This window comes from Bradyrhizobium sp. USDA 3311, assembly GCF_054062495.1.
Genome location: NZ_JBSSFI010000001.1, coordinates 3,849,719 through 4,076,932, shown reverse-complemented (window position 1 = coordinate 4,076,932; position 227,214 = coordinate 3,849,719). Strand labels below are relative to the sequence as shown.

The window sequence follows — 227,214 nt, the reverse complement described above, 5'->3', positions numbered from 1 at the left end:
CGTCCAGGCGGTCGGCTGGGCCATGGCGTCGGCGATCAAGCGCGACAACCGCATTGCCGCCGCCTGGATCGGCGACGGCTCGACGGCGGAATCGGATTTCCATGCGGCGCTTGTCTTCGCCTCGACCTACAAGGCGCCGGTCGTCCTCAACGTGGTCAACAACCAGTGGGCCATCTCGACCTTCCAGGGCATCGCGCGTGGCGGCTCGGGCACCTTCGCGGCGCGCGGCCTCGGCTTCGGCATCCCCGCGCTCAGGGTTGACGGCAACGACTATCTCGCGACCTATGCCGTCGCAAAGTGGGCGATCGAGCGGGCGCGGCTCAACCTCGGGCCAACACTGATCGAATACGTCACTTACCGCGCCGGCGCCCATTCGACGTCGGATGATCCTTCCGCTTACCGGCCGAAGCACGAATCCGAGGAGTGGCCGCTGGGCGATCCCGTGATCCGGCTCAAGCAGCATCTCATCGCAGCCGGCGCCTGGTCGGAGGAGCGCCACAAGCAGACCGAGGCCGAGATTCTTGCCACCGTCATCGCCGCGCAGAAGGAAGCCGAGGCCTTCGGCACCCTGCATTCCGGCGGTAAGCCCTCGGCGCGCGATATCTTCGAGGATGTCTATGCCGAACTACCGCCGCATCTGCGTCGGCAGCGCCAGCAGATCGGAGTCTGAGCCATGCCGCGCATGACGATGATCGAGGCAATCCGCTCGGGGCTCGACGTCTCGATGGCTCGCAACGACGACGTCGTGGTCTATGGCGAGGACGTCGGTTTTTTCGGCGGCGTGTTCCGCTGCACGCAGGGCCTGCAGCAGAAGTACGGCGTCTCGCGCTGTTTCGATGCGCCGATCAGCGAATGCGGCATCGTCGGCACCGCGATCGGCATGGCCGCTTATGGACTGCGCCCCTGCGTCGAGCTTCAGTTCGCCGATTACATGTATCCGGCCTACGACCAGATCGTCTCGGAGGCAGCTCGCCTGCGCTATCGTTCGGCTGGCGACTTCACCTGCCCCCTCGTCATCCGCATGCCGACCGGCGGAGGCATTTTCGGTGGACAGACCCACAGCCAGAGCCCCGAGGCACTCTTCACCCATGTCGCGGGACTGAAGACCGTAGTGCCGTCCAATCCCCATGATGCGAAGGGCCTTCTGATCGCGGCCATCGAGGATCCGGATCCCGTCATCTTTCTGGAGCCAAAGCGGCTCTACAACGGCCCGTTCGACGGTCATCACGATCGCCCGGTCACCGCATGGGCCAAACATGAGCTCTCCGAAGTGCCGGAGGGACACTACACCACGCCGCTCGGCAAGGCGGTGACGCGGCGCGCCGGAGAGGCCGTCACCGTCCTGACGTACGGCACCATGGTTCACGTCGCGCTGGCGGCGGTCGAGGAGACGGGCGTCGATGCCGAGGTGATCGACCTGCGCACTCTGCTTCCGCTCGATCTCGAGACGATCATCGCTTCCGTCGCCAGGACCGGCCGCTGCATCGTGCTGCACGAAGCAACCCTGACCTCCGGCTTCGGCGCGGAGCTCACGGCGCTGGTGCAGGAGCACTGCTTCTATCATCTCGAATCGCCGGTGATGCGCGTCACCGGCTGGGACACGCCCTACCCGCATGCCCAGGAATGGGACTATTTCCCCGGTCCTATCAGGCTCGGGCAAGCGCTGCGCGACCTCATGGAGACACGCTGATGGGTGAGCGCAGCGTCAAGCTTCCGGATATCGGGGAAGGCATCGCCGAAGCAGAACTCGTCGAGTGGCACGTCAAGGAGGGCGATCTTGTTCGCGAGGACGACCTGCTCGCCACCGTGATGACCGACAAGGCCTCGGTCGAGATTCCCTCGCCGCTCGCGGGCGAGGTCAGCTGGATCGGCGCCCGGATTGGCGATGCGGTGGCGATCGGCTCGACGCTCGTGAAGCTCAAGGTCGCAGGCGATGATGCCTCGGAGCCGGCAGACGAGGCACCGACGGAAGACGTCGCCACACCATCGGCCGCGACGAACGCCGAAACCCCGGATGCTGTGCCAACGCCCCCTGCCCGCATCCGCCCCGCGGCCATCGAGGCCCGGCCGGCGACCACATCTGCGGTCCGCCGCACGCCGGGCGAGAAGCCGCTGGCCTCGCCCGCCATACGCCTCAAGGCGCGGGAAGCCGGCATCGACCTGCGCCAGGTCCACGGTACAGGCCCCGCCGGACGCATCACCCACGAGGACATCGACGCCTTCCTGTCGCGCGGGCCGGCGCCGGCCCATGGTCGCGGCATGGCTCCGAAGACCGCCGTCACCGACGTCAAGGTGGTGGGCTTGCGCCGCCGCATTGCGGAGAAGATGGCGCTCTCGAAGTCTCGCATCCCGCACATCACCATCATCGAGGAGGTCAACGTCTCGCCGCTGGAGGATCTGCGCGCGACGCTGAACAGGAAACCCGCGCCGGAGCACCCGAAGCTCACGCTGCTGCCGTTCCTGATGCGGGCGATGGTCAAGGCGCTTACCGAGCAGCCCGCGCTCAACGCACTCTATGACGACGAGGCCGGCATCGTCCACGAGCATGCCGGCATCCATATCGGCATCGCAACCCAGACTCCGTCAGGCCTCGTCGTGCCCGTGGTGAAGCATGCGGAGGCGCGCGACCTCCGGGACTGCAGCATCGAGCTGAACCGTCTCGCGCAGCGCGCCCGCGAGGGCACCGCGACGCGCGAGGAGCTGACCGGCTCGACAATCACCATCACCTCGCTCGGCGCGCTCGGCGGCCTTGCGACCACGCCGGTGATCAATCATCCCGAGGTCGCCATCGTCGGCGTCAACAAGATCGCGATACGTCCAGTCTGGGACGGCACGCAGTTCGTGCCATGCAAGATGATGAACCTCTCCTGCAGCTTCGATCACCGCGTCATCGACGGATGGGACGCCGCCGTCTTCGTGCAGAGGCTCAAGGAGCTGCTGGAGAACCCGGCGACGATCTTCGTCGACCCCTAAGGCAGAGCAAGCAATGACCGAAATCACCTGTCAGCTCCTCGTAGTCGGTGCCGGGCCCGGCGGCTATGTGTGCGCGATCCGCGCCGGCCAGCTCGGCCTCGACACCGTTCTCGTCGAACGCGGCAAGCTCGGCGGAAGCTGCCTGAACGTCGGCTGCATTCCTTCGAAGGCGATGATTCATGTTGCCGAGGAATTCGAGAAGCTGGCGGAGGCAGCTGATGGCAAGACCCCCTTTGGCCTGACGGCGGCGCAACCTGCTCTCGACTTCAAGCAGGCGATCGCCTGGAAGGACGGTATCGTTCATCGGCTGAACAACGGCGTCGCTGCGCTGCTCCGCAAGGCCAAGGTCAAGATCGTCCAGGGCCATGGACGCTTCCGCGACGGCAAGACGATCGTCGTCGAGACCGAGACCGGCCCGAAGACGATCAAGGCCGAGACGGTGGTGATCGCGACCGGCTCGGCTCCTGTCGAGCTGCCGACCCTGCCGTTCGGCGGCAGGGTCATCTCCTCGACCGGTGCACTCTCGCTCGCGGAGGTGCCAAAATCCCTCGTTGTCGTCGGCGGCGGCTATATCGGGCTCGAGCTCGGGACCGCCTTCGCCAAGCTGGGGAGCAAGGTTGCCGTGGTGGAAGCCCAGAACAACATCCTGCCGCTCTACGACGTCGAGTTGACGGCTCCGATCGCCAGACGCTTGACCGCGCTCGGCGTCGAGGTGCTGACCGGTGCCCGGGCGCTCGGCCTGACCGCTCAGGGCGACGGATTGCGCGTCGAGACGCCCGATGGCCAGGAGCGCAGCCTGACGGCTGACAAGATTCTCGTCACGGTCGGGCGCACGCCGGTCACCGAGGTATTGGGGCTGGAGCAACTCGTCCTCGACATGGATGGTTGCTTCATCCGTATCGGCCAGCATTGCGAGACCTCGATGCGCGGCATCTACGCGATCGGCGATGTCACGGGAGAGCCGATGCTGGCCCATCGCGCCATGGCGCAGGGCGAGATGGTGGCGGAAATCGCAGCCGGCATGCCACGCGCGTGGGACAAGCGCTGCATCCCGGCGATCTGCTTCACCGATCCTGAGATCGTCTCCGCGGGCTTGTCACCGGACGAGGCTCGCCGGGCCGGCATCAACATCAAGGTTGGACAATTTCCCTTTGCAGCCAATGGCCGCGCGATGACGCGCCATAGCGAGCCCGGCTTTGTGCGCGTCGTCGCCAGGGCCGACAATCAACGCGTTCTCGGTATCCAGGCGGTTGGACAGGGCGTCTCGGAGCTTTCTGCCGCATTCGGCCTGGCGATCGAGATGGGCGCGGTCCTGCAGGACATCGCCGGCACGATCCACGCGCATCCCACGCTGGGCGAAGCAATTCAGGAAGCGGCCTTCAAGGCACTCGGCCACGCGATCCACGTCTAGGCCGTCGCGAGACGAACAGCACGTAGGCGCCTCTAGCGAAGAACGTCCGCGGGATCGCCGTCAAAGTGATGTTGACCGAGCTTGCTCAGAGCGCTTCGGTCTTGCCGCATAAGGATTCTTTCCCGTCGAGCCAATGAGGGGAGACAGAGTCGGTGGAAAACGGCTGGCCGACCTTCCGGCCGACCACAACGCCGCGCCCACGGCGCAACGTCATATGCGCGAGGCCCGGTCCAGCATCTCACCGCGGCACTAAGGAGATATCAACCGACGGGCGCAGTTCGGCGCAGACCGCAAGCACCTCGTGGATATCGCTGGCGAGAAACTTGTCGAACGGAGTGTTGTCGCCTACCGAGGCCCCCCCGATTATGGGGAAGGCCTGTTGCTTCAGAATATAATCAAAACGCGACGCCCACTTGCGGGCGCCGAGCCGCGCCGTGGTCGAGCAATTGTCGACCATGTATGACACGCCGTTATGGCTCATATAGGGATTGAGCGAGTCGACCGCCTCGATGAATGATTCATTTGCGATCTCCGAATACGGATGGCCGTGATCCTTTAGCACATCGACCTGCGCCATCATGCAGGCTAGATAGACACCGGCGGTTTCCGGATTGACTGCTGCTGGTCGATCTTGAGCAGAACGACGGCTTCGCCGCCCTCCAATTCGGCGAGCGCAGGCAATGGGACCTTGTGAAGCGCCTCAGTGGCCGCAGGCTTCACCTTGGCGACGATCTTCAGCCGCCTGGCGATCCGGGCGAGGTCCTCAAGCTGGTATCGCTCGCCCGGCGAGCCATGGTCGTGAGCGATCTGACCAGCGTCGGCCGGGACGCCAAGGAATTTGGCTACCAGAATGAAGGAAAGCAGCGACGCCGGAAGATCAGGATCATTGCCGCTCGTTATGTCTGCAGTCTCGTCAGGCGCTTTCGCAATCGCAATGGTCATGACCCAGACTTCACACCCAGCCAGAACAGCCTGAATCCCAACCGGGAACCATGCAGGATTTGCCTGGTCCCGCGACTCGCGCAACAGATTGAGACAACAACTTAACCACGGATAACACGATCGCTTACATCTAACGTTGTTCAATGGGCAAGCCAAGCCCTCGTTCGTCGCCCCCGACGAAGGTCGAGGTGGCCATACGATCGGTCCGGCGGCGTGGTGGAGGCGCGGCAACGCGAATGTCGAGGTCAGGAACAATCGCGACGATACGCGGCGACCTGCATCGATCGTCCGGGCCATTGCGGGCCCGAGCCGTTCGACGACAGTATCGCTGCGGGTCGCAAACACCTTGTGATGCAGGCGGTCGTCAGGCCCGCCCCCGACGGCGCCCTGGGTGGCGCGCAAACCGGCACCGCCCGCGACGACAACCTCAAACGTATGGTCGATGAGCTCGCACGCGGGTGCCGAACTCATATTGGCTCCCGACGCATCAGGATTGGATGCCGACAGCCCGCGATGACATTTCGTTTAGATTAGATGTTTTAACTATCATATATTGACATTATAACATGACTAGTTACGATAGAATGATGACGTTTGGTGTTCGCTCGAATCGGGTGGTGGGGCGATCGATGATCACAGCGGCTCAATTGCGGGCGGCCAGGGTGCTCCTCGGCATCGATCAGCGACGGCTCGCAGAACTGTCCGGGCTTTCAGTGCCAACGATCCAGCGCATGGAGGCGAGTGAGGCCATGGTTCGGGGCAATGTCGATTCGCTGGTGAAGCTGATTACAGCTCTCGACACCGCCGGCATTGAGTTGATCGACGAAGGGGCTGTCAGTAGCGCCGAGGGGCGCGGGGTGCGGCTGAAAGTCAATTCCGGATCGGCAAAAATCTATTTGAACAATCAGATCGAGAACAAAGCATCAAGCGGAATGAAGGCGCGCAGGTAATGTCGGCTGTCGTTTTGCAAATGCTGTGTGTTGCCGGAATGCTTGGATCGGCAGTTCTGGCGATTGTTCTGAGCCGCTCAACGATCGCCACGACCATCATCTACGGCGCGACATTAGCCGCGTCTGCGATTGCGTTGATAGGATCCATTCACTGGTTGCTGGGCGATACCGCGAGCGCCGCCGATCTGATTCTGCCAATCGGATTGCCGTGGCTTGGCGCCCATTTCCGCCTCGACGGACTGGCTTCGTTCTTTCTCGTCGTCGTCAATCTCGGAGGGGCATCGGCAAGCCTCTATGGTCTCGGCTACGGTCATCATGAGGAGGCGCCGCAGCGCGTGTTGCCCTTCTTCCCCGCCTTCCTGGCAGGAATGAATCTTGTGGTGCTGGCGGGTGATGCGTTTTCTTATCTGCTTTGTTGGGAATTCATGTCGCTCGCGTCCTGGGCGCTCGTCATGGCGCACCATCGTGAACCGGGCAACGCGAAAGCCGGTTACGTCTACCTCGTCATGGCGAGCTTCGGCACGCTCGCCCTGCTGCTAGCCTTCGGCCTCTTGGCGGGGCCGGCGGGCGACTACGAATTTGCCGCCATTCGCACGGCTCAACATACGCCCTACGTGGCCACGTTGGTGTTGATCCTGATGTTGCTCGGCGCCGGTTCAAAGGCCGGCCTGGTGCCGCTGCACGTCTGGCTGCCGCTCGCGCATCCCGCGGCGCCGAGCCACGTCTCGGCGCTGATGAGCGGCGTCATGACCAAGGTCGCGATCTACGGCTTCATTCGCGTGGTATTCGATCTCCTGGGACAGCCGAGCTGGTGGGCGAGTGTGATCGTGCTTTCTCTTGGCGGCCTCACTGCCGTAATGGGGATCTTGTATGCGATGATGGAAAAGGACCTCAAGCGCCTGCTCGCCTACAGTACGATCGAAAATGTCGGCGTCATCTTCGCAAGCCTCGGCCTTGCATTGGCCTTCCAGGCCAACGGCCTGAAACTACAGGCCGCGCTCGCGTTTGCGGCGGCTCTGTTTCACGTTCTCAATCACTCCTTCTTCAAGAGTCTGCTTTTCTTCGGCGCCGGCGCCGTGCTGACCGCGACCGGCGAACGGGACATGGACAAGCTGGGTGGCCTCATTCATCGCATGCCGTACACAAGCTTCGCCGTTCTCGTCGGCTGTGTCTCGATCTCGGCGCTTCCGCCCTTCAACGGTTTCGTCTCGGAATGGCTCATGTTCCAGGCTGTATTGCAGAGCCCGGAGTTGCCGCAATGGGCGCTGAAGATCACCGTGCCTGCGGTCGGAGCTCTATTGGCCTTGGCGGCTGCGTTGGCAGCGGCGTGTTTCGTGAAGGCCTACGGCGTGACCTTTCTCGGGCGTCCGCGCGGCGTGGCGGCGGAAACCGCAGAGGAAGTCGACCGCTACTCGCTTTCGGCAATGTTCATCCTCGCCGCACTTTGCTTGCTGGCCGGAATTCTGCCGGGGCTGGTGATCGACGCGCTTTCGCCGATCACGCTGCAGATCCTCGGCGGCCGCATGCCGATCCAGGCCAACGAACCCTGGCTTTCGATCGCGCCGATTGCGGAGAGTCGCAGTTCATACAACGGGCTGCTTGTTATGGTGTTCATCGCGATATCCGCTTCAGCGGCCGTCGTCTTTATTCATCGCTTTGCCTCTCGTGCCTTAAGGCGGGGGCCGGCCTGGGGCTGTGGCTTTTCCGATCCGACACCCGCGGCCCAATATTCGAGCGGAAGCTTCGCTCAGCCTATCCGCCGCGTTTTCGGTACGCTCGTGTTCCACGCCCGCGATCATGTCGAGATGCCGCCCCCCGGGGATATCAGGCCAGCGCGCCTGCGAATCGAATTGCACGATCTGATCTGGGAGCGAATGTATGAGCCGATAGCAGGCGCCGTTGGCTTCTCTGCCGATAAACTCAATCGCCTACAGTTCCTGACCATCCGGCGCTATCTCAGCCTGGTCTTTGCGACCCTCGTCACACTCCTTCTGGTTCTCGCGATATGGTCGTGATGTCGGACATTCTTGTGCAAGGCATGCAGATGCTTCTGGTGCTGCTGCTGGCGCCGCTGCTGACCGGCTTTGTGCGCAAGATGAAGGCCCGCCTGGTGCGTCGCCAGGGAGCGTCGGTCTTTCAACCGTATCTTGATCTCCTGCGATTGCTCCGCAAGGAAGTGGTGCTGGCGGACAACGCCTCCTGGCTGTTCCGCGTGACACCCTATGTAACCTTCGCCGCGATCTGGGTTGCCGCCGCCCTGGTGCCGACGTTCGCTACCGGCCTCCTCTTCAACTGGACGGCGGACTTGATTGCCATCGTGGCGCTGCTGGGAAGTGCACGCTTCTTCCTTGCGCTCGCCGGGATGGACGTCGGCACCAGTTTTGGCGGCATCGGCTCCAGCCGCGAAGTCATGATAGCGGCGCTTGCGGAGCCGGCGATGCTGCTATTTGTATTTTGCACGGCGCTGATTGCCGGCTCGACCCAACTTTCGACGGTCGCAAATTTCATGGCCTCGTCCTATGTCGGCTTACGGGTATCGCTGGGAATGGCGATGATCGCGCTCATCATGGTGGCGCTCGCGGAGAACGCGCGAATACCGGTGGACAATCCCGCAACGCACCTGGAGCTCACCATGGTGCACGAAGCGATGGTTCTCGAATATTCCGGTCGCCATCTCGCAATGATCGAATTCGGCGCCTTCCTCAAACTGTTGCTCTATGTCTCGCTGATCGCGTGCGTGTTCCTTCCCTGGAAGATAGCAGTCTTCGGTACCGGGCCGTTTTCCTATGCCATCGGCGCCGTCGCCTACCTCGTCAAGCTCGCGGTTGCCGGCTTTTTCCTCGCGCTGTTCGAGACCGCCACGGCGAAAATGCGGGTCTTTCGTGTTCCGCAATTTCTCGGTGCGGCCCTCATGCTGGGTCTGCTCGGCACCCTCCTCCTGTTCGTGTCAAAGAGCTTCTGATGCAGATGCACAGCCTCTCCTTCGACGTCTCGCACACGCTGGCCGGCGGGCTCGTCCTGATCAGCTTCATGATGCTGTACCAGGACAGGCTCTATTCGCTGCTCAACGTTTTTGCGCTTCATGCCCTGGTGCTCGCGCTGTCCGTCGCTTGGCAGGCCTTTGTCCAGGACGCGCCTCATCTTTACATCACGGCTGCAATCGCTCTCGTCTTCAAGGCGATCGTCATTCCGGTGGCGCTGCATCGCATCGTCAAGCAGCTTGGGATACATCGTGACATCGAGTCCGCCGTGGGGATCGGCCCCACCATGCTGGCCGGGATGGCACTGGTTGCCCTCTCAATGGTGCTGATGCTGCGGGTGACCGCGGAGGCCGATCCATTGGCGCGCGAGGATCTCGCTTTTGCCTTGTCGGTCGTGCTGCTCGGACTTCTGGTCATGGTAACCCGTCGCAACGCCGTCAGCCAGGTCGTCGGATTCATGTCGCTCGAGAATGGGCTGGTGCTGGCGGCAACCGGCGCCAAGGGCATGCCGCTGGTGGTTGAGATCAGCGTCGCCTTCTCGATCCTGATCGCATTCATCGTCATCGGCATCTTCCTGTTCCGGATCCGCGAACGTTTCGATTCCGTCGACGTCTCCGCGCTCGATGACTACCGGGGCGAACGGCGATGAACATAGCTTCCTTCGATTCGGTCGCAGCCATCCTGGTAATTCCGATCGGCTCGGCAGCGCTGCTCGCCGTTCTGCCGGGTTACCGGCTGACGGCCCGGTTGAACGTCGTGGCGAGCCTGGCGACATTTCTTTCGGCCCTCTCGTTGTTCGTCATCGAACGTCCGCCGCCGGGGCCGTACGTGCTCGTCGACGATCTCAACATCGTCTTCATCGTGCTCAACACCTTCGTGGGATTCACGACCAGCATCTTCAGCGCCAGCTACATCGCGCATGAACTGGAGACTGGGCGGTTGACACCGGTTTATCTGCGTTTCTACCACGCCATGTATCAGACCATGATGTTCGGCATGAACCTAGCTTTCGTGTCGAACAATATCGGGCTGATGTGGGTCGCGGTGGAAATTGCGACGCTCACCACGGTACTGATGGTCGGCATATATCGTACCCACGCCGCTCTGGAAGCGGCATGGAAATATTTCATTCTGGGGAGTGTCGGCATCGCATTCGCCCTGTTTGGTACCATCCTGGTCTATATGGCGGCGCGTCCAGTCATGGGCGAGGGGCAGGACGGCATGGTCTGGACACTTCTGATCCAACATGCCGCGAATTTCGATCCTGCGCTTCTCAACGTCGCTTTCATATTCCTGCTGCTCGGCTACGGCACCAAGGTCGGTCTGGCGCCGCTGCACGCATGGCTGCCCGACGCCCACGCCGAAGGTCCGACGCCCATATCGGCGGTACTGTCGGGGCTGCTGCTGAATGTCGCGCTCTACGCGCTATTGCGCTTCAAGATATTGCTCGCCGCCAATCCGGCGGCAATCGCTCCCGGCCCCCTGATGGTGACGATGGGCCTGATTTCGCTCCTCTTCGCCGCTTTCATGCTCTACCGCCGACGCGACATCAAACGGCTGTTCGCCTATTCCTCGATCGAGCACATGGGCATCATCGTGTTCGCGTTCGGCATGGGCGGCCCGCTCGCCAATTTCGCAGGGCTGTTGCACATGGTGATGCACAGCCTGACCAAGTCCGCGATCTTCTACGCCGTCGGGCATATATCGCAGATCAAGGGCACCCAACGAATCTCCCGGATCCGGGGCTTGACCGCGACCCATCCGGCGCTCGGCTGGGGTCTGGTAATGGGCGTCGTCGCGATCGCCGGCTTGCCGCCGCTCGGCATCTTCATGAGCGAATTCCTGGTCGTAAGCTCGACCTTCGCACGCCAGCCGCTGCTCGCGATCGTGCTGGTGTTCGGGCTGTTGTTGGCGTTTGGCGCTTTGACGTTGCGCCTGACGAGCGTCGCATTTGGCGAACCTCGAGGCAGCACCAAGTCAGCCGAGGCTTCCTACGTGCCGATGTTTGCCCATCTCTCGCTGGTTCTGATTGCGGGACTCTATCTTCCGGCGCCGCTCGTCACATGGTTCCAACACGTGGCACGCCTTCTTGGATAGTTTGGAGATCAACAGGATATGCCATCGCTGATCGATCTCATGCTGGAGGGCCGCCCGGTCCAACAACACAGCCCGTGGCCGCGAGCTACAGTCGATGCTTCCGTTTGGACATTTGCGGCAAGCGAGCTGGCACATGGACGCTGGAGCCTGCTTGGCCTTTGGGGAGAACCCTCAACGGTGCACATGGCGATTATGGATGGACATACGGCAGAAGTCGCCACCGTCAGCCTGGATTGCCCCGACCGCACTTATCCTTCGGTCGGAAAACACCACCCGCCGGCGCTTCGACTGGAGCGCGCCATCAACGATCTGTTTGGTTTGTCAGCGGAAGGGTTGCCCGACACTCGCCCGTGGCTCGATCACGACTGTTGGGCCGTTCGCTTCCCCTTGGGAAGCCGCATCAACGCGTTGTCGAAGGCATCCCCCTATCATTTCCTGCCGGTGGAGGCCGACGGTCTGCATCAGGTCGCGGTCGGTCCGGTGCACGCGGGAATTATCGAACCAGGGCATTTTCGGTTTACGGCCAGCGGTGAGACTGTGGCCCGGCTGGAGCAACGGCTGGGATATACCCACAAGGGTATCGAGGGGCTCATGACTGGAGCCAATCTTGAACGGGCTGTCCAGCTCGCCGGACGCGTGTCAGGCGACAGCACAGTCGCCTACGCGTTTGCGTTTTCGCGAGCGGCCGAAGCGGCCTTACAGCTTGTCGTGCCCGATCGCGCGGCTTGGCTGCGTGCCTTGCTCGCAGAGCTCGAACGGCTCGCCAACCATCTCGGCGACATCGGCGCAATCTGCAACGACGCCTCCTTTACGCTGATGCACGCCCTTTGCGGCGTGTTGCGAGAGAGCATCCTGCGCGCGTCCGATACCGCCTTCGGCCATCGATTGATGCGTGATATCATCGTACCCGGTGGCGTGACCCGCGACCTCACTGAGGAAGGGAGAGAAATCATCCGGACGACGCTGCATACCATCCGGTTGCGCTTTCCTGCTTTGGTCGAGCTCTACGACAATACGGCATCGCTACAGGATCGTACTGTCGATACGGGCGTACTCAAGGCCGCTCTGGCTAGGCAGTATGCCGTTGGAGGCTACGTAGGCCGCGCGTCCGGCCGCTCATTCGACGCACGCAGGACACTTGGGTATGCGCCGTATGACGCACTGCGCTTCGATGTACCGGTCCTGAACGAGGGTGATGTCAATGCTCGCGTCTGGATCCGCGTGCGCGAAGTTGAACAGAGTCTTTTGCTGATCGACCAGATAGTGGACCGGCTTCCCGATGGCCCGCTGGGAACGCATGCGGGGCATCGGCGGGAGGCGCGGGAAGGCATGGCGATCGTCGAGGGATTTCGCGGCGACGTTCTGGTTTGGCTCCGCTTGCGGGATGGCAAGGTCGAACGATGCCATCTGCGCGACCCGTCGTGGTTTCAGTGGCCGCTTCTAGAGGCCGCGATCGAGGGCAACATCATCGCCGACTTCCCGCTCTGCAACAAATCCTTCAATTGCTCCTATTCGGGCCACGATCTCTGAGGAACGGCACCAGATGCGCAAGCTGCTTTTTGAGAGCCTGTTTCGCCGGCCGTTCACCGAGCAAGCACCGTCACCGGACGATGCCGCGGTGACCGAGCTCGCAACTGCCGTCGGTCGCGCGGCACGACGGCGCCTCGGCCGAAGCCTCTCGATACGCGAGGTCGATGCAGGATCTTGCAACGGATGCGAACTTGAAATCCACGCGTTGAACAATGCCTATTACGACGTCGAGCGCTTCGGTCTCCGGTTCGTTGCGTCGCCGCGTCACGCCGATGTGTTGATGGTGACCGGACCGGTGACGAAGAACATGCGCGACGCGTTGGAGCGCACCTATCATGCGACCCCCGATCCGAAATGGGTCGTCGCCGTCGGAGATTGCGCCCGGGATGGCGGCTGCTTTGCCGGCAGCTATGCGGTGGTAGGAGGGGTCTCGCAGGTGGTTCCCGTCGATCTACATATTCCCGGCTGTCCTCCGCCGCCCATCACGATCTTGCAAGGACTTCTCGCCCTACTCGATCAGGCGGCCAAAAACACCAATTCCATTTGAGGCTGTGGCGGCGCCTTCGGCTATTCCAAGCCGGCGTGATCGCAGGGTGCGTTCAGACCGGGATAGTCCTTGCGATGACGCCGATCCTTTTCGCACGATGATGTTTCCACCGCGTCTAGTCGCGATCCAACGCCGTCAGCCTCATCGCTGGCTCCGCCATCGGCGGCCAGCAAAATCCGTGCGTGCTTGAGCTTGCGCGACGCATGCTTGCCGCCGCTGAGCAGCACCCTGAGTTCGGTACGCTCGATTCGCCTGAGTTCGACCCGATAGCGTACATTCGTGGCGTGCCTCCTCGTTCGAGGCACACACGAACAACTGAATCGCATGGCCGGCGTGAGTCCTGCGGCAAAAACCTTCCCGCCCAAGCAGGGGCAGGATCTGGCCTTTATCCCTCTATACCCGGCTGCATCGCAGGCCCCCGGCCGAAACCGACATGCAGGAATATTTCCGCGTCAGCGCGCTTGCCTCATCAGAAGGCCGCCAAGGACCTCTCGCAGCATCGAGATCCTCGTTGATCCAAAGTTGCTGCCAGAGCTACTCTGCCCCCAAGACCAACCGGTCATAATCAATGTGCAGTGCCACTAGGCGCCTCAAGGCGTGAGAAACCGCTTGCAAGTACGCTTGTCTTCAGCGTTTTCATCATCCTCGATCGAGAAACCCGTCATTCGAATGGCTCGAGGGGTCATCGCACCCGTTCCAAACTCCGCGGCGTAGAGGGCTTGGACTGCTTCATGTTCTTCATTTTCGGCTTCGCGACGTGCTCCCTGAGACGGACGCCTCGACCACCGGCCGAACTCGTAACCCCCGGATTGATCAATTCGATCCCGGCATTCTCCAGGGCAGAAACCAATTTCATCAGAGAATCGACATTCCCACGGATAACTCCGTCACTTGCTTCCATGCGCTGAATGGTGGGGACTGAGAGACCGGCGAGTTCGGCCGTCTGCCGCTGGTCTATATTCAGGAGCGCGCGAGCGGCCCTGAGTTGATTGGCCGTGATCATGAAATGGCGGCCTTCGGCAAATTTCTCATCGAATATATTTACACCATCCAAATTACCGCTTCAAGCATCAATCTAGATACAAAATATATCACCGCCAGTTCTCGCTGGCTTGAACCGGATTGCGGCCAGAAACCTGTGTCGAATTTTTCTATCGAAGAATACGGGAAATACTATCAACGGCACCCGAAGTGGTTGGTTCTTAGCAAATTACATGATAAGAGATGTTTAATGCATGCGTTCTAATGCCCGTATCTTAAGGTCTTTGCCTGCCGTGAAACTGCTGGGGCGTTATCAAGGAACGAACGGACAGATCGACATCGTCGAGTGTTCATGGGATGGAACACGCGTGTACTTCGAGGAGGGCGTAAGGCAAAGTCAGGCCACGCCCGACGGAGAAAGTGTCTTCACCTATGTGAAGCTCATGGACGAACTTCTGTCTCGGTCCGAACAGATCCTCGTCCTGGGTTGTGGCGGCGGAAATCTCGCGACACGGCTGTGGCGTCTCGGCAAGAGATTGACCATCGTCGACATCAACCCGATCAGTTTCGTGCTCGCGCACAGGTATTTCGATCTACCGGACGATCTGCCCTGCATCGTTTCCGACTTTCGAAAATTCGTATTCGATGACCGCGCATATTACGACGGCATTGCGATCGACGTCGGTGGACCGGGATTCCGATACGCGGAGGAGTTTGACGCGGAGACCTGCGACGCCATCCGCGCCCGTCTGGCACCGGGCGGCCGGATCGTGATGAACGTAACGGTCGCGCACGACATTGATCCTACACCCGACCGGATCGCAGCCAGACTCGCCGGTGAAGAATTGCGGACATGGATCGTCGATGAGCAATTCGTCGAGGATCGCAATGCCGTCATCGCCTGCGTCCCCGAGAAGACCTTGGGTTCACCGGCAGCGCTCGATCGCGTGATGCGCCATAGCCATGAACGCTGGGCGATCCGCCGCGGGAGATTGCGAAATCGCGATCTCACCAGTGGATCGCGCTAATGTCGCAGCTTCCGGCAGATCGACGTGGATAACCGGCACTGGGCTCGTCTCCTCCTTGGGGAACGGTTGGACGCGAACTGGGACTCTCTCCACAGCGGCCGCGTAAGCATCGATCTGGAAAACTAAGCGCGGTGGATGGTCCACCCTTTCGCGCCACTGCTTGCCGGCAACAGATCGATCGTCCACGGCGTGTCCGGATCGTCACGGACCTTTGGTTTCGCGCGGAAGCCACGATACCCCTACGATCCTTCCTGCCATCGACGGTTCTCGCGCGCCAGATTCCGGGCCGAGAACATTCAGAGCATCGGCAACTGGCGCATGGCGTGCGACGTGCGACCAAAAAAACGTCGCACGAGACCCATTTGCTCGGCATTGCCGCTTGTAACGTATTGATGAGGAAGGATTTTTAAATGGTGGGCGCACCAGGGCTCGAACCTGGGACCCGCTGATTAAGAGTCAGCTGCTCTACCAACTGAGCTATGCGCCCGAAAGGCGGTGAATGCCTTGCGAGGCCGGTCGTTTAGCAAAGCGATCCGGGTCTGGCAAGCGATGTGGCGCATGTTTTCCAAGGTTCTTCCACAGGCCCAAAAAAGCGAAAAGCCGCTGGATTCCAGCGGCTTCGCCAAGGTTAATCCCTGGAAAGTCCAGGTTGGCTCAGAGCCGGCCCTCGCGATCCCGGTCCGGGCCGCCGTCACGGTCGAAACGGTCGCCATGGAAGTGGTCCATGCCGCGCTCCATCATGCGGTCCATGCCGCGTTCCATGAAGTGGCGGGGCGGGCCGTCCTCGCCGCCGCCGAACGGGCCGCGGTGACGGGTCAGCACGGCGAGGCGCCGCTTCTGGCCCTCGTCCAGGGTCTTGTAGAGGGGATCGGCGGCATCGGCGATCTTCTTCAGGGCCGCGGAGGAAGCCGCCATGTCCTCGGCGCGCTGGCGCAGGCCGGCGACCGGATCCTCCGGCTTGTCGGCGGCGCCGGGGGCGGCACTCATGCGCGCATTGGCGCGGTCGATGCGCAGCTTGGCGAATTCGCGCACGGCGGCCTCGACCGGCGGCCACAGCTTCTCCTGGTCGGCGTTGAGCTTCAGCCCGGCATGGACGGCGGCGATCCGCGCGTCGACGAAGGCGGCGCGGTCTTCCGGGTTCATCCGGACGTGGCGGAAATGCTCCATCCACGGGCGATGAAATTGGGCATAGACCGCGCCCGAGCCGGCGATACTGAGCACGGCGATGGCTGCGATGGTGAATTTCCTCATGCGAACCTCCTCTGGAAGGATGCGCTGAGGATGGGCCCGGGGCATCTGACACGCAAATTACAACTTGGACAGGGAGGGCGTCCTTACGAAGATGTAACGCCTGATTTTTACCTCCAGCCGCAACCGGAAATCATTCGCAACAAAAAATGGGCTTCCGCGCCTGGCACGGAAGCCCCTTCATTCATGCATCGTCCGGATCAGTTCGTCGTGCTCTTCGATTCCTTCAGGAATTCGTCGATCAGCGGCTGGCCGACGCGGCTCGCGGCATCCTTGTAGACCGGCTCCATCGCCTTGCGCATCGCCTCGTCCTGCTCCGGCGTGAGCTTGATGATCTCGCTCTTGCCGCCCTTCTTGATCTCGGCGAGCGCATCGTCGTTCTCCTTCTGCGACTGCGCGTTGTTGAAGTCGGTGGCTTCCTTCATCGCCTTCGACAGCTGGTCGCGAATGTCGGCCGGCAGGTCGTCCCAGAACTTCTTGTTCACGATCACGACGTAGCCGATGTAGCCGTGATTGGTCTCGGTGATGTACTTCTGCACCTCGTGCATCTTCTGGGTATAGATGTTCGACCAGGTGTTCTCCTGGCCATCGACCACGCCGGTCTGGAGCGCCTGGTAGACTTCCGAGAACGCCATCACCTGCGGCAGCGAACCGAGCGCCTTGAACTGGGCCTGCAGCACGCGCGAGGACTGGATGCGGAATTTGACGCCCTGGTAATCGGCCGGCGCGATCAGCTTCTTGTTGGCGCTCATCTGCTTGAAGCCGTTGTCCCAATAGGCAAGGCCAGTGATGCCCTTGGCGTCCAGGAGCTTGAGCAGCCGCGCGCCGAGCGGGCCTTCCGTCACCTTCCGCAGCGTCTTCAGGTCGGGAAGGATGTAGGGCAGATCGAACACCTCGAACTCGCGGATGCCGAGCGGGCCGAACTTGGAGTTGGACGGCGCCAGCATCTGCACGCTGCCGAGCTGAAGCGCCTCGAGCTCTTCCTTGTCCTTGTAGAGCGTCGAGTTCGGGTAGACCTCGACCTTGACCTTGCCGCCGGTGTACTTCTCGGCGAGCTCCTTGAACTTCTCCGACGCCTTGCCCTTCGGCGTATCGGTGGCGACGACGTGGCTGAACTTGATGATGATCGGCGATTGGGCCGATGCCGGCATGGCCAAGCCAAGTGCCAGTGCCGCGACGGACGCCGCGATCGCGAAGGTGCGCATGATCTCTCCCTGTTGTTATTCTCTTGGGCTGCCCAACGCGGGGCGCCTTATCCAATAGCCGCGAGCATCAATAGCGGCTGGGAGACCGAGCCGCTATTGGCCCTTAGCAGGGCAGCTATTCGCCACCACAACCGGCGTCATTCCGGGATGGTCCGAAGGACCAGACCCGGAATCTCGAGATTCCGGGTTCGCCTCTTCGAGGCGCCCCGGAATGACAAGCTTCGCTTGTCAGCTCGCCGCCGCCGTCGTCACCGTATCGCGCTGGCGCTTCATGACGATCTTGTTGAGCGCGCCGAGATAGGCCTTGGCCGAGGCCACCAGCGTATCGGGATCGGCCGCGCGCGCCGTCATCGAGCGGCCGTCATGCGACAAACGCACCGAGACTTCCGCCTGGGCGTCGGTGCCTTCGGTCACCGCGTGGACCTGGTACAGCTCGAGCTTGGCTTCGTGCGGAACGAGGCGCTTGATGCAGTTGAACACCGCGTCCACCGGACCATTGCCCTCGGCCTCCTCGATCTTGATCTGGCCGTCGACGTCGAGCTTCATGGTCGCGCGCTGCGGGCCATGGGTGCCGGCGATCACGGTCAGCGAGGTCAGCTTGATGCGGTCGTGGGAGGCCGCCATCTCCTCGTCGACCAGCGCCTCGATGTCCTCGTCGTAGATGTCCTTCTTGCGGTCGGCGAGCGCCTTCATCCGCGTGAACGCATCTTCCAGCTGGTTCGGACCGAGCTTGTAGCCCATCTCCTCCAGTTTGTGCACGAAGGCATGGCGGCCGGAGTGCTTGCCGAGCACCAGCGAGGACTGCTTCAGGCCGACCATTTCCGGCCGCATGATCTCGTAGGTGGAGGCGTCCTTCAGCACGCCGTCCTGGTGGATGCCGCTCTCATGCGCGAAGGCGTTCCGGCCGACGATGGCCTTGTTGTACTGCACCGGAAACGAGGTCGCCGCCGACACCACCTTCGAGGCGCGGGTGAGCTGCGTGGTGTCGATCTTGTTCCAGTAGGGGAATTTGTCGTTGCGCACGTTGATCGCCATCACGATCTCTTCGAGCGCGGCGTTGCCGGCGCGCTCGCCGATGCCGTTAATAGTGCACTCGACCTGGCGCGCACCGCCGACGACCCCGGCCAGCGAATTGGCAACGGCCATGCCGAGATCGTTATGGCAATGGACCGAGAACACCGCCTTGTCCGAGTTCGGCACGCGCTCGATCAGCGTCTTCATGAAGTGGGTGTATTCCTCCGGCACCGTGTAGCCGACGGTGTCGGGGATGTTCACCGTGGTCGCGCCGGCCTTGATGACGGCCTCGACGATGCGGCACAGATAGTCCATCTCGCTGCGGGTGCCGTCCTCGGCCGACCATTCGACATCGTCGATCTGGTTGCGGGCACGCGCGACCATCGCGACCGAGGTCTCGATCACCTGCTCCGGAGTCTTGTTCAGCTTCACCCGCATGTGCAGCGGCGAGGTCGCGATCACGGTGTGGACGCGGCCGCGCTTTGCGAATTTCACAGCCTCGGCGCAGCGGTCGATGTCGGCGGGATGGGCGCGGGACAGGCCGGCGATGACGGCGTTCTTGGAGCGGCGGGCGATCTCGCTGACCGCCTGGAAGTCGCCCTCGGAGGTGATCGGGAAGCCGGCCTCGATGACGTCGACGCCCATATCATCCAAGAGCTCGGCGACCTCGAGCTTCTCCTCGAAGGTCATGGTGGCGCCGGGGCACTGCTCGCCGTCGCGCAGCGTGGTGTCGAAAATGATGACGCGGTCCTTGTCGGACTTGTTCACGGGGGCCATTACTAGATTTCCTTTTGAGCTTTTGCGCCGTTCAATGCTGGGCGCTTGAGGTGTCCGGTGATCTCGACCAACCCCTGAGCGCCCAGGCGCGTGGCGCCCAGCCGGCCCTCAGGGGCAAGTAAGAAGAAGGCCGCCAAGAAGGAGGGTGGGCAGCAGCGCGGCCGGGATCGTGGCGGCGGCCAGAGCCACCTCCCCCGAAATCCCATCGATTTGGCCGCGAATCAGCATTGCCAGACCCTTTTGAGCCCTCAAATCCTCGGTCAAAACCGTTGACGGTTGGTTGCCGGGAGGCCCGATGCGCCTGTTTCTAGACGAGAAATGGCCGCAACTGCAACGCCAAAAGATGGCCAGGAAGACTGACCTGATCGGCATCGCGTCGCGTGACGCGCACTTCTGGCTGACGGCGAGTAGATTGCGCTTCGCTCCATCCGAACGACGGAGCAACGTCAAGCTATCCCGCGCGGCGGGCACGGGCCCTGCTCTCCCAGCGATCCAGCATCTGGCCGAGTTCGCCGGTGGCCACCTTCGCAACCGCGTTGGAATTCGCAACTTCGTTGGTGTTGGCGGGCGTCGTGGCGCGCAGCCAGCCCGGCTCGCTGTATTCCCGCCAGCGCCGCGCCTCCGCCCGACGCTTGCGGGAGGCGAGATCGCGGGTGAAATAGCCGGCGGCGAATGCGACGGCGAGCGCAATGACCAGTGCAACAACGGCTAACACAGAGAACTCCGGTATTTGCCCCGCACACCGTTCTGCCAGCATCGCGCACGAGGTCAAGGCTTGACAGGTCTCAAAACCGGTCCCGGTTAACAGCTCGCGGGCGAGGCGAATTGTCGACTTTCACCTCGCACAGCCCCGCAATGCGGCGATGTTGCGGCGATCTCGCGGCATCGCGCGGAGGCTGCGAACCTGCCTCTCGCAACCTGACGCGGACCAGACTAACCTTCGCCGCGCTCGGTCGGATCAACCGGCCAGCCGAACATGACCGGGAGGACGCGATGACACGCCAGGAGGCTCGTGACCACGAGCCGCGTGACCAGGATGCTGCGCTTTCACGACGAACACTTGTCCGGGGACTGGCGCTCGGCGCCGCGGCCACAATGGCCGGCCCCGCGCTGGCCCAGACCGGGCCTGCCGCACCACCGACGACGATCACGACCCCGCCCCGCGATTTCGGCCCCAACGGCGCGCCGACAACCTATTTCTGGGACCCCGACATCATCGCGGTCGATCCGTCCTTCGACGATCTCGCGCAGCCCAACACAGCGATCAAGCGCCTCTACACCGGCGTGCTATGGGCCGAAGGTCCGGCCTGGAGCGCGCAGGGCCGCTATCTGTTGTGGAGCGACATTCCCAACAACCGGCAGATGCGCTGGAGCGAGGACGACGGCCGCATCAGCGTGTTCCGCTCCCCTTCCAACAACTCCAACGGCAATTCATTCGACTTCCAGGGCCGCCAGCTCTCCTGCGAGCACCTGACACGACGCGTGACGCGCTACGAGCACGACGGCACCGCCACCGTGCTCTGCGACAACTACAACGGCAAGAAGCTGAACTCGCCGAACGATGTCGTTGCGCATCCCGACGGCAGCTACTGGTTCACCGATCCGCCCTATGGCGGCCAGTTGTACGAAGGCGAGCCCGACGCCGCGGGCGGCCCGAGCAATTCGGGTGGCAAGCTCAATCCGCGGATCGGACAGCCGGCCGGCTTCACACCGGGCAAGCGCGAGCTGCCGACCAACTGCTACCGCATCGATCCCTCAGGCCGCGTCGACCTCGTCGTCACCGAGGAGCAGGTGCCGGATCCGAACGGCCTGTGCTTCTCGCCCGATTTCAAGAAGCTCTACGTCGTCTCCACCGGCAAGGGACCGGGCGACAGCGGCCCCGGCGGCAAGGGCGAGATTTTCGTGTTCGACGTCGGGACGGACAACAAGCTCTCCAACCAGAAGCGCTTCTCCGACTGCACGATCGACGGCGTGAAGTGCGGCCCGGACGGCGTACGCTGCGACGTCAACGGCAATGTCTGGGCCTCCAGCAATGCCGGGCGCGCCGTCGGCTATAGCGGCGTGACGGTGTGGTCGCCGGAGGGCAAGCTGCTCGGCCGCATCCGCCTGCCGGAGGTGTGCGGCAACATCTGCTTCGGCGGCCCCAAGCGCAACCGCCTGTTCATGGCCGCGAGCCAGTCGCTCTACGCCGTGTTTACGGCGACGCAAGGCGCGGGACCAGGCTGAACGGCACAAGCCTTTAATTGCGACACGGCGCCGGCGTGCCTCGCCGGCGCCGAATTGTTTCCATCGCTCCGTCGATGCTTGAATCGGGCAACAAAGGGTGACTTCCGAATCGAGCGCGTGATAATTGAGCCATGGCAGACAAAATTCGCGTCGTTGTTCTCTATGGCGGCAGGTCCGGTGAGCATGAGGTCTCGCTGAAATCGGCCGCTTCGGTATTCAGGCATCTCGACCGCACCCGCTTCGAGGTGATCCCGGTCTCCATCGACAAGACGGGCCGGTGGCAATGGAACGATCTTCGTTCACTCGATCAGGCGCACGCTGCGGCGTTGCCGATCCTGCCCGATGCGCCGGAGATGCGGCTCGCGAGGGGACCCGACGGACGCGGCGTCCTCATGCCGATCATGCAAGGCGCGGCCGCCCCGATCGAGATCGACGTTGTCTTTCCTGTCATCCACGGGCCGCTTTGCGAGGACGGCACCGTGCAAGGCCTGCTGGAATTGGCCGACGTCGCCTATGTGGGATCGGGCGTTCTCGCCTCCGCCGTCAGCATGGACAAGGATGTCGCCAAGCGGCTTGCTGAATTCGCCGGCATTCCGGTCGCGCCCTATCGCGTGCTCACCCGCAAGGCCTTCGTCCAGGACCGCATCTCATCGCTTGCGAAGGCGGTCGAGGGCCTGAACCTCCCGGTCTTCGTCAAGCCGTGCAACATGGGCTCCAGCGTCGGCATCCACAAGGTCAAGACGCAGGATGCGCTCGAAGCGGCGCTCGATGATGCGTTTCGCTATGACGTCAAGGTGCTGGTCGAACAGGGCATCGACGCGCGCGAGATCGAGGTCGCGGTGCTCGAGGACGAGACGCTGTTCGCCAGTCTCGCCAGCGAGCTGAACCCCAACGCCCATCACGAGTTCTATTCGTACGAGGCAAAATATCTCGATCCCGATGGCGCTCGGGTCGACCTTCCGGCCAGGCTCGACCCGGCACAGATGGAGCGCGTCAGGTCACTCGCAACCCTGGTGTTCGCGGCGCTCGAATGCAGCGGCTTCGCCCGCGTCGACTTCTTCCTCGACCGGAAAACCGGCGAGTTCTGCTTCAACGAGATCAACACCCTGCCCGGCTTCACGTCGATCAGCATGTATCCGAAGATGATGGAAGCGTCGGGCGTGCCGTATGGCGAGCTGCTGAGCCGCCTCGTCGATCTGGCGCTGGACCGGCACCGGCAGCGTCAATCGCTGGAACGGGGTTACGCGAGCTAGGCGCCGGCGCGATCCGCCGGCGCCCGATCCGACCGACCCCAGGCTGACCTCAGCTGAGGTCAGGCACCGGAGGCGGCACGGCCCGCTAATCATCGCCACGCTTCGGCGGCGCCGGCACAGCGGTCCGATTGGCGGGTACGATCTGCGGCTGGAACGCGAACACCTCGCGGCTGCGGTCGTCCACGAACACCTTCAGCCAATGCACGTCGTTGTTGCCGTTCGCCTGATTGTCGCCGAAGGTCTCAACGCGGACGAAGTTTTCGAGCCGCCGGCCCTTGCTATCGAGGAATGGCCGGTCGATACGGAAGTAATGGGAGTCGCCATGAACGTAGGCGACGGGCTTGCCGAAGGCGACCACCTCATCGCGCAGCGCAACCAGGAAAGCCTGGAAACCATCCGGATTGGCGTCCGTTTGCGCAAGCGTCTTCGGGTCACGCAACGGCGCGCGGGTTCCGTCCGACTGATCCCAGCCCGGGTCCGCCTGCGAGATGAACATGATGGCCGCGGCGCGATATGTTCTCGCCATCTCGAAGGTCTGCTGCATCCAGAGGATGTTGGCGTTGTTGCGCGCGGCCCATTCGGCGTCGTCCGGCAACGTATCGCAACGATTGTTGCACGATCCCTGAATGTTGAGCGTGGCGTAGACGACGCCCTTCATGATCCAGCGGCGGTTTTCGACGCACCCGGTCAGCTGGTTGTTGTGATCGAGGCACAGCTTGTCATGCTGCACCTGCTGCTTGATCGGCCGCTGGCCAAGGGAATAGTCAGTGCTGAAGAAAACCTTCCGCTCGTGGTCGAGCCTGTCGCGCGAGTTGAACGAGCCGTTCGCCGGCCGGTCGCAGTCGGTCCAGTCATTGTCGCCGGGGGTCACCATCGCGGCGGATTTCAAGGCATCGAAATATCCGAGCCCCTGCTGATACAGAGCGTCACTGCACGTCGTGGGAGTCACGGATCCCGGCGTGCCGCTGCCGGCTTTCAGGTCGCCATCATGCACCGTGAAGGCCAGCTTCTGGTCGTTCATGTCGGCGATCAGATTCGGCACGCCGACCTGCGCCTCGAGGTCGGAATATGGCAAATCGCCCCACAGCCCGATGGCATAGGCCCGGCTCTCGCCTCCCCTGCCCCGGTCGTCATCGTCAGCATGCGCGCTGACGATCGAACAAATCGCAAAGCAGGCTGCAAGCACGAGAAAACTCATCTTGCGCAGCCTGCCGTAGACGTCTTCCAACTTCCCTTCGCGAAGTCTCGTCATCGTCGCTCCCCAGAACAGCTTTGGACAGAACAAGGCTCGCCGCAGGCAGCAACGTTGAATTGTCCTGCGCCAGACCCGATCTACGAAAATGAGAAGAAGCCCCACCTGCGGCTTCAAATTGCCGCAGTGAACGTATCCACCGGGTATGACGCCCGCGTGAAACATTTTGAAACACGGCACAGCTGATGAAGTCGCGCGCCGCGGGATCGACAAGGGAGAGAACATGCGCGTTGTGGTCTGCGGCGGCGGCGTGATCGGGGCCTGCACGGCTTATTTCCTGCGCCGCCGCGGCATCGACGTGACCGTCGTGGAACGGACCGAGGTCGCGGCCGCCGCGTCGGGCAAGGCCGGCGGCTTCCTGGCACGAGACTGGTGCACCGGCACGCCGCTCGATGCGCTGGCCCGGCGCAGCTTTGCGCTTCACGCGCAACTGCCGGAGGAGATCTCGGGCGATTGGGGCTACCGGACGATGACCGCCTATAGCGGTTTCGTTGCGTCCGACGGCGACGCGCGCCGGGATGCACCGTCCGCGCTTGGCTGGCTCAGCGACGGCGTCGTCATTGCACAGCGCATCGGCACGGCGGAGACGACTGCGATCGTTCATCCCCGCAAGTTCACGTCGGCCGTGATGAACGCAGCGCTGGCGCAAGGCGCGAAGCTTCATCCTGGCCGCGTCACCGGCATCACGCGCGGCACCGACGGAATGACAGCCGGGGGCGTCGAGATCGATGGTGACCTCATCGAGGCGGATGCCGTCGTGATCGCGATGGGACCGTGGTCACTGCTCGCGGCGCAATGGATGAGCCTGCCCCCCGTCTACGGCCAGCGCAGCCCGAGCATCGTCTACGACACCGCCGCCGACGCGCCGGCCGAGGCGTTATTCCTGGAGAGCGAGGAAGACGGCAGCGCGGTGTCGATCGAGGTCTTCCCACGCGCGGACGGCAGCACGCACATCACGGCTCTCTCCGACATCGCACCGCTGCCGCTCGATCCCGCCGCCGTGACGCCCGATCGCGATGCGATCGCGCGGCTGCAGACCGTGTCCGAGCGGCTATCGCCGCTGTTCCGTCCCGAAAGGATCATCGCGCAGCAGGCCTGTTTCCGTCCGGTGACGCAGGACGGCTTGCCCTTGATCGGCAAGGTGCCGCGGAGCAAAGGCCTCTATGTTGCGACCGGGCACAATGTCTGGGGCATCCTCAATGCGCCGGCGACGGGGGAAGCGCTGGCAGAACTGATCGCTGAAGGCGCAACGCGCGAGATTGACTTGTCGCCATTCGACCCCGCCCGGCTGACACCGCTCGATCCATCCCTGCTGCAAGCACGCTGAAGCGCTCGCCGACATCGCGGCTCCTCAACCGCCGATTGCTCTCAGCCTTTGATACTCACGCATGCCCGCCGACGGAATCTGCATGCCTGCGGCAGGATCAGTGTCTCACGCCTCTTTTGCCTGCAATTTACGCAGCGCTAGACTTTAGTCCTCTCTCATAATCCTGAACGCAGTTTCACTTGCCGGGGAAGTCTCGGCCGGTATAGTCGCGACACAATGGCTCACAAGAGGCCTGTTCAAAGGGAGAGAACAACATGAAGAAACGACTCTCTGTTGCATTGCAATTGGCGCGCGACACGGCCACGGCCGGCGCGCCGAAGGACGTTGCAAAGGCCGACGTCTGGCTTCCCAGCCTCATCAAACCCATCACAGGCTGATCGGGACTGCTCTCCGGGCGTGAGCTCGGAAGCGTTCACATGCGCTCCATACAGCACCTTCCCTAAAGGAGGCAGCTCGTCTGCCCGGCCAATCATCAATGCGAGCTTTCCAGATCCTGATCGATGGCTTTGCCATCAGCGCTCTCTACGCTCTCGGTGCCACCGGCTTCACGCTGATCTTCGGCGTCTCCGGCGTGCTCAACCTCTCCCACGGTGCCATCATGGTGGCGGCAGCCGTCGCCGCCTGGGCCGCCGCCAGCATCCTGAACGTCGGCACCTATGCCGGCGCGCTGATCGGGGTCGCGGTCGCCCTCCTTACGGCCTTCGCCACCTATTTCGCCGTGGTGAAGCCGATCCAGGATTCCCGGCGCATTCCGAATGAGGAGAAGGAAATCTTCGTCCTTACCGGCACGCTGCTATGGGGCATCATGATCCAGGAGCTGATCGCCTATTTCTTCACCAACAACGCCAAGACCGTGCTGCCGATCGTCGAAGGCGTCGTCGAGATCCTCGGCGTGCGCACGCCGAAGAACGAGATCTTCACCGCGATCGTCTGCTGCCTCGTCATCGCGCTGCTGTGGCTGCTCGTGAACCGCACCCGCACCGGCAAGGCGGTGCTGGCGGCCTCGATGAACCCGCGCGGCGTCACGCTGCTCGGGCTGGAGCTCACCAACATCTACATCGTCGTGTGGGCGATCTACGGCATCCTCGCCGGCATCGCCGGCGTGCTGCTCGGCATGTTCCTCGGCGTCAGCTCCTACAGCGTCGGCCCTCTGACGGCGAGCGCGTTCTCGATCGTCGTGCTCGGCGGGCTCGGCAGTGTCTCGGGCTCTCTGATCGCGGCCTTCGTGGTCGGCTATCTCGAAACGCTGACGGCCTATCTGGTCTCGCCGGCCTATCGCACCATTCCGGCGCTCTTGCTGCTCGTGTTCGTGATGTACATCCGGCCCCAGGGCCTTCTGGGGAGGCGCTGAGATGTCCACCTTCTTCACTTCGCGCCTGTTCTTCGTCTCGCTGGCGCTGGTCGTGATCGCGGCGACGCTGCCGCTTTATGTCTCCGGCTACGTGCTGGGCCTGCTGACCGTCGCCTTCTATTTCGGCGTGTTCGCGATGGCCTGGGACCTGCTGTTCGGCTTCGCCGGCGAGGTCAATTTCGGTCCGACCTTCCTGATCGGCGTCGGCGCCTACACCGCCGGCATCCTCAACGCCCAGTTCGGCTGGTCGGTCTATCTCTGCATCGTGCTCGGCGCGCTTGCCTCGGTCATCGCCGGCCTGGTGCTGGCGCTGCCGGCACTGCGGGTGCGCGGGCCCTATTTCGGCCTGACCACGCTGGTCGCAGTCTTGATGCTGCAAAATTTCATCGTGGTGTTCGCCGACCTCACCGGCGGCGAGATCGGGCTCACCATCCCCGACGTCATCAGCATCAATGCCGGCACGAATTACTGGATCGCGCTCGGCTTCATGACCATCTCGGCCGCGATCCTCTACGGCCTGTCGCAATCGCCGATCGGCCTCGTGCTGCAGGCGAGCGGCCAGGATCCGGTGCAGGCCGGCGCGCTCGGCTTCAACATCGTCAAGCACAAGCTCGCCGCCTTCATCGTCAGCGCCTTCTTCTCCGGGCTGTCGGGTGCGCTCCTGGTGTTCTATTTCGGCACCGCCTCGGTCGGCACCGTCGTCGACGTCGCGGTCGGCGTGAACGTGATCGTCTCGGCCGTGCTCGGCGGCCGGCGCACCGTGCTCGGCGCGGCGCTGGGCGCGATCTTCCTGATCGTCGCCGGGGAATTCCTGAGGCCCACCGGCGAGCTTGCAACCTTCATCGTCTCGGCGGTCGCGCTGCTCGTCGTGCTGTTCTTCCCCGGCGGCTTCCTCGGAGCGGCCCTCTCGCGCGAGGCTCGTTCGTGATGGATATGAGGCTTTCAAACCGGGCCGTGCTGGAAGTCCGCGGCCTGACCAAGCGTTTCGGCGGATTGACCGCGGTGAAGAACCTCGGCTTCGAGGTCAACAGCGGCGAGATCTTTGGCCTGATCGGGCCGAACGGCTCCGGCAAGTCGACCGCGATGAAGAGCGTGATGGGCATCGAGCGCCCGACCTCGGGCGAAGTGGTCTTCGAGGGCGAGGACGTCGCGGGCCTCCCCGCGCACAAGATCGCGCGCAAGGGCTTTGGCATGGTGTTCCAGCACTCGCGGCCGCTGAACCGGCAGACCGTGCTGGAGAATATCATGGTGGCGCTGCTGCCGGACAGCCTGTTCATGCTGTTTCCGGACAAGGCGCTGGTCGAGCGCGCCAAGTGGATCGCCGACCGCGTGGGCTTAGGCAACGTCATGAACCGCCGCCCGCCGACGCTGCCGTTCGCTGATCTGCGCCGGCTCGAGCTCGCCAAGGCTATCGCCCGCGATCCAAAAGTCGTACTGGTGGACGAGCCCTTTGCCGGGCTGACGCGGGCCGAGGTCGATATCTTCTCCGACCTGATCCGCAGCTTCCGCGACGACGGCCGCGCGGTGATGCTGGTGGACCACAACGTCAAGAGCGTCGCAGCGCTGGTCGACCGCGTGCTCGCGATGTATCTCGGCGAGGAGATCGTCACCGGCAAGGCCGAGGACGTCATGAAGAACGAGACGGTGCGACGGGTCTATCTCGGCGGCGCCATCGAGACCCATGCGCGGCCCGAGACCAGCTTCAAGGACAAGGTGCCGCTGCTCCAGGTCGAGAATGTCAGCGTGTTCTACGGCAAGGCGCAGGCGCTGGACAACGTCTCGATCCACGTCCACGAAGGCGAGTTCGTCTCGGTCGTCGGCCTCAACGGCGCCGGCAAGACCACGCTGTTCAACACCATCTCCGGCTTCCTGCCCTATAGCGGCGAGATCGTGCGCGGCGGCGACAGGCTGCGCGGCACGAGCCCGGCCAGGATCGCGCGCAGCGGTCTCGTGCAGTGCCCGGAATCGCGCGAGCTGTTCGGCGAGATGAGCGTACGCGAAAATCTCGATCTCGGCGGCCAGCATCTGTCCGACGACAAGCGCGCGGCGCAGCTCGCCTGGCTGTTCGAGCTGTTCCCGATCCTGAAGGAGCGCCAGGGCCAGATGGCGCAGACGCTGTCCGGCGGCGAGCAGCAGATGCTCGCGATCGGCCGCGCCCTGATGATGCAGCCGCAGATCCTGATCCTGGACGAGCCGACGCTGGGCCTTGCCCCCGTCATCCTCGAGCAATTGTCCAAGGCGCTGACGAAGCTGCGGCAGACCACGTCGATCACGGTGCTGCTCGGCGAGCAGAACGTCACTTTCGCGCTACCGCACGCCGATCGCGTCTATGTGCTCGAACACGCCAGGATCGTCTGGGAGGGCGATCCCGGCCGCTTCGCCAGCGAAGCCGGCGCCGATTTTCTTTAAGTCCGTCAACATCAACAAAAAAGCATAGAAGGGAAACGACCATGCGACCATCGACCATCCTGAGCGGCAGCTTCCTCGCCTCCGCGCTGGCGCTCTGCCTCGCCGCGCCCGCCTACGCGCAGTCGAACGATCCGATCAAGATCGGCGTGATCGCCGAGGTGCAGTCGATCGCGGGCGCCGCGACGCCGGGCGGCGCGCAGATCGCCGCCGACGAGATCAACGCCAAGGGCGGCATCCTCGGCCGCAAGATCGAGATCGTCACCTACGACAACAAGAGCTCCTCGGCCGACTCGGTGCGAGCGTTCCAGCGCGCGGTGAGCGAGGACAAGGTCTCCGCCGTGATCGCGAGCTATATCAGCGAGGTCGTGCTGGCGCTCGAGCCCTGGGCGGCGCGGCTGAAGATGCCGCTGATCACCCCCGGCGCCGCCTCGAACGAGATCACCAAGGCAATCCACAACGACTATGAGAAGAACAAGTACACCTTCCACGGCTATCTGACGTCGGCGGCGCAGGCCCAGCTCGTCTGCGACGCCGCCAAGGACCTGCTCGTCGACAAGCTCAAGTTCAAGACGGTCGCGATCATGAGCGAGGACGCGGCCTGGACCAAGCCGCTCGACGTCGGCTACGAGGCGTGCCTGCCCAAGGCCGGGCTGAAGGTCGTCGAGCACGTGCGCTTCTCGCCGGATACCACCGACTTCACGCCGATCTTCAACAACATCGAAGGCAAGAAGCCCGATGTGATCGTGACCGGCATCTCGCATGTCGGCGTGCAGCCGACGGTGCAGTGGAAGAACCAGCAGGTGCCGATCCCGATGTTCGGCATCAGCGCGCAGGCGCTGAGCCCGACCTTCTGGAAGGACACCAATGGCGCCGCCGACGGCATCCCGTCGCTGGCGGTGGCCACTCCGGATGTCGCCGTGACCTCTAAGACGAAGCCGTTCGCGGCCGCCTTCAAGGCCAAGTTCGGCTCGCCGCCGGCCTATACTGGCTACACGGCCTATGACGAGGTCTACTTCATCACCGAGGCGATCAAGCGCGCGGGCTCGACCGATCCCGACAAGATGGTCGCCGAGATCGAGAAGACCGATTACGAGGGCACGATCGGCCGCATCCAGTTCTACGGCAAGGACGACGAGTTCACCCACGGCATCAAGTCCGGCCCCGGCGCCGTGACCGGTCTCGTCTTCCAGTGGCAGGACTCCAAGCAGGTCGTGGTCTGGCCCGAGAAGATCGCGGAAGGTAAGCTGAAGTTTCCGAACTTCGTGAAGCTGTCGCAGTAACCGGCTCGCACCGGCATCAGGCCCATCGCTCCGCGGGGAGCGGTGGGCTTTTTGCTGTCTTTCGCAGATGCGTTGTGCGGCGGCGCACCGCGTATCGACCTTGGGCGATGTTGACTTTCCGCCGTCCCCCTCCCCATACTTCGCAAAAAGATAACAACCAATCATAAGACGGTCTTGAGGGAGGATAGGATGCCGACTTCACGCAGGCAGTTGCTGAAGAGCTCGGCGGCTGCCGCCGCCGCACTCAGCCTCGATTGGACAAGGGCCCAGGCGCAAGCCGAGACATTGCGCATCGGCCTGATCTACGACCTCACCGGCCCGTTCGCCGCCGGCGGCTCGGTCGCCTCGTCAATCGGCGCGCAGATCGCGATCGATCTCGTCAACGAGAAAGGCGGCATCGGCGGCAAGACCAAGATTGCTCCAGTCGCTGCGGATTCCCAGAGCAAACCCGACGTTGCGATCAACGAGGCCGAACGCCTGATCAGCCAGGAGAAGATCGACATCATCAACGGCGTCTATGCGAGCTCGCATGCGGTGCCACTCGCGGCGAAGGTCGAGCAGCAGAAGAAGATCCTCTGGATCACGACCGCGGTCTCGACCGCCGTGTTCAAGGACAAGAACCTGCAATACGTGTTTCGCGCGCAGATCCATTCCGACCAGTATGGCCAGGCTTTTGCCGGGTTCCTCGCCGAGCATGCGAAAGCAAAACTCGGAATGGATCCCAAGGAGGTCAAGGTCGCACTGATCCATGAGGACGGCCCCTACGGTGTTGGCGTCGCCGCCGCCGACGAGGCCTACGCCAAGGAGGCCGGCATCCAGGTGGTGCTGCGTGAGGGCTATTCGGCCTCCGCGCCCGACCTCTCGGTGCTGGTGACCAAGATCAAGCGCGCCAAGGCCGACGTGATCTCTCATGCGGGCTACAACCCCGACATCACCCTGTTCCTGCGCCAGGCGCGCGAGAGCGGACTGCGCTTCAAGATGCTGTTCGGCGCCGGCGCCGGCTACAGCCAGCTCGACAAGCTGCGCGCCACTTTTGGTCCCGACATCGACAATTTCTGCAACATCGATCCCGTGCCGGCGCAATTGCTCGATCCGGCAAAGCTCGCACCGGGTATCGGCGATCTGACCAACGCCATGGTCACGCGCTACAAGGCCAAGACCGGCGCCACCGACGTGCCGCCGCACTGCTCGATGGGCTTCAACCAGACCTGGGTGCTGCTCAACAACGTGCTGCCGGTCGCCAAGGAAAAGTACGGCAGCTTCGAGCCCGAGGCGATCCGCAAGGCCGCGCTCGACGTCGACATCCCCGCCGGCGGCACCATCCAGGGCTATGGGGTAAAGTTCTTCCCGCCGGGCACGCCGCTCTCCGGCCAGAACGAACGCTCGACGCCGGTCGTGATGCAGAACGCCGGCGAGCACATCTCGGTGGTGTGGCCGACGAACATCCGCACCCAGGACCCGGTGTTTCCCCTGCCGAAGGGCTCGACCTACGGGGCGTGAGGGGGTTCTTCGCCTCTCCCCGCTTGCGGGGAGAGGCCGGAATACGCGCGATGCGCGCGGATTCCGGGTGAGGGGGAGTCTCCGCGAACTCCGCTGTCACAGTCCCCGCGGAGACTCCCCCTCACCCCAACCCTCTCAGCGCGAGCGAAGCTCGTCGCGGCCCCGCAAGCGGGGCGAGGGAGCTCCGTCCCGCCGCGGTAACGATCTCCCCTACAACACCACCCGCCGTCCCTCTTCCGCGGCCCAATACCCCGCGTAGTTCACCTTGATCGTCTCGTAGGCCAGTGCGAGGTCCGACAGCGGCTGCCGGCTGGTCGCGGCGCATTCCATGAAGTCCTGGATTTCCTGCAAATAGCCGCGCGTCCACTCCTCCTCGAGGCAGACATATTGCCAGCCGGTTTTGCGGTCGACCTTTTCGGTGACGTAGACGTTTGCGAGCTTCTCCTCGGAGGTCTGGTAGCTCACCAGATGCGTGTTCGGGGTGATGTTGGCGAACAGCGAGCCGCCGCTCGTATAGGTCTCGATCAGGTTGCGCACGCCGCCCATGATCATGTCGCCGGAGAACACGGTGGCCTTGGTGCCGTCGGAGAACGTCGCCGTCAGCGTGCCCCAATCCTCGACATCGACGGGGTTGGCCTTGATGTAGGTGCGCTCCTCCGGCTTCAGGCCAGCGGTGACGTTGCCGACATCGCCGGTGACGCTGGCGACGCGGATGATTTCACCGCGCGCCCTGGCCTCGACCTGCTTGAGATAGAGCACGGCGGAGAGCGGATGGCAGCCCATGCGGATCAGCGAGCCGCCGCCGGTCATCGCCCATTGCGCGGCGTGGGCCGCGTGCGAGCCGGAATGGCTCTCCTCGCCCTTCATGAACAGGATCTTGTCCTTGGTCGCCTTGATGATCTCGGCGGTCTTGGTCACGGCCGGCGCGTAGATCCAGTCCTCGGCGTACATGAAGAGTTTCCCGGTGCGCTCGATCGCGGCGCGCGTCCTGTCCATCTCTTCGATCACGCGCTCATACATCAGCGCCTTCGGCACGTGCTTGCCGATCGGCTGCGTGTCGCCCTCGCGGCCGAAATAGCCGGCGAACGGCTTTTCGCAGATCACGTGCTTGCCGGCCTGCATGCTGGCGACGATCATCTCCGCATGAAGGTTCGGCGGCGTGCAGATGTCGATGACATCGAGCTCGCCGTCCGCGATCAGCTCGGCGAAGCTCCGATAAACACGCGGGATATTGTGATGCTGGGCGAACGCGACGACCTTCTCGCCGCGCGCAGCCACCGCCGCGACCTCGACGTCCACGCCATAGACGCGCCGGAACGCATACATGTGCAGCTCCGACACGAAGCCGCAGCCGACGAGTCCCACCCTGATCCTGGCCATAGCGCCCCCCTGCTTTGGGCGGCACTATAGCGCGCCTGGAGCCCTATTCCACCGAGACGCGCACCACGCCCGCGCTCATCATGCCGAGCGCGCGGGCGGCGGGCACCGAGAGATCGACGATACGGCCGCGGATGAACGGGCCGCGATCATTGACGCGACACTGGATCGAGCGGCCGCCGTAGGACACCCTGAGCACGCTGCCAAACGGGCGCGTGCGGTGGGCGCAGGTCAGGTCGGCGCCTTTGCCTTTTCCGTACCCGTAATATGAGGCAAGTCCGCTTTCGGCATGCGCCAGAGAAAATGTGGCAAGACAAAACAATAAAGTGGTCAGCGCTCGCACGGCACCGCTCCCCGGTTGACCCTGCCCCGCGCTGCAAACGTCGCCTTGTTCCCCTAAGTTCCGGGAACACTGCCGGGTCACCCCGGCAGTGCCATCACACATTGTTACTGTTTGTGGAACACCAGCGTGCGCAGCTCGATGCTCTCACGTGGCGGCGCATCGGCGGGCGTGGTCGGATCGACAAAGGCGGTATGCGGCCCGAAGCGGGTGCGGCCGTCCGTTGCGGAATCGTAGCACTTGAGCAGAAGCGCCTCGTCCGGCGTCATCTCCGGGAAATAGAACCAACGGTGGTTCGGATTGTATTTCACCGAATAGGTCTCGCCGCGGCGATTGGGATAGATCAGGTCGGAGGCGATGAGATCCTCAGGCGCCACCGTGGTGCCGTCGGCCATCGCCAGCGGTGAATCGCGCAAGGGGCCGCGGATCGGCCGCCAGAGATTGATCACCTGCACACGCCCCTTCAGAAGCTCGTCGGCCTCGTCAGGCAGATGCTCGCGCACGCGGTTGGCGCCGGAGACGGCGGTCTGGTCGACATGGACACGCGTCGCCGGCTGACGCGGGCCACCATCGCGAATATCCGGGGCGCCCTCGACGCGCCTGCGCACGGTATGGTCGAAGATGACGACGCGATCGGCCTTCAAGGTCGCCCGCAAAAAGGCCACGACGGCGGGATAGTAGACCGCCCTCACCTCCTCGTCGTTGTAGAAGTCCTTCACTTGGGTCGGATGGCGCACCAGCGCAAAGCCTTCGCGGTCGAGCGAGATATTGTTCGCGATCAGCCGCGCGTCGAAGATCGGCACCTGATGCGGCTCCGGCAGCGACGTGCTCTTCGGCTCGCCCGGCGGCGGATCGAACGCGTAGGTGCGCGGCTTGCCTGAAATCGGCGCGAGATAGTTGAGTTCGGCGGTGACGAAGGGAAGCGATTCGATTCTTGTTTCTTGCAGGCCCATGGCCGGTCTCCCGATGTGGTCGTGGGATTGATTTTTGACGGGGTAGAGCGCGCCGCAAGGGAGGTGACGCAAATAGCAATGCAGCTGTTGTTAAGCGGAGGGAACGCAGAACGAATCTGTCGAGAACGGCGGTCGCTCTGGCTACGTTCTTCTCGCTTCACGGATGCTTGAGGGCCTCGTCAACCCTCGTACCCCGCCGCCGTCATTCCGGGGCGCCCGCAGGGCGAGCCCGGAATCCATCGGGCCGCAATCTTTGTAGATCAATGGATTCCGGGCTCGCGACTTCGTCGCGCCCCGGAATGACGCCGGTGCAGCACCTCACGCCAGAGCGCGTCCGGGACACGCGAGTGTGCCTAGCAGCTACAGCCCCGCCTTCGCAATCGCATCCGCAAAGGAGCGGTCGACGATCTCCGCCGCATCGAGCTTCTGCTTGATCAGGCCCCAGCGGAGGTACAAATCGATCGTGCCCTGCTCGTCCGCGACCACGCCGTCGTCGATTGGCGCGATGCGGATTTTTGCACGCGACAGCCAGTTTAGCGGCACGGCGGTCGGGATGTTCATCAGCCTGCCCCAGGTCGCGGCATAGCCATCAACGTTGTTCAGCGACCACGCCCGCGCGGCGGTGAGGCGGCGGATGAAGTCGGTCAGTTCGGCACGCTTGTCCCTGATAGCGTCGGGCCGCGCCACCTGAAAACTCAGGCCCGGCGTCAGGCCCTCCGAGGTGATGATGCGGCGCGATTTGAACAGTACCTCTTCCTGGCTCACATAAGGCTCCCAGGTCGACCACGCATCCACGGAGCCCTGCGTGTAGGCGATCTTGGCATCCGAGGGCGCGAGGAACGCGATTTGCACGTCGCTCGCACTCCAGCCGCTTTTCTCCAGCGCGGCCAGGATCAGCTGATGGCCGATCGAGCCGCGGCCGGTTGCGATCTTCTTGCCGCGGAGGTCGGCAAAACTCCTGATCGGCGAATTCTCGGGCACCAGGATGGCGAGCCCCTCGCGCGTCTGCCGGATCGCGGCGATCGCCTTCACCGGCGCGCCGGAGGCGGCAGCGAAGGTGAAGGGCGCGTCACCAACGAGGCCGGTCTCGATCGCGCCGGCGCTGAGCGCCTCCAGCAGCGGTGCGGCGGCCGGAAACTCCTTCCACTCGATCTTGTAGGGGACATCCTTGAGCTGGCCTGCCGCTTCCATCACAGCCTGCGCATTGCCCTTCTGGTCGCCGACGCGGAGCGTGGTTTGCGCTGCCGCCAGTTCCAACGAACCGAGCAGCAGCGCGCCGGCCAACATGAGGCGGATCATTCAGCCGCCTCGCCGCGGGCGACCTGACGCTTGGCAACCAGCTCGCGCGTCAGCGGGATCAACTCGCGGCCATATTCGATGGCGTCGATCAGCGGATCGAAGCCGCGGATCAGGAAATGGCTGATGCCGAGGTCGTAATAGTCGCCGAAGACTTCGGCGACCTGCTCGGGCGTGCCGACCAGCGCCGTGGTGTTGCTGTTGGCGCCGGTGAGCTTTGCGATCTCGGTCCAGAGCCGCTTGTCGATGCGGCTGCCCTGGTCGGCGAGCGCGAGCAGGCGCCGCGCACCGGCGGTGGCGTGGCCGTCGGCGGGCTTGCGATAGCCGGTCTTGTCCTGAAGCGCAGTGGCGCGCGCCAGGATTTCTTCGGCCTTCTCCCAGGCCTGCTTTTCCGTGGGCGCAATGATCGGGCGCACCGAGAGGCTGAAGCGCGGCGTCGGCCGGCCCTGCCGGACCGCGGCATTGTGAACGCGGGACGTGACGTCGCGCACCTGCGCATAGGATTCGCCCCACAGCGCGAAGGTGTCGGCATGCTTGCCGGCGACATCGATCGCCGCGTCCGAGGCGCCGCCGAAATAGATGCGGATGCCCTCAGAACGATACGGCTTCACCTGCGAGAAGGCATTCTCGACCTGGTAGTACCTGCCCTTGTAGGTGAACGGCTTGTCGCTGGTCCATTCCAGCTTGAGGACATCGAGGAACTCGGAGGTCCGGTCGTAGCGCTCGTCCTTGTCGTCGAGCGTGTTGCCGTCCTGCCGGAGCTCGGTGGCGTTGCCGCCGGTGATGACGTGAAGCGCGACGCGGCCGCGGGAAAACTGGTCGAGCGCTGCGAACTGCCGCGCCAGCAGTGTCGGCGCGGTGAAGCCGGGCCGCTGCGCGATCAGCACGTTGAGGCGGCTGGTCGTGTTGAGCACGTGCTGGGCGACCTGGAGCGCGTCCGGCGTCGTCGAATGAAACGCCAGCAGCGCACGATCGAAGCCGGCATTCTCATGCGCCTTGGCCACCGTCTCGATGTGGGTGGGGTTGAGGACCGGCCCCTCTCGGACGACAGTTTCGGACGAATTGTTGTTGCTGATGAAGCCGATGAACTCGATCGACATGATCGTCTCCCTGATTGTTTTGCGGAAAAGCTAGAGGTCCAATGCGGCGCGGCCGAGGCCGGTGCGCGTGGAATCGTCCTGCGGCGTGTGCACGCGACCGCACAGCACGTCGCGATAGTGCCGCTCCAGTGGATTGGTGCGAGAGAGGCCGTGATTGCCGGTAAGCGACAGCGCGTCCTCGACGGCGGCCACGGCATTGTTGGTGACGGTGAGCTTGATCACATTGGACTCGGCCGCCGAGAGCTCGACACCGTCGTCGAAATCGTCGGCAAAAGAGACGATCAGCCGCGCATTGACCGCGAGCCGGGCCTCGACGGCGCCGAGGATCTCCTGCGCACGCGGCAGAGTCGCGAGCGGCGCGCCAAGGCTGGCGGGGACGCGTTGCTTCAGGAACGAGATCAGCCAGTCGCGCGCGGCCCGGGCGACACCGTCATAGATCGCGGCAACGAAGATGGCGTGCACGGTCGCCTGCGTGACGTCAGGTCCGCGCCAATCGGCGGGCTTGCGGACATCGACCCCGGAATCGAGCGGGATCACGACGTCGTCGAAGATGACGTCATGGCTGCCGCTGGCGCGCAGGCCGTGATGGTCCCATGTCTCGACGATGCGCGTGCCCGGCAGGCCCGCCGGCACCAGGAACTGTCCGACCCGCGGCTCCGCCTCGTCGGTCCGGGCCCAGACCAGATACCATTTCAGGATCGGCGATCCCGTCGAATAGATCTTGTGGCCGGTCAGGCGCCAGCCGGTCTCAGTGCGCCGCGCGATCGTCGCCGGCAGGCCGCCGCGCGCAGGCGAGCCGAGCTCGGGCTCGACGCGCAGCGCGTTGACGAGTGCAAGGCCTTCGACAGTCTCACGCGCAAGCTTGCGCGACAACCGGGCGGGCCAGGTCGGACTGCGCGCCATGACGAGATGATTGATGTAGTGCATCGACAGCACCAGCGCGGTCGACGGATCGGCCTTGCCGATGATGCCGATGACGCGCGCGGCGTAGCGCGCACCGGCGCCGGCCCCACCATGGACTGCGGGAACCGTCAGCGACAGCAGGCCCGCTTCCGACAGCTCGCGAAAATTCTCGAACGGGAAGCTGCCGTTACGGTCATGCTCGGCCGCGCGCGCGGCAAAGCCTTCGGCCAACGCCTCGGCGCGGGCGATGTAGTCGGGTTCGCTGTGCGCCGTGCGGCCCTTGGGTGCGGAAACTACCATGTGGCGTCCAACCCCAACAGACCAAGGATCTGGCGGCGCAGATCCGCAAGATATGGATCGCCGCGATGGCGTGGATAGGGCCGGTCGACGCGGATGTCGGCTTTCACCCGCGCGGGACGGTCGCTGAAGACGATGACGCGGTTGGCGAGCACCAGGGCCTCCTCGGCATCATGCGTCACCAGCAGCGTGGTGAACCCCTTGCGCTGCCAGAGCGCGACGATCTCGGCCTGCATGGTGATGCGGGTGAGCGAGTCGAGCTTGCCGAGTGGCTCGTCGAGGATCAGGATTTTGGGATCGTTGACCAGTGCACGCGCCAGCGCGACGCGCTGCGCCATGCCGCCGGAGAGCTGGTGCGGATAGGCGTTGCGGAATGACGCAAGGCCGACCAGATCGAGCGCGTCATCCACGCGCTGCCGCTGGCTCTTGAGGATGCCCTGGGCCTCGAGGCCCAGGGCAACGTTGTCCCAGACCGACCGCCAGGGAAACAGGGTCGGATCCTGGAACACGACGACGCGCGAAGGATGCGGCCGGGTGATGCGGCTCTCGTCTTCCCGCAAGCTTCCCGCCTTGGGCTTGTCGAGGCCGGCAACGAGCCGCAGCAAGGTCGACTTGCCACAGCCGGACGGACCGAGCAGCGCGACGAATTCGCCCGGCTCGACCGAGATGCTGACGTCGCTCAGCACCGGCAGCTCGGCGCCGTCGATGTCGAAGGCGTGGCTGACCTGCTCGATGTCGAGCGCGGCGCCGGCGGCGGGATGCGTGGCGACTTCGGCCAGTGCGGCTGCGGCTACCATTTCACGGTCCCCTTCTGCCAGACCAGCAGGCGATCGCGGATCGAAAACAGCAGCGTGATCGCGCCGGAGCAGAGCAGCGACATCACGATCAGCGCCGCGTACATGTTGGCGTAAGCCGCCCAGCCCTGCGCCCATTGCAGATACCAGCCGAGGCCGGCCTTGACGCCAATCATCTCGGCGACGACGAGCACGGCAAAGGACGAGCCGAGCCCCATGAACAGGCCGACGAACACATGCGGCAGTGCCGCGGGGATCGCGACCTTCAGCACCAGGAAGGACGGCTTTGCGCCCAGCGTGCGCGCGACGTCGTAATAGGCGTTGCTGACGCTCGCGACGCCCGACCAGGTCAGCACGGTGACGGGAAAGCCGGTCGCCAGCGCGATCAGGAAGGTCGAGGCGCTCCAGCTCGACGGGAAGGTGAAGAAGGCAATCGGCAGCCAGGCGGTCGCCGGCAGCGGGCCGATGAAGCGCAGCACTGGATGCACCCAATAGCCAACCGCACGCGACCAGCCGATCGAGACGCCGGTCAGGAATCCTATCGTGGCGCCGATCAGATAGCCGCCGAGCTGGAGCTTGACCGAGGCGAAGACGCTGTCGAGCAGCTTGGGCAGGTCGTCGGTGTAGACTTCGATGATCGACTGCGGCGGCGGAAAGAACGGCAGCGGCAACCAAGCGAATTTTGCGGTGGCGACTTCCCACAAGGTCAGGAAGGCACCGAGCGCGACGAGCCAGGGCGCGCGCTTATGCAACGCCTTGCCCGCCGAGCCGAGATAGTCGGCACCGACGGTCCCGAACAACGCGACGGCCGCGATGACGAAGGCGGCGATGCCGAGCGAATGGGTGCGCGACCAGTCGCCGACATCTTCCCACCACAGGCAGGACAGGCCGAAGGCGATCCAGGCGACGCTGGCAAGAATACCGACGCCGGATTCACGGACCCAGCTCGCAAGCAGCGGCGCGCGGGCGAGGCGCGGTGCGCCGGAGGCAAGGCCGTCAGACAGCGAATACGTCGACATAGATGCGCTCCGCGAATTTGGCAGTATCGGTGCTCTGCTTGAAGACCTGCACGCTCTTCAGGTCGTCGGCATAGGCCTTGAGCTCGCGCTTCAGCACTTCGCCGACGGGATGATGGTGGTGGGTGTGGTAGCGCACCATGCCCTCGATATCGGCAAGCGTCGCCGCTTTCGGTGCGTAGGGCTGGAACGATTTTGCGGCCACCGTCGGGTTCTGCGAGGTGAACATCGCGGCATCGAGCAGCGCCTGCGTGATGGCACGGGCGACCTGCGGCTCCTCGCGCACCAGGCTGCCGCGCAGGCCGACGATGCAGCAGCTCTTGTCGCGGTATTCGCTGTCGAGATTGGAGGCGACTTCCTTGTACTGGCTGTCCTTCAGCCAGAGATAGGCGAGCGGATCGGACGACAGGAAGGCCTGCACCTCGCCCTTCTCGACGGCGACGTTGAGGAGATTGCCGGGATAGGCGCGCCAGTCGACGTCCTTGACCGGATCGATGCCGAGCTTGGCGAGCTGGATCGAGAAGAAGTTCTTGTCGGGACCGGCGAGATCGCCGACCGCGACGATCTTGCCCTTGAGGTCGGCCAGCCTGCTCACGCTGGAATCGGTGCGCGTCAGCACGCGCATGCAGCCGCCGTGGGTGCCGGCGGCGATCTTGACGTCAAAGCCCTGCTCCAGCGGCTTCAGCCAGCGCAGCGCCATGCCGAGACCGGCATCGCTCTTGCCGGTCGCGATCGCTTCAAGGAGCTGGTCGGTCGAGCCGGAATAATTGACGAGCTCGACGTCGAGATTCTGCTTCTGGAAGAAGCCGTGCTCGATGGCGACGGGCAGCGGCGCGAGGCAGACCGCGCCGGCATTCCACGACAGCTTTAGCTTACGCGGGGCACCCGTCAGCGCGGGCGCGTCAGATGCCGTCCGGCACAGCGGAAACTCGGAGAAATCGATGCCGGACCCGATCGGCTGCGGCGCGAAGGCCTGTGCGCCGAGCGCACCGAGCGGTGCGGCGAAAGCCGCAGCCAATCCCGCCTGGAGCAGATGGCGACGGTCGAGACTCGATCCGCCGCGCTTGTTCTCGTTGTTCATCGGGCCCTGGCTCCTGCGCTGGCACGTCTCCGCCGTTTGCGCAACGAATGTCGTTGCGCATGTTCCGTACGGAGCTGCGTTGAGAGAATGTCTTTCCGTCGGCGCTCCCGGCGCCGCGTTGATGCGATGCGCAAATCATGCGGCGTGCTCGCCGTATCGTCAATGAAATGGAATTTCGAATGTTGCGCGAAGCGAAGTCATTCTCTCCATCGTCGCGTCCAGGAACGGTGAAAGGATTTTCGCGGCCGGGTCCGTTTGTAATCTCCACCACGACCGCGGCATCCGCATCGTTGCAGCGCTGCTTTGCAGCCGGCGCACGTCGCTTTCTCGAAAGCGATCGTTCGCTGAAACGTCCTTGCCGATCGCGCGCGCAATACGGTTGGCCATTCCATTGACTGCGCATCGCGCGCTCATAGACTTGATCGTCCCGCTGCTTCGTTCGCTCACGCGCTGTGAGCAAACCAACAAGACAGATCACATGAGCATCAACTCTTCCTCTCTCGATCATTCCCTGACGCGCCGGCTTGCGGCGTCGCTGCTGGCGGCCGCCATCACCTTGTCGACGGCGGCCGCATCGCTCGCGGCCGACACCGTCGTGCTGCGCGTCGGCGACCAGAAGGGCGGCAATCGCTCGCTGCTGGAGATCTCCGGCTACGCGAAGGACCTGCCCTACAAGATCGAATGGTCGGAATTCCCGGCGGCAGCTCCGATCCTCGAAGCGCTCAATGCGGGCGCGCTCGACGTCGGCTACACCGGCGATCTGTCCTTCCTGTCGGTCTATGCGGCGGGTGCGCCGATCAAGGCGATCGGCGGCACGCGCTCGGATGCGAAGACGCAGGCGATCCTCGTGCGGCAGGATTCGCCGATCAAGTCGGCCGCCGACCTCAGGGGCAAGCGCCTCGCCGGCACGCGCGGCGGCTGGGGTCAGTTCTTGATCGACGCGACGCTGGAGAAGGCGCAGATCAAGCTGGAGGACGCGACGTTCGCGCCGCTCGGCCCCGTGGATGCCAAGATCGCGCTGGTGGCGGGCTCGATCGACGCCTGGGCGGTGTGGGAGCCCTACGTCTCCTACGCGACGCTGAAGGACAAGGCCCGCGTGATCGCCGACGGCGACGGCCTGACGCCGACGATCACCTTCATCGTCGCCTCCGACAATGCCATCGCCACCAAGCGCGCGGCGGTGCAAGACCTGGTGCAGCGGTTGAACAAGGCACGGCTGTGGTCACTGGATCATGTTGCCGAATACGCCAGGAGCACGGCCGAGCTGACCAGGCTGCCGGAGGACGTGCTGCAGTCGGCCTACACCGCGCAACGCACCAGCCCGATCGTGATCGACGAGAACGTGTTGAAGGAGATCCAGGCAGCTTCGGACCGCTCGACGCGCTACGGCATCCTGCCGAAGAAGCTCGACGTCAACCAAGCCGTCGACCGCAGCTTCACCGCGGCGGCCGCCGGGTCGAACTAGGCGGAGGCGGCGGGATGCGCAGGCTTCGCCTCAAGGCCGGCCCGCTGCATCTCGCCGCGATCGTGCTCGCGCATCTCGCCTGCATGAGCCTGATCGTGTGGCTCTCGCTTTAACCGCGATCACCAATATCCGCGGTAGTACGGGCGCGCATACGGCCGGTAATAGCCGTAATAGGGCCGATAGACCCGGCGGTAGCCATAGTATCGCGGATAGGCATAGGCCGGCCCGTAGCCGTAATAGGCCGGCGCATAACCATAGCCATATCCAGGATAACCATAGCCACCGTAATACGGGCCGCCGCCGTAATAGCCGTAGCCGTAAGGCGCGCTGCTGGCGATGGCGCCGCCGATGATCGCGCCGACCGCGAGGCCGCCGAGGCCCCATCCCCAGCCGCCGCCGCGCCAATGCACCTGCGTGACGTCGTCGCCGGCCGCAGCCTTCATGGCCGCGACATTGGTCGGCATCGGGGCTGCTGCGGCCTGCCCGATTTGGCCGGCCATGACCGCACCTGCCAGCGAACAGGCAATTGCCGTTGTCCAGATCCTCATCGTCTTGCTCCCTCTCGGACGTTTCGCCTGGAAAAAGGATCGCAGGCGTATGATCGGGCATCCTTGCGCCAAGTCAAACGCTCGATTCTGCGTGCGGCGCACAAGAGAGCCCATGCATGCCTCAATTGTGGTCAGGCTCGCCGCGCCGGGATGACACCGATGCGACGGCACCTGCGCCGCGCACGACGGCAAAGCATTAAGCTTCCCGCGCGTTCGCAACCAACGACCACCTTCCCGATTTACTATTCGTACCGTTACTATTGGTTCCAATGGTGCGCGGCCGAGAGGCATCTCGCGAGGGCTCCGACTTGCGCCAGAAGAGTGGGAGGATGACATGAGTGCCGTCGGAAATGAGCCGCTCGCCCGTCAGGCGCTGGCGTTCGTCCTGGCTGGCGGACGCGGTAGCCGGCTTCTGGAGCTGACCGACCGGCGCGCCAAGCCGGCGGTCTATTTCGGCGGCAAGTCCCGCATCATCGATTTCGCGCTGTCGAACGCGGTGAACTCCGGCATCCGCCGCATCGCGGTCGCCACCCAGTACAAGGCGCACAGCCTGATCCGGCATCTTCAGATGGGCTGGAACTTCTTCCGCCCGGAGCGCAACGAGAGCTTTGACATCCTGCCCGCGAGCCAGCGTGTCTCCGAGAACATGTGGTATGTCGGCACGGCGGACGCGATCTACCAGAACATCGACATCATCGAGTCGCACAACGCCCGCTTCATTGTCGTGCTCGCCGGCGACCATATCTACAAGATGGATTACGAGGTGATGCTGCGCCAGCACGTCGATAGCGGCGCCGACGTCACGGTCGGCTGCCTCGAAATGCCGCGCGCGGAATCCTCCGGCTTCGGCATCATGCATATCGACGAGAACGGCTGGATCCAGGAGTTCCTGGAAAAGCCGGCCGATCCGCCGCCGATGCCGGGCAAGCCGGACGTCTCGCTCGCCAGCATGGGCATCTACGTGTTCGATGCGAAATTCCTGTTCGACCAGCTCAAGCGCGACGCCGAGGACCCGAGCTCGAACCACGATTTCGGCAAGGACATCATTCCCTACATCGTCAAGAACGGCCGCGCGATCGCGCACCAGTTCTCGACCTCCTGCGTCCGCTCCGGCGACGATCCCCGCGCCTACTGGCGCGACGTCGGCACGGTCGACGCCTATTGGGCGGCCAACATCGACCTCACCGACGTGGTGCCGGAGCTCGACCTGTTCGACCGCGCATGGCCGATCTGGTCCTACTCGGAGATCACGCCGCCCGCCAAGTTCGTCCATGACGAGGAGAGCCGGCGCGGCCAGGCGGTGAGCTCGCTGGTCTCGGGCGGCTGCATCATCTCCGGCGCCTCGCTGCGCCGTTCGCTGCTGTTCACCGGCGTGCGCATCAACTCCTATGCCAATGTCGAGAACGCCGTGATCATGCCCTATGTGAATGTCGGGCGCGGGGCGCGGCTGAAGAACGTCGTGATCGACCGCGGCGTCGAGATTCCCGAGGGGCTCGTCATCGGCGAGGATCCCGAGCTCGATGCAAAACGCTTCCGCACCACCGAGCAGGGCATCTCCCTCATCACCCAACCGATGATCGACAGGCTGAATACATGACGCCTGCTCGCGTCCTCGCGGTCGCCTCCGAAGTCTATCCCATCGTCAAGACCGGCGGCCTCGCGGATGTCGCCGGCGCGCTGCCGATTGCGCTGAAGGCGCACGGCGTCGAGATGCGCACCCTGATGCCGGGCTATCCCGACGTGATGCGGCTGCTCTCGGGTGCGGAGGAGATCCGGCGCTGGCCGGATTATTTCGGCGGGCCGGGCCGGCTGCTCGCCGGCGCGCATGACGGGCTCGACCTGTTCGTGCTCGATGTGCCGCATCTCTACGCGCGGCCGGGCAACCCATACGTCACGGCAGAGGGGGTCGACTGGCCGGACAACGGCGTGCGCTTTGCGGCGCTGTCGCGCGTGGCGGCCGACATCGGCCACGGCCTCGTTCCGGCCTTCGTGCCCGACATCGTGCACGCCCATGACTGGCAGGCCGGGCTCGCGCCCGCTTATCTGCACTACGACAATCGTCCGCGGCCCGGCACCGTGATGACGATCCACAACATGGTCTATCAGGGCAAGTTCGCTCCTGAGCTGATCGGTGCGATCGGCCTGCCGTGGAGCTCCTTCGACGTCAACGGCCTCGAATATTTCGGCGGCATCAGCTTCCTGAAGGCCGGCCTGCAATTCGCCGATCGCATCACGACGGTGTCCCCGACCTACGCGCGTGAGATCCAGAGCGACGAAGGCGGCATGGGGCTCGGCGGCCTGCTGCGCGCGCGCGCGGGCGCATTGAGCGGGATCCTCAACGGCATCGACATCGCGGTGTGGAATCCGCAGACCGATTCGCACATCGCCTATCGGTTCGGCGCGGAGGACCTTACATTCCGCGCTGCGAACAAGGCGGTGCTTCAGCAGCAATTCAATCTCGATTCCTCGGACGAAGCCCCCCTGCTCGGCGTCATCAGCCGGCTGTCATGGCAGAAGGGGCTCGATCTCCTGCTCGAGGCCATTCCGACCATTTTGGGCGAAGGCATGCAGCTCGCGCTGCTCGGCAGCGGCGACCGCGATCTCCAGGATCGCTATCAGGCCGCCGCCCGCGCGCATCCCGGCCGGATCGGGGTCGTGATCGGCTACGACGAGATCCTGGCGCATCTGATCCAGGCCGGCTCGGACGCGCTCATCGTGCCGTCGCGGTTCGAGCCGTGCGGCCTGACCCAGCTCTGCGCGCTGCGCTATGGCGCCGTGCCGATCGTCTCGCGCGTCGGCGGCCTCGAGGATACCATCGTCGATATCGGCGAGGCGGACGCGTCCGGCCGCGAGGCCACCGGCTTCAAGTTCGGCCCGGTGACGGCGGATGCCCTCGCCGGCACGCTGCGCAAGGCCAACACGGCTTTCCACGACAAGCTGACCTGGCGGCAGCTGCAACGAAACGGCCTTGCGACCGACGTCTCCTGGCGCAGCCGCGCCGGCGACTATGCAGCGCTGTATCGGAGCCTGATCGAATCGCGCCGCGCCTAGCACGTACCGGCTGAGCCCACGCCGAATCCATGTTATAGGATCGGCATGGACCCGTTCTTGATCAAGCTGATCGGCTTTGCTGCCGCCACCTGCACCACCGTCGCCTACGCGCCGCAGTTCATCAAGGTCTTGAAGACCCGCTCGGCGCGCGACATCTCGCTCGGCATGTTCCTGGTCATGGTGCTGGGCCTGGCGCTCTGGCTGATCTACGGCCTGCTCAGCGGCGACGCGCCGCTGATCGCCTCGAACGCCGTCACCATGCTGCTCGCCGGCGGCATTCTGGTGATGAAGCTGAGATACGGCTGAGCTTCCTGATGCCTCGGATTCTTGTTCAGTCGGAAAAACGAAGCCGCTGGTATTGCAACTTCACCGCACGGTAGCATTCGCAGGTGGCCTTGTTGAGCTCGGCGACGTTGACGATCTCGATGTGGCCGCGGCTGAATCGAATGACGTTCGCCTCCTGAAGGGCATGGGCGACGAACGAGACGCTGTTCCGGCGAACCCCGATCATCTCGGCCATCAATTCCTGCGTAAGCTTGAAGCGATCGCGGCCGGATAGATCCCGAACGCGCAAGAGGCATCGCGCCAATCTCGCCTCGACGGAGTGGGATGCATTGCAGCCCACGGATTGCTGGGCCTGAACGAACAGGGCCTGGCTGTGACGCGTCAGGCTATCCCGGAACTCGACACTCCGCTGTGCGAGAGCGCGAAGGCGAGCAGCTTCGATCTGCAAAGCCAGACCCGGCACCAATACGACAGCGTGCACCAGTGCGACGGGTTCTCCCAATACGCCAAAAGTACCCAAAATGGTGTCGGAGCGCCGGCACCATCAATTTCTTCGGAAAAATCTTAGAGCAATAGACACAACCATAGCGCGAATGTGAATCGAGCGATACGGTCAGAAGCACCCGCATATGCACTGTGGCGGGCGGATGGCTACGGGAGGGCGCGTGCGAATGTCACCCCGCCGTGAGGGCTCGTTACGAACAGCTCTGGGAACGGATCATGCCAGCAGGATCGACGCGACGTCGGCGTGAACCTTGATGCTTGCAGCCGCGCGGTTCAAGGCTGACCACCGAACATGTACGACGCCATCGCGACGCTTGCGACCTCGTCCACGAAGACACGATGGCCGACGTCGTTGCCGGCAGCGCCGGCCGCGACCATCAGCGGCAGCAGATGGTCCTCGCGCGGATGCGCCAGGCGCGCGCTCGGCGCGTTCTCCCAGTCGACCAGCATCGCGTTGCGGCGCGCCGCATCCGGCGCGCTGATCGCCTCGTTCAGATAGGCCTCGAAATCGTAGGAGACCGGCTTGGATTCCGGCCGGTTGAAGCCGCGCATGTTGTGATAGGTGAGCCCGCTGCCGACGATCAGAATACCTTCGTCCCGCAGCGCGGCGATCGCCTGCCCGGCCTTGATGTGCTCGGCCGCATCGTAGCTCGATTTCAGCGACAGCAGCACGATCGGCATGTCGGCGTTCGGGTACATCAAGCCGAGCGGCACGAAGGTGCCGTGATCAAAACCCTGATTGGCATCTTCGCGGCAATCGAGGCCGGCGCGCGCGAGCAGCGCCTTCACCTCCGCGGCGAGCTCGGGCTTACCAGGTGCCGGATATTTGAGGCGGTAAGTATGCTCCGGGAAACCGTAATAGTCGTACACCATCGGCGGATGCGCCGAGGTCGACACGGTGAAGGCGTCCGCCTCCCAATGTCCGGTGATGACGAGCACGGCTTTTGGTCTCTCGGGGAGAAGCTGTGGCAGCCGCCCGAACTCCTCGGCGGTCCTGGCATATTGCACCCGCCGGTCCTCCATGAACGGCCAGGGGCCGCCGCCGTGGGACAGGAACAGGGTCGGAAATCGCGTCATGGGCGAAAGCTCGTCTCGTTGGCAACATGCGCGTGCGAGCTGCCCGCGCAACCGGCGGCGAGCATAGGCAAACCCCTATGGTTAGCAAGTCGTTAACGATTTGCCTTCCAAAATCCCCGCCATGGTCGAAGGAGTCGGCCAGAAGACGAGGACGTGAGATGAGGAAGTTTGCGCTGGGGGACGTCGTCAACAGTGACAAGGGCCGCCGCGGCGTCGTCCGCGCCGCCTACAAGTCGCGGGAAGGCCAGCAGTTCTATGCCGTCGAGAAGGACGGCGCGATGGACTATCTGGAGGAAGACCGGCTGAGCCCGGCGCCGCGCGTCGAGCTCGCGGCCTAAGTCCAACTCATTTTCTGCTCTCACTTGCGAGCCGGTCGAGACGCTCCGCGAAGGGATCGTCTCCGCTCGCGGTGCGATCATTCGTGACCAGCAGCAGGCGATCGCCGCCTGCCGCCGCGTCCCAGCGTGGCAGGTCGGGACCGTTGGGATCGCCGCTCCTGGCGAAGTTGATCCAGTAGCTGCGCATGCGGCTTGCGAGCTCGCGATCGCGCCGTGAGAAGATGCCGGCACCGGGCACGCCTTCCACGCCGAAGATGAACTGCAATTCCCGCCCGTGACCGCCGTCCGGGTTGGTGCGCCGGGCCTCCGGCACGTAGGCGAAGCGATAGCGGAAGGTCGGCGCGCCGCTTGCGGCGTGCAGACGAGCCAGCAGCCTCACCGGCTCGGAGAAGACCTTGTCGGTATAAAACCTTGCCGCGAGGTCCGAAGCTTTGGCGAGGTCGGGATAGAGCTTGCGCAGGTCATCGACGGCGGTGCCAGACGATGCAAGCGCCTCGGCGATGTCAGGCTCGCTGTCGAAATCCGTCTCGTCATCGTTGGAGCCGATGATCAGGGGAATCCGCCCTTCATGCCCGGCCGCAAAACCTGCGGCGATATCTTCCCTCACGAGGCTTCCATCGATCGTCGGCGCAAAGCCGAGCGGGACTTTCGCGAGCAGCTTCTTTTCGGCGGCAAGCAGCCGTGCAGGCCCGATCGCACGCGCGTTGGTTTCCTTGGCATCCGGTCCGAGCGTCGCGACGAATTGCAGGCCCCAGGCCTCCGCCTCCTGCCGCGAGCGCAGGCGCACGCGGCCGGGCACCGATTGCAGGATAGCTTTCTGAAACAGACCACGCACCTCGTCGCACAGCATCAACAGCGCGATCGACGTCGCGCCCGCACCATTGCCGAACAGGGTGACGTTCCCGGGATCGCCGCCGAACGCCGCGATGTTGTCGTGGACCCAATGCATCGCCGCGATCTGGTCCATCAGTCCGTAGTTTCCGGAGCCGTCTTCCGAGAGCGCCGGATGAGTGAGCCAGCCGAGCGCGCCGAGGCGGAAATTCACGGTCACCACGATGAGGCCGGCCTGCGCGAGTTTCGCGCCGTCGAACATAGGATCGTTCGCGGTGCCGCCGACGAAGGCGCCGCCATGAATGAACATCATCACCGGCAGCGGGCCGTCGACGCCGAAGGGGCGGAACACATTGAGCGTGAGGCAATCTTCGCTCGCCTTTGGCAGCGACGGCTGGAGGCAGGGCGCGGCGTACTCGTAGGCGGTGCGCATCTCAGAGCTCTCGGCCGTTACCTCCGGCGAGCGCCAGCGCAGCGGGCCGACCGGCGGCGCTGCATAGGCGAGTCCCTTGAAAAACGCCACCTCGCCTTCGACGCCGCCGAGCATCTGGCCTTCGCGCGTCAACGCGAATGGAAACTGTCCGACCGGTTGGGCCATGGCCGAACCGGCGAGGCAAAGGAATGCGGAAACCACGATGAGCGCAAGCAGGGACCGCATCTTGGGGATCTCAATGCGCGGAGAAGTTCCCCGGAAGGTTACGTCTACGGCTGACGGAGAAGCAAGCTCCGGTCTTACCTCTCCCCGCGAAGAGCGGGGCGAGGGAGCGCACCTGCGCTGCGGCCAGAGCTCAACTCATTTACGGCCTCCGGCTAGCTGCCCTTGGCAATGATCTCCGCCAGCGCGCGCCGCGCGACGATGCCAAGCTCACCAAGCGTGGAGTGACCGGCCTGCGCCGCCTCGATCAGGCGCTCGGCGATGAATTTGCGGCTGTCGTGATCGCCACCATGCGGCAGTTGGCGGCACGTCTCCTCCAGGACGACGTCCATGTTCGCTTTCGTCCGCTCACTCAACTCTGTCATGACGCCCGGTCGGTACGCGTGGCTTGTAATCGCAAGCATACACAGAAGGATGTGGTCTGATTAGACCGGACAATCCCGGCGATTGTGCATCGCAGTGCGTGTATCGCCGCAACCTTCGCGCGGCCAAAATCACGCCGCGATCGACTACCGAAGATTGCACTTGTCCTGATGACAAGCCGAGCCTGCAGCGTTAGCCTGCCGGCAAAACAAAATACACGGGAGGAATGCCATGCCTGACGCAATGGTCGCCGCACGCGAGTCCAAAGCGGCCGGTGGAACAGCCCAGCAGGTCGACGTCGCGGTGGTCGGCGCCGGATTTGCCGGCCTTTATCTGCTTCATCGCCTGCGCCAGGCCGGCTTCACGACGGTCGCCCTTGAAGAGGCCGGCGATGTCGGCGGCACCTGGTACTGGAACCGCTACCCCGGCGCGCGCTGCGACATCCAGACCATCGACTACAGCTACACCTTCGATCCGGAACTCGAGGCGGCCTGGGCCTGGTCGGAGAAATACGCGACCCAGCCCGAGATCCTGCGCTATCTCGGCTTCGTCGCCGACCGCTACGAGCTGCGCCGCGACATCCGCTTCGGGACCAAGGTCACCGAAGCCAAATGGAACGAGGCCGCTGAGCGCTGGCAGCTCACCACCGACAATGGCGCGCCGGTCTCCTGTCGCCATTACATCATGGCCACGGGCTGCCTCTCCGCACCAAAGCCGCCGGAGATCGACGGGGTCAAGGCCTTCAAAGGCGAAGTCTATTTCACCGGCCGCTGGCCGCATGACGGCGTCAATCTTGCGGGCAAGCGCGTCGCCGTGATCGGCACAGGCTCGTCAGGCATCCAGTCGATCCCGCTGATCGCCGAACAGGCCGCGCATCTCACCGTGTTCCAGCGCACGCCGAATTTCGCGCTGCCGGCGCACAACGGCCCCGCGCCCTCCGACCGCATGAGCCTGCTGCAAGGCGACCGCGCGGCCTATCGTGAGCAGGCGCGCCAGTCGATGGCCGGCGTGCCCTATCCGCAGCAGACGGCCGTCAGTTGGCAGCTCAGCGATGCCGAGCGCCGCGCACGGTTCGAGGAGGCGTGGGGCAAGGGCGATCTCGTCTATATCCTCACCCAGCTCTGGGCCGACCAGGCGGTCGACGTCGACGGCAACAAGCTGATCTGCGACCTCATCCGCGAAAAGATCTCGGCGACCGTGAAGGATCCCGAGACGGCGGCGGCACTGATGCCGCACGACCATCCCTTCGGTGCAAAACGTCCCTGCCTCGACACCAACTATTACGCGACCTACAACCGGCCGAACGTCACGCTGGTCAATCTGCGCCAGGAGCCGATCAAGGCGATCACCGCAACCGGCATCACGACGGCCAGGCGCAGCGTCGACGTCGACGTCATCGTGTTCGCGACCGGCTTCGACGCCATGACCGGCGCGATCCGCGCGGTGCATCCGATCACCGGGCGCGGCGGCAAGTCGCTATCGGATGTCTGGGCGCAGGGGCCACAGACCTATCTCGGGCTCACGGTCGAGGGCTTCCCGAACTTCTTCATGATCACCGGTCCGGGCAGCCCGTCGGTCCTGTCGAACATGGCGGTGTCGATCGAGCAGCATGTCGACTGGGTCGTGGACCGGCTCAGGGCTTTGCGCGATGCCGGCTTCACCACCATCGAGCCGACCGAGACGGCGCAGGCCGGCTGGGGCCAGCACATGGCCGACTGCTCGATGCTGACGCTGCACCGGCTCGCCAACACCTGGTACACGGGCGCGAACGTTCCTGGCAAGGTGCAGGGCCTGATGCCCTATACCGGCGGTGTCGGTCCCTACCGCAGCATCTGCGATGAGGTCGTCAGCCGCGGCATGCTCGGGTTCAAGCTCACCGGCCCCAAAGTCGCCGCGCAGTGCAATGACGGCGAGGTGGTGCGGCTGCAGCCGGATGTGCGGCTGGTGCTGAACCTGCTGGCAACGCTGAACCTGCCACCGATCGAGTCGATGGGCGCGCTCGGCGCCCGCGCCTTCGTCAACGAGTTCAACAAGGGCCGTCCGGCGGGGCGACCGATCGGCGATGTCGTCGACGGAACGCTGCCGGGCACCGACGGCCCGCTCCCCTATCGTGTCTACAAGCCTGCAACCCCGGGGCCGCATCCGGTCGTAGTCTATTTCCACGGCGGCGGCTGGGTGCTCGGTGACGAGCAGTCGGACGATCCGTTCTGCCGCGACATGGTGCGACGGACCGGGATGATGTTCGTCAGCGTCGGCTATCGCCACGCGCCGGAGCATCGCTTCCCCACCGCGGCCGAGGACGGCTATGCGGCGACGCGCTGGATCGCCGAGCACGCCGTCGAGCTCGGCGGCAAGCCGGGCCCGGTGCTGGTCGCGGGCTGGAGCGCCGGCGGCAACATCGCCGCCGTCACCTGCCAGCTCGCGCGCGATCGCGGCGGGCCCGATATCGCCGGCCAGCTCCTGGTGTGCCCGGTCACCGACTGCGACTTCGATCGTTCCTCCTACAACGACAATGCGACCGGCTACTTCCTGACGCGCTCGCTGATGTACTGGTTCTGGGACCTCTACTGCTCGCCGGCCGACCGTACTGATCCGCGTGTCTCGCCGCTCCGCGGCAAGGTCGCGGGCCTGCCGCCGGCCTTCGTCGTCACCTGCGAGTTCGATCCGCTGCGCGACGAAGGCATCGCCTATGCCGAAGCGATGGCCGCTGCCGGCGTCCCGGTCGAGCAGCTCAAGGCGCGCGGCCAATTCCACTCGTCCTTTGCGATGGTCGACGTGGTGATCACCGGAGTGCCAGGCCGGGTGCAGATGGCCGAGGCCCTGCGGCGTTTTGCCGGGCTTCCGCCGGAGGTCAGCCTCGGCGACGAGCACAGCCACGGTCACACCAGCCCGGGACACAAAATCGCAGCGGCCGCGAGCTAGTCGCGACAAGGCAGCCGGGAACCTTTTCCCGGCCGCCGCGTTGGGAGATGTGGCATCGAGATGCAGCGATAGGTATGGGCCCCGGAGCGCAAGTCTGCGCGCTGGGGTTCTTTTTGCGTGAGGCGAGGCGATGGGGGACGTGGTTGCGGATTCAAAGGTCGATTTCGGCGCACGTGCAGCGCTGTATAAATGGCCGTCACTTGCCAACCAGCGCCGGCCGGACCGCGAGTCCTACCAGGTAAGCGAGGGCACGCTCGACGAATGCATCTCGGCGTTCATGGACAAGCCGGCGGCGACCCGGCATCTCTATGAGATCCGCACGGCGGCGCAGCCGCCGCTGGTCACGGATATCCTCTCGCCCGAGCACGTCATCGAGCTATCGCGCCTGAGAGAATTTCTCTGATTGCGTGCAGACGCCAGGGCTGCGCGTGCCAAGGCTGCACGTGCACGACAAGCTTTTCCCACACATAGGAACCTTCTTCCGGTTTTTCCCGTTAACGGAGATCGGAAGCCAAGGCGTGAGTGTCCAAGATGCCGAGACCTGGCGTGCCATCCACGGTCGTGCCTTATGGCGCAGACCAGACCCTGTTCGTGGTGATCGATCGCCGCGACGAGGCGACCGAAATCCGCGTCGAGCGAAGCGATCTCGAGACCACGATCGGCGAGCTCGTCGCCGGCTGCTTCAACGACCCGATCAAGGTGATCTCGTTCAACACGCTCGAACACTGGATGAAGGACATCTCGACCGACGTCGCCGGCGAGATTCGCGCGCGATGCGACATCGATGGCGTGACACTGCCCGACTATCTCAGCGATTTCGTCGAGAGCCACACCTGATCGCGCGTTATCGTTGTTGATACGCCGCAATTCGCAGGCAACAAAAAAAGCGCCGCTTCCGCGGCGCTTTTCGTGTGGCAACCTCAGTGATGCCAGAACAATGCCAGCAGCAGAATGATCGGCAGCGGCACGCCAAGCAACCAAAGCAAAGCACCTCGTCCAAAACCCATGGCTCTCTCCTCCTCTTGCATCACGGACATGACGCGGGAAATGAGAGGAAGTTCCGAGCGCTGCAGTGAGGGCGAATGCGCTCAGAGCATGGTTTATGAGGGTTGGGCGCGCCGATACTTGCCGGCGATGACCTCGATCTCGCGGCGGCGTTCGTCGGCGAAGGCCAGGAGCTTTTCGATCGTCAGCGTATCCGTGATCCGTTTGGCGAGCCGCTCGGCACGCGCGGCCTGATCTTCGAGATACTGGATCGTGTTCAAGCGCCCGCCTCCCCAAAAGCCCCGAATTGTTTGGGCAACCATGGTGCTTGAGAAGCGGCTAACAGACGGTTAAGTGGCGGCTCGCATCGATGAATCGCCCCTCACCGCACGACGTCGAGCCTGACATTGGCGATGCCCTTGTCCACCATGCCGAGCGCCTCGGCCGCAGAAGGCGAGATGTCGACCACGCGTCCGCGAACATAGGGCCCGCGATCGTTGACCCTGACGGTCACGAAGCGGCCGGAGGAAACATCGGTGACGCGCAGCTTCGTGCCGAACGGCAGGCTGGGATGCGCCGCGGTCAATTCGTTCTTGTCGAACCTCTCGCCGCTCGCGGTCTCCGTATCCGAATAGAAGCTGGCAACGCCATGTGAGGCGGTTCGCTTGTCATCACCGTTGGGGACACGCGCCCGGCTGATCGGCCGTGGATGCAACGCCGCCACGCGATGCGGCCGCTCGATTGCGGCCTGCCGGCCGGTGCCGGCGAGATCGGCCTTCTGGCGGCCGACCGGAGATTGCGCGCAGGCAGCGAGCGAGGCCGCGCCAATGATGGCGAGCAGCAACCGGCACGAGGTCGCGGGGGAAATCCGGGCACTTTCGGCACGTGCAAAGCGAGACATGATACGCCCCCCCGAACGGCCTCAAGTTCGGTGGGCAATGAGGGCAGAACCTTGTCGGAACAAAAGCGGGCCTGAGGCCAGGGCTTTTTCCCAACCGGCTGTGACGATTCCACCACACTGGCATGTCCTGAATCGGGACAAATCAGCGAGAAATCAGCTTGATACGGCGCGCTTGGCGATCGGGCGCGCCCCCGGTTGAGTACCGTCCGGATCGGCCTCACACTTGTCCGTCACCCGGATCGCGCCGGACGATGCTGCGCGTTGCCTGATCCGCCCCTCCATCCTCTCTTTCGTTCTTACAGGGAGCGAGGGGCCGCCTCCGCGCGTTCGCCTCAGTATTTCGGCTCGTACATCTGCGACTGGACCAGAGCCTTCACGTCGTTGGGCGCGGGGCCGTCGGCGAGCCCGCGCTGATAGGCAACGTCTGCCACTGCGGCGGCAATGCGGGCCGAGACTTCGCGGATGCGGGGGAGTGCCGGATAGAGGCTGCCCTGCGCGAGGTCTTCCTTACCGACGCAATCGGCGAGCGAATGGGCGGCGGCCATGAACATCTCGTCGGTGACGAGACGCGAGCGGGTGGCGATGACGCCGAGGCCGACGCCGGGGAAGATGTAGGAGTTATTGCCCTGGCGCGGCACGAAGGTGCGGCCATTGAGCTTCACGGGGTCGTAGGGGCTGCCGCAAGCGAACAGCGCGCGGCCCTCGGTGTAGCGATAGGCATCCTCCGCCGAGCATTCGGCCTTCGAGGTCGGGTTGGACAGCGCGAACACGATCGGATGCTCGTTGAGCCCGGCCATCGCCTTGAGCACGTCGGGCGTGAAGGCGCCGCCGACCGCGGCGACGCCGATGATCGCCGTCGGCTTCAGCGTCTTGATCGCGGTGAGGAAGTCGGAGATCGGCGCCTGGCCGGCATGCGCGTAGCGGAGCTTGTGGCCGGACAGACCATCCCGGCCGCTGACGACGAGGCCGCGGGAATCCACCAGCCAGTTGCGGCGGAGCGCCTCGGCCTCAGTGGCGCCCTCGGCCATCATGGCGGAGACCACGAGATCGGCGATGCCGGTCGCCGCCTCGCCCGCACCGAGGAACAGGATCTTCTGATCTTTCAGCTTGCCGCCGGAGATGCGCAAGCCTGAGAACAGGCCGGCAAGCGCCACCGCCGCGGTGCCCTGGATGTCGTCGTTGAAGACGCAGGCTTCATCGCGATATTTGTGCAGCAGCTTGAACGCCGAGTGATTGGCAAAATCCTCGAACTGGATCAGCACACCCGGGAACGTCTTTCGCGCGGCGACCATGAACTCGTCGACGAAGCTGTCATAGGCCTCGCCGGTGAGCCGCCGCTCGCGCAGGCCGAGATAATAGGGATCGTTCAACAGCTCTTCATTGTTGGTGCCGACGTCGAGCACGATCGGCAGGCAATGCTCGGGATGCACGCCGGCGCAGGCCGAATAGAGCGAGAGCTTTCCGACCGGAATACCCATGCCGTTGGCGCCGAGATCGCCGAGGCCCAGGATGCGCTCGCCATCGGTGACCACGATCAGCCTGGCCGGATAGGGCCAGTTCTTCAGGATCTCCGCGATCTGGCCGCGATCGCGCGAGGAGATGAACATGCCGCGCGGCCGCTGGAAGATCAGGCCGTACTTCTGGCAGGCGAGCCCGACGGTCGGCGTGTAGATGATCGGCTGGATCTCGTCGATATTGTCGACGACGACGCGGAAGAACAGCGCCTCGTTGCGGTCATGCAGCGCATTCAGCGCGACATATTTTTCGAGATCAGTGGGCAGCATACGCAGATTGGTGAGCACACGATCGACCTGCGTCTCCATCGTCAGCACGCAGGGCGGCAAGAGGCCGCGCAGGCCGAGCGCGGCGCGCTCCGCCTCAGTGAAGGCGGTGCCCTTGTTGAGCAAGGGATCGCGCAGCAGCGTCATGCCGTGCGATTGATCGGACGATGGCGACTGGGCAGCGACCCGGGCAGGTCTATTCACGAATTCCCCCAAGGAGTTTCTTATTGAACAGCAAGCATTGTCGGCCAGCGCTCCCCGGAGATCAAGGACATAGGAAGTTCATGTGTCGAATATGATCTCGCACCGCAGCGAGAATTTTAGTGCAGATCGCAGATCAAGCGCGAGGCAAAGGTTAACGCCGCAAAGCCCTTGTCCCTCTTGGTGAGGAGCGCGGCACGCGTGTCTCCGGACGATGCCTTGCATCGCCGGGCGAACCATGAAGGCCCCGATCTCGCCTGCGGCCATCCTTCGAGACGCCCGCTTTCGCAGGCTCCTCAGGATGAGGGCGTGTTACGAGGCGACACGCTACTCCGGCTTGATGTCGGCGGCCTTCACAATCGGCCACCATTTCTCGGTCTCGGCCTTCTGGAAGGCGGCGAGTGCCGCAGGCGATTGCTGGTCCCGCGGTGGAATTTCCTGCCCCAATTCGCCAAAGCGCTGCTTGACGGAAGCGTCAGCGAGCACGGCGACGATGGCCGCGTTGAGCTTTGTGATGATGTCCTTCGGCGTGTTCTTTGGTGCCCAGATGCCGTGCCAGTAGGAGATGTAGAGGCCCGGCAGGCCCGCCTCGTCGACCGTCGGAACATCAGGTGCGGATGCTAGCCTTGTCGGCGAGGTCACGGCGAACGCCTTGATCGCACCGTTCTTGTATTGCGGCAGCGAGTTCGAGGCCTGATCGAACATGATGTCGATCTGGCCTGCCACGAGATCGATCATTGCGGGCCCCGCGCCGCGATAGGGCACGAACTGGAAGTCGGTGCCGGTCCTTTCCTTGAAGAAGACGCCGGCCACATGGGCGCCGGTGCCGGCGCCGGCCGTCCCGGCAGTGGCCTTGCCGGGGTTGGCCTTCAGCCACGCGATCATGTCCTTCAGATTGTTGGCCTCGAGCGACTTCCGGCCGACGATGAGCTGCGTCCCCATCGCAATCGCCGCGACCGGCTCGAAATCGGCGATGACGTCGTAGGGCAGCTTGAAGATGGCACCATTGAGCACATGGGTGCCCCAATGGCCGATGGTGATCGTCGTGCCGTCAGGGGTTGCACGCGCGACGCGGGCGCCCGCGATGCTGCCGGAGGCGCCGGCGACGTTCTCGACCACCACCGTCGTGTGCAGCTCGGCAGCGATCCGCTCGGACAGGATGCGCGCCAGCGTGTCGGTCGGCCCGCCCGCTGCAAACGGCACCACGAGCGTAATGGGGCGCGATGGAAAGGGCTGGGCGCCTGCCGGCGCGGCCGCTGCCGCGCATCCGATCAACACGCCAATGACGATCAGATGACCGCGCAATCCGGCCCACAGCCCCCGCATCGTTCTCTCCCACCCTTTTTGCCGCCCGCATGTTGTCAGCGCGCTGGAGCCGGAGTGAACGCTGCCGGAGGAGTGGAGGCAAGGGGGAAGTTTGTCGAGCCGTTATCCTGCAGCTCGCCGCGGCGTGAGGTTTGCGGCACTGTCAGCCGGCGGCGCGACGTGCATCAGAATGGTCTGGGTCGCCGATGCGACCTCGATGCCGCTCTGCTGGAAGCGCTGCTTCATGCGGCGGTTGAACTCGCGCTGGACCGGCCAGCGGCCGGCCTCGGTGCAGCGGATCTGGCCGACGATCGACACCATCGCGCCATCGACCTTGTCGACGCCCCAGAGCTCGAGGTCGCCGCGGATCAGCGCGCGGAATTCGCCCTCGCGGCGCATCTCGTCGACGATATCCTTGAGGATCTGGCCGGCGCGGTCGGTGTCCTCCTTGTAGGCCACGTTGACGCTGACGGACGCATTGCCCGCGCCGCGGCTGGCATTGGTGATGGTCGTGACAGCGCTGAACGGCACGATGTGCACGGCACCGTCGCCTGCGCGCAGGCGGATGGTGCGGATCGAGACGTTCTCGACGACGCCTGAGAGCCCCGACACGCTGACGTTGTCGCCGACCTGCACCGTATTCTCCAACAGCAGGAACAGGCCGGTGATGAGATCCTGCACCAGTTTTTGCGAACCGAAACCGATGGCGATGCCGACGATGCCGGCGCCTGCGAGTAGCGGGGCGACATTGACGCCGATCTCACTGAGCGCCGTGAGGCCGACGACGGCGGCGATCACACAGAGCAGCGCGGTGCGCAGCATCGGCTGGAAGGTCCGCAGGCGCGCGGCGCGGGCGTAGTGCCCGTCGCGGGACAGCGCATTGATCTGGCGATCCAGCAGCGCGTTGCTGATCTCCCAGATAGCCGCAGCGACGAATACGGCAACGCCGATCGTCACCACGGCCGAGATCAGCCGTCCGCCGATCTGGCCGCCATAGAACCAGACGATGGCGTCCACGCCCCAGACTTCGAGCACGGCCACGAAGCCGATGAAGGCGATCACGCTGGACACGATCTTGCGCAGCAGCGGCAGATAGCGGTTGGCCCGGATTTCCAGCCCCGGAAAGCGCTGCAGGATCTCCGGCTTGATGCGGAAGCCGCGGTCGATCAGGCCCAGCGTCAGCATGATGGCGACGCGCGTGATCAGCGCCACCGCGATGGTGCCGACGAAATATTGCAGCAGCAGCGCATAGCCGTTGCGGATGTTCAGCGCCCACACCGCCCACAGCGCAAGATCGAGCGCGATCGCAAGATAATGCCAGCCACCGGCGATGCGGTTGCGCAGGCGCGCCGCAATCCCCGGCCGCTCGGCGGGCGCGCGAATGGCTTCGGCGACTTGGCGGCGGCATTGCAGGATGATGACGACGACGAAGAGATGCACGACCAGCATCACCATGCGCAGCAGCGCGGCGTAGCCGGCGCGATGCAGACCGAGCAGCAGCGCCACATTGGCAAAGGCGATGCCGGAGACGCCGACGCCGACGATGCGGCGCGCCCAGATCTCGATATAGGCCGCGGTCTCGGCCCGAACCGGAAACAGGCCGGACGGCCCCGCCAGCGCACGGACCACGCAGATGAGCCCGCGCGAGAACGCATAGGCGTTGACGACCGCGAGGATCACGAGGCGGACGGTCGTGGGCTCGCCGATCTCCGTTCCGAGCAGCGCGGTGGCGATGCCCACGAAGACGAACACGGGAAGCAGTTCGAACACCAGGCGCGCCAGCACAAAGGGCAGCCGCAGCACGACCTGCCAGATCCGCACGAGACTGTGGCGGCGCTTGTGCAGTTCGGGCTCCGGGGTGACATCGGTCACCGTTGACGGCGGATCTGCAATGGGCAGCGCCTGCGCCGGCAGATGCGCGGCCTGCGGCACGCGACCTTCCAGGAACACGACCGGACGGCGGATCAGACGAAAGATCACCCACTCGGCGGAGAGGGCGCAGCCGAGCACCAGCGCGAGCTTCCAGGCGATCTCGATCAGGAGGTTGTAGGCCGCGGGATCGTTCGCGGTTCGCATGATCCAGTAATAGAAGGCCGGGAAGTGCGTGAGCGTCCGCGCCACGCCGGCGATCTCGCCCGAGATCTCGCCGATCTGCTCCGATACCGTGAGCAGGAGCTGCGCACCGAGGCCATCGGCCGAAAGCGGGATCGGCGATTTCTGCTCGGGCGCGGACGGCGCAGGCTGCTGCTGACCTGATACATTCGCGATCGCGCGCAGCGTGTCGATCATCTGCGCGCGTTTCTGGTCGTCCTGCAGCGTCTCCAGCGCGCGCCTAGCCTCGTCCGGCGACAGCGTGGCCGCACCCTTGGTCGCCGGCGCACGCGCCTCGGCCTGGGCGCCGGAGAGAGATGAGATGGCGAGGAAGAGCGCTGCGAGGAGCGCCGAGGCAAGCTTATGCGACACGAGGATTCCTTGAAAAAATGAATGCGCAGGCGGCGACGGGGCCGTCACCGCCGAAGCACGTGCGTCATGTCGGATGGTCGTTATTCGCCCCGGCGCTGTGTCGGAAGTTGGCCAAGGAGGCGACATTCTCTTGGCATTTGCCGCGATGCAGGAAGCAGGAACCCCGTTTCCGACACGGCGAAATACCGGCTCGCGGGCGCGCGTCGATACAGCACGATGCTCACGCCAAAACCTCTCCCGTCATTCCGGGATGGCTCCGGAACGACGGTGAGGAGGAGGAGGAGAAATGAAGCGTGATGCCAATCGCTCTGCGAAGCACAGCGCCGGGCAGGTAGGGGCCTTGCCTCACTGATGGAGCCCTCTAAACCTTGACCCGGCGTGCCGTTCGCGGTTTCTGCCGCTATGCGATAGTCCGAACGAGCTCCATCGCACTTAACGCGGCTGGATCTGCGGAGGTGGTGTCATAGACCTCCCCTTGCTCATGAGGTGGACGTTGCGCGTCGCGTATTCGCGACCAACGTCATGCTCCTCCCGTGACATAGAACTGTCAAGCAGGATCAATGGCCTTGAAATCACATTTGAGGGCGTGTTCCAGGCCGTTCCCGCGACAGATTGGTCGCATGAGGGGCGACGGAATAAATCCCTTCCAGCAGCGTTTGTATCGAAGAGATTGTCCGTCCTCATTATTTCCAGAAAGCCAGAGATGAAAGCATTCACTTGCATGGCCGTTCTCGCTGCCCTCGTGAGCGGATCAGCATTCGCGCAAACCCCGCCGCAGACCTCCACCAGAAAGGTCGACGGCACCGACAATGTCTACATCTTCCGCTATGGCGGCCATCAGTCGATGTTCGTGGTGACGCCGAAGGGCGTGATCGCGACCGATCCGATCTCCTACTTGCGACCCGCGAAGCCCTATATCGACGCGATCAAGGCGGTCACCGACCAGCCGATCAAATACGTCGTCTACAGCCATCATCACTACGACCACATCGCCGGCGGCCAGCCATTCAAGGATCTCGGCGCCACCTTCGTCGCGCATCGGCGGACCAAGGAGCGCCTGCTCGAGCTGAAGAAGCAGAATGCGCTGCTCGCCGACGTCGTGATGCCGGATCAGGTGGTGGACGACAAGAAGAGCATCACGCTCGGCGGCACCACGCTGGAGCTGAACTATGTCGGCCGCAACCATTCCGACAATTCGCTGGTGATGCGGCTGCCGAAGGAGAAGATCGTCTTCGTGGTCGATTTCGCGCCGATCGAGTCCGTCCAGTTCCGCAACATCCCCGACAATGCCTCGCCGCTGGAATATATCGCTTCGCTGAAGAAGCTGGCGTCGCTCGACTGGGAGCGGATGATCCCCGGCCACCCCAATGCCGGCGGGCGGCTCGGCACCAAGAAGGACGTCGAGGACGATATCGCCTACATGGAGGATCTCTCCGCCGAGGTGAAGAAGGCGGCGGACGCCGGCAAATGCATCGATACCGCGATGAAGGAAGTGAAGCTGCCGAAATACGAGAAGTGGGCGAATTACGAGACCGCGCTGCCCGCCAATGTCGAGCGCTTCTGCTACTGGTGGGGCCGCGGGTACTAGCAAGCCGCTTGCAGAGAAACTCGTAGGGTGGGCAAAGCAACGAGACGCGCAAGGCGCGGCTCGTCGCGTGCCCACCATGCCAGCCGCGATCGTGGAGAGACGGTGGGCACGGCGCAAGGGCGCCTTTGCCCACCCTACGAGATCAGAGATCGCAGCTACGACCTGCGGCAGACAGGTCGCTTTGCCCGCCCGGCCCGGTCTGCGGCGATGATGACATCATGCCCCTGTCTTGCCCGACGGGTCAAACGGACATCTTTAAATCCGAACAACAGCGACCGTTCGCCAAGCCATTGATTCCACTGGCGCCGGCTACTGTGCATGGGGTTGTTTTCGTACTTTTTCGATGACCGGCTTGGCTGGCCTAGAGAAACATGTCTGCCAGGTCGACCGTCGAGGACTTTCCGATCTGGTCGAAGTTTCGCGCCAGCCAGCTTCGCGCCGCCTCGCGGCCCTCGTCGCGCAGGCGACACAACAGGCTCCATTCGGGGTGGAACTGCGTGGCCGTGCCGAGCTGCGACATCAACTGGTCGTTGCCAATCCAATGTATGTACATGCGGCTATGCCTGTTGCTGTCGAGCTCGCCGTCGTCGATCAGCCGCGTGGCGAAGGCGATCGCGCGCATCTCGCGCATCAAGGACGAATTGAAGCTGATCTCGTTGATGCGGTGGAGGACATCGGCTGCACTGGTCGGCAGCTCGTTGCGCCGGATCGCCGTGACCTGCACGATGATGACGTCGTGACTGCCCTTGCGGTAGATCAACGGATAGATCGCGGGATTGCCGAGATAGCCGCCATCCCAATAATGCTCGCCGTCGATCTCGACGGCCTGGAAATACGGCGGCAGGCAGGCCGAGGCGAGCACGGTTTCCGCCGTGAGCAGCGGGCTCTGGAATACCTTGATCTTGCCGGTGCGAACGTTGGTGGCGTTGAGAAACAGCTGCGGCGCCTCGGGCGAGGAATTCAGCCGGTCGAAATCGACCACGCGCTGCAGCAGCGAGCGGAGCGGATTGAAATGAAAGGGATTGAGCAGGCCCGGCGGCAGCGTGTGCGTCAGCGTGTGGATGATTGCGTGGACCGGATGATATTCCGGCGGCAGCCTCAGGGCCTGTATCCACTGGTTCAGCGGCGACATCAAATCGTACGCCATGTCCATACGCGACACTTCGTACCAGAATGCGTGCAGGCTCTCCCGCGCGGCCTCCGCGCCGCCGTGCGCCATGCCGGAGGCCATCGCCACCGCATTCATGGCGCCGGCACTGGTCGCGCTGACCGCCTCGATCGCCAACCTGCCGTCTTCGAGCACCTGGTCGAGCACGCCCCAGACGAAGGCGCCGTGCGCGCCGCCGCCCTGGAGCGCGAAGTTGACGGTCTTGCGGTCCGCGGTCCTGTTGGCTGTCACTTTGCTTGCTTCTTGCTTCCCGTCGCTTCTTTCTCCAGCGCCTTGCGCACCTCTTCGAACTCCTCCAGCGAGGCCTTGTCGGCGCGGGGAAAGCGCAGGTCCAGCTTTTCGAGCGCAGCGTTGATCACCGAGCCAATCACGACGCGCGCGAACCATTTGTGATCGGCGGGCACGACATACCACGGCGCATGCGGCGTTGCCGTGTGGCGAACGATGTCTTGATAGACCGCCTGATAGCGCGGCCACAGCGCGCGCTCCTTGATGTCGTCCATGGAGAATTTCCACTGCTTGGCGGGCTCCTCCAGCCGGTCGAGGAAGCGCTGACGCTGCTCGTCCTTGGACAGGTTGAGAAAAAACTTCAACACCACGGTGCCGTTGCGCGTGAGGTAACGCTCGAAGGCGGAAATGTCCTCGAACCGCTCCTTCCAGATGTTCTTGGTCACGAGCTTCTGCGGCAGCTTCTCCTTGGCGAGGATCTCCGGATGCACGCGCGTCACCAGGCACTCCTCGTAATGCGAGCGGTTGAAGATGCCGATATGGCCGCGCTCCGGCAGCGCGGTGACGTGGCGCCAGAGGAAGTCGTGGTCGAGCTCCTTGCTGCTTGGCGCCTTGAAGGCGTGGACATCGCAGCCCTGCGGGTTGATGCCCTCGAAAATCGCCTTGATCGCGGAATCCTTGCCGGCCGCGTCCATGGCCTGGAACACGATCAGCACCGACCAGCGGTCCTGGGCGTAGAGTTTCTCCTGGAACTCGATCAGCCGCTTCTTGTTGGCGTCGAGAATCTCCTGCGCCCTCTCCTTGTCGAGATCGCCCTTCTCGTTGGTCTTGTGCGCCTTGAGGTGAAACTTGCCCGAGCCGTCGTAGCGGAACGGCGTGATGTAACGGTCAAGTTCCTGGGCGAGCGATCTGGACGGCTTCTTGTTCATGGGCGCGGGGCACCTTGCGTTGCGGCTTCAGTCGGTCGAGCACGCTACCAAGGATACCCTTGGGAAGGAATATGATGAAAAGCACCAGCAGCACGCCGTAGACGAGATTGTCCCAGCCGACCGCCTTGGTGCCGAAGCCGATGCGCAAGCTCTCCGCCAGCAGGATCGTGATGACGGCACCGAAGGTCGGACCGAGCGAGACGAACAGGCCGCCGACGATGGCGGCAAACACCATCTGGAGCGACACCGCGATGCCGCTGACCGTGTCGGGCGTAATGAACATCTGGTACTGGCAGTAGATGGCGCCGGCGAGCGCCGTCATCAGCGCGCTGAGCAGCGTGATCTTCAGCTTCTCCGCGGTGACGTCGACGCCGGCGGCGGCCGCGGCGTCCTCGTCCTCCGAGATCGCCTCCAGCGCGTAGCGGCTCATGCTGCGGTCGACCCAGTGCCAGACCACGATGCCGAACAGCCAGACCCCGAGCGCGATCAGGTACCAGGTCGTCTTGTTGTCGAATTGCAGCGCCAGCAGCTTGTTGCCCGAGGCGCGGTTCGGCGTGTAGCCGAGCGAGCCGCCGGTATAGTCACGTGTGGCGGTGATGACCTGGAGCACGATGCCCGACAGCGCCAGCGTCACCAGCACGAAATAGTGACCGGTGATGCGGAAGCGGAAGCAGGGATAGCCGACGATCAGCGCCAGCGTACCCGCCGCAACCATGCTGATGGGAATGCCGATCCAGGGCGACCAGCCCAGATGATTCCATAGCAGCGCGGTGACATAGGCGCCGATGCCCATGAAGCCGCCATGGCCGAGCGAGACCAGGCCGAACCGCCCCATCATCGACCAGGACGTGTAGGCGAACGACCAGATCAGGATCAGCACCAGGATGTGCAGATGATATGGATCGCGATAGACGAAGGGCAGCGCGACCAGCGCCGCCAGTCCCACCGCCCATGCCGCAAGCCGCCCCTGCCCCATCATCGGCGCCTCGCAAGCAGGCCCGCGGGCCGGATGAACATCATGACGATGAAGAAGGCGAAGGCGAGCACATAGCCCCATTCGAGGTCGGAGAACAGGCCGCCGAGCGAGATGATCTCGGCGAACACGAAGGCGGCGATGAAGCCGCCGATGAAATTGCCGAGGCCCCCGAGCACGCAGATCAGGAAGGTGATCGGCCCGAAGGACAGGCCGACGAAGGGGTGCACGTCGTATTGCAGCACCAGCAGGCAGGCGGCGAGGCCTGCGAGCGCGCCGCCGAGCGCCGAGGTGATGAGGTAGAGCTTCTTCGTATCGACGCCCATCAGCGCCATGATCTGCCGGTCCTGCGAGATCGCGCGGATCGCGGTTCCCGTGAAGGTGCGCGTCATGAACAGGTAGACGGCGACCATGCCGACCAGCGCAGCCAGAAACGACAGGAGTCGCGCGTAGCTGAAATTCATGTCGCCGAAGGCGAGCACCGGCAGGCGGATGCCGAGATTGCGGAAGTCGATGCCGAAGGCGACCGTGGCAAAGCTCTGCAGCACGAACAGCACGCCACCGGTTGCGAGCAACTGGTTGATCGGCGGCGCGGTGAGCAGCGGCGCGATCACGAGGTAATGCAGCGCGGCGCCGAGCAGCGCGACCAGAAGAATGGTGAACGGCGCCGCGATGAAATAGCTGACGCCGTAGTACTGCACCATGAAATACATGGCGTACATGCCGATCATCACGAGCTCGGCATAGCAGATCCAGGTCACGTCGATGACGCCGAAGATCAGATTGAGCCCAAGCGCAAGCAGCGCCAGCACGCCGCCGAGCAGGATGCCGTTGATCACGGCCTCCAGCAGGTAGATGTCGAAAATGTCCAGGAATGCCTGCATGCCCCTGCCCGCCCCTCACACCCCGAGATACGCTTCCTTGACCGTGTCGCTCGCGAGCATCTCGGCCGAAGTGCCTGAGCTGCGGATCGTGCCGGCCTCGATCAGATAGGCACGGTCGACCACCCGGAGCACCTGCTGCACGTTCTGCTCGACGATCAGCACCGTCAGCCCGCGGGCGCGGATCCGCTTCACCAGCTCGAACACCTGCTGCACCACGACCGGCGCAAGTCCCGCGGAGGGCTCGTCGAGCAGCAGTAGTTTTGGATTGGACATCAGCGCGCGCCCGATCGCGCACATCTGCTGCTCGCCGCCGGACATCGTGCCGGCCATCTGGTGGCGGCGCTCCTTCAGGCGCGGAAACAGGTCGAACACCACCTCCAGCCGCTCGGCATAGTGGCCGCGCGCCTCCTTCATGAAGGCGCCCATCTTCAGATTGTCGTCGACCGTGAGCTGCGGAAACAGCCGCCGGTTCTCCGGCACATGTGCAATGCCGAGGCTGACGATCTTGTGCGGCGGCGTCGCCACGACGTCGACGCCTTCCATCCTGATCGAACCGCGCGAGGGACGGATCAGGCCGGAGATGACGCGCATCAGGGTGGTCTTGCCGGCGCCGTTCGGGCCGATGACGCCGACCGCCTCGCCGGCCTTCACGTCGAGATCGACGTCGAACAGCGCCTGGAACGTACCGTAGCCGGCGTTGACGGACCGCAGCTCCAGCATCGGCTAGCCTCCCGCGCGGCGGCGCGCTTCGGCAGCCGCAGCCTGCGTGGTCTCGGCATCGGTGCCGAGATAGACCTCGATGACCCGGGGATCGCCCGCGACCTGGCTCGGCAACCCTTCCGAGATCTTCTCGCCGTGATCGAGCACCATGACGCGATCGACCACCCGCATCAGCACGCCCATGATGTGCTCGACCCAGATGATGGTGATGCCGAGCTCGTCGCGGATGTTGCGCAGCATGTCGGCGGCCTGGTCCATCTCGGTCTCGTCAAGGCCGCCGAGGCTTTCGTCGGCGAGCAGCAGTTTTGGCGCGGTGGCGAGCGCTTTCGCCAGCTCGAGCTTCTTCAGCCCGGCAGCGCCGAGGCCATCAACGTTGGCATGGCGGTCGGTCGGCAGGCCGACCATGGCCAGCGACCGCTCGGCCGCTTCCTCGGCCTTGATGCGGCTGTGGCGGCCCTGGCCGTAAAAGCCGGCGAGCGCGACGTTCTCGAAGATGGTCAGGCGGCGGAAGGGGCGCGGAATCTGGAAGGTACGGCCGATGCCGCGGTTGATGATCCGGTGCGGCGCGAGGCCCGCGATCTCGTGCCCGGCGAACAGGATCGACCCGGAGGTCGGCGCCAGCGTGCCGGAGAGCATGTTGAAGATCGTGCTCTTGCCCGAACCGTTCGGGCCGATCAGGCCGAGGATCTCGCCCTGGTCGACCCGAAACGATACGTTGTTCACGGCGGTGAAGCCGCCAAACCGCTTCACCAGCCCGCTGACTTCCAACACCAAAGCTCTCCGTTTCTTCGCGTGTTGCGCTACTGGTTGCTGTAGGTGGTGCCCTTCGGCAGTGGCAGCACTGCCTCGCGCTGCGCCTGGCTCTTGGGCCACACCACATGGGACTTGTCCTCGAGATACTGGATCACGACGGGGAACGAGCGCTCGTTCTGCCCTGCCATCGGCGTGCCTTCGCCATAGAACTTGACGCCGAAGCCGAGCATGGTGCCGCCCTCGGGAATGTCGGTGTCGAGCGCCGCCTTGCGCAGCGCGTCGGGATCGACCCCGCCGTATTTTTTGATCGCGCGCGGCAGCACATCGCTCATGAACACATAGGTATTGGACGCACCGATGCCGACATGGGCGGAGCGGATGGCGACGCCGGGCCTGATCTTGTCGAACTCCTCGCCGACCATCTTGATCACGGGGGGAAGCTTCGGATCCATGGTCTTCTGGTTGGCGAGCCAGATCGAGATCGGGTCGGTGTTGAAGATGTAGGTGGCATCCGCGCCCATGCCCTCCTTCAGCTTCTCATAGACGCCATAGCCGGCGCCATGCCCCATCAGCGCGCCGAACTTCAGCCCCTGCTCGCGGGCCTGCCGCAGCAGCAGCGTGATGTCGGGGTTGTAGCCGGTGTGGAAGATCACGTCGGGCTTGGCGCGCTTCAGCTTGGTCACCAGCGACGAGAGATCCGGCGCGGTCGCCGAATAACCTTCCTTCATCACGACGTTGAAGCCGGCCCTCTTGGCGCCCGCCTCGTTACCCCTGGAGACGTCGACGCCATAGGCGCCGTCCTCATGGATGATGGCGACGCGCAGATCCTTCGGCTCCTTGTCGAACTTCGCCTTGGCGTTCTGGGCGATGAAATCCATCGTCATCATGCCGAACTGATCGCCGCTCGCCTGCGGACGGAAGACGTATTTGTAGCCCTTCTCGTTGAACACGGCGGACGAGATGCAGGTCGTCATCCACATGAACTTCTTGAGCTGCTCGACACGGGCCGCGACCGGCACGCATTGTGCCGAGGAGAAGAAGCCGAGCACCATGTCCACCTTCTCCTGCTCGAGCAGGCGGACGGATTCGTTGATGGCGACGTCGGGCTTGCTCTGCGCATCGGCATAGACCGCCTCGATCTTGTAGCCCTCGACGCCGGTCCTGGCGAAATGGTCGAGGATGATCTTTGCACCGATATAGCCGAGCTCAGAGCCGCCGCCCGCGAGGGGGCCGGTCAGGTCGAACACCACGCCGATCTTGATCTTCTTCTCCTGGGCCTGGGCGGAGACCGCCCAGCCCGTCGCTGATATCGCGACCATCAGCCCCCGTACCAAGCGGGCAGCCATGCGCAGGCGCATCTAAACCTCCCTGGACGATTGTGCATTGCATTCTTCTTGCTTTTGCTTTTTCGCCCATCACATGGGCTGCGCGCAGCGATGTCAAGCCTCGCGCGTCAGCGCGAGGCGAACTGCTGCGCGACGAAGGCCGTGACAAATCGCGGCATGGTAGGTGTGAGATCATCCATCCCGCGCACGAGATGAATGGCCGACAACTCAGGTTCGGTCTCGCGCGCGAGATTGGCTTCGATCCGGGCACGGATCGCCTCGCCCGGCATGTCCAGGTTGATTATCTGAATCATTGCAATCGCATGGCCACTGACGACGCAGTGCCAGTCGGTTTCCGCCGCGTAGTCGGCCGCGGTCAGGCCGGTCTCCTCGGCGAGCTCGCGGACGACGCTGCCGGGAATATCGAGCACACCGTCCCTGACGTCGTCGAGATCGGGCGTGCCGGAGGGGAAATAGATGCGGCCGGCATTGGCGGTGTGCTGCGCCATCTCGCCCATCACGAAGGCGCCGTCGGAGGCGCGCAGCGCGCCCATGCCGAAACCGTTGAACACGGCGGTGTCAGGGAAGCCCCAGTCGCGCCAGGCGAGGAAGCTCGCGAAATCGGTCTCGAAATAGGTCGCGGCGAGATGGCCGTCCGTGAACACAGCATCGCGCCCGAGCAGGACGCGGCCGTTCCAGATTTTCGGCCGCTCGCGCTGCTTCTCGGCAAAGTGCGCCGCGATCTCGGCGCGCCGTTCCTCGGCGAACGGCCAGATGATCGGCCGCACGGCGAGATCAAGCGTCGTGACGCGATGAATGACCGGGGACGTCATGAAGCCTGGTTACCACGCCTTCGCGTCAGTTATTTGGCGCTCCCCGTGGTCTTCTTGGCCTGCTCGACATACCTGTTGGTAAAGGTCTTGCTGACGTCGATCTTGGCGTTGGCGACCTCGGGCGAGCCGACGCTGAACACGGCGAGCACGGCGTCCGCGCCCTTCGGGTCCATCTTGCCGGTCTCGGAGAACATCGGGATCGTGTTCTTCAGCGCGGCGAGATAGAGGTCCTTGTTCTTGCCGACGGTCTCTTCCGGCATCTTCGCCATGATCTCCTCAGGCGAGTGCGAGTGAATCCAGGCCAGCGTGGCGAGGATCGCATTGGTGAGCGCCTGCGTCTCCTTCTCGTGGCCGTTGACCCAGGCCGCGGTCGAATACAGCGCGCCGCCCGGATATTCGCCGCCGAACGTCTCAAGCGTGTCCTTCTGGGTGCGGGTGTCGCTGAGAATGCGCAGATCCTTGTGGCTGCCCTGGAGCACCGTGACGGAGGGATCCAGCATCACGGCTGCGTCGATCTGCCCCTGCTCCATCGCGGCCACCGCGGTGGCGCCGAGGCCGACGCCGATCACGGCGGTGCCGGCGGGATCGAGGCCATTCCTCTTGAGCATGTATTTGAGGAAGAAGTCGGTCGAGGATCCGGGGGCGCTGACGCCGACCTTCTTGCCGGCGAGATCCTTGATCGACTTGATTTCGTTCGTGTGCGCGGGCGAAACCACCAGCACGAGGCCGGGATAGCGGTCATAGACGACGAAGGCCTGGAGCTCCTGCTTCTTGGCCGCCAGGTTGACGCAATGGTCGAAATAGCCGGAGACCACGTCGGCGCTGCCGCCGAGCACGGCCTTGAGCGCATCCGAACCGCCCTTGAGGTCCACGAGTTCGACATTGAGGCCGGCCTTGTCGTATTCGCCGAGCTGCTTGGCCAGCACCGTGGGCAGATAGCACAGGCAGGAACCGCCGCCGACCGCGATGGTCACCTTGCTTTGCGCCGCGGCAAGACCGGTGGTGAGCGTCAGCGCGAGCAGCGCGCCGGCGAGCCTGGCAATCGTGTTCTTCATTGGTTTCCTCCGTTCGGCCGGCGGCACCATAGAGCAGCGGGACCGGCTTGAGAAGCACTGCCTAAGTGCGACTCGCCATCAGCCTTTGGGCGCAATAGCATGGCCAAACAAGAACAATTCCTGATGGGGAGAATCATCCATGAATCGCCTTGCCGCCGGACTGTCGATCGCCGCCGCCTTTGCCGCCGGATGCGGCGCAAACCAGTTGCTCCGGCCGGCGCTGGCCGCCGAGAACGTCACCGCACAGATCATCCACACCGGCGAGATGGAAGGCGACGCGCTCGGGCCCGCCAACAATGTCGGCTATCGCTCCAAGATGTTCGCAAGCGCCGACGGCGCCACCATCTCGATCCAGGTCGGCAATGTGCCCAAGCACCTGCATCCCAACACCAACGAAATCCAGTACATCCTGGACGGGACCGGGACGATCTGGCTCGGCGACAAGGAGGTCACGGTGAAGCCGGGCGACCTCGTCATCATCCCCAAGGGCACGCCGCATGGCGGCACCAAGCCGATCAGCGGCCAGGTTAAGGCAATCGCGATCAAGACGCCTCCGCAGGCGCCCGACGATACCAAGCTGCTGGATTGAGCATTCGCGCTGCCGGGGCTCGCGCGACGCGCGGGCCCGTCCACTGAATGTCCCGGCTAGATCGGGCGTGCCTGCTTCCTGATCTCGTTCGCGATCGGCTTGAGCGTGTCCGTCGGAAGCTCGCCGACGAGCGTATAGCCCATGCCGCCGTCCGCCCAGGCGAAACCCGCGACATCACCGGTCGATTGCGGCAGCATCGGCGTATCCTGTCCACCGCGGCTCATCGGGCGCGTCAGCACGACAAGGCGATCGCCGCGATCGTCGTCGTACATGAACATCGCAGCCGGACCGTGCGAGGTCGCAACGAGACGCCCTCCCATCAGCCGATAGCCGGACACGGAAAGATCCGGCACCTTGACCGGCTGCTTCAGCCGGTTGGAGACCCATTGCGTGAGCTCGGCACTGTCGGACGCACGTATCTCGACCGGCCGCACGCGGTCCGGTGCATAGACGCCGTAAGAGTAGGCCGCCTCCTGCGCCAATGCGGACAGTCCGTTCGAGCCATCCTGCAACAGGCTGCGCATGGTCCAGCCGCCGAGACCGCCGATGCTCAGGAGCAACAGCGCCGCGATTGCCCACCATGCGTGCAGAGGGCGCCGCTTCCGGCTCTCGATAATGTGCGACAGGTTCAACTCGGCCGGCAATGGTTCATCGGCGATTGGCGCCAGCGCGCTGCGCAACTGCTCGCGCTGGGCGGCAAAGGCCGCGACGCGCCCGGCGACATCCGGGTGATCGTCCAGATAGGATCCGACCTCCGCACGACGCTCAGGCTCGAGCGCGTGGTCCACAAAGGCGTGGAGATCATCTTCCGTGATCGGCCGTTGGCTCATTTCATGCTCCGCAATGCCACGACGTTCCCCGGTGCAACGCCGTCCATCTCCTGCAGCAGCCGCTCCCGCGCACGCGACAGGCGCGACATCACTGTCCCGACCGGGACATTCAACACCTCCGCGGCGGCGGCGTAGGAAAGATCCTCGACTGCAACAAGCAACAACACAGCCCGCTGCTCCTGCGGCAGTCTCGCAAGCTTGTTCAGGACATCCTGATAGATCAGCCTGTGCTCCTGCGCTGCCGCACTGACAAGCTCGCGCTCGCCGGCATCGTCGATCGGCATATGCCTGCCCCGCGCTGTTGTCTGGCGAAATTGAGTGACCGCCAGATTGTGGAGGATCGTGAACAGCCAGGCGCGCACGCTGCCGTCGCGCCGCTGATGCCAGCGGCCGACGGCCCGCTCCAGGCAATCCTGAACCAGATCGTCGGCGGCCGCGCGATCGCGCACGAGGGCGCGCGCATAGCGGCGGAGCGCGGGGATCAGTGGCTCGACCTGAACCAGCATGTCCTTCATGAGGCGCTCCGCCTGCTCTTCGTTGCCGCCCGACGGTGCGTCATTGCGTCTCGATCTGGACCGCCTCGCCGGGCCCGGCCGCGTCTCCGGAGGCGATCACCAGATATCGCTTTCCAGCCACCGCGGACTGATCGACGATCTGCCGGATCGGGCCGGCCGCGTTGACGATGGCCGATCCGGCCGGATTGGTCATGAACGCCGCCAATGGCTGTAGCGGGCCGCTTCCGTCACTGCGTTCCGCCAGCGCCAGCACATATTTCTGCCTGGGCTCAAGTCCCGTCACCGAAGCCTGCAAGATCTGGATCAGGCCCTGATCGAACAGCGAGACGCTGGTCGGCGCCTTTCCGTCCTTCGAACCGTCCCTGGATGCAAGCGCGAGATGAGCGACCTGGCCGGCAACGCCGAGGGCCTGCAGGTTCTGGCGGTCATCAGGATTGGGAGCCGCACCTGGAACGTAGGCAATGGCCTGCGGCGCCTGGCCGATCGGGACATTCGCCACCACGCTGTTGGTCGCGGTGTCGATCGCCGCGAGCGCGTCGGCGTTCTCAAGCCCGACATAGATGCGCGTGCCGTCGCCGGACGGCCAGACGCCGTGCGGCAGATTGCCGACCGGGATCGTCGCGACTTGCGAGAAGTCGTCGGTGCGGAACACCTTCACCTGGTTCAGGCCACCGATGGTGACGTAGGCAAATGTTCCCCTGGCAGTGTGCGCGAAATTGACGTGGTTGGTGATCGGACCGGTATCGATCGTCCTGATCGGGTTGAACGGCGGCCTGGCGTTGAACACCTGAGTCCTGCCCGTATCCTTCAGCGTGAACCACACCTGGTTTCCATCCGGCGTCACCGCGATGTTCGGGCAGAACGGGCTTTCCTGCTTCACTTTGGCGATGATCTTGTGCTCGGCGACCGCGACGACGTCGGTCTCGGGATTGAAGGACGAGCAGATGTAGGCGTATTTGCCGTCCGGTGAAAACATCTGCATGCCCGGCCCGCTGGGGGTGGTGATGCGGCGTTTTTCCTCAAAGCTCTGCGGGTCGACCACGGAGATGTAGTTTTCGCCGCGAACGGTGACCCACACCTCCTTGCCGTCCGGCGTGAAGAACGCCTCGTGCGGCGACCGCCCGATATAGGTCGTGTGCTTGACCGCATTGGTCGCGGTGTCGATGAAGGTAACCGAGTTTGAGCCGATCGACACCACGGCAAGCGTCTTGTGATCGGGCGAAAAGCCCATGCCATGCACGAGAACCTGGCCCTTGTAGAGCGGGCTGAAATTGCCGGGCTGCGGGTCGCCGAGCCGGATCACCCCAAGCAGCTTGTTGTCGACCGGGTCGGTTACCGAGACCGTGTTCGAGAACTGCTCCGCGGCATAGACTCGGTCGTGATGGCTGATCGGAATATCGGGTGAGGACAGCGCGCCCGGCGCCTGCCCTGCCCATGCGGCTGAACCGGTTGCAAGCATGGTGGCCGCCAGGAAGATGCTCTTCCCGATGCTGCTTCTCGACGTCTTCATGTGGCGCTCCTACTTCTTCATTCCGGCGGACATGTCCATCTGCATGCCCGGGGGATGATGGACGCTTGCAACGGGGCCAGACGGCGGCTGGGTCGGGGCGGGCGTCGTATCGGTTGCCGGTTCGCCGATCGCGAGCTTCATGGCCGCGATCTCCTGCATCTGGTCGACGATGATTTCCTGGGCAATGCGCCGCAACTGCTCGTTCTTGCCGTAGCGCAATTCGATGACCGCCATGTCGATCGCACCCTGATGATGCGGATTCATCATCGCGACGAAGTCGCGATCGACGTCGCCCGTCGGCTTGGCCGCCATGTCGTTCATCATCTTGGCCATGGCGGATTCGTTTTCTTCCAGGAACGCACGCTCCTCCGCGCTCAGCGCAGCCGGCGGGTTGGCCGGATGGGCTTCATGCGCGAATACGAGCGGAGGAATTGCGAAGGCGACGAGAATGCGTGCGCCGATGAGTGCCATGCCAAGGCCGGGCCTTGGCCATCGGCATCCGCCTGCGAGCGCCGCAACGAGGCGATGAAACTGTGACCGGTGCATCCTGAACTCCCATGCAGGTGGTTGCATGGGGGTATGACGCGTGGGCGCGCGTTCTATTCCGGCCGGTCAATCACATAAATGTCAGCAGGACAACGCGGCGGCTAGCCACGTCCATCCAACGCTGTCGGCCGCCACACCAGCAAGCGCCGCTCCACCAGCGTGACCCCGTAGTCGATCAGGATGACGAAGGCCGACAGCACGAACATGCCGGCGAACACGCCGGCGACGTCGAACACGCCTTCGGCCTGCTGGATCAGATAGCCGAGGCCGGCCGCCGATCCCAGATACTCGCCGACGACGGCGCCGACCACGGCGAAGCCGACCGAGGTGTGCAGCGAGGAGAACATCCAGGACAGCGCCGACGGCCAATAGACGTGCTGCATCAGCTGCCGCTCGCTCATGCCGAGCATGCGGCCATTGTCGAGCACGGTGCGACTGACCTCCTTGACGCCCTGATAGACGTTGAAGAACACGATGAAGAACACCAGCGTCACGCCGAGCGCGACCTTGGACCAGATGCCGAGGCCGAGCCACAGCGCGAAGATCGGCGCCAGCACCACGCGCGGCAGGGCGTTGACCATTTTCACGTAAGGGTCGAACACCGCGGCGACCAGCGGCTGGCGCGCGAACCAGAAGCCGATCAGCACACCGCCGAGCGATCCGATCACGAAGGCGAGGATCGATTCCGCGAGCGTGATGCCGAGGTGCTTCCAGATCACGCCGGAGGCAAACCACTTCACGATCTGGCTGAACACGTCGAACGGGTTGGAGAAGAAGAACGGCGGCAGCACGATCTTGCCGAACACGGGGACGGTCGACAGCACCTGCCACAGCACAATGCAGACGACTGCGACCAGGACTTGCAGCGCAAGCAGCGTCGGGCGCGACATCAGACCGCCTCCGCCGCTTGGGTGGTTTGCGCGTAACCCTTCATCACCTCGTCCTTGAGCACGCTCCAGATCTCGCGGTGGAGCGCATGGAATTCCTTGTCCAGGCGCACCTCGAAGATGTCGCGCGGGCGCGGCAAGCCGACGCGCCAGTCGCCGATGATGCGCGAGGACGGCCCCGCCGACATGATCACGACGCGGTCGGCGAGCGCGATCGCCTCTTCGAGATCATGGGTCACGAACAGCACCGCCTTGCGGTCGGCGTTCCAGAGATCGAGCAGCAGATTGCCCATCACCTGGCGGGTCTGTGCATCGAGCGGCCCGAACGGCTCGTCCATCAGCAGGATCTTGGGATCGCGGATCAGAACCTGCGCCAGCGCCACGCGCTTGCGCTGGCCGCCCGAGAGCATGTGGGGATAGCGGCCCGCGAAGGCGCCGAGGCCCACGGACGTCAGCCATTTCTGCGCCCGCGGCAGCGCCTCGGCGCGCGGCGTACCCTTGATCTCGAGTCCGATCGCGACGTTGTCGAGCGCGGTCTTCCAGGGGAACAGCGCATCGGCCTGGAACAGATAGCCGGCATCCCGGTTCAGCCCCGCGAGCGGCCGGTCGAAGATCTTGACGCTTCCGGCCGCCGGCTTCAACAGCCCGGCCGCGACGTTGAGCAGCGTCGATTTCCCGCAGCCGGTCGGGCCGACGATGGCGACGAACTCGCCCTGCGCGACCGAAAGATGCGCCTTCTCCACCGCTGTATAGACCCGTCCGTCCCCCAGCCGGAACGCAACCTTGGCATCTTCCAGCGCCACCGCCGTAGGCGTTGTCATGTGTTCCCTCCGAATTTGGTCCGATGCCTTAACCGCTCGCGCGGCCAAGTTCAATCAATCCGCCAAGCGTGCTACGCATGGGCTTCGTCGCCTCCTTCACCCTCCCCTGGAGGGGGAGGGGTAAGGAAGAGTGAGCCCCGTCCTGATGCCTTCCAAGCCCGCCATCAGCTATTCCCACGTCACCAGGAGCTTCGGCTCCCTCAAGGCCGTGGACGATGTGTCGCTCGACATCGCCGAGGGCGAGTTTGTGGCCATCGTCGGCGGGTCGGGCTCGGGCAAGACCACGCTGCTGCGGCTCGCCAACCGGCTGATCGAGGCGGATCGCGGCACCATCACGATCGATGGCGAGGACGTGCAAAACGTCGATCCGGTCGCGCTGCGGCGCCGGATCGGCTACGTCTTCCAGAGCGGCGGGCTGTTCCCGCACTTGAGCGTCGCCGACAATATCGGGATCACGCCGAAGCTGCTGGGCGCACCGGCAGCGGATATCGCAGCGCGGGTCGACGAATTGCTGGAGCTTGTGCAGCTCGACCGTGCCGCGCATCGTGACCGGCTGCCCGAGGCGCTCTCGGGCGGCCAGCGCCAGCGCGTCGGCGTGGCGCGGGCGCTCGCGGCAAAGCCCCGCATCGTGCTGATGGACGAGCCGTTCGGCGCGCTCGATCCCCTCACCCGCGACGCGCTCGGCGACGACTATCGCTCGCTGCATCGCAGGCTCGGCCTGACCACGGTCATGATCACGCATGACATGACTGAGGCGATCCTGCTCGCCGACCGCATCGCGGTGATGCGCGGCGGCAAGCTGCTCGCGCAGGGCACACCCGCGGAGCTCTCCACGAGCACCGACGCCTATGTGCTGGAGCTGCTGCGCACGCCGCGGCGCCAGGTCGAGCGGCTGAACGCGCTGCTGCCGCAGAGCGGTGCGGCATGAGCCTCTTCACCGATCCACGCTGGGGCGAGGCGCTGTCGCATCTGCCCGACTATCTCGGCAACCATGTGCGGGTGAGCCTGGCCGCGCTGGCGCTCGGCCTCGCCGTCAGCCTGCCGCTGGCGATCCTGACACGCAACCGTCCGGCGCCGCGCGGCATCCTGCTCGCGCTCGCCAGCATCGTGCAGACCGTGCCGGGACTGGCGCTGCTCGCGCTGTTCTATCCGTTGTTGCTGGCGGCGGCGTCCCTGACGCTCGCCTGGTTCGGAATCTCCTTCTCGGCGTTCGGCTTCCTGCCGGCGATGCTGGCGCTGGCGCTGTATTCGATGCTGCCGGTGCTGCGCAACGGCATCACCGGGCTGAACGGCATCGACCCGGCGCTGATCGAAGCCGCTGAGGGCGTCGGCATGACCGCGCGGCAGTCGCTCGTCCTGGTCGAGCTGCCGCTGGCGCTGCCGGTGATGATGGCGGGCATCCGCACCGCCGCGGTCTGGGTGATCGGCACCGCGACGCTCTCGACCCCGATCGGGCAGACCAGCCTCGGCAACTACATCTTTGCCGGGCTCCAGACCCAGAACTGGGTATTCGTGCTGTTCGGCTGCCTTGCCTCCGCCCTGCTGGCGCTCGCCGTCGATCAGTTGCTCGGCCTGATCGAGAGCGGCCTGCGCCGCCGCAGCCGCCTGCGCACCGGGTTCGGCGCGGTCGGGATCGCGGCACTGGTCGCCGCAACGCTGGTGCCGACGATGGGCCGCTCGTCGCGGGGCTATGTCGTCGGGGCCAAGACGTTTGCCGAGCAATATGTGCTGTCCGCGTTGATGAGGGACCGCCTCCAGGCGGCGGGCCTGCCGGCCACCGCGCGGTCCGGCCTTGGCTCCAGCGTGATCTTCGAGGCGCTGAAGGCCGGCGACATCGACCTCTATGTCGATTATTCCGGCACGCTCTGGGCCAACCAGCTGCATCGCACCGACATCAAGCCGCGCGCCGAACTACTCGCGGAGCTGAAGACAGCCCTCACGAAAGAGAACATCACCCTGCTCGGCGAGCTCGGCTTCGAGAATGCCTATGCGCTGGTGATCCCGAAAAAGCGCGCCGGGGCGCTTGGCATCCGCACCATCGCCGATCTCGCCGCGCACGCATCGGCGCTGTCGATCGCCGGCGACTACGAGTTCTTCTCGCGCCCCGAATGGGCGGCGCTGCAAAAGGCCTACGGCCTTCAATTCCGCGCCCAGCGCCAGATGCAGCCGGATTTCATGTATGCGGCGGTCGCCGGCGGCGAGGTCGACGTCATCGCCGGCTACACCAGCGACGGGCTGATCGCGAAATACGACCTCGTTGTGCTCGACGATCCCAGGCACGCGATCCCGCCCTACGATGCGATCCTGCTGCTCGCACCCAAGCGCGCCGGCGACGAGCGATTGCAGGCCGCGCTCAGACCGCTGCTCGGCAAGATCGACATCGCCACCATGCGCGAGGCCAATTTGCGCGCCAGCGGCAACGACGCGAATTCGTCGCCGGATGCGGTGGCGAAATGGCTGTGGGGGAAGGTGGGCGGGCGGTAGGCCTGCGCTATTTATTCGGTGTCGTCCTGGCGAAGGCCAGGACCCATTACCCCAAGGCTTGGTTATGTGGACGGTACTAGCAGCTCGCTCGATTTGATAGATCACGCGGTATGGGTCCTGGCCTTCGCCAGGACGACATTGGAGAGACATGGACGCTCCAAAAAACGCCCCCTCGCAAAACTCGTCAGAACGCTACAGCCCCCGGATCATCCCCGCATTGATCAGCAGCCGGTTGAGCCGCCGCGCCTCGGCGCCGTCCTTGCAGCCGTAGAAGATACCCTTGCAGCGGAGCATGATGTCCTTTTGCACGGCGAAGGACGGGTCGAGCGGGATGCCGGCGGCTTCCTGGATCACCAGCGGCAGATAGGGCCCGTCGATCGTATCCATCACGGCCTCGCTTCTGACCGGCTCGAAATTGACGGCGTCGATCGCGTAGTAGGTCGCGTAGAGACGCGGATCGTAGGCGTCGAGCTTCTTGCCGATGGCGCCTTCGTCGAGCCCGGGCTCGAGGATGTTCGGCGCAAACTCGGGCTGATGGTCGCCATAGCGCACGATCAGGAAGGGCTCGCCGGGAAACGTCTTCTTCAGCCCCGCGACGAAAGCCCTGTACTGCTCGGCGCTCATCGCCTGCCGGCGCAGATATTCGTCGATGGAAGCCACATTGCCCGGCGCGCGCCAGTTCGGCAGCAAATCGGGACGGAAGCGCGTCTCCCAGGGGAAATGATTGGCGCCGAGATAGATGAAGGTGAACAGCGGCTTGTTCGGCGTCCGCTCACCCATCAACCGGAGCGCCTTGTCGTAGAAGAACGAGTCCGGTTCGACGTCCTTGGCGCCGAGGTCCTTGGAATCGAGGAAGCGTTCGACGCCGGTCGTCATCTGGAAGCTGCGTGCGCCCATGAAACCGCCATAGGCGGGATAGAGCGACAGGGTGTCGTAGCCGCAGCGGCGCAGCGCCAGCGGCAGGCCGCGCTCGACGCGGCCGGTTGCGATGCGCGTCACGAAATACGCGAAGCGGCCGAACGAGCGCGAGGAGAGGCCGGCGAGCACATTGTACTCGGTGAACCAGCTCGGCCCGCCATTGCTCTCGGCCAGAAACGTGCGCTGCTTGCCGTCCCATGACTTGAAGTGGCTGCCATAGCCCTGCGGCACCTTGATGCCCTGGGCGGCGCGGATGTCGAAGCTCGATTCATCATGGATCATGATGATGTTCGGCCGGCGGCCCGCAGGGTGGCAGGCGTCCACCAGCGGCATGTTGAGCCGCTCGTTGGTCGAGGCGGCCGATTCCATGAAGCCGTACTGCGCGAAGTCGGACACCGCGCTGACGCCGGAGCGGAAGAACTTCGAGAGATAGCCGTCGTCGTAATATCCGCGCCAGGCCTCGTCCGGATGATAGAGCGAATAGCCGACCAGCGCGGCGAGACAGGCGAGCTTGCAGGCGAGCGCCGGCAGGCGGCGGATGCGGAACGGATCGAGCCACCACAGCGCGTACATAAGCGGCAACGTGACGAGACCGGCCAGGATCACCGACCAGCGCAAATTCGGGAAGATCGTGAACAGGAACGCGACGGTGTCGCGGTCGATCATCATCAGGTCGATGAAGTTGACCGTCATCTGCACGACGTCGTGCTTGAGCCGCGACAGCAGCACCAGCACGACGACCAAGGTCAGCGACAGCGCGCCCGACAGCGCCGGCCGGCGCAGCAGCGTGATCCAGAAGAAATTGAGAATGCCCCAGGCGAGCGCGAAGGAGAGGCGCGAGCCGAAATCGGTCTCGGTCTCGTACATCAGCGCGAGCGCCGCCAGATGCGGCGCGGCGACCGCGAGCAGCCGCCAGATGCCGAGCGCGGCAACGCTCGCGAGCACGGCAGTCGTGGCAGAAGGACCTGGATTGGGCGCGGACGCCATCGACGACACGCAACAGCTGGTCCGGCACGATGATCCTAGCCGTCTGGCCGGCCCGAAGGCGACTAGGGCGTCCGGCGCAGCCGGAAGCCTGCACCGTGTCATAAAACTGTAACGGAACAGTCAAGGACAGGCAACGCGCGCCTCGATCCGACCTTCGCTTATTCCTGGCGGCGGGCGACGCTAGCGCCTGGCAATCCCGGCGATGAACAGGTCGATGACCCCTTCCGCCATCCGCTCGACCTCCCCCTCCTCCACGCCCCAGCGCGGAAAGTGGCCGTCGAGATTCATCCGGGCAAAACCGTAGACCAGGGCGCGACCGGCGATCTGGATGCGCTTGAGGTCGGCCGACGGCAGCAGACCCTGCTCCGCCGCCTCGGCCAGCATCTGCTCCGTCAGAGCGATCAACTCGGCATTGTCGCGCGTCAGCTCCGCGGAGCTGCCATGGGCGAAATAGCGCCCCGTGGAGATGATCTCGAAATGTGCGGGATTGCGCATCGCCCAGCGCAGATAGGCAAGGCCGAAGGCGCGGAAGCGGCCGAGCGGATCGGCGGCCGGAGCCTCGCCCAGCGCCTTCTCGATCTCCGCACGAAAGCGCCGCTGCGCCTCCCCGGCCACCGCCGCCATCAGCGCGTCGCGGTTGGGGAAGTGCCGGAACGGCGCGCCCGGCGATACCGCGGCCCGGCGCGCGGCCTCGCGCACGGAGACCTCGGCGCCTTCGGCCGCCAGTTGCAGCGCAGCATCGATCAGCACGCGGCGAAGGTCGCCGTGGTGGTACGGCCGGACCTGGGATGTTTGGCGGCGGGTGCGCGGCCTGGAGGTCTGACGGGCGGGCATCCGGCCTTCTAGCATCACCCGAACGTGAATGTAAGCAGCGATTACACCATTGACGGATATGCCGGCCATAAATGTAATCGATGATTACATAAGGGAGGAGACCACCATGTCACAACGTCAAAGCTGGCTCGAAGGCTGGAGGCTGCTGGCCGCCCTCACCCTCAGCCTGATCGTCCTCAGCCTGTGGATCGCCTCGATGCGGCAATTCGAGGTCGAGGGCGTGCGGATGGTGATCCGCTTCACGGCGCGCAGCTCGCTCATGCTGTTCTGTCTCGCCTTCGGCGCCGCGGCTCTCGCCCGGCTCTGGCTCAATGCCTGGACGCGCTGGCAGCGCCGCAACCGCCGCTATCTGGGCTTGAGCTTCGCCGCCTCCCACGCGATCCACGCGGTTGCGATCGTCGCGTTCGCCAATATGGATCCGGCCGACTTTGCGGAGGCGACCTCGGCCGCCTCCTACATCTTCGGCGGCATCGGCTATGCCTTCATCATCGCGATGAGCGCGACCTCGTTCGACCGCACCGCCGCGCTGCTCGGGCCGCGCGCCTGGCGCGCGCTGCACCTCACAGGGGGCTATTACCTCTGGCTCCAGTTCATGGTGTCGTTCGGCAAGCGCGTGCCGGCGATGCCGCTCTATGCCGCTTTCCTCCTTCCGCTGCTCGCCGTGATTGCGCTGCGGCTGATCGCGATGGCCGCCCATCCGCGCGGACGGACCGTCGCGGCGCGCTGAAGCGGGGCGTCACCCCTGCGGCAACAGCCCAAGCTGCTTGGCGATGATCCGATCGAGCGTCCGTTTCGGCTGCACGGCCCCGATCAGATGCCGCATCGGGTTGGGCGTGATCTGGTAGCGCACCTTGGGGCTTGCCGCGGTCAGCGCCTCGAACACGATCTCGGCGATGCGCTCGGCGGGCAGGCCCTTCGCGCCGAGCGCCAACATGAACGCCATGACCTTGTTGAGCGCCGGCAGATAGGGCGAGTTCTGGTAGACGGAGAGATCGATCTCTTCAGCCTTGCTCCAGATCGGCGTCTTCACCGCGCCGGGGGCGACGATGATGACGTCGATGCCGAACAGCATCAGCTCGCGGCGCAGGCTTTCCGACAGTCCCTCGATCGCGTGCTTGGAGGTGCAGTAGGGCGCCGACAGCGGATTGCCGTTCTTGCCTGCGACCGAGCTGATCATCACGATCCGCCCCTTCGGCCCCTTCAGCGACGGGTCCGCGCCGAGCAGCGGCCCGAAAGCCTGCGTCGCGATCACAGGGCCGATGACGTTGATGTCCATCTGGCGGCGGAAATCATCGACCGACAATTCGAGCACGGGACCGGCCACCGCGACACCGGCATTGTTGACGAGGCCGGCCAGCGTCTCGCCGCCCAGCGCCTCGCGGACGTTTCGCGCAGCAGCGAGGACTGCCGCCTCGTCGGTGACGTCGAACAGGACCGGTGTGAAGTTGGCGCCGAACTCACCCGTGAGCCGGTCGGCGTCGGCCTGCTTGCGGACGCTGCCGAACACGCGATAGCCGCGCCCGACCATGAATTTCGCAATGGCCCAGCCGATGCCGGTGGACGCGCCGGTGACGACGACAGATCGCATGGTCATTCCCCAAAAGTTCCCGCGATCATGCAGGAGGAAGGCACCGGTGCGCAATGCCGCCCAGCTCTCAAGCAGGCGCGGCAGATGTCGGTTCTTAGGATGAAGCGGCGCGCGAACGTCGGGAAATGAGATTGTTTGCGCCTTGAAAAGGCGGATGAAGAGCCGAATCCTTGTCTCTGAAGGCGCCGAGCTTTTGGCGATCGCGAAATTCTGAAAAAATCTGAAAAACGGCGCGAGACCAGGAATGTGGTTTGGGTTCGCGTCCGCTAGTGGACAGGACCCTGGCCGGCCCGCTCGCGGAGCCGGTAGAATTGGAGCGCGGCCTTCGCAGTATTTGGCTTCAACCGGAGGAAGCTTGCAAAGCACTGCTCCAATCGTTCTTTCGCCTCGTGGGGTGAACCGGGCTGAAACGTCAAGATCGCCTTCGTCGTGTCCCAGGACAGACCGATCGCCTTCGCAAGAATGAGAATCTGCTCGGGCTCGGAGCGGACCAGCGCACGCTCGATCGCTCCGATCGGCAGATCGCTCATGAGCGACAGCGCGACGGCGGTCTTGTCGAAGCTCCGCTCGCCGATGAAGTCGAGCACGTGTGCCTCGTCGAGTTGCCCACCCGAATGTAGCGACCTCACCTCGGCCAACGCCCGGGCATGTTCGCTCGAGCCTGCCCGGGCCATCGTATGAAGCTCATCGGAGCTCTCCGCAATGGCACTCCGGATCAGCGCCGCCTGGCGCGGATCGGCCGCCTCCAGCTTGCGCCTCACCATCTCGGACGCATGGACGAACAATTTCAGCAAGCTCGCGCGCGGGATATCGGGGCGAGCCCAGATGCAGATGGCGAGCGCGCCATGGTACCGGGCCCGGCCGGTGAGCCGGGACATTCCCTGGACCGAGAACCTGGCCCCACCGTTACCGGCTGTCCGCACCGCGACGTCGCTGTTGCCGCGTTCGACCAGGACGTCGGTGACGGGTTCCGTCAACTGGCTGCGGCCGGCGATGGCCAGCAGGTGATCCTGGCTCTTGGTCCGCGCGTTCTCCGCCAACGTCACCTCGTCGAGCCGTGGTGAGTGCTCCAGCACCGGCGCGGCCACCTCGGGCGCATCGTCAAACGCCAGCAAGCGGATCGTCCGTAGTGGCGCGTCAGGCAATCTGGAAAGCCGGCCCCCGAAGGTCGCCCGCGCGGTGCATTCGATATTCCTGAGAAGCGTGCTCATCACCTCGTCGAACAGATCGATCTGCACGTCGCTGAACTTGCCCGAGCCCAACACGAAGAGATCGGCGACTTGACGCAGAAGCTCGGCGCGCTTCGACAGTTCCGGGCTCGCCAGCGCGATCTCGAGTTGATCGATCAGGCCGTTCGCCAAATTCATCTCTCGTGACCCTGGGGTTGAGTTGCCTGCGTTCCGACGGAGGTCATGAGATCACGCGACGTTTTGTGCCGGCAACGGCAAATCGAAACTGATTTCAGAGTTCGGCACGGGTCGCCCGAATAGGTATCCCTCGACGAAGTCCACACCCGCTGCTTGAAGAGCCTCGAATTGCGAAGGGGTCTCGACGCCCTTGGCGACCGTGGCGACACCGAGACCGCGCGCCAATGCGACCGCGGAGGCAATGACCGCGGCGCAATCCCTTCGCGTCGTGCAGTCCTTCACGATCGCGCGGTCGATCTTGAACTTGTCGAATGGGAAGCTCTGGAGGTAGCTCGCCGCGGAATAGCCTACACCGCAATTATCGAGGACGACGCCGACACCGAGGTTTTTCAGTTGCCGGACCGTCAGCAGGTGGGCCGCAAGATTCCCGTCCAGGAGCGCAGCGTCCGGTATTTCGAGTTCGAGCCGCTCGGGCGACAATCCCGACTCGACCAGCGCGCACAGGACGACGTCGAGCACGTTGCTCCTGTGGAACTGGGCGGCGCTCATGTTGACGGCGACCCTGATGTGCGCTGGCCAGGCAGCCGCGTCCAGGCAGGCCTGTCGCAATATCCATTCACCGAGCGGCACCATCAGTCCGGCCTGCTCGGCGACACCGAGGAACAGGAAAGGCGCCAGCACACCCTTCGAAGGGTGATGCCAGCGCACGAAACATTCCAGGCCCGTCATCGCGCGCGTTCTGGCGTCGATCACCGGCAGGTAGTGCAGCTCGAACTCGTTGCGGGCCATCGCTTCCCGCAGTTCGCCTTCCATCGACTTCTGTGTGTCCGCAGCTTCCGTCATTTCGGGCTGGAAGATGCGGAAATCGTTTCGGCCGGCAGACTTCGTCGCGTAGAGCGCGACATCCGCCTTCTGCAGCAACGTCTCGGCGTCGGCGCCGTGCTCCGGCGCGAAGGCGATGCCGACGCTGGCGCCGACGCTGACGCGATGGCCGTCAAGATCGACGGGTTGCTCGATCAGGCCGATGATCCTCAGAGCGAGAGCAATCGCGCCCTCGCTCTGATTTTTTTCGTTCTCCTGGATGATCGCGAATTCGTCACCGCCGAGCCGCGCCAGCACATCGGTATCCCGCAACGACGAACTCAGCCGCCGCGCAACCTCGACCAGCAACTGGTCGCCCGCGGCGTGACCGAGCGTATCGTTGACGGCCTTGAACCTGTCGAGATCCAGCATCAGCACGCTGAACGTCGTGCCATGACGCTGCGACCGCTTTGCAGCATCGTCGAGCTTTTCGGAGAACACGGCGCGGTTCGCAAGACCCGTGAGCAGATCGTGCTGCGCCAGATAGGCGATACGCTTCTCGTTTCTCGCCCGATCGGTAATATCCTCGTGGGTCGTGAGCCAGCCGCCATCCTGCATCATGTGGCGCGCGATCGCGACCACCCTGCCGTCGGCAAGTTCCCGGATCTCGCTCAGCTGCTTCACGTTCTGGCTGAGATAGACGTCCGGCGCGACGTCGGCAAAATACGTCCCTTTTTCGCGCCGATATTCGAGAATCTGCGCCAGCGAAGTGCCTGGCCCGATCTGATCGCCGCTCAGATGATAAATTTCGGCATAGCGCGCGTTCGAGACCACGATCCTCTGGTCAGCATCGAACATGCAGAGCCCCTGGGACAGGTTGTTGAGGGCAGCATCGAAGCGCATATTGATCGCCTCCAGCTCCGCTGCCTTCTGGGCCAGCATCTGCTCGCCGCGCTTCTGCTCGGTGACGTCTTCGTGCGTCGCAACCCAGCCGCCGTCCGGCAGCGGCTTGCGCTGGATCAGGATCTGGCGGTGGTCTTTCAACGCGTAGTCCTGCTGTCGCTGGGTCGGCATGATCTGGACATGCTGGTCGACCGAAAGCGAGCTGGTTTCACCGCGATCCGCATAGTGCTGCAATATCCGCTGCAGCGGCGTGCCTGGCTGTACCAGTTCGTCCGGCAGATCGTACATCTGCTGGTAACGGTTATTGGAGACGACCAGGTTCTTATCGGCGTCAAACAGGCACAGGCCCTGATTCATGTTGTTGATCGCGACATCGAACCGCGTGTTGATGAGCTTCAGCTCGGCGGCATTTTCGGCCAGCAGGATCTCGTCTCGCCGCCTCTCGGTGATGTCCTGATGAGTCGCGACCCAGCCGCCATCGGCCATGGGCGTTCGCAGGATCGAGATGATCCGGCCATCGGCAAGCGTGAGTATCCGCGGCGCCCGGTGCTTTGCGCCCTCGAGGAATTCCTCCGCGTCCAGTTCGGCTCCCGTTGCCTTGTAGTGGCCGACGATGCTGCTGAGCGGCGTTCCAGGTTCGACCTGCGACTCCGTGAGATCATACATCTCGCGGTAACGGCTGTTGGCGACCAATAGCCTCTCGTCGGCGTCAAACATGCTGAGCCCATGCGGCATGTTGCTCAACGCAGCATCGAACCGGGCACTCGCAGCCGCAAGCGCATTCGTTTGCCGCCGCAGCAGGAATGTGCCGATCAGAATAATGGTGACGATCGCGGCAGCCAGCGGGCCGAAGGTGTAGAGATGCCGGTACAGCGGCTGCAATACGTAACTACGCGAGTAAGTCACCACCAGAACCAGCGGCAGGCCGGACACGGCCTTGTACCCTGCGATGCGCGTGACGCCGTCGACGGGGCTGGTGAGCTCGTATGAGCCCGACTCGGAGACCGGCAGATACTGGGTGAAGAGCGGGCCGCCCGCAACCGACATGCCCAAAACGTTGCTCTGTTCCGGAACGCGCGCCAGGATCCGCCCGACGCGATGGAGCAGGACGACCGAGCCGTCCTGCCCCAGATCTATCTTGCGGTAGATCTTGAGGAGAAAAGATTGATCGAGCGGTGCAGTGACGATGCCCGCAAAGCTCCCGTCCGGGTTGTTCAACCGGCGCGACGCCGCGCTGAACCACTTGTCGCCGCCGGCCGAACGATAGGGTGGCGCAACGAACAATCCGGTGCCGGCGCCATCGCGCTGCGCGATGAAGTGCGACATGTCGGAGATGTTGCTGCGCGGCGGCGCGTGCTCGTAGGAATGCGCAACGACCGCGCCGGACGCATCGGTCCAGCCGACCGCGACGAGAATCGACGAGCTCTTGACCAGTTGACGCAACGCGGCATTGGCCGCACCGGGATCGGCGTATATTCCGGACAAGGCGCCCTTGCGGATCGCCTGCGCCTCGAGCAGCACTCGATCGATGTCTTCGAACGTCACCGCGGCATGCTCGGCAAGAATGGCCGAGAGATTGAGCGCGTCGGTTTTCGCTGATGCGACCGCTTCTCGATAACGGATGCCCAGATCAACGAGAAACAGGGCGACGACAACGAGCGAAAACAGCAAGCCCAGGATCGTGACGGACGATCCCGGCGATCCGGCCAGCCTTCGCCAAGCGTTCAGCATTGTCCATCTGCAATACGAGCAATGGCTCACCCTCGCTCGGCCGCGCTAAGATTTGGTTGATCTGCCTATCGCAATTCGATCCCGTAGTCGTACGGAAATCAGGTCAGCAACGGTGCCCTAATACTTGGGGAGCGCTGAAAAACATCCATGCTGCTGCAAAACCGAGGTCGGTTTCGGCCGGAGCTTCGCGCCGCGCGGGGGGAGCGGCGCGCACGATCAGCGAGATCACACCGGTGCGAGGCGGACATCGCCTGGCCGCTTCAGACCGGGACTGCTCCATGCAGACCCCGGAAGCTGGTGAATATGGATCGAGTTCCGGGGGGCGCGACTTCGTCACGCCCCCGGAATGACGGTGCTTAGTTCTTGCTCTTGTCGACCAGCGCGCCCTTCTTGATCCAGGGCATCATGTCGCGGAGTTTCGCGCCGACTTCCTCGATCGGATGCGCGGCGAGCTTGGCGCGGGTCGCCTTGAACGAGGTCTGGTTGACCTTGTTCTCGAGCATCCAGTCGCGGGCGAACTTGCCGCCCTGGATGTCGGCGAGAACGCGCTTCATCTCGGCCTTGGTCTCGGCAGTGACGATGCGCGGACCCGTGACGTACTCGCCATACTCGGCGGTGTTGGAGATCGAGTAGTTCATGTTGGCGATGCCGCCTTCATAGATCAGGTCGACGATCAGCTTCACTTCGTGCAGGCACTCGAAATAGGCCATCTCCGGGGCGTAGCCGGCTTCGACCAGGGTCTCGTAGCCGCCCTTGATCAGCTCGACCAAGCCGCCGCAGAGCACGACCTGCTCGCCGAACAGGTCGGTCTCGCACTCTTCCTTGAAGGTGGTCTCGATGATGCCGGCGCGGCCACCGCCGACCGCAGAGGCGTAGGACAGGCCGAGGTCGTGGGCGTTGCCCGAGACATCCTTGGCGATCGCAATCAGGCAGGGCACGCCGCCGCCGCGCTGATACTCCGAGCGCACAGTGTGGCCGGGGCCCTTCGGCGCGATCATCAGCACGTCGAGGTCGGCGCGCGGGTCGAGCAGGTTGAAGTGGACGTTGAGGCCGTGGGCGAACACGAGGGCGGCGCCCTTCTTCATGTTGTCGTGCAGGTGCTCGCGATAGATATCGCCCTGGAGTTCGTCCGGGGTCAGCATCATAACGAGGTCGGCCCATTTGGCGGCTTCGGCGACATCCATCACCTTGAAGCCGGCAGCTTCCGCCTTCTTAACCGAGCTCGAGTCCTTGCGCAGCGCAATGGCGACTTCCTTGACGCCGGAATCCTTCAGGTTGAGCGCATGGGCGTGGCCCTGGCTGCCGTAGCCGACGATGGCGACCTTCTTGCCCTTGATCAGGTTCAGGTCGGCGTCGCGATCGTAATAAACACGCATAGGTCGTTTCCTCGTTCAGGGCCGAAATCGGCCGATGGTCAGTGTCCGAAGGGTGAAATTTGCGGATTTCGGGGGCTGTCTAGAGCATTTTCAGCCCTGAGGGAAACCCGTTTCTGCATGGAAATCCGCGACATCATGCATCCATGAAAACGGGGTAGAGGGAGGCCAGCAGCAGGATCGCCATCAGGATATTGAAGGCGCGGACCAGCCGCTCGGAGGTCAGGATCGGCCGCAATGCAGTGCCGAACAGCGCCCAGACCACGGTCGAGACCGTGCCGACGAGCAGGCTGATCAGGGTCTGGATCACGATGTTGATGGGAAACCGGGCAATCGCCGCATAGGCGGTGATGGTGCCGATCACGATCACCCAGCCCTTGGCGTTGATCCATTGGAACATGGCCGCGCCCCAGAAGGTCATCGGGCCGCGGCCATCTTCCTCGCCCGGCTTGGTCGGGCCGGACATGGCGATCACGGCGGCAAGATAGATCAGGTAGACCGCCCCGGCATATTTCAGAATGGTCTGGAGGATCGGATAGGCCAGGAACACGGTGCCGAGCCCGACGCCGACGGTGGCGACCATGAAGGCAAAGCCGATGACGATGCCGACGATGTGCGGGATGGTGCGGCGGAAGCCATAGGTCAGGCCCGACGCCAGCAGCATGATGTTATTCGGCCCGGGGGTGAAGTACATCACCACCATGAAGGCGAGGAAGGCATAGAAGAGCGAGTAGGCCATATTCACCTCACGCCGTCTTCGGCAGGATTTGCGGACGCCTCGCCAGCACCATCACGGCGATACCGCCGATCACGGTCAGCATGCCGGCGAGGCGCAGCGGGCCGAACCGTTCGCCGAATACGATGCTGGAGGCGGCGGAGCCGACGAACGGCACCAGCAGCGCGAATGGCACCACCTGGGCCGCGGGATAGTCGCGCAAGAGGCGGCCCCACAGCCAATAGGCGATGCTGGTGGAAATGCCGCCGAGCATCAGCATGCAGAGCGCCGATGTCAGGGACATGTGCATCAGCGACGTCCAGGTCGACGCCGGCCCGTTGGCGATCAGCGCTAGCACGAACAGCGGCACGGCCGAGGCGACGCACAGCCAGGCGAAGAGATCGAACATCGGCACGCCACGAGCGCCGCGCAGCAGCAGATTGCCGATGGCAAAGCTGATCGGCGAGATCATCAGCACCGCAAAGGCGGCAACGCTGAAATCGTAGCCGACGGTGCCGCAGATCATCAGCAGGCCCGCTGCGGCAATGACGATGCCGAGCGTCTGCACTTGTGTCGGCCGCTCGCCGAAGGCGATCGCGGCGAAGCCGATCGTGAACAGCGCCTGGCTCTGCACGACGACACTGGTCAGCCCCACCGGCACGCCATGGGCGATGCCATAGGCCTGGCTCAGGAACTGGCCGAGAAACAGCGTGAAGCTGATCGCGATCAGCAGCGACCATGCGACCTTCGGCTTGGGAATGAACAGGCACGGCACCGCAGCAATAATGAAGCGCATCGCCGTCATCAGCTCCGGCGAAAACTCGTCGAGCGCGATCCGGCTCGCCACGAAGGCAAGCCCCCAGATGATCGCCACCAGGAGGGCGATGAGGATGTCGGCCGGCTTCATTGTTGTTTCCGGTTCTGCCCTGTCGTGCAGCCCTGTTTCTTGTTCTGGTCTAGCCTTGCTCGCCGGCCTTTACGTGGAAGGATTGGGTTTCCGCAGCAGATAAGTGCCGTGCATCGGCGCGTGATAGTCGGCCGAGACCAGCGTGAAGCCGACATCGGACAGCATCCGCTCCATCACCCAGCCGAAGGTGGAATATTCGTCGCGCATATGCGTGACCACGCCCTCGCGCGAGAAATCGTGGTTCTTGATCTGGAATTCTGCCCACTGCTCGACGTCGCGCTCGACCGCGTCGGGCATCGAGGCATAGACGATGTCGCGCAGATAGAAGCTCGCCCCCGGCTTCAGCGCGCGGAAGATCCGCGACATCGCCACCACCTTCCAGAAATCCGGCAGATGATGCAGCGTGAACTCGCTGACGATCAGATCGTAGGATTCCGGCCGGTAGGCGAAGCTGAGCAGGCCGGCCGACTGCGTGCGCACGGGCGCCTTGCGGTCCCGGGCATAGATCTCGGCGAGCGCCAGCATCGCCGGCGAGATGTCGATGGCATCGACCTCGGCGCCCATCAGCGCAGCTTCGGTGGCGAGCACGCCGTTGCCGCAGCCGATGTCGGCGATGCGCCAGCCGCGCTGGACACCGAGCATTTTCAGGGCGGCGCGCGCCCGCAGATCGGCATCGTCGTGGCTGTCGTAGATCGACGCCACCGCGGGCTCGATGCCCATCCGGTTCCGCTCGTTGTAGTACCAGTCGCGCGCCAGCATGGTTCACATCCCTTCAGGCCCGCGGCCGATCGCGGCAACGCCCGTGCGCGACACCTCGACAAGGCCGAGCGGGCGCATCAGGTCGATATATTGATTGATCTTGTCCGTATTGCCTGTGATCTCGAACACAAAGCTCTCGGTGGTGGCGTCGATCACGCGGGCGCGGAACGCATCCGCCAGGCGCAGCGCCTCGACCCTGTGCTCGCCCTGCCCGCGCACCTTCACCATCGCCAGCTCGCGCTCGATCGAGCGCTTGGTCTGGGTCATGTCGACAACGCGGTAGACCGGGATCATGCGGTCGAGCTGGTGCTTGATCTGCTCGATCACCATCGGCGTGCCCGTGGTGACGATGGTGATGCGCGATAGATGCTTCTGCGCCTCGGTCTCCGAGACCGTGAGGCTCTCTATGTTGTAGCCGCGCCCGGAGAACAGGCCGATGACGCGCGCGAGCACGCCGGGCTCGTTCTGCACGAGCACCGAAAGCGTATGCGTCTCGTTGGGATCGTGGCGATCCTCGATGAAATAGGCCGATGCGGGCTGGTTCATTGTCGTCCCCTCTATTCTTCCATGTCATGCCCCGCGAAGGCGGGGCATCCAGTAACCACCGGCGCCGAGATTCCCACGACGGCCGCGGCGTACTGGATCGTCCGGTCAAGCCGGACGATGACAGCGGAGCTCTTGGCAAGTGCTGGGGTCATCACGCGACCACTCTCTGGGGCGGCGCATCCGCCATCACCCATCGCTTGAACAGGTCGAAATCGATATTGCCGCCGGACAGCACGAGACCGACGCGCTTGCCTGACAGTTTTGTCTTCTCCTGAAGCGCCGCGGCGAGCGCGGCGGCACCGGCGCCTTCGGCGAGATTGTGCGTATCACTCCAGTAGGCGCGGATCGCGGCGGCGACCTCGTCGTCGGTCACCTGCACGATGCGCGAGGCGCCCTTCCGGATCAGCGCGAACGCGTCTGCGTCGGGAATGCGCGTTGCCATGCCGTCGGCCAGCGTGTTGCTGGTCTTCGTCGTCACGATCTTGCCGGCCGCGAACGACAGCGCATAGGACGGCGCTTCGGTCGACTGCACGCCGACGATCTCGGTCTTCAGGTCCAGGAGGTCGCGTGCCATGATGCAGCCGGAGATTCCAGAGCCCTGCCCGATCGGCACATAGAGAACATCGAGATCTGGCGCCGTCCGGAACAGTTCGAGCGCATAGGTGGCGACGCCGCGCACGAGATCCGGATGGAACGACGGCACCATGTGCAGGCCGGTAAATTGGGCGCGCCGTTGCGCCTCCTCGGCGGCCGCTTGAAAATCCTCGCCATGCTCGACGAGTTCGGCGCCAAAGGCCTTCATCGCCCGGTTCTTCTCGACCGAGTTGCCGCGCGGCACATAGATCACCGCAGGCACGCCGTGGCGGCTCGCCGCGAACGCCAGGCTCTGGCCGTGATTGCCGCGCGTCGCCGAGATGATGCCCGGGGTATTCGGCCGCTCACGCTTGAGCCGATCGAGATAAACGAGGCCGCCGCGCACCTTGAAGGCCCCGATCGGCGTGTGGTTCTCGTGCTTGACGACGACCTCGGTGCCGAGACGCTGGGCGAGCAGCGGCCAGGCGTGCGCCGGCGTAGCCGGCACCGCCTGCCCCACAATGTCGAGTGCGCGCTCGAGCTCCTTCAGGTCGAACATGACGTCACACCAGCGCCTTGCCGCCCGCGAACGCCTTGGCCGTCGCCTCGTCGTTCGCCTGCTCCGGCAACAGCATCTCGTTGTGCGCCTTGCCGGAGGGGATCATCGGGAAGCAGTTTTCCAGCGCAGCGACGCGGCAGTCGAACAGCACCGGGCGCTTGACCGAGATCATCTCCTGGATGGCGCCGTCGAGATCTGAAGGCTTGTGCACCTGGATGCCGACGCCGCCATAGGCTTCCGCGAGCTTGACGAAATCCGGCAGCGCCTCCGAGTAGGAATGCGACAGGCGGTTGCCGTGCAGCAGCTGCTGCCACTGCCGCACCATGCCCATGTACTGGTTGTTCAGGATGAAGATCTTGATCGGCAGCTCGTACTGGACCGCCGTCGACATCTCCTGGATCGTCATCTGCACCGAGGCATCGCCTGCGATGTCGATGACGAGGCTGTCCGGGTGCGCCACCTGCACGCCGACCGCGGCAGGCAGGCCGTAGCCCATGGTGCCGAGCCCGCCCGACGTCATCCAGCGATGCGGCTCCTCGAAGCCGTAGAACTGCGCCGCCCACATCTGGTGCTGGCCGACCTCGGTCGTGATGTAGGTATCCCGGCCGCGCGTCGCCTCGAACAGGCTCTGGATCGCGTGCTGCGGCAGGATGATGTCGTTGCTCTTCTTGTAATAGAGCGAGTTGCGGGCGCGCCACTGCGCGATCTGCTGCCACCACGCCTTGACGTCCGGCTTCTTCGCCTCCGCCTTGAACACCTGGAGGATGTCGCCGAGGATGTTGCCGCAATCGCCGATGATCGGCACGTCGACACGGATGTTCTTGTTGATCGAGGACGGGTCGATGTCGATGTGGATCTTCTTCGAGCCCGGCGAGAACGCGTCGACACGGCCGGTGATGCGGTCGTCGAAGCGCGCGCCGACGCACAGCATGACGTCGCAATCATGCATCGTCATGTTGGCCTCATAGGTGCCGTGCATGCCGAGCATGCCAAGCCAGTTCTTGCCCGACGCCGGATACGCGCCGAGGCCCATCAGCGTCGAGGTGATCGGAAAGCCGGTGACCTCGACCAGCTCGCGCAGCAGCTTGGTCGCCTCCGGGCCGGAATTGATCACGCCGCCGCCGCTGTAGATCACGGGACGCTTGGCGTTCGCGAGCAGCGAGACGGCCTTGCGGATCTGCGTCGCATCGCCCTTCACGCGCGGCGCGTAGGAGCGGTGAACGTCGGACTTGCGCGGCGGATGATAGGTGCCGGTCGCGAACTGCACGTCCTTGGGCACGTCGACCAGCACCGGGCCCGGACGGCCCGTGGTCGCAACGTAGAACGCCTCGTGCAGGACCTTTGCAAGGTCGTTGACGTCGCGCACCAGCCAGTTGTGCTTGGTGCAGGGACGCGTGATGCCGACCGTGTCGCATTCCTGGAACGCATCGTTGCCGATCAGATGCGTCGGCACCTGGCCGGAGATGCAGACCAGCGGAATCGAGTCCATCAGCGCGTCGGTCAGCGGCGTCACCATGTTGGTGGCGCCGGGACCGGAGGTCACCAGCGCAACGCCTGGCTTGCCGGTCGAGCGCGCATAGCCCTCGGCGGCGTGGCCCGCGCCCTGCTCGTGGCGGACCAGGATGTGCTGGACCTCGCTCTGCTGGAAGATCTCGTCATAGATCGGAAGCACCGCGCCGCCGGGATAGCCGAAGATGTCGGTCACGCCGTGATCGATGAGCGCGCGAACGATCATCGCGGCGCCGGTCATCTGGTTCGGATCGTGGCTCTTGTCGCTCATTGGCTTGCTCCGGATGCGCTGTTGCCAGCGGCTTCATTCGTGTCGGGTTCGGGAAATAAAAAAGGCCCCGAAGAGGGCCCATGCACACCGCCTGTCATGTGGATGGCAGCTAGCCATCCCCGGCGGTGTGCCTGGGTACGACGGCGATAAGGAGTTTGGTAATAATGTTACGCATGGCAGGCGCCCGGCTTCCCAAAGGTTGCGCGAAACATAGCGGCCAAAGCCCGGATGTCAAGGCGATGCGGCCGTCCCCGCGCGATTTTGGCAGTGTAGCGGTGTTCCCGGGGTTCGGCGAGAGGTAAATTCGGGGAACCCGGCGCAAAAGCACGTCGCCTACGCCGTCATTCCGGGATGGTCCGCAGGACCAGACCCGGAATCCCGAGATTCCGGGTTCTCGCTTTGCGAGCCCCGGAATGACAGCGCATAGGAGGCCTCAACCCTCGTCCTGCGCCGCATTCACGATCGCCGCGAGCCAGCCCCTCGCCTCCTCCGGCTTCACCCATTCGAACTCCGGCAATTGGTGCCGGAACCAGGTGAATTGCCGTTTGGCGTAATGGCGGGTGTCGGCGCGGCCGATCGTGGCCGCCTCGTCCAGGCTGAGTTCACCGCGCAAATGCCGGATCAGGGCCGGCACGCCATGGGCCTTCATCGCCGGCAGCAGCGGATCGAGCTGCCGGGCGGCGAGGCGCTCGACCTCCCTCAAGGCGCCGGCGCCGAGCATGGCGTCGAAGCGGGCATCGATGCGGGCATAGAGCTCGTCGCGCCCGGGGGCGAGAAATACCGCGTGAAAACTGTCCCTGGGCAACAGCGGCGGCTGGCCCTCCTGATGCCAGTCCAGCAGCGAGCGCCCGGTCGCCTCGATCACTTCGAGCGCGCGCGCGATCCGCGTGCGGTCACGCAGGTTCAACCGCTCGGCCGCACGCGGATCGCGGGCCGCGAGTTCCGCATGCAGCGCCTCGACGCCGTTCCGCTCCAGCCGCGCGCGCACGTCTTCGCGCACCTCGGCAGGGATCGGCGGCACCACCGACAGGCCCGCGGTCAGCGCCTTGAAATAGAGCCCGGTGCCGCCGATGAAGATCGGCAGGCGGCCTTCGGCTCGCGCCCCTTCGAGCGCCTTGGCTGCATCGTTCACCCAGGCGCCGGCCGAGAAATTCACGGCGGCATCGACATGGCCGTAGAGGTGATGCGGCACGAGCGCCTCGTCTGCCCGTGTGGGGCGCGCCGTGATGATGCGCAGGTCGCGGTAGACCTGCATGGAATCGGCATTAATGACGACGCCGCCGGCGGCGAGCGCCAGCTCGAGCGCCAGCGCCGACTTGCCGCTGGCGGTCGGGCCTGCGATAAGCACGGCCTTGCCAATAGGCCTTCTGCCGACTTGCCCCTCGCTCACGAAAACCTCAAATGTCCCTGGTCGCCACGCTGATCTGCAATCCCGATAGTCCCGCGCTCGACTCTACCATCGTCCACGGCGCCCGCGCCGTGCTGCCTCAGGCGGCGCCGGCGCACTGGCTGTTCGACGGGGTTGCGGTCGATATTCCCTTCGGCGCCGACAGTAACCTCGAAGGCGACCGTCACGCCATCGAACAGCGGTTGCGCGAGCTTCGCGGCGACCTGCCGATCGACATCGTCGTGCAGCCAGCCGGCGTCCGGCGCAAGAAGCTTTTTCTGGCCGACATGGATTCCACCATGATCGGCCAGGAATGCATCGACGAGCTCGCAGATCTCGTCGGGATGAAGGCCCATGTCGCCGCCATCACCGAACGCGCGATGCGCGGCGAGATCGAGTTCGAGCCGGCGCTGCGCGAGCGCGTTGCGCTTCTGAAGGACCTTCCCGCCAGTGTCGTCGACGAGGTGCTGGAAAAGCGCATCACGCTGACGCCGGGCGGCCGCACACTGGTCGCGACCATGCGGGCGCACGGCGCCTATACCTGCCTCGTCTCCGGCGGCTTCACCCTGTTCACGAGCGCGGTCGCCGCCAGGATCGGTTTCCAGGAGAACCGCGCCAACGAGCTGATCGTGCGCGACGGCAAGTTCACCGGCGAGGTCAAGGAGCCGATCCTGGGCCGCGCGGCCAAGCTCGCGACGCTGGTGGATTTGATGGAGTCGTTCGATCTCGACGACGTCGACTCGGTCGTGGTCGGCGACGGCGCCAACGATCTGGCGATGATCCAGGCGGCGGGACTGGGCGTGGCCTATCATGCCAAGCCGGCGGTGGCCGCTGCGGCTGCTGCAAAGATCGACCACGGCGATCTCACCGCGCTGCTCTATGCTCAGGGGTATCGGCGCGAGGAGTTTGTGGAGGGGTAGCCTCCTCCCCGCTGTCATCGCCCGCGAAGGCGGGCGATCCAGTATTCCAGAGACAGTGCGGCTAGAACCGAGAGGCCGCGGCGTACTGGATGCCCCGCCTTCGCGGGGGGCATGACAGTTGAGTGCGGGGCGTATCGCCCCTTACTGCACGCTCAGCGCCACGAACCGCAGCTCGCCGTCGGCGTTGGAGACCAGCAGCAGCACCGACTTCTTGCCGTCCTTCTTGAGCTGGTCGACCCGCTTCTGGATGTCGGCGCCGCTGGAGACGACCTCCTGTGCCACCTCGACGATGACGTCGCCGGCGGACAGGCGCTTCTCGGCGGCGTCGGAATTGGCGTCGACATTGGTGACGACCACGCCCTTGACGCTGTCCTTGATCTTGTAGCGCGTGCGCAGGTCCTTGTTCAGCACGGCGAGATCGAGGCCGAGCGCCTTCTGGGTCACCGGCTTCTCCGGCGCGGGCTCGTCGGTCTTCACCGCGGCCTGCACCTTGTCGGGATCCTGGAGGCGGCCGAGCGTGACCTTCTTGGTCTCCTCCTGGCCCTTGCGGATGATGATGACGTCGACCTCCTTGCCGACCGCTGTGTCGGCGACGACGCGGGAGAGATCCTTCGGGTCCTTGACGTCCTTGCCGTCGAACTTGACGACGACGTCGCCGGGCTCGATGCCGGCCGGCTTGGCCGGGCCCTTGTCGTCGACGCCGGCAACCAGCGCGCCGCGCGGCGGCTTGATGTTGAGGCTCTCGGCAATCTCATCGGTGACGCTCTGGATGCGCACCCCCAGCCAGCCGCGGCGCAATTCGCCGAACTGGCGGAGCTGGTCGACGACGCCCATGACCGTCTTCGACGGCACGGCGAAGCCGATGCCGATCGAGCCGCCGGATGGCGAGATGATCAGCGTGTTGACGCCGATGACGTCGCCATCGAGATTGAACAGCGGACCGCCGGAATTGCCGCGGTTGATGGCGGCGTCGGTCTGGATGTAGCTGTCATAGGGACCCGAGGAGATGTCGCGGTTCTTGGCGGAGACGATGCCGGCCGTCACCGTGCCGCCCAAGCTGAACGGGTTGCCGATCGCGACCACCCAGTCGCCGAGACGCAGCTTGTCGGAATCGCCGAACTTCACCGCGACCAGCGGCTTCGTCGGCTTGAACTTCAACACGGCCAGGTCGGTCTTCTTGTCGACGCCGACCAGCTCGGCCTTGATCTTGGTGCCATCGTTGAGGATGACGTTGATCTCGTCGGCGTCCGCAATGACGTGGTTGTTGGTGACGACGACGCCTGATGTGTCGATGATGAAGCCGGAGCCGAGCGAGTTGGTCTTGCGGGGCGGGCCGTTGTCGCCGCCCTTGCCGCCACCGGGGCCGCCGGGACCCCTGCGGTTCTTGAAGAAGTCGTCGAAGAACTCCTCGAAGGGCGAGCCGGGCGGCAGTTGCGGCATGGTGTTGCTGCCGCCGCCCTTGGCTTCGACGGTCTGCGAGGTCGAAATGTTGACGACCGCGTCGATCACCTTCTCGGCGACGTCGGCGATGCCCTCCGGTCCACGCGCCTGAGCTGGCGTGCCGAACGCGCCGAAAGCACTGACGGCGAGCGCGGCCAGCCCAATTCTCACGCCAAGTCGCGCACGATGGCGCAAGCGGGACGGGGCAATGATGGCAGCGGTCATTGTGATCTCCAGAAAAAGGGATTCGGCGTCAAGACTGCGCTCGAACGGGGGGACGGCGCAAGCGCGGAGCTTCACGGGCCTCAAGACCCGGATAATACGGCGAAAACCGGTCCCTTGCCTTCACTTTGGCGTTGGCGCGAGGCCTAAATCGGACGCCGCATCACCCAGATCAGGATCAGGCCGACCACGGCCGAACCGATCCCGACCGCCCGCAGGACGTTGTCCGGCGTGGCGATGGCGCTCTTCATGGCCTTGCGCATCCAGTTCGGACTCGCCGCGAACATCAAGCCTTCCAGCACGAACAGGATGCCTAAGCCGATGAGGAAGTCGGCGAACGCAATGGACCTCATCGGATTGGAACCTCCCGTGGTGCTGTTCTTGTCTGGACGAAGGGCGGCCAGACCTGCCGCCGCCCTTGTCTAGCTTACGGCTTTGCCGGCGTCGCGGTCGCCGCCTTGCCGGACGGGTTACCAAAGAACCGGAAGAAATCCGAGTCCGGCCGCAGCAGGAAGCGGGTGTCGTTCGACTTCAGCCCGTTCTCATAGGCCGTCATCGACCGGTAGAAGGCGAAGAAGTCAGCATCCTTGCCGTAGGCTTCCGCAAACAGGCGGTTGCGCTCGGCGTCGCCGACGCCGCGGGTCTGCTCAGCCAGCGATCTGGCTTCCGCCTCGATCACGGTCGCTTCGCGGTCGGCCTTGGAGCGGATCTCCTGCGCCTTCTGGCCGCCCTGCGCCCGGAACTCGGCGGCTTCCCGCTCGCGTTCCGTCTTCATGCGCTGGTAGACCGCCTGGCTGTTCTGCTCCGGCAGGTCGGCGCGGCGAATCCGGACGTCGACAACCTGGATGCCGTAACCGTCGGCCTCGCGATCGAGCTGGTCGCGGATACGCAGCATCAGCTTCTCGCGGTCGTCGCGCACCACGTTGATGAAGGTGACCTCGCCGAGCACGCGGCGCAGCGCCGCGTTCAGGAGCGTGGTGAGCTGGATGTTGGCAGCCTGGATCGAGCCGACACTCTGATAGAAGCGCAGCGCGTCCTTGATGCGGTAGCGCGCGAAGGCGTCGACCACGAGCCGCTTCTGGTCGGATGCGATCGCTTCCTGCGACGGGTTCTCCAGATCGAGGATCCGCTTGTCGATGTTGATCACCGAATTCCACGGCGCCTTGAAGTGCAGACCGGGATCGGTGACGACGTCGACGGGCTTGCCGAACTGAAGCACGATGGTCTGCTCGGTCTGCTGCACCGTGAATAGCGACATGTAGCCGACGATCACGACGAGCAGGAGCCCGAGGAGGGTGACGATACCTGTGACCGGAGACCTCATCGGCTGCCTCCGCTCGATTGCTGACCGGCGGCGGGCGGCCGCTTCGTCGTCAATTCGCCCAGCGGCAGATAGGGCACAACGCCCTGGCCCGAGGGGCCGCCGTCATAGACGAGCTTGTCCGCGCCGCCGAGCACGCGCTCCATCGTCTCCAGATAGATCCGTTCACGCGTCACTTCGGGCGCCTTCTTGTATTCCTCGTAAACCTTCAGGAAGCGCGAGCTCTGGCCCTTGGCCTCGGCAACCGCCTGCTCCTTGTAGCCCTCGGCGGCCTGCATGATCTGCGCCGCACGTCCGCGCGCCTGCGGCACCACCTGGTTGGCGTAGGTCTGTGCTTCGTTCTGCAGCTGCTCGAGATTGGCGCGCGCCGCCTGCACGTCGCGGAAGGCGTCGATCACCTGCGCCGGCGGATCGACCTTCTGCATCTGCACCTGGCTGATCTGAATGCCGGCGCCGTAGCTGTCCAGAGTCTTCTGGATCAGTTCCTGCACGCCCTGTTCGGTGACGTTGCGCGCGCCGGTGAGGATCGGCTGGATCTGCGAGCGGCCAATCACCTCGCGCATCGCGCTCTCGGCGACCGCCTTCACAGTGCCTTCGGGGTTCTGGATGTTGAAGAGGAAGTCGCCGACGCCGCCGGTGTCGGGCTTGATGCGCCATAGCACGGTGAAGTCGACGTCGACGATGTTCTCGTCACCGGTGAGCATCAGGCTCTCTTCGGGCACGTCGCGAATGGAGCGGCCGCGCCGCGCCGGATCGTCGATCAGCGTCATGCCGATGGAGATGGTGTTGACGCGCAGCGCCTTGGGCAGCAGCACTGTCTCGATCGGATAGGGCAGATGATAGTTCAGGCCCGGATCCACGGTGCGGACATGCTTGCCGAAGCGCAGCACGACGCCGCGCTCCTCGGACTGCACGCGGAAGAAGCCCGACAGCAGCCAGAACGCGATGATGATCAGGATGATCAGCGTGATGCCGACGCCGGAGAAATAGCCACCCGGCATGATCTGCTGAAGGCGGTCCTGGCCGCGCCGCAGAAGGTCTTCCAGATCCGGAGGCCTCGGCCCGACCGGTTGCGGGCCTGAGCCCCATGGTCCCTTTGGACCCGAGCCCCATGGGCCACCGCCCTGATTCTTCCACGGCATTCGACGCTCTCCTCGGCAGGGTGGAATTGCCCCTGCCCGCTTTGTCCGGTCCGGCTTTATAGGGGACAGGCAGGTCCCTTACAACGCAGCCCGGGCTGTCTTTGCAGCTAAGCCCGGGGGCAGAAAAGTCAATGTTAACATTGGCGAATGCGGTTAATGGCGCGGCCGCCGACGATATGTCACATAGGAGTAATCGGCGCTGTCGTTCGGTCCGGCAGGATGACGGATGCGCGCCGTCTCCTCCCATTCTGCCTTGTCGATGCCGAAATGCGTGTCGCCGTCGGGGCGCGCATGCACTTCGGTGATTTCGAGCCGATCGGCACGACTGAACCATTGCCGATAGATCTCGGCGCCGCCGATCACCGCGATCTCAGTGACCGAACGCCGCAGGGCATCGCCGCGCGCAATCGCCTCCGCATCCACGCCTGATGTCGTGACGACGGCACCGGCGGCGCGATAAGCCGGATCGCGCGTGATCACGATGTTGGTGCGGCCCGGAAGCGGCCGGGGCAGGGATTCGAAGGTCTTGCGGCCCATGATCACGGGCTTGCCGATCGTGAGCGCCTTGAAGCGCGCCATGTCGGATTTCTGCCGCCATGGAATCGCGTTACCTGCGCCGATGACGCCATTCTCCGCGACCGCCACGACGAAGACGATCTCCATCAGACAGAGCTCCCCGCAAGCCGCGTCAGCGCAGGACCGGTGACGCGGCACAGCGTCCAGTCGTCCATCATGACGGCACCGAGCGACTTGTAGAACGCGATCGACGGCGCGTTCCAGTCGAGCACCGCCCATTGCAGACGCGACCAGCCGTTCTCGACGCATTCCTTTGCGAGATAGACCAGCAGCGCCTTGCCGAGGCCTTTGCCCCGATGCGACGGCCGCACATACAGATCCTCGAGATAGATGCCGTGACGGCCGCTGAAGGTGGAGAAATTGGCGAACCAGACCGCAAAGCCGACCGCCTCGCCGTTCCACTCGGCGATCGCACAATAGAGCCGCGGTCGCTCGCCGAACAGCGCGTCCGCGATGTCAGCCTCGGTCGCCTCGACCTCGTGCGAGAGCTTTTCGTATTCGGCGAGCTCACGGATGAAGGCAAGAACCAGCCCGGCTTCGCCAGGACGCACGCGGCGGATGTTGAGCGACATCTGCGTCAGACCGCGACTTCCGCCTTGATGTGCGGGTGCGGATCGTAACCGACGAGCTCGAAATCCTCGAAGCGGAAGGAGAAGATGTCCTTCACGTCAGGATTGATCCGCATCACCGGCAGCGCACGCGGCGCGCGCGTGAGCTGAAGCTTCGCCTGGTCCAGATGGTTGGAATAGAGATGGGTGTCGCCGAACGAATGCACGAAGTCGCCGGGCTTCAGGCCCGTGACCTGCGCCACCATCATGGTGAGCAGCGCATAGGAGGCGATGTTGAAGGGCACGCCGAGGAACACGTCGGCCGAGCGCTGATAGAGCTGGCACGACAGCTTGCCGTTGGCGACATAGAACTGGAACAGGCAATGGCACGGCGGCAACGCCATCTTGTCGACCTCGGCCGGATTCCAGGCCGAGACGATCAGGCGGCGCGAGTCCGGATTGCGCTTGATCATATCGACGACGTTGGCGATCTGGTCGATGCTGCGTCCGTCCGGCGCGGGCCAGGAACGCCACTGATGACCATAGACCGGACCGAGATCGCCGTTGGCGTCCGCCCACTCGTCCCAGATGGTGACGCCGTTGTCGCGCAGATATTTGATGTTGGTGTCGCCCTTCAGGAACCACAACAGCTCGTGCACGATCGCCTTCAGCGGCAGCCGCTTGGTGGTCAGCATCGGGAAGCCGGCCGACAGATTGAAGCGCATCTGATGGCCGAACACCGAGAGCGTGCCGGTGCCAGTCCGATCGGTCTTCTCGGCGCCGTCTGAGAGAATCCGCTCGAGCAGGTCCTGATACTGGTGCATGTGTCGTGTGCCTTTGGGGAGGCCGCGAACTTAGCGGCCACCTCCGCGCTGCGACAGCGGCGATTCGCTGCCTGCACCGATTATACCCGGAAAAAGTGAGCGTTTCCGGTGCAAACGACAAGGGGCGGAACCCGCGTCCCGCCCCTCGCGTATCGGCTTGATTGTGCTGGTTAACTGGCCGGCTTGAGCACCGGCGTCCACTTCGCGATCTCGTTCTTCACGAGGGTCGCGAGCGCCTCCGGCGTCCGGTCCTTTGGGCCCGGGATGACGCTGCCGAGCTCGAGCAGGCGCTTCTTCACGGTCTCGTCGTCGAGCGCCTTGACGGCGGCGGCGTTCAGGCTCGCCAGGATCGCCGGCGAAGTTCCCTTCGGTGCGAACATCGCGTTCCAGGCCTGGGCCTGGAACGCAGGCAGGCCGGCTTCCGTCGTCGTCGGCACGTTCGGCAGCGACGGATTGCGCTCGGCCGTTGCGATCGCATAGGCCTTGATGGTGCCGGCGTTGATCTGTGGCACGGCGTTGACGATCTGGTCGCACATGTAGTCGACCTGCCCCGCCACCAGCGCGTTCATCGCGGGGCCGGTGCCGTTGAAGGGCACGCCGACCGGCTTGATGTCGAGGATGGAGTGCAAGAGCTCGCAGGACACGTGCGAGACCGAGCCGACGCCGGCATGCGCCGCGTTCACCTTCTCGGCATTGCCCTTCACGTAGGCGACGAACTCCTTCAGGTCCTTCGGCGGAAAATCCTTGCGCGCCAGGATCAGGATCGGCGTGCCCGCCAGCAGCGCGATCGGCTCGAAGTCTTTCTCCGGATGATAGGCAAGCTTCGGGTAGAGCGGCACGGATGCGGCGTGCGTGCCCATATGCCCCGTGATCAGCGTATAGCCGTCATTGGCCGCGCGTGCGGCCCGCGCGGTCGCGGTGGTGCCGCCGGCGCCGACCACGTTCTCGATGACGATGCTCTGCCCCAGCGTCTGCGCCATGTGCGCGGTGACGATGCGGGAGATCACGTCGGTCGGGCCGCCGGCCGCGAACGGCACGATCATGGTGATGCCGCGCGTCGGATAGGTCTGCGCCTGAGACGGTGCGACAAACGCGCACAGCGATGCGGCAGCCGCGGCACATGCGCCCGCGAGCGCGCGAATAAAGGTCATGCCGATCCCCTTGTCGGTTCCTTGGGACACAAACAAAAATGCCGGCCACAAGGGCCGGCATTTTCATTTCACGAAGACATCACACAAGTCGATTCGACTTCCGAATGCGGCGCGCGGACGCAGGGCGCCGCGACGACGCAGGCGCGGTCAGTTCTCGGATTCGGTGAACACCTCGTCGCGCTTGGCGCGCAGCGCGGGCAGCACCGTGAGGATCAACAGGCTCGCCGCGATCGCCAGCAGCACCGCCGACAACGGACGCGTCAGGAACACGCTCCAGTCGCCGCGTGAGATCAGCAGCGCGCGGCGCAGGTTCTCTTCCATCAGCGGTCCGAGCACCATGCCGAGCAGCAGCGGTGCCGGCTCGAAATCGTGCTTGATCAGCCAGTAGCCGACGAGACCGAACACGCCGGCGAGGATGACGTCGACCGGTGCGTTGTTCACCGAGTAGATGCCGATCGCGCAGAAGATCACGATCGAGGGGAACATCAGCCGGTAAGGCACGCGCAGCAGGCGGACCCAGATTCCGACCAGCGGCAGGTTGATGATGATCAGCATCAGGTTGCCGATCCACATCGAGGCGATCATGCCCCAGACGAGATCCGGCTGCTTCTGCATCACCTGCGGGCCCGGCACGATGCCATGGATGGTCATCGCGCCCACCATCAGCGCCATCACCGCGTTCGGCGGGATGCCGAGGGTGAGCAGCGGGATGAAGGAGGTCTGCGCCGCCGCGTTGTTGGCGCTTTCCGGCGCCGCCACGCCCTCGATCGCACCGCGGCCGAACCGCGACGGGTTCTTGGCGATCTTCTTCTCGAGCGTATAGGCCGCAAAGGACGCGATCACGGCACCGCCGCCCGGCAGGATGCCGAGGATCGAGCCGAGCACGGTGCCGCGCAGGATGGCAGGCGCGGAGTCGCGCAGATCCTTCCTGGTCGGCATCAGGCCGGTGATCTTCTGCTGCACGAGGTCGCGGTTCATCTCGGCGCCGGCGTCGAGGTTGCGGATGATCTCGGCAAAGCCGAACACGCCCATCGCCACCGTCGCAAAGCCGAGGCCGTCGGCGAGCTCCGGAATGTTGAAGGCCATGCGCGAGGCGCCGGTCTCGATGTCCGAGCCGACCATCGACATGAGCAGGCCGAGCACGATCATCGCGATCGCCTTCAGCACCGAGCCCTTGGCCAGCACGACCGCGAAGATCAGGCCGAGCACCATCAGCGAGAAATACTCGGCCGGGCCGAACGCCAGCGCGAGCTTGGTCAGCGGCGCGCCGAGCACGGCGATGAGCACGGTCGCGACGCAGCCGGCGAAGAACGAGCCGATCGCGGCGATCGCCAGCGCCGGGCCGGCACGGCCCTGCTTGGCCATCTGGTGACCGTCGATGGCGGTGACGACCGATGTCGCCTCGCCGGGTATGTTGACCAGGATCGACGTGGTCGAGCCGCCATATTGCGCGCCGTAATAGATGCCGGCGAGCATGATCAGCGCGCCGACCGGCGGCAGTCCGAAGGTGATCGGCAGCAGCATCGCCACGGTCGCGATGGTGCCGATGCCCGGGAGAACGCCGACCAGCGTGCCGACGAGGGCGCCGATCAGGCACATCAGGAGGTTGATCGGAGAGAGCGCGACGGCGAAGCCGTGGGCGAGGTTGGCAAAAATATCCATCACGCCCTCACTGGATCAGGAAACGCGGAAACATCGGCATCGGTAGCCCGAGCACGTAAGGGAAGAGCAGCGCGCAGCCGAGCGTCAGGCAGGCGCCGACGATGGCAGCCTCCAGCCAGCGCGTCTCATGCGAGCCCATCGCTGCGATCATGAAGCTCGCGAAGGCGGAGACCACGAGGCCCAGCGGCCGGATCGCGAGCGCGAAGAACACGATCGAGACCATCACGAACAGCGGCCCGCGCCAGGAGTAATGGGCCATCGCCGGCCCGTCGGTCAGAAGGCCGGTCAAGGCAATGCCGGCGGACAAGGCGACCAGCAGCCCGCCGAACATGCGCGGCGCGGTGCCCGCACCGAAGGAGAAGCCGCGCATGCCCTGCAAATCGCTCGAGGCCCACAGCGCGAACAGCGCGAGTGCCATCAGGATGACGCCGCCGACATAATCCTGGGCCGACCGGATGGTCATGAACAGCGTGACGATCGCCACCGCTAAGACCGGATAGGAATAGATCAGCGCCAGCAGCACGTCGGATGACGCCTTCTTGGTCTCACCGCCGACCGATCCGATCAGTGCCGCGGGAGCGCCCGCGACCAGCGCGGTGGCATGGCTGATGAGAACGGTGGCCGGGCCGCGTCCCGCGCCCCAGCCAAAGATCGTCCCGATCGACCAGATGAATTCGAATATCTGCGGCGCAACGGCCAGCAGACAAAAACCGATCGCCACCGAGGTGTTTCGGGTGGCTGTCGCTGAGTGGCCCATCGTATCGGCCATGCATGTCTCCTCCGCGACCCGTAAGTCACGCGCAGTGTTGTTCTAATCGGCTGGAAATGGATCCCTCGCCCGGATCACTGCCTAGCGATTTTCATTACACAATGCCAGCAAAACCCAACAAGCCCCCGGCGAGCAGGAGCCATAGTGGATTGATGCGCGAGATCGCTGCGAGCACCGCAACCATCGCGGTCAGAAGCACCGCAGCAATCGTGCGATCGGTCGCGTTGGCCAGGATCAGGGCACTCGCCGCCATCAATCCGATCGAGAGCGGAACCAATGCAGCCTGGATCAGGCCGGGCCAGCGCGATTGGCTCGGCCGGTTCAAGAGCCGGCTGACATAGTAGGCAACCAGCGCGGTCGGCAGGCACATGGCCAGCGTCGCTGCCAGCGCGCCGGGGATGCCGGCGACGGCATAGCCGATTAACGTCACGATAAGCACGTTCGGACCTGGCGAGAGCTGCGCGATCGCATAGGCATCAGTGAACTGCTTGTCGGTCATCCAGTGATGCACATCGACCGCGATACGATGCATCTCGGGCACCGCGGCCGCGGCGCCGCCGACCGCGAACAGCGACATCAGCGCAAAGGTGGAGATCAGCGCCCAGATCGGGTTCTCGGCGTTCACGCTGCTACCTTCCGCCGCAGGAGGAAGGTGGCGCCGACACTCACGGGGATCGCGACCAGCAACACCGCCTGGAGCGGCAGGCGAAGCACGCCGATGGCGAGGAACACGCCGAGCATCAGGATGAGCGCAACGGCGTCCATCCGCTTGAGCAGCGGCGTCATCATGCGAAAGACGACCGCGATCAGGAGGCCGACCGCCGCGCAGGAGATGCCTGCGAGGATGCGGCGCAGCACCTCCACATCGCCGAACCGGGCGTAGATGATCGCAAGCACGGTCATGATCAGCGTCGGCGGCAGCAGCAGCCCGGCAAAGGCGGCAACGCCGCCCGCGATCCCGCGCAGCCGCGCGCCGAAGACCATCGACAGATTGACGATGTTGGGCCCGGGCAGGAAATGGCAGAGCGCGAAGGTTTCGTTGAACTCGTCCGCCGTCATCCAGCGGTGCTGCTCGACGATCGCCCGCCGGGCGAACACCAGAACTCCGCCGAAACCAGCCAGGGACATCCGGGCGAAGGCCACAAACAGCGCGGCCAGGCTGGGCGGAGGGCCGCTGGTCGCGGCACGATCCGGCTCTTGGGCGGCCGGTGCTGAATCCGGGGACATGTCAGGAGCTTAGAACGAGGGCCGGCGCGAGGCCAAGGCTATCCGGAACCTATCCAAAGGGAACCGCGCCATGCCGCGCCAAACCCCTGTCTTTCTAAACCTTTGCCCCCTATATTGGGGGTGCCGGTTCGCCGGCTATGGAAATAAACGGTCGTCGTAATAAACCATTCGGACCCGGGGGCGGTACCCGGCGCCTCCACCAAAGCCCACCAGCGGGCAGGCCCTAGAAGCGGGTTTTGGCGGGGGCGAAATAGGATCGACGAGGGCGTAAAGGGCGTGCTTTTTCCCGGTATTGTTCCGCCGTTATCGGGCTACTGCAATAGTTGCCAACGACAACTTTGCTCCGGTTGCTCAGGCTGCGTAACGCAGTTTGAAAGACCATCTTAAAGTCCTAACGGGTTAAGCTCCGTTAGGCGGGGTTCGGAGGCACCTGGCAACAGAAGCCTCCACTTACCTTCGATTTCCTCCCCCACGGGGACTCCTGCTGACCCGTCAGGCGCGGTACTATTGCGGCTTGGCGAGTCGGGCCGGCAGGGTCCAACTCCTGGAATGCAACAGGACCACCATGGCGACCGATCATATCCGATACGATGTGCTGGCCCGCGACGCGCTGCGCGGCGTGCTGCGCGAAGGTGCTGACCGACGCCGCGTCCCATGGACTGCCGGGCGAGCATCATTTCTTCATCACCTTCGTGTCGAAGGCCGAGGGCGTAAAGCTGTCGTCGCGGCTCCTGGCGCAATATCCGGAAGAGATGACGATCATCCTGCAGCATCAGTTCTGGGATCTGACCGTGCTCGAGGACCGCTTCGAGGTCGGGCTGTCCTTCGGCGGCATTCCGGAGCGGCTGGTGGTGCCGTTCAGCGCCATCAAGAGCTTCCTCGATCCGTCCGTGAAGTTCGGCCTCCAGTTCGACACGTCCGATGTCGCCGAGGTCGCGCCCGAGACGTTGCCCGCGGCCCCTGCCCCTTCGGCCCTGTCGGTGCCCACGCCCGCCACGGACAAGGCGGAGACCGCGGAAGAGCCGACCCCGCCGAGCCAGGGCGGCGCCGAAGTCGTGCGGCTCGATCGTTTCCGCAAGAAATGATCTAGGCTACCGCGCGAGACCGTCGCGCCCGGCCAAACTGCCTATATAGAGGAGCACATGAAGAGGCCGCGCGGCATTTCGCGCGGCGGAATGGATGTGCTCATGGCCAAATCTGCACGCACGAAGACCGCTCGCCCCGCGACCCGCACCGAGACCGACAGTTTCGGTCCCATCGAGGTCCCCTCCGATCGCTATTGGGGCGCGCAGACCGAACGTTCGCGGCAGAATTTCCGCATCGGCACGGATCGCATGCCGATCTCGCTCGTGCATGCGCTCGGCATCGTCAAGCTCGCCGCGGCGCAGTCCAACCGCGAGCTCGGCCTGCTCGACCAGCGCCGCGCCAGTGCCATCATCCGCGCCGCGCGCGAGGTGATCGACGGCAGCCTCGACGATCATTTCCCGCTCGTCGTGTGGCAGACCGGCTCGGGCACGCAGACCAACATGAACCTCAACGAGGTGATCGCCAACCGCGCCAATGAGATGCTCGGCGGCGAGCTCGGCGCCAAGAAGCCGGTGCATCCGAACGATCACGTCAACATGAGCCAGTCGTCGAACGACTCTTTTCCCACCGCAATGCATATCGCGGCGGCGAGCCGCATCACCGCCGATCTCGTTCCTGCCCTTGGCGAACTGCTCCGTGCGCTGCGCAAGAAGGAGAAGGAGTTCGCCAAGATCGTCAAGATCGGCCGCACCCACACCCAGGACGCGACGCCGCTGACGCTCGGCCAGGAATTCTCCGGCTATGCCACGCAGGTCGAAAGCGGGATCGCGCGACTGAAGGTCGCGGTGAAGGAGCTCTATCCGCTGGCGCAGGGCGGCACCGCCGTCGGCACCGGCCTCAACGCGAAGCCGCGCTTTGCAAGACTGTTCGCAAAGCACGTTGCCGGAATCACCAAACTGCCCTTCACCAGCGCCGCCAACAAATTCGAGGCGCTGGCCTCGAACGATGCCTATGTGCTGGCGCACGGCGCCATCAATTCGGTCGCGACAGGCCTGTTCAAGATCGCCAACGACATCCGCCTGCTCGGATCGGGTCCGCGCTCAGGGCTTGGCGAACTGATCCTGCCGGAGAACGAACCGGGCTCGTCGATCATGCCGGGCAAGGTCAATCCGACGCAGTGCGAGGCGATGACCATGGTGTGCTGCCAAGTGTTCGGCAATCACACCGCGATCACGGTCGCCGGCAGCCAGGGCCATTTCGAGCTCAACGTCTACAAGCCCGTGCTGGCCTACAACATGCTGCACTCGATCCGGCTGATGGCCGATGCCGCGCGCTCCTTCACCGAACATTGCGTCAGCGGCATCCGCGCCGACGAAAAGCGCATAAGTGAACTGATGCAGCGTTCGCTGATGCTGGTGACCGCGCTCGCGCCGAAGATCGGCTACGACAACGCCGCCAAGGTGGCCAAGACGGCGCATGTCAACGGCACCACTCTGAAAGAGGAGGCGCTGCGGCTCGGCTTCGTCACAGCGGACGAGTTCGACCGTTTGGTGCAGCCGGAGAAGATGACGAAACCGGGGTAATTCCTAATTCCGATAGTCATCCGTAATGATACGGAGCCAAAAAGCTCATAATTGTAAGGCTTAAAGGACAGGATTTGATTACCGTCAATGTTCCGGAAAGACGGCGTGCTACGCAGCTATTCTGCCCTTGGCGGGGCGAAATTCATCGTTTGATGGCCCAAGGGGCCGATTGACGAGGACGAGCAAATGACAATCAAGTCTTGTGGGGCGCGACGCGGCCCCCTGTTTCTGAATGTTTCATCCTGCCTGAAGAGGATCGGATGATGGAGACGCGGCATGGGGAACGTCATCAACCTGAATCGTTTCCGGAAGCGCGCCGAGCGGGAAGCCTCGGCGAAGCAGGCGGACGCCAATCGAGCGAAGTTCGGCCGCACGAAAGCGGAGCGGTCGGCGGAGGAGACGCGCGCGGACAGGGCGAAGGAGCACCTGGACAAGCATCAGATCGATCGCGAGGAGCAGCCATGAAGTCGCCCGTCGTGAAACGATCGATCGTCGTCGCCGGTCACAAGACCAGCGTCAGCCTGGAAGAGGCGTTCTGGAACGGCATGAAGGAGATTTCGGGCCTGCGCAACATGACGCTGTCCGAGCTCGTCGGCGAGATCGACGGCAACCGCCAGCAGGGCAATCTGTCCTCGGCGATCCGCCTGTTCGTGCTGGACTACTTCAAGAGCCGCGCCATGGCCGTCCAGCCGGACAAGGTCCCGGCCCAATAGCCGGCAAGGCGTCTTTTCGGCGCGTCGGGGCGTTCGCACTTTAAAATCACTCTAAGGTGCAGCTTCCGGCGAGCAAGCGCGCTTGACCTCAATGCCCTGCGTTGAAAATACAGGGCATGACCGACACCAATGATACGCGCCCTCACATGCCGCTGGGTCTGGCCCTGCGCGGCTACACCGGCGTCATCCAGCACCTGTCCGCCAGGGACACCGGTTCGGCGCTCTCGGACATCGAGCTCGAGAGCCGGCTGATCGAACTCGGCTTCGTCGAGGGGGCCCGGGTCGAGGTCCTGCATGAGGGGCTGGTCGGGCGCGATCCCATCGCCGTGCGGGTCGACAGCATCACGATCGCGGTCCGTCGGCGCGAAGCCATGGCCATCATCGTCGCCTGAGGCGGCCGCCCCCTGACCTCAGGCCTTTGATCCCAGATCGTTGAAAATCATGGAAGCACCCCTCCTGCATCTCGCCCTGGTCGGCACGCCAAACAGCGGCAAGACCTCGCTGTTCAATGCCCTGACCGGCAGCCGGCAGAAGGTCGCGAACTATCCGGGCGTCACCGTCGAGCGCAAGGAAGGCTTCTTCGTCACGCCCCAGGGACGCCAGGTCTCGGTGGTCGACCTGCCCGGCACCTATTCGCTGCGCGGCCGCAGCCCGGACGAGGAGATCACCCGCGACTTCGTGCTCGGCAAGGCCTCCGGCGAGACCGTGCCCGACCTCGTGCTGTGCGTGGCCGATTCCACCAATCTGCGCTTGACCATCCGCCTGCTGCTGGAGCTCAAGCGCACCGGCCGGCCGATGATCCTCGTGCTCAACATGTTCGACATCGCCGCGCGCCGCGGCATCACGGTCGACGTCGAGCGGCTCGCCAAGGAGCTCGGCGTGCCCGTGGTCACCTCGATCGCGGTGCGCAAGGGCGGCACGGCCGATCTGTTGACGCTGACCGACGAGATCTCGGCCACGCTCGCCACCGAGCCTGCGGAGAACACCTGGCGCGCGCTCAGCGTCGGCGAATTGCGCTCCACCCAGCGCGAGGCCGACCGCATCATCGCCGACTGCGTCAGCTTGCCGAGCCGGCCTGACACCTGGACCGCGCGGATCGACGCGGTGGTGCTGCATCCCGTCGGCGGCCTCATCGTGCTGGCGCTGATCCTGTTCGTGATGTTCCAGGCGGTGTTCGCCTGGGCGCAGCCGCTGATGGAGCTGCTCAATTCCGGCTTCGACGCGCTCGGCGAGTTCGTGCACACCACCCTGCCCGCCGGCCTGCTCCAGAGCTTCCTCCAGAACGGCGTGATCTCGGGCGTCGGCAGCGTGATCGTGTTCCTGCCGCAGATCATCATCATCTTCCTGTTCATCCTGCTGCTGGAAGATTTCGGCTACATGGCGCGCGCCGCGTTCCTGATGGACCGCATCATGGGCGGCGCCGGCCTGCACGGCCGCGCCTTCATCCCGCTGCTGTCGAGCTTTGCCTGCGCCATTCCCGGCATCATGGCGACGCGCGTGATCGACAACAAGCGCGACCGGCTGACCACGATCCTGATCGCGCCACTGATGACCTGCTCGGCGCGCATCCCGGTCTACACGCTGATCATCTCGGCCTTCATTCCGGCGAAGGACGTCTGGGGCTTCATCAACCTCCAGGGCCTCGTGATGTTCGGCCTTTACGCCGCCGGCATCGTCAGCGCGCTTGCCGTCTCGTTCCTGATCAAGTTCTTCATGCTGCGCGACTACGCGCCGGCACCGTTCATGCTGGAGCTGCCGGACTACAAGATGCCGCGGCTGAAATCGATCGCGATCGGCGTCTACACGCGGGCCAAGATGTTCCTCCACCGCGCCGGCACCACGATCTTCTCGATGATGGTGCTGATCTGGTTCCTGGCCTCGTTCCCGCAGCCGCCGGCGGGCGCGACCGAGCCCGGCATCGACTTCAGCCTTGCCGCCATCATCGGCAAGGCGCTCGAGCCGCTGCTCGCCCCCGTCGGCTTCAACTGGCAGATCGCGGTCGCCCTGATCCCGGGCATGGCGGCGCGCGAGGTCGCGGTCGCAGCGCTCGGCACGGTCTATGCGATCGAAGGCGGCAAGGAAGCGGCCGAGCAGATCGGCCAGGTGCTGGCGACGAAATGGTCGCTCGCCACCGCGCTGTCGATGCTGGCCTGGTACATCTTCGCCCCGCAATGCGCCTCGACGCTGGCCGTGATCCGGCGCGAGACCGGAAGCTGGCGATGGATGGCGGTGACCTTCAGCTACATGCTGGTGCTGGCCTATGCCGCGAGCCTCGTGACGTACAACGTCGCGGTGGCGTTGGGGGCGGGATAGAGTCCCCTCTCGAAACTAAAAACTGCGAAAACAACCCCATGCACAGTAGACGGGGGTCGTGAAATCAATGGCTTACGAATTATCCGAATTCGCTTGACCCGTCGGGCAAGACACCGGCATGATGGCATCATCGGGAAGCGTCCGCCAACGATTGATCGCGGCCCGCATCCTCGACGAGTCCGCACAATTCACCCGCGCCTGGCCTTGCGACATCGCAGGAATTGATGCCGGACCTCCATCGTTTTCTTCGGCTTCCCATGAAAAGGCCCCGGTCGATGCCGGGGCCTGAGTTCACCGGGAAGACACACACACTCAATAGCGAGCAGCGACCGGAGCACCGAAACCACCGAAGCGGTAGTTCAACCGAAGCGTAACCATGTCCACATCCTGGCTGATCCCGCTGCCGGTGAGCGTCAACCCGCCGGGCGTGACCACGCCTGCGAAGCCGAAATTGTCGCGTCCCATCCAGAGATGGTCGTACTCGATACCGGCCGACCAGTTCGGCGCAAAACCATATTCCCAGCCGACACCCAGGGCGCCGCCCCAGCGCGTGTGACCTGCCGAAGCCAGTCCGACGCCGGTGACGTTGTTGAATATATCGAATCGATTGCGGGTCACGGCAGCGCCGCCCTTCACGTAGAACAGCGAAGCGTTCCATGCCCAACCGAGCTGGGCTGTGAACAGCCCAATGGCGTCGGTCTTGCCTGTGGTCGAGATCAACGGATCGATCAGGCTGACGCGCGTGTTCTTGATCTCGGCCCAATCGCCCTGAGCTTCCAGACCAAGCACAAACTGATTGGTTTGCCAGCGGTACCCGATCTGTCCACCCGCAAGACCACCGGAGCGATCGGCGCAGCCACCTGCTACCGTCCCAGCGGGCGTTACGAAGTCGACGCAACCATGGCTTTGCCCCCAGCCACCGTTGGCCCCGATGTAGAATCCGCTCCAGCTGTAGACCGCCACCACTGGTGCCGGCGGCGGCGCCTTGACGGCCATGTCGGCCGCCATGGCCGGAGCCGCCATACTCAGTGCCACGAAGCCGATCGCAGCAGTCGAAAACTTCCTCATGGTCTCGTCCCCTTTTTTGCTCTTTCGTTCAAATTCGCTGTCTCGTCCAGAAATGAGCACCCATGCTGACCAGGTGCATAAGGTTCGCGAATGTGAGGAACTTTACGCGGGCAGGAGTCCTGAAGCCCGTATCAAAATGGCAACACCCAAGCGCCATCTCTATGCACTGTAGCGTGCTTAATCGATGCCCGACGCTTCTGACGGTAGAGAGCCGCCGTCATCGTTGAGCCACGCATGGATATCTGGCGCCGGAATGAGCCGCCTCGGAACGTGAGGATTGATCGTACCTGCAAAAACAGAAAGGCCTTCATCGAGCTTTGCGCGCGCGAACAACTTGGCTTCGTCCTCGGTCGCGAACGTCCGCGTCTCGCGCGGACTGCGCTGCCTCGGCAAAACGCCACGTTGTCGAATTTCAAAGCTGACGTACCAAGTCGGGATCATCGCACCTGTCAACCTGTGAGCCTCGAAGTCGGGTTGTGGCGCGATCGTCATCCGCGTATTTGATGCAGATCAAACCCCGCGCGTCACACCGGCGATCGGGAGGTTGAGTAAGACGTCGGCAGGACGGCATCGTCGGCGCAACAATCGATGCTCACTTCGAACGCCGCTAACCTCATTGGATCACTTCCGCACCAACAGACTGACCGCCGAGAAATTGCGCGACGATGATCTCGCCGACCTCGTCACACTCCATCTCGATCCCGACGTGTCCCGCTATCTCGGCGGTGTCCGTTCGGCGGAGGCGACGAAGACTTATCTCGCCGTCAACATGGCCCATTGGGACCGGCACGGTTTCGGGCTCTGGGTGCTGCGAACGAGAGACGGAGCATTCGCCGGACGGGCGGGGATCAGGCACATCCTCGTTGATGGTATCGACGAGATCGAGATTGCCTATACGTTCAAACGCGACCTCTGGGGCCAAGGATTTGCGAGCGAGACCGCCGCGGCGCTGACGCATATCGGGCTGTCGCAACTCGCGCTGCCGTCGCTCATCGGCCTGGTCTTCGTCGAACATGGTGCGTCGCGCCGCGTCCTAGAGAAATCCAATTACATTCTGGAGAAGAGCACGACGCATCACGGCGAGGACGTCGTGATCTACCGGATCCGGCGGTGAGCGACGCCCCAACGCTCAGCCGGTGCGCAGCCGAATGGCCGATCGCGGCAATGAGGCCAGAAACAGAACGGCGCAGACGCACAGCAAGACGATGTCCTTGAACAGGAACTCGCCGGTCAGATTCCACGCCATGGGATCGGATGACAGGCTCCATGTGACGACGCCCGGCGTCGTGAAGAAGAACGACCATGTGATCGCGAAGGTCACCACTCCCATGAATGAACCGACGGCGGACAAGACCGGGCTGAAGCTACCTGCCGCCAGCAGCGCGGCAATCACGAATTCGGCAACACCGAGAACATAAGCCTCTCCCCTCAGGCCGAAGATCGACAGCCAGGAGATGAACGGACTGTTGGTGATGAACTGCGCGATGCCCTGCGCGGATTGCAATGTGAATTTCTGCATTCCGAAGGACACGAATATGACCACCATGACCCAGCGGAGAATCGCGAGCGGACGATACGAACCTCCACCATTCTCGGCAACGTTGAATTCCTTCATGTGACGATCTCTCCCCGGAATGCGCATCCATCAGCGTGCGAAGAAAATACGTTCGCTGAAAGCTGTACGAAGAGATCCTTCCGCCGTTACCTGCATCCGGAGTTCCACTGATCACAGGTGCGTGCAACGGCGTGTGTCGGCGCCATGATCGAAGGCAATTCCGAGAAGCTACCAGCAGCGCTCCGCGACGGATCGCAGCGCCCAAGCGGCTCGAGGCCCGTCAGGCCGAGATGATTGCCACCACTTCAATCTCGACGCGGGCCGATGTCGGCGTCAGGGCGCTGACCTGGACGAGCGTGCTGGCCGGGCGCACCGCATCGAAGGCTTCAGAGTGGGCGCGCGCCACATGCTCGGTGTCCGCCATATCGATCACGTACACCACGGTACGGACGACATGCCGCATATCGGCGCCAGCCTCGGCCAATGCGTCGGCGATCAATGCGAGTGTCGCCCTGGCTTGCAGGTAGGCGTCGCCGTCGAGGTGCGGCGAGCGAGCCGTCGTGCCGGAAATAAAGACCTGGTTTCCGACGCGGACGGCGCGGGAGTAGCCATAGGTGTCTTCAAACGCATATCCCGATGAGATGTTTTGCCTCGTCAACGACGCGCTCCTGTGGGTTTCGGGCTGCACCCTTCTCGGCCAGCATTGAATTGTAGCTACTTGTAGCCCTCGCCCGGCCACGCAACCATCGCCGCCTTGGCTGCGCCTCTCAGCTCCGCCGGTGTGGCGCCGTCCTTGGCCTGGATGGCCATGCCCTGGAAGACGCTGAGATAGAACCGGCTCAACGCCTCTATGTCGGTTGCGGCAGGTAGCTCGCCATTGGCGAGGCCAGCCTCCAGCCGCGCGCGCAAATTGCCGAGCATGTCGAGCCGGACTCTTCTGATCGCGCGGGCGATCGAGGCCGGCCATTCGTCGCTGACGGCGCCCAGCACGGCCATGCAGCCGGCCGGTGCCGAGCGGGATTTCGGCAGGATCTCGGCCGCCCCGATCAGCAGGTTCTCGACGCCGGCGCGCGCGGTCGCGCCTTCGCCAAGCCTGTCCCAGACCGGAGGCCCATAGGTCAGGACGTAGTGCTCGATCGCCGCAAGATAGAGCGCCTCCTTGCTCTCGAAGGCCGCATAGAGGCTCGGCGAGCGGACGCCCATGGCTTCGCAGAGGTCGTGCATCGAGGCGGCCTCGAACCCCTTGCGCCAGAACAGCAACATGGCGGCTTCGAGTGCCGCCTCGCGGTCAAATTCTCGTGGTCGTCCCGCCATCGCAGCTCTTTCTGTAATGATCAACACATAATTGGCTTGACGCGGCCGATCAAGCCTCCACATATTCTGTGTCGATCGTTACATAATTGGAGAAGACAGATGACGCTGGCAGGAAAACGGGCCCTGGTGACGGGCGCAAGCAGGGGTATCGGTGCGGCCATTGCAAAGGCGCTAGCCGCGGAAGGCGCCGACGTCGCAATCACCTATGAGAAGTCCGCAGACAGCGCCGCCAAGGTGGTTGACGCCATCAAGGCCGGCGGACGCAAAGCCGTGGCGATCCAGGCCGACAGCGCGGATGTCGCCGCCGTCCAGGCCTCGGTCGAAAAGACCGTCGCTGCGCTGGGCGGACTCGATATTCTGGTCAACAACGCCGGAATTCTTCGCCTGGGCGGCCTCAACGACATTTCGCTTGGGGATATCGATGCGCTGCTGAACGTCAACGTCCGTTCGCCGATCGTCGCGAGCAAAGCCGCGCTGCGCCACCTTGGCAAGGGCGGCCGCATCATCACCATCGGCAGCTATTTCGCCGACCGCGTGCCTTCGCCGGTGCTCGGCATCTACGCGGCGTCGAAGTCGGCGCTATCGGCGTTCACGAAAGCGCTGGCGCGGGAAGTCGGCCCCAGGGACGTCACGGTCAACCTGGTGGCACCGGGCTCGATCGACACCGACATGAATCCAGCGCACGGCCCGACCGCGGAGACGCTGAAACAGTTCATGGCGCTCGGCCGCTACGGCGCCACGGATGACATCGCGAGCGCCGTGGCGTTCCTGGCGAGCCCGAAGGCCAGGTACATCACCGGCACGACATTGACGGTCGACGGCGGCGCCAACGCTTGAGCGTTCCACCCGGTTGCAGGAGGCCGCCACCGAGGCGGCCTCCTGCTCGCGGTCGACGTCAAATCATTCGGTGTAGCTTTACTTCGTGTAGCCCTATTTCGCGTAGCCTTGGCTCGTACACCACCACATGGCGTCAGCCGAGCTCGAACCGTGCTCGATGACGTATTTTCGGCACGCTTCGTAATTGACGGCATAACGCTTGGCGCACGGGACGGACGAAATGGTGCCGCTACTGAAAGAGCATTTGTACTGAGCGTTGGCTGTCGGCATCGAAAGGGTTGTGACAGCGAGCCCGACGACGAGGAAAGCGAAGGTCTTCATGGCTATCTCTCCCGAATCCAGGGACAGCGAGCGCTATCCCAGGTGGTATGATAGCATGCTCTCCACCGTGCCTGTTCGGCGAGTGCCCGCTCGGGATCGTGGAGCTGCGTTGCGGAAATGACGGTGAAACCGATCACCACCGCCGCGCTCGAGTGCGTAGCCCGGATGGAGCGCAGCGTAATCCGGGGGCTTCTTGCACAGCTTGCAGGGTGGGCAAAGCGCAGCGTGCCCACGCACTTTTTACGACCATGAAGAGATGGTGGGCACGGCGCAAGTGCGCCTTTGCCCACCCTACGAGACCTGTTGTATCTTACCTGAAATACCCAAGCACGAGATCGATATCCGAGCTGCCGGCGACCGTGCCGTTCAGCTCGGCGTCGATGACGCGGCGGCAGGCTTCGATCGCGGCGTGATCGCCGAGATCGTTGGCGGCTTCCAGCACGAGCCAGGCGGCGTCGACCGAGGCCTTGTCCGGAGCTCCGCCGCCGACATCGGCGCCGAAGGCATTGTTTAGGTTCTTCTTGCGAACGGCGGTGCCGAATTGAGGCAACATTTGCAAATACTCCCCTGCCAATTCCCGGGTGATGCTCAGTGGACCTGCTTAGTGGACTTGCTCAGTGGACCTGGAGTTCGGGCTGACGGCCCGCATCGGCACCCGCGCCGGTCTTGCGCGACTGGTAGAACTTCAGGATGCTGCGCGAGGTCTCGATCTTGAGCCGGCTGAACTCGCGCTCGTTGTCCTGGAGCTCGCGCGCGGTGATCAGATGATCCTTGGCGCCGAGGAACAGCAGCGACATCGTCGTGTCCCAGGAGAAGTTGAGCGCCTTGCACAGCACCAGGATCATCTCGCGGTTGCGGTCCATCAGCGCGCGCTCGATCACGTCGACCGGCAGCGCCGATAGCAGCGACAGGCCGATCTGCACCTCGTCGAAGCGGTGCTGGCGCGCATAGTTCGAGATCGAGTCCTGGTTGAGGTTGCCCTGGCGGTACTGCGTCGTCACCACGCGCTTGGCGACGAAGTAGCTGCGCGAGGACGGGCCGAACTTGGATTGCAGATCGCCGGTGACCTCTGTCACCGAGCTCTGGATCTGCGCCATCATCTCAGGGCGCTCGCTCTCGAGCCGGCGGCGGACGTCTTCCGACGCTTTCGAGATGAGCTGCTGGAAGATGTGGCGCGGCACGTCCTTGCGCAGGCCAAGCTGCTCGGCAAGAATCGAATCGCCCTCGGCGCGGCGGACCATGTGCAGCAGGCCCGAGCCGGAGAAGCGCGCGCCCTCGTTCCTGGCGACCGACGTCACGACCTCCTGGTCGCCGCGCTTGACCAGCACGTCGGTCACGGCCTCGCCGATGGATTTACGCTGGGCAATCGCGAGCAGATGCGACTGGCTCTTGGTAAGGGCGCTCTCGACCAGCATCTTCTCGTCGAGACGGGTGGAGTCGCGCAGCACGGGACCGGCAACCGCGATCTCGTCGTCGAGAGCGAGCTTTTCGATGACATTGAGCGGAGCGTGATCGCAGGCCGCCATCAATTCGGAGAGCTGCGTCCGCGCGGCAACCTCGATCTCGTCGGCAAGCCGGCCGATGACCTCGCCGAACATGCTGATCTCGTCGTCGCTGTAGCGGCCGGTGATCAGGATGTCGGTCGCGTGCCACAGCGCGCGTGCCCGGCTTTCGTCGGTGCCGCGCGCGATCGCGTCGTCCAGATCCTGTAGAAGCGTTTTCGCCCCGTTCATGTCGATCACCCCAGTTCTTGGTCGTTCTTTGGCGAGCCATCCCGCCTGTGCTGGCGCGACGCCGAATTCCTCTGACACCCGACACTAGGGAACAAACGCGAGAATCCGGTAAAGTCGGCAGATCAGTTTTGCCGACGAGAATTCATTCAAATGCGATGGAATGGGTTTACCGGCGGGCAAGGGAGAAGGTGCGCTCCCTCTCCCGCTTGCGGGAGAGGGCTGGGGAGAGGGTGTCTCCGCAGAGCGACTCCCTTAATGAAAAGAACCCTCACCCGGCGCTTCGCGCCGACCTCTCCCGCAAGCGGGAGAGGTTAAGAGGGCCCGCGGCCCGATCTCTCCAAACAAACTCGCGCTTACGGGTTCGACGGCGTCAGCACCAGCGGCGGCTTCGGCTTGGGCTTTGCGGGCGCGGGGCCCGGCGCCGGTCTCACCTCGATCGGCGGCGGCAATGGCGCGACCTGCTGACTTGCGAGCGGCGGGCTTGGAGCTGCGGGCGCGCCCAGCGGCGCTTTCGGCGTCGGCGCGGCTTTCGGCCTTGGCGGCGCGCGGCGTGGATCCTGGCCCGGCAGCGGCACGTTGGCCGGCACCTGCTCGGGCGCCGCATCCGGAGACACCAACGTCGGTAGCGCCGCGGTCGCCGGCGGCGGCTCGCCGCGCTCGATGGCATCGAGCCGGCGCGTCTCGCGATCGATCGTGCGCACCGCGAGCCACGAAGACAGCGGCGCAAGATCGACGGTGCGGTTGAGCTTGTCGGGGGGGCCCGCCGCGAACAACTGGATCTCCGGCGGGGCGCCGGAGAGCCCGGTCATGATCGGCGTCAGGCTGGCGCGGATGTCGGCCTGGTCGGCGGGAATGTCGTAACCGCCGGAGACGATGGCGCGGGCGTTCTTCGCTTCCAGCGGCGTGGCACCAACGCGCAGCCGTCCGTCGCGGATCGTGAACGGGATCTGCGCCGAGGCGACCGCAATGGGACCCGCCGCCAGCGCGGGTTCGACCAGCTGCCGCAGCCTGTTGTCGTCGGCGACCTGACCGCCGTCGCTGGCGCGGATGGCGATCTCGAACGCACGCGGGTTGAGGCCGCTGATTTCCGCAGAGTCCAACGTCACCGTGCCGTTGCCGGCGAGCGCGCCGGTCAACGCCGCGACGCTGCGGCCCTGGCTGGTCAGTGCCATCTGCACCGAGGCGCGTCCCTTGGGCAAAGCAAGATCACGGTAGCGCAGCGTGGTCGCATCGACATTGCTGAGCTCGATACGCGCGTTCAGCGCAACGCCACTCGCGCCGTTGCGCGCGTCAAAGCTCGCCGACAGCTCGCCACCGCCGACGCCGCCCTTGAGCGCATCAAGCGCGAGCGACTGGCCGTCGCTCCGGATCGTCCCGCCGATGGGACGCAGCTCGACGCCGCCAGGCAACGTGCCGCGCAACGCCTGGAAGGCGATGCGGCCGCGCCAGCCACCGAGGAGCCCCGCGCTCAGCGGCTCGCCGGCATCGCGTCCGGCCGCGCCGACGGCAAGCGCGAGCGCCGGCGCAAGATCGAGCGTGTCGAGGCCTACCTCGCCGTCGATGCTCGTCTCCTGGTCGAGCGTGACCGCCAGACGACCGCGCAGATGCGAGCCGGCCGCGCTGCCGTCGAGATCGTCGAAGGTCAGGCGATTGCCGGACAGAGAGAGCCGGGAGGACAGGCTGACGGTCTGCGCCGATTTGCCGGCCGGGCCGGTTCCGAACAGCGGCGCGAGGTTGACATTGCGCACGCGCAGATTCACGGACGCCTTCGGCTCCGGCGCGGACAATTCGACGCTGCCTTGCGCGTCTGCGTCCAGCCCGCCGCCGCTCAGTTTTGCGTTCAATTGCAGCGGCCGGCGCCAGGCACCGCTTAACCGGCCTTCGAACTGCGAAGCGCCCTCGCCCGCGGCCACCACGCGATCGAGGCCGAGCAAGGCCAGCAATGCGCCGGCCTGCGGGGTCGAGACTTTCGAGTCCAGCGTGAAGTCGCTGTTGCGCAGGCGGTCGATGTCGATGCCGTTGACGGCCGCTACCGGCGTCTGTGCGGCCAGCGTCGCGGTGGCCTTGAGCTGCGGCGCGTCGAGATCGAACACGGCGCGGGCGTCGCTGCGATCGGCATGCTCGGCGTTCCTGTCGAGGCTGAGGTCGAGCTTCAGGCGGGTCGCACCGGGCAGCGGCGCGATCGCATCGAAGCGCGTACGCACCGAAGGCGCAAACGGCTCGATCAGCGCGGTAAGCTCGCGCAGCGAATTGGCTGAGGATTTCAGCGCGAGCTTGCCGGTGGCTTTGGTACGGTCGAAGCTGCCGCTCGCCTCGGTGGTCACGCCGCTGGTCTGACCGAACCGCAACTGCTCCAGCGACAGCGACGCCGGTCCATAGCCGAGCTTCGCCGCGAACGGCCGCAGCTCCTGGCCGGCGGAGATCGCACGGCCGACATCGAGCGAGAGTCTTGCCTCCTCCGGCCATTCGCCTTGCGGCCCGCCGAGCGCGCGCACAAAGCTCGCAGCGGCGTCGAGATCGAGACGGTCGGCCTTGAGCTCGGCATCGATCCGCGAGCCCTTGCTCGCGCCGGTCTGGACGAAAGCAATTCGCCCCTCGATGGCGCCGCCTTCGATGTCGGCCTTCAGCTTGTCGATGGCGAGATGGTTGGCGGCGATCGTCACGTCGCCGGCAAGCCGCAGCGGCCGGGTGCTGCGGCGGTTGACCTCGCTGCGGCCCTGGAGCCAGGCCACCAGCGTATCGGGATCGGAGGATTCGACGCTGAGCCGGCCGCTGAAGCTGTCGGCGCCGGGCGCCGCGCCGTTGAGCGAGAGCTGCGTCATGCCGGGCGCGCGCAGCTCAAGCCGCTGGAAGGTCCAGGACCGGCCGTCGGTCTTGAGCTCGGCGGCGATGTTCTGGAGCGGCCGGCCGCCGAGCATGACCTGGTCGGAGTTGAACTCGATCTGCGCCGGGATCGGCGCCTGCGGGATCGCGGCAAGGCCGGCGCGCAGTGCCGGCAGGATGCGCAGCGGCTCGGCGTCGTCCTTGCCGGCCAGCTTGTCGGCATCGATCTGGCGCGCCGACAGCACCGCGCGCAGCAGCGGCGAGGCGCCGAACCTGAGATCGCCGACGCCGCCGACTTTCAACGCATTGTCCTCGGCGCCAAAGCTTGCGTCGATCTGGTCGAACTTGGCGCCGGCGGGATCGGCCTTGAGTTTTGCGGTGAGTTTCCAGGGCGTCGGCCCGGCCTCGCCGGCCTTCTTCGCCGCCGGCACGGCCAGCGTCAGCGCGCCGTCGAATTTCGGCAGGCGGTTGTCGAAGGCGAGCACGCCTTCGAGATCGGCGAGGATGGCGCGCTCGCCGGGGTCGATGTTGAGGTGGAGACGCGTGGCGCTGCCGTCGGCGCTCGGGCCGGAGGAGATGCGGAACGGGTAGCGCGTGCCGCTCGCGGTGAAGCGGCCGTCGCCCCGCACCGAACCGGCCAGCGAGCGGACGTCGCCGGAGAAGGCGATGTCGCTCAGCTCCAGCGTCGAGCGGCTGGCGGCATCGTGCAGGGCTATGTGGCCGGTGAGATTGAGGCGCTCGATCGCCAGCGAAGCCAGATTGAAGGTGCCGCTCGCGGTGGACGGCAGATCGACCCGCCCGCGCGCGTCGAGGCCGAGATCGACCGCCATGCCATTGACCGTCAGCTCGGTGGCGCGCCATTCACCGCGCATCAGCGCGCTCAGGCTGAACTCGACGTCGAGCTTGTCGGCGCGCAGGCGGCCGAGATCGTTGTTGCCGCCGAAGGTGACCGAGCGCAGCCGCAACGTCGGCGCCGGCAGCAGCCGCGCGTCGAGCTCGCCCGCCACCCGCACCGGCACGCCGATGATCCGGCCCGCCTCCGCCTCGAACTGGGGCCTGAACTGGTTCCAGTCGATGAAGTAGGGCCCGATCAGCGCGGCCAGAAGCGCAATGATGAAGGCAATCGCCAATCCGAGCAGCGTCGTCTGCACGGGTCTCCCCTCGGCCAAACCGGCACCCGGGCCAAACCTTGCCCCATGGAAGGCTTCAGGCGCGCCGGAACAGCCCCTTATATAGGGGGAAGTGTGGCGAAGTCACAGCGACTGTTGCGCGCGGAGGTTAACGCGCGCCGCCTCACCAGCTCGCCGGCAAGCTCTTCAGGCCGCGCAGCACGAAGGTCGGCCGCCATTCCGGGTTCTCGACGTCGTCGATGCGCAGATCCGGCAGCCGGCGCAACAGCGTGGCGATGGCGATCTCGGCCTCGATCCGCGCCAATTGGGCCCCGAGGCAGAAATGGATGCCGCCGCCGAACGACAGCGGCTTGACGTTGGGACGGGTGACGTCGAGCCGGTCGGGGCGATCGGGATAGACCGCCGGATCGCGGTTGGCCGAGCCGAGCAGGCACAGCACGGTCTCGCCCTTGGGGATTTTCCTGCCGCCGAGATCGTCGATATCCTCGAGCGTGACGCGCCCGGTCATCTGCACCGAGGAATCGTAGCGCAGGAATTCCTCGATCGCATTGACCATCAGCTCCGGCCGGGCCTTGAGCAGCGCGAGCTGGTCCGGGTTGCGATGCAGCGCGAGCAGGCCGTTGCCGATCAGATTGACGGTGGTCTCGTGGCCGGCGCCGAACAACAGGATGATGTTGGCGGTCAGCTCCTCGTTGGTGAGCTTGTTGCCGTCTTCCTCGGCCTGCACCAGCTGGGTGGTGAGGTCGTCGGCGGGATTGCGGCGGCGCAGCTCGAACAGCTGCTGGAAATACATCTGCGCCATCATGTTGCCGGCGTTGCCCTTCGCGATCTCCTCCGGCGTGAGCGGCACGGGGTCGAGCAGTCGCCCGCCGTCGCGCGAGCTCTTGTAGAAGACCTCGCGATGGTCCTCGGGGATTCCCAGCATGTCGCAGATGATGGTGACGGGCAGGCGGAAGGCGAAATCCTCGATCAGGTCCATGTGGCCGCGGTCGATCACGGCGTCGATGGCCTGGTCGACGATCTCCTGTATCCGCGGCCGCATGTCCTCGACGCGCCGCGCGGTGAAGGCCTTCACCACGAGGCCGCGCAGGCGGGTGTGGTCGGGCGGATCGGCCTGCAGCATCCAGTGGCTCATGCTGCGGAACACCGGCTCGTCCATGATCTTTTCGCTGTAGCGGCGCTTGGACCGCTCGACGAAATCCTTGCCGAAGCGCTTGTCGCGCATCACGAGGCTGACATCGGCGTGGCGACTGGCGACGAACTGGCCGAACGGCGTCACATGGATCGGATCGATCGCGCGCAGCCGGTCGTAATGCGGATAGGGGTTGCGGATGAAGTCCGGCGACAGCGGATTGAACAGCGGATCGCCGCCGGCAGGTTGCGCTTGCTCGTTCATGGTGACCTCAAATCGGTTGCCGCATGACACGAATACGCCGATCGCAGCCCCACTGCCCGGCGTAACCATCCCCTGAAATTATCAACTCGATACATTGTTGTATCGAGTTGCATTCTGCCCTAACCTCGTCCGATGTCAAGGGTGAGAACCAGGCCGACCAGGGACGACACGCGCGACAGACTGTTCGAGGCGGCCGCGCGGGTGTTCGAGGAAGACGGCATCGGCGGCGCCAGCATCGAGGCGATCGCAGCAGCCGCCGGTTTTACCCGCGGCGCGTTCTATTCGAACTTCAACAGCAAGGACGAATTGATCATCGCCATGCTCGAGGACCATGTCGAGCAGTCGATCCGGCGCAATATGGACATCCTCGCGCAGCACGACAATCTCGACGATTTCATCGCGGCGCTGCGAACGATGGACCGCAGCCGGCAGGATCCGCTCGGCCGCTCGCCGCTCTTGCACATGGAGATGATCCTCTACGTCGCGCGCGCCGAGAAGCGCCGGCCCGAGCTCGCCAAACGCCTGCGCGCGCGGCGCAAGCTGATCGCCGACATCGTCGAGGCGACGTTGAAGAGCAACGGCAAGAACAACACGCTCAACCCGCCGTGGATGGCCTCCGTCGTGCTGGCGCTGGAAGACGGCTTTCGCCTGCACCGGCTGATCGATCCGGAGACGACGCCGGCCGACAGTTTTCTGCGCGCGATTACGGATTTGCGGCGGAGGACGGGGTTGGCGGCGGAGTGACAGCGGCTGGGGCGATTGTCCAAGCGACAACTTGAGAGAGGCTTGAACTTGTCAGCAACCTTGACCAACCCAAAGCCGCGAAAATCTGCTAGTTTTTGGAATCCGGACGTTTGGCTCCTGCGCGGAGGCAACGATGACGAACTCGGAAGTCTCCACCGATCTACCGGACAAACCGACATCCGATAACGAGCAACCGGACAAAGCGACATCCGATAAGGAGCAATTGGGGAAACCACCATCCGATCGCGATCTTCGCAATCTAAAGAGTCGCCTCCGGGCGCGATTGCAGTTGATCGGCGGAGCGCTCGCCTCGATCGCCGCTATCGGCGCGATCGCGGGTGGTCTCGTCGGCTACTGGACTGTGTGGAAGACGCTCCGCACCGATGTGTTTCCGGACAAGCAACAGACGCAAAGAGAGGCTACGGCCAGGCCTGACGTTGCTCCCCGATTGTCTCTCGTCGTCCTGCCATTTGCAAACCTCAACAACGATCCGGAGCAGGACTACTTCGCCGATAGTATTACGACCGATCTGACAACCGATCTCGCGCAAATGCCCGGCGCTTTCGTCATCGGACGGGGAACGGCCTTTACATTCAAGAACAAGCAGATCGACTTTAAGACGCTCGGCAAGGAGCTCGGCATCCGATGGGCGGTACAGGGCGCGGTGCGGCGCAACGGAGATCAGATCCGGGTCAACGTGTCGCTTACGGATGCCGCAAGCGGTCGCGACATCTGGTCCGATCGCTTCGACGGCGATCGCACGAATCTCGCCGCCTTGCAGGACCAGATCACGGGACGGCTCGCACGCTCGCTAAACATTGAACTCATGCAAGCCGAAAGCCGCCGCAGCGAAAAGGACCAATCCAGAAATCCAGACGCCATGGACTTCACGATGCGCGGCTGGGCAAAGTTCTATGAGCCCCGGTCGAAGACGGAAATTGCGCAGGCAAAGGACCTGTTCGACCGTGCGTTGCATCTCGATCCGGATAACGTCGATGCAATGATCGCGAAAGCATGGTGCTTAGCCATTGCTGCGGGCTTCAGGTGGTCGACGTCCATGGCCGAAGATAGAGAAATAGCGACTGATCTCATCGACAGGGCTCTTGCGAAAAGCCCGTCAAACGCGTTGGCTTACGTGGTAAAGGGGGACACTCTTCGAGTATTTGGGCGCCCTGAGGAGGCGTTGCCTGAATACGACGCTGCGCTTGAAATCAATCCAAATTCTCCGATCGCCTACGCTCAGAAAGGACTTGCACTCATCCTCTCCGGGCGGGCCCGCGAAGCCTTCTCGCCGCTTCAGCTGGCACTCCGCCTCAGCCCGAAAGATCCGATTGCCGTCTCTTGGTATTACAACCTTTGCCATGCACACCTGCACGTTCAGGAATATGAAGAAGCCGCCAAGGACTGCAGGCGAGTGATCAACATAAACAACGCATTCTGGTACGCCTATGTAGATCTGGTCTCGGCTTACGGAGCCAGCGGGCAATTGGAGCCGGCGCGGCAGAGCTTGACTGAATTGAACAAGATCCGACCAGATTTCACGATCCAGTGGTTCCGTGAGTTTGGCTACGGATACTCAAGCAACCCGCAGTTTCGTCGGGAATTTGATGAAATTCTCGATGGGCTAAGGAAGGGAGGCGTGCGGGAGCAATAACGTGAAGGCATTCGCTTGCCGACATTGGCGACCTTCCATCTCGAATGTCACCTATTGGCCCGTTTGAGACAAGCTGACCGGCGCTGATCATGTCAGTCCACCAGGCTTGACCGGAAGTCCTCGGTGTCCTGTCGAACCGACGCGACTGGACCCGAAACGGACATTCTTTTTAGATCGGTCGTTCGCTCGCATTGCAATACGGAACTGAAGGGTGGCCCAGCCTGTTTGTTACATTCAGCCAAGCGGAGGTCGCCGTGAGGATTATTCTGATAACGACGATTTGCTGGGCCGTGTCGTGCGGATTTGCGACAGCGCAAGCCGATCCGAGGAAAGACTTGAACACGCCGACTGGGCGCTCGGCGCCGGAAGAAAAAGGTCAATTGCAGCCGCAAGGTTGGACCGGACCGATTGAAACAAAGTCGGGTGGTGCGCAGCCGGAAAGTCCGCAAGGTCAAAGCCCACCGGGGATGCAGGCAGCGCCGGACGGATCAACAAAGACAGTCGTTGAGCCCCGGAAGTGAGCCACTCCCTGGTCGGCGAGCGATCCGGCTTCGCTCAGGGCGAGCCGGACCGTAAGGGCTACTTTTGGCCCGTTCCTGCCGATCGTCATGCTCACAGCCGGCTCGGCGTCTTGGGTTCGAATGGAAGTTGTTGGCGGTCATTCCGAGCGGCGGTCCTGACCGTAGCGGAAACGCCCGGGCAGCGTCGCACCGCGTCAGGCGGAGCGCTGGCTGCGTCGCGAGGAGAGATCCGGGCACAGCACGAGCTTGCCCTCGAGACCGCCAGCCTCGAGGCGACGGTGAGCTTCGGCGACCTCGTCGAAGGAGATCCGCTCGGCGATGCGCGGCCGGATGGCACCTTCTGCCAGAAGCTCGAACAATTCCTCCAGGTCCTCCTTGAACCAGGTGGGATGTCGCGCCCGCATGGCATTTACCGAGTAAAAGCGGGCTCGCTTGCCGCCGGGCAATAATCTCCACAGATAGAGGCGCGCGATCTCCATCACGATGGGGAGCATCCGACGCCGTGCCTGCACGCTCGCCGAGAAGCCGATGGCGCAGAGCAGACCGCCTGGCTTGAGCGCCGCGTATGAGCGGCGATAGCCGTCTTCGCCGACCCCGTCGACGATGACATCGAACCCGCCCGGCAGAACCCGCGTGAAGTCCTCATGCTGGTAGTCGATCGGCGTTGCCCCGAGCTCCCGGACGAGCGCCATATGCTCGCCGCGCACCGTGCCCCACAGCTCGAGGCCCGCCAGTCTCCCGAGCACGAGCAGCGCCTGGCCGACCGCGCCGGCGGCGCCGTGCACGAGCACACGTTGGCCTCGCTGGACCTTGGCCGCGCGGTGCAGAAGCTGGTACGCGGTCGTCCAGCTCAAGATCAGCGCGGCCGCTTCAGCGGCGTCCACGCCAACCGGCACGCGGGCCAGGTCGTCCGCCCGAAGCGTGCGATACTCGGCGTTTGACCCGACCACCGTCATGTCGGCCACACGGTCGCCAATCTGAAAGTCGTGCACGCCTTCGCCGAGCTGATCGATTGCCCCCACCACGTCGTAGCCCATGACGAATGGCGGCCGGAGGCGCATCGTTTGCGGGTACAGATGCCGCCTGATCAATACCTCGGTGTAGCTGAGGCTCGACGCGAGTACGCGAACGCGCACCTCGCCCCGGCCGGCGGTCGGCAGGCGGGTATCGACAACTTCCAGTGTCTCGGGATCACCGAAGCGGCTGACCTGAACAACTCGATTGCGCTGCTCGATCATGGGCGATCTCCATGCAATGCCGCGGCGCAAGAGCGGGCAGCCTGCCGTCAGGCTGGAGAAATTGAGTTGATCCAGATCAAGCGCGAGAGCCGCGCTGTTTGGAATTCTCCTCGGACCAAATGACCAGCCGGGTCGTTTGGCGCCATCATTTTTCATTGGAGGGGAAAATGCCTGCAGTTGTCATGCAGTTCGTTTCGCATCCAAGGCCCGGTAGCGATCTCGCGACTATCTTACAGCTTGCAAAGGACGGCGCGACACTTTGGAAAAAACACGGGGCCGATGTCAGCTATTGGTCGGTGATCGGTGGCGAGGTCGGGAACTACGCCTTCGTCGCTCGCTTCGATAGCGTAGAAGCTTATGGGCGCACCTTGGCGGCACTAGGTGCCGATCCAGCTTTCGCAGAATTCCAGGCTAAGCGGCTAAAGGCTGGGCAATCCGATTGGGTACGCTCCAACATGGCCATCCAGGTTGATATCTGACGGAACGCCTTCTCTCCCGAGTGCGAGACCGCCTTCGGGCGGTCTCTTGCTGCCCGGCCGATGTCGCCCTGCCCCGCGCACACCACGGCGGTGGCGTTCGCGAGCGCGCCGGGCTATACGCGGACGGGTGACGTCCTTTGCCTGGTGGCGCGGCGCGGTCGCGCATCTCACGTGGAAACGTCACAAGGGGGCCAAATTGGACCGAATGAGTCTTCACGATCCCCTTTTCGCCACGTATGTCGTTGCCGCCACCCTGATGATCTTGAAGGCCGTGGCGATGTCATGGCTGACCGTGATCCGTATGGTGCAAGCCAAGGGGGGCTACCGTTCGCCGGAGGATATCAAGAAGACCCCGATGAATCCTGCGCCAGATCCAGCGCAGCTTCTTCCCAACGAACGTGTCGAGCGGATCCGCCGGATCCAGATGAACGATCTCGAGAGCTTGCCGTATTTCCTGGTCGCGGGTCTGCTCTATATCCTCACGCAGCCGTCGCTGCGGCTCGCGCAGTGGCTGCTCTACGGCTACGTTGCCTCACGCCTGCTGCATTTTCTGGCCTATCTCACGGGACAAATCCACGAAGTTCGCGCGACACTGTGGACGGTCGGTTCGCTCATCCTCGTCTTCATGACCGGTCGCACGCTTCTCGTTGCACTCGGCGCTTGACGCTCAATCGGCCACACCGGCAACCTGCTGGGCCGAAAGGTAGCGTTCGAGAGCATCGTTTTGCTTGAAAAAGCGCATGGCGCGCAGATCGCGGATCGTTGTTTTTTGTGTTGCATCGCGACGCCGCGTGATCTCGCGGGCTTCTTCCAGGCGGCCGGCGGCAACCAGATTGGCCGCCAGCATACGATGGCCGGTGCCATTGCCCGGATTGTGCTGAACCGACTTGCGTGCCCAGGCGATGCCATCCTCGTGGCGCCCGAGCGCAAAGCAAGACGCCGTCAATCCTGTCATCCACAAATGCAGCATGCTGTCGTAGGGACTGAGGACGAGAGAACGATGAAGGCATGTGACTGCGTTCTCGTAATCGCCTGCCATGCTATCGATCATTCCGAGCGTACCCCACGCGAAAGCCGAACTGGGATTGAGCCTCACGGCCTCGACGGCATGAATACGCCCCTGATCGTTGTCGCCGGCCGGCCCAAACAGTGTGAAGCCATACACCGCATGGGCAAAGGCGTCCGTACCGTCCTGCTCGACCGCGCGACGCGCGAGACTGAGCGCCTCGGTCGTGGCGTCCGGCGACGTGTGTGCGCCAAGCGGCGAAGCCATGACGAGTCCCCAGGCGAGCGCCGCGAGCGTCGGCGAGCGCGCCTCATCAAGGCTGAGAGACTGTCGAAGCAGGTCGATCGCCTTGGTGATATCCTCACGGGTGCCGCCCCAGAGGTGGTGAAGGGCACGCAAGTAGAGATCGTAAGCAGAAAGATTGGTTGGCGGCTTGCGACGCGCGCGTTCGATTTCGGCGCTGCGAACGGCGGGATCGACGACCGCAGCGACGCTGCTGCTGACGTCATCCTGCAGATCGAAGATGTCGGTCAGTGGGCGGTCATAGCGATCGGACCAGACCTGAGCCTCGCTGCCGCTATGGGTCAGCTCGGCCGACACGCGAATGCGGTTGCCGGCCTTGCGAATTTGGCCGCTCAAGACGTATTGGACACCGAGTTGTTGCGCAATCTGCTGGCTGGTCATTCCCTTGTCCCGGAGGGCAAAGCTCGTCCCGCGTGCAATCACCACAAGGGCGCGAAAGCGCGACAAGGCCGTGATGATGTCCGCAGTGACGCCGTCGGCGAAATAGTCCTGCTCGGGGTCACCGCTCATGTTGCTGAACGGCAGAACCACCAAGGACGGCCTCTCGCCGTGCATGACGAGCGCCGGCGGGGGTGAGGCCTCCGGCGCGACCTCACCGGCAGCCGGCGCGGCGTTCTGCGGGTGATTGCTGCGCAGTTCCGCGGCCAGCGACCTGGTTGCCAGATCGGGCTCGGTGCTCAGCTCGCGCTTCAGCAAGGCAACGACGTCCCGATAGTATTTGAGCGCCTCGGCGTTACGTCCCGTTGCGGACAAAGCGCGCATGATCAAGCGATGCGAATCTTCGCGCAGGTTATTGAGTGCATTGGCGCGCTGGCCGGTTCGCAGGGCTTGCTCCGCACGCCCCTCAGACAGCTCATGCCCGCCGAGCGTCACCATAGCGCCCAGAGCCAGCTCCGATAACCGCTCGCGTTCGCCGGCTACCCATTCGCTCCAGCTTTCTTCGCCGACGCTGATGTCATCAGCCAGGCGCCCACGATAGAGGTCCGCCGCCGCACTCAATGCATCACGGCTGCCGTCCTGGACAAGCTCCTCAAACTGGCTCACATCGCATGCGATCACCATGGCATTCAGCGACACGAGTTCGCCATCGCTCCTCAGCGCATCCTGACCCAGGATTTGACGTAGCTTGAAGAGCGCTTGTCGCAGATTTTGCTTCGCTTGCGCATCGAGGTGAGATCCCCACAGCAAGGTCGACAGTTTTTCGCGTGACTGCGGGTCAGGAGCCATGCAGGCCAGAAAGGCCAGCAACCCCGCGAGCTTCTTGTTCGGCAGGCTGACGGCGCCATCCGGCCCTGTCAGTACGAAACGTCCCAGAAGCGAGAGACTAAAGATTGGGCACGCCGCAGATGTAGTTGTGGCCACTCCGCCTCCGATTCAATCAGACGCACCCATTTGGTATACACTCTACAGCAATTGCCACCCTTGCGAACATTATTAACGCGCCGATGACGATTGAATAACGCCGGCGAAGACCCCTGCAGGTTTTGATCGCATTGCGACGGGATGCCGAATGGTGAACCGACGCTCGGCAATTTCATCCGGAAAGCGGTCATGCGCGCGCGTCACCTCCTAGCGGCGGTCGCAGTTCTTTTCGTGGTCCTTGCGGGGATCGACGTCGCGCTGACGGCCCTTGCCGCTCCGAGTGCCGGGGCGGCTTCGGACTCGGCACCTCCGGTCGCACCGCTCCTTTTCGGAGACGACTGATGGACTCCGGCTTCACAACGGCCATCAAACAGGAGATCGCATTGACCCATCTGAACGATCAAGTTCACGACTGCGGTGAAGCCGCAAAGCCCAGAGGTCGTCGCGCGTCATTTCCTGAGGCCGCGAATGCGCCCCGGGCAAAGTCCCAAGTGCAAATGTCCGACACCATTCCCCCCGCAAAGGATTTTGATCTGCGCGGTTTGGCGCCCCTCACGCTGTTCGCCACCTGGTACCAGCGCGCCCGCTTCAGGGCGGAGCTGCTTGCCGACCTCAGGCACAAGCCCGAATACCTCAGAGACATCGGGATTTGCCCGCACGAGGCGACGTCCGAAACCACCCGATTCTTCTGGGAACCGGTCCTGCTCAGGCGCAGCCCAGCCGGATGCGACCAGCAATCGGCGTCATTCTCTTTGTTGCCCTCGCCGGAATCGGCGTCGCGCTGAGGGCCTTTGCCGCTGCGAGAGCCAGAGCCGCCTCGGCGGCGGATTTCGATGCAGGTTTCAATCGTTTCAGGCGGGCCCGGCGCACGCGCCCACCCGCGCAGCATCAGGAGACTAGCCATGAAGACCGACGTACCCGCGCTACCGCGGAGCTCCCTGGCATCAACGATCATTGCTGCACTTCACGAATCTCGCCGCCGAGAGGCAATCAATGTCATTCATCGCTACCGGCATCTCGGTTTCGATCGGGTCGAAATCAACCTTTGTGACCCGACGCCGTCGCCGGATACGAAAACGCTCGCTCGTCAGATGCTGAACAAGCGAAGGGGCAAGAACGCGGGACGATTGAGCGAAACACAGCTGATGGTCCTCGTTCTTCTGGGATTCGGCGTCGTTCACGTGATTGGCGGCGTCCTCATCGCGCGCGCGGCACCCGCGCAAGGTGATCCTCCCTTGGTCGTCGCAGCCTGGGCCGACTGACGGTGCCGGCGGCGGAAGCTGCTTCATTGGATGTGAAAGATCGAGAGGCCGACGTGACAACAATCATCAACGCGATTTCCCGGACGGTCGTCTCGGTCACCCGCGCCGACGTGGCGAAACACGCCCTGCTGCTGGCCGGAGCGTGCGCTTTCGTGTTCGTGCTCTCGCTCACCGATGGCCTGGATTTGAGCCCCGGATTGTTTTGATCACCGCGGTGGCGTAAACCACGATCGCCGCCCGGCGCTGTGCGCCGACGCCGGCGGCCCGTCTCCGGCGGATGTCGATTGGTGCCACGCGAACGATGCACCGCACATTTGGACATGGCACGCCTTCGCGGGCCGATTAGTGAGGAGTCCACGCTCTACGCCGAGCGCTTCACCACCTCGCGATCTGCCGGCGCAACATCGAGCCGCCCCAGCATCGCCCTCGCCTGCTCGGCGCAGTGCTCGATCAGCCAGCGCTCGAACGCGACCGGGGGAAGCGCGGGCGCGTAGAGGAAGCCTTGCACGACGTCGCAACCGAGATCGGCCAGCAATTTGCGCTGCGCCTTGGTCTCGACGCCCTCGGCGACGACGGTCATGCCGAGACCCTGCCCCACGCGCACCACGGCGGTGGCGATCGCGAGCGCGCCGGCGTCCGTCTCGATGTCGCGCATGAAACTGCGGTCGATCTTGAGCTCGCGGATCGGCAGGTGCGCGAGACGGCTGAGGCTCGAATAGCCGGTGCCGAAATCGTCCACCGAGAGCCCGACGCCCAGCTCGCGGATCGCGTTCATCGTCTCGAGCGCGGCGACGCTGTCCTGCATGAACGCGCCCTCGGTGATCTCCAGCATCAGCGCGTCCGGCGGCAGCCCGTATTCGGCGAGAATGTCGGCCAGCCGCGCCGCCAGCGTGACGTTGCGGAAATTGATCGGCGACAGGTTCACCGACACGCAGGGAATGCTGAGCCCGGCGCGGCGCCAGCTCGCCATCTGCCGGCATGCCTCGCGCACCGACCACAGGCCGATCTGCTCGATCAGGCCGCATTCCTCGGCGAGCGGGATGAACTTTGCCGGCGAGACGTCGCCGAGTTCGGCATCGTGCCAGCGCGCCAGCGCCTCGAGGCCGTGGATCGCGCCGTCGCAGCTGCGGATCTGCGGCTGGTAGCTGAGCGTGAGCTCGCCCTCCGCAATGGCGCGGCGCAGCGCCGCGATCAGCGCCAGCCGCTGCTCGGTCAACCCGTTCATCTCGGCACTGAACAGCCGATGGGTCGAACGTCCCGCCTGCTTGGCCATGTACATGGCGGCGTCCGCCTGCTGCATCAAGGTGTCGATGTCGGTCGCATGATCGGGATAGAGGCTGATGCCGATGCTGGCCGACATCTGCATCTGCCGGGAGCCGAGCCGCAACGGCGCAGCCAGCGCCTCGGTGATCCCGGTCGCGACACGCCCCGCGCCCTCGGCGTCGCGATGGGGCAGCAGCACGACGAATTCATCGCCGCCGAGCCGGCCCAGGATATCTTCCGGCCCGATCTGCTCGCGCAGGCGCTGCGCGAGCTGGATCAGGAGCTCGTCGCCGGCGGCGTGGCCGAGCGTATCGTTGACGTCCTTGAAATGGTCGACGTCGAGGAAGGCCAGCGCGACGTGGCTGCCGGTCGGACAGGCGTCGATCGCGGCCGAGATCAGGTGCCGCAGCTGCGCGCGGTTGGGCAGGCCGGTGAGGATGTCGTGATAGGCGAGCCGCGCGATCTCCGCGCGTGCCTCCTTGCGCTCGATCGCAAACGCACCGAGGTTGACGCAGGCATCGACGATGCGCCGGTGCCAATTGCTCGGCGCGCGCGGTTCCCGATAGTAGAAGGCGAAGGTGGCGATGACCCGGCCGTCCTTGGCCTTGACCGGGGTCGACCAGCAGGCGCGCAGGCCAATCCCGAGCGGCATCGCCTTGTAGGGCTGCCAGCGCGGATCGGTGTCGAGATCTTCAGCCAGAACCGGCTCGCCATAGTAGGCAGCCGTTCCGCAGGAGCCGACATTGGGGCCGATCGCAACGCCGTCCAATGCGCGACAATAGTCCTCGGGCAAGCTGGGACCGCCGAGCGGGTGGATCAGGCCCGCGGCATCGACGTGAAGCAGCGAGCAGACGACGTCGGGCGCAATCTCCTCGACGCGGCGACACAGCCGATCGGCGATCTCGGCGATCGGGACCTCGTCGGCCAGCGCACTCATGATGAGCTGTTGGAGCGAGCGCAGCTGCTTGGTCTCGGTGATGTCCTCGAGCAGCGCGAAGATGTGCTTGACCCGGCCCTTCTTGTCGCGGAAGGCATCGATCCGGGCGCAGACCCAGATCTCCTCGCCGTCCTTGTCGTAGGCGAGCACCTCGGCCTCGCCGCGGCGGTCGCCATGCATCAGACGCTTGACGAGCTTGGCGACGGCCTTGCGATCGGTGTGGCGACCGGCGATGAGCTCGCCCGCGCGGCGACCTTCGGCCTCCTCGCTGGTATAGCCGAAGAGCGAAGTGAACGCCGAATTGACGTAGACAATGTTCTGCTCGGTGTCGGTGATGATCACCACGCGGTTGGTCTGGTCGGAGACGGCGTGGAGAAGCGCGATCCGCGCACGGCGCTCGGCCTCCGCGGTGACGTCGCGTGCGAACACGATGCGATGGACCGCGCCATCGATGGTCGCGGAGGACAGCGTGATGGCTACCTTGATGCGGCTGCCGTCGCGCCGCATGAGGCTGATCTCGTCGCGGAAATCCGTGACCGCGTCGGCCTGGAGGCATTTGAGCGTGAGAACGGCGGCATCGCGACCGAGCACCTCGGTGCGCGAAAGCTTCCAGATCCGCTCCGCGGCGGTGTTGAAGTGGATGATGCGCTGCGTGTCATCCACGATGACGACGCCATCGTCGGCACGTTCGAGCGCAGCCAGCAGCAGTTGCGGAGTTTCTGTCACGAGACAATCGGAGGCAGACATCGTTGGACCCGGCGGAAATCGGTCGAGGCTAGCGCTTCGATGGTGTCCAAGACGTTTTTGCGGTCCCGCCGCGCCCCGCCAAGGCGCGACATGCTTAACGGTCCGCCAAAGAGACGAAGGCAATCCGATGTGTGCGGAACCTACTGTGCGCGTCCGCCCTGGAGCTTATGCAGCCGTCCGGCCACGGCCCGCACCTTGCCCGGCGATGCCCGCCATACCGACAGCGCCGACAAGCCGCTCACGACCATGGCGATCGCGAAGGCGAGCGTGTAATCGCCCGTGCGATCATGGAGAAAACCCGTGAGCCAGGGACCGGCCGCGCCGCCGGCCAGGGCCGCCAGCATGATCGTACCGAAGATGCTGCCCTGGTGTTTGCCCTGGAAGATCTCGAACACCACCGCGCCCATGATCGAGGTGAGGCCGTAGCCGAGCGCGCCTTGCGCGAACACCATGAGATAGACGAGCCAGAGCGAAGGCTGGAACTTCAGCGCCATCAGTGCCGCGAAACAGATCGCAAAGCCCGCGCAGCTGATGGCCCAGACCCATTCCCGTCCAATGCGATCGGAAACATGGCCCAGCACGATCTGGCCGGGAATGCCGAGCAGGCTGACGATGCCGAGCGCCCACACCGCGACACCGGGGCTGAAGCCGATATCGAGCAGGAACTTGGTCTGGTGCACCTGCACCGCGTACCAGATGTACAGGCCGGAGAAATAGCCGACCGCGATCCACCAGAACCGCGCCGTCCCGACCGCGCGTTTGAGCGTCCACTCGGTGCCGACCCAGACGGGATCGACGATGTTGGAGACCGGCTTTGCAGCGCCTGCGACCGGCGCGGCGTCGCCATCCGGCCGACGGCCGATATCCTCGGGGCGTTTGCGCAGGAACAGATTGATCGGCGCCAGCACGATCAGGATGAGCAGGCCCATCGCGGTGCAGGCCGTGCGCCAGCCGGTCTCTTCGATCATGTGCTGCACCCATGGCAGCAGCGTCACCGAGCCGATGCCGACGCCGGCAAAGGCGATGCCGATGGCGAAACCGCGCTTGCGGATGAACCAGTTCGGCAGGAACAGCGACTGGCCGGAATAGCCGAGACAGACGCTGCCGGCGCCGACCATGACGCCGATGGTCACGTAGAGATGCCAGGGCTCGCTGGTGAGCGGAGCGAGCAGCAGCCCGCCGCCCATCAGCGCGACGCCGAGCTCCATCACCGCGCGGGGACCGGCGCGGTCCATCAGGCGACCGATCAGCGGGCTGACCACGCCCGACACCACGAAGCCGAACGAGAAGGCGCCGGCGGTGACGCCGCGCTCCCAGCCGAATTCGGAGATGATCGGCGGAAAGAACAGCGAGAACGCGGTGCGCGCGTTGACGCCGATGGCCATGGTGACAAACGTCACCGCGACCACGACCCAGCCGTAGAAGAACGGAAGCCGCATGTTGTGTTTATTTCATCCCTAGACGATCCTACCGACCATCCGGCGATGCCTGGGTCAAGCGCTTTTCGCGGATACCCGTCCGGCGCAATCGCATTCGAGAGAACGCGGCTGCTTGCGGCACATCCTTCGAGGCGAACGCTCAGGCGGCGTCGCGCTGCGAAGGCCGGACGGACTCGTCGAATGCGATCTGGCCGACCGGCTGCGGACGCCCGAACAGATAGCCTTGCGCGAAATTGACGCCGAGCGCCTTCAGCCGCTCGAACTCTTCACATGTCTCGACGCCCTCGGCGGTGACCGACATGTCCAGCCCGCGCGCCAGCGTCACGATCGAGGCGATGATGGCGGAGCTGCGCGGCTGATGCGTGAGGTTGCGGATGAACGACTTGTCGATCTTGATCTTGTCAAACGGGAACGTGGTCAGATAGCTGAGCGACGAATAGCCGGTGCCGAAATCGTCGAGTGCGAGCTCGATGCCGAGCTGCTTCAGCCGCTCCATGAAAGCGAGGTTCTCGACGCCGCGTTCCAGCAGCACGGATTCCGTGATCTCGATCTCCAGCCGCTCGGGCGGCAGGCCGGAATCGGCGAGCGCCGCGCAGATCATCTCGAACAGCTCGGCCTCCTTGAACTGGATCGGCGACAGGTTCACCGCGACCGCAAGCCCGGAGGGCCAGCCGGCCGCATCCTCGCAGGCGCGCCGCAGCACGAATTCGCCGAGCGGCACGATCAGCCCGGTCTCCTCGGCCAGCGGAATGAACTGGTCCGGCGGGATCAGGCCGCGACTCGGATGCCGCCAGCGCACCAGCGCCTCGAAGCCGCGCCGCTCACTGCTGTGGGCATCGACGAACGGTTGGTAGTGCACCTCGAGCTGGCAGAGCGCGATGGCGTCGCGCAAGTCACCTTCCAGCGTGTTGCGCGCCTCGAGCTCGGCCGACATCGCCTCGTCGTAGATGGTGAAGCAGTTGCGGCCCGCCGATTTCGAGCGATAGAGCGCAAGGTCGGCTTTCTTGAGCAGCTGTTCCTGGTCGCTGCCGTGATCCGGTGCGATCGCGATGCCGATGCTGGTGCCGATCTCCACGCGATGTCCGGGCAGGAGGAACGGTTCGGCCACGAGTTTCGCGATCCGCGCCGCCAGCTCGGTGGAGCAGGTGCGCTGATCCTCGGCCCCCTCCTGGATGATGGCGAATTCGTCGCCGCCGAGCCGCGCCAGCACGTCGGTGGCGCGCAGCGCCGATTTCAGCCGCTGCGCCACCTGGCGCAGCAGCGCATCGCCGGCGCCGTGACCGAGGGAGTCGTTGACGTTCTTGAAGCGGTCGAGATCGAGCATCAGGATCGAGAAGGTCGAACCGCCGTCGTTGAGCTGGCCGTTGAGATCGTCGAGCCGGGCGAGGAAGAAGGCGCGGTTCGGCAGGCCGGTCAGGATGTCGGTCTGGGCGAGCTCGAGCACCCGACGGTTCGCCAGCGACAGCCGCCGCGAATTGCGGCTTGCCAGCATCAGATAGGCCGACAGCGACAGCGTGAGCAGCATGCCGACGACGAGGACCGCGGCCGCGCGGTCGTAGGACGTCTCCAGCGCGCCGCCGGCCGTCGGCATGGCGCGCACCTGCCAGTCGGTGTCGCCGATCTTGAGACTGCCCGACCAGTGCAGTGCCCGTGCCACGTCCCGCATCGACTGCGGCGCCGCGGCGGCCGACGCATAGTCCGGCAACATTTCTTCCAGGCTGACGATCTGCCCCGTGAAGGGCGGATAGACGTTCACGCTGACCGCGGGGCTTGCGCCGGTGGTCACGCGAATGGACTGGATCAGCATCGGCAGGTCGAAGATGCCGACGACGAAGCCGGCCAGATTACGGCGCCGGTCCGCGACCGTCTCGCGCGACGTCCCTTTGGCGTAGACGGGAATGGCCACGAGGACGTCGGGCAGCCGGCCGCCCTCCTTGGGTTCGAACAGGTGGGTGCGGATGGCCGCGATCCGATCGTTGTCGCGCGCCCGCTCCAGGGCCGCACGACGTTCCGGGACGGTCGCGTAATCCATGCCGTAGACCTGTGACGTCTTCGGCTGGGTCGAGTAGAACACCGGGAAATATTCGTCGCTCTGCGGCGCCGTCGCAAAGCCGTCGCCCTGAAGCGACTTGATGCGATAGCCGGACACGCCGTCCGTGATCGCGGCAGCCTCGTATTCGGCGCGCTCCTTGCGGTTGACGCGCGGCAGCCAGGCGATGCGCAGCATGCCCGGATGGCGCTCGAACAGGCGGGTGCTGAAGGTCTCGAATTCGCTGCGGGTGATTTCCTCGTTGGTCGATTCGAACAGCGTGCGCAGCGCGACGAGCCTGCTGATATACTCGCTCATGCCGTTCTGCATGACGATCGCTTCGGTTTCGGCCGCGTTCTCGAACTCGATCCTGGTGACGCGGTTTTCCCACCGCGCGACGGCGGCCGCGCCCACGATCGAGAACAGCAGGCCGACGGCAACCGCGACCAGCGCAGGGCGATACAGTCCGAGCAGCGGCGCGGCACGCCACCATCCGGTCATCCGTTTCCGATCCTGATCGTTCTGATCGCGACCGCCCATCTTGATCCGCAAGTCCCCATCGGCGCGGCGCGCTCGAACCTCTGGTTGAGCCGCCGGAACCACTATCGGACAGGGATCGGGGTTAAGAACTGCGAAATTTCGGAACCTGGTCGTCCGGCATTGCGCGGCTTAGTTAACGATTGCCCCAGCAAGTTGCGGCAGAGTGGTAGTAAGTTGCCGGTTTTACCCGGAGTCTTACGGATCGTCGTCGCGGCGCGGGTTAGCGACCTGTTCAGCCCGCAGAACTATCGTTTCCCCAACGCGTCCAGCATCCGACAAGCATCCACATGACACGATCGCGCTCCGCGACATACCTCGCCTTGACCGTCGCATTGCTGACCGCGGCCATGCTGCCTGCGAAAGGCGATGAGGTCGGCGTCAGCGACGATGCGATCCTGTTCGGCCAGGTGGCCGCACTCGAAGGCCCCTCCTCGGCGCTCGGGCAGCGCATGCGGCAAGGCATCGTCGCGGCGTTCACCGAGATCAACGGCAAGGGCGGCGTCCATGGCCGCAAGCTCCAGCTCATCAGCCGCGACGACGGCTACGACCCCGATCGTTCCGTGGCGCAGACGCTGCATCTGCTCGAGGACGACAAGGTGTTCGCGCTGATCGGCGCGGTCGGCACGCCGACCGCGATGGCGACGATACCGATCACCAGCGCCAGGAAAGTCCCCTTCATCGGTCCGTTCACCGGCGCCGAGTTCCTGCGCGACCTCGAGCTTCCAAACGTCGTCAACATCCGCGCGAGCTACGGCGCGGAGGCCGAGGCATGGATCAAGCACCTCACCGAGGACCGCCGGTTCACCCGCATCGGCATCTTCTATCAGGATGATTCCTTCGGCCGCGATGGACTTGTCGGCGTGAAGCGCGCGCTTGCCAGGCGCGGCCTCGAGCTCGCCGCCGAAGGCACCTTCGAGCGCAACACCCGCGCCGTCGCCGCAGCCTGGCGGATGATCAAGCGCGCCGAACCCGAGGCCATCGTCATGGTCGGGACCTACGGTCCCTGCGCCGAGTTCATCAAGCTCGCACACCGCAGCGGCTCGTATCCGACCTTCGTCAACATCTCCTTCGTCGGCGCCAATGCGCTCGCCAGGGAGCTCGGCCCCGAGGGCGAAGGCGTCATCGTCTCGCAGGTCGTGCCGTTTCCCTGGGATCGCTCGCTCAAGCTCGTCGCCGACTACCAGGCGGCGCAGACGGCGTTCGACCCGACGCTGACACCGGACTTCGTGTCGCTCGAAGGCTATCTCTCCGGCCGCCTCGCAGCCGCGGCGCTGGAAAAGGCCGGACCGCAACCGACGCGCGCGAGCCTCCTGCGCGCCATCAACGACGTCGGCCGCTTCGACATCAGCGGCAGCATCGTCACCGTCGGCATGCGCATGATCGACGCCCCGCCGAAGGTGTTCCTGACGGTGATCCAGAAGGACGGGACGTTCAGGGCAGTGGACCGGTTTTAGGGTCGCCGCGTCCAGCGATCGGCATTGACGGCGCCCGGCGGGGCCTCGCCTTTGACGATCGCTTCCACCTGCCGCACGGTTTCCAGCGACTGGTACTCGATCGCCTGCGGCGTCAGGCCGCCGACATGCGGTGTGGCGATGACGTTGGGCAGCCTGGCCAACTCCGGCGTCGGCATCTGGTCGGGCGCGCGGCCGACATCCATTGCCGCACCCGCGATACGATTCTCAAGCAGCGCCTTCGCCAACGCGGCCTCGTCGACGAGATTGCCGCGCGACAGATTGATGAAGACCGCATGCTTCTGCATGCGCGCCAGCGCCGCCTCCCCGATCAAGTTCTCGGTCTCTGCATTGGCGATCGCAAGGCAGACGACATAGTCCGATGCGGCGAGGAGCTCGTCGAGGCCGACCTGCCTGATGGCGCTGTCGCTGACATCAGCAAAGGGATCGGCGACCAGCACCTCCATGCGCATCACCTTGGCGATCTCGGCGAGATAGCGCCCGATGCTGCCATAGCCGATGATGCCGATCCTGCTGCCGGCGAGCTGGCGGCCCATCCGCGCCTCGGGTTTACGTCCGGCCTGGTAGTCCGCCGTCGTCCGCGACACGCCGCGGGAGAGATCGACCATGAAGCCGAGCGCGAGCTCGGCCACCGCCTGAACGAAGCCGGGGCCGGCGCGGGTCACCAGCACGCCCGCCTTCGAGGCCGCATCGACGTCGACGTTGCGGATGTCGACGGCGCAGCGGACGAAGGCGCGCAAATGCGGCAGCTGCGGAAATATCTCGCCGCGTCCCTCCGTCATGCGATCGGCGACGACGATGTCAACGTCCCTGGCCGCGCGGACGAGGCCGGCCGCATCGAGCGGCTGATCGCCCTCGTGCAGGATCACCTCGGCGGCCGCGCGCAGGCCGTTCAGGCTGCGATCGCCGTAGTAGTTCCGCCGCATCTCCGGCGTGTGGGCGAGCAGGACTTTCACGGCAAGACTCCTTCAGTAGCCGAATGCCCGCGGCAGCGCCGTCGAGAGCCAGGGCACGAAGGCAATGACGAGCAGGCAGAGGAACAAGAGGCCAAGATAACCCATGATCGGCTTCACCGTCTGCTCGATCGGCACGTTGCCGATCAGGCAGGCGCCATAGAGTCCGAGTCCGAGCGGCGGTGCGAACAGGCCGATGCCCATCGCGATGACCAGCACCACGCCGAAATGCAGGGGATCGATGCCGAGCTGCACCGCTACCGGCAAAAGCAGCGGCCCGAAGATGATCAGCGCGGCCGCGCCTTCCAGCACCGAGCCCATCACGATCAGCACGGCGATCGCGAGCAGGATGAACAGCCAGACGCCGCTGGTCTTCGATAATCCGAGCATGAAGTCGCCGACCGCGTGCGGCACCTGCTGCAAGGTCAGCGTGAAGGCCAGCGATTGCGCGGCGGCGACGATGAACAGCACGAGCCCTGCGCGCGTTGCGGCCTGCACGAAACTGTGCGCGGCCGATTTGAAGCCGAGCTCGCGGAACACCAGGCTGCCGACGACCAGCGCATAGGCCACGGCGAACGCGGAGATTTCGGTGGCCGTGGCAAAGCCGCTCTTGAAGCCGAAGAAGATCATGAAGATCAGGCCGAACGAGGCGATCGCGCCGCTCCACAGGCCCGACACCGGCATCTGCGGCGCAACGTCCTCGGCCTCCGCCGGCCGCTTGCCGAAGATGATGGACACCGCGATCAGGACCAGCGCCATCAGCGCCGCCGGCAGGAGCCCTGCGACGAACAGGCCGCCGATCGACAGGTTCGCCACAAAGCCGAGGATGATCAGGTTGATGCAGGGCGGAATGGTTTCCGCCATCACCGCGGACGCCGCCAGCAGCGCCACCGCGCCGCCCGGATTCTGCTTCGAGCGGCGGGCCGCCGGAATCAGCACCGAGCCGACCGCGGCGACGTCGGCCATCTTCGAGCCTGAGATGCCGGAGAACAGCACCATCGAGGCCACCATCACGACGTTCAGCCCACCGCGCATGCGGCCGACCCCGCGCTGCAACAGCTCGATCAGGCGCACCGACATGCCGTTGGCTTCCATGAGGTAGCCGACGAGGATGAAGAACGGGATCGCGAGCAGCACGAAATTGTCGATGCCGCGCGCCATCTGCTGGGCGAAGATCACGCCGGGCAGCGCGCCCTCGACCCAGATGAAGATCAGCGCGGCCAGCGCCAGCGCAAAGCCGATCGGCAGGCCGCCGAACAGCGTTGCGAAGAAGCCGATCAACATCAACGTGCCCGCCGACGGCACCGAGGACGGAGACAGATAATCCCAGGCGAGATAGAGGCCGGCGACGACGGCGACGGCAACGAGACCCCTGACGATATCAGGCAGCGGCCTTGCGCAGAGCTGATCGATCGCGAACACCGTCATGAACAGCGCGCCGATGCCCATCGGGTAGAAGGTGAGCTCCAGCGGCAGGCCGGAGCCGGTGGTCTGGCCTGCCGTCAGCGAGCCCAGCTTGATGGCGTTGTAGGCGACATAGAGGGAGATCAGCACGACGAGCACGGCGCTCGCGGCGTCGACCTGCGTACGCAGGCGCAGGGGCAGCAGATCGCGGAAGAAGGACACGCCGACATTCTCGCCGCGCGCAAGCGCGCTCGCCGCGCCGAAGAAGGCCGAGCCGACCATCAATCCGCGCGCGACGTCGTCGGACCATTCGACCGGCGCATTGAAGCAGAAGCGCAGCAGCACGGACGCGCAGACGACCACGAGATCGGCGGCCAGGAGGATGGCCGCGATCGCGTCGCTGAGGCGAAGCAGCAGCGTAATGCTCCCGTGGCGGCCGCCCGAGACGGGCACGGCGGCTGTCATCGTCATCTCAGGCTTGCGTCGCGCGGATGATGTCGATGACGGCCTTGGATTCCGGCCGCGCCTTGATGAAGTTCTCGTGCTGCGGCGCGACGCGCTTCTTGAACGCCTCGCGGTCGCATTCGGCCACCGTCACGCCCTTCTCGGTCAGGGCCGCCAGCGCCTCCTTCTCGACCGCAAGCCCATGAGCACGCGTGTCGATTGCGGCCTTCTTCGCGGCATCGAGAAATCCGTCGCGCAGCTTCGGATCCATGCGGTTGTAGGTCATGTCGCTGAAGTAGATCGCGAGCGGCGAGAAATTGTGCTGCGTCAGCGCGTAGAACTTTGCGGTCTCGAAGAACTTGCTGGCCAGGATCGTCGGCGGATCGTGCTCCAGCCCATCCAGCACGCCGGCCTGGAGCGCGGTGTAGATTTCGCCGAACGCCAGCGGCGTCGCGGCGGCGCCCATCAGGCGCAGGCATTCGGTGATGACGGGATTTGGCAGGGTGCGGATCTTGAGGCCGGCGAGATCCTCCGGCGTCTTCACCGGCTTCTTCGCCAGTACGCTGCGCGAGCCGAAATTATAGGCCCAGGCGATGATGCGGATGTTGCTGCCCTTGAGCAGCGCGTCCTCGATCGGCTTGGCGGCGCCGGCGTCGAACGCCTTGGTCTGCTGCGGGAAGCTCGAGAACAGAAAGCCGAGGTCGAAGGTGCCGACCAGCGGCGTCAGATTGGCCGAGATCGACGAGCCCGACACCATGAGGTCGATGACGCCGAGCTTCACCGAATTGATGACGTCGATCTCCTGGCCGAGCTGGTTGTCAGGGAAGAACGCGACCTCGACCTGCTCGCCGAGCCCGTTGCCCTTCAGGTTCTTGACGAGGTTGTCATAGTAGACGCGGCCGTTGGCATATTTGGGATCGTTCGGCAGCGAGGAGGAGCATTTCAGTTTCAGCGTCGCGGCTTCGGCGCGGCCGATGATGGCGGGAGAGAGCACGAGGCCGGCGGTGACCGCCGCCGATGACTTGATGAACGCGCGACGGTTCACGGGCACGATGGTCATGGTGCGGTCTCTCCCGGTATTTTTTGTTCGCGTCCGCGATCGTTGCGTGCGGCCTTTGCTTGGACTGTATGGCCAAAGCGACGGCACAGGCAAGGGACGCGGCCGGGGCTGCCGTAATGACACGAGCGGCAGGCGCGTCGGCAGAAACCGCGGCGGAACGCCTGTATTTATAGGCGTTTTCGATCATGCCGCACGGCAGCGACAAGACCTGCCATGCAAGATTGACGCGGATCGATCCAATTCAGGTATGGATCAATGCCGAACGCAGATTGATTGGCCGCATGTGAAGCGGACAAAACGAAAGCCGCGGGATCTTGATCCCGCGGCTTCGCGTTTGAGCAGATGCCGTGACCTCAGCGCGAATGCGCGCCGCTGAGCTCGCCGGGTGCCGCCGCGACATCGCGGGACGGACGCAGCGCGTAGGCGCCGTCGCCGAGCAGGGCCTGCGCCGCGAGCGCGATCGCCCAGAAGGCGGGATATTCCCAGCCGCCCTTCGGATTGGTGAAGAAGAAGCCGGCGGCGCCGTGCACGGTGAAGATCGCGCCGAGCAGGATCGGGATGCCGGCCAGTGCCGCATAGCGGGTCCAGACACCGAGGATCAGCGCGACGCCGCTGAGAACTTCCACCGTCATGATGAGGTAGGCGAGTTCGGGCGGGAAGCCGAGGCTGCCGAAGAACTTTGCGGTCCCGGCCGGGGTGAAGACGAACAGCTTCAGGCCGGCGTGGGCGAGGAACAGCGCGCCCAGCGTCACGCGCAGCACGAGCGCGGCATAGGGAGCGGTACGGGAATCGATCATGGCGGTCTCCTTGTTGGAGACAGCTATGATCTATTCTCAATTGAATGATAATCCGCTATATTGGAATTATACCTCACACCGTTAGAGTGAGATCAATGCTCGACCGGCTGACCAGCCTGGAAGTCTTCGCCAAGGTGGCGGCGATCGGCAGCCTGTCGGGCGCGGCCCGGGCCATCGGCTTGTCGCAGACCATGGTGACCAAGCATGTTGCCGCGCTCGAGGCCCGGCTCGGCACAAAACTGTTCCACCGGACCACGAGGCGGCTGTCCATCACCGAGGCCGGACGAAGCTATCTGGAATCCTCCGAGCGCATCCTCGCCGACATGGAGGCCGCCGACGCCGCGGTCGCGCGCGAGCGCGTCGAGCCGCGCGGGCTGCTGCGGGTCAACGTGCCCGTCGTGTTCGGCACGCGGCAGATCGCGCCGGCGATCGCCGAGTTTTCGGAACGCCATCCCGAGGTCACCGTCGAGCTCGGCCTCAACGACCGCCTCGTCGATCTCGCCGAGGAAGGCTGGGACCTTGCGATCCGCATCGGCAAGCTGCGCGACTCCAGCATGGTGGCGCGAAAGCTCGCGCCGAACCGCCTCGTGGTCTGCGCCGCGCCGTCCTATCTGGCGAAACACGGCACGCCGCGCCGCGTCGCCGACCTCGCCGCGCATAACTGCCTCGGCTACACGCTTTCGCAGCAGGCGAGCGCGGCGGAATGGCTGTTCGGCGTCGACGGCGAGATCCGTGTCCAGGTCAGCGGTACCTTGCGCGCCAACAATGGCGATGCGCTGCGCGCGGCCACATTGGCGGGCCTCGGCCTCGCCCGACAGCCGACCTTCATCATCGCCGACGACCTTCGCGCCGGCACGCTTCTGGCGCTTCCGCTCGACCAGCCGGAGATCCAGACCTCGGCCGTGCACGCGGTCTACCTGCCCGACCGCCGTCCGCCGGCCAAGGTGCGCGCCTTCATCGACTTTCTCGCCGCGCGTTTTGCGCCGGACCCGCCCTGGGACCGCGGCCTGTTCTGACGACGCACGGCCTGACGCGCCAGCTCCGACAGCTCCGCTGCCCATTTTGCCGCAGCGCGCAGCGTGATCCAGTGCACAGACAGGGTCATGGCGGACGACTAGAAAAGGTGACATCGTCGCGCCCATTGCCGATGGAGGTGACACCATGCGCCGTCCAGTGCTTCGTAATTTGTTCCTTGCCAGCAGCCTGCTTGCGCTCACGCAACTGATGACGCCGACGGAGGCCGCGGCCGAAGCGCGGCTCGCCCTCGTGATCGGCCAATCCGCCTATCGCACGGTACCGGAGCTGCCCAACGCCGCCAACGACGCCAAGGGCATGGCCGAGCTGCTCGGCAATGCCGGCTTCACCGTCACCACAGCGGCCAACCTCGCGCAGAACGAGATGCGCACGGCGATCTCGGATTTCGCCGGCAAGGTCAGCGCCAGCGGCGCCGACACCGTCGCGCTGGTGTTCTACGCCGGCCACGGGCTTCAGATCGACGGCGAGAACTATCTGGTGCCGGTCGATCTCGATCCCAAGCGCGAAGCCGACATTCCGCTCCAGGGCGTGCGGCTGAACGACCTGCTCAACACGCTCGGCGCGCTGCCGACGCGGGCGCGCATCTTCATGCTCGACGCCTGCCGCAACAACCCGTTCCCGGCGCTGAGCGGCGCGGGCCACGGGCTTGCGATCGTCGACACCAAGGCGGGCGCACCCGGCTCGTTCATTTCCTATTCGACCTCGCCCGGCGCGGAAGCCGAGGACGGCTCCGGCATCGACAGCCCCTACACCACCGCGGCGCTCTCGGTCGCAAAGCAACCGAACCTGCCGATCGAGGAAGTGTTCAAACGCATCCGCATCGCCGTGGCGCAATCGACCGACGGGCGGCAGATCCCGTGGGAAAGCTCCTCGCTGACGACCGACTTCAAGTTCTTCGGCGGCGAGAGCAGCAGCCAGCAGCCTGCCATTCCGGGCGCTTCCGCGATGGCGCTCGCCGGCGGCACGCGCAGCGTCGCGGACTGGCGCAAGGATCTGCAGGGCAAGGAGCCGAAGGTCGCCTATGAGCTCGTGATCGCCGACGACACCGCCGAGGCGTACCAGGCCTATATCGAGCTGTACACGCAGGACGCCCGCACGCCGCGCCTGCGCACGGTGCTCGAGCGCCGGCGCCAGATGCTGGCCTGGGAGCGCGCGGTGGCGATCAACACCCGCGCCTCGTTCGAGGCCTACCTCGCGAACTGGGACAACAGCGACCTCGCCGCAACCGCGCGCAGGCTGCTGCTCCGGGTGCAGAACCGCAACTACGTCCTGCCCGCGACGGTCGCAGCCACGCCCGCTCCGGTCGCCGTTGCAATGGCGCCGACCTGCCCGTGCACGGCGCCATCGACACCGGCAACGCCGGTCAACCCGACAGTGGCGCCCATTATCAAGAAGCGCGTCGACGACACCCCGCCGAAGCGCAAGGTGGTCGAGACGCCGCCGAAGCCGCGCCGGCCGCCGCCTGACGAAGTGGTCTACGAGCGCGCACCGCCCCCCGGCCCGCCACCCGGCGCAGTGATGCAAGGTATCGGCATCGGAATTGGCATCGGCATGGGCATGGGTGGTGGCGGCCGCGGCGGCGATTATCACAACGACCGCGGCCGGTACTGAAGGGGACTCGCGCGATACGGAGGACAGATATGTCCTCCGTCATTCCGAGCGAAGCGAAGCAATCCAGACCGCCGCCGCGGTGGGATTCCGGATTGCTTCGCTTCGCTCGCAATGACAACGGATGTAGAGAAATTGCGTCTGCCGCCTTCCAATCCGGAAATGCTGTAGTCTAATCGATCGACACAGGCTTTCCGGGGACCTCGATGCCGCACGATTCTCACGCCAAGCACGCATGGCCGCTCTTCCGCTCGCTCGCCTCTTACTCTCTGCCCGGCGACCTCATGGCGGGGCTGACCTTGGCGGCGATCGCGATCCCCGAGCAGATGGCTACCGCGCGGCTCGGCGGCTTTGCGCCGCAGATCGGCTTCTTCGCCTTCATGGCGGGCTCGCTCGGCTTTGCGCTGCTCGGCGGCAACCGCTTCCTGTCTTGCGGCGCGGACTCCACGATCACGCCGATCTTCGCCGGCGGGCTCGCGGCGCTGGCCGCAGTCGGCTCGCCGCAATATCAGGGGTACGCGGTCGCGCTGGCGCTGATGGTCGGCGTGATGATGCTCGCCGGCGGCGCCTTCCGACTTGGCGGCATCGCCAACCTCCTGTCCGTGCCGGTCATGGTCGGCTTCCTCGCCGGCATCTCCGTCCATATCATCGTGTCGCAGTTGCCCGGCGTGCTGGGACTGAAATCGCCGAGCGGGCCGACGCTCGATCGCATCGGCGTGCTCGCCGGCGAGCTCAGTCGCAGCAATCCCTTCACGCTGTGCATCGGCCTCGGTGTGCTCGCAACGGTCTTCGTCTCGGAGAAGATCAGCGCAAAGATTCCGGGGGCACTGATCGGGCTCGTCGCCGCGACGCTGGCCACGATCGGTCTCGGCCTCGAAAGCAAGGGTGTCAGCGTCGTCGGCAGCGTGCCGGGGACGCTGCCGCGGCTCACCCTGCCCGAACTTGCGCCGGAGCATTGGGTGCATCTGGTATCGCTCGCCTTCGTGATCACGGTCGTGGTGATGGTGCAGACCGCCGCGACCACGCGCTCGTTCCCGTCCGATCCCGACAAGCCCGCCGATGTCGACCGCGATTTCCTCGGCGCCGGCGCTGGCAGCGTGCTGTCCGGCCTGTTCGGCGCCTTTCCCGTCAATGCCAGCCCGCCGCGGACGGGCATCGTCGCCGAGACCGGCGGGCAATCGCAGCTCGCCGGACTAGCGGCCGCGGCAATCGTGCTGGCGCTGCTCGCGTTCGGCACGGGACTGTTGCAGCACGTTCCTGACGCCGCGCTCGGCGGCATCCTGCTGTTCGTCGCGCTGCGCATCATCCGCGTGAAGCAGATCGTCACGATCTACCGCCAGTCCTTCAGTGAGTTCCTGCTGATCGCCGCCACCGCCGCGCTGATCATCGTGCTGCCGATCCAGCAGGGCGCGTTCCTCGGCATCATGCTGTCGCTGCTGCACGGCATCTGGAGCACCACGCGCGCCAGGCTGGTCGAGTTCGAGCGCGTGCCGGGCACCACGATCTGGTGGCCCGCACATCCGCACATCGCCGGCGAGCGCATCGAAGGCGTTGCCGTGATCGGGCTGCAGGCGCCGCTGTCCTTCCTCAACGCCCCGGGTTTCCGCAGCGACGTGACCAAGGTGCTCGGCGCGGCGACGCCGCAACTGCTGGTGCTGGAAGCGAGCGGCATGGTCGAGATCGACTTCACCGCCGCGCAGATTTTGCTCGACGTGTTCAAGGCGTGCAGCGAACAGGGCGTCACGGTCGCACTGGCGCGGCTGGAATCGGTCCGCGCCCAGAACGCGTTCGAACGCTTCAGATTGTTCGACGCCCTGCCCCGCGAGCACGTCTTCCACAGCGTGGACGAGGCGGTGCGCAAGCTGGCGAAAGTGCAATAGGCGAGATCGAGCAGCGGGCTCGATGCACCTCTCCCGCTTGCGGGAGAGGTCGCCACGCTCGCAAGAGCGTGGCGGGTGAGGGCTCTATCCTCTTGGGGAGTCCCACCGTGGAAACACCCTCTCCCCAACCCTCGCCCGCAAGCGGGGGAGGGAGCGCAACTTCAATGCGTCAACAGTCAGCCATCACTGCAGCAGTGTGGGGTGATCCCGCTGGATCGTTTCGCGAATCCAGCTGGCATGGATCGCACGAAACAGGATCTGCGCCGTCTTGAGATCGTTCGCCATCATGCAGAGATCGACGATGCGATGGACCGCATCATCGCGCATCAATCCGTCCGAGATCTTCATCGCGATTTCCATCGCGACCTTGGCCGCGCGCTCGTAACGCCCGCTCTCGCGCTTGTCGTTGCGCGCGGAACCTGCCGCGCTCAACGCCGCGGCCTCACAGATGGCGCGGATACGCGCGGCGGCCTCGATGTCGCCGAGCGGCCCTTCGATCGTCTCGTCCCAGATGTCCGCCGCGTTCTGCCTCGCGAACCACTTCATCGCCCCACCACCCACGGTCTTCCAGCCGCTGTATCACCGTTCTTCAGGCTCGCTTGAGCATAGAGAGGCCTATCGAGATCGGCGAGGCAATTTTTCCGCTACGCTCCCTGGCTCGATACGCATTCACGACGTCCGACGTGGCCCGATGGCCTCGAACTGTGCCTTCTGTTCGTCATTCAGCGTGCCGTAGAAATCCTCCAGCGCTGCGCGAACCGACTTGACGCCGTCGAGCATCAGGTCGAGCCGCTTGCGTACCGCGACCATTCGCGCCGGCGGCGTCATCACCTCGTTGGGCTGGCAGGCCGCCTTGAGCGATGCGCTGACCCTGGCGCTGGTATCCTGAAGCACCTGTAGAGCAGCGCGCTGGGTGTCGTTGGGGTGCAGCCGCGCCTCGATGTCGGCGCCGGGCCAATCGAGCGCAGCAGACGCACCGCAATTCTGGACCAGCGATCCCTCGGTGTTGCTGGAAGCTGTCGCACGACGCTGGTCGTCAGCCAGCGCATTGAAGCGCGCCTTCTGCTCGTCCGTGAGCGAGCCGTAGAATTTATCCAGGGCGGGCTGAACGAGATCGACGGCTTTCGCCATCGCCTCGATGCGCTGCTGCATCGCCGCCAGCCGACCGGGCGCCGTCGCTGCGACCTGCGCCGGGCAGGACGCGCGGATCATGCCCGCCGCCAGGATCGAGGCGTTGCCGAGTTCGTCGAGGCTTGCGCCTTGCGCCTCGCTCGGCTGCACCGCGGCGGCGATCTGGTCGATCGGCAGACCGACGATCTCGCGGCGGTCGCTGCCGCAAAGCTGATCCAGCGCAACGCCGCGCGCTTGCCGCCGTCCCGGCGGCCGCTGCGGCAGATAGGCCGAAAGACCGTCATAGCCATAGGGCCCGAAGATGCCGGCATAGATGTCCGGGTAGCCGTAGCCCCAGAAGCCGAGACCGTCGCCCCAGATCGTGTAGTCGTAGAGATCGTTATAGGCGAACGGCCAGAACAGCGGTCCGACCCAGCCATAACCGCCGCCCGGATGTTGCCACCATCCGCTGCTGGCGCCATGCCAGCCGGCGAGCGCGGCCGCCGCTGCGATCTGGGCTCGCGCCGCCGGATTACCGATCAGACGGCCGTTGCGGAAGGCGCTGGAATGCGCGTTGAGGGCGTTGCGGAAATTCGCCGGGCGCACGGCCGCATTGCGCATCTGACCGAAGTTCGGACCACCATGCCGAGCTCCCGTTGCGAAGCGCGGTCCGCCATGATGTCCGCCGCCATGCGCATGCCCGAAGCCATGACCGCCAAAATGGCCGCCGCCACCATGGTGGCCACCGCCATGCCCGCCGCCATGACCGCCTCCGTGCCCACCGCCATGACCGCCACCGCCATGGCCGCCACCGCCCTTCCCCAGAGCCGTGCCCGCCAGCATGCAGGCAAGCGCCATCACGGCAATTCCAATGACCGGTCGCAACATCGCATCCTCCCCGCAGAGCCGCGCCATTGAGGCATCGGAAGTTGACGGGAATTGGAACCAGCCTGGCGGCCGAAAGTTCCGCGACCGCGACGCAGCAGGCGCGCGCTACGCCTCCGGCACGATCTTGCCGGGATTGAAGATATTCAGCGGGTCGAGCGCCTGTTTCAGCGCCCGCATCGCGTCGAGCGCCTCGGGGCCAAGCTCGGCCTTGAGATATTTCTGCTTGCCCTGGCCGATGCCGTGCTCGCCGGTGCAGGTGCCGTCCATCGCCTGCGCGCGCTCGACCAGACGATGCATGAACTCCTCGCCGCGCGCCATCTCGCCCGCATCGTTGGTGTCGCAGACCAGCGAGCAGTGGAAATTGCCGTCGCCGACATGGCCAACGATCGGCGATAGCAGATTGAGGCGCTTGAGATCTTCCTCGGTCTCGCTGACGCAATCGGCCAGCCGCGAGATCGGCACGCAGACGTCGGTTGCGACCACGCCGACGCTGTCGCCGGGCCGCAGCGCCTTGACGGACCAATAGGCATCGTGCCGGGCCTGCCACAGCTTGGTGCGATCCTCCGGCTTGGTGGTCCAGGAGAAGTCGCCGCCGCCGCATTCCTTTGCGATCTCGCCGAAGGCCTTGGACTGCTCGGCGACCTCGATCTCGCTGCCGTGGAATTCCATCAGCAGCAGCGGCGTCTCCGGCAGCGTCAGCTTGGAATAGGCGTTGCAGGCCTTCACCTGCGCGGCGTTGAGCAGCTCGATGCGCGCAACGGGAATGCCGGTCTGGATCGCCAGGATCACGGCCTGACACGCCCCATGCACCGTCTCGAACGACACCGCGCCGGCCGCGATGGTCTCGGGGATGCCGCGCAGGCGGATGGTCAGTTCCGAGATGATGCCGAGCGTGCCCTCGGCGCCGACGAACAAATGCGTCAGGTCGTAGCCGGCGGATGATTTCTTGGCGCGTGTGCCTGTCGTGATGATCTCGCCGTCGCCGCGCACCACCTTCAGCGCCAGCACGCTGTCGCGCATGGTGCCGTAGCGCACCGCATTGGTGCCGGAGGCGCGCGTCGAGGCCATGCCGCCGAGCGAAGCGTCCGCGCCGGGATCGATCGGGAAGAACAGGCCCTGGTCGCGCAGATGCTCGTTGAGCGCCTTGCGGGTGACGCCGGGCTGGATCACGCAGTCGAGATCCTCGGCGTGCACCGCGAGCACCTTGTTCATGTCGCGCAGGTCGATCGAGATGCCGCCGGCGGGTGCATTGACCTGGCCCTCCAGCGAGGTGCCGGTGCCGAAGGCGATCACGGGCACGCGGTTCCTGGCGCAGATGCGCACCACGTCCTGGATGTCGGCGGTCTCCTGCGCCATCACCACGCCGTCGGGCGGCTGGTTGGGAATCCATGTGGTGGTATGGCCGTGCTGCTCGCGGACGGCCTGCGAGGTGATGAGGCGGTTGCCGAAGCGTGCGGCAAGCTGCTCCAGTGCGCTCGCGAGGGCTTTCGGCTCCGGCCGCGGCGGATTATTGGTGATAGTCGTACCCACGGAAATTCCTCCGACAGAAGAACCGTGGCAAAGGACATCTAACCGGTCAAGTCAAGCGACCGGACGCATAGCTGGGGAAGGACACATGCCGGAGAGTGCCACTGCTGCGCCCAAGGCCGAGCCGTTCAGCGCCTCGATCATGCAGATCGAGCCGCAATGGATCGACTATAACGGCCATCTCAACATGGCCTATTACAACGTGATGTTCGACCGGGCGATCGACGAGTTCTGGCTCGAGCTCGGCATCGGTCCTACTTACAAGAAAGAACGTCACGGCTCGACCTTCACCGCCGAATGCCATGTGCGCTACCTGCGCGAGATCCATCTCGGCGATCCCGTGCGGATCCTGGTGTGGCTGCTGGAGGCCGACGACAAGCGGCTGCATACGTTCGAGGAGATGAGGCACGCCACCGCAGGCTGGCTGTCCGCGACGTCCGAAAACATGTCGCTGCACATGGACATGAAGGCGCGGCGCGTTGCGGCGTTTCCGCCCGATATCCAGCAGCGCATCGCGGGCATCGCCAGGGCCCACAGCACCTTGGCCCGGCCCGAGGGCATCGGCCGGAGCGTGGCGATGCCCTCGAAGCGTTAGGCGCCTATATCCTGGTGCGGCCGCGGGCGAGGCCGACCACGGCCGAAACCAGGAACAGCACGACCGCGATGAAGAAGATGATCTTGGCGATTTCGATCGAAGCGCCGGCGATGCCGCCAAAGCCCAGGATACCGGCGATCAGTGCGATAACCAGAAACGTCACAACCCAGCCAAGCATGGTCAAATCCTCGTCTTGATGTTTGTCTGCGTCGGCGCGGCTGGCCGCGCCACCTGTCCAGACAATCTCGACGCGGGAACGATGGTTCCTGCCCACGCTAGGCGGAAATTCGCAGGGTCGGAGGAACAAATCGCCCCCCCGCGTACGTGGAAAACCCTGCACCGCCGCCCCATATAGGGACCAATCCCTGTTATGAAGGCTCCCTCCCGTCACCCCGCGGTGCCATCGTGGGGCCAAATGATTCGCATGACCGAGCCGAGCAAGATCACAAGCGTCCCCGACCACCAGCCCGCAGCCGGCGGCATCGCCGCGCGTGCGCGCGCCTCGGTAGGCCCGAAATATCTGTCCGGGCTCAATCCCGAGCAGCGCGATGCAGTGGAGACGCTGGACGGCCCGGTCCTGGTGCTGGCCGGCGCCGGCACCGGCAAGACGCGCGTGCTGACCACGCGCATCGCCCACATCCTGAGCCAGGGCCGCGCCCGCCCCGCCGAGATCCTGTCGGTGACCTTCACCAACAAGGCCGCGCGCGAGATGAAGCACCGGCTCGGCCAGATGCTCGGCCACGCCGTCGAAGGCATGCCGTGGCTCGGCACCTTCCACTCGATCGGCGGCCGCATCCTGCGCACCCATGCCGAGCTGGCGCAGCTCAAGTCGAACTTCACCGTGCTCGATGTCGACGACCAGGTCCGGCTGCTGAAGCAGCTGCTTCAGGCCGAGAACATCGACGACAAGCGCTGGCCGGCGCGCATGCTGGCCGGCCTGATCGACGGCTGGAAGAACCGCGGCCTGACGCCGTCGCAGGTGCCCTCAGGCGAAGCCGCTGTCTTCGCCAACGGCAAGGGCGGCAAGCTCTATGCGAGCTATCAGGAGCGGCTGAAGATCCTGAACGCCGCCGATTTCGGCGACCTGCTGCTGGAGAACATCCGCATCTTCCGCGAGCACCCGGATATCCTGCGGCAGTACCAGCAGCGCTTCAAATACATCCTGGTGGACGAATATCAGGACACCAACGTCGCGCAATATCTGTGGCTGCGGCTTTTGTCGCAGGCGCCGGCGGCGACCAAGGCCGTCATTCCGGGGCGGCTCGAAGAGCCGAACCCGGAATCCGGAGATGAGTCCACAGTTCGAGATTCCGGGTTCGATGCTCCGCATCGCCCCGGAATGACGGAGCAAGCGGCCGGCACGCCGACAGCCACGCCTCACGTCAAAAACATCTGCTGCGTCGGCGACGACGACCAGTCGATCTATGGTTGGCGCGGCGCCGAGGTCGACAACATCCTGCGCTTCGACCACGATTTCCCCGGCGCCAAGGTCATTCGCCTCGAACGCAATTACCGCTCGACCGGCCACATCCTCGCCGCCGCCTCGCATTTGATCGCGCACAACGAAGGCCGGCTTGGCAAGACGCTGCGCACCGAGGACCAGGACGGCGAGAAGGTCACGGTGACAGGCTCGTGGGATTCTGAGGAGGAAGCGCGCGGCATCGGCGAGGAGATCGAGCAGATCCAGCGCCAGGGCGAGAAGCTGAACGAGATCGCGATCCTGGTGCGCGCGTCCTACCAGATGCGCGAGTTCGAAGACCGTTTCGTCACGCTCGGCCTGCCCTATCGCGTGATCGGCGGCCCGCGCTTCTACGAGCGCGCCGAAATCCGCGACGCGCTGGCTTATCTTCGCGTCATCAACTCGCCGGCCGACGATCTCGCCTTCGAGCGCATCGTCAACACGCCCAAGCGCGGCCTCGGCGATGCCACCGTGCAGATGCTGCACGACCACGCCCGTAAGCGCCGCATTCCGCTGTTCGAGGCGGCGCGTGCGGTGGTCGAGACCGACGAGCTGAAGCCGAAGGCGCGCGGCTCCTTGCGCGACCTCGTCGCCCAGTTCGACCGCTGGCGCGCCCAGCGCGAAGTCACCGCGCATACCGACCTCGCCCAGATCGTGCTCGACGAGAGCGGCTACACCGAGATGTGGCAGAAGGACCGCTCGGCGGACGCCGCGGGCCGGCTCGAGAACCTCAAGGAGCTGGTGCGCTCCATGGAGGAGTTCGAGAACCTGCAAGGGTTCCTCGAGCACATCTCGCTGGTGATGGACCGCGACGGCGGCGCCGAGGAGGATGCGGTGTCGCTGATGACGCTGCATTCGGCCAAGGGCCTCGAATTCGACAACGTGTTCCTGCCGGGCTGGGAGGAAGGCCTGTTCCCGAGCCAGCGTACGCTGGACGAACAGGGCCGCGCCGGCCTCGAGGAAGAACGCCGGCTCGGCCATGTCGGCATCACCCGCGCCCGCCGCCGAGCCATGATCTATTTTGCGACCAACCGGCGCATCCATGGCACCTGGACGACCACGATCCCGTCGCGCTTCCTCGACGAATTGCCGGCGGCCAATGTCGAGATCACGGAATCCAAGGGTGGCTCGGCCTGGGGCGGAACCGGCGGCTACGGCGCCTCCCGCTTCGACGACATGGAGGCGTTCGGCTCCAGCTATACGACGCCGGGCTGGCAGCGGGCGCAGGCCAACCGCAACCGGGGCGGCGGCCGCACCGGCGCCGGCGGCCACGGCAGCTTCGAGGAAGAGGCCGCGACGTTCTCGTCCTCCTCGTCCTCCGGCCCCGATTTCGGCAGCTTCTCCTCGCGCCGGCGCGGGCCGATGACGATCGAGGGCGAACTGGTCGCCAAATCCACCGGCACGACCTCGGAATTCGCGCTCTCCGACCGCGTCTTCCACCAGAAATTCGGCTACGGCCGCGTCACCAAGATCGACGGCAACAAGCTCACCATCGCCTTCGACAAGGCCGGCGAGAAGAAGGTCGTGGACAGTTTCGTGCAGCGGGCGTGAGCAGGCCTTGCGGTGTTGCGGCGGCGTTACGCCGCCGCGTTTCTTCCCACCACGCCCCTTGACCACCGCGAACTTCCCCGTATCAGATGCGCCCATGGTCCGGGGCTCCATCACATTGATCGTGCTGGCATTGGTTATGCCGTCGCTTGCGGCGGCGGAGACCATGAGCTTTGGCGATTCGATCGGGCTGCTGGCCAAGAGCTGCGGCGCGGAAATCGTCGCCAATTGCCGCGGCGTCAATCCGGACTCGACCCGGCTGAAGGAGTGTCTGTCCCGCAACCGGGATGTGCTCTCCCAGCAATGCCAGAGCGACTATCTCGGCGCCTTCGACGCCATCCAGAAGCGCGTCGCCGCACGCGTCACGGTGGCGAACGCCTGCCAGCGCGAGATCGTCAAGGTCTGCGGCGGCTCGACCAAGGAGACCAGCAAGTCGATCCCCTGCCTGGTCTCGACGCCCAAGGGCATCAGCAACAACTGCCTGAAGGCCGTGGACGACGCGGGGTATCGATGATGCGCGCGAAGGGGCTCACCACCGCCGGACTAGGCATCGCGCTCGGCATGGCTTTGCTCGCGGGCGCAGCCAGCGCCCAGACGACGCCGCCGACCCGTGACGACATCGTCGGCAAGCTGAACCATTTCGAAGAGGCCGCCGAAATCGACCTTCCCGCGCTGAAGCAGCAGGTGATGGAGCGCGCCAAGGCGAGGATCAAGAACGATCCGGGTCCGGTGAACCGGCCGCCGATCGCGCCGGATCTCGCCAAGCTGCCCGCCTTCAACGCGCAGATCCAGTTCGACGCCGACACGCCGATCATCCAGCCGGCGTCCTACCAGACCGTCGGCCGCATCGCGGATGCGCTGGTTCATGCCTCGCTGCTGCCCTACACCTTCCTGATCGTCGGCCATGTCGAATCCAACGCGAAGACGCGCGAGGCCAACGCGATCCTGAGCCAGCGCCGGGCGGACGCGATCCGCGACGTGCTGGTGAACACGTTCAAGATCTCGACCAAGCGGCTGCATCCGATCGGCCTCGGCGAGGAGCAGTTTCTCGACCGCGCCAAGCCGACCTCGGCCGCCAACGGCCAGCTGCAAATCCTGACCTTTGCCAAGGTACCGGAGGAGGCACCCGCGCATCCGGCTGCGGCACCTGCGCCTGCGGCGAAAAAGCCCGCCAAGAAGCGCTGACGAGGCGCGCCTCGACGCCTGACGGAACCCATTGAAGTCCTGACCGTTTTGTGACCTGTTTCACAGTGCGACAGCACGGTTTTGCGCGACAATAGTGCCGGTTTGTGCACTGCCCTATCAGGTGCTATAGGCTCTGGTTCGTCCTTCCCCAACCCTGTGCTGCATGAGACCAAGATGGGTGGCTTGTTCCAACGCCAACTTGCCGTTTACGTCGAGTACCATCGCGATCCCCGGAATACGGCGATGCACGTGGTCGGCATCCTCTTGCTGTTCACGGGCGCCGTGCTACCGCTGACGTTGGTGAAGGTGCCGCTGTTCGGAACGGAACTCAGCCTGGCGGTCATCCTGGCATTGCCGGTTCTGATCTATTGGCTGATGCTCGACATGGCGCTCGGGGTCGGCATTCTGGCCGTCTCCGTCGTGCTGTTTTCGATCGCGACGACCATTTCGACGCAAGTCAGCACCATGACGATGTGGGCGATTTTCGCCACGCTGGTCGTGCTCGGCCTCGCCGCGCAGACCATCGGCCACAAGGTTTTTGAGGGGCGCGAAGCCTCGTTATTCACGTTTCCGTCGCATCTTTTGCTGGGACCGATGTTTGTCATGGCAAAATTATTCATTGCACTGGGCTTCCGTCGCGACCTTGCCGCGATTCTGGCGCCTCTTCCGACCAATTCCCTTTCAACCCGATAGCTCTAGAAGCGAAACAGCAAACCTTCTTCATGGCTCTCGTACTGGTTACCGGTGGCAGCGGCTTCATCGGACATCATCTCGTAGAATCGCTCCGCGCCCGTGGGCAGCGGGTGCGTGTTCTCGATGTCCGGCCGCCGGCCGCCGCCAATACCGACGTCGACTATGTTCACGGCTCGGTGCTGGACGGCGCCGCGGTCGATGCCGCGCTGGCCGGCGTCGATCAGGTCTATCACCTCGCCGGCCTGCCCGGCATGTGGGTTGCCAACAAGCAGGACTTTCACGACGTCAATTTCCGCGGCACCGAGGTCGTGCTGGCGGCTGCGATGAAGCGCGGCGTGTCGCGCTTCCTGCACTGCTCGACGGAATCGATCCTGTTCCCCTATACCGACCTCGACGGCGCTCCAGCCGAAGAGGCGCTCCAGCCGGCCGACGCGATGCCCGGCGCCTATACGCGGTCGAAGTCGCTCGCCGAGCATCACGCCGCGAAGGCCGCGGCCAGTGGCTTTCCGCTCGTGATCGGCACGCCGACCATGCCGATCGGAGTTGCCGACCACAACCTGACGCCGCCGACGGCGATGCTCTGGTACTTCCTCCAGAAGAAAGTGCAGCCGCACCTCAACTTCCTGGTCAATCTCGTCGATGTCCGCGACGTCGCCATGGGCCTCGTGCTGACCATGGAGCGCGGCCGCATCGGCCAGCGCTACATCCTCGGCGGCGACTGCGTCCCGCTCGGCCGCATCCTGCGGATGATGTCGGCGATGAGCGGCCGCCGCCAGTTCCCGATCGTCGTGCCTGGCAAGATCGCTGAGCTCTCCGGCATCATGCTCGAATATCTATCCGACAACTTCACGCGCCGGCCGCCCAACGGCACCGCCGAGGGCGTGCGCATTGCGCTCGCCGCGAGCGATCTCTCGATCGGCAAGGCGCGAACCGAGCTCGGCTACTCGCCGCGCCCGATCGAGCCGGTCCTGCGCGAAACCATCACCCATCTGCTCGCCCGCGGCGGCGTGCAGCCCTCCGGCGCCATCAAGCAACACGCGCTCTCCTCGCGCGCTGGCTAAAGCCGCCGCCTAACGCAAAGAACCTTCATGTCCTTCGATTTCAGCAAGCTTCTCTCTGTCGCCTGGGGTGGCTGGACCACGACCTGGCCGACGCAACTGCTCGCCCTGATCTGGCTCGCCTGGCTCGCCAGCTGGGTCGGCGCCTCGTTCTGGCAGGGCCGCACGCAAAAGCAGGTGATGACCCTGGAGTCCGGCCGCTATCGCATCCCGATCCTGGTCGGCGGCATCCTGTTCACGCCGTGGACCGCCGAAGTGCTCGGTGAGAAGCCGCTCTGGGTGTTCAGCAACACCGGCGTCTACATCGTCGCGCTGATCGTGCTCGCCGGCATCTCCTTCACCTGGTGGGGACGGCTGCATCTCGGAAAATTCTGGTCCAACACCATCACCCACAAGGAAGACCACCGCGTCATCGATACCGGCCCGTACGGCATCGTGCGTCATCCGATCTACACCGGCCTGATCGCCGGCATGCTGGCGACCGGCATCGCGGTCGGGACGGTGACCGCGATCCTCGGCGCGATCCTGATCTCGCTCGGCATGTGGCAGAAGGGGCGGATGGAAGAGGTGTTCCTGTCGAAGGAGCTCGGCGAGGACGCCTACGGCGCCTATTGCCGCCGCGTGCCGATGATCATCCCGTTCCTGTCGCCGCGGTGATGTAACAAGCCCGCCATATCCTCCGATGTCGTCTTGGCGAAAGCCAGGACGACGTTGAGGAGGCAGCGTGCGCCACTGCATCGGCGCCTGCATCCTTGCCATGCAAATTCGGCGTGCTGCCATCCGCGCCATAAACGTCCCGATCCGAGCCCGCATAGGTTGACCTTTTTACCGCCACCCAGTTGGATGCGCGCGCAATGAGGCACGACGACATCCATGGTTGACCTGGAGAGGTCGACGATCAGGCCTGGGCCCGCGCGGGGCCTGGAGCAATCCGGCGTTGGACTGTGCCGCAGGTTCGACAGGGGCTTCTCATGACCTTTTCCAGCATTTTTGCGCAGTTCGTTGCGCTTCTCGGCGGCATTGCTCTGCAATGGCGGAAGCTGTCCGGCACAGAGCCTGCGCCCGCATGGGGCCAGACGCCCGCCATTCCCGAGGCAAAGCCGCAAGGCGCGATCCCGACGCTGAAGATGCCGACCGCCCGCGGCTGGAGCGAGGGCCAGAAGCCGACCATCGCGCCCGGGCTCAAGGTCAATGCGTTCGCAACCGGCCTCGACCATCCGCGCTGGATCGAGGTGCTGCCCAATGGCGACGTGCTGATCGCGGAAGCGACCCAGATCGCGGGGCCGCCGCGATCCGTGTTTCACTACGCGATGCAGGCGACGATGCGGCGCGCCGCCGCGCTCGGCGTTTCCGCCAACCGCATCACGCTGCTGCGCGACAAGGACGGCGACGGCGTCGCCGAAGTTCGCGGCGCCTTCATGGAGAACCTCAGCCAGCCGTTCGGCATGGCGCTGGTCGGCGACACCTTCTATGTCGGCAACACCGACGGCGTGATGGCCTTCCCCTATGTCGCCAATGCCGACCGCATCACTGCGCCGGGCAAGCGGCTCACCACGTTCAAGCCGAGCGGCCACTGGACGCGCAGCCTGCTCGCCAGTCCCGACGGCAGGAAGCTCTATGCCGGCGTCGGCTCGCTCAGCAACATCGCCGAGATGGGCATGGAGGTCGAGGAAGGCCGCGCCGCGGTCTATGAGCTCGACCTCGCCGCCGGCACGCATCGCATTTTTGGTGCCGGCCTGCGCAACCCGGTGGGCCTTGCCTGGGAGCCGACGACCGGCGTGCTCTGGACCGTCGTCAACGAGCGCGACGGGCTCGGCGACGAGACGCCGCCGGACTATCTCACCTCGGTGCGCGATGGCGGCTTCTATGGCTGGCCCTATTGCTACTGGGGCAAGACGGTGGACGACCGCGTGCCGCAGGATCCGGCAATGGTCGCCAAGGCGATTCAACCGGACTATGCGCTGGGCGGCCACACCGCTTCGCTCGGCCTGTGCTGGATGCCATCAGGCACCCTGCCCGGCTTCCCCGACGGCATGGTGATCGGCCAGCACGGCTCGTGGAATCGCAGCAAGCTGTCCGGCTACAAGCTGGTGTTCATCCCGTTCGAGAACGGCAAGCCCTCCGGCCCCGGTCGCGACATCCTGTCGGGCTTCCTGTCCCCGGACGAGAAGGAATCCTACGGCCGCCCGGTTGGCGTCGTGATCGGCCCCGACAAGAAATCGCTGCTGATGGCCGACGACGTCGGCAACGTGATCTGGCGCGTCACCGGCGCGTAAAGGTTTACGTCCCGACACAGAGCGTGGCGCGCTGCTTGCGCAGCAGCGCGATCACCGACAGCGCCGTGATCAGCCCGGTCTTGGGATTTTCGGACGGGATGTTCTCGATCGACATCGAGAAGCGCGCCGAATCCGCCTCGACCTCGATGCGGTGAACGTTGCGCGTGACGGTCGGATCGGCCCAGATCTGCACGGAGGTGCGATCAGGCCCGACACCCGCGAGCGACAGCGCGACTGCGACGTTGAGATTGGCCGGGAAGCCTTTTGCGGCCTCGCGCGCCGTGCCCTCGAACAGCTTTAGCGGCTCGCGCAGCGTGTCGATGTCGATGTTGTTGTGAACGATGAAGGGCGCACCCTTCAGCCCGTCGATCGGCTTGCGCGTCACCATCTTCACCGAATGAATGGTGCCGATCGCAGCAGCGTTGACGGCATCGAGCCCGATCAGCGCGCCGGTCGGCACGATGATGCGGCCGCCATTGGCACGGGCGAGATCGACGAGATCGAAATTGTCGAGCAGCCCGCCGACGCTGACGACGACAGCGGCCTTGCCGCGCTTCACTGCCGGCTCGACGATCGCGCGCAGCTGGCTGCTCGGTGCGCACTCGACCACGATGTCGGCGGCTTCACCGAGCTGGTCGCTCGGCAGAACCTGCGGCGGGCGACGCAGGCCGTTGAGAAATGCCTGATGCTTGGCGGGATCGCGCACGGCGACGGCGGACAGTGTCAGCCCCTCGATGCCCTGATCGAGCGCGGCCGCGATCTTGGTGCCGATCGAGCCCAGGCCTGCGATGGCCACCCGCAATTCGCTCGAATCTGTCTGATCGGTCATCACCTTCCACCTTCTATCCACGCCAATGTCATAGCCCCTCAGGCCTCGCGCGCATAGCTGCGCAGGCGGGCCTCGAGCACCGCCAGCATCGCATCGCGGGCCGGATCGCGCGAGCCGCGCAGCCAGGCGGCGGCGAGCGGCAGCCGGCCGACCGGTCCGCTCTGCTTCGGCCGGAGCGGCACGAAGCGCACGCCTGACACCGCCATGCGCGTGGTCCAGCGCGGCACGATCGCCACCCCAAGCTTCGTTGCCACCAGATGGATGATGGTCTGCTTCTCGTCGGCGACCTGGACGATGCGCGGCGTCAGCCCCGCCTGCTCGAACAATTTGATGGTGAGGTCGTGGCTGTGCGGCCGCGAGCGGCGGTCCGGCACCAGCATGGCCTCGTCGGCGATCTGCGCCAGCGTGATCGACTTGCGCTCCGCGAGCGCGTGGCGCTGCGGGAACGCCACGATGGCGGTCTCCTGGAGCAGATCGCGGAATTCGAGCCGCTTGTCCGCGCTGTCGGGCGGGCGGACGAAAGCGAGATCGAGCGCGCCGGTCAAAATCTTCGGCAGCAGCCGGACCGTCTTGTCCTCCAGAAGCTGCACCGCGATGTCGGGATGCTTGTCGCGAAAATCGCGCAGCAGCGGCGGCAGCAATCCCGCCGCCGCGCTGTCGATGGCGCCGACCCGCAGCCGCCGGGCGGCCCCGGCACGCGAACGGCTGCGCAGATTATTCTCGACCGCCTCGACCTTGGCGAGGATGGCGCGGGCATCGCGCAAAAGCGTCGCACCGTCTTCGGTGAGCGACACCGCGCGCGTGGTCCGCGCGAACAGCCGCGTGCCCAGGTCCTCTTCCAGCAGCCTGATCTGGCGCCCGAGCGCAGACGGCAGCATCTGGAGCTGCTGCGCCGCATGGCCGAAATGCAACTGCTCGGCCGCCGCCACGAAGCATCGAAGCTGATGCAATTCCATCCAGGGTCCTCTCGCCTCTCCTCGCGAGGATTATATCATTTTTTTGTATAAACCAGCGCCAATTGAGTCCCCCCTTTCCTCCCGACTACGCTCGTTGCCGGCATGGACCTCCGGGCCCGCCGACACAACAACAAGCCGGAACTTGAGGAGGCCAGGGTGGCGAGCGAGATTCAGACGCGCGTGCTGCGCAAGATCACCTGGCGCATCGTTCCCTTCATCATGCTGCTCTACTTCGTGGCCTTCATCGACCGCGTCAATATCGGCTTCGCCTCGCTGACGATGAACAAGGACATCGGCCTGTCGCCCGCGGTCTACGGCTTCGGCGCCGGCATCTTCTTCTGGGGTTATTTCCTGTTCGAGGTGCCCTCCAACATCATCCTGCACAAGATCGGTGCGCGGATCTGGATCGCGCGGGTGATGATCACCTGGGGCATCGTGTCGGCGGCGATGGCGTTCGTGCAGGGGCCGACCGGCTTCTACATCCTGCGCTTCCTGCTCGGCGTCGCCGAAGCCGGCTTCTTTCCCGGCATCATCCTCTACCTCTCCTACTGGTTCCCGGCGCGCCAGCGCGCCGCGGTGACCGCGCTGTTCATGGCGGCAGCGCCGCTCTCCACCGTGCTGGGCTCGCCGATATCAGGTGCGCTGCTGGAGATGGACGGCCTGCTCGGCTTCAAGGGCTGGCAATGGCTGTTCGTGCTGGAGGCGCTGCCGGCCGTGCTGCTCGGCTTCGTCGTGCTCGGCTTCCTGACCGACCGCCCCGAGAAGGCGAAATGGCTCACTGATGACGAGCGCCGCTGGCTGGTCGAGACCATGAACGCGGAGACCACCAGCAAGGCCGCAACCGCGAGCCACAGCATCTGGCGCGGGCTTGCCGATCCGCGCGTGCTGGCGCTGGCGCTGATCTATTTCGGCACCTCGGCCGGCCTCTACACGCTCGGCGTCTGGGCGCCGCAGATCATCAAGCAGTTCGGGCTGTCCTCGCTCCAGGTCGGCTTCCTCAATGCATTGCCGGCGACCGCCGCGGTCGTCGCCATGATCCTGTGGGCGCGGCATTCGGACCGCACCGGCGAGCGGACCTGGCACGTGGTGTGGGCTTGCCTGATTGCGGCCGCCGGGCTCGCCTATGCCGGGCTTGCGGCCGGCGTCGTCGCCGTGCTGGTTGCGCTCGCGCTCGTCAACATCGGCATCTCCTCGGCAAAACCGCCGCTGTGGAGCATGCCGACGCTGTTCCTGTCCGGTCCCGCGGCCGCGGCCGGCATCGCCACGATCAACTCGATCGGCAATCTCGGCGGCTTCGTCGGGCCCGCCATGATCGGTTGGATCAAGGACCAGACCGGCAGCTTCGTCGGCGGGCTCTACTTCGTCGCCGGCCTGCTCGTTCTCTCCGCGGTCCTCACCCTGCTATTGTCGCGCGCGCAGACCGCGCCCGCCGAACCCGTCCCGCAATCCCACTGATCTCTCAAACGGAGCATTTCCATGCGCACCCATTCGATTGCCGCAATTCCCGCCGACGGCATCGGCCCCGAGGTCATCTCGGCCGGCGTCCGCGTGCTGGAGGCGCTGGCCAGGCGCAGCGGCGACCTCGCCTTCAACGTCAAGACCTTCGACTGGGGCTCGGACTACTACAAGAAGCACGGCGTGATGATGCCGGCCGACGGCCTCACGGAGCTGAAGAAGTTCGACGCGATCTATTTCGGCGCGGTCGGCGCCCCCGACGTGCCCGATCACATCACGCTGTGGGGCCTGCGCCTGCCGATCTGCCAGGGCTTTGACCAATACGCCAATGTGCGGCCGACCAAGATCCTGCCCGGCGTCGCCTCGCCGCTGCGCAATGTCGGCGTCGGCGATCTCGACTGGGTGATCGTGCGCGAGAACTCCGAAGGCGAATATGCCGGCATGGGCGGCCGCGCGCACAGAGGTTTGCCGGAAGAGGTCGGCACCGAAGTCGCCGTCTTCACCCGCGTCGGCGTGACGCGGATCATGCGCTACGCATTCCAGCTCGCGCAGTCGCGTCCGCGCAAGTTCCTAACCGTCGTGACCAAGTCGAACGCGCAGCGCCATGGCATGGTGATGTGGGACGAGATCGCGGCCGAGGTCGCCGGCGAATTCCCCGATGTGACCTGGGACAAGATGCTGGTCGACGCCATGACGGTGCGCATGACGCTGCATCCGAAGAGCCTCGACACCATCGTGGCGACCAACCTGCACGCCGACATCCTCTCCGACCTTGCCGGCGCGCTGGCGGGAAGCCTCGGTGTCGCGCCGACCGGCAACATCGACCCGCAACGCCGCTTCCCGTCGATGTTCGAGCCGATCCACGGCTCGGCCTTCGATATCACCGGCAAGGGCATCGCGAACCCCGTCGCGACCTTCTGGACCGGCGCGCAGATGCTCGAGCATCTCGGCGAGAAGGACGCCGCGTCACGGCTGATGACGGCCGTCGAGCGCGTCTGCGCGGCCGGCGTGCTGACGCCCGATGTCGGCGGCAAGGCGACGACGAAGGAGGTGACCGACGCCGTCATCGACGCGATCCACGGTTCGAACGTGTAGTGGGTTCAGCAACGCCGGCGCGGCGACCATGGTGGGCTCCGACGGCGTTGCCGGCGGCGCCCGGCGCCTGACCTTGGTCGCAGGCACGACCACCTCCCTCCGCGAGGCGCGGGAGGGTCCAAAAATTTTAGCCCCCCTCTTGAAACCGAAACTGCGTTTTTTTATTTTTCCGTTGCCGCCGAGAGGTGGCGTCCCCGACGCCTCATGGGTCGGGAACGACTGAGACGGGCACCGGTCGTGTCCGGTGCCGCTCGTATCCATTTTGCTCCTTGGAGGATTTGGCTATGCGCACTTACGACTTCTCTCCCCTGTGGCGTTCGACCATTGGCTTCGACCGCCTTTTCGACCTCGTTGAAACGGCACAGCGTGCCGGCGAGGATAATTATCCCCCCTACAACATCGAACGCGTCAGCGAGGATCGCTACCAGATTTCGCTCGCGATCGCGGGCTTTTCGCCCGACGAGGTCTCCGTGACTGCAGAGCAGAATGCGGTGATCGTCGAGGGAAACAAGGCGGACAAGGCCGAACGCGAGTATCTCTACCGGGGCATTTCCGCGCGGCCCTTCAAGCGGCAGTTCAACCTGGCAGACTATGTTCAGGTGCAGAGCGCCGCGTTCGAGAACGGTCTGCTCAAGATCGAACTGATCCGGGAGATTCCTGAAGCCATGAAGCCGCGGCGAATTGCCATCAAAGGCGCGCCGTCCGGCACCGTGCATCAGATCGAGGGCAAAGCCGCCTGATTTTCGTTTGTCGAGGGCTTGGTGATCCCGCCTGATCGTCGGGCGGGACCGACCGTGGCCTTCGACCGCGCCCCCCAATGCAAACAGAGGTTTTAGCGAAAGGAGAAGGAGGACCTCTCATGATCGATCATGCTGACAACATCATCGACCTGAACGCAATACTGCACCCCGGCTCTGTCTATGCTCATCCCCGCGACGTCGTCGAGGATCCGGCTCTGTCGATCGGCGAGAAGCGAGCGATCCTCGCGTCCTGGGCTTCAGACGCCGCCAGCGTTGCCTCAAACCCGGCGCTGAGAGAACTGCCGGGCTCGGACAAGCCCGTCACCATCGACGAGATTCTGGACGCGCTTGCGATGCTGGACCACCATCCAAAGGGTCCTCCGGGCGGCAAGCCGGTCCGCACGCGGTCCATCTTGCGAACCGGTCTCGCAGCCTAGGCAACGGCCGCTCAAGGGGGATTGCGATGATGATTGATGAAGAGCTGGCCTTGTTGCGCGCACACCGCAACAACATCGGCCGTTACCAACGATTGCTCAAGACCGAACTGACGGAGGTCGAGCGGCGGTTCATTGAAAGGCGCCTGTCCGAGGAGCGTTCCGCGATCGAAAAGCTTGCAGCCTCTGCGTTTCCTCTCACGCTTCGAGCTCCAAAGAGGACGATCGGGAAGGCAACCCTGCTCATGACGCAAGCTGACACGGCGAATTGAAATGCCCGATAACCTCCCCACCTTCGAAATGTTCTTGAGAAGATATGGCCGAAGGACATGGCGCTGGCGTGTCTGCACGACCGAAGGTCACCTCGTCATGCACGGGTCCGAAAATAGCCGGCCTGCGGCGAAATATGCGGCGGAAAGGGCATTGTTTCTGATGCTTCTCGCCGCGCCCTATCGCCCGGCGAGCCAGGCTTCCGCCATGGCTCGCTCGTCCTTGGCGACACCAGCACCAAGATGGCTGCCGCGGCAGCGGTTGCGTGAATGACAAGGCAACACACGGAATGGCGCTCGGCGTCAGGCCACGTCCGTCCCGGCGATCTCCGCTGCTAACCGCTTACCGCCGCGCCGGAGGCGGCGGCGTCGCCAGCGCTGTCGTCGGCTCGGGCGGCGTCAGATGGCGCGGGACGACGATGGACTGGCCGGGCGTGAGGGTCGCGTTCTCTGCAAGCGAGTTGCTCTGCGCGATCGACCACAGCGGCACGCGATTGGCTGCGGCGATGCTCTCCATGGTGTCGCCGCGGCGTACCGGCACCCGCACGCCGGAGTCCCACAATTCCACCAGCGTATTCGCCGGCACGAGATAGCGCAGCGGCACGGCATCGCCCTGGGCCTGCGCGGGAATGCGCGGCAACTGCGTCACCATCTCGACGATCTGGCGATGGATGTCGTCGGACTTCTCGATGTTGATGTGCGAGACGCGGCTGTTCTCCTTGAGATCGTAGCTCGCGTAATGGCCGCGATAGCCGGGCACTGCCACGACATCGCCGCCGCCGAGCACGCTGTCGGACAGGAAGATGTTGATGAAGCGCTCGACATTGAGCGGCACGTCGCCGGTCGCATGGGCGGGATCGATAGCGATGACGAGGCTGATCGGGATGTTCTCCTTGGCCGCCATCTCGGAGATGACGACCGAGCACAGCCCGCCCATGGAGTGACCGATTAGCACGATCGGCGCCGGCGTTTCCTTGTAGCTGGAGATGGCACGATCGCCGATCCATCGGCAGATGGTGAATTCGTAGACATCGGCGGAAAAGCCGGCCTTCGTCAGCTTCTCGCCGAGCCGGTCCATGCCGGTCGAGAAGATCGGCCCCATGGCGCCACGGAACAGGTAGATCTTCGGCGGCGGCAGCGGCTCGGCCGGCGGAGGCGGCGGCGCAACGGGCGCGGCCGCGGCAGGCTTTGACTTGGCGGGTGAGGCAACGGCCGCACCGGTGCTCAAGGCGAGCAGCGCAACCGCTGCCAGCACGAGGATTCGCCTTGGATCAAGCATCAGTCCAGCAGTCCCACCACGGAAGGCAAACGCCGTCCCCCGGTTGCTTAGTGACCACCGATTGGGTGGAATTTGGGGCACGGAACGCGGTCGCGACACGCGGTCCCCCCATCAGGAACCCGTGATAAGCCGGGGACGCGCCCCAACAAGGCAGCACGAAGCCACCACCTGCCTGCCCTCGTCACTGCCTGCTCTTGAGCCGATTGCGGTGTGCGGCCTGCTTGGCGCGGTTGCCGCAGACCGCCATGATGCACCATCGCCGCGCGCGCCTGCGGGTGTGGTCGGCGAACAGCATCGTGCAGTTGTGGCCCTCGCACGCCTTCACGTCGGAAAAGTCCTCGTCGCAGACGAACGTGGCCAAGGCCTCGCCGACCGGCAGCAGCAGGGATTCGGCCGAGCGCCAGCGCCGCTTCGTTTGCAGCTTCAGAACGCCGCCAACATCACCGTGTCCCGGCTCGATCTGGCGGAATGACTCCTCGCGCTCCAGCAGGCCGTTCAACGGACCGAGTTCGCGCAATGCATCCGCCGTGAGCGGCCGGCCGGCATGCTCCAGAACGAAACCACGAAACCATTCGCGCAGGGCACGCGCCCGATCCGCGACCTCATCCAGCTCACCCGGCGCCGCGCGCGCCTTCAGTGCGTGCAGTTCATCCGCCGGCACCAGCTTCGCCCGCTCCAGCCAGTCGATCAGGCCATCGCCATCGTCGATCCAATCGACGGGCGTATCGACCGGCGTCGCCACCGAATTCAGGAAATCAAGGCCAAGCGAGTCGGCGATGAACATGGCGGGTGGGCGGTCCATGAGCGGTCCTTGGCCGGTCTGAAGAGGCAGGCAGAAGTAACCTGATAAACACCAATTGACAAGTTACTCACCAACGAAGTAACCCTATTAATGACATTTAACAGGTTACTCTAACAGGTTACTCGGACACGGAGACTGGCTATGGCACCGACCACCTATCGCACCGCAGACGTCGATGGCTTCAAGGTGTTCTATCGGGAGGCCGGCACTGCTGGCGCGCCAAAGCTCCTGCTGCTGCACGGCTTCCCGAGCGCCGGCCACATGTTCCGCGATCTGATCCCGCTGCTCGCGGACAGGTTCCACATCGTGGCACCTGACCTGCCCGGCTTCGGCCAATCCGACATGCCCTCGCGCGAAACCTTCCGCTACACGTTCGACAACATCGCTAAGGTGATCGAACGCTTCACCGAGGTGATCGGCTTCGATCGTTTCGCGGTCTACGTCTTCGACTATGGCGCGCCGACCGGCTTCCGGCTCGCGCTGAATCACCCCGAACGGATCACGGCGATCATCTCGCAGAACGGCAATGCCTATGAGGACGGTCTCAGCGACGGCTGGACTCCGATAAAAGCCTATTGGCAAGATCCTTCGCCCGCCAACCGTGAGGCGCTGCGCGGCTTGCTCACGCCGGACGCGACGCGTTGGCAGTACACGCACGGTGTCCCCAATCCGTCCCTGGTGTCGCCGGACGGGCAGAACCTCGACAATTTCTACCTGGCTCGACCGGGCTCGGACGACGTGCAACTCGACCTGTTCGGCGACTACAGGAGCAACGTCGCGCTCTATCCGTCATTCCAGGACTATTTCCGCACCTACAAACCACCGTTCCTGGCCGTCTGGGGCAAGAACGATCCGTTCTTCATCCCGCCCGGCGCCGAGGCGTTCAAGCGCGACAATCCCAACGCAGTGGTTCAGTTCTTCGACACCGGACATTTCGCGCTGGAAACCCACGCGAGGGAAATCGCGGAGAGCATTCGCGCGTTCTTGGTGTGACGATGTGAGCGCGCCATGACGCGCGTCCGCTCACTTCCGCTCTTCGCGATCTCTGAGCTTGCGGGTCAATGCAGAGAGACAGCAGCGCGGTCGAACAACACGGCTCGCCGCGCAAAGCTCCTCAGTTCCGCGGCGCCGTCGCCGCCGCCGAGCGCGCCTGCCGGGGTGCGCCGGGCTCGGCGACCGGAGCCGGCGCGCGCGAGCGCATGATCGCGGCGTCGATCTCGGCGATCACGCGGCGCTGGATCGCCTCGTTCTTGTCGATCGAAATGTGGCCGACGCCGGTGCCGCGCACGTCGACATTGTCGAGCTTGCCGCGCAGGCCGGCCGCGGGCCGCACCGGCTCGCCGGGACCATCGCCGATATAGATGTTGATGTAGCGTTCGGCGCCGGTCGAGAGCCTGGTCTTGAACACGGAATCGAGGCCGATCGCGAGCTTCACGGGCACGCCGAGCTGGTTGAGCTTGGCGATCATGTCCGGCAGCGCGGTCGCGCCCGAGGAATGGCCGACCAGGATGATGGTCTTGATGCGGCCGGCCCTGTAGGCGGTCGCAGCTTCATTGGCGAGTGAGGACCAGGAGACGAAGTTCGCGACCGTCACCGGGATGCCCTGCGCCTCGAGCCGGGCGCCGATGGTATCGAGCCCGAGCGAGAAGATGTTGAGCACGCCACGGAGCAGGTAGACATGCGTGGTCGCCGCCGCGGCCTGGCTCGGCGCCGCCCTTGCGGTGGTCGGGCTCATGGCGACAGCTGACAGCAGGAGCAGGCACATCGCCCACACACGGATGGCGGGCAATTGGCTGGCGCCGGCGGTGTGACGGCCGTTCGGTCTCATCGATGGTTTCCCTGGGGACAATACGCTTTGCGATTGGCCGGAATCGTAGCCACGGCCTGCTCGCAGACGCAACAAAGAGCCGCGTGAGCGACAATCTTAGCAGCAAGCCGTGACCATCGCGCAACACTTGCCCGAAACCTGCCACCGAAGGGCCTGTTTTGAGACCATTTTTCTGCGGCCAATTGCGACCGGGCAATGGCATTCCTATCTCAGGGCACCGCTGACCGGCCCGCCTGGGCGGGTTCCAGCTCCATTCCCCAGCCTTTCCCCTCAGACTTGCGGCCATCATGTCTTCCATCATTTCCGTCGCCAATTTGTCGAAGACCTATGGGTCCGGCTTCAAGGCGCTCAAGAACGTCAATCTGGATATCAAGCGCGGCGAGATCTTCGCCCTGCTCGGGCCGAACGGCGCCGGCAAGACCACGCTGATCTCGATCATCTGCGGCATCGCCAATCCGAGCGAGGGCCGCGTTCTCGTCGGCGGCGAGGACATCCAGACCTCCTACCGCAAGGCGCGCTCGCTGATCGGCCTGGTGCCGCAGGAACTCCACACCGACGCCTTCGAGAGCGTCTGGGCGACCGTGAGCTTCTCCCGCGGCCTGTTCGGCAAGCCGAAGAACCCAGCCCATATCGAGAAGGTGCTCAAGGACCTCTCGCTGTGGGACAAGAAGGACAGCAAGATCATCACACTCTCCGGCGGCATGAAGCGCCGCGTGATGATCGCCAAGGCACTGTCGCACGAGCCGCAGATCCTGTTCCTGGACGAGCCCACCGCCGGCGTCGACGTCGAGCTGCGCAAGGGCATGTGGGAGGTGGTGCGCACGCTCCAGCAGTCCGGCGTCACCATCATCCTCACCACGCACTACATCGAGGAAGCCGAGGAGATGGCCGATCGCATCGGCGTCATCAACAAGGGCGAGATCGTGCTGGTCGAGGACAAGGCGACCTTGATGCAGAAGCTCGGCAAGAAGCGGCTGACGCTGCATTTGCAGAACAAGATCTCCGCGCTGCCGGAGAGCCTTGGCCATTACGAGCTCGACCTCTGCGATTCCGGCGCGACGCTGGTCTACGACTACGACACCAAGGGCGAGCGCACCGGCATCACCAGCCTGCTGAGCGACCTCCGCACCGCCGGCATCCGCTTCAACGATCTCGACACGACGCAATCGTCGCTCGAGGACATCTTCGTCGACCTCGTGAGGACGTCATGAATCACCGCGCCATCCGCGCCATCTATCTGTTCGAAATGGCGCGCACCTGGCGCACGCTGCTGCAAAGCATCGTCTCGCCGGTGGTCTCCACCTCGCTCTATTTCGTGGTGTTCGGCGCCGCGATCGGCTCGCGCATCAGCCAGGTCGAGGGCGTCAGCTACGGCACCTTCATCGTGCCGGGCCTGATCATGCTCTCGGTGCTGACGCAGAGCATCGCCAACGCCTCGTTCGGCATCTACTTCCCGAAATTCACCGGCACGATCTACGAGATCCTGTCGGCGCCGATCTCCTATTTCGAGATCGTACTCGGCTATGTCGGCGCCGCCGCGACCAAGTCGATCATCCTCGGCCTGATCATCCTGGCCACCGCCGGGCTCTTCGTTCCATTGCATATCCACCCATCCGGTCTGGATGCTGGCCTTCCTGGTGCTGACGGCGGTGACGTTCAGCCTGTTCGGCTTCATCATCGGCATCTGGGCCGACGGGTTCGAGAAGCTGCAGATGATCCCGATGCTGGTGGTGACGCCGCTGACCTTCCTCGGCGGCAGCTTCTATTCCATCGACATGCTGCCACCCACCTGGCGCACGGTGGCGCTGCTCAACCCGGTCGTCTATCTGATCTCCGGCTTCCGCTGGAGCTTCTACGAGATCGCCGATGTGAGTGTGGCCGTCAGCATCTGCATGACGACGGCGTTCCTGGTGATCTGCCTGGTCGCGATCTGGTGGATTTTCCGCACCGGGTACCGGCTGAAGAATTGACCCCTGTCGTCATTCCGGGGCGTGCGAAGCACGAGCCCGGAATCCATTGTGCGACAGAGCTGGTGGATGAATGGATTCCGGGCTCGCGACTTCGTCGCGCCCCGGAATGACAATCACCGATAGCAATGGAAGCGGTGATAGCCGTCATAATACCCGCGGCAGTGACGGTAGTGACGGTGGGGAATGCCCAGCACGCCCTCGACCGCGCCCACGGCGCCGCCGACACCGGCGCCGACCGCGCCCCCGACCACACCGCCCACCGGGCCGGCAATGCGGTTGCCTTCATGGGCGCCTTCCTGGGCACCGCGCACGATGCCCTGGGCATGGCCGGCTTGCGGCAGCGATAACAGCGCGAGCAGGATGGCAGCGGCTGCGAAAAGCAGGCGGACTGGTAAACCGGCCGGCAATTGCGCAGCGGCGATACGGACTTTGTTCATCTTCGATCCCAAGGGAAATACAAGAGGTCAACGGCGGCGAAAACCGCCTGTCAGGTAGGCCATGTTCAACGCCCGGAGCGGCCAAATGGTTGCGCCTTTGTGACGAATTGTCGGCGTCGTGAACGCATCTCCGCTCGCGAAAATGTCAGCATCGCCGCGGGCGGCGCGGCACAAAGCGGCCTTGCTTACATCAGGCATCACGTTAACGATGGCCGGGCCGGCTGCTGGAACGAAAGCCGGATTGCAGGCATAGTGCACGCCGGGGGACGGAGAGCCGCGGCGCTTAGCGTGAACAGGCCGGAGGCCAGAACTCAAATGCGTTTTCAGATGCGTTCGTTTTTCATTACTTTCACCTCCCTGCTGCTTTTGAGCGCGGGCACCGCGCAGGCCAAGGTCGAAATCACCATCGACAAGGACAATCAGCAGATGACCGTCGCCGTCGACGGCGTCGCGCGCTATCACTGGCCGGTGTCGACGGGCATTCCCTCGCGCGAGACGCCGAACGGAGCGTTCCGCACCTTCCGCATGGAAGAGGACCACTACTCCAAGGAATTCGACGACGCGCCGATGCCGCACGCGATCTTTTTCACCAAGGTCGGGCACGCCATTCACGGCACCGACTCGGTCGGCCGTCTCGGCACGCCGGCATCCCATGGCTGCGTGCGGCTGTCGCGCCAGAACGCATCGACGCTCTATGCGCTGGTGCAGCAGCAGGGCGTGCTCAACACCACGGTGACGCTGACCGGCTCGGCGCAGGTGGCGCTGGCGCGCAATCCGCGCGGCCGCACCAACAATGCGGTGGCACGCGCACCGCAGCCTGCGGAAGAGCAGTACGCCACATCAGGCGATCCCGTGAATCTGACGCCGCCGGCGCAGCCCGCCCGCCGCTACATGCCGCAGGACGACAATTACATCTACCCTGCCGACGGCAGCGACACCGGTGCGCGCTATCCGGCGCCGCGTCCGGCCAGCCGCCCGCTCTATGACGCGCAGGTCTATCAGCAGCAGCCGCAGCAATATTACAATCAGGGCTACGGCCAGCAGGGCTACTATCAGCCACAGCCCCGCCAGTACTACCAGCCGCGCGGCTACTACTATCAGAACTGACGCTACCTGAACTGACGCTATCTGAACGCGGCGTCGCCGCGTTCGACGATCTTTCGCGCAGCATCGACGAAAGCGCGGGCGACCGGCTCGAGGATCTCGGGGCCGGTCGCGCCGAGATCGTCCGACGGCGTGTGGAACGTGCGATGGCGGCCGGCCATGCCGAGGAAATTGGGATAGCCCGCCGCGTGCACGTCGCGCAGCTCGCCGACCGCCTGCTTCTCCGTCACCAGACGTTTTGCCGCGACCCCGGCGAAGGCCTCGTCCGTCAGCGCAACGGCGGATTTGCTCAGCACGAGATAGCGCTCTTCCTCCGGCCGCTCGGTGCGGGCGCCTTCCGCAAAGCCATAGCACGCGTTCGACGAACCGAAATGGATCCACGCCAGCGTGTCCTTCGGCGCCGGCGCGCCGTGCTTCAGGAACAGCTCCATGCCGCCGTGACCGATTTCATGGCCTGCGGTGGCGATGAAGACGAGATGCGCCGGCCATTTTTCGGCAGCGACGGTGCGCGCCAGCGCGAGGAAGTTGGCGATGCCGGGGCCACGCTCGCAGACGCAAGAGTACCAGCCGGTCATCGGCGTCGAGACGACGATGGTCGGCCCGCGGCCGGCGCCGGTCTCGGCGATCACGTTGCGGCCGGCGACATCGCGCTCATAATGCCCTTTGACGTCGAAGGTGACGGGTTCGCCCGAGGCGATTGCGCGCTCGAATGTCGCGCGCGACCTGGCACCGACCACCATCACCGGCACCGGCCAGGGCGCATCCTCCTGCGTGACGTTGTAGGCGAAACGATCGTCCGCGGGATTGCCGATCGTCAGCAGGATGGCCGCCGGCTTCCTCGCCGCCGCTTCCGCGATCGCGTCGCGATGGGCGGGGCCGAGATAGGCGCCGCGATCGAATGGCAGCTCCAGCCAGAGGATCTTGCCGGCAACGTCACCGTCGCGCGCAAGCAGCGCGGACAGATGGAAGCTGGCCTTGTCTTCCGGCGGCCACCAGAATGGCGTCGCCTCGATGCTCGTGCCGCTCGCCTCGGCGCTGGCCTGCTCGACGACATATTGCCGGCCGAGCACGACGGGCTGGAAGCTGACCTCGAACCCGGCCTGCTTCATCTCGCCGGCAATCCAGTCCGCCGTCGCGCGGTCGCCGGGCGAGCCGAAGCGGTGCAGGCCGAAGGATTCGTAGCGCGCGACGTCCGCATAGAGGCTCGCGCCCGAAAGCACATCCTTGGCTGCCGCCTGCCCGACCATGAGAACCGCCATCGTTGCGATGAAGATAAGCCGCATATGAATCGTCCCCGGACCGATCCTTTTTTTGGAGGGCCAGTTTCGGCCTTCCACGGCCTCCGTCAACCGCCTGTCGACCACGGGACTGGACGAAACAAGCGAAGATTTCATATGCTTTCCTTTCCCTTGGTCCTTTCACTTGGGCTGCGAACTGTGATGCCGTCACGTGCCGCGACGATCCTGACCGTGCTCTCGGTTCTCACGGCAGGAGAAGCCATGGCCTTGGATCTCGAGGCGCATCGCGGCGGGCGGGCGCTGCTACCGGAAAACACCCTGCCGGCCTTCGCCAACGCGCTGTCGATGGGCGTGGACACACTGGAGCTCGACGTCGGCGTCACCGCCGATGGCGCGGTCATCATCTCGCATGAACGCGGGCTCAATCCCGATCTGGCACGGGATGCGAACGGCGCCTATGTCGCTCCGCCCGGCACGCCCTTCGTACGACTGCGGCTCGAAGAGGTCGGGAGCTATGACGTCGGCCAGCTCCGTCCGGACAGTGCCTACGCCAAGCAATTCCCCGAGCAGCGCGCCGTCCCGGGGACACGCATTCCCACCTTGAGGCAGCTGTTCGCGCTGGTGCGCAAATCCGGCAACGATCGCGTGCGCTTCAACATCGAGACCAAGATCGATCCGAACCATCCGGACGAATCCCTCGACCCGCAAGGTTTTGTCACCAAACTGCTCGGGCTGATCGAGGCCGAGAAGTTTTCCGAGCGCGTCATGATCCAGTCGTTCGACTGGAGGACCCTGCAGCTCGTCCAGCAGCAGGCACCGACCATTCCGACCGTGTACCTGACGCTCCAGCGCGGTTCAGGACAGACCGTGGTGCTGGACAAGGCCACCAACTGGACCGCGGGTTTCAGCCCCGCCGATCACGGCGGCTCGCTGCCGCGAACCATCAAGGCTGCGGGCGGCGCGATCTGGTCGCCCTATTTCGGCGATGTGACTGCGGCCCTGGTCTCGGAGGCTCACGGGCTCGGGCTGCGCGTCGTGGTCTGGACGGTCAACAAGCCCGAGGACATGACGCGCATGATCGAGATCGGCGTCGACGGAATCATCTCGGACCGGCCCGACCTGTTGCGGCAGGTTGCGGGCGAGAAGGGACTTGCGCTGCCGGCGGGAACGCCGGTGGCGCCTTGAGCGGTCTCGTGTCCCGGACGCAGCGCAGCGTGCAACGCTGCTCTGCAGAGCCGGGACCCGGAATGATGGGCCCCGGCTCTGCAGCGCACCGCTGAAGAAGCGCTGCGCTGCGTCCGGGGCACGAGACATCGCAAGAACCTACTCCCCATCCCTCAAGCGCCGATACAGCGCGCCCAAAATGTTGGAATAATCGTCGGTCCAGACCCGCACCCTGTCGTCGGCTTCGGTCTGCTCCCAGACCTTGGACGAGGCGATCTTGCCGACGTCGGCCTCCTCGCGCGCGGAGATGACGACGTCGGTCGAGAAGATGTAGTCGGCATCCCGCCCGGAATCCTCGTTGAAGACCCAGCTCTTGAGATCGTTGGCGTCGGCGATGCCGACCACGACGGTTTCGAGATCGAGATGCCGGTTGGACACGTGCATCACCACGGCGCCGTGCGGAGCGAGCTTGTCCTTGTAGATCTTCATCGCCTCCTCGGTCGCAAGATGGATCGGGATCGCATCCGACGAATAGGCATCGACGATGATCAAGTCATAGGCGCCGTCCGGCTCCTTCGCGAAGGTCAGGCGTGCGTCCCCGATCACCGGCTTCAGGTCCGGCAGGCAGCTCGAGATGTAGCGGAAATTCTTCGGGTCGCGCGCAGCATCCACCATCGACTGGTCGATCTCGAAGAATTTCCAGCTCTCCCCGGGCTCGGCGGCGCAGGCGAGCGTGCCCGATCCGACGCCGATCGCGGCGACCTTCAGCGGCGCGCCCTTGCGCTCGCGGAGCGCGGTGATGGCCTGACCGATGCCGCCGTCCTTGTGATAATAGGTGATCGCCTCGGGCCGCCCGGTGACCGGCGTGCCGTCATTGTTGCGGAAGCGCTCGGCGCCGTGGATCGTGGTGCCGTGCATCAGCACGTGGAAATAGCCGCCGGGCGTCTCCACGATCTTGTGGACGCCGAAGAAGCTGCGCACGGTGGTGACGCGGCCTTCGTCCGCCGGATAGACACGGATCAACGCCAGCGCGAGCGCAACCGTGGCAAAGATCTTCCAGCGGCTGGCATTGAGCGCCAATGCCAGCAGCGCGGCGAGCACGCCGACGGAGCCGGCGACCCAGACGCGGTGGTCCTCGAACCAGGTCGAAAGGCTGCCTGTGGTGTAGGACGGCGCAACGAGCGCCACCGCGAGCGCGGCGAGCGCCAGCCAGTACCATTTGACGATGCGGGCAACACGCTCGTTGGCGGACGGGCGGCACAGCGCCGCGAGCGCGATCAGGATCGGATATTCGGCGATCCATGAGAAGGTGAATGGAGCAACGAGGCCTGCAAAGAGGCCGCCGACCATGCCGCCGAACGACAGCGCGACATAGAAGCCGGTGAGATATTTGGCGGCCGGCCGGGTCCGCGCCAATTCGCCGTGACAGGCCATGGCGATGACGAAGAAGCACAATTGATGACCGCCGAGCGTCAGCAGCAGATTCTGTTCGCCCCCGAAGGCCAGCAGGAAGACCACGCCCGCGATCGCGACCGGCTGGAGCATCAGCATCCATTTGTGCGGCAGCAGCGGTCGCGACTGGAACACCACCACCCAGGTGAGCAAGTACAGCGACAGCGGCAGCACCCACAGAAGCGGCGCTGCCGCGACGTCGGTGGAGATGTGCGCGGTGACGGCGATGAGCAGTCCCGACGGCACCGCGGCGAGGAAGATCCAGCGCAGCCGCGTCACGAGGCCGGGGGCCGGCGCGTTGATCTCCTCGGTCCGCGCATCGACCACCGCCAGTTTTGGCGAGCGCAGCAGCAGCACGCCACAGGCGGCGATCAGGAGAATCAGGAGGCCATAGCCGCCGGTCCAGAACCGGTTCTGCGTGTGCAGCGTGAACATCGGCTCCAGCAGGAACGGATAGGACAACAGCGCCAGGAAGCTGCCGATGTTGGAGGAGGCATAGAGGAAATAGGGATCGTGTCCGGCGGGATGGCCGGTGCGGACGAACCAGGCTTGCAACAGCGGATTGTTGGCGGCGAGCGCGAAGAACGGCAGTCCGATCGAGACCACGAACAGGCCGAGCAGCCAGACCGCATAGCCCGACGCGGGCGGCTCGCCATAGGCGGTGGCGATGCCGAGCGGCAGCGTGGCGAAGGCCAGGGCCAGCAACACCAGATGCACCACCACCGGAACGATCCGGTTCCGGACCTGCATCAACAGATGCGCATAGGCGTAGCCCGCCAGCAGCAGCGACTGGAAGAACACCATGGCGACCGACCACACCGCCGGCGAGCCGCCCAGACGCGGCAGCACCATCTTCGTGAACAGCGGCTGCACCGAGAACAGCAGCAGCGCGCTGACGAAGATCGCAGCGGTGTAGACCGCCAGCAGCAGCCGGTTGCGCGACGACGACGGCTGCTCCGTGGCGGCGGGTTGCACGATCGAATCCATGAAAGCTCCGGCAAAAGCGTTTTCCGGCGAAGTGGGCACCGGTTCGCGTCGGATAGTTCCTCCGGCGGGCGCCGGACGGGGCGCAATGGAGCACAAGGCGCCTGAACGGGCAATAAAGGGGCTCGTGATGTTGCAGCGAGGAATGCTTGATATAGAGATGTCATTCCGGGATGGTCCGAAGGACCAGACCACAGGTGCGCAGTTGCGCACCGGGGAATCTCGAGATTCCGGGTTCGATGCTCCGGGCCGCGCTACGCGGTCCCGTCGCATCGCCCCGGAATGACTGTGGAACATTCAGAAGCTCCCATGACCGAAACCGACGTCGTCATCATCGGCGCTGGCCATAACGGCCTCACCTGCGCGGCCTATCTCGCGATGGCGGGGCTGCGCGTGCGCGTGGTCGAGCGTCGCAAGGTGGTCGGCGGGGCGGCGGTCACGGAGGAGTTTCATCCGGGTTTCCGCAATTCTGTCGCAGCCTACACCGTGAGCCTGCTCAATCCGCAGGTGATCCGCGACCTCGGGCTTGCCGAGCAGGGCCTGCGTATCGTCGAACGGCGGGCGCAGAATTTTCTGCCAGCGCCGGACGGCAGCTATCTGCTCACCGGCGAGGGACGGACAAAAGCGTCAGTCGCGCGGCTGAGCGCGCATGATGCGGAGGCACTCGACGGCTTCTCGCGCGAGCTGGAAGACATCGCCGACGTGCTGCGGCAGTTCGTGCTGCGCGCGCCGCCGAACCTGCTCGACGGTTTTGGCACCAACGCGATCCGCGAGGCCGTGAACGCATTGCAGAGCGCCAACATCCTGCGCGGCCTCACGCTGGAGCAAAGCCGCAGCCTGCTCGATCTCTTCACCCGCTCGGCCGGCGAGACGCTTGACGAGCGCTTCGAGCACGATCTGGTCAAGGCGCTGTTCGGCTTCGATGCCATCGTCGGCAATTATGCGAGCCCCTACGCCGCCGGCTCGGCCTATGTGATGCTGCATCACGCCTTCGGCGAGGTGAACGGCAAGAAGGGCGTCTGGGGCCACGCCATCGGCGGCATGGGCGCGATCACCCAGGCGATGGCGCGCGCCGCGCAGGGCCGGGGCGTGGCGATCGACACGGACGCCGGCGTGCGCGAGGTGATCGTCGAACGCGACCGCGCCGTCGGCGTCGTGCTGGACAACGGCGCGACGATCCGGGCGAAATACGTCGCGGCCAACGTCAATCCAAAGCTGCTCTATACGCGGCTGATCGCGGCCGACGCCCTGCCGAAGGACTTCCTCGCCCGCATACGGCACTGGAAGAACGGCTCCGGCACCTTCCGCATGAACGTGGCGCTGGACCGCCTGCCCTCCTTCACGGCGCTGCCGGATGACGGCGATCACCTCACCTCGGGCATCATCCTGGCGCCGAGCCTCGGCTACATGGACCGGGCCTTTCTCGATGCGCGCGCGCACGGCTGGAGCCGCGAACCCGTGGTCGAGATGCTGATCCCCTCCACGCTCGACGACACGCTGGCGCCCGAAGGCAAGCATGTCGCGAGCCTGTTCTGCCAGCACGTCGCGCCGGAGCTTCCCGACGGCAGATCCTGGGACGACCATCGCGGCGAGGTCGCCGATCTCATGATCGCGACGGTGGACAGCTACGCGCCGGGTTTTGCGTCAAGCGTGCTCGGCCGCCAGATTCTCTCGCCGCTGGATCTCGAACGGCAGTTCGGCCTCCTCGGCGGCGACATCTTCCACGGCGCACTGACGCTGAACCAGCTGTTCTCGGCACGGCCGATGCTGGGCCATGCCGATTATCGCGGCCCCCTGAAAGGCCTCTATCACTGCGGCTCCGGCGCCCATCCCGGCGGCGGCGTCACCGGCGCCCCCGGCCACAACGCAGCACAAGCGATCCTGCGGGATCACCGGTCGCTGTTCGGAAGCCGTGGATAGGTCTGTGGATGGGCTGTGGACAGGCTGTCGAGAGGTGTGTGCCCAGTAGAGGGATGGCGGCACCGGACCATCGGGACAAGTCTGGGGAAAGGCGGTGGAAAACCGCTGGCCAACGACGGGACGAGCCGGTGGATAACGCTCTGGCAAATGGCGGACAACCCGTGGATACCGGCCGGGAATCGCACGCGGGAAAATGACTTCGCCCGCCAGGAGCAATTCCCGAGCGGGCGCTAGTCAGACATTGCCTACGAAGAAAGGTGCCCCCGCTGGGAAATGGGAGGCGGAAATTACTTCAAGGAGGTGCTAATCGAAGTGAACTTTTCGTTCATCGTGGTGCCCAGGCCGTTCACCACGGTGATGATCGCCAGCGCGATACCGGCCGCGATAAGGCCGTACTCGATTGCGGTCGCACCAGATTCATTGGACCAGAACTTCAAAATCATGCGCGTCAAGACTCGCCTCCATTTCTATTTCAAGCTGCGTTGGTTCGCCCCAACATCCGAAAATCTACGGAGCGCAACCTTCGGACGGGTTAATCCCGGAACCGCAAGTTATGCGGAAAATTGGGAACAAAAGTTCCGAAAATTGAACCTGACGGAACCCTAGCATGCAGCCTTCCCCCACCCATCGCGCCAGCTTTTCGATCGGCAGCGAGGCCGCGGCCCGGCGCGTCGTCGACGTGCTCACCGAGGTGTTTTTCGAAGGCGATGCCGCGGTCGCCGCCTTCGAACGGCCGGACGGACAATGGGACGTCACGCTGCATTTTGCGGATGCGCCGGACCAGGCTTGGCTGCGCGAACTCGTTGTAAATTCGGCAGGAAATGAGATCGCCGACACGCTTGCCTTCGACACCGTCGAAGCCAAGGACTGGGTCAAGGCCAGCCTGGAAGACCTCGTCCCGGTGCCGGCCGGACGCTTCGTCGTGCACGGCAGCCATGACCGCGACCGCGTCGCGCCGAACAAGCTCAAGATCGAGATCGAGGCGGCGCTCGCCTTCGGCACCGGCCATCACGGCACCACGCGCGGCTGTTTACTCCTGCTTGACCATGTCCTGAAGAGTTCCCGCCCGAGCAACGTGCTCGACCTCGGCACCGGAACCGGCGTGCTGGCCATCGCGGCGGCGAAGGCACTGCATCGCGCCGTGCTTGCCTCCGACATCGACCCGCCCTCCGTGCGGGTGGCGGCCGAGAACGGCCGGCTGAACGAAGTCGGTCACCATGTGCGGGTGATCCGCGCCACCGGCTTCGCCGCGCCGGATTTTGCCCGGGCGGGCCCGTTCGACCTGGTGCTGGCCAACATCCTTGCCAATCCGCTGCGGCACCTGGCGAGCCCGATGGCGCGGCACCTGGCGCCCGGCGCGCGCGTCATCCTCTCCGGCCTGCTGACGCACCAGGCCCCCGCCGTGATCGCCGCCTATCGCGCACGCGGCCTCGTGCCGCTGCGGCATTTGCGGATCGAGGGGTGGAGCAGCCTGCTGCTGCGGAAGGTAGGGTAAGCTGATCAAGCATCCGCGACGGCGGTGTGCTCCCTCGCCCCGCTCTTGTCCGCCGAAGCTGTGGCGAAGGCGGATGCGGGGCCGCGACGAGCTTCGCTCGCGCTGAGAGGGTTGGGGTGAGGGGGAGTCTCCACGGGGGCGGTGAGAACTGGACTCGCGGAGAGTCCCCCTCACCCGGATTGCTTCGCAATCCGACCTCTCCCCGCAAGCGGGGCGAGGTGAACAAACACCGCCTACTCCGCCGGCTTCTCGTCCCGGCGCATCGCGCGCTCGCCCTGCAAGGCGCGCCGGGCGCGGCGCTCGGCGAAACGGTCGATCATCTGGCTGATGAGACCGCGCGGCTTCTTCGGTGTGGTTGTGGCCGGGGCCCGGCGAGCCGGCGGCGAAATCTTCTCAAACGTGAACGCTGGCATCGTGTGTCCCCTCGCCGTTGAGTAGAAACACTTGCTCGAATTTCCCTGTTATCCGGACGGAGCTCAAAGGCCGCATCCCTTTACTCCACTCGACTCAAGCGGAACTTTTTCAAGCACAGTCCATGCCAGATGCGCCGCGAATGCGTCCACATTGCGGAGCGATCCCCATAATCCTAAAGTGGTCCACCATGTTCGAAGCACACTTCCAGACATTCGAAGAGCCCGAGGCCGGCGTCGCATTGACGGCGCGCCTTGCGGCGCTCCGCGAAGAACTCGCCCGCCGCAAGCTGACCGGCTTCGTCATTCCGCGCGCCGACCAGCAGCAGAATGAATATGTGGCGCCCTCGGAAGAGCGGCTCGCCTGGCTGACCGGCTTCACCGGATCGGCGGGACTGGCGGTGGTGCTGACCCGCGAAGCCGCATTGTTCGTGGACGGCCGCTACACGATCCAGGCGGCCAAGCAGGTCGACGCAAAGGCCTGGGCGGTGGAATCGCTGGTCGACCCGCCGCCGGAGAGCTGGGTGTCGGCGCATCTGAAAGCCGGCGACCGCCTCGGATTTGACCCATGGTTGCACACTTTTGCGGCAGCCGAGCGCCTCGCCGCCGCCTGCACCAGGGCCGGCGCCGAGCTGGTGGCGGTCGACAGCAACCCGGTGGACGCGGTCTGGCACGACCGGCCGCAGCCGCCGCTTGCTCCCGTCGCCGTGCACGGAGTGCAACATGCCGGCATCGGCGAGGCCGAGAAGCTGGCTCAGATCAAAAGCGAGATCACCAAGCTCGGCGCCGATGCGCTGGTGCTGTCGGACAGTCATGCGGTGGCCTGGACTTTCAACATCCGCGGCGCCGACGTCGCGCATACTCCGCTGCCGCTGTCCTACGCGCTGGTGCCGAAGGACGGCCGGCCGACCATCTTCATCGACCACCGCAAGCTCTCCAACCTGACGCGCGACCATCTCGAGCAATCGGCCGACGTGCGCGAGCCCGATGCGATGGCGCCGACGCTGATGGCGCTGGCCAAGAGCGGCGCCGCGATCGCGCTCGACAATGCCACCGCGGCCGACGCGCTGAGCCGGCTGATCGCCGGCGCCGGCGGCAAGCCGGTGCGCGGCAGCGATCCGATTGCGCTGCTCAAGGCGGTCAAGAACGCGACCGAGATCAAGGGCACGCAGACGGCGCATCGCCGCGATGCCGTGGCGCTGGCGCGCTTCCTCGCCTTCATCGATCGCGAGGCGCCCAGCGGCAAGCTCACCGAGATCGACGCGGTGGAGGCGCTGGAGACATTCCGCCGCGACACCGGCGCGCTGAAGGATGTGTCGTTCCCGACAATATCGGGCACCGGCCCGAACGGCGCCATCGTGCACTACCGCGTCACCCGCAAGAGCAACCGGCGCATCGCGCCCGGCGACCTGCTGCTGATCGATTCCGGCGCGCAATATGAAGACGGCACCACCGACGTGACGCGCACCATGGCGATCGGCGAGCCCACGGGCGAGATGCGCGACCGCTTCACCCGCGTGCTGCGCGGCCACATCGCGATCGCGCGCGCGATCTTCCCCGACGGCACCAATGGCGCTCAGCTCGACACGCTGGCGCGGCAATATCTCTGGGCCGCCGGCGTCGATTTCGAGCACGGCACCGGCCATGGCGTCGGCAGCTATCTCAGTGTTCACGAAGGGCCGGCGCGGATCTCGAAGCTCGGCACCACGCCGCTGAAGCGCGGCATGATCCTCTCCAACGAGCCCGGCTACTACAAGACCGACGGTTTCGGCATCCGCATCGAGAACCTCGAGCTGGTCGTCGCCGCCGACATCAAGGGTGCCGAGAAGCCGATGAACGCGTTCGAGACGCTGACCCTGGCACCGATCGACCGCCGGCTGATCGACGTGGCGATGCTGAGCAAGGACGAGCTCGACTGGCTCAATGCCTACCACGCGCGTGTGCGGGCCGAGGTAGGGCCGGCGCTGGACGAGGCAACGAAGGCGTGGCTCGATCAGGCGACGGCGGAGCTGAAGGCGTAAGGTCGTCATTCAGAGTGCAGCGCATAGCACTACGCGATTTGCGCAAGGCTGCTTCCCTCACCCACAGCCGTCATGCCCCGCCACCGGGTCTCGCCTTCGGCGAGCCCGATGACAGGCTCCGGCGGGGCATCCAGTACGCCGCAGCGTCTCCGTATCCCACTTCCGTCCCTGGAATACTGGATTCCCCGCCTTCGCGGGGAATGACACCGCATTGGTGGAACGAGACGTGCGCCCCAGTCGGTCTCCATCGCGCTGTTATTATAACCGTCCCAAAATCCGAATAGCCGCATTCCAAAACGCCGATATCCGTCTTGCGCGAGCACGCTACAGTCCGATTCGAACTGTCAGAGACGGACACGCATGCACGGCATGATCAGCAGGCCGCCGGAAGCGGCAATGAAGAGCATCGCGACCTCGCGCGTGGTGTTGCTGCTGCTCGTCGTCATGACCGGCATTGCGCCGATCTCGCTCTACATGCTGGTTCCGGCGCTGCCGGTGCTGGCGACGAACTTCGGCAGCGACATCTCGATCGCGCAGATGACGGTGTCGCTCTTCATGGTCGGCATCGCCTGCTCGCAGCTGATCATGGGGCCGCTGTCGGACAAGTTCGGGCGGCGCCCGGTGCTGCTCGCAGGGCTCGCGCTGATGGTGGCGGCGAGCGTTGCCTGCATCTTCGCGCAGAACCTGCCGCAACTGATCGCCGCACGCTTCTTCCAGGCGCTGGGCGGCGCCACCGGCATGGTGGTGAGCCGCGCCATCATCCGCGACATCTACGAGCGCCAGCGCGTCGCCTCCATGATCAGCCTCGTCGTCGCGGCCCTGATGATCGGACAGATGCTCTCGCCGCTCACCGGCGGCCTGATCGAGACCGCGTTCGGCTGGCGCGCGATCTTCTACGCCATCACCATCGGCGCAGTTGCGGTCGCCGTCGGCATCGCCGTGGCGCTGCCGGAAACGCGTCGCAGCCGCGCCGCCGGCAGCGGCTTTCGCGCCGACATCGGCACCCTGATCAGGAACCGCGCCTTCGTCGGCTTCGTGATGTGCCAGGTGCTGGCCTCGCAGATCATCTTCACCTTCGCCGGCGGCGGCCCCTACATCGTGGTGACGCAGATGGGCCGCAGCAGCGCCGAATACGGCGCGTGGTTTGCTACGTCAGGCTTTGCGTATCTCGTCGGCAATCTGCTCTGCGTGCGCTTCGCGCCGCGCCATTCGCTGGAAAAGCTGATCTGGTTCGGGCTCGGCCTTCAGCTCGGCGGCAGCCTTTTGAACCTGTTCTGGAGTTTCGCCGGCTGGAATGAAGCGCCCGCCTGGCTGTTCGGCACGCAGATGATCGTGATGGCCGGCAATGCCTTCGTGATGGCGAATTCCGCCGCCGGTGCGATCAGCATCCGCCCCGAAGCGGCCGGTACCGCGTCGGGCGCGATGGGCTTCCTCCAGCAGGGCATCGGCGCGCTGATGTCGCAATTCGGCGCCTATCTCGGCGGCCACTCCTCAACGACACTGCCGCTGACCTCCGCCGTGCTCGCGATCTCGCTGCTCTGCGCCTGCATGATGATCTTCGTCGTCCCTCGCCGCGAGGTCGTGGTGAGCGACACGCTGATCGAACAGGCGGAGGAGGAAGAGAGCGGGATGATGTAGAGGGATTTTTCTCCGTCATTCCGGGGCACCTCAAAGAGGCGAACCCGGAATCTCGAGATTCCGGGTTCGATGCTTCGCATCGCCCCGGAATGACGGAATCAAGATCACTCCCCGATCAGCTTCAGCCACTCGTCTTCGGTCAGCACCTTGACGCCGTGCTTGTTGGCCTCGGCGAGCTTCGAGCCGGCGCCCGGGCCGGCGACGACGAGATCGGTCTTCTTCGACACCGAGCCCGACACCTTGGCGCCGAGCCGCTCAGCGGTGGCCTTGGCTTCATCCCGCGTCATCTTCTCCAGCGAGCCCGTGAACACCACGGTCTTGCCGGCGACGGCCGAGTTGCTCTTCGGCTTCTCGGCGTCGACGATCTCGACCTCCTTGGTCAGGCGCTCGACGATGCCGCGGTTGTGGCTCTCGCCGAAATAATCGGCGATGCTCTTGATCACGGTGTCGCCGATCTGGTCGAGCGCATCCATGTCCGCCATCGCCTCCTCGTCGCCCTTGGCGACCTTGAGGCAGGCGTCGTGGAACGCCTCCCAGGAGCCGTAGCCGCGCGCCAGCGCCAGCGCGGTGGTCTCGCCGACATGGCGCATGCCGAGCGCATAGACGAAGCGCTCGAGCGCGATTCTGCGCCGGCTCTCGATGGCGGCGAAGAGGTTGCGCACGGAGGTGGCGCCGTAACCCTCGATCTCCTCGAGCTTGAGTTTCGCGTTGCGCTTCTCCAGCGTGAAGATGTCGGCGGGCTCTTTCACAAAACCTTCGTCGAAGAAATACTGGAGCTGCTTCTCGCCGAGGCCGTCGATGTCGAAGGCGCGCCGCGACACGAACAGCTTGAGGTGCTCGATCTTCTGATAGGGGCAGGCGAACTCGCCGGTGCAGCGGGCGCGCGAGCCCTCTTCGCCGGCGGCCGTCTCCTCGCGCGTGACGTCGGTGTGCAGCGGGCACGGGCACGTCTTGGGGAAGTGGAATTCCCTGGCAGTCTTCGGCCGCTTGTCGAGGACGACGTCGACCACCTGCGGGATGACGTCGCCGGCGCGCTGGATCACGACGGTGTCGCCGATCCTGATGTCGCGCCCCTCGCGCAGCACCTCGCCCTTGTTGCCGATGCCCTTGATGTAGTCCTCATTGTGCAACGTGACGTTCTGCACGATCACGCCGCCGACGCCGACCGGCTCGAGCTTGCCGACCGGCGTGAACGAGCCGGTGCGGCCGACCTGGATCTCGATGTCGCGCAGGACCGTCATGGCCTGCTCGGCGGGGAATTTGTGCGCGATGCCCCAGCGCGGCGTGCGCGAGACGAAGCCGAGCCGTTCCTGCCAGTCGATGCGGTCGACCTTGTAGACGACGCCGTCGATGTCGTAGTCGAGCTCGGCGCGCTCTTCCTCGATCCTCTGGTGGAACGCGATCAGCTCCTCGACCGAGTGGCACAGCCTGGTCAGCGGATTGGTCTTGAAGCCGCAGCGCTCGAACCAGTGGATCATGCCGGTCTGCGTCTCCTCCGGCATCGCGCTCATCTCGCCCCAGGCATAGGCGAAGAAGCCCAGGGGGCGCGAGGCGGTGATGGTCGGATCCTTCTGGCGGAGCGAACCGGCCGCCGAGTTGCGCGGATTGGCGAAGATCGTGTCGCCGGCGGCCTTCTGCCGCTCGTTGAGCGCGAGGAACGCCTTCTTGGTCATGTAGACCTCGCCGCGCACCTCGCAGATGTCGGGGACATTGCGGCCCTTCAGCTTCTGCGGCACGTCTTCGAGCGTGCGGATATTGGCGGTGACGTCCTCGCCCTCCGCACCGTCGCCGCGCGTCGCGGCGGTGACGAGCTCGCCGCCCTCATAGCGCAGCGACATCGAGAGACCGTCGATCTTCGGCTCGGCGGAGAAGTCGATCTTGTCGTCGTCGAGCTTCAGGAAGCGCACGATGCGGCCGACGAAGTCGCGCACGTCCTCTTCGGCAAAGGCGTTGTCGAGCGACAGCATGGGGACGGCATGCCGGACCTTCCTGAAGCGGCCTGACGGCGCCGCGCCGACCTTCTGCGAGGGCGATTCCGCGCTGACGAATTCCGGAAAGCGTTTTTCGATCGCATTGAAGCGCTGGCGCAGCGCGTCGTATTCGGCGTCGGTGACGGTGGGCGCGTCATCCTGATAGTAGCGCTTGTCATGCCCTTCGAGCTCGAGCGCGAGCCGCATGAGCTCGACCTTGGCCTGCGCCTTGGTGAGCTCGGCGACGTCACGGAGCGGTTTGGATTTTGCTGCTCTTGCCATCATACTTAAGGTTCTAGCTCGTCGTTCCGGGATGGTCCGAAGGACCAGACCCGGAACCTCGAGATTCCGGGTTCGCACTTCGTGCACCCCGGAATGACGGTGGTGAGGGGCTCATGGCGTATTACGTCTATATCCTAGCAAGCCGCCGCGATGGAGCAATCTATGTCGGCATCACCAACGACCTCGTACGCCGCACCTACGAGCATCGAATCAAGGCTGTTCCCGGATTCACAACGAAATACAATATTACTCGGCTGGTCTGGTTCGAGATTTATGATGATCCGATTTCAGCGATATCGCGTGAGAAGGAGTTGAAGAAGTGGAAGCGAGCCTGGAAGGTTCAGTTGATCGAGAAAACGAACCCGACTTGGGATGATCTGTACGAATCGATTTGCAGCTAAGCCCGTCATTCCGGGGCGGCGAAGAGCCGAACCCGGAATCTCGAGATTCCGGGTTCGATGCTTCGCATCGCCCCGGAATGACAGTGTGTAACTAAGCCGTCGCCGCCTTGAGCAACCGGTCCGCGGCCGCCCGTGCCTCGGCGGTGATCTCGGCGCCGGCGAGCATGCGGGCGATCTCCTCGCGGCGGTGGTCGGCGGCCAGCGCGTTGACGCGGGTGGCGACGCGCTTGCCCTTGTCGAGGGCGTCCTTGGAGATGAGCAGATGCTGGTCGGCCCGCGCGGCGACCTGCGGGGCGTGGGTCACGGCCATCACCTGGACCTTGCCGGCAAGCCGCGCCAGGCGCCCGCCGATGGCGTCCGCGACCGCACCGCCGACACCGGTGTCGATTTCGTCGAACACGAGGGTCGGCGCCGAGCCGCGGTCGGACAGCACGACCTTGAGCGCCAGGAGAAAGCGCGACAGCTCGCCGCCGGAGGCGACCTTCATCAGCGGGCCCGGCTTGGTGCCCGGATTGGTCTGCACCCAGAACTCGACGCGATCAAAACCTTGCGGCCCCGGCGCGGCCTCGTCGGTCTCGACCTGGGTCATGAATTTCGCGCGCTCGAGCTTGAGCGGGGCGAGCTCGGCATTGACGGCCTTGTTGAGCTTCTCTGCCGATTTCTGCCGCGCCATCGACAGTTTCTTGGCGGCAGCGGCATAGCGGCTATCTGCCTCGATCGCAGCCTGCTCCAGCTTCTTCAGGCGCGAGGCACCGGCATCGATCAGCACGACGTCGGCGGCGTATTTGGCGGCGAGCGCGGCGAGCCCGTCGACCGGCGTAGAATATTTGCGAGAGGCGGCGCGCAGGGCGAACAGCCGCTCCTCGATGCGTTCGAGCTCGGCCGGATCGAAATCGGTTGCGGCGAGCGCGGCCTGAAGATGCTGGTCGGCTTCCTCCAGCGCGTTGATCGCGGCGTCGATCGCCTTGACTGCGGGCTCGACCAGCGCCGGCGAATTGACGCCGCGGCGCTCCAGCCGGCGCACCGCGGCCGACAGCGCCGCGACCGGAGAGTGGTTGCCGCCCACCGCCTCCTGCGCCTCGCGCAGGTCGGAGGCGATCTTCTCGCCCTGCATCATCGTGGTCCGGCGGGACGCCAGCGAGGTCTCCTCGCCGTCCTTGGGGGCGAGCTGCTTCAGCTCGTCGGAGGCGTGGCGCAGATAGTCGGCCTCGCGCGCGGCCCGCTCCATGCCGGCGCGATGCTCCTCCAGCTCGGTGTTGGCGGTGCGGCGCGCATCCCAAAGCGACTCGACGACCGCAACGTCCTTCTCGAGGCCGGCAAAGGCATCGAGCAGGCGGCGGTGCGTGGCGGCATCGACCAGCGCGCGCTCGTCATGCTGGCCGTGAATCTCGACCAGAGCGGCGCCGACCGCCTTCAGCGTCTGCACGCTGATCGACTGGTCGTTGATGAAGGCGCGGGTGCGGCCGTCGGCGAGCTGGACGCGGCGGAGAATCATCTCGCCGGTGTCGTCGAGACCGTTCTCGGCGAGGATCGCCGCCGCGGGGTGATTTTTGGGGATATCGAAGACGGCCGTGACCTGCCCCTGCTCCGCGCCGTGGCGCACGAGGCCGGCGTCGCCGCGGCCGCCGAGCGCCAGCGCAAAGGCATCGAGGAGGATGGATTTGCCCGCACCGGTCTCGCCGGTCAAAACCGCGAGGCCCGTCGCGAATTCGATATCGAGCCGTTCGATCAGGACGATGTCACGGATCGACAGACGCGCTAGCATGGAACCAAATTTCCTAGCCGAGGCCCATTTTCTTGAAGGTCTTGCTGATCCAGGACCCCTGATTCTCGCTCGGCTCGAGACCACCCGATTTTACAAGATTATAGGCGTCCTTGTACCAACGGCTGTCAGGAAAATTGTGGCCAAGCACAGCGGCCGCGGTCTGCGCCTCGCCGACGATGCCGATCGCCATATAGGCTTCGGTCAGCCGGTAGAGCGCCTCCTCGACATGGCGCGTGGTCTGGTACTGCGTGACCACGGCCTTGTAGCGGTTGATCGCCGCCGTGTAGTCGCGCTTCTGCATGTAATAGCGGCCGACGTTCATTTCCTTTCCGGCGAGCTGGTCGCGCGCGCCCTCGATCTTGGCCTTGGCCGAGGTCGCGTATTCGGACGTCGGATATTTGCGGATCACCTCTTCCAGCGAGGCGATCGCCTTCTCGGTGCGGCTCTGGTCGCGGCTGATGTCCGGGATCTGGTCGTAATGCGAGGCGGCAATCAGGTATTGCGCATAGGCCGCGTCCGGGCTGCCGGGATGCAGCGTGACATAGCGGGTGGCGGCGCCGATGCAGCCGTCATAGTCGCCGCCCTGGTAGGACGCATAGGCGGACATCAGCAGCGATTTGCGGGCCCAGTCGGAATAAGGATGCTGGCGGTCGACCTCTTCGAACTTCTTGTTCGCCGCCTTCATGTCCTTCTTTTCGTTCATGAGGTACAGGCCCTCATTGTAGATCTTGTCGGCGGGCTCCTCGACGAAGGTGTCGTCCTTGGCGGTGAACTTGTCCCACAGCGCGCCGGTGCCGCAGCCGGCCAGCGGCAGCGCGAGCATGATGAAGGTGGCGGCCTGAAGCGCCCCGCGCGCGCGAGGCGAGATCGAGAGATATCCGCGCGTCATACGCTGTGCCGACATGAGTTTTAAGCCCTGACGCCCTGTGATGCGGTGCCCGCCAGCCCACGAACCCCGTCATGGGCGCGAAATGATGCCGTGGTGCCTGCCATGCGACCACGCCGATGTATCCGAAAAACGATCGTTAACCAACCGTATGGGCAGGCATTTCGCCCGGATTAAGGCGAACGTGCCGCAATGCTAGTCGATCATGGTTACCAGGAGTTTCCCGGGGACAGCCGCCGCCAGACGCCCGCGGCCACAGGTGTCTTCAGGACACGTCCGGCCCGTAGGCCGCGGCAATCCGGCCGCCGACAATACCGCGACCGGTTTCGGCCACGGGACGCGTGGTGCGGCGGACCGCCTCGCCCTCGACCACCCGCCAGGCGGTACGGTCGGCAAGCAGCGCGGTCAGAACGGCGTGGTTGAGCTTGTGGCCGCCGCGCACCGAGCGGTAGGCGCCAAGCAGCGGCAGGCCGGCCAGCGCGAGGTCGCCGATCACGTCCAGCACCTTGTGGCGGACGCATTCGTCGGCGTAGCGCAGGCCCTCGGTGTTGAGCAGCCGCTCATCGTCGAACACGACGGTGTTGTCGAAGGAGGCGCCGAGCGCGTAGCCCGCGCTCCAGAGCCGGGCGACGTCGCACATCAGGCCGAACGTCCGGGCGCGGCCGACTTCGCGGCGGAAACGTTCCGGGTTGAGGTCGAAGGCGTAGCTCTGCCGGCCGATGACGGGGTTGGCGAAATCGATCTCGACCTCGGCGCGGAACCCGTTGGCGTGGGGCCGGATCTCGCCGAAGGAGTCGCCGATCTTGACCGAGATCGGCTTCAAAACCTGAATGAAGCGGCGCTGCGCCGGCTGGGTGACGATGCCTGCCTGCTCGATCGCCGCAATGAAGGCCGCGGCGCTGCCGTCCATGATCGGCACTTCCGGCCCGTCGATCTCGATAGCTGCGTTGTCAACGCCCATACCCCGCAGCGCAGCAAGCACGTGCTCGGCGGTGGAGACCAGCGGACCGTCGCGATCGCCGAGGACGGTGGCGAGATCGGTCGCGATCACCTGCTCGGCGGTCGCCTGAACTTCGCGGTCACTTCCCTCAAGGCCGGTACGGACAAAAACAAAACCTGCGTCAACAGGCGCAGGTCCAAGCGTGAGGGTGACGGGAAGACCGGAATGAACGCCGACGCCAACCACGGTGGCTTGCGCACGAAGCGTTGTTTGCCGGCTAAATTTCATCAGGAACCGCCCCACTACGACCACTGCGACTTATACAAACCTGACAGACCGGCCAAGGCCGCCGTCCGAATCCGTATCCCCAAGTCACGGCAAACCATAGTCACTGCCTCAAACAGCGCCAACTCACGCTTTTTTACCGATTGTTACCCCAAACCTGCCGTATTCGCGCCAAGGCTTAACCAAATTGCACCGAGGTTTTGGGCTGCTGCCGGCGGTTTTACTGAACCACCCAATGCATAATTAATGATTTAAAATCAGTTGCTTGGCCATGCAATCCGGGCATGCCCGGTGAAAATGGAAAGGCCCCGGCAAGCTTGCTGCCGGGGCCTCTTTGCGTCTGCCTTATTGTAACAATCCTCAGGTCGCCTGACGCCGCAGGAAGGCCGGGATATCAAGATGGTCGTCACCCTGTGGCGCCGGCGCAACAGGCGCGGAACGGCCATGCACGTCGAGGCCCTGCGGCGCGGGACGCCGCGCATACTCCGATACCGGTTCGGTGGCCGCGATCTGCTGTGCCACGCTCTTCTGCGGACGACGCTCCGGCAGCGGCGGTATCGCCGGACCAGCGGTGCGGGCGGCGACCGGCGGCTCACTCTCCTCGTCGCGGCGGCCAAGGCCGACATTGGCGAGGCGCTGGAGCAGCGACAGGCGGGTCTTCTGCGGGGTCTCTTCTTCGACTTCGCCGCGGGCCTGACGAATCTCGGCCTGGGCCGGCATCGGCAGCTCCTCGAGGCGCGGCATCCGCGGCGCACGCATCGGCGCACGCTCGGCCTGCGGCGGGATGAAGGTTTCCGGCGTCATCGGCTCCTGCATCGCGACCGGGGCCTGCTCAGGCTCCGGGAACAAGGTCGGCTTCTGCGCGATCGGGCGCACGGTGACGTCGCCATAGGTCTGCATCGGCGCGGGCGCCTGCGGAACGTCGGCAACGGCAGCCGCGATTGCGGCGAGCGCAGCACGCTCGACGTTCGGACGCGGCGCCACCGGCGCGGCAGCGGCCGGCGCGAATCCAGACACCGGGGCCTGCGCATCCAGCTTCTGGGCACGTTCGGCCAGGCGCTGGTTGTCGGCACGCAGACGCGCAGTCAGGTCGGCGAGGCGGCTCTCGGCCGCGGCGGCCGGAGCTGCGGGAGCCTGCTGCACCTGCGGCGCTGCGTTCGCGACCGGAGCGGAGGTAGCCTGGCTGTTGCGGGCGATCGCGGCCTGCTCGATGCCGGTGGCGACGACCGAGACGCGGATCAGGCCATCGAGCGCTTCGTCGAAGGTGGCGCCGACGATGATGTTGGCGTCCTGGTCGACTTCCTCGCGGATGCGGGTTGCGGCCTCGTCGACCTCGAACAGCGTGAGGTCCTTGCCGCCGGTGATGGAGATGAGGAGGCCCTTGGCGCCCTTCATCGAGCTATCGTCGATCAGCGGGTTGGCGATCGCGGCTTCCGCGGCGGTCAGCGCGCGCTTGTCGCCGGAGGCCTCGCCGGTGCCCATCATCGCCTTGCCCATCTCCCTCATCACCGCTCTCACGTCGGCGAAGTCGAGGTTGATCAGGCCTTCCTTGACCATCAGGTCGGTGATGCATGCGACGCCCGAATAGAGCACCTGGTCGGCCATCGCGAAGGCGTCGGCGAAGGTGGTCTTCTCGTTGGCAACCCGGAACAGGTTCTGGTTCGGGATGATCAGGAGCGTGTCGACAACCTTGTGCAGCTCGTTGATGCCGGCTTCGGCGGTGCGCATGCGGCGGCCGCCTTCGAAGTGGAACGGCTTGGTGACGACGCCGACGGTGAGGATGCCCATGTCGCGCGCAGTCTTGGCGATGACGGGAGCAGCGCCGGTGCCGGTGCCGCCGCCCATGCCGGCCGTGACGAACACCATGTTGGCGCCCGAGAGATGGTCGCGCAGCTCGTCGATCACCTCTTCCGCCGCCGCGGCGCCGACGTTCGGCTGCGAGCCGGCGCCGAGACCTTGCGTGACCGCCGTGCCCATCTGCACGATGCGCTGCGCCTTCGACATCGTCAGCGCCTGCGCGTCGGTGTTGGCGACGACGAAGTCGACGCCCTGCAGGCCCGCCGTGATCATGTTGTTGACGGCGTTGCCGCCGGCGCCGCCGACGCCGAACACGGTGATCCGGGGCTTCAGTTCGTGAATGTCAGGAACATTGATGCTGATGGTCATGTTTGCCTCTCGATCACGCGCGCGTGGGTTCGCCCCGGCCGGCGGCCGCGGGAGTTGGTGAAAATGAGAAATTGCGGAAAGGAGTCATCAGAAGCCCTCGCGTAGCCATCGTCCAACCTTTCCGAAATAACCGCCGGTCCCTGTCCTGACCTGCTGCCGCGTATGCCGCGGTTCGACATGCTCCTGGTGAACATATTGCGGGTAGACGAGGAGTCCGGCGGGCACCGCGAACGCGGCGTTCTTCGCCTCGTTGGGCAGCCGGCCGAAGCCGAGCGGACGTCCGACCCGCACGGGCCGGCCGAGAATCTGTGTTCCGAGTTCGACGAGACCGGTCAGTTGCGAGGCGCCGCCCGAGAGCACGACGCGGCCGTTGGGCTCTGATGCGAAGGGCGAATCCTTCAACCGGTCCCGGACCATTTCGAAGATTTCCTCGGCACGGTGCTTGACGATGTTGGCGATGGTGGCGCGGGAGACGATCTGTGGCAGATCCTGCTCGTCACCGGCTGTCGGCACAGACATCAGCTCACGCGAGTCCGATCCGCCGGTGATGACGGTCCCGTATAACGTCTTGATTCGCTCGGCATCGGCAATGGTCGCGGACAGTCCGCGCGCGAGATCCATCGTGATGTGTTGCCCGCCGACCGCAAAACCGGCCGCGTGCACGAAGCGGCCGCCGGCATAGACCGCCATTGTGGTGGTGCCCGCGCCCATCTCGACGACGGCCGCGCCGAGATCGGCCTCGTCGTCGGTCAGCACCGACAGGCCGGCGACATAGGGGCTCGCCGCCATGGCTTCGACATTGATGTGGCAGCGCTCCACCGCGAGCATCAGGTTCCGCGCCACGGTGGCGTCACAGGTGACGACGTTCATGTCGACACCGAACTGATGCGCGACCATGCCGCGGGGATCGCGGATGCCCTTGACGCCATCGAGCGTGTAGCCGACCGGCAGCGCGTGCAGCACGGTGCGGCCCTCGCCGGTGGCGTGGCGCATGCCGGTGGAAGTGACGCGGCTGACGTCGGCCGGCGTCACGGCGCCGCCGCGGATGTCGGCGGCGGCTTCGACCAGCTGGCCGGAGAGCCGGCCGCCGGAGACCGAGAGCAGCACGGACTCGACCCGCACCTTGGCCATCTTCTCCGCAAGCCCGACGGCCTGGCGCACCGCCTGCTCGCATTCGCCGAGATCGACCACCGCGCCGGCCTTCATGCCGCGCGACTGGATCTGGCTGTAACCGATCAGCTCCACCGCGTGGGTGCGGCCGCGCAACGCCTCGCTCGGCGCCGACGGCTTCAGCCGCGCGATCATGCAGGCGATCTTGCTGGTGCCGATGTCGAGGCAGGCGACGAGGCCGCCGCGCTTGTGCGGCATCTGGCGCGTCTTCGGCGTCTGGGTGCGATCGAGACCGGTCATGCAGCGTCCCCGGCCTTCTTTTTCTTCTTGTCCTTGAACTGCTCTTCGCGCGCCTTGGCGGCGTCCTCGGACAGCTGCACCACCAGGCGATCGGGCAGGCGCATGTCGACGGCGACGATGTCGCGGGAGAACAGCTTGTCTTCCTTGTCGAGCCTGGACAGCATTGCAAGCGCGTTGCCGACGTCCTGCTCGGGCAGGCGGATGTCGAGGCCGTCCTTGAGCCTCAGGTTCCAGCGCCGCTCGCCGACGAAGATCGCGGCCTTGGTGATCGAGTTGACCTGCGGATAGCGCGCCAGCAGCGCGAGGAAATCGCGGGCCTGCGTGTCGGCGCCCTTGCCGACCACGAGCGGCAGCGACAGGAACCGGCGCGAGACATAGGGCTCGAGCACGGCGCCGTCATCGGCGATGACGGAGAGGCGGCCGGCCTCCTGCCACAGCGCGAACGCCTTGCGCTCGGTCAGCTCGATCATGAGCTGGCCCGGATAGAGCTTGAGCACGGTCGCATCCGCGATCCAGGGATTGGCCTTGAGCTTGTCGCGCACGGCGTCGGCGTCGAGGAACAGCAGCGAGGAACGGCCGCTGACGCCGCCGATCGCGAGGATCTCGTCCTGGGTGAGCTGCTTGCGGCCGTTGATCACGACGGAGGTGATGCGGAAGCCGGCGGAATTGGCCATCGCGTTGCGGGCGTCGCTGACCGCCGTGACGAAGTCCTGGAGATGGCCTCCCTTGACGATGCCGAAGCCGCAGCTACCGATCAGCAGCAGCACGGTCATGCTGATCCCGACCCGGCGCGGCAGATAGCGCTCGACCAGCGCGACCACGCGCGGCGGCGGCTCGCGCTCGACCACGGCCTTCGCTTTGATCTTGTCCTTGGCGGCAGCGCGTGCGGCGTGAAGTCTTTCCTGGCGCTTGTCCTGCACCCACTCGCGCAGAAGCACGACCGCTCCGATAGCGGCCGCCTTCAGATCAGCTTGGGGCCTCAGCGATCTGAAAAACGACCGGGTGAGGCTTCCTGCACCATCCATTGCACGAGCTCGTCAACAGTTTGCCCGCGACATCGCGCGGGTCCTGGCGAACATGACGTCTCGGACTTGCCGGGTCGGATCAGCAGACGAAGCCTCTCCCATCAAAGCGTTCGCTGGAGGTGACATCACCCGCAACAGCTCACGCGCCGGCAGCCAAAGCGCCATATGCGCCGCCAGCGTTAACCTTCGGATGTCCTGGTAAACAAAAGGTAAAGTTCGTTAACGCGGGACGCTTTTTGCCCAGCCCTGTGAGGCATTTATGCCGCGATGTCCGGCATTTTACCGGATTTGGGGCCCAAAACGGGCCGTTTCGCCCGTTTGGCCGTTAACCAGTCCTAATTATTTCCGTACACCCCGCCCGGCGAGCTCGACCAGGCCGCGCAGGAAGTCGACGAACGCGATGCCCTCGGCCTTCAGCGCCTTGGGGTAGAGCGAGGACTTGGTCAACCCGGGGAGCGTGTTGGTTTCGAGATAGACGAGCCCCTTGGCCGAGACGATGAAGTCCGAGCGGGAATAGCCGGTGCAGGACATCGCCCGGTGCGCCAGCATCGCCTGCTGCTTCAGCGCGGCGGTGATCTCGGGCGTGAAACGGCCGGGGCAGATCTCCTGCGTCGTCGACAGAAGGTACTTTGCGGCGTAGTCGAAATTGCCCTCGCCCGGAATGATCTCGATCGGCGGCAGCGAGACGATCGAGCCGTCGGTGCGCTCCAGCACGCCGCAGGTCGCCTCGACGCCGGCGATATAGGGCTCGATCACATACTCCTCGTGCTTCGCGGCATTGCGGACGGCGACGAGGTCCTGCCTGGCGTTGACGAAGATCAGGCCGTAGCTCGACCCGTCCCGCGCCGGCTTTGCGATCAGCCGGCCGTATTCGGCGAAGGCCGCGTCGATATCCTCCAGCGCGATGTTTGCGGGCGGTGTCACGCCGCCGAGCGCGGCGAAATGCTTGGCCGCGATCTTGTCGAAGGCGAGATGCGAGGAGGCCGAGCCCGAACCGGTGAACGGCACGCCGCGCGCCTCGCACATCACCTGCAATTCGCCGTTCTCGGCACATCCGCCATGCAGGCCGAGCACCAGCACGCGATCTTCCGCCTTGGCCTGGTCGAGCGCCTGCACCAGCGGAATGCCTGATGTGCCGGGCTTGAACTCGTCCTCGAACGGACGGGCATGTTCGAGCAACTGCTTCGACTGGACGACATGCACCCTGTCCTCGACGTCCCACCACCACAGATCGGCCTCGGGCAGCGCCTGATGCAGCGCCTGGGCCGAGGCAACCGAAACCAGACGCTCCCGGTTGGAGCCGCCGAAGAGGATGGTGATGCGCATGTTCATAGTCCGCGATCTCTCTAGTTCGTCATTCCGGGGCGCGACGAAGTCGCGAACTACGATGCGCAATTGCGCATCTGAGAATCCATCTCTCCACCGTCTCTGCCGCCCGATGGATTCCGGGCTCTCGCTTCGCGAGCCCCGGAATGACGGTGATCATGAAACCCCGATCCGCTTGATTTCCCAGTGTAGCTCAATTCCGGAATTCGCCTTCACGCGCGCACGCACGGTCTCGCCCAGCGTCTCGATGTCGTGCGCGGTGGCATCGCCCGTGTTGATCAGGAAATTGCAGTGCATCTCGGAGACCTGCGCGCCGCCGACGCGCAAGCCCCGGCAGCCGGCAGCGTCGACCAGCTTCCAGGCGGAATGGCCGGGCGGATTCTTGAAGGTCGAGCCGCCGGTCTTTTCGCGGATCGGCTGCGCGGTCTCGCGATGGCTCTGCACCTCCGCCATGCGCGCGCGGATCGCATCCGCATCCTTGACCTCTCCGCGAAAGCGCGCAGACGTGAAGATGATGGAGGGATCGACGCCGCTGTTGCGATAGACGAACTTCATGTCGGCATTGGAGAAGACGTGCTTCTTGCCGTCGCGCCCGACGCCGCGCGCCTCGATCAGCACGTCCTTGGTCTCACCGCCATTGGCGCCCGCGTTCATGCGCAGCGCGCCGCCGATCGTGCCGGGAATGCCGAAATAGAATTCGAGGCCGCCGATGTTGGCGGATGCCGCCACCTCCGCCACGCGCTTGTCGAGCGCAGCAGCGCCTGCGGTGACGATGTCACCGCTCGCGCTCGCTTCGCCAAAGGCGCGCGGCGCGAGGCGTATCACCACGCCCGCGATGCCGCCGTCGCGCACGATCAGGTTGGAGCCGACGCCGACGACGTAGACCGGAATGTCGGACGCGAGATGCGCGAGGAAATAAGCGAGATCGTCCTCGTCCGCCGGCGTGAACAGCACCTGCGCGGGACCGCCGACGCGAAACCAGGTCAGCTCGGCGAGCGACTGGTTGGCCAGCAGCCGGCCGCGCAGATCAGGCATCGTCGCGTTGAGTGAGGGTGTGATGTCGGGGAAGCTCATGCGCGAACGCTCCCCAAAAGTGAGCGACGCAGACTGCTTCCGTTCCCTCCTCCCTTGTGGGGGAGGGTAAGGGAGGGGGGTAGCCCCAAGCGAGATCGGAGTTCGTGGCTACCCCTCTCCCTTACCCTCCCCCACAAGGGGGGAGGGAGCGCACCATTCCGTGTGGCAAGCAACGAGTGCAGCATCGCCGCCCTACCCCAGCGCCTTCAATTCGCCGGGCAGTGCATACGCCCATTGCGTGATGTTGCCGGCGCCAAGGCACACGACGAGATCGCCCGACTTCGCGAGCCCCTTGACGATGCCCGCGAGCTCCGGCGCCGCCGGCAGCGGGACCACCTCGCGATGCCCGTGGGCGCGCAGGCCCGCGACGAAATGATCGCGGTCGATGCCGTCGATCGGCGCTTCGCCGGCGGCATAGACGTCGGCGACGATGACCGCGTCCGCATCGTTGAAGCAGGTGCAGAATTCCTCGAACAGCGACTGCAGGCGCGTGTAGCGATGCGGCTGCACCACGGCGACGATCTTGCCGTTGGTGGATTCGCGCGCCGCCTTCAGCACCGCCGCGATCTCGACGGGGTGGTGGCCGTAATCGTCGATCACGGTGACGCCGTTCCATTCACCGGTCTTGGTGAAGCGGCGCTTCACGCCGCCGAAGCCGGCGATCGCGCTGCGGATCGCTTCGTCCGACACGCCGAGCTCGCGCGCGACCGCAATCGCGGCCGTGGCGTTGGAGGCGTTGTGGCGTCCCGGCATCGGCAGCATGAGATCGGGAATCTCGTGCACGGCGCCGGTCTTGCGATCGCGGAACGCGACCTTGAACTTCGATCCGCCGCCCATCGGGGTGAGGTCGACCAGCCGCACATCGGCCTGCGGATTCTCGCCATAGGTGATGATGCGGCGATCCTCGATCTTGCCGACGAGACTCTGCACCACGGGATGGTCGATGCACATCACCGCAAAGCCGTAGAACGGCAGGTTCTCGACGAAATGACGAAAGGCGTCCTGCACCGCCTCGAAGGTCTTGAAGTGATCGAGATGCTCGGGGTCGACATTGGTGACGATCGCGACATCGGTCGGCAGCTTCAGGAACGTGCCGTCACTCTCGTCCGCTTCCACCACCATCCAGTCGCCGGCGCCGAGGCGCGCGTTGGAGCCGTAGGCGTTGATGATGCCGCCGTTGATGACGGTGGGATCGAGACCGCCGGCATCGAGCAGTGTTGCGACCATCGTGGTCGTCGTGGTCTTGCCGTGCGTTCCGGCGATCGCGACACAGCTCTTCAGCCGCATCAGCTCGGCCAGCATCTCGGCGCGGCGCACCACGGGAATGCGACGTTCGCGCGCCGCCATCAATTCCGGATTGTCGCGCTTGATCGCGGTGGAGACCACGACGACCTCGGCGCCGTCGACATTCTCGGCCTTGTGGCCGACCGAGACCTTGGCGCCCTTCTTGCGCAGACGGTCGAGATTGTAATTGTCGGAGGCGTCCGAGCCCTGCACGGCATAGCCGAGATTGACCAGCACCTCGGCGATCCCGCTCATGCCGATCCCGCCGATCCCGACGAAGTGGATGGGTCCGATCTCGCGCGGCAGTCTCATGCTCTATCCCGTCGTTCGGTCGTCATGCCCGGGCTTGTCCCGGGCATCCACGAATCCCAGCGTCTTTCTTGCAAGACGTGGATGCATAGGCACCCGGTATACCGAGTGCCATCATTTTTAAAAGAACCAAGTCGGATAAATCCGACTTGGTCGGACAAGCCCGGCCATGACGAGTAACATTCAAAAGTCGGCCCTTTTTCGTCATTCCGGGACTCTCGCAGCGCGAGCGAACCCGAAATCTCGAGATTCCGGATCGGTCCGCTTTGCGGCCCGTCCGGAATGACGAGTGCTAAAGGCCCGCGACCTTGACCACCAGATCGGCCAGCCGCTCGGCGGCATCGAGCCGCCCTGCCCCCTTCGCGGCCGCGGCCATGGCGGTAAGGCGCGCCGGCTCGGCGGCCAGGGCGGAGATTTCGGAAGCCAACCGATCCGAGGTGAACTCGGTCTGCGGGATGCGGATCGCGCCATCGACCTTGGCCAGCACGCCGGCATTGGCGAACTGGTCCTGGTCGATCGAGCCCGGCAGCGGCACCAGGATCGAGGGCCGGCCGATGGCGGCAAGCTCGGCGACCGTGCCGGCGCCGGAGCGCGACACCACCAGATGGTCGGAGGCGAGCCGCGCCGGCAGATCGGTGAAGAACGGCGCGAGCTCGGCGTTGATCTTGAGCTTGTCGTAGACGGCGCGCACCCGATTCATGTCCTCGTCGCGCACCTGCTGGGTGAGGATGAGCCGGCCCCACAGCGCTGGCTCGAGCCGCTCGATCGCGCCCGGCACGATGTCGGCCATGATGCGCGCGCCCTGGCTGCCACCGACGACGAGCAGGCGCAGCGGACCGTTCGCCTCGGGCGCGGCATAGGGCACGGCGGCAGCGGCAAGGACCGCCGGCCGCATCGGCGTGCCGACGGTCGTGGTCTTGCCCGATAGCGCGGGGTCACGGTCGAGCACGCCCGGCAAGGACGTCGCGATGGCGCGGACGCGGCTCGACAGAAACCGGTTGGCGCGGCCGAGCACCGCATTGGCGTCATGGATGATGCCGGGCACGCCGGCGAATTTTGCGGCGACCAGCGGCGGCAGCGTCGGATAGCCACCGAAGCCGACGACGGCGACGGGCTTCAATCGCTTGATCAGGCTGTAGGCTGATAGCGTGCCGGCGGCGAGCGTGAGGCCGGCATAGGCGAGTTGGAACGGATTGCGGCCGCGCGCAGTCTCGCTCGAGACGACGTCGATCATATCCTTGCTGAACAGCCCGCTATAGCGCAGCGCCCGCTCATCCGTGACGAGGCGGACGCGAAAGCCGCGCCGGATCAGCTCGACGCCGAGCGCCTCGGCCGGAAACAGATGGCCGCCGGTGCCGCCCGCGGCGAGAAGAATCAAGGGGGAGGTTTCCATAAACGCCCTTTTACAGGGCCTCCGCCGTCATTGCGAGCCGGGCAACGAAGGTGTTCGTGCCCCGGGCGCAGCGCAGCGCGCCGCCTTTCGCGGCGTGGTGCGCTGCTGAACCGGGGCCCACTGGTGCGGCATTCTGGGTCCCGGCTCAGCGGAGCGTCACTTCGTGCCGCACCGCGTCCGGGACACGAGAGCGGTCACGCGTAGCTGCGCATCGCCTCGGCGTGGCCGCTTGCCTCGACCTCGGTACGCGGGCGCAGCCGCGTCAGCGCCAGCATCATGCCGACGCCATAGGCGAGCGACACGATCGAGGAGCCACCATAGGAGATGAAGGGCAGCGTCATGCCCTTGGCGGGGATGAGCTGGAGGTTGACCGACATGTTGATCGCGGCCTGCACGCCGAACAGGATCGCAAGGCCGGAGGCCGCAAAGCGCGAGAACATGTCCTCATTGGCATAGGCCCGCGACAGCGTGCGGATGACGACGAAGGCGAACAGCGCCAGCATGGCGAGGCACAGGATGATGCCGAACTCTTCGGCGGCAACCGCGAACACGAAGTCGGTATGACTGTCCGGCAGGCTGCGCTTGGCGATGCCCTCGCCCGGTCCGAGCCCGAACCAGCCGCCGTTGTAGAAGGCCTCCATGGCGGTATCGACCTGGAAGGTGTCGCCCGAGGCCGGATTCATGAAGCGCTTGATGCGGCCGGCGACGTGCGGGACGAACAAATAGGCGCTGAACAGCCCGGCGGCGCCGAGGCCGGCGAGCCCGAACACCCAGATCATGCGCATGCCCGCGATGAAGAACAGCGAACCCCACACCATCAGGATCAGCATGGTCTGGCCGAAGTCGGGCTCCATCACCAGCAGCGAGACCAGCATCAGGAGCAGCACCAGCGCCATCGAGGTCGCCGGCATCTCCGGCCGCCTGGTCGATTCCGCGAACAGCCAGGCAGCAATGACGACGAACGATGGCTTTGCGATTTCGGAGGCCTGGATGTTGACGCCGAGCAGCGTGATCCAGCGCCGCGAGCCCTTCACTTCGGGGCCGATCGCGAGCGTCACCGCGATCAGGATGATGCTGACCGCGAAGATGAGTAGCGCGCTTCGCCGGATCGCGCGCGGCGACAGGAAGGACACCCCGAGCAGCACCAGGCAGGACGGCGCCAGGAACATCACGTGCCGGCTGAAGAAATGGAAGGGGTCGAGCCCGATGCGGGTCGCAACCGGCGGGCTCGCCGCCAGCGACAGGATCACGCCGGTCAGCATCAGCGCCAGGATGGCGCCCATCAGCGGCTTGTCGACGGTCCACCACCACTCGGAAAAGGGGGTGCGTTCTTCACGGGAGAGCATGGGCGGCCGCTTTCGGACAGAGGTCGGTCCATTGGTCGCCGAGGTTGGTTACCGGGGGGTTAAGGGGAGCGATCAAGTTGTGGAGAGTCTCGTGCCCCGGACGCAGCGCAGCGCGCCGCCTCTTCGCGGCGTGGTGCGCTGCAGAGCCGGGGCCCATGGTTGCGGCATTCTGGGTCCCGGCTCGCGCTACGCGCGTCCGGGACACGAGAGCCCTCACACCACCGGCTTCACACCCGGCAGCGCCTGCACCAGCTCGCGGAACTTGGTGCCGCGGATCTCGAAGTTGCGGTACTGGTCGAAGGACGCGCAGGCCGGCGACAGCAGCACGACCGCATCGGTGAGACCCGAGGCTTCCGCATCGCGCGCAGCGTGCTCGACGGCAACGTCAAGCGTCTGGCTGATCTCGTGGGCGACCTGTGTCCCCAGCGTGCCGGAAAACTCCGGAGCGGCTTCGCCGATCAGATAGGCCTTGCGGATGCGCGGGAAGTAGCCGGTCAGGCTGGTGATACCGCCCGCCTTCGGCTTGCCGCCGGCGATCCAGAAGATTTCCGAAAAGGACGACAGCGCATGCGCGGTGGCATCCGCATTGGTGCCCTTGGAGTCGTTGACGAACAGCACGTTGCCGCGGCGGCCGACCTGCTCCATGCGATGCGCGAGGCCCGGAAAGCTGCGCAGGCCGTCCTGGAGCACCTCAAAGCTGATGCCCGTCGCGAGCGCCGCGGCGGCGGCGCAGGCCGCGTTCTGCGCGTTGTGCAGGCCGCGCAGCGAACCGATGCCGCCGAGCTTGGCGACTTCGCTGCGGGCGCCGCCCGCGGTGCGCACGATGGTACCGTGCTCGACATGGATTCCGCTCGCCAGCGGGTTCTTGACGGAAATGCGCACCACGTTCTTGCCGGCGCGGTCGAGCCGGTCGGCGATGTCGCGGCAATAACCGTCGTCGACGCCGACGATCGAGGTGCCACCAGCCTGCACGCCCGCAACAAGGCGCTCCTTCACCGCGGCGTAGTGCGCGATGGTGCCGTGGCGGTCGATGTGGTCTTCGCTGACATTGAGCAGGATGCCGACGGAGGGGTCGAGCGAGGGCGTGAGGTCGATCTGATAGGACGACATCTCGATGACGTGGACGCGGCCCGTGCGCGGCGGCTCCAGCGACAGGATCGCGGTGCCGATATTGCCGCCCATCTGGGTATCGTAGCCGGCGACCTTGGTCAGGTGCGCGATCAGCGCCGTCGTGGTCGACTTGCCGTTGGTGCCGGTGATGGCGACGAACGGTGCATCCGGCGCGTGCCGCCGCCGCTCGCGGCAGAACAGCTCGATGTCGCCGATGACTTCGACACCGGCCTCGCGCGCCTTCAGCACGCTCCAGTGCGGCACGGGATGGGTCAGCGGCACGCCGGGTGCGAGCACCAGCGCTGCGAAACCGGCCCAGGAGACGTCGCGCAAATCCGCGCTGATGAAGCCGGCCTGCGCGGCCTTGGCGACGTTCTCGGCATTGTCGTCGGCGGCGATCACCTCGGCTCCGCCGGCCTTCAAGGCGTGACAGGACGCAAGCCCCGAGCCGCCGAGGCCGAACACCGCGACGGTCTTGCCGGCGAAGGACGTAACCGGGATCATGACCTCGCCCTCGTCATTCCGGGGCTCGCGAAGCGAGAACCCGGAATCTCGAGATTCCGGATCGCCGCTTCGCGTCGTCCGGAATGACAGCGAAAATCAACCACCATAGAAGTCACCGCAGCTTCAGCGTCGACAGGCCGGCCAGCGCCAGCATCACCGAGATGATCCAGAAGCGGATCACGATCTGCGGCTCGGTCCAGCCGAGCTGCTCGAAATGGTGGTGGATCGGCGCCATGCGGAAGATGCGTTTTCCGGTGAGCTTGAACGACACCACCTGCACGATGACGGAGACCGCCTCCAGCACGAACAGGCCGCCGATCACCGCGAGCACGATCTCGTGCTTCACCGCGACCGCGATCGCGCCCAGCATGCCGCCGAGCGCCAGCGAGCCGGTGTCGCCCATGAAGATCGAAGCCGGCGGCGCGTTGAACCAGAGGAAGCCGAGGCCGGCGCCCAGCAGCGCGCCGCAGAGCACGGCGAGCTCGCCGGTGCCGGCGACATATTTGATCTGGAGGTAGTCGGCGAACACCGCGTTGCCGGCGAGATAGGCGATCATCGCAAAGCTCGCGGTCGCGATCATCACGGGCACGATGGCGAGGCCGTCGAGACCGTCGGTGAGATTCACCGCATTGCCGGCGCCGACGATGACGAAGGCGCCGAACACGACGAAGAACCAGCCGAAATGCAGCACGGTGTCCTTCAGGAACGGAATCGTCAGCGCGGTGGACGCGGGATCGCGGTTCAGCCGCACCAGCGCGTAGCAGGCCACCAGCGCGATCGCCGCCTCGATCAGCAGGCGAAGCTTGCTGCCGAAGCCGGTCGTGGTCTGCTTGGTCACCTTGAGGTAGTCGTCATAGAAGCCGACGAAGCCGAAGCCGAGCGTCACCGCCAGCACGATCCAGACATATGGATTGAGCGGATTGGCCCACAGCACCGTGCCGACCGTGAGGCCGGACAGGATCATCAGCCCGCCCATGGTGGGCGTGCCCTTCTTGGCGAGATGCGATTGCGGACCATCGGTCCGGATCGGCTGGCCCTTGCCCTGGCGGATGCGCAAATGATCGATGATCCAGGGCCCGAACAGGAACACGAACAGCGCGCCAGTGACCACCGCGCCGCCGGTGCGGAAGGTGATGTAGCGGAAGACGTTCAGGAAGGTGCGAAAGGCACCGAAGCCCGGAAATGTGTTGGAGAGCTCGATCAGCCAGTAAAACATTCAGACGGTCCTATGGCGCCTTTCGCACGCGGCCTTGTTATCGGCCTTGGCCTTATCGACGTGCCTCACGCGCATTCGCTGGTCTTCATCATGGGTCGGGCGACCTGTGGGAAAACGGACGGCTTCGCGCCGAAAAGGGAGGATTCGGAAACAGCGCCTTCCAAGCAGTTTACGCCTTTGCCTGCAAGGCGGCCACTAGGCCCGGCACAAACTTGTTGACCCAGAACATCTTCTTGCTGCCCTTGACAACCACCACATCGCCTGCCTTCAGCAGGCTTGCGACCTCGCCCGGCTTCAGCGTGGCGGGATCGTCGTGCCAGCCAAGCGCCTTGCCCGATGGAAGCACCTCGAAGAGGTGACGCATCAGGGGGCCGACACAGTACACACCGTCGATGCCGTCCAGATACCTGGTGAGACCGGTGTGGTAGCTTGGTGCGTCGTCGCCCAGTTCCAGCATGTCACCAAGCACGGCAATGCGGCGGCCGCCGGTTACGTTGCGCGCCTGCAGGCTTTGCAGCGCAGCAGCCACGCTGGCCGGGTTGCCGTTGAAGCTGTCGTCGATCACGGTGACACCGCCGACCGCCTGCTCGACGCCGCGGCCGGTCATGATGCCGACCCGATCGAGCTTGATCGCGAGCGTCGCGGCATCGAGGTTCGCCGCGCGGATCGAAGCGAGCGCGGCGAGCGCATTCTGCACGCGGTGCGGCGCGCCCGGCGTCAGGCTGAAGGCGATCTGCTTCTTGCCGATCATCGCCACGACCTGCCAGCTCTCGCCATGCGGCGCGTGCGTGACCTCGTGCACCTCGGCATGCTCGCCGAAGCGCACCACCTTGCCCTTCCATTCGGACGCCTTGAGCCCGGCGGGCAGCACCAGCACGCCATCCTCCGGCAGGCCGAGCGCGATCGACACCTTCTCGCGCCGGATCGCCTCCAGCGAGCCGAGCTTTTCCAGATGCACGGGCTGGACGTTGACGACGAGCGCAACCGTCGGCCGCGTCAGCTCGCTGAGCCGCGCGATCTCGCCGGTCTGGTTCATGCCCATCTCGACGACCCAGAGGCTGGCATCGGGCCGCGCATTGCACAGCGTCAGCGGCACGCCCCAGAAATTGTTGAAGCTCGACGGGCTGGCATAGGCGTTCGGATAGGCCGCCAGAAATTCCTTGGTGCTGGTCTTGCCGGCGCTGCCGGTGAGCCCGATCACCGGCCCGCCAAAGCGCGCGCGTGCGGCGCGCGCGAGGCCCCAGAGGCCGTCGATCAGCGTGTCCTTCACGACGATCTGGGGGACGCGGATGCCCGCGATCTCGTGCGGCACGATCATCGCGGCCGCGCCCGCGGCTTCCGCCTTGTCGGCGAATTCCCAGCCGTCGCGCGCGCTGGCGAAGGCCGAGATGAAGCCGCCGCTCGGCGTGCCGCTGAGCGCGACGAACAGGCTGCCGGGCTTCGCCAGGCGGCTGTCCTGCGTCACGAAGTCGATCGGCGTGTCCGGGAATGATCCGGCAGCGCCCAGCGCACGCGCGACCTCCGCAACCGTCCATATTGGCGCGCTCATGCAACCCTCGACGCTAATGCGGCGGCGACCGCCTCGTGATCACTGAAGGGCAACACCTCGCTGCCGACGATCTGCCCGGTCTCGTGGCCCTTGCCGGCGATGAGCAGCGCATCGCCCTGTTCCAGTTCCTCGATCGCGGCGCGGATCGCCGCGGCGCGGTCGCCGATCTCGCGGGCGCCTTTTGCGGTGGCGAGGATCGCCGCGCGGATCGCTTCGGGCTGCTCACTGCGCGGATTGTCGTCGGTAATGATGACGCCGTCGGCATTCTCCGCGGCGATCTCGCCCATGATCGGACGCTTGCCGGCATCGCGGTCGCCGCCGGCGCCGAACACGACGACCAGCCTGCGCTTGGCGTAAGGCCGCAGCGCCTGCAACGCCTTCGCCAGCGCGTCGGGCTTGTGCGCATAGTCGACGAAGATCGGCGCGCCGTTGCGCTCGCCGACGCGCTCGAGCCGGCCCTTGGCGCCTTCGAGATGTTCGAGGCTCGCGAATACGTTGGCGGCATCGCTGCCGGTGCCGATCGCGAGGCCGGCCGACACCAGCGCATTCTCGATCTGGAATTCGCCGGCCAGCGGCAGCAGGACCACATAACGCTTGCCGCGATGCTCGACCGTGAGCTTTTGCGAAAAGCCGTCGACCCCGACCTCGGTGAGGCGAATGCCCTCGCCCACCCCGTCGCCGTTGCGGCCGACCGCCATCACGCGCAGGCCACGCGCCTTCGCGGCACCGATCGCCTCAGCCGAGCAGTCATGATCGGCCGAAATCACCGCGGCGCCACCGGGCGGCACGAGCTCCCGGAACAGCCTGAGTTTGGCCGCAAGATAATGCGCGACGGTCGGATGGTAATCCATGTGGTCGCGCGAAAGGTTGGTGAAGCCGCCCGCGGAGACGCGCACGCCGTCGAGGCGATACTGGTCGAGCCCGTGCGAGGACGCCTCGAACGCAAGATGCGTGACGCCGTCGCGCGCGATCTCGTCCAACTGCCGGTGCAGTGCGATTGGATCCGGCGTCGTCAGCGAGCCGTAGACGGTGCGCTTCGGCGAGACGAGCCCGATGGTGCCGATGCTGGCGGAGGCATGGCCCAGCCGCTCCCAGATCTGGCGCGTGAACGCGGCAACCGAGGTCTTGCCGCTGGTGCCGGTTACGGCCGCAATGGTCGCGGGCTGGTCGGGGAAGAATTTTGCCGCGGCCAGCGCCAGCGCGCGGCGCGGATTGGCAACGGTGACGAACGGCACCTTGCTGGCTTCAGGCGCGTGGTCGCCGACGACCGCCACTGCGCCGGCGGCAACCGCGGCATCGATGAAGCGTGCGCCGTCGGTCTTGCTGCCCGCGAGCGCGAAGAAGAGATCGCCGGGCCTGACCACGCGGCTGTCGAGCGCAAGCCCCGTCACCTCGAGCGCCGCGACAGCGGGCTCGATTGCGGCGTCATTGCCTATGAGATCGCGCAGCTTCATGGTCGTCCAGTCGACATGCCGGAAAGCCGAATCGCCGGAAACTCCCGACTCAGCACCGGCGATGGCCTACCCGGTTGATTACTGGGTTGTCCTGGATGCTGCAAGAATAAGGCGCTCGGACGGCGGCAGGTCGAACCGCGGCTCGACGCCCAGAAGCGGCGCGATCCGCTCGATCACCCGGCCGCCGGTCGGCACCGCGTTCCAGCCCGAGGTGATGAAACCCTTCGTTTCAGGGATCGCCTGCGGCTCGTCCAGCATGATCAGGATCTGATATTTCGGATCGTCGCAGGGCATGATCGCGGTGAACGAGTTGAGCACGCGCTTCTTGGCATAGCGGCCGTTGATGACCTTCTCGGACGTGCCGGTCTTGCCGCCGACATAGTAGCCCTTGACGTCGGCGGTCTTGGCGGTGCCGATTTCGGCGTTGAGCCGCATCAGGAACCGCATCTTATCGCTGGTGTCTTGCTTGACCACGCGCTTGGCCAGCGCTGCCGCTTCCGCTTCGCTGCGCTTCATGAAGGTCGGCGGAATCAAATAGCCGCCGTTCACCAGCGCGTTGATGCCCATCACCGCCTGGAGCGGCGCGACCGAGAGGCCCTGGCCGAACGCGGCGGTGACCGTGTTCAACTCGCTCCAGCGGCGCGGAATCAGCGGGGCTGCGCTCTCCGGCAGCTCGGTGCGCAGCCGCGTCAGCTGGCCCATCTTGGCGAGGAACGCCTTGTGCGCCTCCACGCCCTGGCCGAGCGCGATCCGCGCGGCGCCGATGTTGGACGAGAAGGTGAACACTTCCTTGGTGTTGATGAACCGTCCGAGCGGATGGCTGTCGTGGATGGTGAACTTGCCGTAGTGCAGGTTTCCGCGCGCATCCCACGACGAGTTCAGATTGATCTTTCCGGAATCGAGCGCCATCGCCAGCGTGAACGCCTTGAAGGTCGAGCCCATCTCATAGACGCCGGTGGTGAGGCGGTTGATGCGGTCGGGGTCGTGCGCTTCCTTCGGATTGTTCGGGTCGAAGTCCGGCAGCGAGACCATCGCCACGATCTCGCCGGTCTTGACGTTGGAGACGATGCCGGAGGCGGCCTTGGTGTGGTACTTCTCCTTGGCCTTCAAGAGCTCGTCGCGCAGCGCGTGCTCGACCCGCAGATCGACCGAGAGCTCGATCGGCTTTTGCAGCCGGTCGGTGGCAAAGCCGGCGCGGTGGAGATCGGCGAGCCCTTGATTGTCGAGCCACTTCTCCATGCCGGCGATGCCCTGGTTGTCAATATTGACGAGACCGATGAGGTGGGCGACCTCGTTGCCGGTCGGATAGACGCGCTTGTTCTCGCGCAGGAAGCCGATGCCGGGAATGCCGAGCTTGTGGATGTCCTGCTGCTGCTTCGGCGTGATCTCGCGCTTGAGCCAGACGAAGCCCTTGCGTGTCTTCAGGCGCTCGCGCACTTCGGCCTCGTCGAGGTCGGGCACGGTGGCGGTCAGAAGCTCGATCGCCTCGTCCTTGTCGATGATGCGGCGCGGCTCGCCGAACAGGCTCGCCGCCTTGACGTCGGTCGCAAGGATGGCGCCGTTGCGGTCGACGATGTCGGGCCGCGCGGTCGCAACCACCTCCTGCGCCGCCGCTCGGCGCGCACTGTGGGCGTCGGCACCGATCGCGAACATCACGAGCCGGCCACCGATCAGGGCGTAGACCGAGGCGAAGGCGAGCATCGCAAGTCCGACGCGCGCGCGCGCCTTCGCGGCGCGGTCGACGTTGCGCCCGTAGAGCAGGCTGCGGATCAGCCGCTGCCGCCAGGGCTCGGTGGGTTTTGCAGGCGTCGCCGGGCTCATTGCTTGTCCTCGGGCTGAGGCACGGAGCCCGTCACGGTATCGGGGTCGCTCGCGGCTTCGATGGTGTTGAGCATGGCCCCGATCGGGTCAGGCTCGCCGGGCCTGAACATCCGCGGCGGGCGCTCGGGCAGGTTCTTCAGCGAGTCATATTGCGTGCCGTTGACCGGCTTGAGCGGCAGGTGCCGCTCGGACAGGCCCTGCAGGCGCAAGGGCGCATCAAGCTTGGCCCATTCGGAGCGGAGCGAGGCGATCGCATCGCGCTGCTCGCGGATTTCCGCATGCAGCCGCAACACCTTCTCCGTGCGGGCGGTGGAGTCCATCTTGATCCGGTAGACATAGGCTGCCGCGAAGATCAGCGCGCCGATGACGAGGAGGTGGATGAAGCGCATGCGCTAGCCTCCCCTCATCACGTCGGAGAGTCTTGGCCAGGACGAAGACTGATCGTCCTTGTGCGCCGGCGCCGAGGTGCGCTCCGCGGCGCGCAGTTTTGCCGAACGCGCGCGCGGGTTATGCGCAACTTCGTCCTCGCCGGCGACGACGGGCCGCCGCGTCAGGAGCTGGAAGCTCGGCGCGGTTTGCGCGACTTCCGGCAGGTGCCGCGAGCCGCCGCCGGTCTTCGACCGCTCGGCGAGGAAATTCTTGACGATGCGGTCTTCCAGCGAATGGAACGAGACCACCACGAGGCGTCCGCCGGGCTTGAGCACGCGCTCGGCCGCAGTGAGCGCGGCCTGGAGTTCCTCGAGCTCCTCGTTGACGAAGATGCGCAGGGCCTGGAACGTCCGCGTCGCGGGGTGAATGTCGCCGGGCTTGGAGCGAACCACCCTGCCGACGAGGTCGGCGAGCGCGCGCGTGGTCGTGAACGGCGTCTCCTGCCGGTCCGCGACGATGGCGCGGGCGACGCGGCGCGAATGCCGCTCCTCGCCGAGGAGATAGATGATGTCGGCGAGATCGGCTTCCGAGGCGCGCGCGACGACGTCGGCCGCGGTCGGGCCCGCCTGCCCCATCCGCATGTCGAGCGGACCGTCGAGGCGGAACGAAAAGCCTCGGCCGGCCTGGTCGAGCTGCATCGAGGACACCCCGACGTCCATCACGACGCCGTCCACGGCATCGACGCCTTGTGCGGCGCAGACGTCGGCGAGATGGGAGAAACGGTCCTCGACCAGTGTCAGCCTACCGGCAGAGCGCTCGACCAGCTCGGCGCCGCCAGCGATTGCGGTGCGGTCGCGGTCGATGGCGATGAGTCGGGTTCCAGGCACGTCGAGGATGGCACGGCTATAGCCGCCGGCGCCGAAGGTGGCATCGACATAGATCCCGCCCTCGCGCGGCGCGAGATGATCGATGGCCTCGCGACCGAGCACGGGAATGTGAGGAGCGGAGCTCATGCGCCACGCCTGCCGAACAACCAAGCCAGATCCGGGGCGAGCCAGCCCATAACGCCTCGAATGATTCCGCGTCGCGGCGGTTCCACGACCCAACCCTTGTCCAGCATGGTTACCGAGCCCGGTCGTCCCGGGCCGCCAACCCAGTGTTCCCAGTGGAATTTGTCGGGCAGCCATGGGATTTCGAGCCAAAATACGCTTTGGCCGCCTCCGGACGCGGGTCGGCTCTTCATCCCTCAGTAACGGCCCTTAGCGTTAAGAAAGCGTTGATCGGCCCGTTACAAGTCGAAAAGGTGAAGCGGCAGTGATGCCTCATCCACACACCCGCCCAAAATGCATCCGTTAACCGCGACGCGCGATTGCGCACGGCGGAGGGTAAAGGAATAGTAAAGAGAAGGGCTTGGCCCTCTCCTATTCCGACTTGAGCTGTTTATGTCGTCCGGTTCGTCCACGCCATCTGGTTCTGATTCGAAGCGTCAACGCGTTCTCCCGGTTCCCAAGGCCGCGGCGAACATGCGGACGTTCGAGCCGGATTCGTCGATCGTCTCCGACATCATTCCTTCGCCGAACCATGGCGAGCGCAGCAAGGGACGCCAGCCGGACATGATCGTGCTGCATTACACCGGCATGCCCGACGTCGAGGGCGCGCTGGCGCGGCTGTGCACGGCGGGGACGGAAGTGTCGGCGCATTACGTCGTGCTCGAGGACGGCCGCATCGTGCAATGCGTGCCCGAGGCGAGGCGCGCCTGGCACGCCGGCGTCTCGTCCTGGGCCGGCGAGGACGATGTCAACTCCTGCTCGATCGGCATCGAGATCGTCAATCGCGGCCACGACTGGGGCTATCCGGAGTTTCCGCTGCGCCAGATCGCCGCCGTGATCGCGCTGTGCCGCGGCATCATGCTGCGCCGAAAAGTGCCGGCGCACCGCGTGCTCGGCCATTCCGACGTTGCGCCCGCGCGCAAGAAGGATCCCGGCGAGAAATTTCCGTGGCATTCGCTGGCCAATTCCGGCGTCGGGCACTGGGTCACGCCCACGCCCGTCGTGCGCGGCGAGAGCCTGATGCTCGGCACCATCAGCGACGAGGTGCTGAGCCTGCAGCAGGCGCTCGCGCGATACGGTTATGGCGTGCCGCTGACCGGCAAATACGACGCTGCGACCATGGAAGTCGTCACCGCCTTCCAGCGCCATTTCCGCCCGGCACGGCTGGATGGTGTTGCGGACCATTCGACACTGTCGACGTTGCAGGCGCTCCTGGCGAGCCTGCCGGACGGGACGGCGGTCGCGTCGAAGTGACGGCGTAGCCGTCATTCCGGGGCGCACGAAGTGCGAACTATGGTGCGCAATTGCGCACCTGAGAATCTCGAGATTCCGGGTTCGATGCTTCGCATCGCCCCCGGAATGACGGTGCTAGTTGCCCATCTCCCTCATCCTTCGCGCATAGAGCCGCCGCAGCGGCTCGAGCTGCGTCGCTGCCGTCGCCGCGACATACGCCTCGCGCGCCTCGTCCTTGCGGCCGAGCCGTCGCAACAGATCCGCGCGCACCGCGGGCAGCAGCTCGTAGCCGCCAAGCCCGCCGCGTGCGGTGATCGCGTCGACGAGATCGAGCGCGCGCGCCGGGCCGTCGACCATCGAGATTGCGGCGGCGTGGTTGAGCTCGATCACCGGCGAAGGATTGATCCGCAGCAGCACCTCGTAGAGCCCGGCGATCTGCGGCCAGTCGGTCGCCTCAAAGCTCGGCGCGCGCGCATGCAGCGCGGCGATCGCGGCCTGCACCGCATAGGGTTGCGGCCGGCCGGGTATGCGCAGTGCGTCGTCCACGAGACGCAGACCCGCCTCGATCTGCGCGCGATCCCAGAGCGTGCGGTCCTGCTCTTCCAGCAGCACGATGTCGCCGGCCGACGTCGCGCGCCCGGCGCGGCGCGCGTCGTGCAGCAGCATCAAGGCCAGCAGGCCCTTGATCCCGGCCCGGTCAGGCATCAGCCGGTCGAGCAAACGGCCGAGCCTGATGGCTTCGACCGCGAGATCCGGCCGCATCAGGTCTGCGCCCGAGGTTGCGACATAGCCTTCGGTGAAGACGAGATAGATGACGGCGAGCACGCCGTCGAGCCGCTGCGCCAGCGCGTCGCGTTCGGGCACCTCATAGGGAATGCCGGCGAGCCTGATCTTCTGCTTGGCGCGGACGAGGCGCTGCGCCATCGCCTCCTCTCCGACGAGGAACGCGCGCGCGACCTGCGCGGTCGAGAGGCCGCAGACGGTGCGCAGCGTCAGCGCGACCTGGACCTCCGGCGCGAACGCGGGATGGCAGCAGGTGAAGATCAGCCGCAGCATGTCGTCGTCGAGCGTCGCCGGAGGCTCGTCGGGCGCCTGCGCGTTGAGCTCGAGCTCATGCACGAACGCCTGCTGCTTGCCGCGGAACACGGCCTGCCGCCGGATGCGATCAATCGCCTTGTTGCGGCCGACATTGACGAGCCAGGCGCGCGGATTATCGGGCACCTCGCCCGCCGACCAGCGTTCGAGCGCGACCGCGAAGGCATCCTGGAGTGCGTCCTCGGCGAGATCGAAATCGCCGACGAGGCGGATCAGCGTGGCAAGCACCCGCCCCGCCTCGTCGCGAAAGATCCGAGCGATGTCGGCAGGAGAGATCACTTGTAGATCATGACCGGCCTGACCTCGATGGATCCCTCCTTGGCCCCGGGAATCCGCGCGGCCAGCCCAATGGCGGTGTCGAGATCCTTGGCCTCGACCAGATAGTAGCCGCCGAGTTGCTCGCGGGTCTCGGCGAACGGACCGTCGGTGGTCAGGGTCTTGCCATCGCGCACGCGCACGGTGGTCGCGGTCGTGGTCGGCTGAAGCCCGTCGCCGGCCTTGAAATGGCCGCTCTGGACGATGGACTGCGTATAAGTGCCGTACTCCGCCGACATCGCCTGACGGTCTGCGGGGGTCATCTTGTTCAATTCCGCTTCGCTCCGGTAGATCAGCAGCAGATACTGCATCGCTTAACTCCTGTTGTTCGGGGGATCACCGACATCCAGTCGAACGGGGCGCACATCGAACGACATCTTCAGGATAAATTATTTGCAGATCGCGTGCGCGACGATCTCGGCTTGACGAAACCGTCACAAATGCCCATGCCTAACCCCGTCAGTCGGCCGGACGGCCGCTCCGGCAACGGTCGAAAGGCCGCCGGGGAGGAAAGTCCGGGCTCCCTTGACATACGGTGCCGGATAACGTCCGGCGGGGGCAACCCCAGGGAAAGTGCCACAGAGAACGAACCGCCCTGCTTCGCCTTCGGGCTTCGCAGGGTAAGGGTGAAAAGGTGCGGTAAGAGCGCACCGCGGCTGCGGCAACGGAGCCGGCATGGTAAACCCCACCGGGAGCAAAACCGAATAGGGACGGCGTAGCGGGCTGTTCGCGCAAGCGATAACGCCGCGGGGCGATGTCAGGCCCGCCGTCCGGGTAGGTTGCTCGAGGCCATGTGCAAACATGGCCCCAGAGGAATGGCCGTCACGTATCGTGCGCGCAAGCGAACGGTGCCCTACAGAACCCGGCTTACAGGCCGGCTGATGTTCTAAAGCGTTTTCGAGCGAAGTGGTTTTTCCGGCTCGCGTGAAGAAAACGCGTCTTACTAAGAAGTGACGAGGGGTTCGATGCTGACCGCATCGGACCCCTCACCATTTTGTCCGAGCGCGCAGCCATTCAAATGGTGTCATTCCGGGGCTCGCGAAGCGAGAACCCGGAATCCATCAGGCGGCAGAGACGGAGGAGAGATGGATTCCGGGTTCGTGCTGCGCACGCCCCGGAATGACGGCTGTGGGTCACGCGGCGATCTCGTTCAACACCGCCATCAACGCCGCCGGCGCCGTCACGTTCGGCGCATGACTCGCGTCGAGCTCGAAATAGCGCCAGCCATCCTCGTTCTTCGTGCGCTTCGCGAACTGCCCGAACACGTCGCCCGGCGGAAAGCGCGTGCAATAGATGTAGCTGCGCGGCATGGCCGGCTCGCCATGCTCCAGCTTCAACTTCGTCTCGAAGCATTTGATCGGCATGTTGATGCGGCGCGCGTTGAGCCAGTCGAGATCGGCCTGCGGCGTATCCGGCGGCGGCGGGTTCGGCGGGATGCGGTAGCCATCGCCGGCGGCCGCCGCCTTGCGCATCGGCTCGCGCCCGCTCTCGTTGAGATCGAACAGCGACTGGCCGTCGCGCGGCACGAAGGCATCGAGATAGACCAGTTGCGTCACGCGCTCGCGTGCGCGGTCGGCAACGCCGGTCGCGACCATGCCGCCATAGCTGTGGCCGAGCAGCACGAGATCGCTGAGGTCCTCGAATTTGATGACGTTGAGGATGTCCCGGATGTGCGTCTCGAGATCGATCGCGGGATTGGCCAGATGCGCGCGCTCGCCGAGCCCGGTGTAGGTCGGCGCGACCAGGCGGTGGCCCGCCTGCGCCATCAGCGGATGCATCTTCTTCCAGGCCCATCCGCCGGACCACGCGCCGTGACAGAGCAGGAAGGTCTTCGCGCGTGCGGCCATCGGCGTTTCCATCGTTCTTGTTTGTACGATGGAGTGTAGCGGCCGCACGCGCGATGTAAACGCTACCCGCTCAGACCGCGCGCGTATTCACTTTTGCGAGGACGAGCGCACCGGCCTCGCGCCGCAACTTGCCAGCCTCAAAGCCATGCATGCCGATCTGCCATTGCAGGCCGACGATGGCGCCTTTGGTCGGCTGCAGCAACGCAAGCGAAGCGAACAGCGTCACCGGCAGCCACACGGCCAATTGCAGCCAGACCGGCGGGGCATAGGCGGTCTCGACCGCGAGGATCGCCGGGACCACGAGATGGCCGACCACGACCATTACGAGATAGGCCGGAAAGTCATCGGCGCGCTGATGGAACAGCTCTTCGCCGCAATGATCGCAGCTGTCTGCCACTTTCAGGAAGCGTCCGAACATGTGCCCTTCGCCGCAGTTCGGACACTTGCCGCGAAAACCGCGCCACATCGCCTTTGCCAGGGAAACCGAACCGGTCGTCATGACGACACCTCTTCCGTTCTGATGATCCATACAATAATATCCTGCATCCATACATTCAAAGGATATGGGCCTAAATTGCATGGATTGGACCCCTACAATCTCGGAGCTGAGCGGGCCGCGCTACCAGCGCATCGTCGATGCCATGGAGGCCGACATCGCAGCCGGCCGGCTGGTGCGCGGCCAGCAGTTGCCGACGCAGCGCGCGCTCGCAAAAGCGCTCGACATCGACCTCACCACGGTGACGCGCGCCTACACCGAGGCGCGGCGCCGCGGCATCCTGGAGGCCCGGGTCGGCCAGGGCTCGTTCGTATCGGAGACCAGCGCGCGCCGCGCGGTCGATCTGCCGCATCCCGTCGCGATCGACCTCTCGATGAATGTGCCGCCGCATCCGCTCGAGGCACAACTCGACGAGCGCATCGTCGCAGGGCTGGAAGCTCTCCGCGCCCAATCGGGCCTGACCGCGTTCCTGAACTACCAGCCACCCGGCGGCAGCGTGCATGAGCGCGAGGTCGCAGCGCGCTGGATGCGCGCACGCGTCCCGCACGCGCATGCCGACAGGCTCGTGATCTTTCCCGGCACGCAGACCATCCTGTTCAACCTGCTCGCCCATCTCGCGCGGCCCGGTGACATCGTGCTCACGGAAGCGCTCACCTTCCCCGGCATCAAGGCCGCCGCGGCGCGGCTCGGCGTCAAGCTCGTCGGCGTCGCCATGGATGACGGCGGCATCCTGCCCGATGCACTGGCGAAGGCCTGCCGTGTCCACAAGCCGAAGGCCGTCTATCTCATCCCGACGCTGCACAATCCGACCACCGCGACGCTTCTCCCCGAACGACGCAGCGCGATCGCAAGGATCATCCGCGATGCCGATACGATCCTGATCGAGGACGACGCCTACGGGCTGCTCGACCGCTCTGCAGCGCCGATCGCCAATCTCATTCCGGAGCGGACTTATCTCGCAACCACGCTGTCAAAATGCATCGCGCCGGCGCTGCGCGTTGCCTACCTCATGACGCCCGACAACGCCGCGCAGCAGGAGATGCGTTCTTATTTGCAGGCCACCGTGCAGATGCCGGCGCCGCTGATGGTCGCGCTGGTGACGCATTGGCTCGAAACCGGCATCGCCGATCGCATCATCACCGCCATTCGCAACGAGGCGGTGGGCCGCCAGCAACTCGCGCAGCGCGCACTGAAAGGCCTTCAGTTTCTGGCCAAGCCCGCGGCCCATCATCTGTGGCTGCGGCTGCCGGAGGGCCGCCCCGATGTCGCGGCGCATCTGCTACGGAATGGACTCGCGGTCGTGGCCGGCGATGCCTTCACCGTCGACGGGACACCGCCGCATGCGGCACGCATCTCGCTGGGCGCAGCGCGCAACAGGGCGGAATTGACGGAGGCGTTGCGCATCCTGGTCGGCGCGCTGCACAAGCCCGCCGACACCAGGCAGATCGTCTAGCAGATACCTATTGGTGCTGGCGGCGATGGCGCGGGCGGACGACCGGCGTCATGCCTGACGGATAGGCCGCATAGGCCTCGCTCGGTGCCACCGTCTCGCCACGGGCTGCGCGCGCCGCGGGCGTGAGCTGGCCGCCATTGAGCACGTCGCGGTCGGGATGGGCGGCCTGATAGGCCGCGGGCTCCGAAAACTGGGCCTGCGCCAATGTCGGCATCAACGCCGCCGCCGACAGCAGCGCGGCCGCAACGGCAATGTTGGTGCGGGTCATGGTCGTTCTCCACCTTCTTATTCGGGGCTGTCCGATCGGAGCGCACGATGGCGTCGGGCGGGCCTTAGGATTGAAGTACGACCATCATGTAGGCATGTCTTTCCCAAAAGCCCGACGCCGCAGATCACGCCTGCGTGCAGCATGGATTGACCTGCACGGCCGCACCCGTGCTATGCGGGCGGTGGCGATCAACAGTTCGGGATCGCCGGTGGCGACAAGGACAATCCGTTGGAAACCTACGCTTACGCGCTGCTGCCGCTCGGCGCATTGGCCGGCGGCTTCGTCTCGGGCCTGGCCGGGTTCGGCACGGCGCTGATGGCGCTCGGCATCTGGCTCTACGTGCTGCCGCCCTCGCTCGCGGTGCCCCTGGTGCTGATCTGCTCGGTGATCGCCCAGACCTCGACGCTGCCGTCGATGTGGAAGAGTTTTGACCTCTCGCTGGTCTGGCCGTTCCTGATCGGCGGGCTGATCGGGGTACCGCTCGGGACCATGATGGTCGCCTCCGCCGATCCCAAGGTGTTCAAGCTGAGCATCGGCGTGCTGCTGCTGATCTTCTCAAGCGCGCTCTATCTGAACAAGAGGCCCCTCGCCATCACGTTCGGCGGCCGGATCGCCGACGGCGCGATCGGTTTTGCCGGCGGCATTCTGGGCGGCCTTGCCGGATTGTCGGGGCCGCTGCCGATCCTGTGGGCCAACATCCGCGGCTGGAACAAGCACGAGCGGCGCGGCATCTTCCAGCTCTTCAATTTCACCGTGCTCGCCACCGCGCTGGTGTTGCAGACGGCATCTGGCCTCGTCGCCTTCAAGGTGGTCTGGCTCGCGCTGGTCGCGTTTCCCGGCACGTTGATCGGCGCATGGGCCGGTGCACGCGTCTATCACGCGCTGAGCGACAAGCACTTTGGCGATGTCGTGCTCGGCCTGCTGTTCCTGTCGGGGCTCGGCCTCGTCTGGAACAGCCTTGGTGCGCATTAGCCTTCCTTGCGTCGGCAGGTCACAAGCCGTCGCTACGCAGGGACGCGCGCAGGAGGCGTGACGGGCTCGGGCTCGACCTGCTTCGAAGCCTCGTCCTGCCGGAGCGGCGCCAGGCGTTTTTCGAACTCGCGGCGCAGCAGCCACAGGCTCAAGCCCGCCTGGAGCGTGGTCGCCGCGATCGACAGGTACCAGACGTACTCCATGCGGAAGCCCGGACGCGTCGAGAGCCAGATCGCCGGCAGCGAATAGGTGAACACGCGCGTCGCCGAGCTCAGCAGCACCGGCTTGGTATTGCCGAGACCCTGGAACATGCTCGAGCAGGTGAAGATCAGGCCCTGCGCCACCATGTTGAGCGAGATGATCCGCAGGAACAGATAGGCGATCGCCATCGTCTCCCGGTCGTTCGAGAATCCGGCGAGCAGCAGCTCCGGCTTCGTTTGCGCCAGGATCATGAAGCCGATCATCACGGCGGAGGTGATCAACGCCGACTTGACGAAGGTCTCCCGCACGCGCGCCCCGTTGGCAGCGCCGACGTTCTGGCCGGCGATCGGCCCCGCGGCCAGCGCAACGGCAAGCGCCGGCATCTGGATCAGGGCCAGCACGCGCTGGCCGATGCCGAATCCCGCCTGCGCCGCGGCGCCGAAATCGCCCAGCACGTAGTAAACCACCGCCATGAAGATGAACATCATCGCGAACTCGCCGCCGGCCGGCAGGCCGACATTGAGGATGCGCTTCAAGTGATGCGGCTGAGGACGCCACTGCACCGGGTTGAAGGCGACGTAGCGCTCGGCCTTGCGGAAATGCGCCAGCAGAATCACGACGCCGATGGCCACCGCGATCGAGCTCGCCAAGCCCGCTCCGGCGACACCAAGCGCATGGCCGGTGCCCCAGCCCGAGATCAGCACGGGCGCGAGTGCGATGTTGATGGCGACAGCGAGCACCCGCACCAGCATTGCGGGGCGCACGATGCCGGTCGCCCGCAGCGCCGATGCCAGCACTTGCATCGCGAATTCCAGAGCGAGCGCCGGCATGAACCATAGCAGATAAGTGGTCCCCGCCTCGATCGTGGGCTGGTCCGCGGCGATCGCACGCATGTAGGGGCGCGACAGCGCCGCGCCCATGACCAGGGTCAGCACGCCGAACAGCACCGACAGCGCGATCGCCTGGTTGAAGATCAGATTGGCATCCGGCCGATCCTTGCGGCCCACGGCATGCGCGATCAGCGCCACCGTGCCGACGCCGAGCACCTGCATCAGGGCGTTGATGAGAAAGCCGGCATTGCCGGCCGCGGCGACGCCCGCAACGGCCGCATCGCCCAGTCCCGACACGAAGTACAAATCGACCAGCTGGCAGATCATGATCGTGACCATGCCGACCATGATCGGAGGCGCCATGGCCAGGATGTGTCTCACGATGGAGCCGTTCGTCAGGTCTTTCATCTCATTCCATCCTTGGCGCATTCCGTGGGCGGC

The 227,214-nt window shown here is 65.0% G+C and carries 205 protein-coding genes, 1 tRNA gene, 2 other RNA genes and 2 pseudogenes (1 of these 210 running past the window's edge); 82 read left to right on the top strand and 128 right to left on the bottom strand.

The window, feature by feature from the left end; translation table 11 throughout:
- The 4 genes in view from ACVWW6_RS19325 to lpdA are tightly spaced (at most 13 nt apart) and all read left to right on the top strand, a layout consistent with a single transcriptional unit that may run on beyond the window.
- Positions 1–670, top strand: the 3' portion of a protein-coding gene (locus ACVWW6_RS19325; protein ID WP_028176113.1) for a 3-methyl-2-oxobutanoate dehydrogenase (2-methylpropanoyl-transferring) subunit alpha. The gene continues 563 nt to the left of window position 1, outside the view; only the last 670 of its 1,233 coding nucleotides appear in the window; the start codon falls outside the window, past its left edge; the stop codon is at positions 668–670.
- Between the two features lie 3 nt (positions 671–673).
- The gene (locus tag ACVWW6_RS19320) at positions 674–1,690 is read left to right on the top strand and encodes an alpha-ketoacid dehydrogenase subunit beta (RefSeq protein WP_161533790.1); all 1,017 of its coding nucleotides are present in this window, start codon (positions 674–676) and stop codon (positions 1,688–1,690) included.
- On the top strand, positions 1,690–2,973 hold the full coding sequence (locus tag ACVWW6_RS19315) for a dihydrolipoamide acetyltransferase family protein (RefSeq protein WP_161533789.1): 1,284 nt from the start codon (positions 1,690–1,692) through the stop codon (positions 2,971–2,973). The genes ACVWW6_RS19320 and ACVWW6_RS19315 overlap by 1 nt, the downstream gene beginning before the upstream one ends.
- 13 nt (positions 2,974–2,986) lie before the next feature.
- Positions 2,987–4,384: a dihydrolipoyl dehydrogenase gene (gene lpdA / locus ACVWW6_RS19310; protein WP_161533788.1), complete on the top strand. Its 1,398-nt coding sequence runs from the start codon at positions 2,987–2,989 to the stop codon at positions 4,382–4,384.
- A 238-nt stretch (positions 4,385–4,622) separates the two neighbouring features.
- On the opposite strand, the gene ACVWW6_RS19305 is transcribed toward lpdA, so the two are convergent.
- Together ACVWW6_RS19305 and ACVWW6_RS19300 are read right to left on the bottom strand one after the other, a co-directional pair.
- On the bottom strand, positions 4,623–4,964 hold the full coding sequence (locus ACVWW6_RS19305) for a hypothetical protein (protein WP_456681250.1): 342 nt from the start codon (positions 4,962–4,964) through the stop codon (positions 4,623–4,625).
- A gap of 5 nt (positions 4,965–4,969) precedes the next feature.
- Complete coding sequence (locus ACVWW6_RS19300; protein ID WP_202633246.1) at positions 4,970–5,797, bottom strand: cysteine peptidase family C39 domain-containing protein; 828 nt, start codon at positions 5,795–5,797, stop codon at positions 4,970–4,972.
- Between the two features lie 158 nt (positions 5,798–5,955).
- Here ACVWW6_RS19300 and ACVWW6_RS19295 point away from each other — a divergent pair, with 158 nt between their 5' ends.
- From ACVWW6_RS19295 to ACVWW6_RS19265, 7 genes are read left to right on the top strand one after another with little or no spacing between them, the layout of a single operon-like run.
- A complete protein-coding gene (locus tag ACVWW6_RS19295; RefSeq protein ID WP_028176116.1) occupies positions 5,956–6,276 on the top strand; it encodes a helix-turn-helix domain-containing protein in 321 nt (106 codons plus the stop codon).
- Positions 6,276–8,291 (top strand): hydrogenase 4 subunit B, encoded by a 2,016-nt coding sequence (hyfB, locus tag ACVWW6_RS19290; protein ID WP_456681249.1) that lies wholly within the window; start codon positions 6,276–6,278, stop codon positions 8,289–8,291. The genes ACVWW6_RS19295 and hyfB overlap by 1 nt, the downstream gene beginning before the upstream one ends.
- Positions 8,282–9,238 carry a respiratory chain complex I subunit 1 family protein gene (locus tag ACVWW6_RS19285; protein WP_028176117.1) on the top strand — a complete coding sequence of 319 codons (957 nt, stop codon included), beginning with the start codon at positions 8,282–8,284 and terminating at the stop codon, positions 9,236–9,238. Before hyfB ends, ACVWW6_RS19285 begins: the two co-directional genes overlap by 10 nt.
- Before the next feature lie 5 nt (positions 9,239–9,243).
- Positions 9,244–9,906, top strand: coding sequence for a hydrogenase-4 component E (locus ACVWW6_RS19280; protein WP_027548289.1), 663 nt, complete (start codon positions 9,244–9,246; stop codon positions 9,904–9,906).
- Entirely contained in the window at positions 9,903–11,354 is a 1,452-nt protein-coding gene (locus tag ACVWW6_RS19275; RefSeq protein WP_161533786.1) for a hydrogenase 4 subunit F, read from the top strand. Before ACVWW6_RS19280 ends, ACVWW6_RS19275 begins: the two co-directional genes overlap by 4 nt.
- Before the next feature lie 18 nt (positions 11,355–11,372).
- Complete coding sequence (locus tag ACVWW6_RS19270) at positions 11,373–12,884, top strand: hydrogenase large subunit (protein WP_161533785.1); 1,512 nt, start codon at positions 11,373–11,375, stop codon at positions 12,882–12,884.
- Positions 12,885–12,897: 13 nt separating this feature from the next.
- The gene (locus ACVWW6_RS19265) at positions 12,898–13,431 is read left to right on the top strand and encodes an NADH-quinone oxidoreductase subunit B family protein (protein WP_161533784.1); all 534 of its coding nucleotides are present in this window, start codon (positions 12,898–12,900) and stop codon (positions 13,429–13,431) included.
- Positions 13,432–13,451: 20 nt separating this feature from the next.
- Here the strand turns inward: ACVWW6_RS19265 and ACVWW6_RS19260 are convergent, their stop codons facing one another.
- Both ACVWW6_RS19260 and ACVWW6_RS19255 read right to left on the bottom strand, forming a co-directional pair.
- Positions 13,452–13,658, bottom strand: coding sequence for a hypothetical protein (locus ACVWW6_RS19260; RefSeq protein WP_371740512.1), 207 nt, complete (start codon positions 13,656–13,658; stop codon positions 13,452–13,454).
- Between the two features lie 455 nt (positions 13,659–14,113).
- Positions 14,114–14,434 (bottom strand): helix-turn-helix domain-containing protein, encoded by a 321-nt coding sequence (locus tag ACVWW6_RS19255; protein ID WP_011089086.1) that lies wholly within the window; start codon positions 14,432–14,434, stop codon positions 14,114–14,116.
- Between the two features lie 271 nt (positions 14,435–14,705).
- On the opposite strand from ACVWW6_RS19255, the gene ACVWW6_RS19250 reads away from it, so the two are divergent.
- Entirely contained in the window at positions 14,706–15,440 is a 735-nt protein-coding gene (locus tag ACVWW6_RS19250) for a spermidine synthase (protein WP_231166559.1), read from the top strand.
- A gap of 411 nt (positions 15,441–15,851) precedes the next feature.
- On the opposite strand, the gene ACVWW6_RS19245 is transcribed toward ACVWW6_RS19250, so the two are convergent.
- The 5 genes from ACVWW6_RS19245 to ACVWW6_RS19225 form a co-directional block, all read right to left on the bottom strand.
- Positions 15,852–15,927 (bottom strand) — tRNA-Lys (locus ACVWW6_RS19245).
- A gap of 167 nt (positions 15,928–16,094) precedes the next feature.
- Positions 16,095–16,691: a Spy/CpxP family protein refolding chaperone gene (locus ACVWW6_RS19240; protein ID WP_028176122.1), complete on the bottom strand. Its 597-nt coding sequence runs from the start codon at positions 16,689–16,691 to the stop codon at positions 16,095–16,097.
- Positions 16,692–16,888: 197 nt separating this feature from the next.
- Positions 16,889–17,893: a TRAP transporter substrate-binding protein gene (locus tag ACVWW6_RS19235; protein WP_060908523.1), complete on the bottom strand. Its 1,005-nt coding sequence runs from the start codon at positions 17,891–17,893 to the stop codon at positions 16,889–16,891.
- A gap of 228 nt (positions 17,894–18,121) precedes the next feature.
- Positions 18,122–19,684, bottom strand: a complete 1,563-nt coding sequence (locus ACVWW6_RS19230) for a 2-isopropylmalate synthase (protein ID WP_011089175.1) — start codon at positions 19,682–19,684, stop codon at positions 18,122–18,124.
- Between the two features lie 451 nt (positions 19,685–20,135).
- The gene (locus ACVWW6_RS19225) at positions 20,136–20,399 is read right to left on the bottom strand and encodes a hypothetical protein (RefSeq protein WP_028176124.1); all 264 of its coding nucleotides are present in this window, start codon (positions 20,397–20,399) and stop codon (positions 20,136–20,138) included.
- A 278-nt stretch (positions 20,400–20,677) separates the two neighbouring features.
- On the opposite strand from ACVWW6_RS19225, the gene ACVWW6_RS19220 reads away from it, so the two are divergent.
- Together ACVWW6_RS19220 and ACVWW6_RS19215 are read left to right on the top strand one after the other, a co-directional pair.
- Positions 20,678–21,910, top strand: a complete 1,233-nt coding sequence (locus ACVWW6_RS19220) for an SMP-30/gluconolactonase/LRE family protein (protein WP_182872326.1) — start codon at positions 20,678–20,680, stop codon at positions 21,908–21,910.
- 131 nt (positions 21,911–22,041) lie between these two features.
- Positions 22,042–23,163, top strand: a complete 1,122-nt coding sequence (locus ACVWW6_RS19215) for a D-alanine--D-alanine ligase family protein (protein WP_456681248.1) — start codon at positions 22,042–22,044, stop codon at positions 23,161–23,163.
- Positions 23,164–23,248: 85 nt separating this feature from the next.
- On the opposite strand, the gene ACVWW6_RS19210 is transcribed toward ACVWW6_RS19215, so the two are convergent.
- Positions 23,249–24,415, bottom strand: a complete 1,167-nt coding sequence (locus tag ACVWW6_RS19210; protein ID WP_456681247.1) for a hypothetical protein — start codon at positions 24,413–24,415, stop codon at positions 23,249–23,251.
- A gap of 223 nt (positions 24,416–24,638) precedes the next feature.
- On the opposite strand from ACVWW6_RS19210, the gene ACVWW6_RS19205 reads away from it, so the two are divergent.
- The 7 genes from ACVWW6_RS19205 to ACVWW6_RS19175 all read left to right on the top strand — a co-directional run bounded on the left by ACVWW6_RS19205 (position 24,639) and on the right by ACVWW6_RS19175 (position 32,282).
- A complete protein-coding gene (locus ACVWW6_RS19205; protein ID WP_271551256.1) occupies positions 24,639–25,742 on the top strand; it encodes an NAD(P)/FAD-dependent oxidoreductase in 1,104 nt (367 codons plus the stop codon).
- A 254-nt stretch (positions 25,743–25,996) separates the two neighbouring features.
- Entirely contained in the window at positions 25,997–26,119 is a 123-nt protein-coding gene (locus ACVWW6_RS19200) for a hypothetical protein (RefSeq protein ID WP_256380425.1), read from the top strand.
- A 98-nt stretch (positions 26,120–26,217) separates the two neighbouring features.
- Positions 26,218–27,093: a branched-chain amino acid ABC transporter permease gene (locus ACVWW6_RS19195; protein WP_110117013.1), complete on the top strand. Its 876-nt coding sequence runs from the start codon at positions 26,218–26,220 to the stop codon at positions 27,091–27,093.
- Position 27,094: 1 nt separating this feature from the next.
- On the top strand, positions 27,095–28,021 hold the full coding sequence (locus ACVWW6_RS19190; protein ID WP_011089184.1) for a branched-chain amino acid ABC transporter permease: 927 nt from the start codon (positions 27,095–27,097) through the stop codon (positions 28,019–28,021).
- On the top strand, positions 28,021–29,502 hold the full coding sequence (locus ACVWW6_RS19185; protein ID WP_161533779.1) for an ATP-binding cassette domain-containing protein: 1,482 nt from the start codon (positions 28,021–28,023) through the stop codon (positions 29,500–29,502). The genes ACVWW6_RS19190 and ACVWW6_RS19185 overlap by 1 nt, the downstream gene beginning before the upstream one ends.
- A gap of 41 nt (positions 29,503–29,543) precedes the next feature.
- Positions 29,544–30,782 carry an ABC transporter substrate-binding protein gene (locus ACVWW6_RS19180; RefSeq protein WP_271551265.1) on the top strand — a complete coding sequence of 413 codons (1,239 nt, stop codon included), beginning with the start codon at positions 29,544–29,546 and terminating at the stop codon, positions 30,780–30,782.
- A gap of 189 nt (positions 30,783–30,971) precedes the next feature.
- Positions 30,972–32,282: an ABC transporter substrate-binding protein gene (locus ACVWW6_RS19175; protein ID WP_028176130.1), complete on the top strand. Its 1,311-nt coding sequence runs from the start codon at positions 30,972–30,974 to the stop codon at positions 32,280–32,282.
- 210 nt (positions 32,283–32,492) lie between these two features.
- On the opposite strand, the gene ACVWW6_RS19170 is transcribed toward ACVWW6_RS19175, so the two are convergent.
- The 10 genes from ACVWW6_RS19170 to ACVWW6_RS19125 all read right to left on the bottom strand — a co-directional run bounded on the left by ACVWW6_RS19170 (position 32,493) and on the right by ACVWW6_RS19125 (position 41,826).
- The gene (locus ACVWW6_RS19170) at positions 32,493–33,662 is read right to left on the bottom strand and encodes a Gfo/Idh/MocA family protein (RefSeq protein ID WP_271551268.1); all 1,170 of its coding nucleotides are present in this window, start codon (positions 33,660–33,662) and stop codon (positions 32,493–32,495) included.
- Positions 33,663–33,705: 43 nt separating this feature from the next.
- Positions 33,706–34,002, bottom strand: coding sequence for a septal ring lytic transglycosylase RlpA family protein (locus ACVWW6_RS19165; RefSeq protein WP_060908527.1), 297 nt, complete (start codon positions 34,000–34,002; stop codon positions 33,706–33,708).
- Positions 34,003–34,106: 104 nt separating this feature from the next.
- Positions 34,107–34,952, bottom strand: coding sequence for a CmcJ/NvfI family oxidoreductase (locus ACVWW6_RS19160; RefSeq protein ID WP_456681246.1), 846 nt, complete (start codon positions 34,950–34,952; stop codon positions 34,107–34,109).
- Positions 34,953–35,312: 360 nt separating this feature from the next.
- Positions 35,313–36,251: an ABC transporter substrate-binding protein gene (locus tag ACVWW6_RS19155; RefSeq protein WP_456681245.1), complete on the bottom strand. Its 939-nt coding sequence runs from the start codon at positions 36,249–36,251 to the stop codon at positions 35,313–35,315.
- Entirely contained in the window at positions 36,248–37,348 is a 1,101-nt protein-coding gene (locus tag ACVWW6_RS19150; RefSeq protein WP_456681244.1) for an LLM class flavin-dependent oxidoreductase, read from the bottom strand. The genes ACVWW6_RS19155 and ACVWW6_RS19150 overlap by 4 nt, the downstream gene beginning before the upstream one ends.
- 30 nt (positions 37,349–37,378) lie before the next feature.
- Complete coding sequence (locus ACVWW6_RS19145; RefSeq protein WP_456681243.1) at positions 37,379–38,551, bottom strand: acyl-CoA dehydrogenase family protein; 1,173 nt, start codon at positions 38,549–38,551, stop codon at positions 37,379–37,381.
- Positions 38,545–39,345 carry an ABC transporter ATP-binding protein gene (locus ACVWW6_RS19140; RefSeq protein ID WP_271612986.1) on the bottom strand — a complete coding sequence of 267 codons (801 nt, stop codon included), beginning with the start codon at positions 39,343–39,345 and terminating at the stop codon, positions 38,545–38,547. Before ACVWW6_RS19140 ends, ACVWW6_RS19145 begins: the two co-directional genes overlap by 7 nt.
- Positions 39,339–40,361: an ABC transporter permease gene (locus ACVWW6_RS19135; protein WP_028176137.1), complete on the bottom strand. Its 1,023-nt coding sequence runs from the start codon at positions 40,359–40,361 to the stop codon at positions 39,339–39,341. Before ACVWW6_RS19135 ends, ACVWW6_RS19140 begins: the two co-directional genes overlap by 7 nt.
- Positions 40,339–41,439 (bottom strand): ABC transporter substrate-binding protein, encoded by a 1,101-nt coding sequence (locus ACVWW6_RS19130; protein WP_456681242.1) that lies wholly within the window; start codon positions 41,437–41,439, stop codon positions 40,339–40,341. Before ACVWW6_RS19130 ends, ACVWW6_RS19135 begins: the two co-directional genes overlap by 23 nt.
- Before the next feature lie 159 nt (positions 41,440–41,598).
- Positions 41,599–41,826: a hypothetical protein gene (locus tag ACVWW6_RS19125; RefSeq protein ID WP_162603736.1), complete on the bottom strand. Its 228-nt coding sequence runs from the start codon at positions 41,824–41,826 to the stop codon at positions 41,599–41,601.
- Positions 41,827–41,917: 91 nt separating this feature from the next.
- Here ACVWW6_RS19125 and ACVWW6_RS19120 point away from each other — a divergent pair, with 91 nt between their 5' ends.
- A complete protein-coding gene (locus ACVWW6_RS19120) occupies positions 41,918–42,904 on the top strand; it encodes an ABC transporter substrate-binding protein (RefSeq protein WP_456681241.1) in 987 nt (328 codons plus the stop codon).
- Between the two features lie 119 nt (positions 42,905–43,023).
- Here ACVWW6_RS19120 and ACVWW6_RS19115 read toward each other — a convergent pair whose 3' ends face one another.
- Complete coding sequence (locus ACVWW6_RS19115) at positions 43,024–43,452, bottom strand: hypothetical protein (RefSeq protein WP_038966491.1); 429 nt, start codon at positions 43,450–43,452, stop codon at positions 43,024–43,026.
- Between the two features lie 334 nt (positions 43,453–43,786).
- On the opposite strand from ACVWW6_RS19115, the gene glgC reads away from it, so the two are divergent.
- The 3 genes from glgC to ACVWW6_RS19100 are packed head-to-tail and all read left to right on the top strand — an operon-like array spanning position 43,787 to position 46,809.
- Positions 43,787–45,049 (top strand): glucose-1-phosphate adenylyltransferase, encoded by a 1,263-nt coding sequence (gene glgC / locus ACVWW6_RS19110; protein ID WP_011089198.1) that lies wholly within the window; start codon positions 43,787–43,789, stop codon positions 45,047–45,049.
- Complete coding sequence (gene glgA / locus ACVWW6_RS19105; protein ID WP_110117023.1) at positions 45,046–46,503, top strand: glycogen synthase GlgA; 1,458 nt, start codon at positions 45,046–45,048, stop codon at positions 46,501–46,503. Before glgC ends, glgA begins: the two co-directional genes overlap by 4 nt.
- A 45-nt stretch (positions 46,504–46,548) precedes the next feature.
- Positions 46,549–46,809, top strand: coding sequence for a SemiSWEET transporter (locus ACVWW6_RS19100; protein ID WP_011089200.1), 261 nt, complete (start codon positions 46,549–46,551; stop codon positions 46,807–46,809).
- 25 nt (positions 46,810–46,834) lie between these two features.
- On the opposite strand, the gene ACVWW6_RS19095 is transcribed toward ACVWW6_RS19100, so the two are convergent.
- Positions 46,835–47,308: a Crp/Fnr family transcriptional regulator gene (locus tag ACVWW6_RS19095; protein ID WP_246790655.1), complete on the bottom strand. Its 474-nt coding sequence runs from the start codon at positions 47,306–47,308 to the stop codon at positions 46,835–46,837.
- A gap of 257 nt (positions 47,309–47,565) precedes the next feature.
- Positions 47,566–48,369 carry a DODA-type extradiol aromatic ring-opening family dioxygenase gene (locus tag ACVWW6_RS19090; protein WP_028176144.1) on the bottom strand — a complete coding sequence of 268 codons (804 nt, stop codon included), beginning with the start codon at positions 48,367–48,369 and terminating at the stop codon, positions 47,566–47,568.
- A 158-nt stretch (positions 48,370–48,527) separates the two neighbouring features.
- On the opposite strand from ACVWW6_RS19090, the gene ACVWW6_RS19085 reads away from it, so the two are divergent.
- Positions 48,528–48,707 (top strand): hypothetical protein, encoded by a 180-nt coding sequence (locus ACVWW6_RS19085; protein ID WP_028176145.1) that lies wholly within the window; start codon positions 48,528–48,530, stop codon positions 48,705–48,707.
- A gap of 7 nt (positions 48,708–48,714) precedes the next feature.
- Here ACVWW6_RS19085 and ACVWW6_RS19080 read toward each other — a convergent pair whose 3' ends face one another.
- Together ACVWW6_RS19080 and ACVWW6_RS19075 are read right to left on the bottom strand one after the other, a co-directional pair.
- Positions 48,715–50,196, bottom strand: coding sequence for a carboxylesterase/lipase family protein (locus ACVWW6_RS19080; RefSeq protein WP_456681240.1), 1,482 nt, complete (start codon positions 50,194–50,196; stop codon positions 48,715–48,717).
- A 152-nt stretch (positions 50,197–50,348) separates the two neighbouring features.
- Positions 50,349–50,597, bottom strand: a complete 249-nt coding sequence (locus ACVWW6_RS19075) for a hypothetical protein (RefSeq protein WP_011089204.1) — start codon at positions 50,595–50,597, stop codon at positions 50,349–50,351.
- Between the two features lie 190 nt (positions 50,598–50,787).
- Here ACVWW6_RS19075 and ACVWW6_RS19070 point away from each other — a divergent pair, with 190 nt between their 5' ends.
- The 3 genes from ACVWW6_RS19070 to ACVWW6_RS19060 all read left to right on the top strand — a co-directional run bounded on the left by ACVWW6_RS19070 (position 50,788) and on the right by ACVWW6_RS19060 (position 54,315).
- Positions 50,788–53,478 (top strand): flavin-containing monooxygenase, encoded by a 2,691-nt coding sequence (locus ACVWW6_RS19070; protein WP_456681239.1) that lies wholly within the window; start codon positions 50,788–50,790, stop codon positions 53,476–53,478.
- Positions 53,479–53,608: 130 nt separating this feature from the next.
- Positions 53,609–53,881 (top strand): hypothetical protein, encoded by a 273-nt coding sequence (locus ACVWW6_RS19065; protein WP_011089206.1) that lies wholly within the window; start codon positions 53,609–53,611, stop codon positions 53,879–53,881.
- A 128-nt stretch (positions 53,882–54,009) separates the two neighbouring features.
- Positions 54,010–54,315: a hypothetical protein gene (locus ACVWW6_RS19060; RefSeq protein ID WP_028176148.1), complete on the top strand. Its 306-nt coding sequence runs from the start codon at positions 54,010–54,012 to the stop codon at positions 54,313–54,315.
- A 263-nt stretch (positions 54,316–54,578) separates the two neighbouring features.
- Here the strand turns inward: ACVWW6_RS19060 and ACVWW6_RS19055 are convergent, their stop codons facing one another.
- From ACVWW6_RS19055 to ACVWW6_RS19035, 5 genes are all read right to left on the bottom strand, one after another.
- The gene (locus tag ACVWW6_RS19055) at positions 54,579–54,743 is read right to left on the bottom strand and encodes a hypothetical protein (protein WP_166466032.1); all 165 of its coding nucleotides are present in this window, start codon (positions 54,741–54,743) and stop codon (positions 54,579–54,581) included.
- A gap of 101 nt (positions 54,744–54,844) precedes the next feature.
- Positions 54,845–55,363 (bottom strand): septal ring lytic transglycosylase RlpA family protein, encoded by a 519-nt coding sequence (locus ACVWW6_RS19050; RefSeq protein WP_011089208.1) that lies wholly within the window; start codon positions 55,361–55,363, stop codon positions 54,845–54,847.
- Positions 55,364–55,695: 332 nt separating this feature from the next.
- Positions 55,696–57,348, bottom strand: coding sequence for an NAD-dependent malic enzyme (locus tag ACVWW6_RS19045; RefSeq protein WP_074077674.1), 1,653 nt, complete (start codon positions 57,346–57,348; stop codon positions 55,696–55,698).
- A gap of 324 nt (positions 57,349–57,672) precedes the next feature.
- The gene (locus ACVWW6_RS19040) at positions 57,673–58,671 is read right to left on the bottom strand and encodes a tripartite tricarboxylate transporter substrate-binding protein (RefSeq protein WP_011089210.1); all 999 of its coding nucleotides are present in this window, start codon (positions 58,669–58,671) and stop codon (positions 57,673–57,675) included.
- A gap of 102 nt (positions 58,672–58,773) precedes the next feature.
- Complete coding sequence (locus ACVWW6_RS19035; protein WP_456681238.1) at positions 58,774–61,113, bottom strand: mechanosensitive ion channel domain-containing protein; 2,340 nt, start codon at positions 61,111–61,113, stop codon at positions 58,774–58,776.
- A gap of 703 nt (positions 61,114–61,816) precedes the next feature.
- Between ACVWW6_RS19035 and ACVWW6_RS19030 the strand changes: the two genes are divergently transcribed.
- Entirely contained in the window at positions 61,817–62,701 is an 885-nt protein-coding gene (locus ACVWW6_RS19030) for an MBL fold metallo-hydrolase (protein WP_456681237.1), read from the top strand.
- Positions 62,702–63,062: 361 nt separating this feature from the next.
- Here ACVWW6_RS19030 and ACVWW6_RS19025 read toward each other — a convergent pair whose 3' ends face one another.
- The 9 genes from ACVWW6_RS19025 to ACVWW6_RS18985 all read right to left on the bottom strand — a co-directional run bounded on the left by ACVWW6_RS19025 (position 63,063) and on the right by ACVWW6_RS18985 (position 71,569).
- The gene (locus ACVWW6_RS19025) at positions 63,063–64,100 is read right to left on the bottom strand and encodes a patatin-like phospholipase family protein (protein WP_456681236.1); all 1,038 of its coding nucleotides are present in this window, start codon (positions 64,098–64,100) and stop codon (positions 63,063–63,065) included.
- On the bottom strand, positions 64,097–65,026 hold the full coding sequence (locus ACVWW6_RS19020) for a polyphosphate kinase 2 family protein (RefSeq protein ID WP_011089214.1): 930 nt from the start codon (positions 65,024–65,026) through the stop codon (positions 64,097–64,099). Before ACVWW6_RS19020 ends, ACVWW6_RS19025 begins: the two co-directional genes overlap by 4 nt.
- The gene (locus ACVWW6_RS19015; protein WP_456681235.1) at positions 64,986–66,005 is read right to left on the bottom strand and encodes a branched-chain amino acid ABC transporter permease; all 1,020 of its coding nucleotides are present in this window, start codon (positions 66,003–66,005) and stop codon (positions 64,986–64,988) included. Before ACVWW6_RS19015 ends, ACVWW6_RS19020 begins: the two co-directional genes overlap by 41 nt.
- Positions 66,002–66,883, bottom strand: a complete 882-nt coding sequence (locus tag ACVWW6_RS19010; RefSeq protein ID WP_028176153.1) for a branched-chain amino acid ABC transporter permease — start codon at positions 66,881–66,883, stop codon at positions 66,002–66,004. Before ACVWW6_RS19010 ends, ACVWW6_RS19015 begins: the two co-directional genes overlap by 4 nt.
- A gap of 15 nt (positions 66,884–66,898) precedes the next feature.
- The gene (locus tag ACVWW6_RS19005) at positions 66,899–67,603 is read right to left on the bottom strand and encodes an ABC transporter ATP-binding protein (protein WP_404521408.1); all 705 of its coding nucleotides are present in this window, start codon (positions 67,601–67,603) and stop codon (positions 66,899–66,901) included.
- Positions 67,604–67,606: 3 nt separating this feature from the next.
- Positions 67,607–68,374: an ABC transporter ATP-binding protein gene (locus ACVWW6_RS19000; protein ID WP_182869378.1), complete on the bottom strand. Its 768-nt coding sequence runs from the start codon at positions 68,372–68,374 to the stop codon at positions 67,607–67,609.
- A 29-nt stretch (positions 68,375–68,403) separates the two neighbouring features.
- A complete protein-coding gene (locus ACVWW6_RS18995) occupies positions 68,404–69,714 on the bottom strand; it encodes an ABC transporter substrate-binding protein (RefSeq protein ID WP_456681234.1) in 1,311 nt (436 codons plus the stop codon).
- A gap of 95 nt (positions 69,715–69,809) precedes the next feature.
- Positions 69,810–70,514 (bottom strand): hypothetical protein, encoded by a 705-nt coding sequence (locus tag ACVWW6_RS18990; RefSeq protein WP_011089220.1) that lies wholly within the window; start codon positions 70,512–70,514, stop codon positions 69,810–69,812.
- Between the two features lie 29 nt (positions 70,515–70,543).
- Complete coding sequence (locus ACVWW6_RS18985) at positions 70,544–71,569, bottom strand: ABC transporter substrate-binding protein (RefSeq protein ID WP_028176158.1); 1,026 nt, start codon at positions 71,567–71,569, stop codon at positions 70,544–70,546.
- A gap of 139 nt (positions 71,570–71,708) precedes the next feature.
- On the opposite strand from ACVWW6_RS18985, the gene ACVWW6_RS18980 reads away from it, so the two are divergent.
- Positions 71,709–72,158 carry a cupin domain-containing protein gene (locus ACVWW6_RS18980; RefSeq protein WP_028176159.1) on the top strand — a complete coding sequence of 150 codons (450 nt, stop codon included), beginning with the start codon at positions 71,709–71,711 and terminating at the stop codon, positions 72,156–72,158.
- Between the two features lie 56 nt (positions 72,159–72,214).
- On the opposite strand, the gene ACVWW6_RS18975 is transcribed toward ACVWW6_RS18980, so the two are convergent.
- The 6 genes from ACVWW6_RS18975 to ACVWW6_RS18950 all read right to left on the bottom strand — a co-directional run bounded on the left by ACVWW6_RS18975 (position 72,215) and on the right by ACVWW6_RS18950 (position 77,267).
- Positions 72,215–72,988, bottom strand: a complete 774-nt coding sequence (locus tag ACVWW6_RS18975) for an anti-sigma factor family protein (RefSeq protein ID WP_456681233.1) — start codon at positions 72,986–72,988, stop codon at positions 72,215–72,217.
- Positions 72,985–73,503: a sigma-70 family RNA polymerase sigma factor gene (locus ACVWW6_RS18970; protein WP_456681232.1), complete on the bottom strand. Its 519-nt coding sequence runs from the start codon at positions 73,501–73,503 to the stop codon at positions 72,985–72,987. Before ACVWW6_RS18970 ends, ACVWW6_RS18975 begins: the two co-directional genes overlap by 4 nt.
- A 40-nt stretch (positions 73,504–73,543) precedes the next feature.
- Positions 73,544–75,013 carry a YncE family protein gene (locus tag ACVWW6_RS18965; RefSeq protein WP_456681231.1) on the bottom strand — a complete coding sequence of 490 codons (1,470 nt, stop codon included), beginning with the start codon at positions 75,011–75,013 and terminating at the stop codon, positions 73,544–73,546.
- 9 nt (positions 75,014–75,022) lie between these two features.
- The gene (locus ACVWW6_RS18960) at positions 75,023–75,484 is read right to left on the bottom strand and encodes a DUF305 domain-containing protein (RefSeq protein WP_456681230.1); all 462 of its coding nucleotides are present in this window, start codon (positions 75,482–75,484) and stop codon (positions 75,023–75,025) included.
- Between the two features lie 176 nt (positions 75,485–75,660).
- A complete protein-coding gene (locus ACVWW6_RS18955; protein WP_182872352.1) occupies positions 75,661–76,449 on the bottom strand; it encodes an ABC transporter permease in 789 nt (262 codons plus the stop codon).
- Positions 76,449–77,267, bottom strand: coding sequence for an ABC transporter ATP-binding protein (locus tag ACVWW6_RS18950; RefSeq protein ID WP_182872353.1), 819 nt, complete (start codon positions 77,265–77,267; stop codon positions 76,449–76,451). Before ACVWW6_RS18950 ends, ACVWW6_RS18955 begins: the two co-directional genes overlap by 1 nt.
- A gap of 145 nt (positions 77,268–77,412) precedes the next feature.
- On the opposite strand from ACVWW6_RS18950, the gene ACVWW6_RS18945 reads away from it, so the two are divergent.
- Positions 77,413–78,195 (top strand): ATP-binding cassette domain-containing protein, encoded by a 783-nt coding sequence (locus ACVWW6_RS18945; RefSeq protein WP_456681229.1) that lies wholly within the window; start codon positions 77,413–77,415, stop codon positions 78,193–78,195.
- Entirely contained in the window at positions 78,192–79,751 is a 1,560-nt protein-coding gene (locus ACVWW6_RS18940; RefSeq protein WP_456681228.1) for a glycine betaine ABC transporter substrate-binding protein, read from the top strand. Before ACVWW6_RS18945 ends, ACVWW6_RS18940 begins: the two co-directional genes overlap by 4 nt.
- A gap of 192 nt (positions 79,752–79,943) precedes the next feature.
- Here the strand turns inward: ACVWW6_RS18940 and ACVWW6_RS18935 are convergent, their stop codons facing one another.
- Both ACVWW6_RS18935 and ACVWW6_RS18930 read right to left on the bottom strand, forming a co-directional pair.
- Positions 79,944–81,656 (bottom strand): sulfatase-like hydrolase/transferase, encoded by a 1,713-nt coding sequence (locus ACVWW6_RS18935; protein ID WP_456681227.1) that lies wholly within the window; start codon positions 81,654–81,656, stop codon positions 79,944–79,946.
- A 180-nt stretch (positions 81,657–81,836) separates the two neighbouring features.
- Positions 81,837–82,559, bottom strand: coding sequence for a TetR/AcrR family transcriptional regulator (locus ACVWW6_RS18930; protein ID WP_082755369.1), 723 nt, complete (start codon positions 82,557–82,559; stop codon positions 81,837–81,839).
- Positions 82,560–82,596: 37 nt separating this feature from the next.
- Between ACVWW6_RS18930 and ACVWW6_RS18925 the strand changes: the two genes are divergently transcribed.
- Positions 82,597–83,217, top strand: coding sequence for a hypothetical protein (locus ACVWW6_RS18925; protein WP_456681226.1), 621 nt, complete (start codon positions 82,597–82,599; stop codon positions 83,215–83,217).
- A 9-nt stretch (positions 83,218–83,226) separates the two neighbouring features.
- Here the strand turns inward: ACVWW6_RS18925 and ACVWW6_RS18920 are convergent, their stop codons facing one another.
- The 11 genes from ACVWW6_RS18920 to miaA all read right to left on the bottom strand — a co-directional run bounded on the left by ACVWW6_RS18920 (position 83,227) and on the right by miaA (position 97,482).
- A complete protein-coding gene (locus ACVWW6_RS18920; RefSeq protein WP_456683169.1) occupies positions 83,227–84,078 on the bottom strand; it encodes an SDR family oxidoreductase in 852 nt (283 codons plus the stop codon).
- Positions 84,079–84,344: 266 nt separating this feature from the next.
- Positions 84,345–85,445: a DUF2336 domain-containing protein gene (locus ACVWW6_RS18915; RefSeq protein WP_456681225.1), complete on the bottom strand. Its 1,101-nt coding sequence runs from the start codon at positions 85,443–85,445 to the stop codon at positions 84,345–84,347.
- Between the two features lie 51 nt (positions 85,446–85,496).
- Positions 85,497–88,880 (bottom strand): bifunctional diguanylate cyclase/phosphodiesterase, encoded by a 3,384-nt coding sequence (locus ACVWW6_RS18910; protein WP_231166562.1) that lies wholly within the window; start codon positions 88,878–88,880, stop codon positions 85,497–85,499.
- Positions 88,881–89,236: 356 nt separating this feature from the next.
- Entirely contained in the window at positions 89,237–90,256 is a 1,020-nt protein-coding gene (ilvC, locus tag ACVWW6_RS18905; protein WP_011089237.1) for a ketol-acid reductoisomerase, read from the bottom strand.
- 133 nt (positions 90,257–90,389) lie between these two features.
- The gene (locus ACVWW6_RS18900; protein WP_028176170.1) at positions 90,390–90,992 is read right to left on the bottom strand and encodes a LysE family translocator; all 603 of its coding nucleotides are present in this window, start codon (positions 90,990–90,992) and stop codon (positions 90,390–90,392) included.
- A 7-nt stretch (positions 90,993–90,999) separates the two neighbouring features.
- Positions 91,000–91,875 carry an EamA family transporter gene (locus tag ACVWW6_RS18895; protein ID WP_028176171.1) on the bottom strand — a complete coding sequence of 292 codons (876 nt, stop codon included), beginning with the start codon at positions 91,873–91,875 and terminating at the stop codon, positions 91,000–91,002.
- 69 nt (positions 91,876–91,944) lie between these two features.
- Positions 91,945–92,634, bottom strand: a complete 690-nt coding sequence (locus ACVWW6_RS18890) for a class I SAM-dependent methyltransferase (RefSeq protein WP_011089240.1) — start codon at positions 92,632–92,634, stop codon at positions 91,945–91,947.
- 3 nt (positions 92,635–92,637) lie between these two features.
- Positions 92,638–93,180: an acetolactate synthase small subunit gene (gene ilvN, locus ACVWW6_RS18885; RefSeq protein WP_011089241.1), complete on the bottom strand. Its 543-nt coding sequence runs from the start codon at positions 93,178–93,180 to the stop codon at positions 92,638–92,640.
- Between the two features lie 151 nt (positions 93,181–93,331).
- The gene (locus tag ACVWW6_RS18880) at positions 93,332–94,312 is read right to left on the bottom strand and encodes a threonine dehydratase (protein ID WP_456681224.1); all 981 of its coding nucleotides are present in this window, start codon (positions 94,310–94,312) and stop codon (positions 93,332–93,334) included.
- Between the two features lie 4 nt (positions 94,313–94,316).
- Positions 94,317–96,092 (bottom strand): acetolactate synthase 3 large subunit, encoded by a 1,776-nt coding sequence (locus ACVWW6_RS18875; protein ID WP_011089243.1) that lies wholly within the window; start codon positions 96,090–96,092, stop codon positions 94,317–94,319.
- A 433-nt stretch (positions 96,093–96,525) separates the two neighbouring features.
- Positions 96,526–97,482 (bottom strand): tRNA (adenosine(37)-N6)-dimethylallyltransferase MiaA, encoded by a 957-nt coding sequence (gene miaA, locus ACVWW6_RS18870; protein ID WP_456681223.1) that lies wholly within the window; start codon positions 97,480–97,482, stop codon positions 96,526–96,528.
- Between the two features lie 11 nt (positions 97,483–97,493).
- On the opposite strand from miaA, the gene serB reads away from it, so the two are divergent.
- A complete protein-coding gene (gene serB, locus ACVWW6_RS18865; RefSeq protein WP_456681222.1) occupies positions 97,494–98,399 on the top strand; it encodes a phosphoserine phosphatase SerB in 906 nt (301 codons plus the stop codon).
- A gap of 141 nt (positions 98,400–98,540) precedes the next feature.
- Here serB and ACVWW6_RS18860 read toward each other — a convergent pair whose 3' ends face one another.
- From ACVWW6_RS18860 to ACVWW6_RS18805, 12 genes are all read right to left on the bottom strand, one after another.
- Positions 98,541–100,064 carry a Do family serine endopeptidase gene (locus tag ACVWW6_RS18860; RefSeq protein WP_011089246.1) on the bottom strand — a complete coding sequence of 508 codons (1,524 nt, stop codon included), beginning with the start codon at positions 100,062–100,064 and terminating at the stop codon, positions 98,541–98,543.
- 143 nt (positions 100,065–100,207) lie between these two features.
- Entirely contained in the window at positions 100,208–100,414 is a 207-nt protein-coding gene (locus ACVWW6_RS18855; RefSeq protein ID WP_011089247.1) for a DUF2065 domain-containing protein, read from the bottom strand.
- A 74-nt stretch (positions 100,415–100,488) separates the two neighbouring features.
- Positions 100,489–101,385, bottom strand: a complete 897-nt coding sequence (hflC, locus tag ACVWW6_RS18850) for a protease modulator HflC (protein WP_011089248.1) — start codon at positions 101,383–101,385, stop codon at positions 100,489–100,491.
- On the bottom strand, positions 101,382–102,524 hold the full coding sequence (gene hflK / locus ACVWW6_RS18845; RefSeq protein WP_011089249.1) for an FtsH protease activity modulator HflK: 1,143 nt from the start codon (positions 102,522–102,524) through the stop codon (positions 101,382–101,384). Before hflK ends, hflC begins: the two co-directional genes overlap by 4 nt.
- 153 nt (positions 102,525–102,677) lie before the next feature.
- The gene (locus ACVWW6_RS18840) at positions 102,678–103,187 is read right to left on the bottom strand and encodes a dihydrofolate reductase (protein ID WP_456681221.1); all 510 of its coding nucleotides are present in this window, start codon (positions 103,185–103,187) and stop codon (positions 102,678–102,680) included.
- Complete coding sequence (locus ACVWW6_RS18835; protein ID WP_011089251.1) at positions 103,187–103,672, bottom strand: GNAT family N-acetyltransferase; 486 nt, start codon at positions 103,670–103,672, stop codon at positions 103,187–103,189. Before ACVWW6_RS18835 ends, ACVWW6_RS18840 begins: the two co-directional genes overlap by 1 nt.
- Before the next feature lie 5 nt (positions 103,673–103,677).
- On the bottom strand, positions 103,678–104,472 hold the full coding sequence (locus ACVWW6_RS18830) for a thymidylate synthase (protein ID WP_456681220.1): 795 nt from the start codon (positions 104,470–104,472) through the stop codon (positions 103,678–103,680).
- A 170-nt stretch (positions 104,473–104,642) separates the two neighbouring features.
- Positions 104,643–105,623, bottom strand: coding sequence for a tripartite tricarboxylate transporter substrate binding protein BugD (locus ACVWW6_RS18825; RefSeq protein WP_456681219.1), 981 nt, complete (start codon positions 105,621–105,623; stop codon positions 104,643–104,645).
- A gap of 147 nt (positions 105,624–105,770) precedes the next feature.
- Positions 105,771–107,285 (bottom strand): tripartite tricarboxylate transporter permease, encoded by a 1,515-nt coding sequence (locus ACVWW6_RS18820; protein WP_027544749.1) that lies wholly within the window; start codon positions 107,283–107,285, stop codon positions 105,771–105,773.
- A 7-nt stretch (positions 107,286–107,292) separates the two neighbouring features.
- Positions 107,293–108,054 carry a tripartite tricarboxylate transporter TctB family protein gene (locus tag ACVWW6_RS18815; protein ID WP_028176176.1) on the bottom strand — a complete coding sequence of 254 codons (762 nt, stop codon included), beginning with the start codon at positions 108,052–108,054 and terminating at the stop codon, positions 107,293–107,295.
- Between the two features lie 94 nt (positions 108,055–108,148).
- Positions 108,149–108,679 carry a chromate transporter gene (locus ACVWW6_RS18810; RefSeq protein WP_456681218.1) on the bottom strand — a complete coding sequence of 177 codons (531 nt, stop codon included), beginning with the start codon at positions 108,677–108,679 and terminating at the stop codon, positions 108,149–108,151.
- Entirely contained in the window at positions 108,676–109,281 is a 606-nt protein-coding gene (locus tag ACVWW6_RS18805) for a chromate transporter (protein WP_456681217.1), read from the bottom strand. Before ACVWW6_RS18805 ends, ACVWW6_RS18810 begins: the two co-directional genes overlap by 4 nt.
- An 83-nt stretch (positions 109,282–109,364) precedes the next feature.
- Between ACVWW6_RS18805 and ssrA the strand changes: the two genes are divergently transcribed.
- From ssrA to feoB, 7 genes and pseudogenes are all read left to right on the top strand, one after another.
- Positions 109,365–109,732: a transfer-messenger RNA gene (gene ssrA, locus ACVWW6_RS18800) on the top strand.
- Positions 109,733–109,846: 114 nt separating this feature from the next.
- Positions 109,847–110,366 (top strand): annotated as a pseudogene (locus ACVWW6_RS18795) (SspB family protein).
- A 90-nt stretch (positions 110,367–110,456) separates the two neighbouring features.
- Positions 110,457–111,890, top strand: a complete 1,434-nt coding sequence (fumC, locus tag ACVWW6_RS18790; RefSeq protein ID WP_456683168.1) for a class II fumarate hydratase — start codon at positions 110,457–110,459, stop codon at positions 111,888–111,890.
- Positions 111,891–112,166: 276 nt separating this feature from the next.
- A complete protein-coding gene (locus ACVWW6_RS18785) occupies positions 112,167–112,355 on the top strand; it encodes a DUF4169 family protein (protein ID WP_011089260.1) in 189 nt (62 codons plus the stop codon).
- The gene (locus tag ACVWW6_RS18780) at positions 112,352–112,603 is read left to right on the top strand and encodes a ribbon-helix-helix domain-containing protein (RefSeq protein WP_011089261.1); all 252 of its coding nucleotides are present in this window, start codon (positions 112,352–112,354) and stop codon (positions 112,601–112,603) included. The genes ACVWW6_RS18785 and ACVWW6_RS18780 overlap by 4 nt, the downstream gene beginning before the upstream one ends.
- Positions 112,604–112,719: 116 nt before the next feature.
- Entirely contained in the window at positions 112,720–112,995 is a 276-nt protein-coding gene (locus tag ACVWW6_RS18775) for a FeoA family protein (RefSeq protein ID WP_011089262.1), read from the top strand.
- 49 nt (positions 112,996–113,044) lie between these two features.
- Positions 113,045–114,916, top strand: a complete 1,872-nt coding sequence (feoB, locus tag ACVWW6_RS18770; protein ID WP_456681216.1) for a ferrous iron transporter B — start codon at positions 113,045–113,047, stop codon at positions 114,914–114,916.
- A gap of 312 nt (positions 114,917–115,228) precedes the next feature.
- On the opposite strand, the gene ACVWW6_RS18765 is transcribed toward feoB, so the two are convergent.
- Both ACVWW6_RS18765 and ACVWW6_RS18760 read right to left on the bottom strand, forming a co-directional pair.
- Positions 115,229–115,984 (bottom strand): outer membrane protein, encoded by a 756-nt coding sequence (locus ACVWW6_RS18765; RefSeq protein WP_456681215.1) that lies wholly within the window; start codon positions 115,982–115,984, stop codon positions 115,229–115,231.
- A gap of 177 nt (positions 115,985–116,161) precedes the next feature.
- Positions 116,162–116,425, bottom strand: a complete 264-nt coding sequence (locus tag ACVWW6_RS18760) for a hypothetical protein (protein ID WP_038966475.1) — start codon at positions 116,423–116,425, stop codon at positions 116,162–116,164.
- Between the two features lie 175 nt (positions 116,426–116,600).
- Here ACVWW6_RS18760 and ACVWW6_RS18755 point away from each other — a divergent pair, with 175 nt between their 5' ends.
- Positions 116,601–117,098: a GNAT family N-acetyltransferase gene (locus ACVWW6_RS18755; protein WP_161533738.1), complete on the top strand. Its 498-nt coding sequence runs from the start codon at positions 116,601–116,603 to the stop codon at positions 117,096–117,098.
- Positions 117,099–117,113: 15 nt separating this feature from the next.
- Here ACVWW6_RS18755 and ACVWW6_RS18750 read toward each other — a convergent pair whose 3' ends face one another.
- From ACVWW6_RS18750 to ACVWW6_RS18740, 3 genes are all read right to left on the bottom strand, one after another.
- Positions 117,114–117,599, bottom strand: coding sequence for a YkgB family protein (locus tag ACVWW6_RS18750; protein ID WP_028176182.1), 486 nt, complete (start codon positions 117,597–117,599; stop codon positions 117,114–117,116).
- A 220-nt stretch (positions 117,600–117,819) separates the two neighbouring features.
- A complete protein-coding gene (locus ACVWW6_RS18745) occupies positions 117,820–118,197 on the bottom strand; it encodes a RidA family protein (protein WP_456681214.1) in 378 nt (125 codons plus the stop codon).
- Between the two features lie 56 nt (positions 118,198–118,253).
- Complete coding sequence (locus ACVWW6_RS18740) at positions 118,254–118,853, bottom strand: TetR/AcrR family transcriptional regulator (RefSeq protein ID WP_110117054.1); 600 nt, start codon at positions 118,851–118,853, stop codon at positions 118,254–118,256.
- Positions 118,854–118,952: 99 nt separating this feature from the next.
- Between ACVWW6_RS18740 and ACVWW6_RS18735 the strand changes: the two genes are divergently transcribed.
- Positions 118,953–119,690 carry a 3-oxoacyl-ACP reductase family protein gene (locus ACVWW6_RS18735; RefSeq protein WP_404521381.1) on the top strand — a complete coding sequence of 246 codons (738 nt, stop codon included), beginning with the start codon at positions 118,953–118,955 and terminating at the stop codon, positions 119,688–119,690.
- A 93-nt stretch (positions 119,691–119,783) separates the two neighbouring features.
- Here the strand turns inward: ACVWW6_RS18735 and ACVWW6_RS18730 are convergent, their stop codons facing one another.
- The 5 genes from ACVWW6_RS18730 to ACVWW6_RS18710 form a co-directional block, all read right to left on the bottom strand.
- The gene (locus ACVWW6_RS18730; protein ID WP_456681213.1) at positions 119,784–120,011 is read right to left on the bottom strand and encodes a hypothetical protein; all 228 of its coding nucleotides are present in this window, start codon (positions 120,009–120,011) and stop codon (positions 119,784–119,786) included.
- A 310-nt stretch (positions 120,012–120,321) separates the two neighbouring features.
- The gene (locus ACVWW6_RS18725; RefSeq protein ID WP_161533734.1) at positions 120,322–120,564 is read right to left on the bottom strand and encodes a hypothetical protein; all 243 of its coding nucleotides are present in this window, start codon (positions 120,562–120,564) and stop codon (positions 120,322–120,324) included.
- 61 nt (positions 120,565–120,625) lie between these two features.
- Positions 120,626–121,744 (bottom strand): DUF2336 domain-containing protein, encoded by a 1,119-nt coding sequence (locus ACVWW6_RS18720; RefSeq protein WP_028176188.1) that lies wholly within the window; start codon positions 121,742–121,744, stop codon positions 120,626–120,628.
- A 353-nt stretch (positions 121,745–122,097) separates the two neighbouring features.
- Positions 122,098–125,718 (bottom strand): AsmA family protein, encoded by a 3,621-nt coding sequence (locus ACVWW6_RS18715; RefSeq protein WP_456681212.1) that lies wholly within the window; start codon positions 125,716–125,718, stop codon positions 122,098–122,100.
- A 142-nt stretch (positions 125,719–125,860) separates the two neighbouring features.
- Complete coding sequence (locus ACVWW6_RS18710) at positions 125,861–127,093, bottom strand: cytochrome P450 (RefSeq protein WP_182872364.1); 1,233 nt, start codon at positions 127,091–127,093, stop codon at positions 125,861–125,863.
- A 132-nt stretch (positions 127,094–127,225) separates the two neighbouring features.
- On the opposite strand from ACVWW6_RS18710, the gene ACVWW6_RS18705 reads away from it, so the two are divergent.
- On the top strand, positions 127,226–127,837 hold the full coding sequence (locus tag ACVWW6_RS18705; protein ID WP_161533731.1) for a TetR/AcrR family transcriptional regulator: 612 nt from the start codon (positions 127,226–127,228) through the stop codon (positions 127,835–127,837).
- Positions 127,838–127,970: 133 nt separating this feature from the next.
- On the top strand, positions 127,971–129,491 hold the full coding sequence (locus ACVWW6_RS18700) for a tetratricopeptide repeat protein (protein ID WP_456681211.1): 1,521 nt from the start codon (positions 127,971–127,973) through the stop codon (positions 129,489–129,491).
- 715 nt (positions 129,492–130,206) lie between these two features.
- On the opposite strand, the gene ACVWW6_RS18695 is transcribed toward ACVWW6_RS18700, so the two are convergent.
- On the bottom strand, positions 130,207–131,250 hold the full coding sequence (locus tag ACVWW6_RS18695; RefSeq protein WP_182869421.1) for a medium chain dehydrogenase/reductase family protein: 1,044 nt from the start codon (positions 131,248–131,250) through the stop codon (positions 130,207–130,209).
- Between the two features lie 167 nt (positions 131,251–131,417).
- Here ACVWW6_RS18695 and ACVWW6_RS18690 point away from each other — a divergent pair, with 167 nt between their 5' ends.
- Together ACVWW6_RS18690 and ACVWW6_RS18685 are read left to right on the top strand one after the other, a co-directional pair.
- Positions 131,418–131,729 carry a hypothetical protein gene (locus tag ACVWW6_RS18690; RefSeq protein WP_231166563.1) on the top strand — a complete coding sequence of 104 codons (312 nt, stop codon included), beginning with the start codon at positions 131,418–131,420 and terminating at the stop codon, positions 131,727–131,729.
- A 127-nt stretch (positions 131,730–131,856) separates the two neighbouring features.
- Complete coding sequence (locus ACVWW6_RS18685; protein ID WP_011089282.1) at positions 131,857–132,393, top strand: MAPEG family protein; 537 nt, start codon at positions 131,857–131,859, stop codon at positions 132,391–132,393.
- A 3-nt stretch (positions 132,394–132,396) separates the two neighbouring features.
- Here ACVWW6_RS18685 and ACVWW6_RS18680 read toward each other — a convergent pair whose 3' ends face one another.
- The gene (locus tag ACVWW6_RS18680) at positions 132,397–134,400 is read right to left on the bottom strand and encodes a BTAD domain-containing putative transcriptional regulator (RefSeq protein WP_060908572.1); all 2,004 of its coding nucleotides are present in this window, start codon (positions 134,398–134,400) and stop codon (positions 132,397–132,399) included.
- A 341-nt stretch (positions 134,401–134,741) separates the two neighbouring features.
- On the opposite strand from ACVWW6_RS18680, the gene ACVWW6_RS18675 reads away from it, so the two are divergent.
- The 3 genes from ACVWW6_RS18675 to ACVWW6_RS18665 all read left to right on the top strand — a co-directional run bounded on the left by ACVWW6_RS18675 (position 134,742) and on the right by ACVWW6_RS18665 (position 135,868).
- Positions 134,742–135,185: a DUF1127 domain-containing protein gene (locus tag ACVWW6_RS18675; protein ID WP_304567451.1), complete on the top strand. Its 444-nt coding sequence runs from the start codon at positions 134,742–134,744 to the stop codon at positions 135,183–135,185.
- Between the two features lie 117 nt (positions 135,186–135,302).
- Positions 135,303–135,662 (top strand): hypothetical protein, encoded by a 360-nt coding sequence (locus ACVWW6_RS18670; protein WP_080668335.1) that lies wholly within the window; start codon positions 135,303–135,305, stop codon positions 135,660–135,662.
- Between the two features lie 26 nt (positions 135,663–135,688).
- A complete protein-coding gene (locus ACVWW6_RS18665; RefSeq protein WP_131234274.1) occupies positions 135,689–135,868 on the top strand; it encodes a hypothetical protein in 180 nt (59 codons plus the stop codon).
- Between the two features lie 155 nt (positions 135,869–136,023).
- On the opposite strand, the gene ACVWW6_RS18660 is transcribed toward ACVWW6_RS18665, so the two are convergent.
- The 3 genes from ACVWW6_RS18660 to ACVWW6_RS18650 form a co-directional block, all read right to left on the bottom strand.
- Positions 136,024–138,609 carry an EAL domain-containing protein gene (locus tag ACVWW6_RS18660; protein WP_456681210.1) on the bottom strand — a complete coding sequence of 862 codons (2,586 nt, stop codon included), beginning with the start codon at positions 138,607–138,609 and terminating at the stop codon, positions 136,024–136,026.
- Positions 138,610–138,749: 140 nt separating this feature from the next.
- Entirely contained in the window at positions 138,750–140,048 is a 1,299-nt protein-coding gene (locus ACVWW6_RS18655) for an MFS transporter (protein ID WP_456681209.1), read from the bottom strand.
- Positions 140,049–140,187: 139 nt separating this feature from the next.
- Positions 140,188–142,578 carry a bifunctional diguanylate cyclase/phosphodiesterase gene (locus ACVWW6_RS18650; protein WP_456681208.1) on the bottom strand — a complete coding sequence of 797 codons (2,391 nt, stop codon included), beginning with the start codon at positions 142,576–142,578 and terminating at the stop codon, positions 140,188–140,190.
- Between the two features lie 326 nt (positions 142,579–142,904).
- Between ACVWW6_RS18650 and ACVWW6_RS18645 the strand changes: the two genes are divergently transcribed.
- Complete coding sequence (locus tag ACVWW6_RS18645) at positions 142,905–144,071, top strand: ABC transporter substrate-binding protein (RefSeq protein ID WP_456681207.1); 1,167 nt, start codon at positions 142,905–142,907, stop codon at positions 144,069–144,071.
- On the opposite strand, the gene ACVWW6_RS18640 is transcribed toward ACVWW6_RS18645, so the two are convergent.
- From ACVWW6_RS18640 to ACVWW6_RS18625, 4 genes are all read right to left on the bottom strand, one after another.
- Complete coding sequence (locus ACVWW6_RS18640; RefSeq protein WP_456681206.1) at positions 144,068–145,045, bottom strand: hydroxyacid dehydrogenase; 978 nt, start codon at positions 145,043–145,045, stop codon at positions 144,068–144,070. The two genes, ACVWW6_RS18645 and ACVWW6_RS18640, sit on opposite strands and share 4 nt — an antisense overlap.
- 12 nt (positions 145,046–145,057) lie before the next feature.
- On the bottom strand, positions 145,058–146,911 hold the full coding sequence (locus ACVWW6_RS18635; protein WP_456683167.1) for a TRAP transporter large permease: 1,854 nt from the start codon (positions 146,909–146,911) through the stop codon (positions 145,058–145,060).
- A 7-nt stretch (positions 146,912–146,918) separates the two neighbouring features.
- The gene (locus tag ACVWW6_RS18630) at positions 146,919–147,950 is read right to left on the bottom strand and encodes a TRAP transporter substrate-binding protein (RefSeq protein ID WP_028176203.1); all 1,032 of its coding nucleotides are present in this window, start codon (positions 147,948–147,950) and stop codon (positions 146,919–146,921) included.
- A 353-nt stretch (positions 147,951–148,303) separates the two neighbouring features.
- Positions 148,304–148,747 carry a DoxX family protein gene (locus tag ACVWW6_RS18625; RefSeq protein ID WP_060908579.1) on the bottom strand — a complete coding sequence of 148 codons (444 nt, stop codon included), beginning with the start codon at positions 148,745–148,747 and terminating at the stop codon, positions 148,304–148,306.
- Between the two features lie 95 nt (positions 148,748–148,842).
- Between ACVWW6_RS18625 and ACVWW6_RS18620 the strand changes: the two genes are divergently transcribed.
- The 3 genes from ACVWW6_RS18620 to ACVWW6_RS18610 all read left to right on the top strand — a co-directional run bounded on the left by ACVWW6_RS18620 (position 148,843) and on the right by ACVWW6_RS18610 (position 153,270).
- Entirely contained in the window at positions 148,843–149,763 is a 921-nt protein-coding gene (locus ACVWW6_RS18620; RefSeq protein ID WP_396604635.1) for a LysR family transcriptional regulator, read from the top strand.
- Between the two features lie 145 nt (positions 149,764–149,908).
- Positions 149,909–151,393 carry a caspase family protein gene (locus ACVWW6_RS18615; RefSeq protein WP_456681205.1) on the top strand — a complete coding sequence of 495 codons (1,485 nt, stop codon included), beginning with the start codon at positions 149,909–149,911 and terminating at the stop codon, positions 151,391–151,393.
- A 203-nt stretch (positions 151,394–151,596) separates the two neighbouring features.
- Entirely contained in the window at positions 151,597–153,270 is a 1,674-nt protein-coding gene (locus tag ACVWW6_RS18610) for a SulP family inorganic anion transporter (RefSeq protein WP_456681204.1), read from the top strand.
- Between the two features lie 183 nt (positions 153,271–153,453).
- Here the strand turns inward: ACVWW6_RS18610 and ACVWW6_RS18605 are convergent, their stop codons facing one another.
- The 3 genes from ACVWW6_RS18605 to ACVWW6_RS18595 form a co-directional block, all read right to left on the bottom strand.
- Positions 153,454–153,816 (bottom strand): hypothetical protein, encoded by a 363-nt coding sequence (locus tag ACVWW6_RS18605; protein WP_161533720.1) that lies wholly within the window; start codon positions 153,814–153,816, stop codon positions 153,454–153,456.
- Positions 153,817–153,939: 123 nt separating this feature from the next.
- Positions 153,940–155,268, bottom strand: a complete 1,329-nt coding sequence (locus ACVWW6_RS18600; protein WP_456681203.1) for a Spy/CpxP family protein refolding chaperone — start codon at positions 155,266–155,268, stop codon at positions 153,940–153,942.
- Positions 155,269–155,373: 105 nt separating this feature from the next.
- Positions 155,374–156,798 (bottom strand): FAD-binding oxidoreductase, encoded by a 1,425-nt coding sequence (locus ACVWW6_RS18595; RefSeq protein ID WP_404521365.1) that lies wholly within the window; start codon positions 156,796–156,798, stop codon positions 155,374–155,376.
- An 85-nt stretch (positions 156,799–156,883) separates the two neighbouring features.
- On the opposite strand from ACVWW6_RS18595, the gene ACVWW6_RS18590 reads away from it, so the two are divergent.
- Entirely contained in the window at positions 156,884–157,390 is a 507-nt protein-coding gene (locus ACVWW6_RS18590; RefSeq protein WP_456681202.1) for a thioesterase family protein, read from the top strand.
- 4 nt (positions 157,391–157,394) lie between these two features.
- Here ACVWW6_RS18590 and ACVWW6_RS18585 read toward each other — a convergent pair whose 3' ends face one another.
- Positions 157,395–157,568, bottom strand: a complete 174-nt coding sequence (locus ACVWW6_RS18585; RefSeq protein ID WP_011089300.1) for a DUF1328 domain-containing protein — start codon at positions 157,566–157,568, stop codon at positions 157,395–157,397.
- A 237-nt stretch (positions 157,569–157,805) separates the two neighbouring features.
- Between ACVWW6_RS18585 and ACVWW6_RS18580 the strand changes: the two genes are divergently transcribed.
- The 7 genes from ACVWW6_RS18580 to ACVWW6_RS18550 all read left to right on the top strand — a co-directional run bounded on the left by ACVWW6_RS18580 (position 157,806) and on the right by ACVWW6_RS18550 (position 165,609).
- Positions 157,806–160,400, top strand: coding sequence for an ATP-dependent helicase (locus tag ACVWW6_RS18580; protein ID WP_456681201.1), 2,595 nt, complete (start codon positions 157,806–157,808; stop codon positions 160,398–160,400).
- 94 nt (positions 160,401–160,494) lie between these two features.
- Entirely contained in the window at positions 160,495–160,911 is a 417-nt protein-coding gene (locus ACVWW6_RS18575; protein ID WP_271551310.1) for a hypothetical protein, read from the top strand.
- The gene (locus ACVWW6_RS18570; RefSeq protein WP_038966451.1) at positions 160,911–161,582 is read left to right on the top strand and encodes an OmpA family protein; all 672 of its coding nucleotides are present in this window, start codon (positions 160,911–160,913) and stop codon (positions 161,580–161,582) included. The genes ACVWW6_RS18575 and ACVWW6_RS18570 overlap by 1 nt, the downstream gene beginning before the upstream one ends.
- Before the next feature lie 174 nt (positions 161,583–161,756).
- A complete protein-coding gene (locus ACVWW6_RS18565; RefSeq protein ID WP_028176215.1) occupies positions 161,757–162,275 on the top strand; it encodes an Mpo1 family 2-hydroxy fatty acid dioxygenase in 519 nt (172 codons plus the stop codon).
- Positions 162,276–162,304: 29 nt separating this feature from the next.
- Positions 162,305–163,336, top strand: coding sequence for an NAD-dependent epimerase/dehydratase family protein (locus tag ACVWW6_RS18560; RefSeq protein WP_011089304.1), 1,032 nt, complete (start codon positions 162,305–162,307; stop codon positions 163,334–163,336).
- 27 nt (positions 163,337–163,363) lie between these two features.
- Entirely contained in the window at positions 163,364–163,990 is a 627-nt protein-coding gene (locus ACVWW6_RS18555; RefSeq protein WP_011089305.1) for a methyltransferase family protein, read from the top strand.
- A gap of 314 nt (positions 163,991–164,304) precedes the next feature.
- Complete coding sequence (locus ACVWW6_RS18550) at positions 164,305–165,609, top strand: PQQ-dependent sugar dehydrogenase (protein ID WP_456681200.1); 1,305 nt, start codon at positions 164,305–164,307, stop codon at positions 165,607–165,609.
- A gap of 4 nt (positions 165,610–165,613) precedes the next feature.
- Here the strand turns inward: ACVWW6_RS18550 and ACVWW6_RS18545 are convergent, their stop codons facing one another.
- Both ACVWW6_RS18545 and ACVWW6_RS18540 read right to left on the bottom strand, forming a co-directional pair.
- Entirely contained in the window at positions 165,614–166,438 is an 825-nt protein-coding gene (locus tag ACVWW6_RS18545) for an aspartate dehydrogenase (RefSeq protein ID WP_456681199.1), read from the bottom strand.
- 38 nt (positions 166,439–166,476) lie between these two features.
- Entirely contained in the window at positions 166,477–167,394 is a 918-nt protein-coding gene (locus ACVWW6_RS18540; protein ID WP_456681198.1) for a LysR substrate-binding domain-containing protein, read from the bottom strand.
- A 156-nt stretch (positions 167,395–167,550) separates the two neighbouring features.
- Between ACVWW6_RS18540 and ACVWW6_RS18535 the strand changes: the two genes are divergently transcribed.
- From ACVWW6_RS18535 to ACVWW6_RS18515, 5 genes are all read left to right on the top strand, one after another.
- Positions 167,551–168,849, top strand: a complete 1,299-nt coding sequence (locus tag ACVWW6_RS18535) for an MFS transporter (protein ID WP_342714388.1) — start codon at positions 167,551–167,553, stop codon at positions 168,847–168,849.
- A gap of 21 nt (positions 168,850–168,870) precedes the next feature.
- Entirely contained in the window at positions 168,871–169,944 is a 1,074-nt protein-coding gene (locus tag ACVWW6_RS18530) for a tartrate dehydrogenase (RefSeq protein WP_456681197.1), read from the top strand.
- Positions 169,945–170,228: 284 nt separating this feature from the next.
- Positions 170,229–170,684: an Hsp20 family protein gene (locus tag ACVWW6_RS18525; protein WP_110117081.1), complete on the top strand. Its 456-nt coding sequence runs from the start codon at positions 170,229–170,231 to the stop codon at positions 170,682–170,684.
- Between the two features lie 119 nt (positions 170,685–170,803).
- Positions 170,804–171,121 carry a hypothetical protein gene (locus ACVWW6_RS18520; protein WP_161533711.1) on the top strand — a complete coding sequence of 106 codons (318 nt, stop codon included), beginning with the start codon at positions 170,804–170,806 and terminating at the stop codon, positions 171,119–171,121.
- 26 nt (positions 171,122–171,147) lie between these two features.
- On the top strand, positions 171,148–171,390 hold the full coding sequence (locus ACVWW6_RS18515; protein ID WP_063623038.1) for a hypothetical protein: 243 nt from the start codon (positions 171,148–171,150) through the stop codon (positions 171,388–171,390).
- A 340-nt stretch (positions 171,391–171,730) separates the two neighbouring features.
- Here ACVWW6_RS18515 and ACVWW6_RS18510 read toward each other — a convergent pair whose 3' ends face one another.
- Positions 171,731–172,666 (bottom strand): LysM peptidoglycan-binding domain-containing protein, encoded by a 936-nt coding sequence (locus ACVWW6_RS18510; RefSeq protein ID WP_456681196.1) that lies wholly within the window; start codon positions 172,664–172,666, stop codon positions 171,731–171,733.
- Positions 172,667–172,847: 181 nt separating this feature from the next.
- Positions 172,848–173,468, bottom strand: a complete 621-nt coding sequence (locus ACVWW6_RS18505; RefSeq protein WP_456681195.1) for a CGNR zinc finger domain-containing protein — start codon at positions 173,466–173,468, stop codon at positions 172,848–172,850.
- Between the two features lie 141 nt (positions 173,469–173,609).
- On the opposite strand from ACVWW6_RS18505, the gene ACVWW6_RS18500 reads away from it, so the two are divergent.
- Positions 173,610–174,461 carry an alpha/beta fold hydrolase gene (locus ACVWW6_RS18500; protein WP_456681194.1) on the top strand — a complete coding sequence of 284 codons (852 nt, stop codon included), beginning with the start codon at positions 173,610–173,612 and terminating at the stop codon, positions 174,459–174,461.
- Between the two features lie 121 nt (positions 174,462–174,582).
- On the opposite strand, the gene ACVWW6_RS18495 is transcribed toward ACVWW6_RS18500, so the two are convergent.
- Positions 174,583–175,296, bottom strand: a complete 714-nt coding sequence (locus tag ACVWW6_RS18495; protein ID WP_028176226.1) for a hypothetical protein — start codon at positions 175,294–175,296, stop codon at positions 174,583–174,585.
- A gap of 287 nt (positions 175,297–175,583) precedes the next feature.
- Here ACVWW6_RS18495 and ACVWW6_RS18490 point away from each other — a divergent pair, with 287 nt between their 5' ends.
- Both ACVWW6_RS18490 and ACVWW6_RS18485 read left to right on the top strand, forming a co-directional pair.
- Positions 175,584–176,507 carry an ABC transporter ATP-binding protein gene (locus ACVWW6_RS18490; RefSeq protein ID WP_011089318.1) on the top strand — a complete coding sequence of 308 codons (924 nt, stop codon included), beginning with the start codon at positions 175,584–175,586 and terminating at the stop codon, positions 176,505–176,507.
- Positions 176,504–177,266: pseudogene (locus tag ACVWW6_RS18485) on the top strand (ABC transporter permease). Before ACVWW6_RS18490 ends, ACVWW6_RS18485 begins: the two are co-directional and overlap by 4 nt.
- A gap of 113 nt (positions 177,267–177,379) precedes the next feature.
- Here ACVWW6_RS18485 and ACVWW6_RS18480 read toward each other — a convergent pair.
- Complete coding sequence (locus tag ACVWW6_RS18480) at positions 177,380–177,703, bottom strand: hypothetical protein (RefSeq protein ID WP_161533706.1); 324 nt, start codon at positions 177,701–177,703, stop codon at positions 177,380–177,382.
- A gap of 327 nt (positions 177,704–178,030) precedes the next feature.
- On the opposite strand from ACVWW6_RS18480, the gene ACVWW6_RS18475 reads away from it, so the two are divergent.
- Positions 178,031–178,810, top strand: a complete 780-nt coding sequence (locus ACVWW6_RS18475; RefSeq protein ID WP_038966441.1) for a L,D-transpeptidase — start codon at positions 178,031–178,033, stop codon at positions 178,808–178,810.
- A 17-nt stretch (positions 178,811–178,827) separates the two neighbouring features.
- Here the strand turns inward: ACVWW6_RS18475 and ACVWW6_RS18470 are convergent, their stop codons facing one another.
- Positions 178,828–180,090 (bottom strand): hypothetical protein, encoded by a 1,263-nt coding sequence (locus tag ACVWW6_RS18470; RefSeq protein WP_038966440.1) that lies wholly within the window; start codon positions 180,088–180,090, stop codon positions 178,828–178,830.
- Between the two features lie 156 nt (positions 180,091–180,246).
- On the opposite strand from ACVWW6_RS18470, the gene ACVWW6_RS18465 reads away from it, so the two are divergent.
- Positions 180,247–181,230: a glycerophosphodiester phosphodiesterase gene (locus ACVWW6_RS18465; RefSeq protein WP_063921532.1), complete on the top strand. Its 984-nt coding sequence runs from the start codon at positions 180,247–180,249 to the stop codon at positions 181,228–181,230.
- 138 nt (positions 181,231–181,368) lie between these two features.
- Here the strand turns inward: ACVWW6_RS18465 and ACVWW6_RS18460 are convergent, their stop codons facing one another.
- The gene (locus ACVWW6_RS18460; RefSeq protein ID WP_456681193.1) at positions 181,369–183,648 is read right to left on the bottom strand and encodes a spermidine synthase; all 2,280 of its coding nucleotides are present in this window, start codon (positions 183,646–183,648) and stop codon (positions 181,369–181,371) included.
- A gap of 306 nt (positions 183,649–183,954) precedes the next feature.
- Between ACVWW6_RS18460 and ACVWW6_RS18455 the strand changes: the two genes are divergently transcribed.
- On the top strand, positions 183,955–185,565 hold the full coding sequence (locus ACVWW6_RS18455) for a phytoene desaturase family protein (protein ID WP_456681192.1): 1,611 nt from the start codon (positions 183,955–183,957) through the stop codon (positions 185,563–185,565).
- A gap of 287 nt (positions 185,566–185,852) precedes the next feature.
- Here the strand turns inward: ACVWW6_RS18455 and ACVWW6_RS18450 are convergent, their stop codons facing one another.
- Positions 185,853–186,008 (bottom strand): Flp family type IVb pilin, encoded by a 156-nt coding sequence (locus ACVWW6_RS18450; protein ID WP_011089327.1) that lies wholly within the window; start codon positions 186,006–186,008, stop codon positions 185,853–185,855.
- Positions 186,009–186,172: 164 nt separating this feature from the next.
- Here ACVWW6_RS18450 and ACVWW6_RS18445 point away from each other — a divergent pair, with 164 nt between their 5' ends.
- On the top strand, positions 186,173–187,060 hold the full coding sequence (locus ACVWW6_RS18445; RefSeq protein WP_011089328.1) for a 50S ribosomal protein L11 methyltransferase: 888 nt from the start codon (positions 186,173–186,175) through the stop codon (positions 187,058–187,060).
- A gap of 233 nt (positions 187,061–187,293) precedes the next feature.
- On the opposite strand, the gene ACVWW6_RS18440 is transcribed toward ACVWW6_RS18445, so the two are convergent.
- Entirely contained in the window at positions 187,294–187,473 is a 180-nt protein-coding gene (locus tag ACVWW6_RS18440) for a hypothetical protein (protein ID WP_375762299.1), read from the bottom strand.
- Positions 187,474–187,661: 188 nt separating this feature from the next.
- Here ACVWW6_RS18440 and ACVWW6_RS18435 point away from each other — a divergent pair, with 188 nt between their 5' ends.
- Together ACVWW6_RS18435 and ACVWW6_RS18430 are read left to right on the top strand one after the other, a co-directional pair.
- Positions 187,662–189,491: an aminopeptidase P family protein gene (locus ACVWW6_RS18435; RefSeq protein ID WP_456681191.1), complete on the top strand. Its 1,830-nt coding sequence runs from the start codon at positions 187,662–187,664 to the stop codon at positions 189,489–189,491.
- A gap of 360 nt (positions 189,492–189,851) precedes the next feature.
- Positions 189,852–191,129, top strand: coding sequence for a multidrug effflux MFS transporter (locus ACVWW6_RS18430; RefSeq protein WP_456681190.1), 1,278 nt, complete (start codon positions 189,852–189,854; stop codon positions 191,127–191,129).
- Positions 191,130–191,233: 104 nt separating this feature from the next.
- On the opposite strand, the gene ligA is transcribed toward ACVWW6_RS18430, so the two are convergent.
- Complete coding sequence (gene ligA, locus ACVWW6_RS18425; protein WP_271551613.1) at positions 191,234–193,381, bottom strand: NAD-dependent DNA ligase LigA; 2,148 nt, start codon at positions 193,379–193,381, stop codon at positions 191,234–191,236.
- A 113-nt stretch (positions 193,382–193,494) separates the two neighbouring features.
- On the opposite strand from ligA, the gene ACVWW6_RS18420 reads away from it, so the two are divergent.
- Positions 193,495–193,782 carry a GIY-YIG nuclease family protein gene (locus tag ACVWW6_RS18420; protein ID WP_011089332.1) on the top strand — a complete coding sequence of 96 codons (288 nt, stop codon included), beginning with the start codon at positions 193,495–193,497 and terminating at the stop codon, positions 193,780–193,782.
- 91 nt (positions 193,783–193,873) lie between these two features.
- Here the strand turns inward: ACVWW6_RS18420 and recN are convergent, their stop codons facing one another.
- The 18 genes from recN to rsmH all read right to left on the bottom strand — a co-directional run bounded on the left by recN (position 193,874) and on the right by rsmH (position 218,027).
- Complete coding sequence (recN, locus tag ACVWW6_RS18415) at positions 193,874–195,547, bottom strand: DNA repair protein RecN (protein ID WP_011089333.1); 1,674 nt, start codon at positions 195,545–195,547, stop codon at positions 193,874–193,876.
- A 13-nt stretch (positions 195,548–195,560) separates the two neighbouring features.
- Positions 195,561–196,451, bottom strand: coding sequence for an outer membrane protein assembly factor BamD (locus ACVWW6_RS18410; RefSeq protein WP_271551329.1), 891 nt, complete (start codon positions 196,449–196,451; stop codon positions 195,561–195,563).
- Positions 196,452–196,698: 247 nt separating this feature from the next.
- Positions 196,699–197,661 (bottom strand): UDP-3-O-acyl-N-acetylglucosamine deacetylase, encoded by a 963-nt coding sequence (gene lpxC, locus ACVWW6_RS18405; protein WP_011089335.1) that lies wholly within the window; start codon positions 197,659–197,661, stop codon positions 196,699–196,701.
- 357 nt (positions 197,662–198,018) lie between these two features.
- Positions 198,019–199,824, bottom strand: coding sequence for a cell division protein FtsZ (ftsZ, locus tag ACVWW6_RS18400; RefSeq protein ID WP_011089336.1), 1,806 nt, complete (start codon positions 199,822–199,824; stop codon positions 198,019–198,021).
- An 87-nt stretch (positions 199,825–199,911) separates the two neighbouring features.
- Positions 199,912–201,234: a cell division protein FtsA gene (gene ftsA, locus ACVWW6_RS18395; RefSeq protein ID WP_011089337.1), complete on the bottom strand. Its 1,323-nt coding sequence runs from the start codon at positions 201,232–201,234 to the stop codon at positions 199,912–199,914.
- Positions 201,231–202,259 carry a cell division protein FtsQ/DivIB gene (locus tag ACVWW6_RS18390; protein WP_028176241.1) on the bottom strand — a complete coding sequence of 343 codons (1,029 nt, stop codon included), beginning with the start codon at positions 202,257–202,259 and terminating at the stop codon, positions 201,231–201,233. Before ACVWW6_RS18390 ends, ftsA begins: the two co-directional genes overlap by 4 nt.
- Positions 202,260–202,598: 339 nt before the next feature.
- Entirely contained in the window at positions 202,599–203,585 is a 987-nt protein-coding gene (locus ACVWW6_RS18385; RefSeq protein WP_060912671.1) for a D-alanine--D-alanine ligase family protein, read from the bottom strand.
- Between the two features lie 156 nt (positions 203,586–203,741).
- On the bottom strand, positions 203,742–204,659 hold the full coding sequence (gene murB, locus ACVWW6_RS18380; RefSeq protein WP_456681189.1) for a UDP-N-acetylmuramate dehydrogenase: 918 nt from the start codon (positions 204,657–204,659) through the stop codon (positions 203,742–203,744).
- Between the two features lie 192 nt (positions 204,660–204,851).
- Positions 204,852–206,255 carry a UDP-N-acetylmuramate--L-alanine ligase gene (murC, locus tag ACVWW6_RS18375; RefSeq protein ID WP_271551333.1) on the bottom strand — a complete coding sequence of 468 codons (1,404 nt, stop codon included), beginning with the start codon at positions 206,253–206,255 and terminating at the stop codon, positions 204,852–204,854.
- A gap of 289 nt (positions 206,256–206,544) precedes the next feature.
- Positions 206,545–207,645, bottom strand: a complete 1,101-nt coding sequence (gene murG / locus ACVWW6_RS18370; RefSeq protein WP_456681188.1) for an undecaprenyldiphospho-muramoylpentapeptide beta-N-acetylglucosaminyltransferase — start codon at positions 207,643–207,645, stop codon at positions 206,545–206,547.
- 194 nt (positions 207,646–207,839) lie between these two features.
- Positions 207,840–208,991: a putative lipid II flippase FtsW gene (gene ftsW, locus ACVWW6_RS18365; protein ID WP_028176246.1), complete on the bottom strand. Its 1,152-nt coding sequence runs from the start codon at positions 208,989–208,991 to the stop codon at positions 207,840–207,842.
- Between the two features lie 213 nt (positions 208,992–209,204).
- Positions 209,205–210,605 (bottom strand): UDP-N-acetylmuramoyl-L-alanine--D-glutamate ligase, encoded by a 1,401-nt coding sequence (murD, locus tag ACVWW6_RS18360; protein WP_456681187.1) that lies wholly within the window; start codon positions 210,603–210,605, stop codon positions 209,205–209,207.
- A gap of 112 nt (positions 210,606–210,717) precedes the next feature.
- Positions 210,718–211,821: a phospho-N-acetylmuramoyl-pentapeptide-transferase gene (mraY, locus tag ACVWW6_RS18355; RefSeq protein WP_011089345.1), complete on the bottom strand. Its 1,104-nt coding sequence runs from the start codon at positions 211,819–211,821 to the stop codon at positions 210,718–210,720.
- Positions 211,822–211,990: 169 nt separating this feature from the next.
- On the bottom strand, positions 211,991–213,370 hold the full coding sequence (locus ACVWW6_RS18350) for a UDP-N-acetylmuramoyl-tripeptide--D-alanyl-D-alanine ligase (protein WP_456681186.1): 1,380 nt from the start codon (positions 213,368–213,370) through the stop codon (positions 211,991–211,993).
- The gene (locus ACVWW6_RS18345; RefSeq protein WP_456681185.1) at positions 213,367–214,824 is read right to left on the bottom strand and encodes a UDP-N-acetylmuramoyl-L-alanyl-D-glutamate--2,6-diaminopimelate ligase; all 1,458 of its coding nucleotides are present in this window, start codon (positions 214,822–214,824) and stop codon (positions 213,367–213,369) included. The genes ACVWW6_RS18350 and ACVWW6_RS18345 overlap by 4 nt, the downstream gene beginning before the upstream one ends.
- A gap of 78 nt (positions 214,825–214,902) precedes the next feature.
- Positions 214,903–216,645 (bottom strand): peptidoglycan D,D-transpeptidase FtsI family protein, encoded by a 1,743-nt coding sequence (locus ACVWW6_RS18340; protein WP_011089348.1) that lies wholly within the window; start codon positions 216,643–216,645, stop codon positions 214,903–214,905.
- Positions 216,642–217,034, bottom strand: coding sequence for a cell division protein FtsL (gene ftsL, locus ACVWW6_RS18335; RefSeq protein WP_011089349.1), 393 nt, complete (start codon positions 217,032–217,034; stop codon positions 216,642–216,644). The genes ACVWW6_RS18340 and ftsL overlap by 4 nt, the downstream gene beginning before the upstream one ends.
- A 3-nt stretch (positions 217,035–217,037) precedes the next feature.
- Complete coding sequence (rsmH, locus tag ACVWW6_RS18330) at positions 217,038–218,027, bottom strand: 16S rRNA (cytosine(1402)-N(4))-methyltransferase RsmH (RefSeq protein ID WP_456681184.1); 990 nt, start codon at positions 218,025–218,027, stop codon at positions 217,038–217,040.
- A 510-nt stretch (positions 218,028–218,537) separates the two neighbouring features.
- Here rsmH and ACVWW6_RS18325 point away from each other — a divergent pair.
- Positions 218,538–219,317 carry an N-acetylmuramoyl-L-alanine amidase gene (locus ACVWW6_RS18325; protein WP_039185808.1) on the top strand — a complete coding sequence of 260 codons (780 nt, stop codon included), beginning with the start codon at positions 218,538–218,540 and terminating at the stop codon, positions 219,315–219,317.
- A 114-nt stretch (positions 219,318–219,431) separates the two neighbouring features.
- Here ACVWW6_RS18325 and ACVWW6_RS18320 read toward each other — a convergent pair whose 3' ends face one another.
- Both ACVWW6_RS18320 and ACVWW6_RS18315 read right to left on the bottom strand, forming a co-directional pair.
- Positions 219,432–220,670 carry an RNA polymerase sigma factor gene (locus ACVWW6_RS18320; RefSeq protein ID WP_375762312.1) on the bottom strand — a complete coding sequence of 413 codons (1,239 nt, stop codon included), beginning with the start codon at positions 220,668–220,670 and terminating at the stop codon, positions 219,432–219,434.
- A complete protein-coding gene (locus ACVWW6_RS18315; protein ID WP_441232444.1) occupies positions 220,667–221,017 on the bottom strand; it encodes a YciI family protein in 351 nt (116 codons plus the stop codon). Before ACVWW6_RS18315 ends, ACVWW6_RS18320 begins: the two co-directional genes overlap by 4 nt.
- A gap of 148 nt (positions 221,018–221,165) precedes the next feature.
- On the opposite strand from ACVWW6_RS18315, the gene rnpB reads away from it, so the two are divergent.
- Positions 221,166–221,592, top strand: an RNA gene (gene rnpB / locus ACVWW6_RS18310) — RNase P RNA component class A.
- Positions 221,593–221,839: 247 nt separating this feature from the next.
- Here the strand turns inward: rnpB and ACVWW6_RS18305 are convergent.
- A complete protein-coding gene (locus ACVWW6_RS18305; RefSeq protein ID WP_161533691.1) occupies positions 221,840–222,553 on the bottom strand; it encodes an alpha/beta fold hydrolase in 714 nt (237 codons plus the stop codon).
- 70 nt (positions 222,554–222,623) lie between these two features.
- Positions 222,624–223,082, bottom strand: coding sequence for a DUF983 domain-containing protein (locus ACVWW6_RS18300; protein ID WP_161533690.1), 459 nt, complete (start codon positions 223,080–223,082; stop codon positions 222,624–222,626).
- Between the two features lie 49 nt (positions 223,083–223,131).
- Here ACVWW6_RS18300 and ACVWW6_RS18295 point away from each other — a divergent pair, with 49 nt between their 5' ends.
- Positions 223,132–224,502 (top strand): aminotransferase class I/II-fold pyridoxal phosphate-dependent enzyme, encoded by a 1,371-nt coding sequence (locus ACVWW6_RS18295; protein ID WP_441232443.1) that lies wholly within the window; start codon positions 223,132–223,134, stop codon positions 224,500–224,502.
- Between the two features lie 7 nt (positions 224,503–224,509).
- Here the strand turns inward: ACVWW6_RS18295 and ACVWW6_RS18290 are convergent, their stop codons facing one another.
- Positions 224,510–224,770, bottom strand: a complete 261-nt coding sequence (locus ACVWW6_RS18290) for a hypothetical protein (protein ID WP_039186092.1) — start codon at positions 224,768–224,770, stop codon at positions 224,510–224,512.
- 228 nt (positions 224,771–224,998) lie between these two features.
- Between ACVWW6_RS18290 and ACVWW6_RS18285 the strand changes: the two genes are divergently transcribed.
- Entirely contained in the window at positions 224,999–225,742 is a 744-nt protein-coding gene (locus tag ACVWW6_RS18285; protein ID WP_441232442.1) for a TSUP family transporter, read from the top strand.
- Between the two features lie 32 nt (positions 225,743–225,774).
- Here the strand turns inward: ACVWW6_RS18285 and ACVWW6_RS18280 are convergent, their stop codons facing one another.
- Positions 225,775–227,181 (bottom strand): MATE family efflux transporter, encoded by a 1,407-nt coding sequence (locus ACVWW6_RS18280; protein ID WP_441232441.1) that lies wholly within the window; start codon positions 227,179–227,181, stop codon positions 225,775–225,777.
- Positions 227,182–227,214: the final 33 nt, after the last annotated feature.

Excerpts from the sequence above, each read along its gene's own strand:
- ACVWW6_RS19320 (WP_161533790.1), top strand. The coding sequence starts at position 674 with ATGCCGCGCATGACGATGATCGAGGCAATCCGCTCGGGGCTCGACGTC.
- ACVWW6_RS19315 (WP_161533789.1), top strand. The coding sequence starts at position 1,690 with ATGGGTGAGCGCAGCGTCAAGCTTCCGGATATCGGGGAAGGCATCGCC.
- lpdA (WP_161533788.1), top strand. The coding sequence starts at position 2,987 with ATGACCGAAATCACCTGTCAGCTCCTCGTAGTCGGTGCCGGGCCCGGC.
- ACVWW6_RS19305 (WP_456681250.1), bottom strand. The coding sequence starts at position 4,964 with ATGATGGCGCAGGTCGATGTGCTAAAGGATCACGGCCATCCGTATTCG.
- ACVWW6_RS19300 (WP_202633246.1), bottom strand. The coding sequence starts at position 5,797 with ATGAGTTCGGCACCCGCGTGCGAGCTCATCGACCATACGTTTGAGGTT.
- ACVWW6_RS19295 (WP_028176116.1), top strand. The coding sequence starts at position 5,956 with ATGATCACAGCGGCTCAATTGCGGGCGGCCAGGGTGCTCCTCGGCATC.
- hyfB (WP_456681249.1), top strand. The coding sequence starts at position 6,276 with ATGTCGGCTGTCGTTTTGCAAATGCTGTGTGTTGCCGGAATGCTTGGA.
- ACVWW6_RS19285 (WP_028176117.1), top strand. The coding sequence starts at position 8,282 with ATGGTCGTGATGTCGGACATTCTTGTGCAAGGCATGCAGATGCTTCTG.
- ACVWW6_RS19280 (WP_027548289.1), top strand. The coding sequence starts at position 9,244 with ATGCACAGCCTCTCCTTCGACGTCTCGCACACGCTGGCCGGCGGGCTC.
- ACVWW6_RS19275 (WP_161533786.1), top strand. The coding sequence starts at position 9,903 with ATGAACATAGCTTCCTTCGATTCGGTCGCAGCCATCCTGGTAATTCCG.
- ACVWW6_RS19270 (WP_161533785.1), top strand. The coding sequence starts at position 11,373 with ATGCCATCGCTGATCGATCTCATGCTGGAGGGCCGCCCGGTCCAACAA.
- ACVWW6_RS19265 (WP_161533784.1), top strand. The coding sequence starts at position 12,898 with ATGCGCAAGCTGCTTTTTGAGAGCCTGTTTCGCCGGCCGTTCACCGAG.
- ACVWW6_RS19255 (WP_011089086.1), bottom strand. The coding sequence starts at position 14,434 with ATGATCACGGCCAATCAACTCAGGGCCGCTCGCGCGCTCCTGAATATA.
- ACVWW6_RS19240 (WP_028176122.1), bottom strand. The coding sequence starts at position 16,691 with ATGAGGAAATTCACCATCGCAGCCATCGCCGTGCTCAGTATCGCCGGC.
- ACVWW6_RS19235 (WP_060908523.1), bottom strand. The coding sequence starts at position 17,893 with ATGCGCACCTTCGCGATCGCGGCGTCCGTCGCGGCACTGGCACTTGGC.
- ACVWW6_RS19230 (WP_011089175.1), bottom strand. The coding sequence starts at position 19,684 with ATGGCCCCCGTGAACAAGTCCGACAAGGACCGCGTCATCATTTTCGAC.
- ACVWW6_RS19220 (WP_182872326.1), top strand. The coding sequence starts at position 20,678 with ATGACACGCCAGGAGGCTCGTGACCACGAGCCGCGTGACCAGGATGCT.
- ACVWW6_RS19215 (WP_456681248.1), top strand. The coding sequence starts at position 22,042 with ATGGCAGACAAAATTCGCGTCGTTGTTCTCTATGGCGGCAGGTCCGGT.
- ACVWW6_RS19210 (WP_456681247.1), bottom strand. The coding sequence starts at position 24,415 with ATGACGAGACTTCGCGAAGGGAAGTTGGAAGACGTCTACGGCAGGCTG.
- ACVWW6_RS19205 (WP_271551256.1), top strand. The coding sequence starts at position 24,639 with ATGCGCGTTGTGGTCTGCGGCGGCGGCGTGATCGGGGCCTGCACGGCT.
- ACVWW6_RS19200 (WP_256380425.1), top strand. The coding sequence starts at position 25,997 with ATGAAGAAACGACTCTCTGTTGCATTGCAATTGGCGCGCGACACGGCC.
- ACVWW6_RS19195 (WP_110117013.1), top strand. The coding sequence starts at position 26,218 with ATGCGAGCTTTCCAGATCCTGATCGATGGCTTTGCCATCAGCGCTCTC.
- ACVWW6_RS19190 (WP_011089184.1), top strand. The coding sequence starts at position 27,095 with ATGTCCACCTTCTTCACTTCGCGCCTGTTCTTCGTCTCGCTGGCGCTG.
- ACVWW6_RS19185 (WP_161533779.1), top strand. The coding sequence starts at position 28,021 with ATGGATATGAGGCTTTCAAACCGGGCCGTGCTGGAAGTCCGCGGCCTG.
- ACVWW6_RS19180 (WP_271551265.1), top strand. The coding sequence starts at position 29,544 with ATGCGACCATCGACCATCCTGAGCGGCAGCTTCCTCGCCTCCGCGCTG.
- ACVWW6_RS19175 (WP_028176130.1), top strand. The coding sequence starts at position 30,972 with ATGCCGACTTCACGCAGGCAGTTGCTGAAGAGCTCGGCGGCTGCCGCC.
- ACVWW6_RS19170 (WP_271551268.1), bottom strand. The coding sequence starts at position 33,662 with ATGGCCAGGATCAGGGTGGGACTCGTCGGCTGCGGCTTCGTGTCGGAG.
- ACVWW6_RS19160 (WP_456681246.1), bottom strand. The coding sequence starts at position 34,952 with ATGGGCCTGCAAGAAACAAGAATCGAATCGCTTCCCTTCGTCACCGCC.
- ACVWW6_RS19155 (WP_456681245.1), bottom strand. The coding sequence starts at position 36,251 with ATGATCCGCCTCATGTTGGCCGGCGCGCTGCTGCTCGGTTCGTTGGAA.
- ACVWW6_RS19150 (WP_456681244.1), bottom strand. The coding sequence starts at position 37,348 with ATGTCGATCGAGTTCATCGGCTTCATCAGCAACAACAATTCGTCCGAA.
- ACVWW6_RS19145 (WP_456681243.1), bottom strand. The coding sequence starts at position 38,551 with ATGGTAGTTTCCGCACCCAAGGGCCGCACGGCGCACAGCGAACCCGAC.
- ACVWW6_RS19140 (WP_271612986.1), bottom strand. The coding sequence starts at position 39,345 with ATGGTAGCCGCAGCCGCACTGGCCGAAGTCGCCACGCATCCCGCCGCC.
- ACVWW6_RS19135 (WP_028176137.1), bottom strand. The coding sequence starts at position 40,361 with ATGTCGACGTATTCGCTGTCTGACGGCCTTGCCTCCGGCGCACCGCGC.
- ACVWW6_RS19130 (WP_456681242.1), bottom strand. The coding sequence starts at position 41,439 with ATGAACAACGAGAACAAGCGCGGCGGATCGAGTCTCGACCGTCGCCAT.
- ACVWW6_RS19125 (WP_162603736.1), bottom strand. The coding sequence starts at position 41,826 with ATGGCCAACCGTATTGCGCGCGCGATCGGCAAGGACGTTTCAGCGAAC.
- ACVWW6_RS19120 (WP_456681241.1), top strand. The coding sequence starts at position 41,918 with ATGAGCATCAACTCTTCCTCTCTCGATCATTCCCTGACGCGCCGGCTT.
- ACVWW6_RS19115 (WP_038966491.1), bottom strand. The coding sequence starts at position 43,452 with ATGAGGATCTGGACAACGGCAATTGCCTGTTCGCTGGCAGGTGCGGTC.
- glgC (WP_011089198.1), top strand. The coding sequence starts at position 43,787 with ATGAGTGCCGTCGGAAATGAGCCGCTCGCCCGTCAGGCGCTGGCGTTC.
- glgA (WP_110117023.1), top strand. The coding sequence starts at position 45,046 with ATGACGCCTGCTCGCGTCCTCGCGGTCGCCTCCGAAGTCTATCCCATC.
- ACVWW6_RS19100 (WP_011089200.1), top strand. The coding sequence starts at position 46,549 with ATGGACCCGTTCTTGATCAAGCTGATCGGCTTTGCTGCCGCCACCTGC.
- ACVWW6_RS19090 (WP_028176144.1), bottom strand. The coding sequence starts at position 48,369 with ATGACGCGATTTCCGACCCTGTTCCTGTCCCACGGCGGCGGCCCCTGG.
- ACVWW6_RS19085 (WP_028176145.1), top strand. The coding sequence starts at position 48,528 with ATGAGGAAGTTTGCGCTGGGGGACGTCGTCAACAGTGACAAGGGCCGC.
- ACVWW6_RS19080 (WP_456681240.1), bottom strand. The coding sequence starts at position 50,196 with ATGCGGTCCCTGCTTGCGCTCATCGTGGTTTCCGCATTCCTTTGCCTC.
- ACVWW6_RS19075 (WP_011089204.1), bottom strand. The coding sequence starts at position 50,597 with ATGCTTGCGATTACAAGCCACGCGTACCGACCGGGCGTCATGACAGAG.
- ACVWW6_RS19070 (WP_456681239.1), top strand. The coding sequence starts at position 50,788 with ATGCCTGACGCAATGGTCGCCGCACGCGAGTCCAAAGCGGCCGGTGGA.
- ACVWW6_RS19065 (WP_011089206.1), top strand. The coding sequence starts at position 53,609 with ATGGGGGACGTGGTTGCGGATTCAAAGGTCGATTTCGGCGCACGTGCA.
- ACVWW6_RS19060 (WP_028176148.1), top strand. The coding sequence starts at position 54,010 with ATGCCGAGACCTGGCGTGCCATCCACGGTCGTGCCTTATGGCGCAGAC.
- ACVWW6_RS19050 (WP_011089208.1), bottom strand. The coding sequence starts at position 55,363 with ATGTCTCGCTTTGCACGTGCCGAAAGTGCCCGGATTTCCCCCGCGACC.
- ACVWW6_RS19040 (WP_011089210.1), bottom strand. The coding sequence starts at position 58,671 with ATGCGGGGGCTGTGGGCCGGATTGCGCGGTCATCTGATCGTCATTGGC.
- ACVWW6_RS19030 (WP_456681237.1), top strand. The coding sequence starts at position 61,817 with ATGAAAGCATTCACTTGCATGGCCGTTCTCGCTGCCCTCGTGAGCGGA.
- ACVWW6_RS19020 (WP_011089214.1), bottom strand. The coding sequence starts at position 65,026 with ATGAACAAGAAGCCGTCCAGATCGCTCGCCCAGGAACTTGACCGTTAC.
- ACVWW6_RS19015 (WP_456681235.1), bottom strand. The coding sequence starts at position 66,005 with ATGATGGGGCAGGGGCGGCTTGCGGCATGGGCGGTGGGACTGGCGGCG.
- ACVWW6_RS19010 (WP_028176153.1), bottom strand. The coding sequence starts at position 66,883 with ATGCAGGCATTCCTGGACATTTTCGACATCTACCTGCTGGAGGCCGTG.
- ACVWW6_RS19005 (WP_404521408.1), bottom strand. The coding sequence starts at position 67,603 with ATGCTGGAGCTGCGGTCCGTCAACGCCGGCTACGGTACGTTCCAGGCG.
- ACVWW6_RS18995 (WP_456681234.1), bottom strand. The coding sequence starts at position 69,714 with ATGCGCCTGCGCATGGCTGCCCGCTTGGTACGGGGGCTGATGGTCGCG.
- ACVWW6_RS18990 (WP_011089220.1), bottom strand. The coding sequence starts at position 70,514 with ATGACGTCCCCGGTCATTCATCGCGTCACGACGCTTGATCTCGCCGTG.
- ACVWW6_RS18985 (WP_028176158.1), bottom strand. The coding sequence starts at position 71,569 with ATGAAGAACACGATTGCCAGGCTCGCCGGCGCGCTGCTCGCGCTGACG.
- ACVWW6_RS18980 (WP_028176159.1), top strand. The coding sequence starts at position 71,709 with ATGAATCGCCTTGCCGCCGGACTGTCGATCGCCGCCGCCTTTGCCGCC.
- ACVWW6_RS18975 (WP_456681233.1), bottom strand. The coding sequence starts at position 72,988 with ATGAGCCAACGGCCGATCACGGAAGATGATCTCCACGCCTTTGTGGAC.
- ACVWW6_RS18970 (WP_456681232.1), bottom strand. The coding sequence starts at position 73,503 with ATGAAGGACATGCTGGTTCAGGTCGAGCCACTGATCCCCGCGCTCCGC.
- ACVWW6_RS18965 (WP_456681231.1), bottom strand. The coding sequence starts at position 75,013 with ATGAAGACGTCGAGAAGCAGCATCGGGAAGAGCATCTTCCTGGCGGCC.
- ACVWW6_RS18960 (WP_456681230.1), bottom strand. The coding sequence starts at position 75,484 with ATGGCACTCATCGGCGCACGCATTCTCGTCGCCTTCGCAATTCCTCCG.
- ACVWW6_RS18955 (WP_182872352.1), bottom strand. The coding sequence starts at position 76,449 with ATGTCGCGCCCGACGCTGCTTGCGCTGCAAGTCCTGGTCGCAGTCGTC.
- ACVWW6_RS18950 (WP_182872353.1), bottom strand. The coding sequence starts at position 77,267 with ATGACAACGCCTACGGCGGTGGCGCTGGAAGATGCCAAGGTTGCGTTC.
- ACVWW6_RS18945 (WP_456681229.1), top strand. The coding sequence starts at position 77,413 with ATGCCTTCCAAGCCCGCCATCAGCTATTCCCACGTCACCAGGAGCTTC.
- ACVWW6_RS18940 (WP_456681228.1), top strand. The coding sequence starts at position 78,192 with ATGAGCCTCTTCACCGATCCACGCTGGGGCGAGGCGCTGTCGCATCTG.
- ACVWW6_RS18935 (WP_456681227.1), bottom strand. The coding sequence starts at position 81,656 with ATGGCGTCCGCGCCCAATCCAGGTCCTTCTGCCACGACTGCCGTGCTC.
- ACVWW6_RS18930 (WP_082755369.1), bottom strand. The coding sequence starts at position 82,559 with ATGGCCGGCATATCCGTCAATGGTGTAATCGCTGCTTACATTCACGTT.
- ACVWW6_RS18925 (WP_456681226.1), top strand. The coding sequence starts at position 82,597 with ATGTCACAACGTCAAAGCTGGCTCGAAGGCTGGAGGCTGCTGGCCGCC.
- ACVWW6_RS18920 (WP_456683169.1), bottom strand. The coding sequence starts at position 84,078 with ATGCGATCTGTCGTCGTCACCGGCGCGTCCACCGGCATCGGCTGGGCC.
- ACVWW6_RS18915 (WP_456681225.1), bottom strand. The coding sequence starts at position 85,445 with ATGAATTTGGCGAACGGCCTGATCGATCAACTCGAGATCGCGCTGGCG.
- ACVWW6_RS18910 (WP_231166562.1), bottom strand. The coding sequence starts at position 88,880 with ATGCTGAACGCTTGGCGAAGGCTGGCCGGATCGCCGGGATCGTCCGTC.
- ilvC (WP_011089237.1), bottom strand. The coding sequence starts at position 90,256 with ATGCGTGTTTATTACGATCGCGACGCCGACCTGAACCTGATCAAGGGC.
- ACVWW6_RS18900 (WP_028176170.1), bottom strand. The coding sequence starts at position 90,992 with ATGGCCTACTCGCTCTTCTATGCCTTCCTCGCCTTCATGGTGGTGATG.
- ACVWW6_RS18895 (WP_028176171.1), bottom strand. The coding sequence starts at position 91,875 with ATGAAGCCGGCCGACATCCTCATCGCCCTCCTGGTGGCGATCATCTGG.
- ACVWW6_RS18890 (WP_011089240.1), bottom strand. The coding sequence starts at position 92,634 with ATGCTGGCGCGCGACTGGTACTACAACGAGCGGAACCGGATGGGCATC.
- ilvN (WP_011089241.1), bottom strand. The coding sequence starts at position 93,180 with ATGAACCAGCCCGCATCGGCCTATTTCATCGAGGATCGCCACGATCCC.
- ACVWW6_RS18880 (WP_456681224.1), bottom strand. The coding sequence starts at position 94,312 with ATGTTCGACCTGAAGGAGCTCGAGCGCGCACTCGACATTGTGGGGCAG.
- ACVWW6_RS18875 (WP_011089243.1), bottom strand. The coding sequence starts at position 96,092 with ATGAGCGACAAGAGCCACGATCCGAACCAGATGACCGGCGCCGCGATG.
- serB (WP_456681222.1), top strand. The coding sequence starts at position 97,494 with ATGTCCCTGGTCGCCACGCTGATCTGCAATCCCGATAGTCCCGCGCTC.
- ACVWW6_RS18860 (WP_011089246.1), bottom strand. The coding sequence starts at position 100,064 with ATGACCGCTGCCATCATTGCCCCGTCCCGCTTGCGCCATCGTGCGCGA.
- ACVWW6_RS18855 (WP_011089247.1), bottom strand. The coding sequence starts at position 100,414 with ATGAGGTCCATTGCGTTCGCCGACTTCCTCATCGGCTTAGGCATCCTG.
- hflC (WP_011089248.1), bottom strand. The coding sequence starts at position 101,385 with ATGAGGTCTCCGGTCACAGGTATCGTCACCCTCCTCGGGCTCCTGCTC.
- hflK (WP_011089249.1), bottom strand. The coding sequence starts at position 102,524 with ATGCCGTGGAAGAATCAGGGCGGTGGCCCATGGGGCTCGGGTCCAAAG.
- ACVWW6_RS18840 (WP_456681221.1), bottom strand. The coding sequence starts at position 103,187 with ATGGAGATCGTCTTCGTCGTGGCGGTCGCGGAGAATGGCGTCATCGGC.
- ACVWW6_RS18835 (WP_011089251.1), bottom strand. The coding sequence starts at position 103,672 with ATGTCGCTCAACATCCGCCGCGTGCGTCCTGGCGAAGCCGGGCTGGTT.
- ACVWW6_RS18830 (WP_456681220.1), bottom strand. The coding sequence starts at position 104,472 with ATGCACCAGTATCAGGACCTGCTCGAGCGGATTCTCTCAGACGGCGCC.
- ACVWW6_RS18825 (WP_456681219.1), bottom strand. The coding sequence starts at position 105,623 with ATGACCTTTATTCGCGCGCTCGCGGGCGCATGTGCCGCGGCTGCCGCA.
- ACVWW6_RS18820 (WP_027544749.1), bottom strand. The coding sequence starts at position 107,285 with ATGGATATTTTTGCCAACCTCGCCCACGGCTTCGCCGTCGCGCTCTCT.
- ACVWW6_RS18815 (WP_028176176.1), bottom strand. The coding sequence starts at position 108,054 with ATGGCCGATACGATGGGCCACTCAGCGACAGCCACCCGAAACACCTCG.
- ACVWW6_RS18805 (WP_456681217.1), bottom strand. The coding sequence starts at position 109,281 with ATGTCCCCGGATTCAGCACCGGCCGCCCAAGAGCCGGATCGTGCCGCG.
- fumC (WP_456683168.1), top strand. The coding sequence starts at position 110,457 with ATGGATGTGCTCATGGCCAAATCTGCACGCACGAAGACCGCTCGCCCC.
- ACVWW6_RS18785 (WP_011089260.1), top strand. The coding sequence starts at position 112,167 with ATGGGGAACGTCATCAACCTGAATCGTTTCCGGAAGCGCGCCGAGCGG.
- ACVWW6_RS18780 (WP_011089261.1), top strand. The coding sequence starts at position 112,352 with ATGAAGTCGCCCGTCGTGAAACGATCGATCGTCGTCGCCGGTCACAAG.
- ACVWW6_RS18775 (WP_011089262.1), top strand. The coding sequence starts at position 112,720 with ATGACCGACACCAATGATACGCGCCCTCACATGCCGCTGGGTCTGGCC.
- feoB (WP_456681216.1), top strand. The coding sequence starts at position 113,045 with ATGGAAGCACCCCTCCTGCATCTCGCCCTGGTCGGCACGCCAAACAGC.
- ACVWW6_RS18765 (WP_456681215.1), bottom strand. The coding sequence starts at position 115,984 with ATGAGGAAGTTTTCGACTGCTGCGATCGGCTTCGTGGCACTGAGTATG.
- ACVWW6_RS18760 (WP_038966475.1), bottom strand. The coding sequence starts at position 116,425 with ATGATCCCGACTTGGTACGTCAGCTTTGAAATTCGACAACGTGGCGTT.
- ACVWW6_RS18750 (WP_028176182.1), bottom strand. The coding sequence starts at position 117,599 with ATGAAGGAATTCAACGTTGCCGAGAATGGTGGAGGTTCGTATCGTCCG.
- ACVWW6_RS18740 (WP_110117054.1), bottom strand. The coding sequence starts at position 118,853 with ATGGCGGGACGACCACGAGAATTTGACCGCGAGGCGGCACTCGAAGCC.
- ACVWW6_RS18735 (WP_404521381.1), top strand. The coding sequence starts at position 118,953 with ATGACGCTGGCAGGAAAACGGGCCCTGGTGACGGGCGCAAGCAGGGGT.
- ACVWW6_RS18730 (WP_456681213.1), bottom strand. The coding sequence starts at position 120,011 with ATGAAGACCTTCGCTTTCCTCGTCGTCGGGCTCGCTGTCACAACCCTT.
- ACVWW6_RS18725 (WP_161533734.1), bottom strand. The coding sequence starts at position 120,564 with ATGTTGCCTCAATTCGGCACCGCCGTTCGCAAGAAGAACCTAAACAAT.
- ACVWW6_RS18720 (WP_028176188.1), bottom strand. The coding sequence starts at position 121,744 with ATGAACGGGGCGAAAACGCTTCTACAGGATCTGGACGACGCGATCGCG.
- ACVWW6_RS18710 (WP_182872364.1), bottom strand. The coding sequence starts at position 127,093 with ATGAACGAGCAAGCGCAACCTGCCGGCGGCGATCCGCTGTTCAATCCG.
- ACVWW6_RS18705 (WP_161533731.1), top strand. The coding sequence starts at position 127,226 with ATGTCAAGGGTGAGAACCAGGCCGACCAGGGACGACACGCGCGACAGA.
- ACVWW6_RS18700 (WP_456681211.1), top strand. The coding sequence starts at position 127,971 with ATGACGAACTCGGAAGTCTCCACCGATCTACCGGACAAACCGACATCC.
- ACVWW6_RS18695 (WP_182869421.1), bottom strand. The coding sequence starts at position 131,250 with ATGATCGAGCAGCGCAATCGAGTTGTTCAGGTCAGCCGCTTCGGTGAT.
- ACVWW6_RS18690 (WP_231166563.1), top strand. The coding sequence starts at position 131,418 with ATGCCTGCAGTTGTCATGCAGTTCGTTTCGCATCCAAGGCCCGGTAGC.
- ACVWW6_RS18675 (WP_304567451.1), top strand. The coding sequence starts at position 134,742 with ATGGACTCCGGCTTCACAACGGCCATCAAACAGGAGATCGCATTGACC.
- ACVWW6_RS18670 (WP_080668335.1), top strand. The coding sequence starts at position 135,303 with ATGAAGACCGACGTACCCGCGCTACCGCGGAGCTCCCTGGCATCAACG.
- ACVWW6_RS18660 (WP_456681210.1), bottom strand. The coding sequence starts at position 138,609 with ATGTCTGCCTCCGATTGTCTCGTGACAGAAACTCCGCAACTGCTGCTG.
- ACVWW6_RS18655 (WP_456681209.1), bottom strand. The coding sequence starts at position 140,048 with ATGCGGCTTCCGTTCTTCTACGGCTGGGTCGTGGTCGCGGTGACGTTT.
- ACVWW6_RS18650 (WP_456681208.1), bottom strand. The coding sequence starts at position 142,578 with ATGACCGGATGGTGGCGTGCCGCGCCGCTGCTCGGACTGTATCGCCCT.
- ACVWW6_RS18645 (WP_456681207.1), top strand. The coding sequence starts at position 142,905 with ATGACACGATCGCGCTCCGCGACATACCTCGCCTTGACCGTCGCATTG.
- ACVWW6_RS18635 (WP_456683167.1), bottom strand. The coding sequence starts at position 146,911 with ATGACAGCCGCCGTGCCCGTCTCGGGCGGCCGCCACGGGAGCATTACG.
- ACVWW6_RS18630 (WP_028176203.1), bottom strand. The coding sequence starts at position 147,950 with ATGACCATCGTGCCCGTGAACCGTCGCGCGTTCATCAAGTCATCGGCG.
- ACVWW6_RS18625 (WP_060908579.1), bottom strand. The coding sequence starts at position 148,747 with ATGATCGATTCCCGTACCGCTCCCTATGCCGCGCTCGTGCTGCGCGTG.
- ACVWW6_RS18620 (WP_396604635.1), top strand. The coding sequence starts at position 148,843 with ATGCTCGACCGGCTGACCAGCCTGGAAGTCTTCGCCAAGGTGGCGGCG.
- ACVWW6_RS18615 (WP_456681205.1), top strand. The coding sequence starts at position 149,909 with ATGCGCCGTCCAGTGCTTCGTAATTTGTTCCTTGCCAGCAGCCTGCTT.
- ACVWW6_RS18610 (WP_456681204.1), top strand. The coding sequence starts at position 151,597 with ATGCCGCACGATTCTCACGCCAAGCACGCATGGCCGCTCTTCCGCTCG.
- ACVWW6_RS18605 (WP_161533720.1), bottom strand. The coding sequence starts at position 153,816 with ATGAAGTGGTTCGCGAGGCAGAACGCGGCGGACATCTGGGACGAGACG.
- ACVWW6_RS18600 (WP_456681203.1), bottom strand. The coding sequence starts at position 155,268 with ATGTTGCGACCGGTCATTGGAATTGCCGTGATGGCGCTTGCCTGCATG.
- ACVWW6_RS18590 (WP_456681202.1), top strand. The coding sequence starts at position 156,884 with ATGCCGGAGAGTGCCACTGCTGCGCCCAAGGCCGAGCCGTTCAGCGCC.
- ACVWW6_RS18585 (WP_011089300.1), bottom strand. The coding sequence starts at position 157,568 with ATGCTTGGCTGGGTTGTGACGTTTCTGGTTATCGCACTGATCGCCGGT.
- ACVWW6_RS18580 (WP_456681201.1), top strand. The coding sequence starts at position 157,806 with ATGATTCGCATGACCGAGCCGAGCAAGATCACAAGCGTCCCCGACCAC.
- ACVWW6_RS18575 (WP_271551310.1), top strand. The coding sequence starts at position 160,495 with ATGGTCCGGGGCTCCATCACATTGATCGTGCTGGCATTGGTTATGCCG.
- ACVWW6_RS18570 (WP_038966451.1), top strand. The coding sequence starts at position 160,911 with ATGCGCGCGAAGGGGCTCACCACCGCCGGACTAGGCATCGCGCTCGGC.
- ACVWW6_RS18565 (WP_028176215.1), top strand. The coding sequence starts at position 161,757 with ATGGGTGGCTTGTTCCAACGCCAACTTGCCGTTTACGTCGAGTACCAT.
- ACVWW6_RS18560 (WP_011089304.1), top strand. The coding sequence starts at position 162,305 with ATGGCTCTCGTACTGGTTACCGGTGGCAGCGGCTTCATCGGACATCAT.
- ACVWW6_RS18555 (WP_011089305.1), top strand. The coding sequence starts at position 163,364 with ATGTCCTTCGATTTCAGCAAGCTTCTCTCTGTCGCCTGGGGTGGCTGG.
- ACVWW6_RS18550 (WP_456681200.1), top strand. The coding sequence starts at position 164,305 with ATGACCTTTTCCAGCATTTTTGCGCAGTTCGTTGCGCTTCTCGGCGGC.
- ACVWW6_RS18545 (WP_456681199.1), bottom strand. The coding sequence starts at position 166,438 with ATGACCGATCAGACAGATTCGAGCGAATTGCGGGTGGCCATCGCAGGC.
- ACVWW6_RS18540 (WP_456681198.1), bottom strand. The coding sequence starts at position 167,394 with ATGGAATTGCATCAGCTTCGATGCTTCGTGGCGGCGGCCGAGCAGTTG.
- ACVWW6_RS18530 (WP_456681197.1), top strand. The coding sequence starts at position 168,871 with ATGCGCACCCATTCGATTGCCGCAATTCCCGCCGACGGCATCGGCCCC.
- ACVWW6_RS18525 (WP_110117081.1), top strand. The coding sequence starts at position 170,229 with ATGCGCACTTACGACTTCTCTCCCCTGTGGCGTTCGACCATTGGCTTC.
- ACVWW6_RS18520 (WP_161533711.1), top strand. The coding sequence starts at position 170,804 with ATGATCGATCATGCTGACAACATCATCGACCTGAACGCAATACTGCAC.
- ACVWW6_RS18515 (WP_063623038.1), top strand. The coding sequence starts at position 171,148 with ATGATGATTGATGAAGAGCTGGCCTTGTTGCGCGCACACCGCAACAAC.
- ACVWW6_RS18510 (WP_456681196.1), bottom strand. The coding sequence starts at position 172,666 with ATGCTTGATCCAAGGCGAATCCTCGTGCTGGCAGCGGTTGCGCTGCTC.
- ACVWW6_RS18505 (WP_456681195.1), bottom strand. The coding sequence starts at position 173,468 with ATGGACCGCCCACCCGCCATGTTCATCGCCGACTCGCTTGGCCTTGAT.
- ACVWW6_RS18500 (WP_456681194.1), top strand. The coding sequence starts at position 173,610 with ATGGCACCGACCACCTATCGCACCGCAGACGTCGATGGCTTCAAGGTG.
- ACVWW6_RS18495 (WP_028176226.1), bottom strand. The coding sequence starts at position 175,296 with ATGAGACCGAACGGCCGTCACACCGCCGGCGCCAGCCAATTGCCCGCC.
- ACVWW6_RS18490 (WP_011089318.1), top strand. The coding sequence starts at position 175,584 with ATGTCTTCCATCATTTCCGTCGCCAATTTGTCGAAGACCTATGGGTCC.
- ACVWW6_RS18480 (WP_161533706.1), bottom strand. The coding sequence starts at position 177,703 with ATGAACAAAGTCCGTATCGCCGCTGCGCAATTGCCGGCCGGTTTACCA.
- ACVWW6_RS18475 (WP_038966441.1), top strand. The coding sequence starts at position 178,031 with ATGCGTTCGTTTTTCATTACTTTCACCTCCCTGCTGCTTTTGAGCGCG.
- ACVWW6_RS18470 (WP_038966440.1), bottom strand. The coding sequence starts at position 180,090 with ATGCGGCTTATCTTCATCGCAACGATGGCGGTTCTCATGGTCGGGCAG.
- ACVWW6_RS18465 (WP_063921532.1), top strand. The coding sequence starts at position 180,247 with ATGCCGTCACGTGCCGCGACGATCCTGACCGTGCTCTCGGTTCTCACG.
- ACVWW6_RS18460 (WP_456681193.1), bottom strand. The coding sequence starts at position 183,648 with ATGGATTCGATCGTGCAACCCGCCGCCACGGAGCAGCCGTCGTCGTCG.
- ACVWW6_RS18455 (WP_456681192.1), top strand. The coding sequence starts at position 183,955 with ATGACCGAAACCGACGTCGTCATCATCGGCGCTGGCCATAACGGCCTC.
- ACVWW6_RS18450 (WP_011089327.1), bottom strand. The coding sequence starts at position 186,008 with ATGATTTTGAAGTTCTGGTCCAATGAATCTGGTGCGACCGCAATCGAG.
- ACVWW6_RS18445 (WP_011089328.1), top strand. The coding sequence starts at position 186,173 with ATGCAGCCTTCCCCCACCCATCGCGCCAGCTTTTCGATCGGCAGCGAG.
- ACVWW6_RS18440 (WP_375762299.1), bottom strand. The coding sequence starts at position 187,473 with ATGCCAGCGTTCACGTTTGAGAAGATTTCGCCGCCGGCTCGCCGGGCC.
- ACVWW6_RS18435 (WP_456681191.1), top strand. The coding sequence starts at position 187,662 with ATGTTCGAAGCACACTTCCAGACATTCGAAGAGCCCGAGGCCGGCGTC.
- ACVWW6_RS18430 (WP_456681190.1), top strand. The coding sequence starts at position 189,852 with ATGCACGGCATGATCAGCAGGCCGCCGGAAGCGGCAATGAAGAGCATC.
- ligA (WP_271551613.1), bottom strand. The coding sequence starts at position 193,381 with ATGGCAAGAGCAGCAAAATCCAAACCGCTCCGTGACGTCGCCGAGCTC.
- ACVWW6_RS18420 (WP_011089332.1), top strand. The coding sequence starts at position 193,495 with ATGGCGTATTACGTCTATATCCTAGCAAGCCGCCGCGATGGAGCAATC.
- recN (WP_011089333.1), bottom strand. The coding sequence starts at position 195,547 with ATGCTAGCGCGTCTGTCGATCCGTGACATCGTCCTGATCGAACGGCTC.
- ACVWW6_RS18410 (WP_271551329.1), bottom strand. The coding sequence starts at position 196,451 with ATGTCGGCACAGCGTATGACGCGCGGATATCTCTCGATCTCGCCTCGC.
- lpxC (WP_011089335.1), bottom strand. The coding sequence starts at position 197,661 with ATGAAATTTAGCCGGCAAACAACGCTTCGTGCGCAAGCCACCGTGGTT.
- ftsZ (WP_011089336.1), bottom strand. The coding sequence starts at position 199,824 with ATGACCATCAGCATCAATGTTCCTGACATTCACGAACTGAAGCCCCGG.
- ftsA (WP_011089337.1), bottom strand. The coding sequence starts at position 201,234 with ATGACCGGTCTCGATCGCACCCAGACGCCGAAGACGCGCCAGATGCCG.
- ACVWW6_RS18390 (WP_028176241.1), bottom strand. The coding sequence starts at position 202,259 with ATGGATGGTGCAGGAAGCCTCACCCGGTCGTTTTTCAGATCGCTGAGG.
- ACVWW6_RS18385 (WP_060912671.1), bottom strand. The coding sequence starts at position 203,585 with ATGCGCATCACCATCCTCTTCGGCGGCTCCAACCGGGAGCGTCTGGTT.
- murB (WP_456681189.1), bottom strand. The coding sequence starts at position 204,659 with ATGAGCTTCCCCGACATCACACCCTCACTCAACGCGACGATGCCTGAT.
- murC (WP_271551333.1), bottom strand. The coding sequence starts at position 206,255 with ATGAGACTGCCGCGCGAGATCGGACCCATCCACTTCGTCGGGATCGGC.
- murG (WP_456681188.1), bottom strand. The coding sequence starts at position 207,645 with ATGGAAACCTCCCCCTTGATTCTTCTCGCCGCGGGCGGCACCGGCGGC.
- ftsW (WP_028176246.1), bottom strand. The coding sequence starts at position 208,991 with ATGCTCTCCCGTGAAGAACGCACCCCCTTTTCCGAGTGGTGGTGGACC.
- murD (WP_456681187.1), bottom strand. The coding sequence starts at position 210,605 with ATGATCCCGGTTACGTCCTTCGCCGGCAAGACCGTCGCGGTGTTCGGC.
- mraY (WP_011089345.1), bottom strand. The coding sequence starts at position 211,821 with ATGTTTTACTGGCTGATCGAGCTCTCCAACACATTTCCGGGCTTCGGT.
- ACVWW6_RS18350 (WP_456681186.1), bottom strand. The coding sequence starts at position 213,370 with ATGAGCGCGCCAATATGGACGGTTGCGGAGGTCGCGCGTGCGCTGGGC.
- ACVWW6_RS18345 (WP_456681185.1), bottom strand. The coding sequence starts at position 214,824 with ATGAAGCTGCGCGATCTCATAGGCAATGACGCCGCAATCGAGCCCGCT.
- ACVWW6_RS18340 (WP_011089348.1), bottom strand. The coding sequence starts at position 216,645 with ATGAGCCCGGCGACGCCTGCAAAACCCACCGAGCCCTGGCGGCAGCGG.
- ftsL (WP_011089349.1), bottom strand. The coding sequence starts at position 217,034 with ATGCGCTTCATCCACCTCCTCGTCATCGGCGCGCTGATCTTCGCGGCA.
- rsmH (WP_456681184.1), bottom strand. The coding sequence starts at position 218,027 with ATGAGCTCCGCTCCTCACATTCCCGTGCTCGGTCGCGAGGCCATCGAT.
- ACVWW6_RS18325 (WP_039185808.1), top strand. The coding sequence starts at position 218,538 with ATGCGGACGTTCGAGCCGGATTCGTCGATCGTCTCCGACATCATTCCT.
- ACVWW6_RS18315 (WP_441232444.1), bottom strand. The coding sequence starts at position 221,017 with ATGCAGTATCTGCTGCTGATCTACCGGAGCGAAGCGGAATTGAACAAG.
- ACVWW6_RS18305 (WP_161533691.1), bottom strand. The coding sequence starts at position 222,553 with ATGGCCGCACGCGCGAAGACCTTCCTGCTCTGTCACGGCGCGTGGTCC.
- ACVWW6_RS18300 (WP_161533690.1), bottom strand. The coding sequence starts at position 223,082 with ATGGATCATCAGAACGGAAGAGGTGTCGTCATGACGACCGGTTCGGTT.
- ACVWW6_RS18295 (WP_441232443.1), top strand. The coding sequence starts at position 223,132 with ATGGATTGGACCCCTACAATCTCGGAGCTGAGCGGGCCGCGCTACCAG.
- ACVWW6_RS18290 (WP_039186092.1), bottom strand. The coding sequence starts at position 224,770 with ATGACCCGCACCAACATTGCCGTTGCGGCCGCGCTGCTGTCGGCGGCG.
- ACVWW6_RS18280 (WP_441232441.1), bottom strand. The coding sequence starts at position 227,181 with ATGAAAGACCTGACGAACGGCTCCATCGTGAGACACATCCTGGCCATG.